This window comes from Marinomonas polaris DSM 16579, assembly GCF_900129155.1.
In the GTDB taxonomy this organism is placed as follows: Bacteria; Pseudomonadota; Gammaproteobacteria; order Pseudomonadales; family Marinomonadaceae; genus Marinomonas; species Marinomonas polaris.
The window spans coordinates 1-230,686 of record NZ_FQVF01000002.1 but is presented as its reverse complement, the minus strand read 5'-3'; the positions used below and the strand labels follow the sequence as shown (position 1 = coordinate 230,686).

At 42.6% G+C, this 230,686-nt stretch carries 218 protein-coding genes, 1 rRNA gene, 1 pseudogene and 2 riboswitches (1 of these 222 cut by a window edge); of the genes and pseudogenes, 85 read left to right on the top strand and 135 right to left on the bottom strand.

Translation table 11 applies throughout. The annotated features are described in order from the left end of the window. The 3 genes from BUA59_RS24250 to BUA59_RS01075 form a co-directional block, all read right to left on the bottom strand. Positions 1 to 470, bottom strand: partial view of a diguanylate cyclase domain-containing protein gene (locus BUA59_RS24250; protein ID WP_072837876.1) — the 5' portion only. Its footprint begins 409 nt before the window's first position; only the first 470 of its 879 coding nucleotides appear in the window; its start codon is at positions 468 to 470; its stop codon lies beyond the left edge, outside the window. Positions 471 to 619: 149 nt separating this feature from the next. Next, on the bottom strand, positions 620 to 904 hold the full coding sequence (locus BUA59_RS01080) for a DUF1294 domain-containing protein (protein WP_217653710.1): 285 nt from the start codon (positions 902 to 904) through the stop codon (positions 620 to 622). A gap of 36 nt (positions 905 to 940) precedes the next feature. Then, positions 941 to 1,387 carry a DUF1499 domain-containing protein gene (locus tag BUA59_RS01075; RefSeq protein WP_072837874.1) on the bottom strand — a complete coding sequence of 149 codons (447 nt, stop codon included), beginning with the start codon at positions 1,385 to 1,387 and terminating at the stop codon, positions 941 to 943. Between the two features lie 165 nt (positions 1,388 to 1,552). Here BUA59_RS01075 and BUA59_RS01070 point away from each other — a divergent pair, with 165 nt between their 5' ends. The 3 genes from BUA59_RS01070 (at position 1,553) to BUA59_RS01060 (ending at position 3,034) form a co-directional block, all read left to right on the top strand. After that, positions 1,553 to 2,287 (top strand): tellurite resistance TerB family protein, encoded by a 735-nt coding sequence (locus tag BUA59_RS01070; RefSeq protein WP_072837873.1) that lies wholly within the window; start codon positions 1,553 to 1,555, stop codon positions 2,285 to 2,287. A 184-nt stretch (positions 2,288 to 2,471) separates the two neighbouring features. Next, a complete protein-coding gene (locus BUA59_RS01065) occupies positions 2,472 to 2,717 on the top strand; it encodes a type II toxin-antitoxin system CcdA family antitoxin (protein ID WP_072837872.1) in 246 nt (81 codons plus the stop codon). Then, a complete protein-coding gene (locus BUA59_RS01060; RefSeq protein ID WP_072837871.1) occupies positions 2,717 to 3,034 on the top strand; it encodes a CcdB family protein in 318 nt (105 codons plus the stop codon). Before BUA59_RS01065 ends, BUA59_RS01060 begins: the two co-directional genes overlap by 1 nt. Positions 3,035 to 3,045: 11 nt before the next feature. Here the strand turns inward: BUA59_RS01060 and BUA59_RS01055 are convergent, their stop codons facing one another. From BUA59_RS01055 to BUA59_RS23775, 7 genes are all read right to left on the bottom strand, one after another. Then, a complete protein-coding gene (locus BUA59_RS01055; protein ID WP_072838069.1) occupies positions 3,046 to 3,573 on the bottom strand; it encodes an NUDIX hydrolase in 528 nt (175 codons plus the stop codon). A 311-nt stretch (positions 3,574 to 3,884) separates the two neighbouring features. Next, positions 3,885 to 4,388, bottom strand: a complete 504-nt coding sequence (locus tag BUA59_RS01050; protein ID WP_072837870.1) for a hypothetical protein — start codon at positions 4,386 to 4,388, stop codon at positions 3,885 to 3,887. A gap of 91 nt (positions 4,389 to 4,479) precedes the next feature. Continuing rightward, positions 4,480 to 5,004, bottom strand: coding sequence for a hypothetical protein (locus tag BUA59_RS01045; protein ID WP_084122061.1), 525 nt, complete (start codon positions 5,002 to 5,004; stop codon positions 4,480 to 4,482). An 82-nt stretch (positions 5,005 to 5,086) separates the two neighbouring features. Next, entirely contained in the window at positions 5,087 to 7,048 is a 1,962-nt protein-coding gene (locus BUA59_RS01040; protein ID WP_072837869.1) for an ATP-binding protein, read from the bottom strand. 361 nt (positions 7,049 to 7,409) lie between these two features. Beyond that, positions 7,410 to 7,838: a type III toxin-antitoxin system TenpIN family toxin gene (gene tenpIN, locus BUA59_RS01035; RefSeq protein ID WP_072837868.1), complete on the bottom strand. Its 429-nt coding sequence runs from the start codon at positions 7,836 to 7,838 to the stop codon at positions 7,410 to 7,412. Positions 7,839 to 8,082: 244 nt separating this feature from the next. Beyond that, positions 8,083 to 8,307: a hypothetical protein gene (locus BUA59_RS23530; RefSeq protein ID WP_139248819.1), complete on the bottom strand. Its 225-nt coding sequence runs from the start codon at positions 8,305 to 8,307 to the stop codon at positions 8,083 to 8,085. A 574-nt stretch (positions 8,308 to 8,881) separates the two neighbouring features. Continuing rightward, positions 8,882 to 9,055: a hypothetical protein gene (locus tag BUA59_RS23775; RefSeq protein WP_175550730.1), complete on the bottom strand. Its 174-nt coding sequence runs from the start codon at positions 9,053 to 9,055 to the stop codon at positions 8,882 to 8,884. A gap of 3 nt (positions 9,056 to 9,058) precedes the next feature. Between BUA59_RS23775 and BUA59_RS01030 the strand changes: the two genes are divergently transcribed. Beyond that, complete coding sequence (locus BUA59_RS01030) at positions 9,059 to 9,274, top strand: hypothetical protein (protein ID WP_139248818.1); 216 nt, start codon at positions 9,059 to 9,061, stop codon at positions 9,272 to 9,274. A gap of 47 nt (positions 9,275 to 9,321) precedes the next feature. Here BUA59_RS01030 and dcd read toward each other — a convergent pair whose 3' ends face one another. Then, positions 9,322 to 9,909, bottom strand: coding sequence for a dCTP deaminase (gene dcd / locus BUA59_RS01025; protein WP_072837866.1), 588 nt, complete (start codon positions 9,907 to 9,909; stop codon positions 9,322 to 9,324). Between the two features lie 47 nt (positions 9,910 to 9,956). Further along, positions 9,957 to 11,039, bottom strand: coding sequence for an iron-sulfur cluster carrier protein ApbC (gene apbC, locus BUA59_RS01020; RefSeq protein WP_072837865.1), 1,083 nt, complete (start codon positions 11,037 to 11,039; stop codon positions 9,957 to 9,959). Between the two features lie 319 nt (positions 11,040 to 11,358). On the opposite strand from apbC, the gene metG reads away from it, so the two are divergent. From metG to BUA59_RS00970, 10 genes are all read left to right on the top strand, one after another. Next, positions 11,359 to 13,410, top strand: coding sequence for a methionine--tRNA ligase (gene metG / locus BUA59_RS01015; RefSeq protein WP_072837864.1), 2,052 nt, complete (start codon positions 11,359 to 11,361; stop codon positions 13,408 to 13,410). Positions 13,411 to 13,706: 296 nt separating this feature from the next. After that, positions 13,707 to 14,288 carry an electron transport complex subunit RsxA gene (rsxA, locus tag BUA59_RS01010; protein WP_012069258.1) on the top strand — a complete coding sequence of 194 codons (582 nt, stop codon included), beginning with the start codon at positions 13,707 to 13,709 and terminating at the stop codon, positions 14,286 to 14,288. A 10-nt stretch (positions 14,289 to 14,298) separates the two neighbouring features. Next, positions 14,299 to 14,895 (top strand): electron transport complex subunit RsxB, encoded by a 597-nt coding sequence (gene rsxB, locus BUA59_RS01005; RefSeq protein WP_072837863.1) that lies wholly within the window; start codon positions 14,299 to 14,301, stop codon positions 14,893 to 14,895. After that, positions 14,895 to 17,822 (top strand): electron transport complex subunit RsxC, encoded by a 2,928-nt coding sequence (gene rsxC / locus BUA59_RS01000; protein ID WP_072837862.1) that lies wholly within the window; start codon positions 14,895 to 14,897, stop codon positions 17,820 to 17,822. The genes rsxB and rsxC overlap by 1 nt, the downstream gene beginning before the upstream one ends. Further along, positions 17,823 to 18,881, top strand: coding sequence for an electron transport complex subunit RsxD (gene rsxD / locus BUA59_RS00995; protein ID WP_072837861.1), 1,059 nt, complete (start codon positions 17,823 to 17,825; stop codon positions 18,879 to 18,881). It abuts the gene before it with no gap. Further along, positions 18,881 to 19,498: an electron transport complex subunit RsxG gene (rsxG, locus tag BUA59_RS00990; RefSeq protein WP_072837860.1), complete on the top strand. Its 618-nt coding sequence runs from the start codon at positions 18,881 to 18,883 to the stop codon at positions 19,496 to 19,498. The genes rsxD and rsxG overlap by 1 nt, the downstream gene beginning before the upstream one ends. Positions 19,499 to 19,513: 15 nt before the next feature. Next, positions 19,514 to 20,275 (top strand): electron transport complex subunit E, encoded by a 762-nt coding sequence (locus BUA59_RS00985; protein WP_245813073.1) that lies wholly within the window; start codon positions 19,514 to 19,516, stop codon positions 20,273 to 20,275. An 83-nt stretch (positions 20,276 to 20,358) separates the two neighbouring features. Further along, complete coding sequence (nth, locus tag BUA59_RS00980) at positions 20,359 to 20,994, top strand: endonuclease III (protein ID WP_072837859.1); 636 nt, start codon at positions 20,359 to 20,361, stop codon at positions 20,992 to 20,994. Positions 20,995 to 21,116: 122 nt separating this feature from the next. Then, positions 21,117 to 22,442, top strand: a complete 1,326-nt coding sequence (gene aptA / locus BUA59_RS00975) for an omega-aminotransferase AptA (RefSeq protein ID WP_072837858.1) — start codon at positions 21,117 to 21,119, stop codon at positions 22,440 to 22,442. A 181-nt stretch (positions 22,443 to 22,623) separates the two neighbouring features. Beyond that, entirely contained in the window at positions 22,624 to 22,950 is a 327-nt protein-coding gene (locus BUA59_RS00970; protein WP_072838066.1) for a hypothetical protein, read from the top strand. 76 nt (positions 22,951 to 23,026) lie between these two features. Here the strand turns inward: BUA59_RS00970 and BUA59_RS00965 are convergent, their stop codons facing one another. The 5 genes from BUA59_RS00965 to BUA59_RS00945 form a co-directional block, all read right to left on the bottom strand. After that, positions 23,027 to 23,296, bottom strand: a complete 270-nt coding sequence (locus tag BUA59_RS00965; RefSeq protein WP_072837857.1) for an RNA recognition motif domain-containing protein — start codon at positions 23,294 to 23,296, stop codon at positions 23,027 to 23,029. Positions 23,297 to 23,373: 77 nt separating this feature from the next. Then, entirely contained in the window at positions 23,374 to 24,315 is a 942-nt protein-coding gene (locus tag BUA59_RS00960; RefSeq protein WP_072837856.1) for a nucleoside hydrolase, read from the bottom strand. Between the two features lie 47 nt (positions 24,316 to 24,362). Next, positions 24,363 to 25,283, bottom strand: coding sequence for a ribokinase (locus tag BUA59_RS00955; RefSeq protein WP_072837855.1), 921 nt, complete (start codon positions 25,281 to 25,283; stop codon positions 24,363 to 24,365). 185 nt (positions 25,284 to 25,468) lie between these two features. Further along, positions 25,469 to 26,701: an argininosuccinate synthase gene (locus BUA59_RS00950; protein ID WP_072837854.1), complete on the bottom strand. Its 1,233-nt coding sequence runs from the start codon at positions 26,699 to 26,701 to the stop codon at positions 25,469 to 25,471. Positions 26,702 to 26,903: 202 nt separating this feature from the next. After that, positions 26,904 to 27,794 (bottom strand): flagellar protein MotY, encoded by an 891-nt coding sequence (locus BUA59_RS00945; protein ID WP_072837853.1) that lies wholly within the window; start codon positions 27,792 to 27,794, stop codon positions 26,904 to 26,906. 95 nt (positions 27,795 to 27,889) lie between these two features. Here BUA59_RS00945 and rnt point away from each other — a divergent pair, with 95 nt between their 5' ends. The 7 genes from rnt (at position 27,890) to BUA59_RS00910 (ending at position 37,205) form a co-directional block, all read left to right on the top strand. Then, complete coding sequence (gene rnt / locus BUA59_RS00940) at positions 27,890 to 28,558, top strand: ribonuclease T (protein ID WP_072837852.1); 669 nt, start codon at positions 27,890 to 27,892, stop codon at positions 28,556 to 28,558. Positions 28,559 to 28,629: 71 nt separating this feature from the next. Continuing rightward, positions 28,630 to 29,079: a YbaN family protein gene (locus BUA59_RS00935; protein WP_072837851.1), complete on the top strand. Its 450-nt coding sequence runs from the start codon at positions 28,630 to 28,632 to the stop codon at positions 29,077 to 29,079. Between the two features lie 44 nt (positions 29,080 to 29,123). Beyond that, the gene (locus BUA59_RS00930) at positions 29,124 to 32,375 is read left to right on the top strand and encodes a DUF748 domain-containing protein (protein ID WP_084122059.1); all 3,252 of its coding nucleotides are present in this window, start codon (positions 29,124 to 29,126) and stop codon (positions 32,373 to 32,375) included. Positions 32,376 to 32,707: 332 nt separating this feature from the next. Further along, entirely contained in the window at positions 32,708 to 32,968 is a 261-nt protein-coding gene (locus BUA59_RS00925; protein ID WP_072837849.1) for an HP1242/YdcH family protein, read from the top strand. A gap of 214 nt (positions 32,969 to 33,182) precedes the next feature. Further along, a complete protein-coding gene (locus BUA59_RS00920) occupies positions 33,183 to 35,327 on the top strand; it encodes a TonB-dependent siderophore receptor (protein WP_084122057.1) in 2,145 nt (714 codons plus the stop codon). A gap of 197 nt (positions 35,328 to 35,524) precedes the next feature. Continuing rightward, positions 35,525 to 36,937 (top strand): prephenate-dependent tRNA uridine(34) hydroxylase TrhP, encoded by a 1,413-nt coding sequence (gene trhP / locus BUA59_RS00915; protein ID WP_139248817.1) that lies wholly within the window; start codon positions 35,525 to 35,527, stop codon positions 36,935 to 36,937. 10 nt (positions 36,938 to 36,947) lie between these two features. Continuing rightward, complete coding sequence (locus tag BUA59_RS00910; RefSeq protein WP_072837848.1) at positions 36,948 to 37,205, top strand: YfhL family 4Fe-4S dicluster ferredoxin; 258 nt, start codon at positions 36,948 to 36,950, stop codon at positions 37,203 to 37,205. 24 nt (positions 37,206 to 37,229) lie between these two features. On the opposite strand, the gene trxC is transcribed toward BUA59_RS00910, so the two are convergent. From trxC to BUA59_RS00840, 15 genes are all read right to left on the bottom strand, one after another. Beyond that, entirely contained in the window at positions 37,230 to 37,676 is a 447-nt protein-coding gene (trxC, locus tag BUA59_RS00905; RefSeq protein ID WP_072837847.1) for a thioredoxin TrxC, read from the bottom strand. Positions 37,677 to 37,864: 188 nt separating this feature from the next. Next, positions 37,865 to 38,554: a hypothetical protein gene (locus BUA59_RS00900; protein WP_072837846.1), complete on the bottom strand. Its 690-nt coding sequence runs from the start codon at positions 38,552 to 38,554 to the stop codon at positions 37,865 to 37,867. 232 nt (positions 38,555 to 38,786) lie between these two features. Beyond that, positions 38,787 to 39,128 carry an AzlD domain-containing protein gene (locus BUA59_RS00895; RefSeq protein WP_072837845.1) on the bottom strand — a complete coding sequence of 114 codons (342 nt, stop codon included), beginning with the start codon at positions 39,126 to 39,128 and terminating at the stop codon, positions 38,787 to 38,789. 2 nt (positions 39,129 to 39,130) lie between these two features. Continuing rightward, positions 39,131 to 39,853 (bottom strand): AzlC family ABC transporter permease, encoded by a 723-nt coding sequence (locus BUA59_RS00890; RefSeq protein WP_072837844.1) that lies wholly within the window; start codon positions 39,851 to 39,853, stop codon positions 39,131 to 39,133. After that, positions 39,850 to 40,425, bottom strand: coding sequence for a helix-turn-helix domain-containing protein (locus BUA59_RS00885; protein WP_072837843.1), 576 nt, complete (start codon positions 40,423 to 40,425; stop codon positions 39,850 to 39,852). The genes BUA59_RS00890 and BUA59_RS00885 overlap by 4 nt, the downstream gene beginning before the upstream one ends. Positions 40,426 to 40,741: 316 nt before the next feature. Next, positions 40,742 to 41,554 carry a methylated-DNA--[protein]-cysteine S-methyltransferase gene (locus BUA59_RS00880; protein WP_342742460.1) on the bottom strand — a complete coding sequence of 271 codons (813 nt, stop codon included), beginning with the start codon at positions 41,552 to 41,554 and terminating at the stop codon, positions 40,742 to 40,744. 43 nt (positions 41,555 to 41,597) lie between these two features. Next, positions 41,598 to 42,362: an SDR family oxidoreductase gene (locus BUA59_RS00875; RefSeq protein ID WP_072837841.1), complete on the bottom strand. Its 765-nt coding sequence runs from the start codon at positions 42,360 to 42,362 to the stop codon at positions 41,598 to 41,600. A 59-nt stretch (positions 42,363 to 42,421) separates the two neighbouring features. Beyond that, positions 42,422 to 42,589 carry a hypothetical protein gene (locus BUA59_RS23770; protein WP_175550729.1) on the bottom strand — a complete coding sequence of 56 codons (168 nt, stop codon included), beginning with the start codon at positions 42,587 to 42,589 and terminating at the stop codon, positions 42,422 to 42,424. A gap of 117 nt (positions 42,590 to 42,706) precedes the next feature. After that, positions 42,707 to 43,177 (bottom strand): trimethoprim-resistant dihydrofolate reductase DfrA, encoded by a 471-nt coding sequence (dfrA, locus tag BUA59_RS00870; protein ID WP_072837840.1) that lies wholly within the window; start codon positions 43,175 to 43,177, stop codon positions 42,707 to 42,709. Positions 43,178 to 43,275: 98 nt separating this feature from the next. Continuing rightward, positions 43,276 to 44,181: a toll/interleukin-1 receptor domain-containing protein gene (locus BUA59_RS00865; protein WP_072837839.1), complete on the bottom strand. Its 906-nt coding sequence runs from the start codon at positions 44,179 to 44,181 to the stop codon at positions 43,276 to 43,278. Between the two features lie 1,552 nt (positions 44,182 to 45,733). Further along, positions 45,734 to 47,401: an amino acid ABC transporter ATP-binding/permease protein gene (locus BUA59_RS00860; protein ID WP_245813069.1), complete on the bottom strand. Its 1,668-nt coding sequence runs from the start codon at positions 47,399 to 47,401 to the stop codon at positions 45,734 to 45,736. Continuing rightward, complete coding sequence (gene cydD, locus BUA59_RS00855; RefSeq protein WP_072837838.1) at positions 47,361 to 49,154, bottom strand: thiol reductant ABC exporter subunit CydD; 1,794 nt, start codon at positions 49,152 to 49,154, stop codon at positions 47,361 to 47,363. The genes BUA59_RS00860 and cydD overlap by 41 nt, the downstream gene beginning before the upstream one ends. A 5-nt stretch (positions 49,155 to 49,159) precedes the next feature. Further along, positions 49,160 to 49,270 (bottom strand): cytochrome bd-I oxidase subunit CydX, encoded by a 111-nt coding sequence (gene cydX, locus BUA59_RS00850; protein WP_072837837.1) that lies wholly within the window; start codon positions 49,268 to 49,270, stop codon positions 49,160 to 49,162. Between the two features lie 63 nt (positions 49,271 to 49,333). Continuing rightward, positions 49,334 to 50,470 (bottom strand): cytochrome d ubiquinol oxidase subunit II, encoded by a 1,137-nt coding sequence (cydB, locus tag BUA59_RS00845; RefSeq protein ID WP_072837836.1) that lies wholly within the window; start codon positions 50,468 to 50,470, stop codon positions 49,334 to 49,336. Position 50,471: 1 nt separating this feature from the next. Continuing rightward, positions 50,472 to 52,046: a cytochrome ubiquinol oxidase subunit I gene (locus BUA59_RS00840; protein ID WP_072837835.1), complete on the bottom strand. Its 1,575-nt coding sequence runs from the start codon at positions 52,044 to 52,046 to the stop codon at positions 50,472 to 50,474. A 426-nt stretch (positions 52,047 to 52,472) separates the two neighbouring features. Between BUA59_RS00840 and BUA59_RS00835 the strand changes: the two genes are divergently transcribed. Then, a complete protein-coding gene (locus BUA59_RS00835) occupies positions 52,473 to 53,291 on the top strand; it encodes an alpha/beta fold hydrolase (RefSeq protein WP_175550728.1) in 819 nt (272 codons plus the stop codon). Between the two features lie 62 nt (positions 53,292 to 53,353). On the opposite strand, the gene BUA59_RS00830 is transcribed toward BUA59_RS00835, so the two are convergent. The 10 genes from BUA59_RS00830 to arfB form a co-directional block, all read right to left on the bottom strand. Next, positions 53,354 to 55,177 carry a bifunctional lysophospholipid acyltransferase family protein/GNAT family N-acetyltransferase gene (locus BUA59_RS00830; RefSeq protein WP_072837833.1) on the bottom strand — a complete coding sequence of 608 codons (1,824 nt, stop codon included), beginning with the start codon at positions 55,175 to 55,177 and terminating at the stop codon, positions 53,354 to 53,356. Positions 55,178 to 55,179: 2 nt separating this feature from the next. After that, positions 55,180 to 55,632: a hypothetical protein gene (locus tag BUA59_RS00825; protein WP_072837832.1), complete on the bottom strand. Its 453-nt coding sequence runs from the start codon at positions 55,630 to 55,632 to the stop codon at positions 55,180 to 55,182. A gap of 75 nt (positions 55,633 to 55,707) precedes the next feature. After that, positions 55,708 to 56,151, bottom strand: a complete 444-nt coding sequence (locus tag BUA59_RS00820; protein ID WP_072837831.1) for a YHS domain-containing (seleno)protein — start codon at positions 56,149 to 56,151, stop codon at positions 55,708 to 55,710. 19 nt (positions 56,152 to 56,170) lie between these two features. Continuing rightward, positions 56,171 to 56,941 carry an NRDE family protein gene (locus BUA59_RS00815; protein ID WP_072837830.1) on the bottom strand — a complete coding sequence of 257 codons (771 nt, stop codon included), beginning with the start codon at positions 56,939 to 56,941 and terminating at the stop codon, positions 56,171 to 56,173. A 2-nt stretch (positions 56,942 to 56,943) separates the two neighbouring features. Further along, positions 56,944 to 57,498, bottom strand: coding sequence for a hypothetical protein (locus tag BUA59_RS00810; protein WP_072837829.1), 555 nt, complete (start codon positions 57,496 to 57,498; stop codon positions 56,944 to 56,946). Positions 57,499 to 57,559: 61 nt separating this feature from the next. Beyond that, a complete protein-coding gene (locus BUA59_RS00805) occupies positions 57,560 to 58,693 on the bottom strand; it encodes a D-alanine--D-alanine ligase (protein ID WP_072837828.1) in 1,134 nt (377 codons plus the stop codon). Next, positions 58,690 to 59,271, bottom strand: a complete 582-nt coding sequence (locus BUA59_RS00800) for a DedA family protein (RefSeq protein WP_217653709.1) — start codon at positions 59,269 to 59,271, stop codon at positions 58,690 to 58,692. Before BUA59_RS00800 ends, BUA59_RS00805 begins: the two co-directional genes overlap by 4 nt. Before the next feature lie 207 nt (positions 59,272 to 59,478). Next, positions 59,479 to 59,682: a DUF1289 domain-containing protein gene (locus BUA59_RS00795; protein ID WP_072837826.1), complete on the bottom strand. Its 204-nt coding sequence runs from the start codon at positions 59,680 to 59,682 to the stop codon at positions 59,479 to 59,481. Positions 59,683 to 59,760: 78 nt separating this feature from the next. Beyond that, a complete protein-coding gene (locus BUA59_RS00790; protein WP_072837825.1) occupies positions 59,761 to 61,038 on the bottom strand; it encodes an O-acetylhomoserine aminocarboxypropyltransferase/cysteine synthase family protein in 1,278 nt (425 codons plus the stop codon). 104 nt (positions 61,039 to 61,142) lie between these two features. Further along, positions 61,143 to 61,556 (bottom strand): alternative ribosome rescue aminoacyl-tRNA hydrolase ArfB, encoded by a 414-nt coding sequence (gene arfB, locus BUA59_RS00785; protein ID WP_072838062.1) that lies wholly within the window; start codon positions 61,554 to 61,556, stop codon positions 61,143 to 61,145. A gap of 138 nt (positions 61,557 to 61,694) precedes the next feature. Between arfB and hisA the strand changes: the two genes are divergently transcribed. Together hisA and BUA59_RS00775 are read left to right on the top strand one after the other, a co-directional pair. After that, the gene (gene hisA / locus BUA59_RS00780; RefSeq protein WP_072837824.1) at positions 61,695 to 62,456 is read left to right on the top strand and encodes a phosphoribosylformimino-5-aminoimidazole carboxamide ribotide isomerase; all 762 of its coding nucleotides are present in this window, start codon (positions 61,695 to 61,697) and stop codon (positions 62,454 to 62,456) included. A 197-nt stretch (positions 62,457 to 62,653) separates the two neighbouring features. Further along, complete coding sequence (locus BUA59_RS00775) at positions 62,654 to 63,454, top strand: hypothetical protein (RefSeq protein ID WP_072837823.1); 801 nt, start codon at positions 62,654 to 62,656, stop codon at positions 63,452 to 63,454. 54 nt (positions 63,455 to 63,508) lie between these two features. On the opposite strand, the gene BUA59_RS00770 is transcribed toward BUA59_RS00775, so the two are convergent. Further along, entirely contained in the window at positions 63,509 to 63,979 is a 471-nt protein-coding gene (locus BUA59_RS00770; RefSeq protein ID WP_072837822.1) for a hypothetical protein, read from the bottom strand. Positions 63,980 to 64,145: 166 nt separating this feature from the next. Between BUA59_RS00770 and BUA59_RS00765 the strand changes: the two genes are divergently transcribed. Continuing rightward, positions 64,146 to 65,495, top strand: coding sequence for a sigma-54 interaction domain-containing protein (locus BUA59_RS00765; protein ID WP_072837821.1), 1,350 nt, complete (start codon positions 64,146 to 64,148; stop codon positions 65,493 to 65,495). A gap of 70 nt (positions 65,496 to 65,565) precedes the next feature. On the opposite strand, the gene BUA59_RS00760 is transcribed toward BUA59_RS00765, so the two are convergent. Then, on the bottom strand, positions 65,566 to 65,838 hold the full coding sequence (locus BUA59_RS00760; RefSeq protein WP_012069204.1) for a hypothetical protein: 273 nt from the start codon (positions 65,836 to 65,838) through the stop codon (positions 65,566 to 65,568). 484 nt (positions 65,839 to 66,322) lie between these two features. Between BUA59_RS00760 and aguA the strand changes: the two genes are divergently transcribed. From aguA to BUA59_RS00740, 4 genes are all read left to right on the top strand, one after another. Next, the gene (aguA, locus tag BUA59_RS00755) at positions 66,323 to 67,432 is read left to right on the top strand and encodes an agmatine deiminase (protein WP_072838061.1); all 1,110 of its coding nucleotides are present in this window, start codon (positions 66,323 to 66,325) and stop codon (positions 67,430 to 67,432) included. Between the two features lie 293 nt (positions 67,433 to 67,725). Next, the gene (gene rsgA, locus BUA59_RS00750; RefSeq protein WP_072837820.1) at positions 67,726 to 68,703 is read left to right on the top strand and encodes a GTPase RsgA; all 978 of its coding nucleotides are present in this window, start codon (positions 67,726 to 67,728) and stop codon (positions 68,701 to 68,703) included. A gap of 215 nt (positions 68,704 to 68,918) precedes the next feature. After that, positions 68,919 to 69,449, top strand: coding sequence for a menaquinone-dependent protoporphyrinogen IX dehydrogenase (gene hemG / locus BUA59_RS00745; RefSeq protein ID WP_072837819.1), 531 nt, complete (start codon positions 68,919 to 68,921; stop codon positions 69,447 to 69,449). A gap of 92 nt (positions 69,450 to 69,541) precedes the next feature. Next, positions 69,542 to 71,410: a cation:proton antiporter domain-containing protein gene (locus tag BUA59_RS00740; RefSeq protein WP_072837818.1), complete on the top strand. Its 1,869-nt coding sequence runs from the start codon at positions 69,542 to 69,544 to the stop codon at positions 71,408 to 71,410. 41 nt (positions 71,411 to 71,451) lie between these two features. On the opposite strand, the gene BUA59_RS00735 is transcribed toward BUA59_RS00740, so the two are convergent. Then, on the bottom strand, positions 71,452 to 71,820 hold the full coding sequence (locus BUA59_RS00735; protein WP_072837817.1) for a Fis family transcriptional regulator: 369 nt from the start codon (positions 71,818 to 71,820) through the stop codon (positions 71,452 to 71,454). Positions 71,821 to 71,995: 175 nt separating this feature from the next. On the opposite strand from BUA59_RS00735, the gene BUA59_RS00730 reads away from it, so the two are divergent. The 3 genes from BUA59_RS00730 to BUA59_RS00720 all read left to right on the top strand — a co-directional run bounded on the left by BUA59_RS00730 (position 71,996) and on the right by BUA59_RS00720 (position 75,814). Continuing rightward, positions 71,996 to 73,216, top strand: a complete 1,221-nt coding sequence (locus tag BUA59_RS00730) for an MFS transporter (RefSeq protein WP_072837816.1) — start codon at positions 71,996 to 71,998, stop codon at positions 73,214 to 73,216. 165 nt (positions 73,217 to 73,381) lie between these two features. Continuing rightward, positions 73,382 to 74,320 carry an N-acetyl-gamma-glutamyl-phosphate reductase gene (argC, locus tag BUA59_RS00725; protein ID WP_072837815.1) on the top strand — a complete coding sequence of 313 codons (939 nt, stop codon included), beginning with the start codon at positions 73,382 to 73,384 and terminating at the stop codon, positions 74,318 to 74,320. A 57-nt stretch (positions 74,321 to 74,377) separates the two neighbouring features. Continuing rightward, positions 74,378 to 75,814, top strand: coding sequence for an SLC13 family permease (locus tag BUA59_RS00720; protein ID WP_072837814.1), 1,437 nt, complete (start codon positions 74,378 to 74,380; stop codon positions 75,812 to 75,814). A 92-nt stretch (positions 75,815 to 75,906) separates the two neighbouring features. Here the strand turns inward: BUA59_RS00720 and BUA59_RS00715 are convergent, their stop codons facing one another. After that, positions 75,907 to 76,734 carry a 5'-nucleotidase, lipoprotein e(P4) family gene (locus tag BUA59_RS00715; RefSeq protein WP_072837813.1) on the bottom strand — a complete coding sequence of 276 codons (828 nt, stop codon included), beginning with the start codon at positions 76,732 to 76,734 and terminating at the stop codon, positions 75,907 to 75,909. 222 nt (positions 76,735 to 76,956) lie between these two features. On the opposite strand from BUA59_RS00715, the gene BUA59_RS00710 reads away from it, so the two are divergent. Beyond that, the gene (locus tag BUA59_RS00710; protein WP_072837812.1) at positions 76,957 to 78,570 is read left to right on the top strand and encodes an NAD(P)/FAD-dependent oxidoreductase; all 1,614 of its coding nucleotides are present in this window, start codon (positions 76,957 to 76,959) and stop codon (positions 78,568 to 78,570) included. A gap of 80 nt (positions 78,571 to 78,650) precedes the next feature. Here BUA59_RS00710 and BUA59_RS00705 read toward each other — a convergent pair whose 3' ends face one another. Beyond that, positions 78,651 to 79,052 carry a carboxymuconolactone decarboxylase family protein gene (locus BUA59_RS00705; protein WP_072837811.1) on the bottom strand — a complete coding sequence of 134 codons (402 nt, stop codon included), beginning with the start codon at positions 79,050 to 79,052 and terminating at the stop codon, positions 78,651 to 78,653. 136 nt (positions 79,053 to 79,188) lie between these two features. Between BUA59_RS00705 and BUA59_RS00700 the strand changes: the two genes are divergently transcribed. Continuing rightward, positions 79,189 to 80,052 carry a LysR family transcriptional regulator gene (locus BUA59_RS00700; RefSeq protein WP_072837810.1) on the top strand — a complete coding sequence of 288 codons (864 nt, stop codon included), beginning with the start codon at positions 79,189 to 79,191 and terminating at the stop codon, positions 80,050 to 80,052. 223 nt (positions 80,053 to 80,275) lie between these two features. On the opposite strand, the gene BUA59_RS00695 is transcribed toward BUA59_RS00700, so the two are convergent. Continuing rightward, on the bottom strand, positions 80,276 to 81,664 hold the full coding sequence (locus tag BUA59_RS00695; RefSeq protein WP_072837809.1) for an MATE family efflux transporter: 1,389 nt from the start codon (positions 81,662 to 81,664) through the stop codon (positions 80,276 to 80,278). A gap of 284 nt (positions 81,665 to 81,948) precedes the next feature. Between BUA59_RS00695 and BUA59_RS00690 the strand changes: the two genes are divergently transcribed. Continuing rightward, positions 81,949 to 82,746 carry a transglutaminase domain-containing protein gene (locus tag BUA59_RS00690; protein ID WP_012069190.1) on the top strand — a complete coding sequence of 266 codons (798 nt, stop codon included), beginning with the start codon at positions 81,949 to 81,951 and terminating at the stop codon, positions 82,744 to 82,746. A gap of 56 nt (positions 82,747 to 82,802) precedes the next feature. On the opposite strand, the gene BUA59_RS00685 is transcribed toward BUA59_RS00690, so the two are convergent. Continuing rightward, complete coding sequence (locus BUA59_RS00685) at positions 82,803 to 83,483, bottom strand: hypothetical protein (protein WP_072837808.1); 681 nt, start codon at positions 83,481 to 83,483, stop codon at positions 82,803 to 82,805. A 186-nt stretch (positions 83,484 to 83,669) separates the two neighbouring features. Between BUA59_RS00685 and BUA59_RS00680 the strand changes: the two genes are divergently transcribed. The 7 genes from BUA59_RS00680 (at position 83,670) to BUA59_RS00650 (ending at position 91,421) form a co-directional block, all read left to right on the top strand. Beyond that, on the top strand, positions 83,670 to 84,557 hold the full coding sequence (locus BUA59_RS00680; protein WP_072837807.1) for a LysR family transcriptional regulator: 888 nt from the start codon (positions 83,670 to 83,672) through the stop codon (positions 84,555 to 84,557). Between the two features lie 121 nt (positions 84,558 to 84,678). Next, positions 84,679 to 85,914: a CaiB/BaiF CoA transferase family protein gene (locus BUA59_RS00675; RefSeq protein ID WP_072837806.1), complete on the top strand. Its 1,236-nt coding sequence runs from the start codon at positions 84,679 to 84,681 to the stop codon at positions 85,912 to 85,914. 9 nt (positions 85,915 to 85,923) lie between these two features. Next, on the top strand, positions 85,924 to 86,889 hold the full coding sequence (locus BUA59_RS00670; protein WP_012069186.1) for a hydroxymethylglutaryl-CoA lyase: 966 nt from the start codon (positions 85,924 to 85,926) through the stop codon (positions 86,887 to 86,889). Positions 86,890 to 86,953: 64 nt separating this feature from the next. After that, the gene (locus BUA59_RS00665) at positions 86,954 to 87,943 is read left to right on the top strand and encodes a TRAP transporter substrate-binding protein (RefSeq protein WP_012069185.1); all 990 of its coding nucleotides are present in this window, start codon (positions 86,954 to 86,956) and stop codon (positions 87,941 to 87,943) included. Positions 87,944 to 88,012: 69 nt separating this feature from the next. Then, complete coding sequence (locus BUA59_RS00660) at positions 88,013 to 88,576, top strand: TRAP transporter small permease (protein WP_012069184.1); 564 nt, start codon at positions 88,013 to 88,015, stop codon at positions 88,574 to 88,576. Next, a complete protein-coding gene (locus tag BUA59_RS00655) occupies positions 88,576 to 89,847 on the top strand; it encodes a TRAP transporter large permease (RefSeq protein ID WP_012069183.1) in 1,272 nt (423 codons plus the stop codon). Before BUA59_RS00660 ends, BUA59_RS00655 begins: the two co-directional genes overlap by 1 nt. A 221-nt stretch (positions 89,848 to 90,068) precedes the next feature. Further along, positions 90,069 to 91,421, top strand: a complete 1,353-nt coding sequence (locus BUA59_RS00650) for a YdgA family protein (protein WP_072837805.1) — start codon at positions 90,069 to 90,071, stop codon at positions 91,419 to 91,421. A gap of 100 nt (positions 91,422 to 91,521) precedes the next feature. Here the strand turns inward: BUA59_RS00650 and BUA59_RS00645 are convergent, their stop codons facing one another. Beyond that, positions 91,522 to 92,235: an SPOR domain-containing protein gene (locus BUA59_RS00645; protein WP_072837804.1), complete on the bottom strand. Its 714-nt coding sequence runs from the start codon at positions 92,233 to 92,235 to the stop codon at positions 91,522 to 91,524. Between the two features lie 68 nt (positions 92,236 to 92,303). Beyond that, positions 92,304 to 92,738, bottom strand: coding sequence for a YqaA family protein (locus BUA59_RS00640; protein ID WP_072837803.1), 435 nt, complete (start codon positions 92,736 to 92,738; stop codon positions 92,304 to 92,306). 198 nt (positions 92,739 to 92,936) lie between these two features. Here BUA59_RS00640 and BUA59_RS00635 point away from each other — a divergent pair, with 198 nt between their 5' ends. The 4 genes from BUA59_RS00635 (at position 92,937) to glgX (ending at position 102,362) form a co-directional block, all read left to right on the top strand. After that, positions 92,937 to 94,553, top strand: coding sequence for a methyl-accepting chemotaxis protein (locus tag BUA59_RS00635; RefSeq protein ID WP_072837802.1), 1,617 nt, complete (start codon positions 92,937 to 92,939; stop codon positions 94,551 to 94,553). 359 nt (positions 94,554 to 94,912) lie between these two features. Continuing rightward, positions 94,913 to 98,038: a glycoside hydrolase family 15 protein gene (locus BUA59_RS00630; protein WP_072837801.1), complete on the top strand. Its 3,126-nt coding sequence runs from the start codon at positions 94,913 to 94,915 to the stop codon at positions 98,036 to 98,038. A gap of 26 nt (positions 98,039 to 98,064) precedes the next feature. Next, positions 98,065 to 100,260 (top strand): 1,4-alpha-glucan branching protein GlgB, encoded by a 2,196-nt coding sequence (gene glgB / locus BUA59_RS00625; RefSeq protein WP_072837800.1) that lies wholly within the window; start codon positions 98,065 to 98,067, stop codon positions 100,258 to 100,260. A gap of 62 nt (positions 100,261 to 100,322) precedes the next feature. Further along, entirely contained in the window at positions 100,323 to 102,362 is a 2,040-nt protein-coding gene (gene glgX / locus BUA59_RS00620) for a glycogen debranching protein GlgX (protein ID WP_072837799.1), read from the top strand. Here the strand turns inward: glgX and BUA59_RS00615 are convergent. Then, positions 102,359 to 104,176: an ABC transporter transmembrane domain-containing protein gene (locus BUA59_RS00615; RefSeq protein WP_084122053.1), complete on the bottom strand. Its 1,818-nt coding sequence runs from the start codon at positions 104,174 to 104,176 to the stop codon at positions 102,359 to 102,361. The two genes, glgX and BUA59_RS00615, sit on opposite strands and share 4 nt — an antisense overlap. Before the next feature lie 102 nt (positions 104,177 to 104,278). After that, on the bottom strand, positions 104,279 to 105,850 hold the full coding sequence (locus BUA59_RS00610; protein WP_245813068.1) for a methyl-accepting chemotaxis protein: 1,572 nt from the start codon (positions 105,848 to 105,850) through the stop codon (positions 104,279 to 104,281). 411 nt (positions 105,851 to 106,261) lie between these two features. Between BUA59_RS00610 and BUA59_RS00605 the strand changes: the two genes are divergently transcribed. The 5 genes from BUA59_RS00605 (at position 106,262) to BUA59_RS00585 (ending at position 112,933) form a co-directional block, all read left to right on the top strand. Then, a complete protein-coding gene (locus BUA59_RS00605) occupies positions 106,262 to 106,912 on the top strand; it encodes a 2OG-Fe dioxygenase family protein (RefSeq protein WP_072837797.1) in 651 nt (216 codons plus the stop codon). A gap of 173 nt (positions 106,913 to 107,085) precedes the next feature. Further along, a complete protein-coding gene (locus tag BUA59_RS00600) occupies positions 107,086 to 108,336 on the top strand; it encodes a response regulator (RefSeq protein WP_072837796.1) in 1,251 nt (416 codons plus the stop codon). 280 nt (positions 108,337 to 108,616) lie between these two features. Next, the gene (locus BUA59_RS00595) at positions 108,617 to 109,882 is read left to right on the top strand and encodes a response regulator (protein ID WP_072837795.1); all 1,266 of its coding nucleotides are present in this window, start codon (positions 108,617 to 108,619) and stop codon (positions 109,880 to 109,882) included. 91 nt (positions 109,883 to 109,973) lie between these two features. After that, a complete protein-coding gene (locus BUA59_RS00590) occupies positions 109,974 to 110,981 on the top strand; it encodes a serine/threonine protein kinase (RefSeq protein WP_072837794.1) in 1,008 nt (335 codons plus the stop codon). Continuing rightward, positions 110,978 to 112,933, top strand: coding sequence for a RecQ family ATP-dependent DNA helicase (locus BUA59_RS00585; protein WP_072837793.1), 1,956 nt, complete (start codon positions 110,978 to 110,980; stop codon positions 112,931 to 112,933). The genes BUA59_RS00590 and BUA59_RS00585 overlap by 4 nt, the downstream gene beginning before the upstream one ends. A 47-nt stretch (positions 112,934 to 112,980) precedes the next feature. Here the strand turns inward: BUA59_RS00585 and BUA59_RS00580 are convergent, their stop codons facing one another. The 5 genes from BUA59_RS00580 to BUA59_RS00560 form a co-directional block, all read right to left on the bottom strand. Then, positions 112,981 to 114,105 (bottom strand): glycosyltransferase family 4 protein, encoded by a 1,125-nt coding sequence (locus BUA59_RS00580; RefSeq protein WP_072837792.1) that lies wholly within the window; start codon positions 114,103 to 114,105, stop codon positions 112,981 to 112,983. A 130-nt stretch (positions 114,106 to 114,235) separates the two neighbouring features. Next, positions 114,236 to 114,616 (bottom strand): VOC family protein, encoded by a 381-nt coding sequence (locus tag BUA59_RS00575; protein WP_072837791.1) that lies wholly within the window; start codon positions 114,614 to 114,616, stop codon positions 114,236 to 114,238. An 83-nt stretch (positions 114,617 to 114,699) separates the two neighbouring features. Then, positions 114,700 to 115,038: a GIY-YIG nuclease family protein gene (locus tag BUA59_RS00570; RefSeq protein WP_072837790.1), complete on the bottom strand. Its 339-nt coding sequence runs from the start codon at positions 115,036 to 115,038 to the stop codon at positions 114,700 to 114,702. Between the two features lie 22 nt (positions 115,039 to 115,060). Beyond that, a complete protein-coding gene (locus tag BUA59_RS00565) occupies positions 115,061 to 115,669 on the bottom strand; it encodes a LysE family translocator (RefSeq protein WP_084122051.1) in 609 nt (202 codons plus the stop codon). Continuing rightward, complete coding sequence (locus tag BUA59_RS00560) at positions 115,666 to 115,872, bottom strand: DUF1127 domain-containing protein (RefSeq protein ID WP_072837789.1); 207 nt, start codon at positions 115,870 to 115,872, stop codon at positions 115,666 to 115,668. The genes BUA59_RS00565 and BUA59_RS00560 overlap by 4 nt, the downstream gene beginning before the upstream one ends. A gap of 246 nt (positions 115,873 to 116,118) precedes the next feature. On the opposite strand from BUA59_RS00560, the gene BUA59_RS00555 reads away from it, so the two are divergent. The 4 genes from BUA59_RS00555 (at position 116,119) to BUA59_RS00540 (ending at position 123,587) form a co-directional block, all read left to right on the top strand. Beyond that, positions 116,119 to 117,543 carry an aminotransferase-like domain-containing protein gene (locus BUA59_RS00555; protein ID WP_072837788.1) on the top strand — a complete coding sequence of 475 codons (1,425 nt, stop codon included), beginning with the start codon at positions 116,119 to 116,121 and terminating at the stop codon, positions 117,541 to 117,543. Positions 117,544 to 117,769: 226 nt separating this feature from the next. Further along, entirely contained in the window at positions 117,770 to 119,146 is a 1,377-nt protein-coding gene (locus BUA59_RS00550) for a TolC family protein (protein WP_072837787.1), read from the top strand. Next, positions 119,146 to 120,336: an efflux RND transporter periplasmic adaptor subunit gene (locus tag BUA59_RS00545; RefSeq protein ID WP_072837786.1), complete on the top strand. Its 1,191-nt coding sequence runs from the start codon at positions 119,146 to 119,148 to the stop codon at positions 120,334 to 120,336. Before BUA59_RS00550 ends, BUA59_RS00545 begins: the two co-directional genes overlap by 1 nt. Next, entirely contained in the window at positions 120,333 to 123,587 is a 3,255-nt protein-coding gene (locus tag BUA59_RS00540) for an efflux RND transporter permease subunit (RefSeq protein ID WP_072837785.1), read from the top strand. Before BUA59_RS00545 ends, BUA59_RS00540 begins: the two co-directional genes overlap by 4 nt. 68 nt (positions 123,588 to 123,655) lie before the next feature. Here BUA59_RS00540 and BUA59_RS00535 read toward each other — a convergent pair whose 3' ends face one another. The 3 genes from BUA59_RS00535 to BUA59_RS00525 all read right to left on the bottom strand — a co-directional run bounded on the left by BUA59_RS00535 (position 123,656) and on the right by BUA59_RS00525 (position 126,588). After that, positions 123,656 to 124,150 (bottom strand): DUF1993 family protein, encoded by a 495-nt coding sequence (locus BUA59_RS00535; protein ID WP_072837784.1) that lies wholly within the window; start codon positions 124,148 to 124,150, stop codon positions 123,656 to 123,658. A gap of 177 nt (positions 124,151 to 124,327) precedes the next feature. Beyond that, a complete protein-coding gene (zigA, locus tag BUA59_RS00530; protein ID WP_072837783.1) occupies positions 124,328 to 125,539 on the bottom strand; it encodes a zinc metallochaperone GTPase ZigA in 1,212 nt (403 codons plus the stop codon). A gap of 182 nt (positions 125,540 to 125,721) precedes the next feature. Beyond that, positions 125,722 to 126,588 (bottom strand): delta-class carbonic anhydrase, encoded by an 867-nt coding sequence (locus tag BUA59_RS00525; protein WP_072837782.1) that lies wholly within the window; start codon positions 126,586 to 126,588, stop codon positions 125,722 to 125,724. A gap of 316 nt (positions 126,589 to 126,904) precedes the next feature. Here BUA59_RS00525 and BUA59_RS00520 point away from each other — a divergent pair, with 316 nt between their 5' ends. After that, complete coding sequence (locus tag BUA59_RS00520; RefSeq protein WP_072837781.1) at positions 126,905 to 127,375, top strand: Lrp/AsnC family transcriptional regulator; 471 nt, start codon at positions 126,905 to 126,907, stop codon at positions 127,373 to 127,375. 47 nt (positions 127,376 to 127,422) lie between these two features. Beyond that, complete coding sequence (locus BUA59_RS00515; RefSeq protein ID WP_072837780.1) at positions 127,423 to 129,141, top strand: aminotransferase class V-fold PLP-dependent enzyme; 1,719 nt, start codon at positions 127,423 to 127,425, stop codon at positions 129,139 to 129,141. Positions 129,142 to 129,161: 20 nt separating this feature from the next. Here the strand turns inward: BUA59_RS00515 and BUA59_RS00510 are convergent, their stop codons facing one another. The 3 genes and pseudogenes from BUA59_RS00510 to BUA59_RS23765 form a co-directional block, all read right to left on the bottom strand. Then, on the bottom strand, positions 129,162 to 129,629 hold the full coding sequence (locus tag BUA59_RS00510) for an MOSC domain-containing protein (protein ID WP_072837779.1): 468 nt from the start codon (positions 129,627 to 129,629) through the stop codon (positions 129,162 to 129,164). A gap of 110 nt (positions 129,630 to 129,739) precedes the next feature. Next, a complete protein-coding gene (locus BUA59_RS00505; protein ID WP_072838058.1) occupies positions 129,740 to 130,192 on the bottom strand; it encodes a VOC family protein in 453 nt (150 codons plus the stop codon). A 6-nt stretch (positions 130,193 to 130,198) separates the two neighbouring features. Next, positions 130,199 to 130,435: pseudogene (locus BUA59_RS23765) on the bottom strand (DUF6500 family protein); the annotation flags it as partial. Positions 130,436 to 130,545: 110 nt separating this feature from the next. On the opposite strand from BUA59_RS23765, the gene BUA59_RS00500 reads away from it, so the two are divergent. From BUA59_RS00500 to bluB, 4 genes are all read left to right on the top strand, one after another. After that, positions 130,546 to 130,806 (top strand): DUF4212 domain-containing protein, encoded by a 261-nt coding sequence (locus BUA59_RS00500; RefSeq protein ID WP_072837778.1) that lies wholly within the window; start codon positions 130,546 to 130,548, stop codon positions 130,804 to 130,806. Positions 130,807 to 130,811: 5 nt separating this feature from the next. Then, entirely contained in the window at positions 130,812 to 132,578 is a 1,767-nt protein-coding gene (locus BUA59_RS00495) for a sodium:solute symporter family protein (RefSeq protein WP_072837777.1), read from the top strand. A gap of 103 nt (positions 132,579 to 132,681) precedes the next feature. Further along, positions 132,682 to 133,209: a hypothetical protein gene (locus BUA59_RS00490; protein WP_072837776.1), complete on the top strand. Its 528-nt coding sequence runs from the start codon at positions 132,682 to 132,684 to the stop codon at positions 133,207 to 133,209. A gap of 122 nt (positions 133,210 to 133,331) precedes the next feature. Beyond that, positions 133,332 to 133,988, top strand: coding sequence for a 5,6-dimethylbenzimidazole synthase (gene bluB, locus BUA59_RS00485; RefSeq protein ID WP_072837775.1), 657 nt, complete (start codon positions 133,332 to 133,334; stop codon positions 133,986 to 133,988). Between the two features lie 78 nt (positions 133,989 to 134,066). On the opposite strand, the gene BUA59_RS00480 is transcribed toward bluB, so the two are convergent. Beyond that, on the bottom strand, positions 134,067 to 135,302 hold the full coding sequence (locus BUA59_RS00480; RefSeq protein WP_072837774.1) for an aminotransferase class V-fold PLP-dependent enzyme: 1,236 nt from the start codon (positions 135,300 to 135,302) through the stop codon (positions 134,067 to 134,069). A 152-nt stretch (positions 135,303 to 135,454) separates the two neighbouring features. On the opposite strand from BUA59_RS00480, the gene BUA59_RS00475 reads away from it, so the two are divergent. After that, positions 135,455 to 135,928 (top strand): Lrp/AsnC family transcriptional regulator, encoded by a 474-nt coding sequence (locus BUA59_RS00475; protein ID WP_072837773.1) that lies wholly within the window; start codon positions 135,455 to 135,457, stop codon positions 135,926 to 135,928. A gap of 193 nt (positions 135,929 to 136,121) precedes the next feature. Beyond that, on the top strand, positions 136,122 to 136,325 hold the full coding sequence (locus BUA59_RS00470) for an RSP_7527 family protein (protein ID WP_072838057.1): 204 nt from the start codon (positions 136,122 to 136,124) through the stop codon (positions 136,323 to 136,325). Between the two features lie 187 nt (positions 136,326 to 136,512). Here BUA59_RS00470 and BUA59_RS00465 read toward each other — a convergent pair whose 3' ends face one another. After that, on the bottom strand, positions 136,513 to 137,031 hold the full coding sequence (locus BUA59_RS00465) for an Mpo1 family 2-hydroxy fatty acid dioxygenase (protein ID WP_072837772.1): 519 nt from the start codon (positions 137,029 to 137,031) through the stop codon (positions 136,513 to 136,515). Between the two features lie 163 nt (positions 137,032 to 137,194). After that, complete coding sequence (locus BUA59_RS00460; protein ID WP_072837771.1) at positions 137,195 to 138,037, bottom strand: DUF6279 family lipoprotein; 843 nt, start codon at positions 138,035 to 138,037, stop codon at positions 137,195 to 137,197. 196 nt (positions 138,038 to 138,233) lie between these two features. Here BUA59_RS00460 and BUA59_RS00455 point away from each other — a divergent pair, with 196 nt between their 5' ends. Next, entirely contained in the window at positions 138,234 to 138,701 is a 468-nt protein-coding gene (locus tag BUA59_RS00455) for a GNAT family N-acetyltransferase (RefSeq protein WP_072837770.1), read from the top strand. On the opposite strand, the gene BUA59_RS00450 is transcribed toward BUA59_RS00455, so the two are convergent. The 5 genes from BUA59_RS00450 to BUA59_RS00430 all read right to left on the bottom strand — a co-directional run bounded on the left by BUA59_RS00450 (position 138,670) and on the right by BUA59_RS00430 (position 141,967). Beyond that, positions 138,670 to 139,296, bottom strand: a complete 627-nt coding sequence (locus BUA59_RS00450; protein WP_084122047.1) for a uracil-DNA glycosylase family protein — start codon at positions 139,294 to 139,296, stop codon at positions 138,670 to 138,672. The genes BUA59_RS00455 and BUA59_RS00450 overlap by 32 nt on opposite strands. A gap of 60 nt (positions 139,297 to 139,356) precedes the next feature. Beyond that, positions 139,357 to 140,145 carry a hypothetical protein gene (locus BUA59_RS00445; protein ID WP_072837769.1) on the bottom strand — a complete coding sequence of 263 codons (789 nt, stop codon included), beginning with the start codon at positions 140,143 to 140,145 and terminating at the stop codon, positions 139,357 to 139,359. Positions 140,146 to 140,356: 211 nt separating this feature from the next. Continuing rightward, entirely contained in the window at positions 140,357 to 140,839 is a 483-nt protein-coding gene (locus BUA59_RS00440) for an FKBP-type peptidyl-prolyl cis-trans isomerase (protein ID WP_072837768.1), read from the bottom strand. A 301-nt stretch (positions 140,840 to 141,140) separates the two neighbouring features. Further along, the gene (locus tag BUA59_RS00435; RefSeq protein ID WP_072837767.1) at positions 141,141 to 141,563 is read right to left on the bottom strand and encodes a GNAT family N-acetyltransferase; all 423 of its coding nucleotides are present in this window, start codon (positions 141,561 to 141,563) and stop codon (positions 141,141 to 141,143) included. 41 nt (positions 141,564 to 141,604) lie between these two features. Then, positions 141,605 to 141,967 (bottom strand): DOPA 4,5-dioxygenase family protein, encoded by a 363-nt coding sequence (locus BUA59_RS00430; RefSeq protein WP_072837766.1) that lies wholly within the window; start codon positions 141,965 to 141,967, stop codon positions 141,605 to 141,607. Between the two features lie 224 nt (positions 141,968 to 142,191). Between BUA59_RS00430 and BUA59_RS00425 the strand changes: the two genes are divergently transcribed. Then, positions 142,192 to 145,650: a hybrid sensor histidine kinase/response regulator gene (locus tag BUA59_RS00425; protein ID WP_072837765.1), complete on the top strand. Its 3,459-nt coding sequence runs from the start codon at positions 142,192 to 142,194 to the stop codon at positions 145,648 to 145,650. A gap of 6 nt (positions 145,651 to 145,656) precedes the next feature. On the opposite strand, the gene BUA59_RS00420 is transcribed toward BUA59_RS00425, so the two are convergent. The 4 genes from BUA59_RS00420 to BUA59_RS00405 form a co-directional block, all read right to left on the bottom strand. Next, a complete protein-coding gene (locus BUA59_RS00420; RefSeq protein WP_072837764.1) occupies positions 145,657 to 146,286 on the bottom strand; it encodes a TetR family transcriptional regulator C-terminal domain-containing protein in 630 nt (209 codons plus the stop codon). Positions 146,287 to 146,419: 133 nt separating this feature from the next. Continuing rightward, complete coding sequence (locus BUA59_RS00415) at positions 146,420 to 146,788, bottom strand: DUF2750 domain-containing protein (protein ID WP_072837763.1); 369 nt, start codon at positions 146,786 to 146,788, stop codon at positions 146,420 to 146,422. A 25-nt stretch (positions 146,789 to 146,813) separates the two neighbouring features. Beyond that, complete coding sequence (locus BUA59_RS00410) at positions 146,814 to 147,503, bottom strand: pseudouridine synthase (RefSeq protein ID WP_072837762.1); 690 nt, start codon at positions 147,501 to 147,503, stop codon at positions 146,814 to 146,816. Between the two features lie 30 nt (positions 147,504 to 147,533). Further along, positions 147,534 to 148,064 (bottom strand): GNAT family N-acetyltransferase, encoded by a 531-nt coding sequence (locus tag BUA59_RS00405; RefSeq protein ID WP_072837761.1) that lies wholly within the window; start codon positions 148,062 to 148,064, stop codon positions 147,534 to 147,536. 437 nt (positions 148,065 to 148,501) lie between these two features. Between BUA59_RS00405 and BUA59_RS00400 the strand changes: the two genes are divergently transcribed. Together BUA59_RS00400 and BUA59_RS00395 are read left to right on the top strand one after the other, a co-directional pair. Further along, complete coding sequence (locus BUA59_RS00400) at positions 148,502 to 149,806, top strand: short-chain fatty acid transporter (protein ID WP_084122045.1); 1,305 nt, start codon at positions 148,502 to 148,504, stop codon at positions 149,804 to 149,806. 258 nt (positions 149,807 to 150,064) lie between these two features. Further along, entirely contained in the window at positions 150,065 to 151,120 is a 1,056-nt protein-coding gene (locus BUA59_RS00395; protein WP_072837759.1) for a maleylacetate reductase, read from the top strand. Between the two features lie 153 nt (positions 151,121 to 151,273). Here the strand turns inward: BUA59_RS00395 and BUA59_RS00390 are convergent, their stop codons facing one another. From BUA59_RS00390 to BUA59_RS00330, 13 genes are all read right to left on the bottom strand, one after another. After that, complete coding sequence (locus BUA59_RS00390) at positions 151,274 to 151,894, bottom strand: YitT family protein (protein ID WP_072837758.1); 621 nt, start codon at positions 151,892 to 151,894, stop codon at positions 151,274 to 151,276. A 138-nt stretch (positions 151,895 to 152,032) separates the two neighbouring features. Further along, positions 152,033 to 152,317, bottom strand: coding sequence for a S24/S26 family peptidase (locus BUA59_RS00385; RefSeq protein ID WP_048813955.1), 285 nt, complete (start codon positions 152,315 to 152,317; stop codon positions 152,033 to 152,035). Positions 152,318 to 152,371: 54 nt separating this feature from the next. Continuing rightward, positions 152,372 to 152,875: a superoxide dismutase, Ni gene (gene sodN / locus BUA59_RS00380; protein ID WP_072837757.1), complete on the bottom strand. Its 504-nt coding sequence runs from the start codon at positions 152,873 to 152,875 to the stop codon at positions 152,372 to 152,374. After that, on the bottom strand, positions 152,865 to 153,086 hold the full coding sequence (locus BUA59_RS00375) for a hypothetical protein (protein WP_072837756.1): 222 nt from the start codon (positions 153,084 to 153,086) through the stop codon (positions 152,865 to 152,867). The genes sodN and BUA59_RS00375 overlap by 11 nt, the downstream gene beginning before the upstream one ends. Positions 153,087 to 153,116: 30 nt before the next feature. Continuing rightward, positions 153,117 to 153,560, bottom strand: a complete 444-nt coding sequence (locus BUA59_RS00370) for a hypothetical protein (protein ID WP_072837755.1) — start codon at positions 153,558 to 153,560, stop codon at positions 153,117 to 153,119. Positions 153,561 to 153,774: 214 nt separating this feature from the next. Continuing rightward, entirely contained in the window at positions 153,775 to 154,413 is a 639-nt protein-coding gene (cobO, locus tag BUA59_RS00365) for a cob(I)yrinic acid a,c-diamide adenosyltransferase (RefSeq protein ID WP_072837754.1), read from the bottom strand. Positions 154,414 to 154,457: 44 nt separating this feature from the next. After that, positions 154,458 to 155,072 (bottom strand): trimeric intracellular cation channel family protein, encoded by a 615-nt coding sequence (locus BUA59_RS00360; RefSeq protein ID WP_072837753.1) that lies wholly within the window; start codon positions 155,070 to 155,072, stop codon positions 154,458 to 154,460. 69 nt (positions 155,073 to 155,141) lie between these two features. Then, positions 155,142 to 155,735 (bottom strand): histidine phosphatase family protein, encoded by a 594-nt coding sequence (locus BUA59_RS00355; RefSeq protein ID WP_072838055.1) that lies wholly within the window; start codon positions 155,733 to 155,735, stop codon positions 155,142 to 155,144. Then, entirely contained in the window at positions 155,732 to 156,517 is a 786-nt protein-coding gene (locus BUA59_RS00350) for an adenosylcobinamide-GDP ribazoletransferase (protein WP_072837752.1), read from the bottom strand. Before BUA59_RS00350 ends, BUA59_RS00355 begins: the two co-directional genes overlap by 4 nt. Before the next feature lie 59 nt (positions 156,518 to 156,576). After that, entirely contained in the window at positions 156,577 to 157,638 is a 1,062-nt protein-coding gene (cobT, locus tag BUA59_RS00345; RefSeq protein ID WP_072837751.1) for a nicotinate-nucleotide--dimethylbenzimidazole phosphoribosyltransferase, read from the bottom strand. 13 nt (positions 157,639 to 157,651) lie between these two features. Then, positions 157,652 to 158,419 (bottom strand): 23S rRNA (guanosine(2251)-2'-O)-methyltransferase RlmB, encoded by a 768-nt coding sequence (gene rlmB / locus BUA59_RS00340; RefSeq protein WP_072837750.1) that lies wholly within the window; start codon positions 158,417 to 158,419, stop codon positions 157,652 to 157,654. 88 nt (positions 158,420 to 158,507) lie between these two features. Continuing rightward, positions 158,508 to 161,060, bottom strand: coding sequence for a ribonuclease R (gene rnr / locus BUA59_RS00335; RefSeq protein WP_245813072.1), 2,553 nt, complete (start codon positions 161,058 to 161,060; stop codon positions 158,508 to 158,510). Positions 161,061 to 161,510: 450 nt separating this feature from the next. Next, positions 161,511 to 162,314 carry a pyruvate, water dikinase regulatory protein gene (locus tag BUA59_RS00330; RefSeq protein ID WP_072838054.1) on the bottom strand — a complete coding sequence of 268 codons (804 nt, stop codon included), beginning with the start codon at positions 162,312 to 162,314 and terminating at the stop codon, positions 161,511 to 161,513. A 239-nt stretch (positions 162,315 to 162,553) separates the two neighbouring features. Between BUA59_RS00330 and ppsA the strand changes: the two genes are divergently transcribed. Beyond that, positions 162,554 to 164,950: a phosphoenolpyruvate synthase gene (gene ppsA, locus BUA59_RS00325; protein ID WP_072837748.1), complete on the top strand. Its 2,397-nt coding sequence runs from the start codon at positions 162,554 to 162,556 to the stop codon at positions 164,948 to 164,950. Between the two features lie 1,481 nt (positions 164,951 to 166,431). On the opposite strand, the gene BUA59_RS23760 is transcribed toward ppsA, so the two are convergent. Beyond that, a complete protein-coding gene (locus BUA59_RS23760; RefSeq protein WP_175550727.1) occupies positions 166,432 to 166,581 on the bottom strand; it encodes a hypothetical protein in 150 nt (49 codons plus the stop codon). Between the two features lie 360 nt (positions 166,582 to 166,941). Here BUA59_RS23760 and BUA59_RS00315 point away from each other — a divergent pair, with 360 nt between their 5' ends. Both BUA59_RS00315 and BUA59_RS00305 read left to right on the top strand, forming a co-directional pair. Beyond that, positions 166,942 to 167,526, top strand: coding sequence for a hypothetical protein (locus BUA59_RS00315; protein ID WP_072837746.1), 585 nt, complete (start codon positions 166,942 to 166,944; stop codon positions 167,524 to 167,526). A 516-nt stretch (positions 167,527 to 168,042) separates the two neighbouring features. Continuing rightward, positions 168,043 to 168,813 (top strand): hypothetical protein, encoded by a 771-nt coding sequence (locus tag BUA59_RS00305; protein ID WP_072837745.1) that lies wholly within the window; start codon positions 168,043 to 168,045, stop codon positions 168,811 to 168,813. A gap of 204 nt (positions 168,814 to 169,017) precedes the next feature. On the opposite strand, the gene BUA59_RS00300 is transcribed toward BUA59_RS00305, so the two are convergent. The 4 genes from BUA59_RS00300 to BUA59_RS00285 form a co-directional block, all read right to left on the bottom strand. Beyond that, positions 169,018 to 169,308, bottom strand: a complete 291-nt coding sequence (locus tag BUA59_RS00300) for a type II toxin-antitoxin system RelE/ParE family toxin (RefSeq protein WP_072837744.1) — start codon at positions 169,306 to 169,308, stop codon at positions 169,018 to 169,020. After that, positions 169,301 to 169,522, bottom strand: a complete 222-nt coding sequence (locus tag BUA59_RS00295) for a TA system antitoxin ParD family protein (RefSeq protein WP_072837743.1) — start codon at positions 169,520 to 169,522, stop codon at positions 169,301 to 169,303. The genes BUA59_RS00300 and BUA59_RS00295 overlap by 8 nt, the downstream gene beginning before the upstream one ends. Before the next feature lie 461 nt (positions 169,523 to 169,983). Then, a complete protein-coding gene (locus BUA59_RS00290) occupies positions 169,984 to 170,562 on the bottom strand; it encodes a 3'-5' exonuclease (RefSeq protein ID WP_072837742.1) in 579 nt (192 codons plus the stop codon). A 27-nt stretch (positions 170,563 to 170,589) separates the two neighbouring features. Then, positions 170,590 to 171,009 carry an Rpn family recombination-promoting nuclease/putative transposase gene (locus tag BUA59_RS00285; RefSeq protein ID WP_072837741.1) on the bottom strand — a complete coding sequence of 140 codons (420 nt, stop codon included), beginning with the start codon at positions 171,007 to 171,009 and terminating at the stop codon, positions 170,590 to 170,592. A gap of 111 nt (positions 171,010 to 171,120) precedes the next feature. On the opposite strand from BUA59_RS00285, the gene BUA59_RS00280 reads away from it, so the two are divergent. Further along, positions 171,121 to 171,525: an NUDIX hydrolase gene (locus tag BUA59_RS00280; RefSeq protein ID WP_072837740.1), complete on the top strand. Its 405-nt coding sequence runs from the start codon at positions 171,121 to 171,123 to the stop codon at positions 171,523 to 171,525. 53 nt (positions 171,526 to 171,578) lie between these two features. Here the strand turns inward: BUA59_RS00280 and BUA59_RS00275 are convergent, their stop codons facing one another. Next, positions 171,579 to 172,775, bottom strand: coding sequence for an MFS transporter (locus BUA59_RS00275; protein WP_072837739.1), 1,197 nt, complete (start codon positions 172,773 to 172,775; stop codon positions 171,579 to 171,581). 114 nt (positions 172,776 to 172,889) lie between these two features. On the opposite strand from BUA59_RS00275, the gene BUA59_RS00270 reads away from it, so the two are divergent. Next, positions 172,890 to 173,777, top strand: coding sequence for a LysR family transcriptional regulator (locus BUA59_RS00270; RefSeq protein ID WP_072837738.1), 888 nt, complete (start codon positions 172,890 to 172,892; stop codon positions 173,775 to 173,777). A gap of 64 nt (positions 173,778 to 173,841) precedes the next feature. Here BUA59_RS00270 and BUA59_RS00265 read toward each other — a convergent pair whose 3' ends face one another. The 3 genes from BUA59_RS00265 to yegD all read right to left on the bottom strand — a co-directional run bounded on the left by BUA59_RS00265 (position 173,842) and on the right by yegD (position 177,586). Continuing rightward, a complete protein-coding gene (locus BUA59_RS00265; RefSeq protein ID WP_072837737.1) occupies positions 173,842 to 174,513 on the bottom strand; it encodes an energy-coupling factor ABC transporter permease in 672 nt (223 codons plus the stop codon). A gap of 83 nt (positions 174,514 to 174,596) precedes the next feature. Further along, positions 174,597 to 174,824: riboswitch (cobalamin riboswitch) on the bottom strand. Between the two features lie 162 nt (positions 174,825 to 174,986). After that, a complete protein-coding gene (locus BUA59_RS00260) occupies positions 174,987 to 176,054 on the bottom strand; it encodes an FUSC family protein (RefSeq protein ID WP_425435097.1) in 1,068 nt (355 codons plus the stop codon). Between the two features lie 167 nt (positions 176,055 to 176,221). Then, entirely contained in the window at positions 176,222 to 177,586 is a 1,365-nt protein-coding gene (gene yegD / locus BUA59_RS00255; protein ID WP_072837735.1) for a molecular chaperone, read from the bottom strand. Between the two features lie 199 nt (positions 177,587 to 177,785). Between yegD and BUA59_RS00250 the strand changes: the two genes are divergently transcribed. Then, positions 177,786 to 179,102: a methyl-accepting chemotaxis protein gene (locus tag BUA59_RS00250; RefSeq protein ID WP_245813067.1), complete on the top strand. Its 1,317-nt coding sequence runs from the start codon at positions 177,786 to 177,788 to the stop codon at positions 179,100 to 179,102. Positions 179,103 to 179,108: 6 nt separating this feature from the next. After that, positions 179,109 to 179,696, top strand: a complete 588-nt coding sequence (locus tag BUA59_RS24075) for a methyl-accepting chemotaxis protein (protein WP_342742459.1) — start codon at positions 179,109 to 179,111, stop codon at positions 179,694 to 179,696. Between the two features lie 89 nt (positions 179,697 to 179,785). Here BUA59_RS24075 and BUA59_RS00245 read toward each other — a convergent pair whose 3' ends face one another. Then, a complete protein-coding gene (locus BUA59_RS00245) occupies positions 179,786 to 180,367 on the bottom strand; it encodes an NnrU family protein (protein ID WP_072837734.1) in 582 nt (193 codons plus the stop codon). A gap of 401 nt (positions 180,368 to 180,768) precedes the next feature. Here BUA59_RS00245 and nspC point away from each other — a divergent pair, with 401 nt between their 5' ends. The 3 genes from nspC to BUA59_RS00230 all read left to right on the top strand — a co-directional run bounded on the left by nspC (position 180,769) and on the right by BUA59_RS00230 (position 184,648). Further along, complete coding sequence (gene nspC, locus BUA59_RS00240) at positions 180,769 to 181,866, top strand: carboxynorspermidine decarboxylase (protein WP_072837733.1); 1,098 nt, start codon at positions 180,769 to 180,771, stop codon at positions 181,864 to 181,866. A gap of 36 nt (positions 181,867 to 181,902) precedes the next feature. Continuing rightward, a complete protein-coding gene (locus BUA59_RS00235) occupies positions 181,903 to 183,141 on the top strand; it encodes a saccharopine dehydrogenase family protein (RefSeq protein WP_072837732.1) in 1,239 nt (412 codons plus the stop codon). 202 nt (positions 183,142 to 183,343) lie between these two features. Continuing rightward, positions 183,344 to 184,648, top strand: a complete 1,305-nt coding sequence (locus tag BUA59_RS00230) for a hypothetical protein (protein WP_072837731.1) — start codon at positions 183,344 to 183,346, stop codon at positions 184,646 to 184,648. Positions 184,649 to 184,714: 66 nt separating this feature from the next. On the opposite strand, the gene BUA59_RS00225 is transcribed toward BUA59_RS00230, so the two are convergent. The 6 genes from BUA59_RS00225 to BUA59_RS00200 all read right to left on the bottom strand — a co-directional run bounded on the left by BUA59_RS00225 (position 184,715) and on the right by BUA59_RS00200 (position 193,239). Then, positions 184,715 to 185,971 (bottom strand): sirohydrochlorin chelatase, encoded by a 1,257-nt coding sequence (locus tag BUA59_RS00225; RefSeq protein ID WP_072837730.1) that lies wholly within the window; start codon positions 185,969 to 185,971, stop codon positions 184,715 to 184,717. Positions 185,972 to 186,053: 82 nt separating this feature from the next. Next, on the bottom strand, positions 186,054 to 189,950 hold the full coding sequence (cobN, locus tag BUA59_RS00220; protein WP_072837729.1) for a cobaltochelatase subunit CobN: 3,897 nt from the start codon (positions 189,948 to 189,950) through the stop codon (positions 186,054 to 186,056). 92 nt (positions 189,951 to 190,042) lie between these two features. After that, on the bottom strand, positions 190,043 to 191,125 hold the full coding sequence (gene cobW / locus BUA59_RS00215; protein ID WP_072837728.1) for a cobalamin biosynthesis protein CobW: 1,083 nt from the start codon (positions 191,123 to 191,125) through the stop codon (positions 190,043 to 190,045). 38 nt (positions 191,126 to 191,163) lie between these two features. After that, positions 191,164 to 191,937 (bottom strand): precorrin-4 C(11)-methyltransferase, encoded by a 774-nt coding sequence (gene cobM, locus BUA59_RS00210; protein ID WP_072837727.1) that lies wholly within the window; start codon positions 191,935 to 191,937, stop codon positions 191,164 to 191,166. Between the two features lie 47 nt (positions 191,938 to 191,984). Further along, entirely contained in the window at positions 191,985 to 192,761 is a 777-nt protein-coding gene (gene cobJ, locus BUA59_RS00205) for a precorrin-3B C(17)-methyltransferase (protein WP_072837726.1), read from the bottom strand. 112 nt (positions 192,762 to 192,873) lie between these two features. Beyond that, a complete protein-coding gene (locus BUA59_RS00200) occupies positions 192,874 to 193,239 on the bottom strand; it encodes an MliC family protein (RefSeq protein WP_157789926.1) in 366 nt (121 codons plus the stop codon). Positions 193,240 to 193,507: 268 nt separating this feature from the next. Beyond that, positions 193,508 to 193,669, top strand: a riboswitch (FMN riboswitch). 121 nt (positions 193,670 to 193,790) lie between these two features. On the opposite strand from BUA59_RS00200, the gene BUA59_RS00195 reads away from it, so the two are divergent. Then, positions 193,791 to 194,282, top strand: coding sequence for a 6,7-dimethyl-8-ribityllumazine synthase (locus BUA59_RS00195; protein ID WP_072837724.1), 492 nt, complete (start codon positions 193,791 to 193,793; stop codon positions 194,280 to 194,282). A gap of 129 nt (positions 194,283 to 194,411) precedes the next feature. Here BUA59_RS00195 and BUA59_RS00190 read toward each other — a convergent pair whose 3' ends face one another. The 4 genes from BUA59_RS00190 to BUA59_RS00175 all read right to left on the bottom strand — a co-directional run bounded on the left by BUA59_RS00190 (position 194,412) and on the right by BUA59_RS00175 (position 196,922). Continuing rightward, positions 194,412 to 195,653, bottom strand: coding sequence for a leucine-rich repeat-containing protein kinase family protein (locus tag BUA59_RS00190; protein WP_072837723.1), 1,242 nt, complete (start codon positions 195,651 to 195,653; stop codon positions 194,412 to 194,414). A gap of 42 nt (positions 195,654 to 195,695) precedes the next feature. Further along, complete coding sequence (locus BUA59_RS00185; protein WP_072837722.1) at positions 195,696 to 196,229, bottom strand: DinB family protein; 534 nt, start codon at positions 196,227 to 196,229, stop codon at positions 195,696 to 195,698. Positions 196,230 to 196,254: 25 nt separating this feature from the next. Further along, positions 196,255 to 196,614, bottom strand: coding sequence for a DUF1304 domain-containing protein (locus BUA59_RS00180; RefSeq protein ID WP_072837721.1), 360 nt, complete (start codon positions 196,612 to 196,614; stop codon positions 196,255 to 196,257). 110 nt (positions 196,615 to 196,724) lie between these two features. Beyond that, positions 196,725 to 196,922 (bottom strand): DUF2496 domain-containing protein, encoded by a 198-nt coding sequence (locus tag BUA59_RS00175; RefSeq protein ID WP_072837720.1) that lies wholly within the window; start codon positions 196,920 to 196,922, stop codon positions 196,725 to 196,727. 173 nt (positions 196,923 to 197,095) lie between these two features. Between BUA59_RS00175 and tmpT the strand changes: the two genes are divergently transcribed. Then, on the top strand, positions 197,096 to 197,734 hold the full coding sequence (gene tmpT, locus BUA59_RS00170; RefSeq protein WP_072837719.1) for a thiopurine S-methyltransferase: 639 nt from the start codon (positions 197,096 to 197,098) through the stop codon (positions 197,732 to 197,734). 148 nt (positions 197,735 to 197,882) lie between these two features. After that, positions 197,883 to 200,150, top strand: coding sequence for a YgiQ family radical SAM protein (locus BUA59_RS00165; protein ID WP_072837718.1), 2,268 nt, complete (start codon positions 197,883 to 197,885; stop codon positions 200,148 to 200,150). 91 nt (positions 200,151 to 200,241) lie between these two features. Here the strand turns inward: BUA59_RS00165 and BUA59_RS00160 are convergent, their stop codons facing one another. The 21 genes from BUA59_RS00160 to iscR form a co-directional block, all read right to left on the bottom strand. Continuing rightward, complete coding sequence (locus tag BUA59_RS00160) at positions 200,242 to 200,859, bottom strand: hypothetical protein (protein WP_072837717.1); 618 nt, start codon at positions 200,857 to 200,859, stop codon at positions 200,242 to 200,244. Between the two features lie 140 nt (positions 200,860 to 200,999). Continuing rightward, the gene (locus BUA59_RS00155) at positions 201,000 to 202,049 is read right to left on the bottom strand and encodes a succinylglutamate desuccinylase/aspartoacylase family protein (protein ID WP_072837716.1); all 1,050 of its coding nucleotides are present in this window, start codon (positions 202,047 to 202,049) and stop codon (positions 201,000 to 201,002) included. Further along, entirely contained in the window at positions 202,049 to 202,954 is a 906-nt protein-coding gene (rimK, locus tag BUA59_RS00150; RefSeq protein WP_012069075.1) for a 30S ribosomal protein S6--L-glutamate ligase, read from the bottom strand. The genes BUA59_RS00155 and rimK overlap by 1 nt, the downstream gene beginning before the upstream one ends. A gap of 210 nt (positions 202,955 to 203,164) precedes the next feature. After that, on the bottom strand, positions 203,165 to 204,502 hold the full coding sequence (gene der, locus BUA59_RS00145; RefSeq protein ID WP_072837715.1) for a ribosome biogenesis GTPase Der: 1,338 nt from the start codon (positions 204,500 to 204,502) through the stop codon (positions 203,165 to 203,167). Positions 204,503 to 204,593: 91 nt separating this feature from the next. Further along, positions 204,594 to 205,727 carry an outer membrane protein assembly factor BamB gene (gene bamB, locus BUA59_RS00140; protein ID WP_072837714.1) on the bottom strand — a complete coding sequence of 378 codons (1,134 nt, stop codon included), beginning with the start codon at positions 205,725 to 205,727 and terminating at the stop codon, positions 204,594 to 204,596. A 2-nt stretch (positions 205,728 to 205,729) separates the two neighbouring features. Next, complete coding sequence (locus BUA59_RS00135) at positions 205,730 to 206,371, bottom strand: YfgM family protein (protein WP_072838053.1); 642 nt, start codon at positions 206,369 to 206,371, stop codon at positions 205,730 to 205,732. Positions 206,372 to 206,432: 61 nt separating this feature from the next. Continuing rightward, the gene (hisS, locus tag BUA59_RS00130; protein WP_072837713.1) at positions 206,433 to 207,707 is read right to left on the bottom strand and encodes a histidine--tRNA ligase; all 1,275 of its coding nucleotides are present in this window, start codon (positions 207,705 to 207,707) and stop codon (positions 206,433 to 206,435) included. Positions 207,708 to 207,716: 9 nt separating this feature from the next. Next, positions 207,717 to 208,829 carry a flavodoxin-dependent (E)-4-hydroxy-3-methylbut-2-enyl-diphosphate synthase gene (gene ispG / locus BUA59_RS00125; RefSeq protein WP_072837712.1) on the bottom strand — a complete coding sequence of 371 codons (1,113 nt, stop codon included), beginning with the start codon at positions 208,827 to 208,829 and terminating at the stop codon, positions 207,717 to 207,719. An 8-nt stretch (positions 208,830 to 208,837) separates the two neighbouring features. Continuing rightward, complete coding sequence (locus BUA59_RS00120) at positions 208,838 to 209,842, bottom strand: RodZ domain-containing protein (RefSeq protein ID WP_245813066.1); 1,005 nt, start codon at positions 209,840 to 209,842, stop codon at positions 208,838 to 208,840. Position 209,843: 1 nt separating this feature from the next. After that, positions 209,844 to 210,563, bottom strand: a complete 720-nt coding sequence (locus tag BUA59_RS00115) for a tetratricopeptide repeat protein (RefSeq protein WP_072837710.1) — start codon at positions 210,561 to 210,563, stop codon at positions 209,844 to 209,846. Positions 210,564 to 210,605: 42 nt separating this feature from the next. Beyond that, the gene (rlmN, locus tag BUA59_RS00110) at positions 210,606 to 211,721 is read right to left on the bottom strand and encodes a dual-specificity RNA methyltransferase RlmN (RefSeq protein WP_072837709.1); all 1,116 of its coding nucleotides are present in this window, start codon (positions 211,719 to 211,721) and stop codon (positions 210,606 to 210,608) included. A gap of 145 nt (positions 211,722 to 211,866) precedes the next feature. Continuing rightward, positions 211,867 to 212,274 carry a nucleoside-diphosphate kinase gene (gene ndk, locus BUA59_RS00105; protein ID WP_024022239.1) on the bottom strand — a complete coding sequence of 136 codons (408 nt, stop codon included), beginning with the start codon at positions 212,272 to 212,274 and terminating at the stop codon, positions 211,867 to 211,869. Between the two features lie 156 nt (positions 212,275 to 212,430). Then, entirely contained in the window at positions 212,431 to 213,585 is a 1,155-nt protein-coding gene (locus tag BUA59_RS00100) for an IscS subfamily cysteine desulfurase (protein WP_072837708.1), read from the bottom strand. A 51-nt stretch (positions 213,586 to 213,636) separates the two neighbouring features. Further along, positions 213,637 to 214,062: a SufE family protein gene (locus BUA59_RS00095; protein ID WP_072837707.1), complete on the bottom strand. Its 426-nt coding sequence runs from the start codon at positions 214,060 to 214,062 to the stop codon at positions 213,637 to 213,639. A gap of 117 nt (positions 214,063 to 214,179) precedes the next feature. Beyond that, on the bottom strand, positions 214,180 to 214,710 hold the full coding sequence (gene sufT / locus BUA59_RS00090) for a putative Fe-S cluster assembly protein SufT (protein WP_072837706.1): 531 nt from the start codon (positions 214,708 to 214,710) through the stop codon (positions 214,180 to 214,182). A gap of 4 nt (positions 214,711 to 214,714) precedes the next feature. After that, positions 214,715 to 215,065, bottom strand: coding sequence for a HesB/IscA family protein (locus BUA59_RS00085; RefSeq protein ID WP_072837705.1), 351 nt, complete (start codon positions 215,063 to 215,065; stop codon positions 214,715 to 214,717). Positions 215,066 to 215,074: 9 nt separating this feature from the next. Continuing rightward, positions 215,075 to 216,292 (bottom strand): aminotransferase class V-fold PLP-dependent enzyme, encoded by a 1,218-nt coding sequence (locus tag BUA59_RS00080; RefSeq protein WP_072837704.1) that lies wholly within the window; start codon positions 216,290 to 216,292, stop codon positions 215,075 to 215,077. 11 nt (positions 216,293 to 216,303) lie between these two features. Next, complete coding sequence (gene sufD / locus BUA59_RS00075) at positions 216,304 to 217,563, bottom strand: Fe-S cluster assembly protein SufD (RefSeq protein WP_072837703.1); 1,260 nt, start codon at positions 217,561 to 217,563, stop codon at positions 216,304 to 216,306. A gap of 3 nt (positions 217,564 to 217,566) precedes the next feature. Next, entirely contained in the window at positions 217,567 to 218,352 is a 786-nt protein-coding gene (gene sufC / locus BUA59_RS00070; RefSeq protein WP_072837702.1) for a Fe-S cluster assembly ATPase SufC, read from the bottom strand. Positions 218,353 to 218,365: 13 nt separating this feature from the next. Next, the gene (gene sufB / locus BUA59_RS00065; protein WP_072837701.1) at positions 218,366 to 219,802 is read right to left on the bottom strand and encodes a Fe-S cluster assembly protein SufB; all 1,437 of its coding nucleotides are present in this window, start codon (positions 219,800 to 219,802) and stop codon (positions 218,366 to 218,368) included. A 74-nt stretch (positions 219,803 to 219,876) separates the two neighbouring features. Next, positions 219,877 to 220,365, bottom strand: coding sequence for a Fe-S cluster assembly transcriptional regulator IscR (iscR, locus tag BUA59_RS00060; protein WP_072837700.1), 489 nt, complete (start codon positions 220,363 to 220,365; stop codon positions 219,877 to 219,879). Positions 220,366 to 220,636: 271 nt separating this feature from the next. Here iscR and BUA59_RS00055 point away from each other — a divergent pair, with 271 nt between their 5' ends. Both BUA59_RS00055 and BUA59_RS00050 read left to right on the top strand, forming a co-directional pair. After that, positions 220,637 to 221,155 (top strand): hypothetical protein, encoded by a 519-nt coding sequence (locus tag BUA59_RS00055; protein ID WP_072837699.1) that lies wholly within the window; start codon positions 220,637 to 220,639, stop codon positions 221,153 to 221,155. A 36-nt stretch (positions 221,156 to 221,191) separates the two neighbouring features. Further along, positions 221,192 to 222,544 (top strand): DUF2254 domain-containing protein, encoded by a 1,353-nt coding sequence (locus tag BUA59_RS00050; protein WP_175550726.1) that lies wholly within the window; start codon positions 221,192 to 221,194, stop codon positions 222,542 to 222,544. Positions 222,545 to 222,575: 31 nt separating this feature from the next. Here BUA59_RS00050 and BUA59_RS00045 read toward each other — a convergent pair whose 3' ends face one another. Next, positions 222,576 to 223,352 (bottom strand): endonuclease/exonuclease/phosphatase family protein, encoded by a 777-nt coding sequence (locus tag BUA59_RS00045; protein WP_072837698.1) that lies wholly within the window; start codon positions 223,350 to 223,352, stop codon positions 222,576 to 222,578. A gap of 47 nt (positions 223,353 to 223,399) precedes the next feature. Continuing rightward, the gene (locus BUA59_RS00040) at positions 223,400 to 224,854 is read right to left on the bottom strand and encodes a phospholipase D-like domain-containing protein (protein ID WP_072837697.1); all 1,455 of its coding nucleotides are present in this window, start codon (positions 224,852 to 224,854) and stop codon (positions 223,400 to 223,402) included. Positions 224,855 to 225,039: 185 nt separating this feature from the next. Between BUA59_RS00040 and BUA59_RS00035 the strand changes: the two genes are divergently transcribed. Beyond that, positions 225,040 to 225,393 carry a YkgJ family cysteine cluster protein gene (locus BUA59_RS00035; protein ID WP_072837696.1) on the top strand — a complete coding sequence of 118 codons (354 nt, stop codon included), beginning with the start codon at positions 225,040 to 225,042 and terminating at the stop codon, positions 225,391 to 225,393. A gap of 74 nt (positions 225,394 to 225,467) precedes the next feature. On the opposite strand, the gene BUA59_RS00030 is transcribed toward BUA59_RS00035, so the two are convergent. After that, positions 225,468 to 227,489 (bottom strand): NADPH-dependent 2,4-dienoyl-CoA reductase, encoded by a 2,022-nt coding sequence (locus tag BUA59_RS00030; protein WP_072837695.1) that lies wholly within the window; start codon positions 227,487 to 227,489, stop codon positions 225,468 to 225,470. Between the two features lie 117 nt (positions 227,490 to 227,606). Here BUA59_RS00030 and BUA59_RS00025 point away from each other — a divergent pair, with 117 nt between their 5' ends. Further along, complete coding sequence (locus tag BUA59_RS00025; protein WP_072837694.1) at positions 227,607 to 228,209, top strand: TetR/AcrR family transcriptional regulator; 603 nt, start codon at positions 227,607 to 227,609, stop codon at positions 228,207 to 228,209. Here BUA59_RS00025 and BUA59_RS00020 read toward each other — a convergent pair. Further along, positions 228,195 to 229,103 (bottom strand): DMT family transporter, encoded by a 909-nt coding sequence (locus BUA59_RS00020; protein ID WP_072837693.1) that lies wholly within the window; start codon positions 229,101 to 229,103, stop codon positions 228,195 to 228,197. The two genes, BUA59_RS00025 and BUA59_RS00020, sit on opposite strands and share 15 nt — an antisense overlap. A gap of 108 nt (positions 229,104 to 229,211) precedes the next feature. Between BUA59_RS00020 and BUA59_RS00015 the strand changes: the two genes are divergently transcribed. Then, complete coding sequence (locus BUA59_RS00015; protein ID WP_072837692.1) at positions 229,212 to 230,150, top strand: LysR substrate-binding domain-containing protein; 939 nt, start codon at positions 229,212 to 229,214, stop codon at positions 230,148 to 230,150. Positions 230,151 to 230,427: 277 nt separating this feature from the next. Here BUA59_RS00015 and rrf read toward each other — a convergent pair. Further along, a 5S ribosomal RNA gene (gene rrf, locus BUA59_RS00010) occupies positions 230,428 to 230,542 on the bottom strand. Between the last annotated feature and the right edge of the window lie 144 nt (positions 230,543 to 230,686).

The window sequence follows — 230,686 nt, the reverse complement described above, 5'->3', positions numbered from 1 at the left end:
TCACGCTCCGCCAATGTTAGCGACGCCTGCAAACGATCTAACAGCAAAGTACGATTCGGTAAATCCGTCAAATCATCATGACCCGCAGCGTAAAGCAGCTGGGCCTCTATTTCCTTGCGCTCGGTAATGTCATGAGCAACCGCGATTCGTACCTGGTGCTCTTCCGACCACCTAGCCGACCACAGCACATTTACCACCTTGCCATCTTTGCGTACCCAACGATTCTCAAAACGCGGCAAAACCTTCCCACAGATAACAGACTCAGCGATACCTAGGGTTTTCTCCCTATCATCTGGATACACCATATCGACCATAGGCTTGCCAATCACTTCATGGGGCGCGTAGCCAAACATATTTTCAAAAGCCGCACTAACAAAAACGAAACTTCCATTGCGATCAACAACACAAACAGAATCGAGCATCAGCTCCATTACATCGGCAAGGCTAATGGCTAGCTCATTGTTTTTCATAAAACATTACACCTAAAGATAAAAAATCAGTGTCATTCATGGATTGTAGAAGACAACTAATCAAAGCGCTCTCATATAAGCACTAATTATCTACGGAGTTTGAATAAAAAATCTATGGTTATTACATAACGTAACGAGATTAACCAATATTAAGAGAATTGAAAAAAATAAACTGCGTAGCCCATCGTCGCGACATTCACCACAACCGTCAGCCAAAACACCAGCAAAAAACGCCATTTCTTTGTCTTATGACGAAACACCTTCTGCCCCAACAGAGCACCAAACCAACCGCCAAACAACGACAGAAAATGCAAAGTAGATTCCCGAATTCTCTGCTTTCCACGCTTAGCCGCAGACTTATCCACACCATAGAAACAGAAGGTAATTAGGCTTAGAGAGCCATAGAAGGCAAGTAATAGAAATGGATCAGACACGTTATTTCTTGCCCATCTTATCAATCGTCATATTCACTATTCCTGTAACTTACTGCGAATGGCTTCCATACGTTTTCGATTCACGCCAAAGTCTGAATGCCCGACTCGAGATGCGGAGCGAATATCGATGACCACTTCTCCACTGCGCTCTTCAGAAAACAAAAACTCCACATCGTCTACAAAACGAAAAATCGCCGAGGTAAATTCTGCATGAATGTAATCCGCTTCATTCACCACAACCTTCACTCGCTTCAACGATTCCAGTACCGCAACCACTTTGCCATGCGCATCAACGCTGCTACCTTTCAACACAATAGGCTCAATATAATGCGTATTCTTGGCTTGGGCTTGGCTACTTACACAATTTGGCGAGTCAGGACAGACAGCTAATTTTCCATTTGAAACACCTAAATTCGGCATAATACCTGAGCACCCCTGTAATAAAATAAACACTAATAAGTATAAAAATTTTCTAACCGACATACCCTACCTCATTGAGCAAAACATAAGTATTGCCCTCCAACAACAATAACACCACAAAAACGAGGATGAACTCACCAGCACTTTACGTGTCCTACTATCAGGCTTAACTTAACAACCAGTGTCCTTAATCACGACAAAAAACATCAAGACCAGAGGCTCTCGACCATGAATGTTAACTCACTTTTAAACAGTATTATGGGCACCGCGAGTGCTGGAATCGACAAGGCAACCACTGCCGCCAAATCAGGCTCTATGCCCGGTGGATTATTAGGTGGCGCTGCGGCTGGCGGATTAGCCGCCATGTTATTAACTAACAAAAAAGCCCGAAAAATGGGCGGCGCGGCAATTAAATACGGCGGCATGGCTGCAGTCGGCGGAATCGCTTACAAAGCTTGGTGCGCTCACAAAGAAAACCAAAACACAGCACAAACCGCCCCAGCAACATCCAATCAGAGCTTTCACTCAGATTCCTCTAACGCCCTACCTGCTGTCCCAACAGGGAGCATTTTCGATCTAGCGGAGGAAAAACCAACCCTACAGGGCGAAGATATGCGCCTAATTTTGATACGAGCCATGATCAGCGCCGCCAAAGCAGATGGACATATCGACGCGACCGAACGCACTCGAATCGAACAACAAATCAAAGACCTTAGTATTGGTAAAGCAGAACAACAGTTCTTAGTAGAACAACTGCGAGCGGCCAGCGACCCGATCACCATCGCACGCCTATCTGAAAACGAAGAACAGGCCACAGAAATTTATCTCGTATCCTTACTCGCGGTTGATATCGATACCGAAGAAGAGCGCCGCTACCTAGACCGCCTTGGAGATGCATTGCACTTGCCAACCGATCTACGTCAAAACATCGAATACGAAGTGAACTACATACAAACGCCTTAGCACAGCACAAAGTGATCACTTCGAAACGCAACACCTTCTAAAAAGGCGCTCTAGGAAAAATCCAGAGCGCCTTTTTGTTTTACACTGACTCTCTACCCCTAATCATTTCTCCTATTGCCTTGCCAGCATATATTAAACATCCTACTATGCGCATAGACATACGCATAAATATACGGTGAGAAGCATGCAAACACTCTTTGATTCAAAGGCACCCAAAAAAGCGGCCAACCTAAGCATCAACAGCGATTTGTTGGCCAAATCTCGGGCGCTAAAAATCAACCTATCTGCCATGTTAGAAAACGCACTAAAAGAAGAACTCGCCAAGAAGCAGGCAGAGCAATGGAAAGCAGACAACCGAGCAGCGATTCAGTCATACAATGAATTTGTAGAAGAAAACGGTTGTTTTGGTGACGAATACAGGACGTTCTAATGACACAGTTTGATGTCTACACAAACCCAAGCAAAGCGACAAAACAAGCCTACCCCTTTCTTCTCGACATCCAAAACCCCATCCTCTCAGATCTCACCACCAGAATCGTCATTCCTTTGGGAAAGCTGGAATACTTTAAAAATGGAAATATGCAGATACTCACCCCAATCATCGAATACAACAACGAACAACTCATCCTACTGACACCACAAATCGCCTCCGTTCCTAGCAGGATCTTAAAAGAACCAATAGGCTCACTCGCCCACCTCAGAGATGACATACTTGGCGCATTAGACTTTGCAGTGACAGGCTTTTAAGGATAAAAACATCAGCTTGAGACAGCCAACAACTCATCCCTGATCATTAACAACAAAAAGGTTTCCCGCTCAATCGACATGCCCTTTTTATCGCTATTATCAATAGTATCTAGATTATGCTTAATAGCATCGTGGACATTAATCCACACCGGCTTCATACCGTTTTTGACTTCGTAATCTTCCAGACTCGTCTCGCCTAACTGCTCATCAATTTCACAGGTAAAACAGTAAGACTTCATCTGCATGATCTCGAAACCATCCCTATTCCAAGGTCGAAACTCCTCATACAAACCGAACGCCTCGACATTACGAATATTCCGCGCCCCCGTCTCTTCTGTTAACTCACGGATCAAACCTTCCACCTGATTCTCACCTTCATCAATGCCACCACCCGGCAAGGTGTAATCATCGTAACGCTGGGTATACAACATCAAAATATCCTCGCCTTTTAAAATAATCCCACGGGCAGCAAGACGTAAAAAAGAGGATTGATCGAGAGACTCGAGGCTTGGATGGATAGACGACTTTAACAAACGCATAGATTTGGGACACTTCGTGTGGTTGATGTTAGTTTTTTCTTTGGGTTCCATTCAAACGCTTTGGATTCCCGACCTTTATTCCGCCCTGCTGGGCGTGTAACTTTTGCCAATCGATGCAAAAGTAACCAAAAAATCTTTTATCGGGCTATCGCCCAAACGTCTCATTCACTTTGTTTAACATCACGTCTAGCAACACGACTTTTATCGTAAGGCATAGATTAGTCTTACTGCTAGAGAGAGTCTTTACGTTAATGCCCCTGAAACTCCATAGAGTCGCGCAACTTCGTCGCGTCGAAGGGAGTTTAACGTCTTTAGCAGAAGTTCGCGTTTTTTTGTGCATCCTGCGGGCTAAACTTGTTAAATGCCAACTGTACTGCTGACATATTTGATTCATCGTACTCCCACAGTTCAACACCTTCAGGAATCAAATGGCTATAAGTACGAATATAGTATTCCGCTAACGTTTCCTTGCGCTTTTTACTGTAGTCGCGAAGTACGAACATTATTTTCCGGTAACCTGAAGGAGTGACTAAGAAGTAATACATAGCTTCGTTCCAAACAGTTAACTTAGCGCTTGGAACATTGTCATTTGGTGCCGTCCACTTGTGCGATTTGCACTCAACTAACACCTTTTCATTTAGACAACCTAAATCAAAGGCGTGATCTTTCTTAATTTCACCAATACCAACAGGAATCTTTATATTAAGACTAAGAGAAAGCCCTTCATTGGCAAAGAAACTTTGCGCAGCCAACTCAAAGTCTCTTCCCACATGAGCATTGGATTTTGATCCTATCCTTTGGTGCGGTTTATCCATGATTCTCCTTGGTATTTAAAGCTCAAAGCAGCGGCCGAGCATAGCAAGATCTAGCCACGCAGTGGCGATGCTACCTTTGCTTGTTATCTCTTTAATATGAACGTGTATAGTCACCACCATATCCAAACTGTGTAGCAAGTTGGTCTAATACTGATTTCGCTTGGCGCAGGAGGGATAGATTTCTCTGCTTATCGTCAACCTCGAAATCCCCATGCTTGCCACCATGGAACAAATTATTTCTGATAGTGCATAGCATCGTAATAACTATACATAAATCATTATTACAGTGATCCAAACCAACAGGGACCCACTCTAAACTTCTTCCGTCCAAAACAACTTGTCTTTTCGGATGTAGGTCGATTAAGGCTTTAGCCTCACTCGATGCATGATATTGGTCTTTGAATTTATCCCTAAACTTATACCAGCTAGGCTCCGCCTTTGCTCCTTGCTCTTCGGATTTCAGAAAACCGTTTTCCTTTAGAACATATTCGAACCGAGAGAACCAATAAAAAAATTCAAAGGAAGCACTTTTTAACTCTTCAGATAATTCATCGTATCGCACAATCACCCCCAATAAAATAACGCTTGCGTCACAGGCCAAGCTAAATGGCGCCATTTTTATCCAAGCAAAAAAAGGTGATATTGCCGAAGATAATATTCACGCGCTTGTTAGATTCCCCCTAGTATTCAATACAAATCTAGATGGTTTTACCGATAGAAATCGCTTGTTCAATTAAACTATCTTTTCCACTTACAACTTTAGTTTTGTTACTTTCCAAATGCTTTAAAAGATGTTTGTGACGAATATTATGTTCAGAGAATACCTGACTCCATGGCTTAATAGATATTTTAAACCTATCGGTCTTCATTACTAATCCAGGCTCTCCATGACTTTTAGAATTCTCTAATTGAGCATCTATCATTGTTCTAGCTAAAGGATCATTCGTTATTTTTCGACCTGCAAGTACGAAATCCCACTTATGAAGTCCATCGTTGAAAATATGATTGGAAGAGATAACTTTAAAATATTTCTGTATTTGGTCTAAATGTTTATCCTTTAACGTATCTGACGGCCTCTTTAGCTCTACTACAAGACATCTATAGAACTCATTACCTTTTTCATCAACATCGAAATTTCTTCGTATAGCAAAAATGTCCATTTCTTTATTTTTGTCAGGGTGTTTTATGGAACCTTTCTGATAATATTCTTCGTTTCCATGAATAGACAAGAGCTCCCTTAGAGCCTGTTCAAAATCAGGCTCTTCTGCTGTTAGCAAATGATATTGTTCGCCGAATAACCAAAGATTGCTTTCTACTACACTCTGAATCTCACCGACCTCTTTAGTTGCTTTTGTGTACTCCTCATTAAGGTCATTCACAATATCAATTACTTTTTTTCTTGCTCTAACTTCAGATATCGCATTTGTAATATTCCCTAAACTTGTATCTTTCAAGATATCAGCGAGTTTGCTCTGTTCCTCATTATTTAATGAGACAACACCATTTAGCACATCAAACAAGTCATCACTTGGACTAACAGTAACTTTATCCAAAAGTTTAACAATTATTCTTTTTTGTGTTTTGTTTAGATGGGAGCCGAATATACTCGGCTCTGCGCTATACAAGACTCGAATGGTATTCTTTAGAGATTCATACTTCCATTTTCTCATTGGTATTGAATCTTTGGAATGATCAGGAAAAATCCCTTCTTTCTCATATAAATCTATTAGTTTATCCGCCGCAATTTCGCGAAACTCATCATGTAGGTCTTTTAATAGGCATAGAACCCTGTGTTTTACCTCGTCGTAAATTTTATTGTGCTCTGCCGATTTATCATTAATTAAATCTGTTTCTAAAAAATCAAAACCGCCAAAGAACTCTGACTTTATGTAAGCGCTAGGATAAAATCCATTTTTTTTATTAAGTCCAGAATTGATTTTATTTTTTATTTTATCTTCAGAATTAACAAAATAGACGTAAGAATTCTCTTTTGGCTTCTCATTCCAACTTATCAATAGCACATCGAAAGATATACTATTAACATTAAATTTTATGGATTTCTTTTGGTGCCCTAATAAGTTTATCGGCTCTCCATTGATGAAAATACTCTTTCTACTGCTTGAAGCGAGAAGCCAAGAAAACTCCTGAATTAAAATAGGAATAACTTGTGTATTCAAAAATTTACCGCTGATATTGCTTTCAGATACTCCTAATAACTCCGCTCTTGTCCCGGTTCTGACTGGAGAAAAACATTCACGTTTATGATCAACATCATAATTATTCAGACTATCTGATTCTATTTTAATTGAGCATGAATTTGATGATGTGACACTATCCCAAATAACGGCCTTTGCTAATTTGTGAAATGAAAACCGCCCGAGTCCTTTTTGCCCCTTAATTGTTGGCGAAAGCAATGCCCTTTTGGGAGAATCTTTAAATTTCCCAAAAGTTAACTCGTGTGTGTTTGGGTCAATACCGTCACCATCATCTGTTATAGTTATGGACTGCACAGTATCTAAGCCGTCAGTGATATATCTTAGGTGAACCTCATTTGCATTAGCATCAAAAGCGTTCCAAATATATTCTGAAATAACTTTACTTTGATTAAACTTGTGAAACTCATTACGAACAGAGGCAGAACTTGTTTGTATGCTTTCCATTTGATCATCCTAATTTAATGTAGCAATGCCTTTCTAAAAGCTAACAGTTTAATAATGGGTATGCGCGTTTAGAAATTTTGTAAAGCACATAAGCACCATAATAAAGTTCTGAATAATAAGAACTTTATTAAGCTAGTAACAAAAGCCAAAGCCTTAAAAACGAGCGTGCGCATTATTTCATTTATCCACAGCGCGTTATTTTTTGCTGTGAATCCTTATTTATTGATACTAAAAGACTTTCTTACTGCATACCAGTACAAAACGCTCTAGAACTTTTTATCGCCCTGAAGGACGATCTACATGCGAAAGTTACGCTTTCATCTGCGTTTTTTGATTAGATAGCCGCTGCGTTCATAACACCCTACAACCCAAGCTCTTCATGGTAATTTATCAATGTGGTGTAACCAAAGCGCTGTAGATTCGGGAGCGTTCCCAATTTGGCCTGTGAGACATAGTCGTTTACGTATTTTTCAAATTGCCGTTGAATTTTGTCTTTGTTATTTTTTACTTTTTGGTATTCCGCTTCGCTACGAAGTTTGAATGCTTTGGGTTGTAGGTCGTCTTCTGCGATGATGATGGCTTTGGAGTAGTCAACGCCATTCCATACACCATTGTGGAATACGGTTTTAAACCCATGTTTATGAGCCATATTGCTTCTGAATGGAATCGCAAAGGTTATATTTTGAATCTTGACTGGAATCACACCATAACCACGATCTTTTTTACTCATGGTTTCTTTTAGTGTAATTATTCGATTGTAAGCAGCTTCTGTTAACAGCCTTATTTTCATAACTATCCTTGTTATAAAAAACAAAAAGCCCTTATAAAATAAGGGCTTTTTGAGTAGAACTTCCATTGAGGTTGATGCTATTTATTGCGGGGATGCCTCTACCGCCGCGGCTTCAAATGAGGTTGGTGTTTTTCATGTGGGGATGCCTCTACCGCCACGTCATCTACCCACTTAGTATCGCTATCTATAATGTTGATGTCAACAAACTGTACATTTATCAACCTAAAAAAAACACCAAATCAAGCTAAATAAACACTCTATCATTAACCGTCAAAGATTGATTCCCGCCTTCGCGGGCACTTGTCCCCTTGTGGGGAATGACTTGCATCGGGTACGATGAAAGCTTCGCTTTCAGCGGCACATTACGCTGCGCTAATGATGCCCTACGTTTTGGTTTTACACGAATAACTACGAAGAAGTCAGTTCGACGCAATCCCGATTGCGCGACTTTATGGAGTATCAGAGTCATTGTCTGACGACCCATCTCTCACTAAATAAACAATCTATGCCTTACTACCCCAGAGCGTAGGTAAAAATCATGTTCCTATGAAGAAAATCAGGCATTAAAGATCTTAAAGCGAATTTTTGGTTACTTTTGTGGATCTGGACAAAAGTTACCCGCTCAGCAGAGCGGAAAAAAGGTTGGGAATACAAAGCGTTTGAATGGAATCTAAATTCCGCGTCGCCCTGAAGGACGACCTACCTTAGAAAATGAAAGCTTCGCTTTCAGCGGCACATTACGCTGCGCTTATGATGCCCTACGAAAAAATAGCATCACCGATAAAGTAAGTTCGACGCGACGAAGTTGCGCGACTTTATGGAGTTTCAGGGTCAGTTAAAAATATCTTTCCTAACATCATCAAAAACAATCTATGCCTTACGATAAAAGTCGTCTTGCTAAACCAGTATTAAACAACATGAATGAGACGTTTGGGCGAAAGCCCGATAAAGAGACCTTTTGGTTACTTTTGTGGATCTGGACAAAAGTTACCCGCTCAGCAGAGCGGAAAAAAGGTTGGGAATACAAAGCGTTTGAATGGAATCTAAATTCCGCGTCGCCCTGAAGGACGACCTACCTTAGAAAATGAAAGCTTCGCTTTCAGCGGCACATTACGCTGCGCTAATGATGCCCTACGTTTTGGTTTTACTCGAATAGCTACGAAGAGGTCAGGTCGACGCAATCCCGATTGCGCGACTTTATGGAGTTTCAGGGTCATTATTTGACGATCTATCTCTCACTAAATAAACAATCTATGCCTTACGATAAAAATCGTCTTGCTAAACCAACATTAAACAAAGTGAATGAGACGTTTGGGCGAAAGCCCGATAAAGAGACCTTTTGGTTACTTTTGTGGATCTGGACAAAAGTTACCCGCTCAGCAGAGCGGAATAAAGGTTGGGAATACAAAGCGTTTGAATGGAACCTACAGAACTAAAACAAAAAAGAGGCCGAGACCTCTTTCTAGTCGATCTTAAAAAAAATCTAGGATTTGTCACCTGAAATCCGGCTACCTACCGCTGAGGTCTGGTCTTTATACTTAGCATTATCACGCTTGTTATAAGGACGATCCGCAGACCCCGACATGGTTTCAAAGTTGATGGCGCCGATTGTCATGCCTGGGCTTAGGGCGATTGGCAGTTTGCCGCCGTTGAGGAATTCTAATACGATGCCGCCGCTCCAACCTGGGTCGATGCGGTGTGCTGTTACGTGAACCATTAAGCCAAGGCGCGCTAAGGAAGAACGCCCATCGAGCCAGCCGACTAAGTTGTCAGGCAAGGTAACGGATTCTTTGGTCACGCCAAGTACTAATTCGCCTGGATGAATGAAGAAAGGTTTGCCGTCTTCGACGATAATTTCTTCGCTCATGACGGATTCGATGACTTTGCTTAAGTCGGCTTTAGAGCTACTTAGGTCGAGGTAAGGTGCTGGGTGACCTTGAAAGACCCGAAACGAATTGCCCAATCGTAAATCAACAGACACGCCGCTGATGACGCTGTTGTCGGGGCGAGGTTCGATGACAATGGAACCTTCGTCTAGGGCTTTGATGATATCTCGGTCACACAAACGCATTACTTTTCCTCAATTTTCTATTTAATCGCTCTGATTCCGGTGTTTTTTTAATCGTCGCTCATGCTTATGGTCGGCATGGCAAATTGCGCACCTTGTTCAGAGCCTTGTTGGGATGCAAGGGTAGCACCAAGCTTGCGTGCAATCGACTGATAAATGCCTGCAGTATCACTTTCTGGTGCATTTACTACGATTGGTCGGCCAGCATCGCTCTGTTCGCGGATCGCTAGGCTTAATGGCAGTTTACCCAATACATTGACGTTATATTCTTTCGCTAGGCTCGCACCGCCTTCATCACCAAAGATGGCTTCGTGGTGACCACAGTTGGAGCATATGTGCGTCGACATGTTTTCAACCACGCCCAATACGGGGATTTTTACCTTGTTGAACATTTCGATTCCGCGACGAGCATCTAGCAAAGCGATGTCTTGCGGCGTTGTCACGATGACGGAACCTGCCACTGGCACTTTTTGCGCTAGGGTAAGTTGAATGTCGCCTGTGCCCGGTGGCATATCGATGAATAAGTAATCGAGATCGTTCCAATCGGTTTGCGTCAAAATCTGCATCAAGGCGCCAGTCACCATTGGACCACGCCATGCAACAGGCGTGTCTTTAGTCGTCAGAAACGCCATAGACATGACTTGTACGCCAAACGCAGTTGGCGGCACAAAGAATTTGTCTTCACGCACTTGAGGACGAGTGCCCTCGGCGAAGCCGAGCAACATGCCTTGGCTTGGGCCGTAGATATCCGCATCCAGAATACCAACGCGAGCGCCCTCTTTTGCCATGGCAAGGGCAAGGTTAACCGTGGTAGTGGATTTACCCACGCCGCCTTTGCCAGACGCCACGGCGATAATGTTCTTCACGCCTTTTAGCCCTGCGATGTTGCCTTGAGTCGCGTGGCTTTTGACTTGAAAGTCGATGTCTAGCACCAAGCTACGTGAATCCGCCATTAACTCTTTTATCTTAGCTTCTAATACGGCTTGTTCTGATTGCGCAGGATAACCTAGCGTCAAGGTGACATGAACGCGGTTATCATCTGCGACGACGTTCCAAACAGCACCGTAAGCTTGACCAGAATTGTCATCGATTAGGGTTTCTAAAGTCGCCTGTAATTGGGCATCAGTTAACATGGGGATTCCTTGTAAGGCGGTAATATAAAGACACCATTGCTCGACTACTATGCTTCGCTCGTGACATCGCGCAACGATTTCTTAAAGAGTGTTTAGTTTATAACGTTGTGCCAAGTTTGGGGGCAAATTGCAGAAAAGCAAGCCTAGAAAACGGAAAAGCAGGTCTATGAGAGGAGACAAGCTCTTGCACACGGCAGATTGGGACTTATAATGACGCCTTTTTAGATTATCTATCCTTTAGACACTTTATTTATTCGTCATCTGCACCTAATTATTGATAGAATACCCGACCTTTTTTAATCCAGCAGGCTTATCAAAAATGGCACAAACGCAACGCAAAATTTTAGTCACCAGCGCCCTTCCTTATGCAAATGGTTCTATCCATTTGGGGCATATGCTGGAACACATCCAAACAGATATCTGGGTGCGTTTTCAAAAAATGCGCGGCCATCTTTGTACAGCGGTATGTGCGGATGACGCACACGGCACGGCGATTATGATCAAAGCCGCGCAAAATGGCATCACCTCAGAAGAGTTGATCGAGGGTGTTCGCCAAGAACACATGGCTGACTTTAATGACTTCTTAATCGGTTACGACAACTACTACTCTACGCATTCTGACGAAAACCGTGAATTCTCAAACAGTATTTACACAGCCCTTCGTGATAATGGCAAAATTGCTGTTCGCTCTATCGTGCAAGCCTATGACCCAGAGAAAGAAATGTTCCTTGCGGATCGTTTCATCAAAGGAACTTGTCCTAAGTGTAAAGCGGAAGATCAATACGGCGACAACTGTGAAGTATGTTCTGCGACTTACACGCCAATGGAAATGATCAATCCTCGCTCTGTTTACTCTGGTGCGACGCCGATTGAAAAAGACTCTGAACACTATTTCTTTAAATTGCCAGACTTCCAAGACTTCCTTACAAAATGGACGCGCAGCGGCACTTTGCAAGACCAAGTGGCTAACAAGCTATCTGAATGGTTGGATTCAGGCTTAAAAGAGTGGGACATTAGCCGTGATGCACCTTACTTCGGTTTTGAAATCCCAGACGCGCCGGGCAAATATTTCTACGTTTGGCTAGACGCACCGATTGGTTACATGGCGAGCTTTAAAAACCTTTGTGATCGTACGGAAGGATTAGAGTTTGATGATTACTGGGGTAAAGATTCTGACGCTGAGCTTTATCACTTCATCGGTAAAGACATCATCAACTTCCATGCTTTGTTCTGGCCTGCAATGTTGGACTGTGCTGGCTACCGCACACCAACAGCGGTTAATGCGCACGGTTATGTAACGGTTGACGGCGAAAAAATGTCGAAGTCACGTGGTACCTTTATCAAAGCCCGTACTTACCTGAAGCATTTGGACCCACAATACTTGCGTTACTACTACGCAGCAAAACTGAATTCTCGCGTTGATGATATCGACCTTAACCTAGGTGATTTCTTGCAGCGCGTAAACTCTGACGTAGTCGGCAAAGTGGTTAACATTGCTAGTCGTACAGCGAGCTTCATTAACAAAAAATTCGACGGTCAATTAGCCAGCGATGTGAGCGAAGCAGAGATGATCCAATCTTTCATCGATGCGGGCGAAGTGATTGCCGAGCACTTTGAAAGCCGTGAATACGGTAAAGCGATTCGTGAAGTGATGCGTCTTGCTGATGTGGCAAACGAGTACATTGCTGTGCAAGCACCTTGGGTGTTAGCAAAAAACGAAGCGACGTTACCGAAAGTGCAAGACGTTTGTACTGTTGCCTTAAACATGTTCGCTATTTTGGCGACATACTTGAAGCCAGTCATGCCAAACTTGGTCGCCGACGCTGAAGCTTTCCTAGGCAAAGAGCTAACCTGGGACAATCGCAGCGAATTATTGTTTGGTCGTACGGTGAATACCTTTAAACCGCTAATGGGTCGTATTGAGCAAACGCAAATCGATGCCATTATCGAAGAAGGCAAGCTAGAAGAAGCAGCGGAAGCGGCTGCTAAAGAAGCTGCACAACCGACTCAAGCAGAAACCGAACTAAGCAAAGAACCAATCGAAGCAGAAATCAATTTTGATGACTTCGCGAAAGTAGATTTGCGTATCGCCTTGATCATAAAAGCCGAGCACGTTGAAAAAGCCAATAAGCTATTAAAACTGACTTTGGATATCGGTGGCGAAACTCGCACTGTATTCTCTGGTATCAAATCTGCTTATAAACCAGAAGACTTAGAAGGCAAACACACTGTAATGGTTGCTAACCTTGCACCACGCAAAATGAAGTTTGGCATGTCAGAAGGTATGGTGTTGGCTGCAGGACCTGGTGGTGAAGAAATTTACCTACTAGAACCTCATGCTGGCGCGAAACCTGGCCAACGCGTGATGTAAGCGACTATTAAGCAAGCATCAGAGCTTCTCAGTAAAGTTCTAAAAAATGCGATACAAACCAATGCTCACCTCAGTTAATAAGAAACATTCTTAATAAGGTGGGCATTGGCATTAATAAAGAAACATAAACCAAACTTATATAAGCATAACTTATTATCTATATACTAAATCGGACTAGAAATACAAAAGCTTTAGTCTTGTTAGTTATAAGCAGATTGGTATAGTTACGCTCGCAGATGCTTTTCTCTAAAAGTATCTAAAATCACACAATATTCACCACATGTTTTGGATTTGAGATGACTGAATATCTCCTGATTCTGGTCAGTACCATTCTGGTTAATAACTTTGTATTGGTACAGTTTCTGGGCCTATGCCCTTTCATGGGCGTGTCTGGGAAACTAGAAACCTCTATTGGTATGGCAATGGCCACGACCTTTGTTTTGACATTGTCGAGCCTATGTAGCTATCTCACTTATACCTACATACTTCAGCCGTTTGGACTTGAATACCTGCAAACCATTTCATTTATCTTGGTGATTGCGGTGGTTGTACAATTCACCGAAATGGTTGTCCATAAAACCAGCCCTCTGCTTTATCGTGTATTAGGGATTTTCTTACCCTTGATCACGACAAACTGCGCGGTTTTGGGTGTGGCGCTGCAAAACATCAGCAAACAAAACGGCTTTGTTGAATCTATCCTTTATGGTTTTGGTGCTGCGGTTGGTTTCTCCTTCGTATTGATTCTGTTCTCTGCCATGCGTGAGCGAATTAACGTTGCAGATGTGCCGACTGTTTTTAAAGGCTCTGCAATCGGTATGATTACCGCAGGCCTTATGGCTCTAGCTTTCATGGGCTTCACCGCCCTCGTGCAGATTTAGGAGCCTGACGATGTTTACTGTTTTACTCGCTATCGGGATCTTAGTTCTTTTATCACTTATTTTTGGCGCAATTTTGGGTTACGCCAATGTGCGTTTCCATGTAGAAGGCGATCCGATTGTTGACCAAATTGACGCCTTACTTCCACAAACTCAGTGTGGCCAATGTGGTCACCCAGGTTGCCGCCCTTATGCAGAAGCCATTGCCAACGGCGAAGCCATTAACCATTGCCCTCCGGGCGGCCAAGCAACCATCCAAGCCTTAGCCGACTTACTGGATGTGGAAGCTGTACCTTTGGATGGCGATCACGGCGCAGAAAGCGCAAAGCGTGTGGCTGTTATTCGTGAAGATGAATGCATCGGTTGCACCAAGTGCATTCAAGCTTGCCCTGTAGACGCGATTTTAGGTGCAGCGAAACAAATGCACACCGTCATAGCGGATGAATGCACAGGCTGCGACCTTTGTGTCGAGCCTTGTCCTGTAGATTGTATTGATATGGTAGAAGTAGGCGTGACAGCGAAAACTTGGTCTTGGGACAAACCGCAGGGTATCGCGGCAACCTCGTTAAACATTATTGCCACCGACCGCCAAGCGGAGGTTACGCACTAATGCAAACAGCAAACATTTTCTCTTTTCACGGCGGCATTCATCCACCGGAAAACAAAGCTCAATCTTTGCAATTGCCTTTGGGCAAACCAAGCCTACCGAGCGAGCTTATTTTGCCGCTTGGACAACACATTGGTCAGAGCTCTCGTCCTTTAGTGAAAGTCGGCGACAAGGTGTTAAAAGGCGAAACCATAGCTATTAACAATGGCTTTTTGAGCAGCTTTTTACATGCGCCAACCTCAGGCACTATCGCCGCTATTGAAGAACGCTTAATTGCCCATCCATCTGGCTTAAGCGACCTTTGTATTATCCTCACGCCAGACGGCAATGAAACATGGACAACACTTGAGCCATTAAGCAACTGGCAAGACATCAGCAAAACTGACGTGCTGGCGTATTTGTCAGAAATGGGCATCATCGGCATGGGCGGCGCAGGCTTTCCAACTCAAGTTAAGTTACAAGGCGCACACAAGAACCCACTGACACATTTCATTATTAACGCGGCAGAATGCGAACCTTACATCACCGCAGATGACATGCTGATTCGTGAAAAAACGCTAGAATTGGTTTTAGGCATAGAAATACTTCAACATCTTGTGGAAGCCGATAACGTTGTCATTGGTATTGAAGACAATAAACCGACTGCCATCGCCGCATTAAAATCGCTACTCATCAAGCGCAACAGCAAGATTCAACTTGCAGTTGTGCCGACTAAATACCCTTCAGGAGGCGAAAAACAACTAATCCAACTATTAACTGGCAAAGAAGTCCCAAGCGGACAATATCCAGCGGACATCGGTATTTTGTGTCAAAACGTCGGCACCTGTGTTGCGGTCCACGACGCCATTACACTTGGTAAACCCTTAATTTCACGCTTTACCACCTTGACTGGTGACGCGTTAAAAAATCCGCAAAACGTCGAAGTGCTACTTGGTACGCCGGTGGCGCATTTATTGGATTACGCCGATTCTGAAAAGAAAAAACTCAGCCGTTTGATCATGGGCGGCCCAATGATGGGCTACACCTTAGATTCAGCCGCTGTACCGATTGTCAAAACCAGTAACTGCATCTTGGCGGCCAGCAAAAAAGAGCTTCCAGCGCCAGCACCTGAGCAAGCCTGCATCCGTTGCGGTATGTGTGAACAAGCCTGCCCTGCTAGCTTATTACCGCAGCAATTACTGTGGTTCAGTAAAAGCCAAGAGTTTGAAAAAGCCGAACACCACAATCTATTCGACTGCATAGAATGTGGCGCCTGCTCTTACGTTTGCCCAAGCAGCATTCCATTGGTGCAGTATTACCGTCACAGCAAGAGCAGCATCCGTGAAGCTCGTGAGGCCAATGTAAAATCCGACTTAGCCAAACAACGTTTTGAAGCACGTAAAGCGCGTCAAGACGCAGAAGCCGCTGAAAAAGAAGCGAAGCGTCTTGCTCGTCAAAAAGCGACATCAAGCAAAGCCACGGATGCGAAAAAAGCCGCACCGGCAAAAGTAGCTCCAACTGCTGCTGCACCTATCAGCGACGAATCGAAAAAACTCAAAGTCGATATCGCCATTGGCAAATCAAAACTGAAAAAGCTACAGAAGCTACTGCTTGAAGCGCAAGAAAACGAACACATTGAAGAGATCAATAACTTACAACTTCAGGTTACCGATCAAGAAAAAACCTTGGCAGCTCTTGAAGAGCAGCTGGCTAAAACGGCAGCTGAGGCTCCCGTCGCAGCAACGGCAACAACTACAGCTAAGCCAAGCCCTGCTCCGGTTAGCGACGAGCTGAAAAAAGCTAAAGTGGATGTGGCGCTAATTGGCGTTAAACTGAAGAAACTGCAAAAGCAACTTGCTGATACGCCTGATGATCAGGAATTGAAAGATAAGATCACCGCTTTTGAAGTAGATCTAAAAGCTGCACAAGACACAGTAAGCAAGCTAAGTGAAAGCCCTCAGCCAAGCTCAAACGCGGCAACACCTGAACCGAAAGCTGCAATTAGCGATGAACTGAAAAAGCTAAAAATCGATGCTGCCATTGCCAAAGCCGCAGTGAAGAAAGTCGAAAAAGCCTTGAAGAAAGCCGAAGAAATTCAAGCACCAGAAATCGAGTCTATTCGCCAGCAGTTGCAAGAAGCACAACAACGAGCTGATGAGCTAGAAAAAGCGTTGGCCAATCCACAAGACGCTTCGCAGAAAACAGAAGCAGCACCAAACAGTGCCGATGCTGATGCCGCTAAGAAACGCAAAATTGATCTTGCCATCGCCAAAGCAGGCGTTAAGAAAGCCGAGAAAAACATCCAGCTTCTGAAAGAGCAAGGCAAAGACGAAAGCGAAATAGAAGCATCAGAGTGGCCTAAAAAACTGATCGAAGCGCAAGAAAAACTCGCGACGCTTGAAAAAGAACAAGCCACAGAGCAAACCGTACCGGCTGCTGCTGCGCCAGTTTCCGCCGCAAATGTCGATGCTGATGCCGCCAAGAAACGCAAAATTGATCTTGCCATCGCCAAAGCTGGTGTTAAGAAAGCTGAGAAAAACATCCAGCTTCTGAAAGAGCAAGGCAAAGATGAAAGCGAAATAGAAGCATCAGAATGGCCCAAAAAACTGATCGAAGCGCAAGAAAAGCTCACAGCTCTTGAAGCAGAAGAAAGCACACCAGCTGCAGCTCCAGTATCTGCTCCAGTAGGGAAAACAACGGATGCGGTTACTAAAAGTGAAGCCAAAGCCGAACCAGAAATGGATTTGGCAAATCAGATCAAAAAAGAAAAAATCGCCGTTGCCTTGGCCAAAGCGCAAATCAACAAACTGAATAAGCGTTTAGAAAGCACTCCGGAAGAAGCGGACAGCATTAAACAAGAGATTGCGTCCACAGAACAACGTCTACACAGTGCTGAAGCCTTGTTAGAAAAACTTATTCATTCGCAAACCAACATGCAAGAGAATCGTTAAATGGCATTATTGAGGATCACCTCCCCCCACACACAACGTGCAGGACGTCGCACCTCTTGGGTGATGCAAATGGTCATTTTAGCGACCATTCCTGGCATCGTGGTGCAAACTTGGTTATTTGGCTGGGGCACGCTAATCAACCTAATGATTGCCTGCATCACGGCACTATTAAGTGAAGCGGCTATTTTAGCAATTCGTCGTCGTGCTGTCGGGTTCTTCTTGAAAGATTACAGTGCGCTATTAACGGCTGTGCTGCTAGGCGTTGCTCTTCCTCCTATTGTACCTTGGTGGGTAACAGTGACTGCCGTGGCCTTTGCTATCATCTTTGCTAAACAGCTTTATGGCGGCTTAGGAAACAACCCATTCAACCCTGCCATGGTCGGTTACGCCATCGTACTGGTGTCTTTTCCTGTACCCATGAGCCAATGGCTTGGTGTGCAAGACATGGTAACCGCCGGTGAAACAGTGTCTTTCATGCAAAGCTTGCAGGCTATTTTCCATCACTTACCCGTGATCGATAGCTACACCATGGCAACGCCATTAGATGGTTTCAAACACAAAGATTTATTAGACACCCAAGCAGCATTTAGCAGCATTGCAGCGCTACAAGGCCCAAGCCTAAACAGTTGGCTTTGGGTGAACTTGGCTTACCTTGTGGGTGGTCTTGCTCTGATTTGGTTGCGTATTATTACTTGGCACACGCCAGTAGCACTTTTAGGCGCTTTGTTAGTAATGTCTGGCGCGTTTCATTTATTTGATGCAAGTAATACCGCAACGCCCTTTTTCCACCTAACCACTGGCGCAGCCATGTTTGGTGCCTTCTTTATTGCTACTGATCCTGTGTCTTCTTGCACCAGTAATCGCGGCAAACTGATTTATGGCGCGGGCATTGGTATCTTAATTTACATCATTCGCTCTTGGGGTGGTTATCCTGATGGCGTGGCGTTTGGCGTATTGCTAATGAACTTTGCAGCACCATTAATCGATTACTACACACAACCAAGAACCTACGGTCATAAAAAAGCCAAAACAGGCTTAAAAATTGGGGATGATAACTAATGGAATTGTTCGCCTCTATTCGCCGTAACAGTCTTGGTCTAGCTATCTTCGCGGTGCTGACGGCTGGCCTCATTGCCATCACTCACCAGCTGACAGATCACACTATTAAGAACAATATTCTGGATGCGCAAATTTCTGCCTTTAACGAAATTTTGCCAGCCAATTTGTACGATAACGACTTAACCAAAGACACCGCCATTCTGCCAGCAGATCCTTTATTGGGAAGCGACGAAGGCATAAAGATTCACATCGCTCGTAAGAACGGCGAAGTCTCTGGCATCATTTTCGAGACCATCGCACCACGCGGCTATAACGGTAATTTAGACATGCTCGTTGCCATTGATAAAAACGGCGTAGTCACAGGCAGCCGAGTCATCAGCCATAAAGAAACACCTGGGCTTGGGGACAAGGTTGATCTTAAAAAGTCCAAATGGATTTTAAGCTTCGCCAACAAGTCTTTAGAAAATCCCAGTCTAAAAGGCTGGGGCGTGAAAAAAGACGGTGGGGATTTTGACCAGTTTACCGGTGCAACTATCACACCTCGCGCCGTCGTTCGTGCCGTAAAAAATACTCTTATTTATTTTGATCAACACAAAGATACGCTGCTAGCGTATTAGGATAGCCAAATGAAAATGAGCGCAGAAACTGCAACAACTGACGCTACTCAAGACGAGAGTAAGCCAAGCGCCAATTACGCAGAAATTATTTACAACGGTATTTGGAAAAACAACCCCGCACTAGTTCAGTTGCTCGGCTTATGTCCTATGCTGGCGGTAACCAGCACAGTGGTAAATGCCTTGGGCCTTGGGCTAGCAACCATGGTCGTTTTGATGGGTTCCAATATTGCGGTTTCCTTGATTCGTAACTATGTTGCCGATGCGGTTCGTCTACCTGCATTTGTGATGATTATCGCCTCGTTTACCACCTGTATCGAACTGATAATGCAGGCTTATACCTACGAGCTTTATCAAATTTTGGGGATTTTCATCCCGCTTATCGTAACCAACTGCGCAATCCTTGGCCGCGCCGATGCCTTTGCCAGCCGCAACCCTGTGCTACCTTCGGCACTAGATGGATTTATGATGGGTTTGGGCTTCATGTTTATCCTTGTTACCTTGGGCGCAATGCGTGAGCTAATCGGACAAGGCACATTGTTTTCAGATATGCAGTTGTTGTTCGGCGACATGGCAATTCATTGGAAAATCGTTATCTTTAACGACTACCCAAATGTATTGTTTGCCGTATTACCACCGGGTGCGTTTATTGGTTTAGGCTTATTGATCGCGGGTAAAAACTACCTAGACGAACGCGAGAAAAAACGTGTCGCAACACAAAAAGCCAAAGACGGCCCAAGTGCTTCGAAACGTGTTCGCGTGACTGGGCAAGTAAGCTAACTTTTATCCCACAGGCTATTTAAGTGAACAACAGCTATTTATTTTGAACAAAGGCTATCAAAAGTGAACAAAGGCTATTTATTTTGAACAAAGAGAAACGCTACGAGATTTTTTCTCGCTTACGAGCTGAAAACCCAAATCCCGTAACCGAGTTGGAATACAGCTCGCCCTTTGAGCTTTTGATTGCGGTGTTGTTTTCTGCGCAAGCCACTGACGTAAGCGTCAACAAAGCCACACGAAAACTTTTCCCTGTCGCCAATACGCCAGAAACTATGTTGGCGCTTGGCGTTGATGGTCTAAAAAGCTATATCAAAACCATTGGCCTATTTAACGCCAAAGCCGAAAATGCCATCAAGACCTGCAAAATTCTGATCGAAAAACACAACAGCGTCGTACCTGAAACTCGCGAAGAACTCGAAGCGCTCCCCGGTGTTGGCCGCAAAACCGCTAACGTGGTATTAAACACTGCTTTTCGCCAAGTCGCGATGGCAGTCGACACGCATATTTTTCGCTTTGGTAATCGGACAAAAGTAGCGCCAGGCAAAAACGTCCTAGAAGTGGAAATGAAGCTGTTAAAGTTTGTTCCGAAGGAATTTCTTTTGGATGCTCACCACTGGATGATACTTCACGGTCGTTACATATGTGTCGCTCGCAAGCCTAAGTGCGATGCATGTATTATTGAAGACCTGTGTGAATTTAAAGACAAGACCTCCACTTAATTTTCCTACTTTTCTTAGTTAACTAAAGACTAACCTAAAATTAAATAACATCACATTTATTAAACCTTTCTAGCTCGGCATTCTTAGTCTATTGATATTTCACTTTATAGAGGGAGAATGCTATGAGTCACCGTTTAACCCAAGCTCAACTTGACGCACATTGGATGGCCTACACGGGCAACCGCCAATTCAAAAAAGATCCTCGCATTATCACCTCCGCCGCTGGCAACTATTACACCGACAGTGATGGTAGAAAGATTTTTGACGGCTTGTCTGGGTTATGGACTTGTGGTTTGGGTCATAGTGTTCCTGCGATTAATGAAGCCGTGGCTCAGCAAGTCAAAACACTGGATTACTCCCCTGCCTTTCAATTCGGTCACGAGAAGTCTTTCTTGTTAGCCGAGCAAATTACCGAGTTTATGCCTGCTGGATTAAACCGTATTTTCTTCACAGGTTCTGGTTCTGAATCTGTCGATACTGCGTTAAAAGTTGCGCGTGCTTATTGGCGTAAAAAAGGCATGGGGACGAAGACTAAATTTATCGGCCGTGCTAAGGGTTATCATGGGGCGGGGATTTCAGGCTTTAGCGTCGGCGGAATTCCTGCGAACCGTACGCTTTATGGTCAAGGCTTAGAATCCTACCACCTACCTCATACTCAAGTGCCGGGTAGCGAATTTTCAAAAGGCATGGCTGAACAAGGCAAAGAGCGCGCGGATGATCTGCTAAATCTAATCATGATGCATGATGCATCGAACATTGCTGCGGTGATTGTTGAACCTATGTCGGGCTCGGCTGGTGTCATCGTTCCACCACAAGGTTATTTGCAGCGTTTGAGAGAAATCTGTGATCAGCACAATATTTTATTGATCTTTGATGAAGTTATTACCGCTTTTGGTCGTATGGGCGCAAAAACCGGCGCAGAAGCCTTCGGTGTGACGCCTGACGTGATTACCATGGCAAAACAGGTTACTAATGGTGTTATTCCAATGGGCGCTGTCGCCTTTAAACAAGAGATCTACGACACCTTCATGGATAACGGTGGTGCGGAATACATGCTAGAAATCCCTCATGGTTACACCTATTCAGCTCACCCAATTGCTTGCGCGGCTGGATTAGCCTCCCTTGCAGAGATCAAGAAACAAGGTTTGATTGAACGAGTTAGCAGTATGAGTCCAGCATGGGAAAATAGCGTTCATCAGCTAAAAGACGCCAGCTCGATGATCACTGACATTCGTAACTACGGTTTTGCGGCGGGTATTACCATTGCTCCAATAGATGGCGAACCAGCTAAACGCCCGTTCCAAATTGCTATGGCAATGTGGGACAAAGGCTACTACGTTCGTTATGGTGCCGACACCATTCAATTAGCACCACCATTTACAACAGAACAGTCCGAAATTGACAGTCTAATTAATGCCCTAGGTGAGACTATTAAGCAACAAAGCTAAAAGGCACTTGCTGCCTTCGCAATACTTCTCTCCAATCAAGATGTTGCTAATAAGTACTCAGCAACATCTTGATTCATATCAATTTTTTCTAGCTATCACTTCTCAGCACTCTTGCACTATAATGGCTGTCCTAGAAGAGTCATCAATGACCTTGGATCTTCACCCAGTAAAGGATAAACCAATGTCTATTTCACATTCGCCTTATGTTCGCTGTTTTTGGACAGGTTCTCTATATTTAACCAATGGCGTTGTTATGCCGATCCATTGCACACACATATCTACACAAATGATAGAAGTGGAAGCGCCCGACGGTTTGCAAGGATCAAAAATGGTGAAGCTAGAACTAAAGGCAATTCATGAAGGGAAAACGGCCACAATAAAAGCATTATGCGACCCACAACTGGATGTTTTTAACGAGCATAATAAGCATTATATAAAACTTACCTATCACACTATTTCAAGCAAAGACGTGGACTTTATCAAAGAGTTCGCCGACGCTCATTCCTAGCTCATAATAAAGATAAGCTAGGAAAGCGGGTCGTTCTTCTCTTTATTCATTCTGATGAATAAAGATTTACGATTATTTATTCAGCGTCGCTTTCATCTTTTTTAGCGGTATCTTCTGCTTTTTTAACGCGAATTTTAGAGCCATCAACGTCCATACCGTTTAGCGTTTTGATTGCTACTTTCGCTTCACCTACTTTTGGCATTTCAACAAACGCAAAGCCTTTCGATTCACCTGTTTCTTTGTCCATCACGATAGTACAAGATTGCAAAGTACCGTGAACGGCAAACAAACTTCTCAATTCGTCTTCTGTGGTGTTACGGGCAAGGTTTCTTACTAATAATTTCATATTTTTCTCTTTATAAATAAAAAAGGCATGGAAGTTACTTACCATGCCTTCGAGTTTGATTGTGCCATTCTAACGTTTTAAGACAATGTTGTCTCAAACAAGGTTAATAATTTTTTACTGTCCACTTCCATACAAACTTGTGTCATCGGTACATCGTTCCAATGCGGTTCAGGGAAGCTCATGCCTTGTGGTGCAAAAATAGTTTGCCCAATGCCGATACCTTCACACGCAACACGAACAGCGCCAAGCTCTACGCCAAAAATGCTCGGATCCATAACATAAGCAATAGTTGATGCATCATGGAAATAACAACCATCCATATCAAAGCGGCTGCTATAGAAATTAATATAATGTTGAGCACAATCATACAAGAAACCACCTTCAGTCGGGTTGGCTTTCTTAATACGCTCTAATACTGAATTGTCTAATAACACCTGATGAGTGACATCTAGGCCAATCATGGTAACTTGCCAAGCAGCTGTAAAAACAAGATCCGCAGCATGTGGGTCATTCATGATATTCGCTTCTGCCACAGGCGATACGTTACCATATTCAATCGCAGTTCCACCCATCAGCACAACTTCATCAACCAAGTTCGCCACTTCTGGATCAAGCTCTAAAGCTTTTGCCAAGTTACCTAATGGCCCAAGAGCGATAATGGTTACTTCACCTGGGAATTCACGCACAGTATCAACAATAAACTGCGCTGCGCTTTTCTCGATTGCCTTACCTTTTGGTGCTGGCCAATCAATATTACCAAAGCCATCTTTGCCGTGTACAAAATCAGGATGTGGACGAGGTGCAATCTTGCTTGGTACAGCTACGCCTTTGGCAACCGGTACATTTACCTTAGCAATCTCAGTCAATGTGATGGCATTTTGTGTTGCCAAATCCACAGACACATTACCAAACGTTGTTGTTAGACCTAATACATCAAGCTGTGGTGCTTGAAAGGCGAAGAAGATCGCCATTGCATCGTCTATACCTGGATCTGTATCAATAATAATTTTACGAGCCATGTTTCACTTCCTCTTTTAACTATACATTTTTGGCTAACTGTTTTTGGCTAACTGTTTTTGGCAAGAAAGGCCGTCACTTCATCTTGTGTTGGTATAGATGACGCAGCGCCTAAACGAGTAACGCAAATAGCAGATGCAGCACAGGCGCGAGTGATCGCCTGCGTCATGTCTTCGCCATTCATTAGAGAAGACAAGCAAAAACCAATAAACGTATCGCCAGCCGCCGTGGTATCAACCGCTTCAACAGAAAATGCCTTTACTGACAAACCACCTTCATAATTGTTCTCTTGATCGCTCTCTTTTCCAGTAAAGTAGCACACACCCGCTTTGCCAAGGGTCATTAACACGGCCAGTTCAGGGTAAGCTTTAGGGAAAGCAACGATGGTGCTGTCTATGTCCGTTGTGCCAATTAAATCCATGGCTTCAACTTCGTTAACGATTAATAGGTCAACAAAACCAAGTACTTTTTTGGTCAATTCAGCGTCCATTGGTGCTGGGTTAAACGCGACCTTAACTTTATTCTCTTGCGCTTTGCGCATGATGTATTCGATAAGGTTCGTTTCGTTTTGCAGCAACACCCAATCACCAGCGTTTGCCTGTGATAATACTTGATCAACTTGTTCTTCCGTCAGCGCATGGTTCGCGCCTTGGTATAGAATGATCGAGTTTTCCGCTTCTTTGGTTAGCTGAATAATCGCATGACCCGTTGGCACATCAATTCGCTTTATCAGCCCTGTATCCACACCAAGGGATTCTAACTGATCAATAACAGCTTGATCACTGTGATGAATCGCACCGACATGCTTTACGTCAGCGCCCGCTTTAGCAAGTGCAACAGATTGGTTTGCTCCTTTGCCACCTAACAAACACTGATAGCTATTAGAAGCCATGGTCTCGCCGGGGCGGACAAAATGATCTAGCTGATAAAGGTGGTCGAGGTTAATCGAACCAAAGTTATAAATTGTCATAATTCTCTTCCTTCAGATCAGCGTGCATCGTATCGGCACATTTTATTCTACTGCTCATTCTGCAAAGCGACATGCTATGTCAATTAACCAGCGAATACTGACCAAGTGTACAAAAATAAAAAACGCTCCAATTCTGCAAGAATGGAGCGTTTTTTGAAAGCTTATTTTTCTAAATCAACAAGTGGTTACTTGTCGTTATCTAGAAAACCACGACCTTTCTGAGCGGCAATACGCATACGTAGTGCGTTTAGCTTAATAAAGCCTGCTGCATCTTTCTGATCGTAAGCGCCAGCATCATCTTCAAAAGTAGCAATTTTGCTGTCGAACAAGCTGTTTTCAGACTGACGACCAACAACACTTACGTTACCTTTGTACAATTTCAGACGAACTGTACCGCTAACGTATTTTTGTGATGTGTCGATCAAAGCTTGCATCATACGACGCTCTTCTGACCACCAGAAACCGTTGTATATCAACTTAGCGTAACGAGGCATCATCTCATCTTTCAAATGCGCCGCTTCGCGGTCTAGGGTAATAGACTCAATCGCACGGTGTGCTTTCATCATGATGGTGCCACCAGGTGTTTCATAACAACCACGGGCTTTCATACCAACAAAACGGTTTTCTACGATATCAACACGACCAATACCATTCGCGCCACCAACCTTGTTTAATGTTTCCAAGATAGTCGCTGGAGACATTGCTTCGCCATTGATAGAAATAGGATCGCCTTTTTCGTAACCAATTTCGATGTAAGTTGGTTCGTTTGGAGCATTTTCTGGAGAGACAGACCAACGCCACATGTCGTCTTCTGGCTCTGTCCATGGATCTTCTAACTGATCACCTTCAAAAGAAATGTGCAGTAAGTTTGCGTCCATAGAGTAAGGAGATTTTTTCTTTTTAGTAGAAAAATCTACTGGGATTTTATGCTCTTCACAGTATGCCATTAGGGTTTCACGAGACGTTAGATCCCATTCACGCCAAGGAGCAATCACTTTAACACCAGGTTTCAATGCGTAAGCGCCAAGCTCAAAACGTACTTGGTCGTTACCTTTACCTGTTGCGCCGTGAGAAATCGCATCGGCACCAGTTTCATTGGCAATCTCGATCAAACGTTTAGCGATCAGAGGACGCGCAATAGACGTACCTAATAGGTATTCGCCTTCATAAATAGTGTTGGCACGGAACATTGGGAAAACGAAGTCGCGAACAAACTCTTCGCGCAAATCTTCAATGTAGATTTCCTTAATACCCAACGCTTGAGCTTTAGCACGAGCTGGTTCAACTTCCTCACCCTGACCCAAATCAGCGGTAAAGGTAACCACTTCACAGTTATACTCTTCTTGAAGCCACTTCGCGATTACGGAAGTATCCAGGCCGCCAGAATAGGCAAGCACTACCTTCTTCACGTCAGACATTATCTCTATTCTCCTCAACGAGCTCGCGCTCCCTCACCAGTGCCTTCAAACCAGAACATGGCGGCGCAAAAAATTTAAAAAAGGGGCAGTAAGTGTAAGATCTCGATTCTTGCTTAGCAAGTAAAAAGCCCCGTTTTGCACATATAATTCGGCAAAACGAGGCTCTTTTAGCAAATCACAGAAATCTATAATAATTTATAAATTAACTCGACTCAGATGATTTCTCTAAGCGAATCGTTACTCGTCGGTTACGTTCTCGACCTTGGGCCGTATTATTCGTGGTGGAAGGATAGCGTTCACCATGATATCGAGAAATAATTTTTCCCGCAGGAACACCTTTCTCTAATAGATAAGAGGTGACTTTTTCTGCCCTAACTTTTGACAACTCACGGTTATCTCGGCGAGAACCTATAACATCCGTATGACCATCAATGTAGATGTATTCAACACTTGGGTCAGAAGAAACATACAAGGCGACAAGATCCAGACGAGCCTTAATTCGATCCGTAAGATTCACGCCATTGGTCGGAAACAAGGCCGCTGTTCTGGCAATCTGGTCATAATTTACTGGCAACAGACTAGACAAGCAGCGTCTAAACTCATTGTAAGCAGGCGCAAAGTTAATATTCGACAAACCCACTTCTATCGTTTCACGATTATTTTCCCAAGCGGTTCCTGCCACAACAGGATGACGCCCACGATCCAAACTTGTTAGCATCCGTTCAGCGACTCGTCCACCTACTTCAACCGTTAAACCGTAACCTGGGTAAGGTAAAATTTCTAAGGTTTCTGGCTTTAAACCTGGCGACCAATCTGGTGCTTGAGAAATAATATAAACCTGACCTGGGCCGAGTTTTTCGTTCTGCGGCTGCAAAATGAATTTCATAGGTTCGCCAGCTTCTTTTATGAAGTGGCCTTCACCGTAATTCGGCACGGGGTGCGTTAAACTGCACGAAAAAATATCGCCCGAAAGTAGCCACTCAGAATCCGAAATACCAGATTGGTAATGAGTTATGGCATTGGCCTGCGTACATGCCATGCCAATAGCCAATAAAAATGTGGTGCGAATTAGAAGTTGTTGGGGAATTCCCATTTAGACATCTCGTTCAAGCATTATCAAATGTGTTATGATCCGATCCTATTGTATACCGTTACTGTTGATCAAGCGGCAGAATTAAGGACCTTCTTTTGTCAAACCATGAAATCAAAGATAGATTCCGCGGCTTCCTACCTGTTGTTATCGACGTAGAAACCGCAGGCTTTAATCAAAAAACAGATGCTTTATTAGAAATGGCGGCCAGCATCCTGCGAATGGATGAAAATGGCGACTTATATATCCACGAAACATTGGATTTTTTGATCAAGCCATTTGAGGGTGCAAACCTTGAAAAAGCGGCGCTGGACTTTACTGGCATTGACCCTTTTGCTCCTGGCAGACAAGACATGCCAGAAACTGAAGCTCTCAATCAAATGTTTAGTAAAGTTCGAAAAGAACTAAAGTCTGTCGGCTGTAAACGTGCCATCCTAGTTGGTCATAATGCAGCTTTTGACCACGGCTTTTTGAATGCCGCGATTGAACGAGCCGACATTAAACGTAACCCATTCCACCCATTCTCTAGCTTCGATACTGCAAGTCTCGCTGGATTAGTGTTTGGGCAAACCGTATTAGCGAAAGCGTGTGAAGCGGCTTCTATTCCGTTTAGTAACTCAGAAGCACATTCTGCGAAATATGATACTGAAAAAACTGCAGAACTATTTTGTGAAATGGTTAACCGTTTAAAACGTTTAGGCGGCTGGCCTTTGGTTGAAAATGAAGCCGAAGATAGTATGGCGGCTATTTTCCATTCAGGAAAATAACGTCATAATGAGAATGGGCTTGAGTTATTAAAGCCCACTTTTCTTTTTTTACCTATTAAGCGGACATTACTATGCAAGGAAAGCGAATCTTATATCTGATGCTGGGGTGGTTCTCTCTGATCACTGGCATTATTGGTATTTTTCTCCCCTTGCTTCCTACTACGCCGCTGGTATTACTCGCTGCTTGGTGTTTTTCTCGCTCCTCTGTACGATTCCATACTTGGCTCATGGAACACAAATTCTTTGGCCCGATTGTACGCGACTGGCAATCCTCAGATGGCATTCCTCGTAAAGCAAGAAACCGCGCCATCATTTTTATGTGGGCAGGTATGGCGATTTCGATCTTTATTGTTTCTCGCTTATGGGCAACCATAGGATTAATCACCATAGGGCTCTGTGTAAGCACCTATTTATTACGCATGCCTATTCGTTCTGAAAGCCCACTAATCACAGAAAACACAACAGAAACAGAAACAGAAAAAGCATTAAAAAGCACCGAAGACAAAGACAGAACCAGCTAATCCATATTCACTTATTTACTATTTAGAAAGCAGAAAGGCACTTTATGATGACACGCCGACATTTTCGACACTTTGTCTTTTATCCATTTGCGGCTCTGACTGGTCTCACTAGCGCAATGTGGCTAGCTGCTCCATTTATAGCAGAGCACTATTTGATAGCTTATTTTCAAGAGCAAGACGAAAATGTTACCGTTGGCAAGCTGTCTATTGACTTCTTCCCCCCTAAAGTTGATTTGAAAAATATCGTCATCAATGACAAAAACCAAGATACTCTCACTCTTAAACGCGCTATTTTTGAAGTCGAAATATGGCCGCTTTTAACTAAAACAGTTCATATCTCAGAAGCCAAAATTGAAGGTTTAAACTTAGTAGTTGCCCAGCACGAGAAAGACTGGATTATTGCAGGTATTAATACTTCTCAATTCATCACACCTGAAGATCAACAAGAACCAGAAGCAACAGAAGAAACCGCAGAAAACCCAAGTGCGCCTTGGACAATAAAACTGCCTTCATTTTCATTCACTGACAGCCAAGTTAACCTATCTCGTCAACCAGACTTAAACGTCCCTGCCGAATTAGATAAATTCGTCTTAACTAATCTATCTATAAAAGATCTATCCGGCCAAGAACTATCATGGAAAGGCGAGGTTGCTTTATCTACTCTAGTCAATGAAACCACGCTGTCCTTAGAAAGCAAGTTTGATTATTCACCAGTACAAGCGAGCGCAGACGTCGACATTAAAAATACGCGTTTGCTGATAGAGAGCTTTCGCCACTTTTTACCTTCACCTTACAACGAAGGCAAAGGCCAATTGGATCTCGCTGGAAGCTTTCAATTTTCACAACAGCAAGTGAATGGCGCACCTGTTTTTGATGTTAAAAACCTAACTTTAAACACTCAAGTTGATAACCTAAATTTACCATTAGGCGAACAAGACAAAGTTTCCACCAAATCTACGTCACTATCGATATCAAAAGCCAATGCCCGCTTTGTTTCCGCTGAACAATTGGCCGCGACTGGAACTATTAACCTGCAGTCTACGCAGTCATTCTTTGCACAGGCGGATATAGCTGCACAGTTTGATAAGCTAACCCTAAACACGCCGTTCGATGTTAAACGTGATAAACAGGGATTAGCAGCAAGTGGAAAACTAGATGTGCAGTTAGAGCAGCCGCTCTTTACTCAGGCAGAGCAAAAAGCCCAGCTTGATATGCTTACACTAAACACCCCATTTGATATTAAGCAGAATGAGCTTGGATTAGCTGCCAGCGGAAACCTTGATTTACAGTTAGGAAAATCCAGCTTTGCTCAAGCTGAGCAAAACGTACAATTTGATAATCTGACGTTTAACACGCCTTTCGATGTCAAACAGGATAAACAGTCGGGGCTGACCGCAAATGCTGCCTCAACAATACTGGACATGAATGAGCTTTCCCTATCATCAGAAAGCCTTGCTGTACAAAACCAGCAACTGCACATTGCATTAAACGATATCGCTCTTACTATGGATAACGATCAAGCTCTTACCGCCTCTTTACTTGCGGAAATACAAAGTCATGGTCTATCCGTACAACAAGCCGGAAATACGGCCGACTACGCCACGTTCAATTTATCAAATACGCTTTCTCTGCAAAAAAATGGCGACACACTTTCAGCTCAAAATAGCCAATTGTCTATCGATATTAAAGGCTTGAAAGGGACACAAAGTGACGAGAAACAATTCTCATTAGGTGCCGCCAAACTGACTGCAGACCAATTAGATGTAGAGCAAGCTAATCAACAGTCTCCAGCAATAAAAGGTACTAACCTCAACTTTACCAGTGAATCACTGGACAGCATGTTGACGAATAAAAAGCGCATTGCCTCTTGGAAGAATGCCGACATTAGTGGCCTTTCGTTTACTCAGCAAGATAAAGACTTTGACGCCTCATTAGCCCAATTAAGCGTCATGGATTTAACTGTTTCCGAATTGGTTGCGGATGCAGGTAACAAACAAACACTTCCACCGTTAAGCCATATCGGCAGTATCAACGTAGAAAAAATTGAAGCTACTCAAGATGGCGCTAAAATCAAACAGATCACTACGGATTCAGCCAAAGTAAGCCTAATATTGGATGCTCAAAAGCGTATAGAAAACCTCGTTTTTGTCGATGTAGAACAGCAAAATACGCCTGAGCCTGTACTAAAGAATCCAAACGTTCCAAGAGAAAAAGACGCTAAAAATGCCGTTAGCAACACTCAGGATGCGGAACAAAATCCTGCATTTAAAGCACCTTATTACGTAATTTTGGATGCCTACGATACAACTGGAGCATCCAGTATTTATGTGCAAGACAAGAGTATTTCTCCTACATTGCAACGTTCTTTAGACATCGACACACTATCATTGCGCAATCTAAATACGCAGAAAAAAGACCAAGCCACAGTATTGGCGCTAAAAGCGCGCAATGGTAAATACGCCACTCTACAGAGTGACATAACTATTTGGCCACTAGCTGATAAACTCACCTTAAAAAGTGACTTGGTTATTCGTGAAGCCGAATTGCCACCCTATTCCTCTTATATTGCTAATGTTTTAGGCTACCAAATAGACTCTGGACAACTGGATCTAGACTTAAAACTCAACGCAGATAGCGGAGTGTTGAGTGGCAACTCCCATATTGTATTAAGAGAATTCGACCTTGGCGGACGCAAAGAAAGCAGCTCCGTTATCAAGGCTGGTGCTGTTCCGCTTAATATCGCCGTGAGCGTTTTAAAAGACAGCGACAACAATATTGATTTAGATATTCCTCTATCGGGCGATATTGAAAAACCTGAATTCGGCTGGCAGGACTTCTTGCTCTTACCTGTGCGTAAAGCGCTATTTAGCGCATCAAGCACCTACTTGATGCAAACTTTTGTGCCATACGCCAATGTTATTAGCATTGCTCAATTAGCCGGTGATCAACTACTCAAGATCCGTGTTGAACCTTTAATTTTTGAAGCTGAAGATGACAAGTTAAACGATTCGCAAGATGCCTTTTTAAAGCAACTTGTTACCTTAATGAAAGACAAAAAAGACAGCCAGCTAAAAGCCTGCGGCGTTGCTAGTTATCTCGATCTGGGCCTTGAAAAACCACCTGTATCTATCGATAACGACACGAAGGAAACCGCAAGCAATCTAGCACAAAAACGTGCCGATCATTTGAAAGACTATTTGGTGAAAGAAGGTATTTCGTCTTCACGAGTTTTTCTTTGCTCACCCGAAGTGGATCTATCTAAAAGCAGCAAACCAAGGATAGAACTGAATTTTTAAGTCACCTATCTTTAGAAGCTCTTTAATACCAATAAAATTTACCAAGTTAGCCGCGATAGAAACCTCTATCGCGGCTTTTTAATGTCAAAAAGACGCAAAGAAACCCACGATATAGTGCAACGTCATCTAGACTTAACACTCTCCATTGAAAACTGAAATAAACGGGCCATAACTGTATAAGCAGCGTTTGAAATCCCTATTTAGCAAAGTAATTGGTTACATTCTTTATTAGTTAATTTTTTAAAGAGTGAATAAAACCTGACCAACATCAAGAGAAGACTAACCTAACTAGGTTAGTCTTAAACGAAAGCCAGCAAGTATAGGAGGCAATTATGCCGATTGAAGACCATAATTTAGTAAACGAATTTCCTGAATACAAAGAAGACATCCACCAGCTAAAAATGGATGATGCACATTTTAAAAAGCTCTATGATGAATATAACCACTTAACAAAAGAAGTGGAAAAAATGGAGCAGGAAATTATCCCGGCTACTACGATTGAAGAAGAAAAGTTAAAGAAACAACGCCTTCAACTAAAAGACACCATACAAGGCTACATTAAAGCGTCAAAACTCGCTGCTGAAAAAGCCTAGTCTTCAAGCAGAGCGGCTTTTGTATACAAAGCCGCTCTGCCTTCCCTCTGTTTTTTAATAATTCACCTTCTACCTTATCTCTCTCCCTAATATAGTATTAACGTTAATAGCGATTAACTCTGCATTTTGAATCTTTTGTAAATCAACTCCTATTTGAAAATGAATATCATAAACACTATTATACGCAACTCATTCAATTCAACTTGGTTTTCCTATGACGTTAAGAACCACCTTAATGATGATGCAAGCCTGTGGTGCGCTTGTTTTTTCTACTGTGATTTTTGCCGAAAATGCTGCAAACAACATCACACAAGACAGTTATCTCAATGATGGAGATAACAAAATTAAGGATGGATCCAACATAGAACTTCAAACACTTCAGGTACAAGGCCGTGCTCTGTCTTATTACAAAGAAGATGAAGCTGCACTTGCCACTCGAACATCAACTCCCATTGATAAAACACCACAGTCTGTTCAAGTGGTTACTGAGGCTTTGATTGAAGACCAGGCTGCACGACAGATCACCGATCTTTATCGATCCATTTCAGGTATGTCGCAAAATAACGTTTCCACTGTGACCTTAAGAGGCTTTAGCCAAGACGAAGTACTCTATGACGGTCTGAAAGGCGACCCTTTTGGTGACTTTTCAATTCCTCAGCTGTTTACCATAGAACAAATACAAGTCCTTAAAGGTCCATCTGGTGCAGCCTATGGCGCAGGCGAACCTGGTGGCGTCATTAACTATGTGACTAAAAAGCCGGCGTATGAACAGAAAAACACTCTAAAAGTCAGCGCTGGCAATAAAGATTTTTTAAGTGGTAGCATCGAATCCTCTGGCCCAGCCAATGAAGACGCATCGCAACGCTACCGTGTTGGTATTTACTCCGACGGTCAAGATTCCTATCGTAATAATGTCGAAGAAGAAAACCGAATTATCGATCTTGGTTACGCTTGGGACATCGATGAAAACAATACCCTCACCGTTCAATACACAGACATTCATCAATACATCTCCGGTGCCCGCTTACGCGGCATTCCAACCGATGATGATGGCAACTTCTTGGCTGACACGTCTTGGAATAATAACGAAAAATCCGATTTCCAAGAGCTAGACGCGCAAGTCTTTCAAACGCGTTTAGACCACAGCATAAACTCATGGCTAGACAGCAATTTCTCAGTTCGCTACTTCGAAAACACAGAGACTCAGAAATATCATGAAATAAACAAACTGCTAGATAGCAATAGCGATGGCACCATAGATTCAACACAACGACAATACCGAGATCAAGTCCGTACTCGCAAAGGCATTACATTTGCTGGCAATTTAATCGCCGAGCTAGGTGATCATACAGTGTTAGTCGGAGGTGATTATTTTCATCAGAAAAATAGCTTTCTCTACAGTTACGCAAATAAAGCTGATGGCGTTTCCAATCTTAGCCTAACTGACCCTATCTACGGCCAAGATGACGTCAATAGCTACACCATGCACTTAAAAACTGATGAAACCACCACTACAGACCAAATTGGCTTATATATTCAAGACCAATGGAAAATCACAAATCAGCTAGACTTACTAGCTGGCGCTCGTATTGACCGTTTTGAAGAACAATACCAAGACCACACTTCCAGTTCCGCTAAGCAAGAGTATGACGACACAGGTTACTCCAGCCGAATCGGTGCAACCTATAAAATCAATGACAACTGGAAGCCTTACACCTCATTCTCGACAGGTTTCGTACCACAAGAAGCAGAGAAACAAGCTAACTCAAAAAACGGAGAGTTTTTTGATCCTGAAGAAAGCCAACAGCTAGAGGCAGGTGTCCGTAGCTACTTCTTCAATAACAAACTTAATATCAACCTAGCTGTTTACCATATCGACCGTAAAAACATCCTTCAAAAGGATACGGATGATACAAGTAAGTATATTTCTATCGGTAAAATCCGCAGTCAAGGTTTTGAAGTTGATGCACTGGCTGATATCACACCTCGCTGGGTAGCTAATGTCAGTTATGCCTACAACGATGTGAAAGTAACCGATGCTGCAGATGGCGTATATTTTGCCAACACGCCTTATCATCAACTCGGCCTTTGGAGTCGCTACGACTTCCCGAGCATAGATTCCTCTATTGCTTTTGGCGCAGATTACGTTAGCCAACAAAAGAACCGCAATAATCAAATAGTCAAACCTTACACGGTTTACGACATGTCATGGCAGACAAAATGGCAGGATTGGAAATTCCAGCTGAACGTCAAAAACTTGTTAGATAAAGAATACGCTGTCAGCGGTTTCACCGATAAAATTGGTTCATTTGTTGGTGAACGTCGTCGAGTTTACATCTCAGCCGCGTACGACTTCTAACTGAGTAAAGACGCAATAACAGGGTCAGATTCTTTTAGCTTATTAAGGGAATCTGGCACCTTAAATTTTTCTCTGTAATTGATGAAATTTGACCTAGATCAAACAGACATTATTTAAGCCACCAATCCCGCCATCATCACTTGAGTTCAATTAACACACAGGTAAACTCCGCGCGTTTTGATCGATCGGTGAGCCTTATGTCTCAAGAAAAAATGTCACAGCAAGAAAGCTTTAAGCCTGAAGTATTTAGACCTGAGCTATTATCTCCAGCAGGTTCGTTAAAAAACCTTCGTTATGCATTCGCTTACGGCGCAGATGCTGTTTACGCAGGACAACCACGTTACTCGTTAAGAGTGCGCAATAACGAGTTTGATTTGGAAAAACTTGGCATTGGCATTAATGAAGCACACGAGCTGGGCAAAAAGCTCTATGTGGTGAGCAATATTGCACCTCACAATGCAAAATTAAAAACCTACTTGCAAGACTTAGCACCGGTTATTGACCTCAAACCAGACGCGCTCATCATGTCTGATCCAGGCCTTATCATGATGGTTCGCGAAGCCTTTCCCGATCAACAGATTCACCTCTCAGTACAAGCCAATGCAGTCAACTGGGCAACAGTTAAATTCTGGCAACAACAAGGTATTTCTCGCGTTATTTTATCGCGTGAACTATCACTAGATGAAATCGAAGAAATCCGCCTAAAAGTGCCAGATATGGAACTAGAAGTCTTTGTTCATGGCGCGTTGTGCATGGCCTACTCTGGCCGCTGCCTGCTATCGGGTTACATGAACAAACGCGATCCAAACCAAGGCGCTTGCACAAATGCGTGTCGCTGGGAATACAATGCCCACGAAGCAACACAAGATGACGTTGGCCAGATCATTGCTAGCAGCGGCACTTCATTGCAAGCTCAAGCGTCTGCCGTACAAATTCAAGAGCCAAGCGATCAGCTCTTTTTACTACAGGAACGCGGTCGTCCAGACGAATACATGCCAGCGTTTGAAGACGAACATGGCACTTACATCATGAACTCAAAAGACTTACGCGCCATTCAACACGTAGAACGTCTGGTCAAAATGGGCGTACATTCTTTAAAAATCGAAGGCCGCACCAAGTCATTTTACTATTGCGCCAGAACTGCACAAATATACCGCCAAGCCATTAACGACGCTGTCGCTGGCAAAAGCTTCGATAAAGGCCTCATTAGCAGCTTGGAAAACCTTGCCAACCGAGGTTACACCGATGGCTTTTTACAACGCCATCGCCATGTGGATTTGCAAAACTATGAAACGGGTAACTCCATCAGCGAACAGCAACAGTTTGTCGGCGAAGTCATAGCAACCAACGCCGATTCACTCACCATCGAAGTGAAAAATCGCTTCAGTGTTGGCGACTCCTTGGAACTGATGACACCCAAAGGCAATGTCACCTTTCAATTAAGCGAACTAAACGACAAACAAGGTCACCCTATCGACGTCGCCAAAGGCAGTGGTCATGTGGTTTCTATTCCTTGTCCTCAAGGTATCGAGGCGTCTATGGGTATCTTATTAAGAAATCTAGCGGAAGGACAAACCACCCGCCAACCTCATGCAAGCGTAACCGCGTAAAGGTTACAGCATGGCATTATTAATCAACGATCGATGCATAAACTGCGACATGTGCGAACCAGAATGTCCGAACGAAGCCATCACCATGGGCGCGAAGATTTATGTCATCGATCCAGATAAATGCACAGAATGTGTTGGTCACTACGACCAACCCACCTGCGTCGCCGTCTGCCCGATCGACTGTGTAAAACCCGACCCTGACAGACGTGAAACCGAAGAAGCGTTATACGAGAAGTTTGTAGAAATGCATTTTGATACCAGCGTTTAACGTCCTGCCAATATCCAAAACATCTTAAACCGCTGGCAAATTCTGCGCTAACCATTGTTGAAACTGTGCTTTTGGCAAAGCGCCAGATAGACGCGCCACTTCTTTGCCATGATGAAATATCATTAGAGTAGGAATAGAACGAATATTATAACCACCAGCCGTTGTTTGGCTCTGCTCAGTATCTAGCTTCAAGAAACAAGCTTGTATCGACATTTCACCTGCTACTTGTTCGAAAATTGGCGCGAATTGCTGACATGGTCCACACCAAGATGCCCAAAAGTCCACCACAACAGGAAGGTCATTATCTGTAATATAGCGTCTAAAGTTTTGATCACTTCCTTTAACAGGACTTGTAGAAAGAACTGGCTGCTTACACTTCCCACAAAGAGGTTTATTGCCAAGCTTATCTTTAGGTACGCGATTTTTTGTAGTGCAACTTTGACAAACAATTTGAATAGGGGAATTGGTCATCTTAAACCTCGTGATTAAGTACTTTCGTTCATAAAAAAGTAATGTTTAAAAAATAGATCTGATGCCTATTATTAAAACCTGATTTGAATCGAAATACCTAATTATTGCCAAGTTCGAAAAGTAGAAAGCGAATCATTTGATCCGCTTTCTGTCGTCTTAGTAAGACTGATTCAACTCACGCTATTAGACTAATTTTCTTCGTCTGCATGAGACACTGCATCAAAGCTTTCAACTTGTTCGAAGTTTTCCATCCAAAAATAGGAACTAACCAAACTAAATTGACGCGTTAAACCAGCGTCTGCTATCTGCTTCAACTGCCACACCAGACCCGGAGCTTCGGGAAACTTCGTCCCTTTGATTTGGTCTTCGTATAAGCGATTGATTAACGCATCATCGCCTTGTCCGCTAGCCAATAACCGCACAATTGAAGAATGTAATGACTCATCAAAAATCGCCATGTCTTCAACACGTTCAGCGGCAACCGTAATGACAAGCTCAACACCTGTTGGCTTTGCAAATATCCCATTAAAAGCTTCGCGCAATAAGGCATAAGCACTAAAGAAACGCTCATGAAATAAGCAATCTGGATACTCTTCCCACGAACGATCATCAATCATATCGTGGCTAATTTGATCTATTTTCCCTTTAGATAACTCAGGGAATAAATGAGTCAGCACTGCCTTTGCGGCATCCGCAGGCTCAAGATCATTTAGTGACATCATGCACATTTCTCTGAGCTCTGCCGCGTCCATTTTATCCACATCATCATCAAAATCCATAATGCTCATTAGGGCACGATAATCCTCATGGGACCACGCATTTTGAATGTTGCTGATTTTATGGAAAGAATCAATTTGAACGGTAAACTTAGCTTGCATCTCGCACTCCTTTGAACGCCAATATCCCAGGAAATAACGCTGGTAGGCCTTAACTAACCAATGTCGATCTTAATAAATGTACAGATCGAGTAACCAATGTACCTTGAGTGGAGACAACAAGCTATCCATAGGAGGAAATGTTTTAGAGGGGTTTTGTGGCAAATGAAAAAACTTAGCTTTTCATCTACCACAAATTGACTTGTCTATTTATTGTCTTAGCAATCTATTTTTTTCATATAGGTAAAATTAGCGTCACCATTCCAAATGCCACGACCCCAAATAAAATAGGCAAGCCCATAGATCGTGTGCGCGTCCACACTCCAAAGGTAACCAGTATCCCAAGACCAGTCGCTAGCCATGACAAAGCATCAGAGTGAGTAGGCACTAAAGAAGTACCAAACATTGCAGCGATCATGGTGGGTCCCAATATAGTTAACCAAGTCGGCATTGATCCTATGCCGTCCTCCGTTTGTCTCTTCGCCAAGCTTCGTTTCATCCAAATATACGGCAAGAGGCGAAGCAAATACGTGCCAATGGCAATGCTGACAAGTGCCAACCACATAGATGTATCCATACTCATTGTCCTCCCAAAATACGTCGATTCTTTAACGCATAAAACAGCACTGCACCGCTCATCGCGGCTAATGGAATAGCGACATTCGGGTAACCTAACATTTTCAAAATTACAGAGGCAACAGCTGACAAGGCAATCGTCAGTGTCCATAGACGATTATTGCAACGTGGAACGATTAAAACGAAAAACAGCGCTGGTAGTGCAAATGGCAAAATATCGTTGATTAATGGCCAACGTTGCGTCAATTCGTCACCGGCAATGGCACCCAGTGCGGTACCAGCAACCCAACTCAGCCAAGCCAACACCGCCGCGCCAGTGTACCAGCCTATCCGCGCCTGATCTGGAAGCTGAGGCAAACGGGCATGAGCAAGCGCAAAGATCTGATCCGTTAAACCATGCATGAGTGGAAGCCACTTCTTATCATGATTTAGGTAGGGTGAAAGATTTGGCCCATAAACAATGTGCCGTGCATTAATTAACAACGTCATGATGACCACCAGCCATAGAGGTGCGCCAGAAGCGGCCATAGCAACAAAAAGAAACTGTGATGCGCCTGCATAAATAAAGGCAGAGATAAGAATAGTCTCTAACACACTAAAGCCAGACTGAACGGAAATCAGACCAAAAGAAATGGCCACCGGAATATAACCGCCAAGTAACGGAATCGCGTCTTTTACACCCTGCTTCCAAGGTGTTCCGGCAAGAATTTGGGTTGTCGTACTCATGATTTTACCTCCTGTATGGCATCGTTCTGTTTAGCATCAGCCTGTTTAGTGCTGTCCTGTTTAGCATAGGTAATGACCACCATTAAGGTCGCCCATGAATCGTCAGTTTGATAACAGTGCGGAACATCGGCCGCAAAAGTATGGGCTTTGCCAATTTCCAAATGGTGCAGATCATTATTTTCACCTGCCAACAATTTCCCACTTATTAAGGTGATGGCTTCTGTCGTACCAGCAATATGCGGCTCTGATTGCTTAACAGTGTTCGGCGCGCAAGACATCCAATACACATCGACGCGAGGATTCCCCTCGCCTTGATCGATCAACCTTACCTGTACACCGTTTTCTCCCAGTGGCGACTCCACACTGGCAACAAGATCCCCAAACGGAACATCCAGCTGTACGGCCAAACGCCAAATCGTTTCTAAAGTCGGATTGCCCTCACCTTGCTCAATACGAGACAAGTTAGACTTCGCCAGCCCAGCATCTAGCGCAAGCTGAGACAAAGACAGCCCCTTTGCCATACGCAATTTTTGTATATTTCGACCCAACGAGCCGAGAATGGGTTTATTCATAATGCATCTCAAATTGTTCTTTATATAGAACGTTCTATATAAAGAACAGATGAAAGTCAATGGAATTGTAGAAAATGGATGCGATTCGGAGAGGGAGACAGGTTCAACGAATCACGCTTTGATAGACTCATCTGAACATTATTTGCGATTACTTTTGTAGGTCGGCCTTTAGGCCGTCAAAACGTGACTTGTCATAATGCGTTCTTTGTCGGCAAATAACGCTCTACTCGATATCTAACTGAGGCAATGATAATACCTGCTGAACATCAAGAAACGTTTGCTTGGCGTCCCCCTCTATTTATCATCTCAATCTAAATTACTGTACAACCGTTTCATCCCGCATTCTTTCCCATGTTTGTACCATAAGCTTCTTGGCAGGGCCCCAACGGTAGCCACCAAGCGCCCCACTTTGCTGTATCACTCGGTGGCAGGGAATCAGTAACGCAACAGGATTTGCCCCAATGGCGTTACCAACGGCTCTTGCAGATCGGGGTGCACCAAGTGCTGTGGCTACCTGAGCATAGCTGGCCACAGCGCCCGGTGGTATTTTTAGCAGCGCCCGCCATACAGCGATCTGAAAATTTGTCCCCTTCACGTGGATCGATAGCGGACCTTGTTTGGCGGCTGTATCACTGCCAAAAAACGCATCAACAACATGGCGCGTAGATGGGAGACTCTCCCTGATTGAACTGAGCGGCCAAGCGTTATGCAAATTATCTAGCATCTCGTCCATGTTATTGCAGTCCATGAACTCTGCTCGGCAAACACCCCGCTGGGTTACCGCGACAAACATAGGCCCCAGTGGGGTGGTATGTACGCCGTACTCAATTTGAACCTGCTTACCTCGACTTTTATACTCACCAGGTGTGACAGCTTCCAGCTGTACAAAATGGTCATGTAACCTTGAGCTACCACTTAATCCAAGTTCATGTGATACTTCGAGCAAGGAATGAGAATTCTCCAGCAACACCTTGCCTCGCTCCAATGTCAGGACCTGTAAAAAGCGCTTCGGCGTAGTTCCCGCCCACCGACAAAATAGCCTTTGAAAGTGATACGGACTCAAATGCACATGGGCGGCTATCTCTTCAAGGCTGGGCTGATCCACTGCCCTATCAACCAAATAAGCCATAGCGCTTGCAATTCGATCATAATCCGACATGGCGCGACCTCTCTCAGACACGATTTATGGAAACACCGCCATCTACCAACATCGCGGAACCCGTTGTAAAACTCGAGGCATCGGATGCTAAATACAATGCGGACTGAGCAATTTCATCTGGTGTCGCCATACGCTTAAGAGCATGCAGGTTGCGTACAAACGCCAATGCTTCTGGCGTATTGGCAAACTCACGTCCCGCTGCCGTATCGGTGCCACCAGGCAGAAGAGCATTAACTCGGATGTTCTGAGGCCCATGCTCTGTTGCCAGCACTTGAGTCAACCCAATAAGACCAGCTTTACTGGCTGCATAGGCCACCATGCCTGGCATACCTGCGGTGTAACCAACAAAGGTAGAGGTAAAAATTAACGAACCTCCTTTTCGGGCTTCCATAGCAGGCAATTGGTACTTTGCCGCCAAAAATGCACTGGTTAAGTTCGTCGCAATGACCTGATTCCAATCCGTTTGCGACATCTCCGAGACAGGGCCCATAGCACCTAAGATAGCTGCATTGTTGAAAGCGATATCTAATCCACCAAAGTGACTTACCGCCTTATCTACCAGAGCTTTGGCAAAAGCTTCATCACCAACGTCACCCGCTAATGCCAGCGCCCGCCCTCCTTCCGCATTGATTGAGCCCGCAAGATCATCAAGCTCTGTTTGTCGCCGTGCAGCCACCACGACGGCAGCACCTTCTTTCGCAAAAAGCTTCGCAGTTGCGTAGCCAATACCAGTGCTGGCACCGGTAACAATAGCAACTTTGTTGGCCAGTATGTTCATCGATTATTTCTCCTATTTCTGCTGACAATTAAAGGGCACGTGCCCGAACAGATGTCATATTAGGAAACGAAATGATGACTGCCGACCCGAATCTTGCTGTATTTCAATTGTGCTATATCTTGATGATCAAAACCCATAGGAAAAGGATAACGAACTTCATCACCCAACTCTTCGATGTATTCGTTATAGCTTTGGATATATTTTGAGGATGGTAAGACTAAATCCATTTTGTCTCCGGTTTGATATGGAATGCTGGGGTTCTTAGGGGGGGTTGGGACTGATAAAAACTCTATCTCCAAAACTGCCACCGCTTCTTATGGCTAAATCTACTTTTGACCCTAAATCTACTTTTGCCAAATGCGATACGTATAATCTAAGTTTGAACTAAATCGTTGTTTGAATACTTCACTATAGCCATCAGGAACTTGAGGAAAAAACACATCACCGTCAATATCTGTATGGACAGTCGATATGTGCAGTGAATCGGCGCGATGGATAAGTGCTTTATAAATTTCTCCACCACCAGACACAAATGCATGGTCGGTAACATTTTTCAGTGTAGATAATGCATTATCAATTGATGAAAAATAGAATACATCTTTATCGTCTGATTTTAACCCAGAGCGAGTAATTACCGCATATTTTCTATTTGGGAGCTTCCCCATAGACTCAAAAGTCTTTCTACCAACAATTAACCATTGATTATATGTCATAGCTTTAAACAGCAACTGCTCACCTTTAACAGACCAAGGTATATCTAAGCCTGAGCCTATCACACCATTTTCAGAAACTGCTGCGATTAACGATAATTTCATACGACTCCAGTGAGGGTTAACGCCTCAATAACCTGCGCAGCTTTGCTGCGTCCGGCGCCGAAGGCGCGAAGTTGATTGACTTGTTAAATGATCTACCCTCAATTGATAACCTCTCGTATTGAAGAGATCAATTCTTCCCAAGGCCTAGTTGGGTTATTTGTAAAGTTCAAATATTGTAAGGACTCAAGTCTTGGGTGCAATTGTGTTTGTTTTAGCATTAGAGGGAATATCTTTTTCCCTTTCCCCCATGCAAATGCCCATTCATAGGTAACATATTCAGATTTTCTAGCTTCCGGAGTCATAATGGCTATTACAGCCACGCTATCTTTAATGCCTTGGTCAATTTCTTCTCTCCAATCTTGGCCAATTTTAAGCCTTTCTGTATCTATCCAACTTTCAATTCCTTCTTTTTCTAGTCTTAATTTCAATAACTCTGCAAAGTCTGCATCGTCGTGATCATGTGAAATAAAAACAAGACCTTTTCCATTACCTTGTGCTGCTGGCTTTTCTACATCTTCATGAAATTCTTTTGATAACCTCACAATTGAGGTCTTAACGGACTTGATTAGCTCATTAATTGAATTTTCTTGTTCATTATCGCTGTGCTCATAAAGCGGGGTGGCATCTCTAGGGATTAGCTGAGACCTCACTAGCCATTCATGACTACTCCAGTCTGTCGCCTTTAGTAATACTGGAAAAAAGTATCGATTTTTAGAACCAATAATAGAATTATAAGCATACTCTATCCTCGGGGTTACATAACTTATAAAACTAGTAGTGACTATCGGAATGACGATATCAGAATTATTGATTGCGCTTATAGTATTAGCTTCATTATTTGGATCTGCTTCATTTCCTTCACCTAGGTCAGTAAAACTGAAAGTTTCATACATCGAATCAATTTTCAATCCCGCCAGCTTTTCTTTCAAAGTTGTCGCAAAAGCTTCGCCGTCATCACCAACAAAATTATCAATATAGATTCTTATACTTTTTTCCTGTGACATACTTTTTCCGCTCGATTTCATTTAACATTTTTTTAATGCGCATGCGCGTTTACATATTTCAGAAACTGCCTTAGCATCACTATAAGTCACTGACCTTAAAGACATAAATATAGATATTGACAAAGTCTAAAACTGGAAAAACGAGCGTGCGCGTTATTTCATTTATCCACAGCACGTTATTTCTGCTCTATGAATCCTTATTCATTGATACTAAAAGACTTTCTTACTTTCTACCAGTACAAAACGCGTACAATTGGTTTATTTAAAGTGGCTAAACGCGCAAGGAAGTTCTCTATTAAAAAATAAACTGTATATGCAGACATAAAATACATTTTCTTTATTAGATCTGGGGCCATTGTTTGTCGAGAAGAAAATGCGACCCACAATGAAAGCTTCGCTTTCAACGGCACATTACGCTGCGCTTATGATGCCCTACGCTTTGGTTTTACTACGGTGAAGTCAGTTCGACGCGACGAAGTTGCGCGACTTTATGGAGTTTCAGAGTCATTGTTTGAGGATCTACTTCCCAGCAAATAAACAATCTATGCCTTACGGTAAAAGTCGTGTTGCTAAACGCTACCTTAAACAAATTGAATGAGACGTTTGGGCGAAAGCCCGACAAAGAGACCTTTTTGTTACTTTTGCGTCGTTTGGCAAAAGTTACCCGCTCAGCTTTTCCCTGAATTAAAGTGCGGAAAAAAGGTCGGGAATACAAAACGTTTTGAATGGGACATGAATTCCACGTCGGGATAAAGCCGTGACCCACAATGAAAGCTTCGCTTTCAATCGGCACATTACGCTGCGCTTATGATGCCCTACGCTTTGGTTTTACACGAATGGCTACGATGAAGTCAGTTCGACGCAATCCCGATTGCGCGACTTTATGGAGTTTCAGAGTCATTGTTTGAAGGTTTATCTCCCACCAATTGAACAATCCATGCCTTACGGTAAAAGTCGTGTTGCTAAACGCTACCTTAAACAAAATAAATTAGACGTTTGGGCGATAGCCCGATAAAGCGAATTTTTGGTTATTTTTTGGGCGCTTGCAAAAAGTTACCCGCTCAGCAGAGCGGAATAAACCTGCAGTTAAAAGCAATTGAGAGGAAGCAAATACATTTGAAGCCCCAAAGAACAACCCCACCCTAACCCTCCCCTTGGAAGACATAAGGGGAGGGAATTTAGTACCCAAGAAGTCAGTTCGACACGACGAAGTTGCGCGACTTTATGGAGTTTCAGGGTCATTAACAGAAAGACTCTCTCGAACAGCAAGGCCAATCTATGCCTTACGATATAACGAGCGTAGGTAGCAATCATGCTCCTATGAGGAAAATCAGGCATTAAAGATCGTAAAGCGAATTTTTGGTTACTTTTTGGGCGCTAGCAAAAAGTTACCCGCTCAGCAGAGCGGAAAAAGGGCCGGGAATATAAAACGTTTGAATGGAACATGAATTCCGCGTCGGCCTAAAGCCGCGACCCACAATGAAAGCTTCGCTTTCAACGGCACATTACGCTGCGCTTATGATGCCCTACGATTAGCTAGGGAGTTATAGAGCTAAAGCTCTATAACTCTTGAGCTGTCGCCGATGCGACTGCTAACGTGACTGACGAGAATCAAAATATCCGGTTTGTAGTCGCTCTGAAGCGAGTGACAAATAGTCTCAATGGTAGCTTTGTCTAGTCCATCAAAGGGTTCGTCTAGTAGTAAGACGGGAGACTGTCTTAGCAGCAGGCGCGCCAACGCGAGGCGTTTACGTTGTCCGCCAGAAAGGTTGCGGCCTTGTGAGCTAAGTAAGGTTTCCAAGCCATTGGGTAGGTTGCGTGCCCATTCAGCTAGGGCGACGGCTTCCAATACAGACCAGAGTTCGTCGTCGGTTGATTCTGGGTTGCCAAGGCGTAAGTTCGCGCCAATGCTTTGTTGGAAGATATAGGGAGATTGGGGTAAGTAGCTTAGCTGTGCTTGGTACGATTGGTTGCTGTAAAGGTCGCATTTTTCATTGTTAATTAATGCATCACCAGAGGACAAGCAGTCGCCTGCAATGGAGGCCAATAAGGTAGATTTGCCTGAACCGCTGGCGCCACGAAGCCATATTGATTCACTAGTTTGAACACAAAAATCAATTGCCTGATTGCCCATGCCACTTGAGGCATGAAAGCCACGCCAATGTTTGAATGACATGCGATGAATCGCTTGTGTTTTGCTTTCTGGTTGGACTTTGGCATCTTGATGTAATTGATTTAAACGACGTAGGCCAACCTGAGACTGACCTTGTGCGACAAAGGATTGCACTAAGGGCAATACCAGCTCATTCACTGCTAATAAAGATAAGACAAACCCCACAACCCAAGTGCCTTGAACACCGTCTAATAATGTCCAACGACTCGTTTCTGCATCAAAGCTGCCCAATAAATAGAAGCTGCTAGCAAGTAGGATAATAGTCACACCATAAGCCAATAATCGACCCAAACTCACGGCTTGCTGGATACGAATTTCCATGCGCCGTTGTCGTTCGTCCAGTTCACCAAGGCGTTGCGCGTAATCTCCCCAATGTCCACGAATGGTCAAAGTAATCAAAGCAGAAAACAAACTGACAAAGCGACTACGACGGTGGACACCTAAAATCTGCCCAACGTGCACCGCATGGCTGGCAAAATGCCCACATACATAAGGCACAACGAAAACATGAAATAGCGCAGCAATAGATAATGGCCACAGTAACGAGGGCAAGATGAAGTAGGCAAAAATCGCTACAGCGGCATACGCCAATAACGCATAGATCCAAGGCAGGAAGACGACCAAAGGCCAACGAATAATTTGGTCAAGATCGCTGACTAGTCGCTGTAGCAAATCGCCACGGCTTTGTTCATGAAGGTTCGCCACGTCTTTCGCGACTCGTTGATCCCATACCCAAAGACGCAAAGTTCGCAGTAATCCCAATAAATGATTATGCGCGGTAACTTGTTCGCCATAACGCCCTGCTGTTCTGAGGATTGCCATGCCTCGCACGATAGCGCCGGGCGTTAAATAGTTGAAAGCTAGCGCGCCACCCAGTGCCGTCGCAAGACCCGCAGCAGAAATAAACCAACCGGATATGCCTAACAGCGCAACACCCGCCAAGGTCGCGGCGATGCCAGTCATAACGGGAATGATAAATCCCCAAGGATTCGCCAATAAAAGGCGCTTAAGCGATAGCTTGGCGGTTTTCTTTGCGTGACTGCTCATGCAAGCCTCCTTTGGTTAACGCCCAATGTTTGTCGACCCATGCAATGGGATGCGTGTCATGGCTAACGATGAGTAAGGTTTTGCCTTTTGATGCTTTTTCCAACGTCTCAAGCACCGTTTGAGCGGTTTCTTTATCGAGGCCAGAACAAGGTTCATCAAGCAGCCACATATCCGCTTTTGACAATAAAGCTCGGGCAATAGAAAGACGCTGCATTTGTCCGCCAGACAGCCCTGCGCCTAGCTCGGTTAGTTTAGTTTCCAGTCCTGCTGGTAACGCTTGAATAAAGTCATCACATTGGCTTTCTCGCAGCGCGGCATTTATCTCGTCTTCACTTGGAAGCGCTGCTCCCTCTTTGCTGCCAAGACCCAAAAGTAAATTACGACGAATGCTGCCGTTTACCCATTCTGGTGTTTGTGGCAACCAAGCGAGTTTTGCTCGCCAAGAGGCCAAATCCAGTTCACCAAACGGCTGACTGTTCACGAGAAACATTCCTTGGTAGTTTTCTTCAAAACCCAGTAAAAGATGCAAGAGACTGGATTTCCCAACGCCCGATTCACCGCTCAACCAGACGCGTTCGCCTTTGTTAATTGTCGCGGTGATTGGCGCTAATCGATAACGACCGTCTTCTCGCCAACTTAGGTTTTCAAACTGTATAGATGTCAGTTGATTGGTGGTTGCAGCATTATTCGATCCAGCAACACGACTTACTTCTTCTTGCGAGGCAGCGGTATGAACCGCCGCGTTTAAAATCTCTAATAAATCGGTCGCGGCGGCTTCGGCTTTTTGCTTGGCGTGGTAATCGTTACCCAGCTGACGCAAGGGTAAATAAAATTCAGGCGCGAGCAATAAAAGGAACATGGCTTGAGTCAAGGTAACAGGTGATGATCCGACTTGCCATGGCAAGACTTCCAATAAGCCAAGCCCTAAATACAAGGCAATCATGGCGATAGACAATGATGCGAAAAGCTCAAGGGTGGCGGTAGATAGAAATGCCAACACCAAAACACTCATGGTGGTTTTCTGATAGGCATTGGCACTATCAGACAAACGTTCTCGTGCTTCATTAGTTCTATTCAGGCGTTTTAATTCGGCAAGACCTTGGTTCAAGTCCATAAATTGATTGGACAACATGGCCAATACATTAAATTGCCGACGGTTGGCTTGTGCGGCTTTGTGGCCGACAAAGATCATGAAGATAATGACCAAAGGCGCGGTCATCATGAAAACAAAGAAGGCGATCCAAGAAATAGAAACAACGGAGAGTAGGATCACACAAGGAATTAAGGTCACCATAAACACTTGTGGTTTATAGCGACTAAAGAAATCATCTAACGCGTCTACTTGTTCGTAAACACGAGTAGAAAGCGCCGCATCTTCTTCGATTCTTAAGCGCGCTGGCCCAAGATTTGTCAGATGCGACACCAATTTACCTCGCAAGCCGTAACGAATATCACGGCTTGCGCTAGTGCAAATACGTTCTCGACCAAAGTTAGCCAAGGCACGGATTAGTAGAGCAAATAAACCAACGACTAAGAGAGATATAGAAAAAGACTGGTGCAGCGCCATATCTGAAAATACATTCGCTAGCGCCCAAGCCTGCAACACCAAAGACACGGCAAACAGAACACCGAAGCCTTGTGCAAGACGGTATTTTGATGACTGCTGATTCGCTAACTGTCCCAAAAATACCGCTTCCGGTGTTTTAATTCGACCAGTTCGACGAGTTTTTTGTGCTCCCTTCTCTCTCGTCATAAGGCTTACTTTTGCTCCTCTTCACCTTCGTAACCACTAAATTCTAACCAAACCGCATTGATGATGCCGAATGAACAGGCCAACAATACGCCAAGAACCCAAGCAAAATACCACATAACTTATTCCTCTATTTGTTACTAAAGATAGAGCTCTGCGAGCTCTATCTTCTTTGCCAATGACTAGTAAAGTGAATGATTGTTTTCTTCGATGTGTTTCTTCGTCAAACGACCATACATTACAAAGTAATTCCATAAGGTATAGGCAAGAACGATTGGCACAAAGATACAAGCCACAACAAACATGATCATCATGGTTTTCTCACTCGACGTCGCATCCCACATAGTCAAACTCATGCTTGGGTAGCTTGAAGAAGGCATCAAGAATGGGAACATTGATCCACCAGCGGTAACGATAATGCCGGCAATACCTAATGATGAACTCAAGAAAGCCAATGCGCCTTTTTTCATTACACTCGCCAGTGCAGCAAACAACATACCCGCAATACCAATGAGAGGAGCCAACATAAGCGCAGGCACTTTTTCATAGTTTGCTAACCATGCACCAGGCTGTACTTCTGCTGTTTTCATTAATGGTGTCATGACTTTATTGCCATCAATGACACTGGTAATGACATAACCATCGATGCCGTAAGCCAACCACACGCCTGCTAAAATAAACAACACAGCCGCTAATGCACCAGTTATCGCAGTGACACGACTGGCTTTTACAAGCAAGGCATCATCTGTTTTCATCTGCAACCAAGCACCGCCTTGCGTCATTAACATTAGCAAGCTAACCAAACCACAGACAATCGCAAATGGGTTTAGTAGTGCAAAGAAAGAACCGGTATAAGTCGCACGCAAATATTGGTCAAACTCAAATGGAACGCCTTGCAACAAGTTACCAAATGCCACACCGAAAATAATAGGTGGTACAGCAGAACCAAAGGTAATCCCCCAATCCCAGCTAGTACGCCATTTTGTATTTTCAAGTTTAGAACGGTAATCGAAGCCGATTGGACGGAAGAATAACGCCGCCAACACCAACATCATCGCAAAGTAAAAACCAGAGAAAGATGTTGCGTAAACCACAGGCCAAGCAGCAAACAAAGCACCACCCGCTGTGATAAACCAAACTTGGTTGCCGTCCCAATGGGGTGCAATCGAGTTGATCATAATACGACGTTCTGAATCAGTACCGCCGATCACTTTCAACAAGCTACCAACACCCATATCAAAACCGTCTGTCACAGAGAATCCGATCAGTAGAACACCGATCAATACCCACCAAATGACTTTTAATAATTCGTAATCCATCTTACACCTCTTGTTTTAGCTGAGACGTTTCTTGTTCAAGTGCATAACGACCAGTATGTAAGCTAGAAGGACCTTGCTTAGCAAAACGAATCATCAAGTACATCTCGGCAATCAAGAACGTGGTATACAACACGGCAAAACCAGCAATCGTTATCCAAATCTCAGTAGCCGTTAAACTGGATACCGCAACGTGAACAGGTAAAATCTCACCAATCGCCCATGGCTGACGGCCATATTCTGCAACAAACCAGCCTGCTTCATTCGCAATCCAAGGCAGAGGCAAGCACAACATAATGAACTTAAGGAACAGAGGATTGTTACCAATACGACGACGTGCGTTTTGATAGAAAGCAGCAGCGAAAACAATCAACATCACGAAGCCACAACCAACCATGATACGGAAGGCAAAGAACAACGGCGCAACTTGAGGAATAGAATACTCTACCGCCTGATCGATCTCTTCAGAGGTCACCTTGTTAATGTCTTCGTTAAATGCGGTTACTAGCAAACCGTAACCAAGATCGTCTTTCACTTTCTCGAAGTTCTCTTTTACCAGCGGATCCGTTGAACCACTACGCAATTTTTCAAGCAACTGGTTTGCATAAATACCATTGATAATACGTTGGCGGTTATGCTCTTTCAGCTCTTTGATGCCCTCTACTTCTTTGTCGAGGGAGCGCGTCGCGATCAAGCCCATTAAGCCTGGGATTTTTATCGCGTACTCGGTTTCTTGAAGCTCTTGGTTCGGGAAGCCGATTAGCGTGAAGTCCGCAGGCGCAGGCTGTGTTTCCCACTCAGCTTCAACCGCAGCCAATTTCACTTTTTGCACTTCGCCTAGCTCGTAACCTGATTCGTCACCTAGAAGGATAACGCTCAAGATAGACGCCAAACCAAACGCAGAAGCAATCGCAAATGAGCGACGAGCAAAAGCAAGGTCACGGCCTTTTAATAAGTAGTAGCTTGAAATAACAAGAACGAATATCGCACCCGTTGTGTAACCTGCTGATACAGTGTGAACAAATTTCACCTGCGCAACTGGGTTAAACAATAAAGCACCGAAATCAACCAATTCCATTCTCATTGTTTCGTAGTTGAACTCTGAACCTACAGGATTCTGCATCCAACCGTTGGCAATTAAGATCCACAAAGCCGACAAGTTAGAACCTAGCGCCACGCCCCAAGTCACTACCAAGTGCTTCACTTTGCTTAGGCGATCCCAACCAAAGAAGAACAAACCAACTAACGTCGATTCAAGGAAGAAAGCCATCAAGCCTTCAATGGCCAAAGGTGCACCAAAAATATCGCCAACGTAATGCGAGTAGTAAGACCAGTTAGTCCCGAACTGGAACTCCATCGTCAAACCTGTTGTTACGCCTAGCGCAAAGTTAATACCAAACAATTTACCCCAGAACTTAACCATGTCTTTGTAGACTTGCTTACCTGTTATGACATAGACGGACTCCATGATCGCAAGTAAGAAAGACATCCCTAGTGTTAACGGGACAAACAAATAGTGGTACAGAGCAGTGAAAGCAAACTGAAATCGCGATAATTCCACTACAGCTTCGTTAATCATATAACTTCAACCCATTCATTTGATTGAGAAAAAAGACGATCGTAGACACTTATTTCATTGAGTGTTCTTGTTATCCAACGCCCACCGAAGCCTCAAAAAATTATAAGGCTTACTATAAGGCTGGATTATGAGTGTAGTTGCGATCCAAAACATTGCGTTAGATCAAGATAAAGAGAGTGAAAGAAATAAGTAGTAAAAAAGGTGTGATTAATCGAGAAATTAATTAGTTCGGGAGGGCGACACAAAAATGATAGGCAAGTATTAACGTATAAAATGTATAATCATTAGCACAAACGAATTATTTTCACACAGAGCCATTTTTCTTATTTTGGAACCTCATCAATGAGATTAATTTTGAACACTATACATTCTTACTTAAAGCTCTGTTTTATCTGTCTGTCGACTTTTTTTTTAGCTGCTTGTAGCATGCCTAAAGAAATAAAAGAAAATGAAGGTATTGCTCAACAGGTTATAAATACGCCGGGGCTCATTCAAGATCATGTTTTGTATATGGAAGGCCCTGATGGCGATTTTAAGCTTCACTACGCCAGCAGTGACCCAAGTGAAAAACCGCGCGATACCATAGTGTTTGTTCATGGCACACCGGGAGATTGGACTTCTTTTGCCCGCTATTTTCAAGACGCTAAACTCAAACAAAGCTTTCGTCTTATCTCTATAGATAGACCGGGCTGGGGGAAATCGACTTATGCTGGGGACTTTCCAACTAAGTTACAAACTCAATCAGCTATGATCGGCCCGATGCTAGAAAATATTTGGGAGCGTAATGGAAAACAAAAAATCATCTTGGTTGGTCATTCTCTAGGAGCCTCTTTGGTGCCTATTTTAGCAGCAGATCACCCTGACTTTGTTCGTGGTGTGGTGATTCTAGCTGGTGATCTAAAACCAGAACTAGCAAAGGCTCGTTGGTATAATACGCTACTCGATTGGACACCAAATTTTCTGATCTCAGATATGTGGAACCACTCCAATATGGAAGTATTAGATCTAACTAGCAGCTTAGAAGCAGCCCAAAACAATCTGAGTGAATTAACGACACCCATTACTATTCTGCAAGGCACAAACGATACCTTGGTCGATCCAGCAAGTGCGACTTACGCCACAAGCTTATTTAAAAATAGTGAGCTAAAAGTAGAGTGGATTGAAGGTGCGGGACACATCATAAATCTGCAGTATCCAGATAAGGTCATTGAAATCATTCGCGAAATGAACACTCGTAGTAAGTAACAGCGATGATCTTACATCGTTATTACTTACTACTGCTAAGTCCCCTTATTTTAATTTGGCGTTCACACTTTAGGCGTATCACTTAAATAAATTTTAGCTTCATCCTGTCCCATGTATTTAGCCAGAATCGATAAAGGCACATCTTTTAAATTCACCACAATCAATCCATCCAATGAATAATGAAACGCTGGATCGACGTTAAAACACACTAACTTGCCGTTCATTTTTAAGTACTGACGAATCAATACAGGCAAGCCTTTGCCCTGCTCCATTCTCGATAAAACTTTAGAAAGCAGCGTAACACTCGCCAACGATGATAATAAATTAGGTTGCCAAAATACCGAGCCACTGTTTCGTAGTGGCGTCGATGGCATCACTAAACTGGCTTTCTCTTTGTCGTAATAATGGATCGACAAAGTCGCGGCGATTAACTGACGTGCCGTATGGCTGTAATCATTACTGATGCTCACAGGACCGAATAAATGCGTATATTTGGGGTTTCGATAGGCAAAGGTCGCAATGCCTTTCCAAAGTAAAAGCAGTGAATTTAAGTTCTTTTGATACTTAGCCGCGACAACAGATCGCCCCATTTCAATGCTGTGATCTAGGCTGTCGATAAAAGCTTGGTCATAGTTAAACAAGCTGCGTGAGTACAAACCTTTTAAACCATGTGCTTCAATAAGTTTATCCACCAGCCCCATTCGATAGGCACCGACGACTTCTTTATTACCATGATGCCAAACAAACAATTGGTGGTAATAAAGATCGTATTCGTCCACGTCACAGGCTAAACCACTTCCCTCGCCCACAGCACGAAAATTTTCTTCTCGAATACGACCAATTTCTTGCATCAGTAAAGGGATCGATTGCGTTGGGGCACAATAAACACTGAACTCGCCTTGTTGTAACAACAGCATCTCGCCTGGCAGACTGGCAATTTCTTCTTCTAATAAATCTTGATCAACTGGCGCAATGATTGGCAAATCTGTGCTGCCATGCTGGAACACACGTTCCTGAGCATGTTGAGGACTCATTAAGTAGGTGTTTAAGCGCAAGTAACTAACAAGATCTTGGTTGCTCTCAAACTGACTCACCTCCGAAAACGGCATGGCACTGCCAATGGAAATCTCAATCACCGAGGATTTCTTATTAAGTAGCTCCCTTCCCAACATAGCGGTTCGCAACAAAGGATGAATACGACCTACTTGATAAAAGAGCGCGCTGTTTTGGCCATTAATAAAAATCGGCACCGTGGTCGCTTCGCTGCGTTTTAAGAAATTAGCGACCGACTGACTCCATTCAATGTCTGCCAATGTCTGCTTTTCTCTCGACTTTTCTGCAGACTGATCCTTAGATTTTTTCGGATAAGTCGATACTTCCCCAGCAGGAAATACAATCAGCACGCCGCCATCAGCCAAATGTCGGTGAGCATCACGAATCGCTTTGCCATTGGTGCGTTGTGCCGATTTGCCACCAAAAACATCGACGCCAATAAATAAGTCACTTATTTCCGGCAAACGCTTAAGCAATTCATTAGCCAGCACTTTTACATCACTTCGAACTCGTCCAACCAAATCGGCCAAGACCACACCTTCAATCGCTCCAAGTGGATGGTTAGCTACTATCACCACAGGGCCTTTTTGAGGAATATTTTCTACGCTGCCTTTTGCAATCGAATAATCAATATCCAACGCCTCAAGGGTATAACGCATAAATTCAAAACTGGTCTGGCTGCTTGGTCTTTGTTGATACAAGCGATCTAATTTAGCGAGTCCTGTCGCCCATTCAATAACGGATTCCCCAACACCAAATGGCGTGACTCTTTTTAAACGAAAAGGACTTGGTAAACGAAAAGAACTAGGCGAACGAATAGGACTGGCTAACATAATTAGACTCCGCTATTCACAATTTTATTTAGGATGCCTTGCGGATTTTTTAAATCCCGAAGCGATAAAAACGCCGCACTTAACCAAACCAAACACGCCATGGTAAACAGCAAACCACCGTCGTTACCGACGACTTCACCAACTTCGTTAAACTCAGGCATTACCACACCCAGTGGGGTAAACAGGTGAAAAATAATCGCACCACTCATAATGCCCATCGCCATCAAAGACCCCAAGCCATGCCAACGGGTAAAGAGCAAAATGGAGGTAATCAGTTCGGCCACACCAATAATATAACCACCATAATTCCCGAAGAATTCCAAACCAGACCAAGCGCCCAACACGCCGAAGATATAATCAGTTTCGTAGGAACCAGTGAATTTAAAAAACAGTGACTGCACAAACACAAAGGCGATAAACACCGTTGGCACATATTTCACGAATTGCTTATTCATCTTTATTAACCTTATTTTTTAATATTATTTTTGATCCGTTTTTACGAATCAGGGTTGGCGAATCATTTTTGCGAATCAGGGTTTACCAATAAGAGTCGGCCAATTGGCATCCGCTTGCTTGATGTGCAAAGCCGGATCTTGATCCCACTTGCGTTTAATATCGTCGTCATAATTCAAGTAAAGCTTGCCGTCGACCACCGCCCAATCTTTTGGATCAGCAGAGGCAAAATCGTTTTTGGCAGACACCGCCCACGCGCAATATCCACCATATTGAGGAGCGTATTTTTCGGGCTCTGCTTTGAACATATCGAGATGCTGTTGCGAGGCAAAATACCAATCTGCGCCTTTATATTCGGTCACGTACTTAGCGCTACCTTCGACCGGTTTTTGGTCAGTAAAATAAGCAACCGTGTCATAACCACTCAGGGCTTTATTACTAAAATAACCTGTGTAAATTTCATCTTGCGCAAATGCCAGGCTGCTTATAAACAAGGCTAAAAACATCACTAAACGCGTCATAACAAATCCTAAACTTTGATTAAAGGGGAATACCAACAAGGGGAACCTTTTCTTGAAAACGATTGTCTCGAAATCGATTGCCTTGAAAACGATAAGTCTGTTCCGCCAGCGCTTCTGGTGTTAAATGCAAGCAAGGCGATCCGGGCGCATAACTCATTTGAAGATTGTCTTTTGCTGCGCGAATGCGAGTGAAGCTAACGGTTTCAGCGTCTTCTCTATGCATGCAAACCGATAAGTGAGAATGTTCTGGATGATGCTGAGAATGAAAGGACAACAAATCGACAGGCGTTTTGGCGGCGAGTTCGCCATAGATAGATTGTCGATAAGCAACAGCGCTTTCTAACGCCACTGCAGAAGAAAAATGCGGTGATGTGGCATAAGCAATAGAGACCCTTTCACCATCCCATTGGAATTCTCTAACCTTATTATTACCCAGTTCAAAAGCTAGCAAGGTAAAAGGCGCAAACAACTCAAGAACCTGCAGAGCAAATTGCTGTTCGACTTGGGCGACTGTTGTCGCACTGGATAAGCGCTTTAACAGTTGTCCGCGGCTAATCAGCTCGCCTGCTGGCTTCTTGCCTTGATAGTTATTCAGTAAACACAATGACACCCCCTGTTCATTCAAACTGATCCAGCTACCTTTGCCGACAGGATCAACTGGCATCAAAATCTGAGTTCCCTGCTGAATAAAAGACTGTGGCGGCAATGCAGCGACGCGCGTTTTTTGCTCATCACGATTGAAAAATAATTGATAGCCTGACTCTTCTACCAACCAAGAAACTGAACACATACTTATTGACCCCGCAAAAAAGTTGCTGTGGCTGGCGCAATACCAAAATCGTCATCGATTGGCTTATTCATCAAATTTGCGGCGACTTTCACCATGGCAAAATGATGATTCGCATGTAGCGCAGCGAAAATAATTTCCCGCTCTAAAGTCGATGACATAAGACACGCTTGCGTATGAGACACTGAGACTTCCGTCAAAACATTCACGTTTTTCTTGAGCTCTTTTACGGACAAGGAAGTAAGCCAATTTGTCAGCTCGTCGATTTCAGTCAATGCAATAGAACGTGATGTTTCTACCGCATGACCGCGACGACGATGGTTGTAATCAATCACAATGCCCGCTCGATATATGGCATTAAAAACATCCAACCAATGGCGAAAATGCTCACCGATAGAGCTGCTAACGAAAGGCTTTATCGACGCTTGATAGCCTTCGTCATCCAGTATCTGTAAGCAGCGAGAAGCCTGAGAGAAAACCTCTAAACAACCTTTTACGGTTGGCGAATAATCCGCTGGTAGCAACGCGTTTACTTCTCTATTCTTTAATACCGATTGCATAAATTCTTTCCTTCCAAAAATTGCCCTTAGCTAACACCTCAAACTCACTTTTTTATTTCATTCAGTCAGTGCTGGGATAATGCTGAATCAGAGCTTTTTCTTCTCGCCATGCTTTCAATAAAGCTCGAAGGGGCGGTGATTTAAAACCGCGTTTTTTTTGCAAAGCACCTATCTCAAACAAGATTCGATACTGTTTGAGCAGGGTGCCAAAAATTTCGGATAACTTGGTATTGCGATCCCAAATATGCGTTGCCTCACTACTCGCGCCATTCATTTCTAAAATGGAAAAATTCTCACCGGTCATAAAGGATTCAATGTCGGCAAACTTGATGTCTAAACGACCATAGTAGTAACCATCGACGTCCTTTAAGATCTCATCCAATTTACGTGTTAGCGCTTGAGTAATGTATTGATTGCCATTGCGAAAAATCGAACCGCGACTATGACTGCCTGCAAACGCAAGGGGATATTCCTCACCGTCTGCGGGAACCCAATCCAGCTTTTGTGTATGACGCGGGAAGTACAAATGGGTTAACTGACCCGCACGCGGACAACGCTCAATAAGCTGTCTCAAGCTGTGCGCTCCATCACCAACCACACTTGGTGTGTATTTCAAGGTAATGGAGATAACTTGGCCCTGTTCCTGCCCCGGATAACGCACGTAAAACACACCTGCTTCCGCTTGGTATGGCGCTTTACGCTGAAGAAGAAATCTTGCAGATAGAGGGAAGCTTTGGATGTAATCATAAAGTTGTGCTTTGGATTTCAGCAGTTTGACTCCAACACCGCGACAACCTAAGTCTGGCTTAGCCACAATCGGGAATGACAACTGAACAGCGTCCATTGCTTGCAAGGCGCTTTCTAACTGAGTATCTGTATTCTCTTGGTTTTTTGTCAGAGTAATAAAAGGTTCAATCCACTTTTTGGCTACTGGGCCCGCCAAGTTCAAAATATCAGTTTTAGATTCGCCCACCATGCCACTGAGCTTGATGCTCGGATTGGCGATTAATGGTAAACAGACATCGCCGTGACGAAGACCGAGTAGCAGACTCTGCACAACAACAGGCGCATAAAAAAACCAGCCAGGCATGAATTCATATGGCGAAATACTCGCCTCTTTTTCTACGTGGAGCAGCGGCATTCCAGCATTAATTTTATTCGGCGCAATGAACTGCCCCTCTACCATGGCACTCATGACATACCTCGCGTAAACGATTTATTAAGAAAACGATTTATTAAAAACAACAGGCCAAATACCAAAGGAATAAGTACCCACTTCAGCTCTGAGACTTGCATAAAGACACTACTGCCTATTTGGTAAATCAGCGTGAATACCACCAGCGTCCAAATAGACGTGGCAAGCAAAACGGCGCTAAAAAAGACAGGTAACGGGATGAGGAGAAAACCGCTCAAGGTAAAACCAATGGTCCTTAAACCGGGAATAAAGCGAATCAAGAAGAGGTTCAAAAAAGCACGCTGGGTCAGCTTTTTTCTTACGACTTTAAACGAAGAATTGCTTAAAGCTCGGTAACGCAGCCATCTAACTTTTCGGGTATATCGCCCCAAGACATACAACCCCAAATCCCCTGTCGCGATGCCAATAAAAATCGCCATTAGAGCAAGTGATGAAGGCATGTCACCGAGAGCAGATAAAGTCGCTGCCGTTGCAATAGCAAGGTCTTCGAGTAAATAAGACAAGAGCACAATACCAACACACAACAAAGCCAGCGATGTTGTTCCCGATGTTAGCCATGCTTGTAATTCTGCAATCAAGGTAAGCCACCTACCCATGTCATCTAAAAACTTGGAAAGATCCAAGCACCCTTATTTTGTTTCTGAGGGTTAGACGTAGATAGAAATCACTTTCTTACAGCGCTATTTAAAAAACTTATAAAAAGTAAAAAATATTAAAAATAATGAAATTTAACTAGCTAGGAGGAATTAGAAGGAGAGAAAAATACAGTAAATGATCGGAGGAAGTTAAAGATAAAGAGAGTCGTGTTTCTGTTTGCGAATTGAGCAGTTAGCCAAAATATCCAGTTTTTCACTCTGCGTAGATTTTTGCCAATCCATGATTTCAGTTATGGTTCGATAGCAACCCACACAAACATCATCGCCATCTAGGCAGCAATGTCGAATACAAGGACTTTTTATGGTTTTATCAGTTTCATGATTGGCTGACATAGCTTTACACCTCTTGCTTTCGCAATCCAAAAGAGGCCACGTTAATACGCAGCCTCTTAGTAGAACTAAGTTTGGATTTTAAACTGTTACCTTGTCCAACGCCTGACTAATATCCGCAATAATATCTTCGATGTTTTCAATACCGACAGATATACGAACCAGATCGCGGCTAACGCCAGCTTTTGCTAATTCTTCGTCATTCAACTGACGGTGAGTCGTTGATGCTGGATGACAAGCTAGAGATTTAGCGTCACCAATATTGACGAGGCGTAGTACCATTTGTAGTGCATCAATAAACTGTGTTCCAGCTTCGATACCACCGTTAATACCAAAACTTAGTACACCAGACGCTTTACCACTGGTAATTCGTTGGCTCATTTCATTGTATTTATTATCTGGTAACGCTGCGTAATTCACCCAATTCACTTTATCGTGATTCTGCAAAAATGCCGCTAGTTTTTCAGCATTAGAGCAATGGCGCTCCATTCTTAGTCCTAGCGTTTCCAAACCTTGCATGATTAAAAATGAACTGTGTGGAGACAACGCTGCGCCAGTATTACGTAAAGGCACTACTCGACAACGACCTATATAAGCAGCGGCGCCCAAGGCTTCCGTATAAACAACGTCATGGTAGGAGGGATCTGGTTCATTCAACATAGGGAAACGCTTTTTATTCGCCACCCAATCAAACTTACCTGAGTCAACAATAATACCGCCTACTGTCGTGCCATGACCGCCAATGTATTTTGTTAATGAATGCACCACGATGTGCGCACCCAATTCAAAAGGACGACATAAAAATGGTGTTGCCACAGTATTATCAACAATAAGTGGGATACCATGCTTATTAGCAATGGCAGCAAGCGCTTCTATATCAACTATATTACCGGCTGGATTACCGATAGATTCACAAAAAATAGCGCGAGTATTATCATCAATCGCTGCTTCAAACCCAGCTAGATCGTCCGCAGATACCATGCGGGTTTCAATGCCTTGTCTTGGGAAACTATGAGCAAATAAATTGTAAGTACCGCCATAAAGTTGACTGGTGCTGACAATATTTGAGCCAACATCACAAATACACTGTAGTGCATAAGTAATCGCCGCCATACCTGATGCTACGGCGAGAGCTGCGATACCGCCCTCCATTGCTGCAACACGCTGCTCTAAAACGTCAGTGGTTGGGTTCATGATACGGGTATAAATGTTGCCCTGGACTTTCAGGTCAAATAAATCCGCACCGTGTTGGGTATCGTCAAAGGTATAAGATGTCGTTTGATAAATCGGAACGGCTGCCGCTTTAGTTGTAGCTTCAGATGTGTAACCGTGATGCAGTGCAAGAGATTCTAATTTCATGGTAAGCAAACCTATTTTTATTATTCCCAAAAAGTAACGACATAATACTACAAGGTTATTACGCTTTGGAAAAACAAGTATTACTCATAACGTAAGGTAAAATTCTAATCCCAATTGCTACGGCGCATACTTTTGATTTGGCCTTTTTGTTTTTTCTGATCAACTCGTTTCTTCTGCGAAGAGCGCGATGGTTTGGTCGGTCTACGCGCTTTTTGCACACGAACAGCTTCAAGAATCAGTTCTTTAAGTCTTGCCAATGCGTCTTCTCGATTCAATTCTTGGGTGCGATGTTGCTGGGCTTTAAGCACAATATCACCATCTTTAGTAAGACGAGAATCACTTAACACCAACAAACGCTCTTTATAAAATTCCGGCAAAGAAGAACTAGCGACATTAAACCTAAGGTGAATGGCGGAAGAGACTTTATTCACGTTCTGGCCGCCTGCGCCTTGTGCTCGTATAGCGGTCAATTCAATTTCGTGGTCTGGGATCGCCACGGCGAGGGTAATTTGTAGCATGATGATTGCTTTATATATCTTTCTATTTGAATGACCGACGATTATAACAGGCTTAATAAGTGTTTGCTTTGGTACATCGTTTCTCAGTACATTATCGGTTACAATCGCCATTTTTTTCTGACCAAATAGGAGTTTTTTGTGACCCAATTCCGTCCTTGTATCGATCTACACCAAGGCAAAGTTAAGCAAATTGTTGGTGGCAGTCTGAATGACAAAGGCGCCACAGAGAACTTTATCAGCGAACACAATGCTGAGCATTATGCCAATATGTATCGTGAACATGGGCTCGTTGGAGGGCATGTTATTGCGTTAGGAAAAGGTAACCAAGAAGAAGCCTTAAGCGCACTGCGCGCTTATCCTAATGGTTTACAGTTTGGCGGCGGTGTTAACAGTAGCAATGCTGAAAGCTACTTAAAAGCTGGCGCTTCTCACGTTATTGTCACTTCTTATTTGTTTGAAAATGGTGAGTTTTCTTGGGATCGCTTAGACAAAATCAAACGCGAAACAGGTACTGATCGTTTAGTATTAGATTTAAGCTGTCGTCGTACAAAAGACGGCTGGTATATTGCGACCGATCGCTGGCAAACCATTACATCTACTCAAGTAAACCAAGAAAACCTTATTGAATTGGCAAACCACTGTGATGAGTTTCTTATTCATGCTGCAGACGTTGAAGGCTTACAGGCTGGTATTGACGAAGATTTGGTTCAATTACTTGGTCAAGGCTGCCCGGTTGCAGTAACCTATGCAGGTGGCGCTCGTTCTTTGGCTGACCTTAAGCGTGTTAATGAATTGTCCAATGGCTTAGTTGATTTAACTATCGGCAGTGCGCTAGATATTTTTGGCGGGAAAGGCGTGACGCTAGACGAATGTATTTTGTGGAATCAGTCACAAAAATAAAGTCCAAAGAGAGACGAGCCGTTAACTTGTCTCTCACTCTCTCTGTATTACATTATTATCTCAAAGATTCATAAGAGATTTTATTTACACTTTTAAATAAGATACTCGCATCGGCAACAGGTACTTCAGCTCGACATACTATCCGCCATGCCGCATACTTAGTCACTTATTTTCGCTTCTAATCTCAGGATTATTAAATGCCTACATTTCGTTCTGGCCTTTTACTTGCAACGCTTTTACTAAGTGCTTGCTCGATGCCAATTTTTCAAGATTTACAAAACAAGCAAACTGAGAAAACTTCTACTCCAAACACAGTAAACACAGAACAAACTAAACCAAGCAAAACTACAGACAACGAGGTTGCTACTGTAGAAACGAGTGTTATTACTGAGACAAATAATAGCAACGGCTCGAAAGCCAGCAGTCCTGATAGTAATACAGATCTGGCCGAGCAACTTAATACACAAAGAAAATTGGCTAACGCCAACTTTACAGAACTCAAAAATCGAGTAGGAAACGCGCCCGAGCTACCAAGACTATTAGCGACAGGGCAATTAAATTCGAAAGAAATTAACTCAGAAATTCAGCAGTTACGCTCATACATCAGCAAGACGAATACCGCCATTGCTTTGTTAAATGCACGTGTAGAGGACCGAGAAAAAGTCGCTATGAATGGTGACTTAATTCGAATTTTCTTATCTGAAGCGACGGTTACTCATGACAACATGACATTTAAAGCACAACCACTTGTGGGTCAATGGGTTCGCGGCGAAAGTCGAGTCATTCGTTTAAAAGACAATATTTTGTTTGAGAACCCTAAATCAGAAGACATGCATATTACGTTTTCAGAAACGTATCAACTTGTTGTTAATGGCGAAGTCATATCGACCGTTAACCCCAAAAAAGAAAAGAATAACGCAAGTTTCAATGTAACCACATCAGGTAATAACGGTACTATTGTTGGTAAATTAGACTATCGAGTCGTTGATAACGAATAACCTAATTATCGTTAAGTAAACAAACAAAATAAGAGCTTAAATTAGGCTCTTTTTTTATTTAACCAACTTAGCGGCTTTTCTGCGTTTCTGCGCATTGTCCAATACCATCTGAATGCACGCCAAATAATCAATAATCATGCTGGCAAATAACTTATTGTCTAACTCTCGAACTAATTTCCCGATACGCTTTATTACCTGCCAATTCACAGACATGACACGACTCGATGCATGTTTATCCGCCGCATTAAGGGCAGATAAGTATGCTGTTGCTATATAGCCAGGCTCTGGGTTCATTGTACCAGTATCTTCCGGCAGCGTTCCTACACTATGTAGCAGGCGTTCAGCTAACCGCCTATACAAAGACGACACTTTTTTAAACACGTGCTTATCAAGTGTATTCCCTACTCGCCCACATAATGCCGAGTTAGCAAAAAAACCGTCAAAACACATAGAAAGCATGTCACATAAAATACGTGAATCCCTATTGGGATAAAGCATTTTTTCTGTTCTATGGTCTTTAAGCATGTCTGTCTCCTTTCAAAAAAGGGTGAGCTTTGTGCAAATAAGGATAATTAAGGCCGTGTTTAATGCAAAGTTACTGCAAAAGGCTAGGACAAGCTTATCTACCTATGATTCCATAACTCTATAAATTTTCACGATCACTCTTCTGTTCTATCTAGGGAAAATAATAATGTCTTCACCAAAGCTATTTATGCATGTTCAAGATCCATTATTAGCTTCAAATCTACTTTCTTTAAATGGCGTTCGACAGTATGAGTTAAACATTAGTCATCAAGATGAAAATTGGCTAGATCAGCTATCTGTCGCTCAATGTGATGTTGCTCTTATCGAAGTAAATTCATTGCATGATGTTGCCTTAAAAGAACTTATTAGCAGCCCTGTTCTATATAAAACAGAGTTCTTATTTTTCAGCAAAGGCGAACCAGATCCAATATTAGATCACCTAATGCATAAAGGTGCTGGATTTCACTATCGTGCGCCTTACAATTTAAAGCTGATTGAATCTTCCTTGAAAGAAGTCTTTAGTGAACTAAGCCGCTCTCACGAAAATGCCAATACCCAAACCAGTTATCTGGATCAATTTGGCTTATTAGTCGGCTCATCAACTGCCATGCATTCGCTTTATCGCACTATTCGAAAAGTCGCAGCAACCAAAGCCAATGCTTTTATCATGGGCGAAAGCGGTACAGGTAAAGAACTTATCGCCAATACTTTACATGTTTTCAGCCAACGCGCTGAAGGTCCTTTTGTCGCCATCAACTGCGGTGCGCTTAGCCCGGAGTTAATCGACAGTGAATTATTCGGCCATGTTAAAGGTGCTTTCACCGGAGCACACAAAGATCATCAAGGCGTTTTCGAGCAAGCAGAAGGCGGTACACTCTTTTTAGATGAAGTCACCGAGATGCCATACGAACAGCAAGTAAAACTTTTAAGAGTCCTCGAAAGTGGTGAATACAAACCAGTCGGCGCTCAACAAGTAAAAATGGCCAACGTACGAATTATTGCTGCAACTAACCGTACATTAAGCGATGCTATCCGCGATGAAGTATTCCGCGAAGATCTCTATTTTCGTTTAGCTCAATTTCCTATCATGGTTCCAAAATTAAAAGACCGAGAAGGTGATGCATGTGGCCTTGCTCAACACTTTTTGTCTTACCGCAACGCTAAAGATGGCCAACACAAACAATTTTCAGCACAAAGTCTAGAAAAGATTAACCACTATACTTGGCCCGGTAATGTGCGAGAGTTAAAACATGCCATTGAGCGGGCTTACATTCTAGCCGATCATATTATTCATCCAGAACACCTAATAACCAATGATCTCAGTGAGCAAACCGAGATAGACAAAACAGCAGGTATTCCTACTGGTATGCGCCTAGATGACATAGAAAAAATCGCCATCTTAAAAACACTGAAAAACAATGACGGAAACAAAACAGATACTGCCCATCAACTTGGTATCAGTATCAAAACCCTATATAACAAACTCGATAAATACGAACATACCGATTTTTTATAAAGCAATAACAGTTACCTTAAAAAGAACGTTAGAAAAAAGGCCGATCAACTCGGCCTTTTTTCTGTTCGTTTTAGCAATCAGTGTCTTTGGCGTTCATGCCTTCTTTCGCTTCTTCACACTTGTCTTCAATGGCATTACCTGTATCTGTCATAGTGTCTTCAATTGAATTGCCCGCGTTATTTAGCGCTTCACCAGCATTATCCATTGTCTGCTCAACAGCATCACCAGCATTGGACATAGCGTCTTCTACTTTGTTGTCATCAGAACTCTGATCACATGCTGCCAATGTACCAGCAGTAACAAGAACCAAAGCGGTATTTAGTAGAGTGCGTTTAATATTCATAATGGTAACCTCCATTTAGTTTTTTAAAATTTGGGCGTCATGGCTGCGTTTATATCCAGCCTTCCCAAGTAATCAACTCAACGACCTGAACAAAAGAACTGAAGTTCATATCGTTGATTTCCCTTAGAGTATTGCGAAGCTTGTGCCAACTTTCAAAAAAACGCACAAGATATTGATATTAAAGAATTTTATTAAAAAACATTCATCCAACATAACTACTAGACAGCAAGCTAATAAGTAGTTTTTACAAAACTACTCGGTAACTGTTTCCGTCGAGTAATTGTAAAGACGCAAAAAATGTGGCTCATAAGCCATCAATGCTCTGAGATAAACAGGAAACACCACGAAATAAACAGACAACACTACAAAATAAACAGCTAATTTCATGGAATACACAAAAAGACTCTTGAATGTTTGTATGTCTGCCATAGAATTGGCCAAAATCTATGCTTTATTTATAAAAGCGACCTTTAAGGACATATTAATGAGCTCTACGCTGTACACCTCACCAAGATTAGATGGCTTTCGTATGCCTGCGGAACACGAACCGCAAGAGCAAGTTTGGATGGCTTGGCCAACCCGCGAAGACAACTGGCGAGAAAAAGGCAAACATGCTCAAAAAGAGTTTGTTGCTGTTGCTACAGCAATCGCACAATCAACAGACGTCACCTTCATTGCCGATGCCAAGAATTATGAACAAGCTCGCCTCGCTTTGCCTAGTAAAATCCGAGTCATTGAGATGCCGTCCGATGATTGCTGGATGCGTGACATAGGTGCGACCTATGTAGTGAACGATCAAGGCGAACGCCGTGCAAATAGTTGGCAATTTAATGCTTGGGGTGGCGAACTAGACGGCTTATACGATTCTTGGGAGCAAGATAATGCGGTCGCCGCAAAAATGGCCACTGTCACAGGTGACTATGTTTACCACGCGCCGTTAATTTTAGAAGGCGGTTCCATTCATGTGGACGGTGAAGGCACCTTATATACGACAGAAGAATGTTTGCTTCACCCAAGCCGTAATCCGCATTTAAGCAAAGAAGACATAGAAGACCTATTAAAGGTGTACTTAAATGTTGAAAAAATCATTTGGCTTAAAGATGGGCTTTATAACGATGAGACTAACGGCCATGTCGATAACATTATGCATGTTGTTCGTCCAGGTGTTGTCGCATTAACAGATTGTGAAGACTCAAACGATCCACAATATGCCATCAGTAAAGCGGCGCTAAAAGTCCTAAGCCAAGCAATCGATGCAAAAGGCCGAACACTAGAGATTATTAAGCTTCCGATGCCGGGGCCGCTTTTTGTATCAGAAGATGAAGCAAAAAACTTAGTAGAAAGTGATTATATGAATCGCCAAGTCGGAGAACGTCTTGCAGCTTCTTACGCCAACTTTTTAATTACGAATAACAGTGTTGTATTTCCAACATTCGGCGAAAAAACTGATGAACAAGCAAAGGAGATTCTACAAAAGGCATTTCCTGAGCATAAAGTAATAGGTGTTTACGCCAGAAATATATTATTAGGTGGCGGAAACATCCACTGTATTACTCAGCAAGTTCCTGAAAAGTGCTCTATTAAAGCAGTTTAAGAGCCCTAATAAGCCCTTAACGGATTATTATATTGGTTATATATGTTATGCCTATATTCAATATAAATACCAAGATGATAAACCTTTTTTATGGCACTAATATTTCTGTTTGTAGCGCACACACACTGTGCTAATCTCGTGTATTAGCGCCTTGTAAAAACGGTTTATAACGCATTGGTGTTTTGTGTATTTTCTGGCTAGAACATAATCAAATTTTTGCTTATGTTCGGTTGTACTAATTGAAGCGCATTGCTTCTTATTTACGATGGCGTATTTCGCTTGGGGTAATATCAATGGATTCCACGTTTACTTTATTGGACTTAGGCTGGCAGGCTTACTTTCAACAACAGTTATCATTGGATGATTTAGAATCTAACCGCATTGCACGTATCTGCTCTCAAAAAGACAGCAGCTACGAGCTTGTCAGTGAATTCGGCTTTTTCACTTTAGAAAACCATTCCGATATGCCAAGCATGGCTGTCGGTGACTGGGTTATTACTGACACTGAACAAAACTTCCTACGCCTTTTAGAACCAAGTTCTATATTTGAAAACATCGCTTCAAATATAGACACTGTATTTTTAATTTGTGCATTAAATCAAGATTTCAATTTAGCGTTGATTAAACGTTATTTAGAACTTACTCATGAAGCTCAAGCAGATGCAGTTGTTATACTTACAAAAGCAGATACTTGTAATGACGCAGCTGAAAAACGTGCCCAAGTAGAAAAACTTGATCCGTTACTCATCGTAGAAACGGTTAATGCTTTGGATGCTGACAGCCTACGCTGTTTATCGCCTTTGCTTAAGAAAGGTAAAACCATTGCCTTACTTGGCGCGGTTGGTTCTGGTAAATCTGCATTGATCAATACCTTGATGCAAACCACGGCCGAAGGCAAAGCACAAAGAAACATTGGTGATTCGGGCGCCTTAAAGATCATGCCATCAGGTGCTATTTTGCTAGATACTGCAGGCATGCGTGAACTACAACTTGCTGAATTCGATAGCAGCGCTATTGCCAATTTCGCTGACATCATTGCATTGGAAAAAGAATGCCGTTTCAGTGACTGTCATCACCAAGGCGAACCTGGTTGTGCCATCAAAGGCGCAGTTAAGGCAAATCGTTTAGATGAGCAACGTGTGGCTGACTTTATGTTACTTCGTAATGAAGACAGCGATGATGATCAAGTTACCAGATCTAAACCACAAGAAAAGTTTTACCGTAGCGCACAATCCGATATCCGCGCTCGAAAACACAGTTCTGCTGAGTAATATTAAGAGCAATCTCAAATTAGCAAAACAGAAAGCGGACTATACTCAATAGTCCGCTTTTTTTTATGTGATATTTTTATACGATTTTTATGCAACAGTAGATAAAATTCGGGAAGAAAAGCAAGTGTCCTTTACAGCAAGCCTTTGAGTGTTTATAACAAGTCCCTCTATTCGTTTTCACTCCACTCCAACAGAGGCAGCTTTTCTGAATCACCATGTCTAATACTTTACTGATTTATTCAACAACAGACGGTCACACAAAAAAGATAAGCCTTAAAATGCAAGCCATTATCGAGAGCCAAGGCCATACCGTCACCCTTCTACCAGTAGAAGAAGCAAGCGCTGAAACCTTAGCCAATCACGACAAGGTAGTCATTGGTGCCAGTATACGCTATGGCAAACATCAGAAAGTTGTGATTGATTTTATTGAGCAGAATAAAACTCAGCTTAAAAGCAAACCAAGTGCATTTTACACCGTTAACCTTGTTGCTCGTAAACCTGAAAAGTGCCAACCTGATACCAACCCGTACATTATTAAACTTTTGGCTCAACTAGATTGGAAGCCAAGTTTAGAAGGTGTTTTTGCTGGTAAGTTAAACTATCCAAAATACGGTTTTATCGATCGCAACATGATCCGCTTCATAATGTGGATGACAAAAGGGCCAACAGATCCCAAAACCAATATAGAATTTACCGATTGGAATAGTGTTGATCAGTTTGCTCAAGCTGTTTGCGATATGCAATAAAACGATAACAAACAATTCACAGCAAAAACTGCGATTTAAAGTATTAAAACATTTAGTTCTTCTATTCAGTTATTAGAAAAGGAAAAGATGAAATGACTGACGCACTACTATTAACCTTTGTTTTTTTGGTTGCGGGGGTCATTTCTGTTCCTATTGCGTCACGCCTAGGACTGGGGTCTGTCTTAGGATATCTGTTAGCTGGCATCATTATTAGTCCATTACTAACCCTATTAGAAGTAGACATTGTTTCTATTCAACACTTTGCCGAACTTGGTGTTGTCATGATGTTATTTCTTGTCGGACTAGAGCTAAACCCTAAAAAACTCTGGGCATTAAAGTCTAAATTATTAGGCTTAGGTGGTGGGCAAGTTGTGTTAACAGCCCTTCTTATTATGGGATTAGGAATGCTGTTAAACCAAGAATGGCGTACCAGCTTAGCTATTGGTTTAGTACTTGCTCTATCTTCAACCGCCATCGTCATTCAAACATTGACTGAAAAAGGTTTAATGAAATCAGATGGCGGCCAATCATCTTTCGCCGTATTGCTCGCTCAGGATATTGTCGTTATCCCAATGTTGGCCTTTATTCCTCTGCTTGCCACACCAGAACTCATCGAATCTTTAAGTCATGCGGCAGAGATATCTCAGGGTGGAAGCCATTCAGTATCTTTAGTCGATGGTTTAGAAGCATGGCAAACTGCATTAGTCACCATCGGCGCTATTGGTATAGTGATTTTAAGCGGTAGCTTTTTAGTTACGCCTATTTTTCGTTTTATCGCAGTCACACAATTAAGAGAACTTTTTATTGCCGCCGCGTTGATGTTCGTTATCGGCACAACTCTACTCATGTCTTTGGTTGGACTTTCTCCTGCACTCGGAACATTTCTAGCTGGCGTGGTGTTGGCTAACTCACCTTATCGACATGAGTTAGAAAGTGATATAGCTCCTTTTAAAGGCTTGCTGCTGGGATTATTCTTTATGACCGTCGGTGCTGGCATAAACTTCGCCCTACTTTCTAGTCATTTTTTCTCTATTCTTGGCTTAACTGTTGGTCTAATTCTGCTGAAAGCTACCACGTTGTTAATATTAGGACGGATATTTAACATTCGTGGTTCAAACAAATGGCTGTTTGCGCTAGGCCTTGCCCAAGCCGGGGAGTTTGGTTTTGTTTTACTGTCTTTTACTGTCAGTAATGCAGTGATATCACAAGAAGTTGCCGACATTCTACTACTTGTCGTGGCGTTGTCTATGTTGCTCACGCCAATGCTATTCATCATCTATGATCGTGTTATCGCGCCTCGTTATGCCACCGACCAAACTGCCGGCACACACGATGAACTACCCGATGACAATAAAATCATTATTGCTGGTTCCGGACGAATGGGAAGTACGATAGACAACCTTTTGCGTTTGGCTGGTTATCATTCAACAGTGATTGATTTCAGCGTAAAGCGATTAAGAGCACTTCAGCATTTTGGCGTTAAAAACTACTTCGGTGACGCCACCCGTCCAGACTTATTAGAAGCCGCAGGCATAGATGAAGCATCATTGTTGATTATTACCATTGATGATCCAGAGCAAATTACCAAGCTCGTCAAATATGTCAAAGAGCACTACCCTGATCTACACGTTATCGCGAGAGCTTTCGACAACAATCACGTTTACGATTTATGGGCTTCGGGATGTCGCGACATTATTCGAGAAAACTACGACAGTAGCTTGCGTATGGGACGGTCTGCTTTTGAAGCACTTGGCATTTCTCATAAAAAAGCCGAACAGATGATTGACGTGTTTAATCAGCACGACAAAGTATCTATGGTGGAAGTAGCCGATGCACATCAGATAGGTGTACCCTTCCATGAAAACACCGTATTTATTGCTCGTCTAAAAAAATACCTTGAAGAGAAAAACCCACAACTTCAAAAAGCCATGAAAGACATTCAAGCTCAAGCAGATGACTAAGAATATTCGTATTTAGCACTAAAAAGTTAGTGCTAAATACATTAATGGAGCGCCACTTTACTTTGTAGTTTGGCGAGCCGTTCATTCCATTTTCCCGCATGGGAGCGCTCGCAAGCTTCTTCTGTATCAAAGCTAACTTGCTGACGAAGCTGGTTTAGCTTGATGTTTACGGTGCTTAACTCATTATTAATAAGCGTATAAAAGTAATCATCTTGCTTCGCCTCAATGGCTTTAGACAAGGCCTCATCGGTTTCGAAAACACAAACGATCTTTAGCGAATTAGGAAACGTATTGTAATTAACTAAATGCGTTAGCCAGACAAAACCTTCCACTGAACCCAGTGCTGTTTCACACACATTCGTTAACGCTCCACGAAGTGCATTATCGATTTTTTTATCGGATTTCTTCATAAAAATACATTACTGATTTAAGAAGCCGAAAGTGTAACCTGTCGCACAACCTCAACCAAGTTGATCAAGCAGATTCACTATCATGCATTTCTTCTAAAAAATAACCTGCTATAATTTCAAAACACCGTTTCAATATAAAGCTTCTACATAAAGCGCCGCATCATCGGAGATAATCTTGCACAAAACATTTCGCTCATTGAGCAACCCGCAATATCGACTTTGGGCAATGGGAGCTTTTGTCTCAAATATTGGCACATGGCTGCAACGTACTGCGCAAGATTGGATTGTGATTGCAGAACTGTCTAACGGAAACGCCACTGCAGTAGGTATTGTTGTCGCTCTGCAATTTGCTCCGCAATTTATTTTCTTACCTATCATTGGTTGGGCTGCTGATTACTTCGATCGCCGCAAACTACTTATCGTCACACAAAGCTTGCGCGGTTTGCTCGCGCTGGTTCAAGCCATCATGATTCTAAATGGTCACCTTGAGCTGTGGCACATGTATATTTTCGCTTTTTTACTCGGCTGCTTTACCGCATTCGACACTCCAGCGAGACACGCATTCGTAGCCGATTTAGTTGCTGATAAAGATCTAGCTAACGCAGTTTCTTTGAATTCTATTTCATTTAATAGCGCTCGGATGATTGGCCCTGCTATCGCAGGTTTTTTAATTCTATTAATGGGTGCTGGCTGGGTGTTTGCGCTAAATGCCTTGTCCTTTATCCCAATTATAGCCATCACTTATATGATAAAGGCCAAACCAGTAAATTTACTTCCAAGCGTCGAAAGTGATTCTAGCAAATCTAGTAAAGCCACCTTATTTGATGGATTTCATTATATTCGCCAACGTCCAGACATGATCATTGCCATCACCATGTTCTTTTTCTTCGCTATGTTTGGGCTAAACTTCACTGTCTATCTGACGTCAATGACCGTTCATGTGTTTACTGGTAACTCTCAGCAATTTGGCATTCTGATGTCTATTATGGCAGTAGGGTCTATTGTCGGCGCCATGATTACCGCTAACCGAGAAAACCCTAATGTTCGTTTTATATCCTTTTCAGCTATCGGCTTTGGGGGAATTGCCTTGATAGCCTCGATCATTCCTAATTTTTGGCTATTTGCTGTCTCACTCAGTTTAATAGGCATGACTACTCAACTTTTTACCACATCCGTACACAGCCTAATTCAACTCAGTGCACAAAAATACATACGCGGTCGAGTCATTGCTATTTTGTTAGCAACCTCTGTAGGAGGTTCGGCAATTGGTGGGCCTTTGGTCGGTTGGACTGCCGACTTACTCGGTGCTCGTTGGGCTATCGCCTGTGGAGGCATTATTGCTTTGCTAACCGCTGCACTTGGCTTACGCTATTTACATCAAAGAGGTGATAAATAAGTTTTTTTAAGATTAAGCAAAGCTCTCAACTATTAAGCTGCACCATGATGCATTACACTATTTGCTCACGATAACATTCGACCCAAACATTCGATAAAAAGCAGGAAACTCACATTGACCTCCTGCTTTTGCTTTGATTTAAGACATCCAGTAAGGAATCACGCTGTGAAAAAAGTATTTATTGATGGCGAAACAGGCACAACAGGTCTTCAAGTAAAAGACCGTCTAGTTAACCACCCACACATTGAAATCATCAGTATCGACCAAGATAAAAAACGCGATGTAGAAGAAAAGCGTCGCCTGATGAAAGAAGCCGATGTAACAGTACTTTGCCTACCAGATGATGCCGCAAAAGACAGCGTTATTTTGGCAAAAGAAGAAGGCTGTCGTATTTTGGACGCGAGTTCTGTCCATCGTGTCGCCGAAGGCTGGGTATATGGCTTGCCTGAACTTGATGTCACTCAACGCGACAAAATCAAAGATGCGCAGTTTGTCTCTAACCCAGGTTGTTACCCAACTGGCGTGATTTTGCTATTGAAACCATTGATTGAAGCTGGATTATTATCCGCGTCTTATGATTACTCAATCAATGCCGTATCTGGTTACAGTGGTGGCGGCAACGCGCTAATTGACCGTTATGAAAGCACTAACAATGCGCCGATATTCGGTGCTTACGGTTTGTCTTTCAACCACAAACATCTAGCTGAAATGAAAAAATGGTCAGGCTTGGATAACGCACCCATTTTCGTTCCTAGTGTTGGTAACTTCCGCCAGGGCATGTTGACCTTCTTGCCAATTCAGCTAAAAGGCGATGTCACCATGGAGCAGTTACAAGCTAAATTGGCCGAAGTGTATGCCAACGACACGTTTGTAACGGTAAATGGCTTTAATGTGGTTGCCGATAACTCAGCACCATTCTTGACGCCACATGGTCTTGAAGACACAAACCAAATCGAACTCTCGGTTCTAAGTGAACCAGGCAACAAGTCTGGCATTCTTGTCGCAAAACTGGATAACCTCGGTAAAGGCGCGTCTGGCGCTGCCGTACAAAACCTAAACATCATGTTAGGTTTTGACGAAGCAACCGCAGTTAACCTTCGCTAGTCATCTTATCCCGCCTTCTTTTTCAAAGAAGGCGGGATTTATGCCTTAGAGCCTCAAATGAATAATAAAAATAAGTCTCCACATGTCACCAAAACAACACCGACACCTTCACTGAATATCCCAAGCAAACCTAGCTGGCCGCTTTATCTAATTTTAGCGATGACGTTTGCCATAGGCGCTATTTCCTATCAATTTCTAACGCTCCCCCAATCGCTGACTGCTGGATTGCTGTTCATTTGTATCGCCTTCTGGGCGACGTCTCTGGTGCCAGCTTATTGGCCAGCTTTGGGCTTATTTGCCTTTGCGACGGCAACACAGCTCGCTCCGACACAAGTAATATTCGCAGGATTCCAATCGTCGACATTTTGGTTACTTTTCAGCGGTATGGTGTTCGGTGCAGCGATTAATCATACGGGGATCAACTCTCGCGCAACACGTTTATTAATGCTGATTCTTGGCAATAGCTACCAAGGCACTATTATCAAAATTGCGTTGTTTGCGATGGGATTGGCCTTTTTGATTCCTTCTGGCGTAAGTCGTATCGTACTCATCATCCCGATCATTGCTTCCCTTGCAGATCATTTTGGTTATGATCAAGACTCTAATGGCCGAAAAGGCATGTTATTGGCCGCGGCATTTGGAACCTTTTTACCTGCCTTTTTTATCTTGCCTGCGAACGCGCCTAACATGCTGCTTTCAGGTATGGCCGAAGCGCTTTATAACGCACCCTTTTCTTATGGTGAGTATCTACTTTTGCACTTCCCTATCTTAGGACTTGGAAAGTTAATCATGACTGTTGGCGTTATTCTGTGGCTTTTTCCAGATAAAGCACCAAACCAAGCGATACAAGCGACAATCGAAAAGTCAGCCATGACAAAAATAGAAACACGGTTGTTAATTGTGCTTTGTGTTTGTTTTGCTTTCTGGTTCACAGACTCGCTGCATCATATTTCAGCAGGTTGGGTTGGGCTAATTGCTGCATTAGTTTGCCTATGGCCAAGCCTTGGATTGATGGCAAAAAATAGCATCGATAAAGACATTCAGTATGGCACACTGCTATTTGCCGCAGGCATTATAGGATTAAGCGCGATCATTGCTTACTCAGGCCTTGGTAATATCTTGGTTAATTATTTAACCGAAGTCATTCCTTTCTCAGAAGATTCAACTTTACTGAATTTGAGCTTGCTGACATTTATTTCCACTTGCGTGGCTGTGGTGACTAATTTGGCAGGTGTTCCCGCTATTATGACCCCAATGGCTGAGCATTTAGCCAGCATCACCGGCCTTTCTAGCCATGCAGTGCTAATGACGCAAGTATTGGCTTTTTCCAACGTGTTACTGCCTTATCAGGCGCCGCCACTGATTACCGCGATTGCGCTTGGCAATTTATCCATCAGCGCCGTCACTAAGGTTTGCTTAGCGACCTTTGTTTTAACAAGCTTGATACTGCTACCACTGAACTTCGTCTGGTGGCATATTCTCGGTATGTTTTAGGTAAGTTCTTAGCTAAGATAGACAAAAGCCGCCTATCCATTCAGATAAGCGGCTTGTTAATGACAAAGCTATTTAATATTTAAAATAGAAACCTACTTCGTTGGCTGCCAAACGTTAAGCTTAGACTTACGCATTTGGTCTTTTTCTGCTGCAGAAGCGCCCCAATTACCATCATAAACTTTACCTTCCCAATCACCGTAAGCCGGATTAGGTAACATGATAAATGTTGTACCAAACAGCGCTTTATTTTTCTCAACCGCTGCATCACTTTCCGCTAAACCCTTGGTTCTGAAATCGGTGGAGAAATCGTTTAGGTTATCACCCATCAACAACGCAACGTCGTAGCTCTCTGCCACTTGTTGTCGGCGAGGCTCTTTGTTACTAGTAGACGTATTCAACATCAAATGCGCATCATCCACATTAGGAAACCCTAAAGCTTTTAAATTTTTACGTGTGCCTTCTAAACCTGATGCTTTACGGTTAGTTATATAAAATACTTCACCACCTTTGCTCGCCACATAGTTCAGAAACTCAGTCGCGCCCGGCATGGCTTTCGCCTGTGCAGCATCCATCCATTCGCCCCATGTTTTGCTTGAATAGCCAAAATCCTTACCGATCAACCAAGCTTGATAACCGCTGTTGTCGATAACTGTTTCGTCAGCATCGACAATCACCGCGATTTTCTTGCTGCCTTTATGTTGGCTAGCATATTGATCAAATTGCATTTTTGCCAAATTAAACGCTTGATAAGACAAAGCCTTATATTCAGCAGAGGCTTGCATCCACAAGGTCGACATAACCAACTGTTCGTTTAAGTCTTTGGCCGAATAATCAGATTCTTGAGCAAAAGCGGTGAACGAAAAACCGCCCGTTAGCAGTGCAGTTGACAGAACCAGTGTACGAAAAGTGATTGAAGACATTAAAAACCTCTTATTTATAGACACATATGTAACTCAATAAACGCTTCTTGCAAAAAATACACCTTCTTTGTCTATTCGTCTTCCTCTTTTATTCAAACAATAAAGAACGTCAATCTTGTTAGAAAAACCATCTCGCAGCCATTTGAGAACAGCTTTTTCAACGAAAATATCGTATTATCCCCGCTATTAGCCATTGACCCAGCATTCTAACTATTGATTCCTATGATACGACTTTCCAATATCCAACTTCCTCTTGATCACGACGCTAGCGCAGTAGAAAGCGCAATTTTATCCATGCTTGAAATTCCAGCCGAGAAACTCGTTAGCTTTAACGTTTTTCGTCGCGGATACGATGCGCGCAAGAAAACTAATATCATGTTGATTTACACTTTGGATGTTGAAACGACGTGTAACGATGTTTTGCTTAGCCAATTTGCGGATCACCAGCAAATCAAAGTCACACCAGACTTAGATTATCATCCGGTTACACAAGCACCGGTAACTTTGACTGAACGACCTATCGTTATTGGTTTTGGTCCATGTGGCTTATTAGCAGCCTTGGTTTTAGCGCAAATGGGTTACAAGCCAATCGTGTTGGAGCGTGGTAAAGAAGTACGTGAACGTACCAAAGACACATTCGGTTTCTGGCGTAAGAAGATTCTGAACACAGAATCTAACGTACAGTTTGGAGAAGGCGGCGCAGGAACCTTCTCTGACGGCAAACTCTATAGCCAAGTGAAAGACCCTAAACAATACAGCCGAAAAGTCCTTAATGAATTTGTTGCTGCAGGCGCACCGGACGAAATTCTTTACGTCAGCAAACCTCACATTGGTACCTTTAAGTTGGTTGCCATGGTCGAAAAAATGCGTGCACAGATTATTGAGCTAGGCGGTGAGATTCGTTTTAGCTGCCGCGTCGATGATTTACATATCGAAAATGGCCAAGTCACTGGCGTTACCCTTGCTGATGGCGAACAATTACACTCCAAGCACATTGCTATCGCCATTGGTCACAGTGCTCGCGACACCTTCGAAATGCTACACAATAAAGGCGTGTATATCGAAGCCAAACCTTTCTCGGTTGGCTTTCGTATTGAGCACGAGCAATCGTCTATCGATAAAGCACGTTTTGGCCCAAATGCGGGTAACGAAATTCTTGGGGCAGCGGATTACAAACTGGTTCACCACTGTAAAAATGGTCGTTCCGTTTACAGCTTCTGCATGTGTCCAGGCGGTACAGTAGTTGCCGCTACGTCGGAAGAAAATCGTGTGGTCACCAACGGCATGAGTCAATATTCTCGTAACGAGCGTAACGCCAACAGCGCCATTGTGGTGGGCATTGATCCTTCCGATTACCCAGGTGGACCACTTGCTGGTATTGAATTCCAACGCAAACTAGAAAGCCTTGCTTATGAATTGGGCGGCAGCAACTACGATGCGCCAGCTCAAACCGTCGGTGCTTTTTTACGTAACGAAACACCAAAAGCACTTGGAACGGTGGAACCCTCTTTCAAACCGGGTATTAAGCTAACCAACCTAGCGGATGCCTTACCCGATTTTTGTATCGAAGCGATTCGCGAAGCTATTCCAGCGTTTAATAAGAAAATCAGAGGCTTTGCCTTTGACGATGCTTTATTGACTGGCGTAGAAACACGTACCTCAGCACCAATCAATATCAAACGTGATAACGACAGCCTAGAAAGCATCAACACAAAAGGCTTATTCCCAGCAGGTGAAGGCGCAGGCTACGCCGGTGGCATCATGTCAGCAGCTATCGACGGTATAAAAATCGCCGAGGCCATGGCATTGAGTATTAACGCTAAAGCAGTCAAATAACCATTAGACATCGCTTATAGAAACTAACTAGAAAGGGCTCTCTAATGAATAGACAGCCCTTTCTTCTTTTTGCTAACAAGCTATTTATCAGCCCCTTCTGTCACATCAATACCTCGCTCAGCAAATACTTCTTTGGCGGCAAAAAGGCCATTTAACGCGGCTGGAAAGCCAGCATAAAGTGCCATTTGCATCAACACTTCGATGATTTCTTTTGGTGAACAGCCCACATTGAGCGCAGCATGAAGATGGACTTTCAATTGTGGTGCGGCATTGCCTAATGCGGTTAAGGCCGCCACGGTAGCGATTTCACGAGACTTCAAATCCAAACCAGAGCGGCTATAGATATCACCAAAACCAAACTCGATCATCAAGGTAGCGAAATCTGGCGCGATAGGTTGTAGTGCATCGACGACTTTCTGGCCTTGTTCACCGTCTATTTCAGCGAGTTTTTTCAAACCTAATTGATAACGATCTTCACTCATTTTTCTCTCCTAAACACTTCATAAAAGGACACCAGTTACATTGCTTGTTACTATGTCATTTTTTATAATCGAAATATTTAGAAAAAATAGAGAAGTCATTTTTCAATATTGAAAAACAACTTTAGCGGAATATCTTATGAAAGAGATGATTTGGGACGATACGAAAGCTTTCTTGGCGCTTGCCCGTTTCGGCACGCTTACCGTAGCAGCAAAATCCCTAGACATGGGAATTGCTACGCTATCACGAAAAATAGAACGTCTTGAGCAAAGTCTACAAACACCGCTCTTTTTGCGTTTTCAAACAGGCTACCAACTGACGGATGAAGGCAAAAATCTATTAAATAAAGCAGAGGCAATGGAAGCCGCCGCTTTTGCGTTTACCAAGAGTGCGAAAAAGGAATCTCAACTGATCGGAAGGGTCAAAGTCGCTACGGCTGAAAACCTCGCCACTCACCTCATTTTGCCAGCACTAGGCCGTTTTCAGCAAACTTACCCTAACTTACACATCGATATTGTCACTGACATTCATACAGCCAATTTACATCGTCGAGATGCTGACCTTGCCTTACGTATGGTGCGTCCAACCAATGGCAATGTCAGCTTCCAACATGTTGGTACGCTAGGCTACGGACTCTACTGCAGCACTCATTACCAAAAGGAACGCGATGACGCTAATGACAATTTTATTCAATGGGGAGAGCATTACGAGCATTTGCCCGCAGCACAATGGATAGCCAATCAATTAGCAGGAAAAGAGCCCATTATCACCACCACATCGGTAGCAACACAAGTAAGTGCTTGCCTTGCGGGAATCGGCGTGGCGGTGTTGCCACACCTAGTAGCACAGCACACTGAACTTGTTTGCCTTATCGACACACCAGAGGTCAATCAAGAAATTTACCTCGTTATCCAGACTGATTTAACCCAATCGAAACGCACTCGCGCTGTGGCGGATTTTCTTTCAGAGCTGGTAAAGACACATCAAGATCGCCTTAATTAGGGTACGGCCATACCTTAAATATTCTCACCATAAACTTAAACTGGTCATTCGTGGTCATACAGCGGATGTGTTCTAGCTCGTCTAACAAAAATCTCAGTTGAAAAAACCAATCATCATTTTTCGATAGACAATTCTCTAGGGCCTTCTTTAGCACTCAAACTCAGTGGTGCTAGTGGTGTTGGAAACCTTTAAGAACAATAAACACAATGAGTATTTTAAAAGCTCATTGTGTTTCTTTAAAAAACAATCCAAGACTTGTGTTTTGAGTTCGATTACGCTGACTTAATACAAAAACAGTCAGTAACAATGCAAGAAATTCAGTACTCGCAGCCGCATACCAAATCCCCCATTCGGAAAAGAAGTACGGCAGAATAAAAATCAACGGAAGAGAGAACGCATAGGTTTTCATTATGCCTAAAATGCCTGCTCTTTTTGCATCACCAATGGCTTGAAAAAACATGCTAATCATCATTTGCGGGCCAACCAGAAAAAGCGCCAAAGTAGAAAATGGTAAAATTCGTACTACCCCACTAATCACGGCTTGATCACTAACAAACAACATCCCTAAATCACGTTTAAAAACAAAAGCTATCGTCTGCAATAACAAGCAATAAACAAAGGCAATAGTCAGAGCAATTTTAATACTGGCATTTACTCGGCTCAACTCATTCGCTCCAAAGTTGTTACCAACAATCGCTTGAAACGCCATGCTAAGCCCAAGCAAAGGCAAGAAAATAAACGTCATTAAACGCGTGATAATGCCATAAGCTCCCACTGTCGTTGCATAATTAGCAGCATCCCACGTTTGCAAATTGTATAAAATAGCACCAGATGTTAATGCCAAGCCGATATAATTTAAACTCGAAGGTGCTCCTAAAGACAAAAACGTCAGCCAATGCTGTCGAGATTTTGAAAACGACACAACCTGAAGGTTAAGCTCGTTTTTCTGATATTTCCGATAGCAAAAAACAATAATTAAAGAGACCGTTTGTGCCAAAACAGTGCCATAAGCAGAACCCTCTACCCCCCAATTCAAACCGACAATCAACAAATAGTTAAATACGCCATTCAGTAGCACTGACAAAAGAGAGACCGACGCCATGAAAGAAACGCGCCCTTCGCAGCGTAAACTGTCACCATTAATAGCTAGAACAAAGACCAAGGGAGAGAAAAAGACCAAAATAGATATATAACGATAACTCATATCGGCAATCAGATTTGAGCCATTACTCACAGCATCTGTTAACGCGTGTCCACCTAGTAAAAACAAACAGATCAGCACAGCACAGACCACTAAAGACAAACTAATCGCTTGCGAGAACACTTCCACGGCACTAGATCCATTTCCCGCGCCTAATTGCCGCGCCATCAAACTGGCAAAACCATTCGATACTAACGTTGACAAAGCAACAATCAGAATAAAAGCAGGAAACATAGAAGTAACGGCAGTTAGGGCATCGGCGCCAACAAACACACCAAGGAAGTACGCGTCCACCAGCGCAAACGAACCATTCACCATCATGATCAAAATAATCGGTGCCGCTGTTTTTAGAAACACAAAGGGTAAAGGCGCATTAAGAAAATTATTATTTTTATGTAATTCTGTCGTCATTCGAAATACGTCCGGTTAGATCATCACCATAGGTAAAGGTATTTAGAGCATAAGCTCTTATCATGGGGTCCCAGGATATTATTCTAAGCAAAGATCAAACGGGAGCTTTTATCATAAGAAGTATTAAAAACAGCAATATCAGCCATGTTTCATCATTAGATGCTTAGACCTGAATAAGTTAAACACACATTCATTTATTTAGCGTAGATATAAAGATGTTCTATAGCTGATCATACTTATAGCTGCTACTGTAATGAGTAAACCATCAATTCGGGAGTTGTTTTATGTGGTTAGAAGCATCCAGTACTCTTGAGTTCAACATTGAGACACCGTCACCTTTTGTGCTTATGTTACGCCCTCGTAGCGGTATGCAACAATGGATTGCTCGAGAAGAATATGTGTTGTCGCCTAGTGTGCCAGCAGTTGAGTTTACCGATTCCTTTGGAAACTTATGCCAAAGATTAGTCGCTCCTGTCGGACATTTTTCGATTCGTATCTCTGTAGTAATAGAAACCGCCAACGCTTCAGATACTGCACCCGGCGCGCCTTTTGTTGATATCCAGCAACTACCCGACGAAACCTTACCTTTTTTGCACCCTAGTCGTTATTGCGACTCCGATCATTTTACTGAAATGGCGTCATCCATCGTTGCAGGCTTAACTCCAGGCTATGACCAATGCAGTGCTATCGTCGATTATATTCGCAAAAATATTCAGTATACACCGGGTGAAGGCGAACAAAACATAAGTGCATCAGAGCTAAACGGATTAGGACGAGGTGTTTGTCGAGACATGGCACATTTGGGCATTGCTTGCTGTAGAGCGCTTGCCATTCCTGCACGCATGGTGGTCGGTTATCTTGAAGGCTTAGAGCCGATGGATTTACATGCGTGGTTTGAAGCCTACGTTGGCAATCGTTGGTACACATTCGATCCAACGCAAGCGGATTTACAAGGTGGTCGTGTCGCTATCGCTTTTGGGCGAGACGCTGCTGATGTGGCAATCTACACCCAGTTCGGGCCACCGGTAGAGCTGCTCAATCTCGATGTTAAGGTCCAAGAAACGCAAGGACCAACGCGATAAAGCAGCACTTCTTATGAAACGACACAATTAATGAAGCGACACAATTAATGAAGCTATTAGACTATCTCAAATTGAATAATAGCATTACCCTGATTCATAACTCGGTTCACACCTAAAGACTCAGCGGCTGACACTAATCCATTTAAGGTTCCGGTAATAAAAAAGTAGTCTTTATTGCCGTAGCCTCGTTGAATACATTGAAGTATACCTTTCTTCACCACGTCTTTCTTTGCCTCTACAAGCTGATCCAATCCTGCAGAGAAGGTATAACCTTGATTACCACCTTCAAAAAGTATCTCCCCAGCTACTGGCTTTTGAGAGACAAAAACACCGTAGTTGAAATAGAAATCACACGCTGAATGGTTCGTAGGGTGAATAGCCGGACGAATCAGTTCGACAGCTGCAAAAGATGTCAATTCACCAACCAATTCATTCATTGCATCTGTCGTACTTGGTACAGTCAATTGAAAGCACACTTCTAACTCAGTACCGCGAAATGCTTGATGTGGAATAGTGTCGCCAAGATTGGCGAATACTTGGAAGTCAAAAATAGGAGAAAGAATAATCACGCCATCTTTATCGACAATTTTCCAACCGGCGATCGTGGCACCTTTCTCGACAATTTTAGTAATCAGAGCATCCTGCGCGGCGCACAATGCGTCAAAACTATCAGTTAACGATAATGACGCCTCAAGCTGAAATCCTTTTACTATCTGAGAATACTCTTCGAAAACCATATTGTGACAACCCTTGTAAAAATTAATAGCGGCAAAAATAGCCTAACACCACAAACATTTAATCGTAGTAAAGACGCCGCTATAGTATGAGAAAAAAGTAAGATGAGATATGATCTTTGCGCGCTTAACATCATATAAAAGCAAGAATCAGCCACAAAAAGCAATAAAATATGAATGGAATCCTGAATGCGAATTGACCCAACTTCCCTGCGATTGTTCGTCTGCGTCATAGAGCAAGGCTCAATTGCCCGCGCTGCCGAATTGAATTTCATTGCGGCTTCTGCTGTATCAAAACGCATCAAGGAATTAGAGCAATTGCTTCATACCCCATTAATGATGCGCACCAATCGCGGCGTAGTTGCCACTCCTGCTGGTCAAGCTTTGTTACAGATGTCCCGCGGCGTGCTGCATCAGTTAGATGATATTTATAACCAAATGAATGAGTTCTCCCACGGTGTTCGAGGGCAAGTTCGAATGGTAGCCAACATTTCTGCTATCAGCCAATTTCTCCCTAAACAACTGCGCTCTTTTCTGAACCAAAACCCTTTGGTGCAAATTCATTTGGAAGAGAAAATCAGTAGCGAAATCATTCGTGCCGTAGCAGAGAATGCAGCAGATATTGGTATTGTCACCATCGCTTCAAGAGAATACCCAGACCTTTCTATCTATCCTTATAAAACAGACCGTCTTGTGGTCATCACTCCGGTTGGGCACCCTCTTGGACAATACAAAGAGGTCAAGTTTGTAGACACTTTAGGGCATGACTATGTCGGTTTACATACAGGAAGTGCTATCAATAACCAAATGATTAATGCGTCTACCAGTGCCAATTTACCACTAAATATGCGCATTCAAGTCACCAGCTATGAAGCGCTTTGCAGCATGGTGGAATCAGGACTTGGTATAGGACTTATGCCTATCGACATTGCTCGACCCTACATAAAAGCTTCACGAATAGAGGCCTTACCATTATTGGACAGCTGGGCACATCGAGAACTTAAGATCTGTGTTCGCAGTTCGGATCAACTGCTCGACGCCGCTCACCATTTATTAACCCATTTACGTACAACTTAATGACTATCAATCTTGCCATATCCTAAAGAGATGGCAGCCTAACATTTAGGCGCTTTGCTCTTGCTCTAGTTTAAAAGATGATAATTACAACAATTACAAAAAATAATTAAGGGAAACGAGAATGAGCCAACGCGACTCGTCATCTAACACAAATTCTAACAATGAAACCGAATTACCTTTAAAGGGTGTACGCGTTTTAGAACTGGGATCTCTCATCGCCGGTCCCTATGCTGGCAGCATTTTTGCTCAATTCGGCGCAGAAGTAATTAAGGTTGAACCTCCCGGAAGCGGTGATCCATTGCGCAAATGGCGCAAAATGTACAAAGACACTTCTCTTTGGTGGTACTCACAAAGCCGCAATAAAAAATCTATTACGCTCGATCTTAAATCGGCGGATGCCCAAGCCATCATCCATGACTTGGTAAAAGACGTAGACATAGTCATCGAAAACTTCCGTCCTGGCACCTTAGAAAAATGGAATCTTGGTTGGGAGCAATTATCTGCTATCAAACCAGAACTCATCATGTTACGCGTTTCGGGTTATGGTCAGGATGGACCTTATTCTTCTCGTCCTGGGTTTGCTGCGATTGCAGAATCCATCGGTGGCTTGCGTCACCTTGTTGGTTATCCTGATAGACCTCCGGTTCGAGTGGGCGTCAGCATTGGCGACACTCTTGCATCACTTTACGGCGTAATCGGCGCCATGATGGCGATGCATCACTTAAAAGTGAATAACGGCACTGGGCAGTTTATCGATGTTGCCTTATACGAATCTGTGTTCGGTGTAATGGAAAGTTTGATCCCTGAATACGGTATGTTCGGTTTTATACGAGAACGTACTGGCGCCAGTATGCCAGGTATTGCGCCATCTGGTTCTTATATGAGCAAAGATGAACGCTACATTGTTATTGCCGCTAACAGCGACAGTATTTTCAAGCGTTTAATGAATGCGATGGAACGACCAGATTTAGCGAACGATCCAGAATTAGCGCAAAATGACGGTCGAGCTAAACGCTCCGACGAACTAGATGAAGCAATTCAAGCTTGGACATCTCAGCACTCTCTTAAAGATGCACTCGCCATTTTGGAAGAAGCCGCTGTGCCGTCTAGTGGTATTAATAATGCGGAAGATATTTTTAACGACCCACACTTTCATGCCCGAGAAATGATTGTTGAACATCCGCTTTCTGGTGACGATAAAATATCACTTCCTGGCATAGTGCCAAAATTAAGCCTAACACCTGGCAAAACTCAGTGGCTAGGGCCAAAACTGGGCGAGCACACAGACGAAATTTTAGGCTCAGTTGGAATAGACGAAGACAAGCTTGCCATGCTACGTGCCAAGGGTGTGATTTAGGAGCCTATTATGTTCATGCAGAATCTACCAACCAAGGTACGAATTAACGAAGTTGCGACTCGCGATGGTTTTCAGAGCGAAGCGCTTTTTATACCAACAGATAAGAAAATCGAGATCATCGACCGCCTATCTTTACTTGGTTTAAATAAAATCGAAGTCACCTCTTTTGTATCACCAAAGGCAATTCCTAATTTGCGTGATGCTGAAGAAGTCATGAATAGCATTACGCGTAATCCCAAGGTCACTTATGTGACACTGGTTCCCAATGAAAAAGGCGCAGAGCGTGCACTGGCGACCAAGGCGGATGAAGTAAACCTGGTTATGTCGGTGAGTGAATCGCATAACCTTTCGAACATGCGTATGTCATGTGAGCAGTCATTGGCGCAATTCATACGTATTTGCGAGTTAATGAAAGGCAGTAGCACTCGAATTAATGCTTCATTAGCCACTTCATTTGGCTGCCCTTTTGAAGGCATTATCGCTCCTGAGCGTGTAATCAAAGTCATTCATCAATATATTGATATTGGCATTCAGAGTATTTCGATTGCTGACACAACAGGTATGGCATCACCAAGACAAGTCTATGAGTTATGTTCGCAAGTTCGCGATATTTTTCCAGCGCTCGATGTGACGTTGCATTTACACAACACGCGCGGTATGGGATTAGCGAACGCGCTTGCTGGTTTGTCTGCTGGTATCACTCAACTAGATGCGTCATTAGGTGGCATCGGTGGTTGCCCTTACGCACCAGGAGCCACAGGTAACATCTGTACAGAAGACCTAGTTCACATGCTAGAATCCATCGGTTTAGATACGGGTGTAGATTTGACTACTTTATTAGTCATGGCTCGCGAGCTACCAGAATTACTAGAACACGATATATCAGGACAAGTTGCCAAGGCAGGCTTACGAACTGAAACAAGACCTTTATCACAAAGTGTCATTGATCTTAAAGCTCGTATTGAAAAGCACTAAAATAAAAAAACTAGCAGTAATAAAACTATAAAAATAATGATTAATAAGAAAACAGGACTTTACCATGAATTATAAAACCCTTCTAAAAACTGGCTTATTAACGTCTACTTTGATGGCTTCTTTGCCAACATTAGCAGAAACAACGTTAGGGATTTCGCTGCAATTACCTCTTAAACATCATCTTGGTCAAAACCTTGTCGACTTCAAAAAAGAAGTAGAAGAAAAAAGCCATGGCGATATTAAGATCAAAATTTATCCTTCTGCACAACTGTTTAAAGACAGCGAAGTGCACCAAGCAGTGAGTTCTGGCGCCATTGAAATGGGTGTAATGAGTCTTTCCCAGCTTGCAGGTACTATTCCAGCAGTAGATGTTTTTTATGTGCCTTTCATGTTTCCTTCCCAAGACAAGGTAGAAGCTGCAACTCGCCCTGATAGCCAAGTTCGCAAATTACTGGATGAAGCCATTCTAAAAACCGGTACGCGTCCATTATGGTGGCAAGCTTATGGTGGCGTAGCGTTACTTTCTAAGAAAAAACCAATTGAACTACCAGAAGATATGAAAGGCATGAAAGTTCGTGTTTTTGGTAAAACATTAGGTGAATTTGTTAACGCAGTAGGCGGCGCACCAACATCGCTATCTGGCTCTGAACAATTCCTAGCCTACCAACGAGGTACAGTCGATGCAGGCATGACAGGTGTATCTGCGGTTGGCCCACGTAAGCTTTACCAAGTAATGGATTACCTTACCCTAACAAATCATGCTGACATTGAGTTCTTAACTGTTATCAATGAAAAAGTATGGGAATCTTTATCTGCTGATAATCAAAAAATTCTGTCTGATGCAGCTCGTAAAGTTGAAGTAGAGCTAAGAGATAAAATCAAAAAAATCGAGAGCGATGCTATCGTAGATGCTGAAAAACACATGAAGGTGATTCATCTTACTGATGACGACATCATCGCTTGGCGTAAAGCGACCACCTCTGTGAAAGAATCTTTCTTAGATAATTCAGGTCCACTCGGTTTTAAAGTCATTCAAGCTGCCGAAAACCTTTAAGCTTATAAAAATATATCGCGGATGAGCCCTTCATCCGCGATATTTCGTTGTTTTTTGGAGTATTGGCTTATGTCCAACCATGAAGAAAAAAAGCAGGACTTGTCAGCTTGGCGAGCAGAACACCCCGCTCTTTGGGTTCGTATAAACTACCGAGTCATTCGATTATGCGGCCAGCTATCTGCAGCACTGTTTGTTTTCATCGCTGCAATTATCACTTATGAAGTCGTTGCCCGTTATATATTTACTGCACCTACTATCTGGTCAGAAGACATATCATTGCTTTGTCAGATTTGGGCAACCTGTTTAGGCGCCAGTTGGGTATTGCAAAACAAAGCACTGATTCGCATCGATTTTCTAACCAATATGCTGGGTGAAAAAGCGAAAAAACTGTCTGACTTCGTCGCGCTATTATCGATCATCTTCTTCGCGGGATTTATTACCTTTTATGGTTATCAACTATTAAAAGAATCCATTGAAATGGGCTCTGCATCAGCAAGTATGCTGGGGCTACCACTTTGGACAACAAAATCAGCCATCCCTATTGGATTTGGGTTACTAACATTACAAGCCGTCATGGAAATATTTTTGATGTTCGCGGGTGATTATCAAGAACACGAAGAGGTTTCACTATAATGACGATTATCCTGTTACTGGTTATCATGGTCTTAGCGTTGTTAATCGGCGTACCTGTTGCTTTTGCCTTAGGTGGGTTAGGTTTAGGGATGCTGTTATTAGCTGGCTTCTCACCAATGATGGCGCCGCTAGCGCTTTACTCTTCCTTCGACAGCTTTATTTTATTATCTGTTCCACTGTTTCTATTGATGTCGAATATCTTGCTGCAAGGTGGCATAGGCAAAGACTTATTTAGAGCCGTACAATCTTGGGTCGGTCATTGGCCTGGCGGTCTTGGCATTGCCACAATCGCTTCTTGTACTATATTTTCGGCTATTTCTGGATCATCTGTCGCTACAGCGGCAACCATAGGAAACGTAGCTATCAAAGAAATGACTGACCGAGGCTATAACAAACCATTCGTATACGGTTTAATCGCCGCGGGCGGTACCTTGGGTATCCTGATTCCGCCTTCTATTCCAATGATCGTATATGGCGTTATTACCGAAGAATCCATTGTCGATTTATTTTTAGCGGGTATCGTGCCCGGTTTATTAATGGCAGGTAGCTTCATTGTTTACTGTTTTTTTTACGCACGTTTCAGCAAAGATTACACGCCAAGTGAAAAGGCTACTAGCGCTGAACGCAAAAGTGCCAGCTTACGAGCAATACCAACGCTGTTACTAGCTAGCATCATCATTGGCGGTATTTATACTGGTGTATTCACGCCAACTGAATCTGCAGGTGTCGGTGTTGCGGTTTCTCTGATTATTGTCATCATGATGGGAACCTTTAGCCTTGAGAAATTCAAAGCCGCAGCTATGAGCACAATGAAAAATACGGTGACGATTTTTCTTATCATTGCTGGCGCGAAAGTCTTTGGTAAAGCCATTACTCTGTACCAAATTCCTCAAGATATTTCGATGTTAGTCAGTGAGAATATATCTGAAGTAGGTTTGTTCATTGCGGCAGTGTGTTTTGTCTTGCTAATTATGGGCTTCTTTCTTGAGTCTGTATCTATGCTATTGATCATGATGCCAGTACTTTACCCATCGCTTGGCATGTTAGGTATCGACCCAATTTGGTTCGCTATCATCTTTGTGATCATGATTGAGTGCGCATTGATTACACCGCCCGTTGGGTTAAATCTCTTCGTCATTCAATCGGTGTCTGGAGGGAAATCCTCGGAAGTCATTCAGGGCGTTTGGCCTTTTATACTTATCATGCTTGGCTGTTTGCTAGCTGTATATTTTTTCCCGGCTATCGCTCTTTATATTCCCTTTCAGTTATAAGTTAACTTAAATCACTATCCAGCTTTCACAGTATCGCTGGGTAGTGAATTTTATATAAGAACTTAATGTTTCTGTGCATTAAACCTTTTAAAAAACAAAACACTTCAAACACTCCAACTTTTCTTTAAGTTTCTTCACAAACATCCGTCTTCATTTTGTTTCATAAGAATTAGTCTGTATCATACGCGCACCTTAACCCATCCTATGAAAAGGAACTTCCAGTGAAGAAAATACTTTCCGTGCTCGTTTTCACGCTTGTTGCTGCTTGCTTAGTGGCACCTAAATTTATCGCTCCTAAGCATCAAGAAAAAGTCGCGGAACTGATCTCAAATATTAATAAAGCTCCAGGCTATACAGCGAATATTGTGTCTACAGATTTAGCGTGGTTCGGCTCTGAAAATAAAGTGCTTGTAACTTTTGATACCACACAAATCGATCCAACAATTCAAGAAGGAGTTCTTGAAGCCGAACTCATTATTGATACGCATTACGGCCCTCTACTGCTTTCAAGCCAAGGCTTATTTGGTTTGTACGATACTGAAATTAGTTATACAGGTGACAAACAACGTAACTTTATAGAATGGAATGAAGACCTGCCTTTATATGAGCTTTCTGTGCTTGGCGGCTTTACAGGTAACTTCAAAGTAGCCGATAGTATTCCTGCCTTTAGTAACCCAGCTAATACATTTCAATTTAGTGGTTACGCAGGCCAAGGTGAAATGACAGATCAAGGATTCATCTACCAAGGCACCTTAGATCAAATTGATATAGTTGACGGTTATACTCCAGTTAAAGCAGAAGGATTCACACTGTCCATTGAGTTGAACGCAAACTTAGCTACCATCATGCAAGGTGGATTTTATGACAGCACAACAGACTTTAACCTTGAAAAGCTTAATATAGGTGCTGATACTGAACTTTCAGGTCTAAATATTGAAATGGGTTCTAGCTTAGATAAGGAAACGCAACTAGGTAGTATTGAAATTGGTTACCTTATTAAAGATGCCATGTTTGGAGAGTTTAAAGCGAGTGATCTTTCTTTAGTCACTGAGCTGACCAAGCTGAGCAATAAATTCTTTATTGATTACAAAAACTTTTCTGACAACCTGCTAGCTGAAACCCATTCGTCAGATGCCGTTTACGAAGTAATATTGGCTTTTATGCAAGATAATATTGGTGAGTTACTTGCAGCGAAACCAGAATTCAACATCACTGATTTCAGTGGAACTTTCCCTGAAGGTAGCTTCAATGCAACGCTAACGAGCAAACTTGCCGATATTGGCACACCAACTATTGAGGAGCTTTCTATTCCTGAGTTTTGGTTGTACAACGCGATTGTTACAGCTAATCTTGAAGCAGATGAACCCTTGGTACGCAGCCTAGCAGAGCAATTCATTGCCAGTAAAATGCGCGCACCATTGAATGCACCAGAAGTAAAACAACAGGCATTAATGATCATCGATAGTTTTGTACAACAAGGTTTGATTAAATTAGAAGATGATAAATATAAAAGCGAAATCACCATCGAAGACGGTCAAGGCAAAATCTATGATTCTGCATTTCCTTTGATGTAGGTTACTTATTTAAACTTATCCTAGCTCCAAACTAAAAAGGCGCGTCTTATATTCTGGTTTACAGAAATAAAATGCGCCTTTTTTATTTCACTAAAAAAATTTAGTTGCTAGCGAAAGGCTCACCATTATATTGCGTGACTAGGCAATCTTTGCCCTTTTCTTTTAACATTTTACAAAAGTCTGAGCTAAAAGTTTTATTCACAAATGGCCCTACTTTAAGCTGATACATAGTACGACCATTGACTTCTTTTTGATTCACTAATGGCTCTAAACCGTTAAAAACCGTTGGATAGGACTTCTGCAATACTCTCCAACCACGAACAGCTTCATCACGATTACCATAAGAAGCCACTTGCACACCGTATTCGTCTCCAGTCACTGTCGTTTGTTTTGTTGCCATCACCGGCGCAACGACAACAGGAGGAGCTGCTCTATCCATCTCGAAGTTTTCTTCTGGATCGATAGTCATTAGATCAGCATTACCTTGACTGTCCATAGGTGCCTGCATAACAGCAGGAGCTACATTTACAGCCGCCATAGTTGCACTAGTCGACATACCATTACCAGCCATGTTATTTGACATTGCTGCAGATTTGGTTGGCAGAGCCTTACCTTGCTTTAATGCTGCGACTTCAGCTTCTAGCTCGTCAATTCTATCCAATTTCGATTGTACGTTTTGCCATTGTTCATCATGAGTACGAACTTTATCTTGCAAATCGCCATAGGTCATAAAGGTGTTTTTATCGTCCAGAGATGAGCAAGCACCTAATGATAATCCTGCCATCACTACGATCAGTTTTTTGGACATTCCCATTATTCTATTCTCCATGTACATCATTAGAACTTCGCGCTTACTATCATGGACTTTTTTATCCGTACCTCTTACAGAGTCAATAGTAAGTGCTGTCCCCACAAAATTAAGGCATAACGAGCCGCTTTGCCAATCAAAACCAAAGGTAAAAAATACCAAATAGGTGTACGCAACATTCCCGATACTAAAGCAATCCCGTCGCCAACAACAGGCAGCCAAGTAAATAATAAGCTCCAAATACCATACTTATTAAAAAAACGTTCTGCTTTTTGTCGAGTGGGCGCCTTCATCGGAAACCATTTTTTGTGCTCGAAACGAATCAAATACAGCCCTAAGAACCAGTTTGTTAACCCCCCTAATGTATTCCCCAAACTTGCCCAAATCCATAGATAAAATACCGACAAGGTTGCGTCATTTGCATAATAAAGCAACAAACCTTCTGAGCCCAAGGGCAAAATAGTAGCTGACAAAAAAGAAACTAAAAAAATAAATAAATAATTTAACACTATCTCTCTATACCTACGTTCATCGAGTAATTAAATATCTAAATACAAAAACAATGACCCATCTCAATTTTACCCACTAGGCAATATATAGAAAAACAACTACTCTAGGAATCATGGCCATTTTTTATCTCAAAGCAGCCATTTCAATAGCTCCATTTATTGGCGTCAAATACGCAAAACCAACCTAACGGAGGCGACATGCTGGATCGCATTAATGACATAAAAATTCGTTACAAGTTATGGGCTATTATTGGACTAATGTCCATGGGAACCACGGCACTTATTCTCGTATCTCTTTCTTCATTGTTTAACAGCCATGTAGACGCCAGAAAAGATAGAACCCAAGACATATTAGATATCGTAAACACCACACTATCTCCTATTTATAAAAAACAAATATCTGGTGAATTAACAGCAGAACAAGCAAAGCAACAAGCTATTACACTGTTATCTGAATTCAGTTATGGCGATCAACAAAGCCTATGGATTATCAACAAAAACAGCCGTACTTTACTTAGCGCTCCAGCAAACTATAAAAGTAGCACTTCGCCTTCATCCCTAACTGACGAACTAAACAGGTCACAACCATCGACGTCTAAAAAGAATTATCAAACTATAGAATTTGAGTATCAAGGTAACGATGACGCAGCTCACCGAATGATTGCCAGCGCATCTACGTTCACACCTTGGAACATTACCATTATTGCTACCGCGTCTATGGATGCCGTGTTCAGCTTTTTCTTAAAAGCTTTAATAGATTACGCCATTGTCGTTGGCCTATTAACTGTACTGGTCGGCGGAACCGCTTTGTACATTATTCACTTGGTTACTAGCCGTGTGACTTCTCTATGCAAGACAATGACGTCGGTACAACATTCGGGTGACCTTACTCAACGTGTTGAATTTACTGGCCAAGACGAAATGGGGGAAATGGCGCGTGCGTTCAACAGCATGATGAACGATTTCCAATCCATCGTGCGCAATGTCAGCCATTCCAGCGAAACCTTAGACAGTATCGTTGGTCAAACGAATAATTCGACAACCAAAACAGCGCAAGGCGTCGCCAGACAATTATCCAATACAGGTAAAGCGACAGAGCTGATGCAAAGCGTAATGACGTCAGTTGAGGATACCCTTGCCATTGCTGAACAAGCCAACAACACAACACAAGAACTTGGCCAGCATTCCAAACAAGGTCTTGGTGTTATGAATAAAGCTAACCAAGATATTCAGCAACTATCGGTTGAAGTAGGCGATGCAGCTAAACAAATTCAACAATTACGAGAAGACGTTACTCATATTAATGACAGGCTAGGCATCATTGCTGAAGTAGCAGACCAGACAAACCTACTAGCACTGAACGCAGCGATTGAAGCTGCTCGTGCTGGTGAACAGGGTCGCGGCTTTGCAGTTGTTGCTGACGAAGTGCGCCAACTTGCCCGGCGCTCACAACTCGCAGCAACTGAAATCGGAGGTTTGATTGATCAACTAACTCAGCAAACACTCAATACTGTAGAAGTCATGGAGTCTGCCAGAAACACGGCTAACCAAGGAGCAGAGCAAACCTCTCAGGCTGGGCAAGCGTTTACTCAGATTGCCAATGGCGTTCTCTCTATTTCCAAACTGAACAGCAGCATTAGTAAAGCCGCAGATCGTCAATTTGAGTCATCACAAACAGTTAATCAAACCCTAGAAAATATTGCGAACATTTGTGAAGAAACCAACCACAACTCCACGGATATTCAAACATCGGTAAACAACCTACAAGATTGTGCCAGCCAATTGCGTCAATTGGTTCATCAGTTCAGTACTTAACTATTAACTGTTAGCGTTTTTATACCTCTTTTTATATAAACATAAAAAGAGGTCATGCACTTAAAAACCCATGGCCTCTTTCACCTCTCTAAGATCTTGTCCTTGCGTCATAAAACATTCAATAACGCACCTTAAACTGCACTTAAGCAATATTTTCTGCTCAAAAATTGTGCATAAATGCCTGACTTAATTGAAATCACGACATTTTTAAAAATTAAGTAAAAAAGAAGCTTCTTTAGTACTTTAACTTCTTGGTGAGTCACATTATGTTTGGGTATAGTGGTTTTAGACTTAAGTAGTACTATAGTACGAACTAAGCTTTAGGCCTTTAAACAACAGAGTTTCATAAAGGATCGAACATGGCGTCTGATACGCAAGATAAGCTAGATTCTCTTTATCAACACATCCAAGCGGTTATCTTATCCCGCCAGCACCCAGTAACAGGGCTTTTTCCTGCTAGCACCAGCATTAACAATCACGGTAACTACACCGATGCTTGGGTACGAGACAATGTTTACAGTATTCAAGCCGTATGGGCCTTACATCTAGCCTATAAGCGCGCTTCCAACCCTCAAAAGCGTGCCAATGAACTTGAATTCGCCTGTATAAAAATGATGCGCGGCTTATTATTTGCCATGATGCGTCAATCCCATAAAGTAGAAGCCTTCAAGCACAGCCTAGACCCTAAAGACGCTTTGCACGCCAAATACGATACTAAAACGGGTTTAGAAGCCGTCGCTGATGACGCTTGGGGACATTTACAAATTGATGCCACCAGCTTTTATTTATTGATGTTGGCACAAATGACCAAAGCTGGCAGCAAGCTGATCTTTTCTCGTGACGAATTCAACTTCATCCAAAACCTTATTTATTATATCTCGCGTACTTATCGCACCCCAGATTACGGTATTTGGGAGCGAGGCAATAAAGTAAATAACGGTAAAGCCGAAATAAACGCCAGCTCAGTGGGTATGGCAAAAGCTGCTATGGAAGCCATGGATGGACTAAATTTATTTGGTGAAGAAGGTCCCGAATGGGCAGTAGTGCATTCCTTTGCTGATGCCGTAGCTCGCGCGGGTTCTGTATTGCAATCCTTGCTGCCTAAAGAATCTCGCTCCAAAGAAGTTGATAGCGCCATTCTTAGTATCATTGGCTTCCCTGCCTTCGCGGTAAACGATGAAAAATTAACTCGTCGTACACGCAAAGAAATCATTAGCAAATTGGGTGGCGAATACGGCTGTAAACGCTTTTTATTAGACGGTCACCAATCCGAACTAGAAGATCAAAGCAGAATCTATTACGAATACGATGAGTTGATTAATTTCGAACATATTGAGTCCGAATGGCCGCTGTTTTTCACTTATCTTTATATCGATCGTTTATTTGCCCGAGATTGGGAAAGCGCTAACTTCTACCGTCATAAACTCGAATCGTTAATGGTCGAAAAAGACGGTCAGATGCTGCTGCCAGAACTTTATTATGTGCCGCAAGAAAATATTTTAGCGGAGAAAGAAAAGCCTGGATCTCAAAAACGTGTTCCCAATGACAACCTACCTTTGGTTTGGGCACAAAGTTTATTTTTAGTCGGTAAAATGCTCGATGAAGAGCTGATCACCACTGATGATCTCGATCCTCTTGGTTTACATCGAGTCCAGCACCGACCAAACAAAGTCACCACATCCATGGTTATCTTGGCACAAAATGACAAGGTCAAACAAAAGCTACTAAACGCTGGATGTCTTTGCCAAACACTTGAAGACATTGCGCCACTGAAAGCCATTAGTGCCGATCAATTGGTTGAAACCTACCGTCATCTTGGTGCTTCCGAGACATTGGGTCTTACTGGTCGCCCTAATCGTGCGTTGAATAGCTTGGCTACATCTCAGGCATTTAGTATCAATGACGAAAGTTATTTGTGTTTGTCTTGGATTCAAAATGAAGACAAAGACTATCGAAAAATTGATCCTAGCCTATTCCAAGCACACATTCGTAACGAATTAAAAACCATCGCCAATCATTGGTATTATCAAGCCAATGCTGTTTTCAGCATTCTCATAGATGAAGCAATGAGTGAGATGAAAGGCAGCGATGAACTGTTTGAATTTATTCGCTTACTGCAAAAACGTGAGCACGAAGAATTCCGTGTAATTCCTCAATCAGCTAAGAATGCCTTTAAGTCAGGTAATCGTCGCGCCATTATAATTAGCTCACTTGACCATAAACAGTTAGAAACCAAACTGCCGGTTCACGATACTCTTTGGCCTTTGGCTGACAAGCCTAAAGCCTACGATACAGCTAGCATTAAAGCCGCCGAAACCGATGCTCTGCTTGCTCGCCTAGTTGATCAACCTAGCTTAGACGAAGCGGTAGATTGCTTAATGGAGCTTGGTGGTCGTCGCGCATTAATGAGTACCATACCAGACTCAACGCCAGCAATTACGGCTTATAAAGTATTGAATAGTGTCTACCTTCAAGCGCTATTGTCAGAAAATTGGCGCCCTGCACGAATACTGTATTCTTTGATTTTGAAACCATCAACGGATCTTGCGACCTACATTGCCGACATTACCGTTCGTCAGCGCTTGTTGGTGATAGGTGAAACGCCGGAAACGGAAGTCGATATCAGTTCACCACTGCATCAAGATGCCATTTTAGACATGCTGAGAAGTGTCTCGTCATCGCCTATTGGTTTAGTTATTTGCCATGAGTTAATTGCTATCGCAGGTACGCTAATTAAAGTACATCCTGAGTTTTTTTCAGGTGTTCGTACTATTCGTATTCACAATTTGGCCATGCTTTGCGCTCGACAATTTGATCCAGAAGACGATGCACCAGTTTTTGACACATTATCCAAGGTCTCCCCTAGTGAGCTTTACGAAGCACTCACTCAAGTGTTACAACAGAAGCACGATGAATACGCACATGTGGCAAATAACATGCGTTATCACAACAGTACCGATGCACAAAGTAAGATGAAAGATGTCGACTGGTTTGACTGGCGTTCTGAGCAAGGTATGATCACTAAGCTCCCAGAATCTATGTTATTGCAACTCTGGGGAAGCTTAAGTCATGCAAATACCATTGTGTTTGGTGATTCACAGAGTAATACCGCGCTGGATTGCAAACGTGCGCTAAGTTCAATGACACCAGGTGAAGACACCTTTGCCCTGCTGATTGAAACCTTAACATCAGATATTCATCCAAGCTGGTATAAGAGCCTTATTTTTGAAGGTTTGTATGCCTTCATACAGTTTTGCCAGCAACATAAAAACTGCAAGTTTGATCAAGAAATCAACTTGCCTGTGCTAGTTTCCCAAGCCGCTCTGGATCACGCCAAGCAACATCAAGCAGAACACCCAGAAGAAAGCTGGGCAGAAGCCGCATTGGATGAATTTGCACAAATAACACCAAATAAAGTAAACCAATATTTGCGTTGGGCAGTGAGCAAACTTCACAGTCATCAGCACCAACACTCATCGAGTTAACACACTCACTCTTGCTGGAGAAGTGAATGGATTTAATAAAAAACGCCCTAATTAACGATGTGCTGAATGCACATTGTTCAGACCCATTTGGCTGTTTAGGACTACAAACATCACCTTCTAAAAAAGGTTTGTCGCTACTTGTTTGGCAACCGGAAGCGATCTCTATTCGTGTATTAGCCATAGAATCAGACAAAGTGCTCGCCACAATGAGCGAGACCAATGATAAAGGCATGTTTCACGCCGAATGGCCAAAAGAAAACACGCGCTTTCATTATCGTCTTGAAATTACTTATAAAGACAAAAGCACTTATACGCTGGTCGACCCATACCAGTTCCCTAATACGACCTTTGTCGACCCAAAGCACCATCAAGCAAATCAATACAAAAGCCAAGGGGCAATTCGCGCTGGTGCCAAGGTAAACGATAAACTCACCATTCAAGGCACACGCTTTGCGGTTTATGCGCCAGCAGCACGCTCTGTGTCTGTGGTTGGCGACTTTAATGCTTGGGATGGTCGCATTCACCCAATGTCGAGCAATGGCGATGGCATTTGGCGATTGTTTATTCCTGACGTTAATCACGGTGCCCGTTATAAGTTCGAGATTCGCTCAAAATCAGGTGAAATCCTTCCTCATCGCAGTGATCCATATGCACAGCGTATTGAACAGTATCCTTCTTTTGCCAGCGTAACCTGTTTTGATAATAAGCACTTATGGCAAGACGACGCTTGGGTTAAACGCCCTATCGAAGACATCTATGAAAGACCTATGAGCATTTATGAATTGCACATCGGTTCATGGCGTCGCAAAGGAGACAATCAACCGCTGACGTATCTTGAGATCAAAGATCAGCTGGTTCCTTATATTCAAGAAATGGGCTACACACACGTCGAATTATTGCCGATTACTGAATACCCATTCGATGGATCTTGGGGCTATCAGCCTGTAGGTTTGTATGCTGTAACATCTCGATTTGGTACACCAGAAGATTTCAAAGCCCTTGTCGATGCGCTTCATCAAGCCAACATCGGCGTGATCATGGATTGGGTTCCTGCGCATTTTCCAGCCGACAGCCACGGTTTGGCGAACTTCGATGGTTCCAAACAATACGAATACCCAGACCCTAAAAAAGGCTGGCATCCAGAATGGAATTCGTTGATCTATGATTTTGGTAAAGAGCATGTAGTAAATTACCTAATCAGTAATGCCGTTTATTGGTTAGAAGAATTCCACATCGATGGTTTACGCGTTGATGCCGTGGCCTCAATGTTGTATTTGGATTATTCCCGTGAAGATGGCGAATGGATTCCTAACAAAGACGGCGGCAATCATAACTACGAAGCCATTGATTTTTTACGCCGTTTAAACGAAACCGTGTATTTGAATCATCCGCGCTGCTTTACAGTAGCGGAAGAATCTACCGCCTTTCCAGGTGTGTCTAAGCCAACTTATATGAATGGTTTAGGCTTTGGCTTCAAATGGAATATGGGCTGGATGAACGACTCGCTAGCTTACATTAAAAAAGATCCGATTTATCGCCAGCATCATCAAGGCGAACTTAGCTTCAGTATGGTTTACGCCTTTGACGAGCAGTTTGTCTTGCCTATTTCTCACGATGAAGTGGTGCATGGCAAAGGTTCAATGATTACCAAGATGCCTGGCGATGCTTGGCAGAAATTCGCTAATTTACGCGCGTTTTCGGCTTACATGTATTTCCATCCTGGCAAGAAGCTCAACTTCATGGGTAACGAGTTTGCGCAAGGTCAAGAATGGAGCCATGAACGCTCTTTGGATTGGCACTTGTTAGACACCGATTTCCATAAAGCTCAGCAAACGCTGTCAAAAGACCTAAATCATCTTTATCAAAACGAAGCGAGTTTGCAATTTGATCATTCCCATCAAGGCTTTGAATGGATCAGCTACGATGACAGCGCCAACAGTATTTTGGCCTTTGCACGTAAAGCCAAAGACAGTGATGAGCATGCGGTCGCTGTGATTAACTTTACGCCAGCACCTCATGCAAACTACCGCATTGGTGTGCCTAAGGCAGGTCGTTACCAAGTCATTATGGATACGGATGAAACAAGCTATACCGGCAGTGGCTTCGCCAAAAGCAAAGGATACGATACACAGACTATTGTTAGCCATGGTCGGGATCAAAGTATTGAACTGCAAGTACCACCACTTGCTGGCGTTTTATTAAAATGGTTAGGCGAGTCTTAATCGCTAGCATTAACAACATTTAGTAATAACAACAGCAACATAAATAGCATCTAGAGGTATTAATGAACCAAGCACACCAGATTTCCGATGGCTCCTCTTTTCCTCTAGGCGCCACAGTGACCGAAAACGGTGTTAATTTCGCCGTTGTCGCTGAAGACGCTATTCAGCTGTATTTGTGTTTATTTGATCAAGAAGATAATGAACAAGAACCCCTACCCTTTATTAATAAAAATAAGGGTATTTGGTACATGGAAGTACTTGGTTTAAAAGAAGGTCAGCATTATGGCCTTAGAGCTAAAGGCGAATTCAAACCAGAACTCCAGTTGCTTTACAATGAGCGAAAACTGCTTATTGACCCTTATGCAAAAGAGTTAAATGCCAAACTGGTTTGGCACGAAGACCAAGCTGCGATAACAAAAGAAGGTCAATCGCATCCTACAGACTCAGCGTATTGCGTTCCTAAGTCTATTGTCCGTAGCATTGAAGCAAAATCAGATCGACCTGCAAGAGCCAAAATCACACCGTCTAGTCGTGCCTTGTATGAATTACATGTCAAAGGTTTTAGCAAAAACCTGCCAATCGAGAGCGAGCTTCAAGGCACTTACCTTGGTGTCATTTCTTCCGCAGGCATCGAGCATTTAAAAAGTCTTAACATTACTACGATTCAATTAATGCCTTGCTTTAGCTTTATGACAGAACGTCATTTACAGCAATTGGAGCTCAACAATTACTGGGGCTACAACCCGATTAGCTTTTTTGCCGTCGAGCCTTCATACGCCATAAAAGACGCGATTGTTGAGTTCCAACAAATGATTGATGGATTGCGCCAAGCAGGTTTTGAGGTGATTTTAGACGTGGTGTATAACCACACAGCTGAAAGTGAATTAGATCAATCCAGCGTGTGTTATCGCGGCTTAGACAATGCGCGTTACTATCGCCATCAGGATGGTCAATATTTGAATTACACAGGTTGTGGTAACTGCGTCGATACCTACAATCCCACCAGCATTCGTCTTATCTGCGACAGTATGCGTTATTGGGTTGACGTGATGGGCGTCGATGGTTTCCGCTTTGATTTGGGTGTGGATCTTGGTCGCACAAATCACGACTTCACGCCACAAGCGCCTTTATTACAAGCCATTCTTCAAGATCCTGTTTTAAGCGAAACCTGCCTTGTGATGGAGCCCTGGGATATTGGTCCAAACGGTTACCAGGTTGGACAATTTCCAAAAGGCTTTCTTGAATGCAACGACCAATATCGAGACACCATTCGTCGTTTCTGGCGTGGTGATGATGGCTTAGTGCCAGAATTTGCCACACGTCTTATGGGATCAAGAGACTATTTCCATAAAGGTCAAAAAAGCGCGCTAAACTCGGTTAACTACATCACTTACCACGATGGCTATACAATGAAGGATTTAGTGTCTTATCACCATCGTCATAATCTTGCCAATATGGAAGAAAACCGTGATGGTCATGGTGAAAATATCAGTCAAAACTTTGGTGCAGAAGGTGAAACAGACGACAAAGATATTCAAGCACAGCGCTTGAATCAGCAGCTTTGTTTTATGGCGACGCTGCTATTAAGCCAAGGCACACCACATATTTTAGGTGGTGACGAACTGTCCCATAGCCAACAAGGTAACAACAATGCCTATTGCCAAGATAACGTCATTGCGTGGCAAACTTGGCAAAACCTAGACACCGAAACAAGCCATGCGAGAAAGACAATCCAAGATACCATCTCAACGCTTATGGCATTGCGTAAAACCTACCCTATCTTGGCAGAAATTCGTTTAGAAGATGATCCACTTTATCAACATACGTCGTCAGATAAAATCCATTGGCTCAACGAACAAAGCGAAGCAATGACGATAGAAGACTGGGCTGATGACAGCCGTCACTTCATTGCGCTAACACTAACACCAGCCGACCATTCCAGCAGTTTTTGGATAGTATTCTATAGTGACGATGCGCCACTTAGTATTCCGTTACCTACAGAAAACGACAACATAGAAACGCTTTACCAAACTCCTGGATTATCCATTACAGACAACACACTCCATTGCGCTTATCGTGGAGTATTTGTTGGTAAATTTTAATCAGATTGAGCGTCATCATGTTGATTAAACTGTAAGTCGGCTAATCGTTTATACAAGGCACAGGTTTCGAGTAATTCGACATGCGTTCCTTGGGCGATTATTTCCCCTTGATCCATCACAACAATTCGATCTGCGTTCAATACCGTTGCCAAACGATGGGCAATCACCAAGGTGGTTCGACCCTTCATCAAAGGTTCAAGCGCGGCTTGGACTTTGTTTTCGCTTTCAGCATCTAAAGCACTTGTTGCTTCGTCTAATAACAAAATCGGTGCGTCTTTTAATATCGCCCGAGCAATCGCTACACGCTGTCTTTGACCACCTGACAAACGTACGCCGTCTTCTCCTAGACGAGTTTCATAGCCTTTATCCAAACGAGCAATAAACTCATGGGCATTCGCCTGCGAAGCAGCATACTGAATAGACTCCTTGCTGGCATTGCGATTGGCGTAACCCAAGTTATCGTAAACTGTTTGATCGAAGAGAACCGTTTCCTGTGGAACCAAAGCAAAGTGCTGGCGCAGATCGTCTAAGAAATACTCTTTAATATTCTCACCAGCCAAATAAACACCGCCTTGCTGAGGATCATAAAAACGCAGCAACAATTCAAACAAGGTAGATTTACCGGCTCCTGATGGCCCAACTAAAGCTAGCATTTCACCCTGCTTGATAGAAAAAGAAAGATTCTTCAACGCGGCATAATCAGGTCTTGTTGGATAACGGAACTCGACATTATCAAACTTGATGACCTCTTCGCCTTGACGAATTTCAGCCATACGCTGAGAAGGAAATTCGGTAGAACCACTTACCACAACGCTTTTTGCACTAAGCAATTCCATAATGCGCTCCGCTGCTCCCGCAGCGCGCTGCAACTCGCCCATTACTTCAGAAATGGCACCAACCGCGCCAGCGACAATAATGGAATAAAACAAAAAGCTTGCTAGATCACCAGCACTGATAGCCCCTGAGATAACGTCTTTACCACCAAACCACAACATCACCCCAATGCCACTCATCGATAACAAAATGACCATCAGAGTTAGCCAAGAGCGCTGCTGAATACGTTTCACACTTACATTGAAGGCGCGATCAACCGTTGCTGAAAAACGTTGCGCATCATGCTTTTCGTGGGTAAAGGCTTGTACCACTTTTATGTGACGCAATGCTTGTGATAAATAGCGGCCCACGTTAGCTACTTCATCTTGGCTATCACGCGATAGTCGTCGCACTCGTCGGCCAAAATACACTACGGGGACAATCACAAAAGGTACGCAGGTCAGCAAAATAAGCGTTAATTTAAAATGCATCACCAGCAAGAATAAAATCCCACCAATCAACATCAAACTGCTGCGTAAGGCAATCGACAAAGAAGAGCCAATCACACTTTGTAAAAGCGTGGTATCAGAGGTAATACGGGATTGAATTTCACTAGGAGAATTATCTTCAAAGAAGGAAGGCGACAAAGTGAGCAAATGCGCAAACACGGCTTGACGAATGTCGGCCACCACTCGCTCACCTATCCACGACACCAAGTAAAAGCGACAAAAACTGCCAATACCCAATAAAAATACCAAAGCGATGAAAATCATCAAGGCATGAGTCAAGCCAGCCTCTGAACCAGATGCTAGACCTTGATCAATAAGCATCTGCACGCCTTTGCCTAAGCTCAGCATGGTTCCAGCGGTGACAACTAAGGCGATCAAAGCCAACACTATATGACGTCGATATGGACGCAAAAAAGGCAAGAATGTTTTTATTCCACTATCAACTCTTTCCCTATCAACAATTGCATTCTCAACATTTTCCGGTTTGCTCATCAGTCATAACCACCATAAAGTAATAACGACCGTCACTATAGCGTATCTGTGTCTACACAACTGGGTAAATACCAAGTAGAGATTTCTTACTAGCTTTCGCTATTAGGATGAAGCTGCAGATTTGAATCCCATGCGGAAACCACCCCAATGCTTACCATTTACAAAAATAGGCACGGAAAGATCATGGAGAATTTCTCCCGTATCACGTTTATAAGTTTGCAGTAAAAAACTGTCAGTATGAGAACCACATCGGCTGCCAGTGGCATCATTAAAAATACGTTTGCTGCGGTTGTTCACCAAGTCTTTTTCATAATCACCACTTAATGGCTGACTAAATTTTTTGTTATGGGTTGGGAAGTAGCCATTTACATCCACCGCACCAGCAAACATAACCTGCTCATATTTTTCTAGAACCGCTTCTTGAATAGCTGGAAAAGCACGGTCGCTAAAAGCATCATAGGAAGTATTGTATTTCTGTGGATTAGTATTATTGACTGGTCGGTAGTCTCTAGAAAAAACCGCTTGCTGAGTTAAATCACCCTTTTTGATTGCCTCTTCAAATAGCTGACCAATAGCTTGTGCAGATGTTTTGGCAACCATAAGTAACTCAGAAAAGAACAATGATTGATCAACCTTGTCTAGCTCCCTAAAAACCACTTCAGCTCCGTTGCTTAAACCTGACGCTTCTTTTGACAATTTATCGCTGCGCTGAGAAATATCTTGCAAAGAATGACGAATACGCGAAATAGAACCATTTATCTGCGTGCTGGCTGCGCCTAATTCCTCTCCTGCACTTTCGACTTCCGACAATACGGCAGAGGCATTTTGAACCTCTTCCGTTAAAGAAATAAAGCGCTGCGTTTCTCCTAACAAGGTCGTTGATAAAGATTCGGTTAAGCCTTTTAATGACGACATTTCGTGATTGGTTAATTCGCTGTTACGACGTACGTCTGTCAATAAACTCGAGATTTGCTCTGACGCACTAGCACTTTTAGCAGCTAGCGCTCGCACTTCATCCGCCACTACCGCAAAGCCTCTACCTTGCTCACCAGCACGAGCAGCTTCAATTGCGGCATTGAGTGCTAATAGATTGGTTTGTTCAGAAACGCCCTTAATAACCGCTGTAATACTGTCGATATCATCGGCACTTTTGGTTAATAAAGCTAATTGCTCACTGGCGGTTTGCACTTTCCCTGTGAGCTCATGGATCTGATCGGCACTTTGTGACAAGGCTGTTTGGGCTGTTCTACTCGATTGCGCCGTTTCACTCATAGTACGAGCTAGCTGACCTAGGTTAGTCGACAGCGTCAATCCAGTATCTGACAGCGTTTCTACTGCTTGAGAAATCTGTTCGCTATCATGATGGGTAAGATGTATGTCTTTACTTAACGTATCGACAAAATGAGATACTTCGGCCGCCCCCATGGCCATCTTTGATGTGGCACGAGTAACTGTTTTACTCACTTCAGAAAACGAAGTTGATGCATTATCCTTGGCGGCATCGGCCTCTTTAGAGCTCGAAGTAAATGTACTTCGCACTAGTTTTGGCAAGACTAAAAAGACACATAGTAAAAGACCTGCACCAGCATAAGCTTGAGGAACAGTGCCTTGTATGTAACCTAAAATAAAAATTACGAGAAGCCCTACAACACCACACCACTGGAAATAAACCATCGTTCTTTCCTTCCTTTTCATTATTATTTCTTCCCAGTGTTTAACTATGGCTGTTGAAGGTCAATACAAAACGAAGAACATAAGACTAAAGTCGCACTGAAAAAAATTAACATGCTTGCTATCGGGATAATCCTATTATCAAAGACAACTATTTTCACCTAGCAATATACCGTCTCTTTAGGAAAGCATTCATTCATAGAAGTACATACATCGTTTTTCAAAATTAGATAAATAATGCACAAAAATATATTAAAAAGAATTATAAAACCCATAAAACTGCTTTTTAACACATAAAAAGCAGAAAAATTCTCCCGCAATCCAACTACACTAGAAAGCAAGCTCACGAAGCACAACAAAAATAAGAACGTCGTTGCGCATAATCTGCCAACGAACATACTGAGGATAAATGTCATGATCACCAACAAAGTTAAAACAGAATCTTTCTACCTTGAGTTGGGACAACTAACCCCAGATAGCGTTGATCACCTAACGCCTTCTTTTGATCATTTACCACCAAATCCTTACGCTGATGGTGAGTTCCGTTTACGTCGTTATTCTCGCTTTACACTAGAGCAAGGCCAGCTACATCGCCTAGCTTCTCAAGCCTTTGTACAAGATGAAAGCATCAACCATTTCCAAGGTAACGTTGTACGTAGTTATGAAGAAATTGACGACAGAATAGTCGTAGACCCAGCCTTCGTGGAATTATTTGAACACTTTCAGAAAATGGCTAGTGTGGCTGATAGCACCCCTATCGAAGTACATCAATTGCGTATTTTTGCTGATCATAAGGTCGCTGAAGTGGCGCCAGAAGGAATTCATCAGGATGGCTTTGATCGCATCGGTATTTATGTAATGCAACGTCATAATATTGAAGGCGGCAATATCAATATTCACCTAGATAGAAACAGCCCCGCACTCATTAGCCATGATTTTGATAAAGGGGAGTTTGTCGTCCTCAACGACCGTAAGTTTTTTCACAGTGCTCAGCCCATTAAACCAATCGATGGTGACCAAGGCTATATGGATATTTTTGTATTGACGGCGAACTTAATGCATTGAGCAATAAGTGAAATGCCCTAAAAATATGACTTCCTTATTACTTACAACTTTTCCTAGTTAAATCAACCTGAAAACACTAGGGCGACTCAGCCAAGCATGGTATAAAACGCGAATGTAACCATTTGTAATTTTATTAATTGTTTTGTAATAGATCAGGCCGGGAAAGTTAAATAGTGACAGATATTAGTTCAGCAGAGGATAGTAAGAAAAATAGCGTAGAAGATACTACAAAAAAATCGGTACTAATCATTGAAGACATGAATGAAATGCGCCTAATGCTGAGATCAATGATGCTCTCATTAGGCTACACAAATATAGAAGCTGAAGCCTCTGGGCAGAGTGCACTCAAGCGCATTGCAGCTAAACATTTCGACATTATCCTTTCTGACTATAACCTTGGTGGCCGCATTAATGGCCAACAGGTTTTAGAAACCTCACGAAGAAATAACATTTTAAGTCATTCTACTATTTTCATCATGATTACCGCCGATACAGGCTATGACAGTGTCGTCAGCGCAATAGAGCATCGCCCCGATAGCTATATGGTGAAACCATTTACTCCTGCGACTCTACACAGACGACTCAGTCGCATTAAGCTACAAAAAAATATATTTTCTGAGGTGGATGAACATCGAGGTAAAATGAATTTTGAGATGATGGAGAGTAAGGCCAAAGTCATCATGATCAAACATCCTCAATACAGCAGTTTATGTCTAAAAGTTATTGGCGAATCATTGCTATCCAGAAAAGAATACAAAGCAGCAAAGATACATTACATGCGAGTACTCAAACACAATCAGGAGACATCTTGGGCTCACTTCGGGATTGCCCAGTGTGATTTAGGCTTAGAACAACCATTATCTGCAGTGAAAAGCTTAGAAAAAACGATCAGCATCACCCGTCATTTTTTACCTGCGTATGACACTCTTGCTAATACACAAGAAAGGCTAGGCAACTTAAAAGAAGCTCAAAAAGCAATGATAGCAAGCCTAGAGATAACTCCTAGATCCCTAGCAAGAACAAAGAGACTTGGAAAAATCAGCGTTCGACTAAAAGATTGGAAAATGGCTGAGCAAGCTTATTCACGAGTCATTCGTTTAACCAAAGACACTCAACATGAGAAAATAGAATATTATTATGAGCATTTAAAATGCCTCATTGCGATACAAGAAAATGACGATCAGGCACCACAAACAGCAGAAAAACTTAAACGCTCTTTGACGAGATTGCGTATGTTAGGAAAAGACGACCCTATTGTTGTCTCAAACTCCTTTCGTGTAGAAGTTCAGCAACACCTTAATCGTGAGCGTAAAAATGATGCTGTTAAATCATGGAAACAATGGAAACAATTAATACTATCAGGGAAAGCCTCATCGATATCGCACGAGCAAGAGCTCACTTTGAAAAGAAAACTAGGCTTATAAATAGTTGGCGTAAAAAAGTTGCTATCGTTTTTACGCCAACCCTGATGGACACAGAAAAGTTCAATTCCTAGAAAATCTTATCATTAGATAAATAACGCCCAAAAAGTTACATTCTGTAACAAATCTAAATCTCTCTTACCCTGTTGATATTAAATAAAAAAACCTGAAAACTTCCAGATTTAATCTATAAAATTACGATCACTATAAGTTTTTTAGTTTTTCAAGTGATATAAATAAGGCATTAGACTTATTGCAAGCTCATTAAAGTCAGGTAGTACCTTTGACAGATGTAATCGCCCTTGGCGTTGAAAACACAAATGATATCCATCAAGGACTTATCGACCTATCAAAAAAGCGTGTTTTGATCATCGAAGATATCGGTGAAATGCGACTCATGTTGAAGTCTTTAATGACGTCAATGGGCTATTCTAATATAGACGTGGAACCTTCTGGACAATCTGCTATCAAGCGAATTCTAGAAAGACCTTATGATGTCGTGTTGTCAGACTACAACCTTGGCGGCAGCATTGACGGTCAGCAAATTTTAGAGACCTCTCGTAAGAACTACTCCCAAGACCATTCCACTATTTTTATTATGATTACCGCCGACACAGCTTATGAAAGCGTTGTTAGCGTGCTGGAATATCAACCAGACAGCTATTTAGTTAAACCCTTTCCACCAGCTGCTTTTTTCCGGCGCTTCGAGCGAGTCCAAAAACAAAAGAAAACCTTCGAAGGTATTAATACAGCTAGAAAAGAAAATGATTTTGAAAAGATGGAAGCACAAGCTAAAGCCATCATGACGCAATATCCTAACCTTGCGAGCCAATGCTTAAAAATCATTGGAGAGTCACTCTATGCACGGGGCCGTTACAAAGATGCAAAAAACCACTACATGCTTATCATTCAAAAAAGCAAAAACCTAGCTTGGGCACATTATGGTATAGCATTATGCGAGTTCAAACTCGGTACCGTCGCTGCTGCCATAAAAAAACTAGAACACACTATTGGCTTAAGTCGTCATTTCTTATCTGCCTATGATTTACTTGCTGACGCACACGAAGATTTAGGTAATCTAGAAGACGCTCAAGCTGTTATGAGCAGTGTTTTAGACGTTTCTCCACGCTCCACAGAACGCGCATTACGCCTCGCTCAAATCAGTATGCAATTAAACGATTGGCCTACTGCTGAACAAGCGTATTCAAAAGTCATTCGATTAACTCGTGAAACCAGCCATGAAAAGGTCGAATACTATTATGAGTATTTAAAGTGCCTAACTAATATAATGGCAAACAGCTCGGACAACTCAAAGCTAGCAGAGAAGTTTAAACGCACACTTGTCCGGCTGCGAACCTTTGGAAAAGCCAACCCTGCAGCGATATCCAACTCTTTTCGTGTAGAAATCCAGCAATACCTTACCCGGGACCATGTTGGTGAAGCTATAAAGTCATGGAAACAATGGAATCGTTTGATTAAATCAGGACAAGCTACTCCCCTCACTGACGCTCAAAAACACACACTTAAAAAACGCCTCGGCTTGCTATAATCCCCCCACACCGTTATGGTCATGCGCTAATTTAAAAATTGATGTTATCGTCACTTACACACGTTTATCTTTTAATATCAGAGCATCCTTTATGACGGCTACTCATTCCTTTTCGTCCCTTATTCCAGATGTCATTTTAGATGCCGTAGAGTCAACCGGTTTGTGGAGCGATTCTCGTATTTACCCTTTAAATAGTTACGAGAATCGGGTCTATCAGATTGGTATTGAAGAGGCATCACCTGTCATTGCAAAATTTTACCGCCCAGAACGCTGGAACGAAGCGCAGATTCGAGAAGAGCACCAAACATTATTAAAGCTCAAAGCCGCAGGCGTTCCTGTTGTTGCCCCATTGGAATTTAGTGATGAGAGTTTGCTTCGTCATAACGACATGTATTTTTGCTTGTCTCCACGTCTAGTTGGGCAACACCCTGAAGCAGACAACCTTGATCAGCTTTATCAAATTGGCGAACTCATCGGTCAGCTTCACAAAACTCTATCGACAACTCCCTTTAAAGAGCGCATCAGTGTCTCTCCTTTATCACAAATGGATGATGCAGCTAATCAGATTTTGACGGGGCGTACTTTATTTGGACAATCAGAACTAGCAGAAGAATTACAGCTGCCTGAAAAGCTCAAGCCTATTTATATAAGACAAATCGCTACGCTGCGAGATATGTGCGAGGCCAGCATTAAGAGCTATTGGCCAAGGCAGCTTCGACCGATTCATGGTGACAGTCACCGTAGTAATTTGATGTTGCACGACGGTCAATTTCATTTATTAGATTTTGATGATTGCCAGAATGGTGTTGCCGTTCAAGATTTATGGTTACACATTACTCAAACAGAAAATCCAAGACAACAATTAAGCGAAATCATTGAAGGTTACGAGACCTATTTGCCTTTTGAAACTCGTGAATTGGATTTAGTCGATGTTTTTAAATGTGTGCGTGTCATTAGTTACACTGCATGGCTACAAAGCCGTTGGCATGACCCTGCTTTTACCAAAGCTTTTGCTTGGTTTGGCAGTGAAGACTACTGGATAAATCACTTAAACGAGCTAAAAAACTGCGAATTAGAATGGGGACAAATTTCACGATGATGCCTTCAAATACAGCACCATTAGAACACTCTCTTCATTCTTTGTTCGGTTTCAACGAGTTCCGTGAAGGTCAAAAGCAAACTATTGAACAGCTTCTGACTGGATACTCATCGCTCGCGGTTTTCCCAACGGGTTCTGGTAAATCATTGTGTTACCAATTCACCGCCACTCAACTCCCTAATTTGACGTTGGTGATCTCACCATTGATTGCCTTGATGCATGATCAATTAGCGTTTTTAACCGCAAAAGGCATTCCCGCTGCTTGCTTAGATTCAAGTCAAAGCAAAGATGAAAGCCAAGCTGTTATGTCTGGAGTACAGAGTGGCGCTATTAAGATTTTAATGATCTCGGTTGAACGCTTTAAAAATGAGCGTTTTCGTCGTTTTATCAAGCGCGTTCCGATTTCTATGTTAGTAGTCGACGAAGCTCACTGTATTTCAGAATGGGGTCATAACTTCCGTCCGGACTATCTAAAACTACCCTCTTATCAACAAGAGTTGGCCATTCCATTAGTCTTACTGTTAACTGCCACGGCGACACGCAGAGTGCAAAGAGACATGGCGCAAAAGTTTGCCATATACCCTGAACATATAGTGCAAACTGGCTTTTACCGACACAACTTAGATATTGATCTTATACCCGTACAAAGCCATCAAAAGCTAAACGTCTTAAAAAATATTTTCAATGAAATCCAAGGCGCGAGTATCGTTTATGTTACTCAGCAGAAAACGGCCGAAGATGTCGCTCGCGCTCTACAAGCCGATGGCTACTCAGCTGTCGCCTACCATGCAGGCTTGAATAGTGATATTCGCAGCGCTATTCAAGCCAACTTTATGAATAGTAAAACACGTATTATCGTTGCGACCATTGCGTTTGGCATGGGAATCGATAAATCTGATATTCGTTTAGTCGTGCATTTTGATTTACCCAAATCAATCGAAAACTATAGCCAAGAAATTGGCCGTGCGGGGCGAGATAACCAACCGAGCCGATGTGTAATGCTCGCCAGTTTGGAAGGTTTAAGCACCTTAGAAAACTTTGTTTATGGTGATACGCCAGAACCTCAGGATATAGATAATTTACTGCGCTGCATCAGTGAAGGAACAGTCGAAAGCGAATGGGAAACACAGCTATACGGATTGTCCAATCTCACCAACATTCGCTCTTTACCGCTCAAAACCTTATTGGTGCAGCTCGAATTATTCGGTGCGCTCACGCCAAAATACAGTTTTTACGCGGATATCAAAATTAAATGGGAAGGCGATAGAATCGCTTTTGCCAATCAAATCCCAACCGAGTGGCAAGCTGCCTACCATGCAATTCTAAAAGGCATCCAATACAAGAAAATCTGGGGCACACCTGATTTTGATAAGCTATTTAACGAAGCGGGCTTATCACGAGGCGACGTATTACAAGTCTTGGAATTCGCAGCGGATCACAATGTTCTGACGCTAGAAAGCAAAGGCCTGACTGAAGTGTATCAAGTCCATAGCGAGCATTTTCACCATCAGACATTAGCAAACCAATTGCATCAATATGTAGAAGAAAAACAAAGTGCTGAAGTTGCACGAATCGCCACCATGATACGCTTCTTCCAATTGGATCACTGCTTAAATAATAATTTAGCACGATATTTTGGTGATCAGAATTCACCAGAACATTGTGGTCACTGCTCGGTTTGTCGAGGAAAGGTTCTGGTCTTTTCACAGCAAGCAGACATAGATAGTGATGTGACGTGGCAGGATAATTTAGCAGAGTACGCTCGAGAATTCGCTCAACATGTTGGAAACAAAAGCCCAGCGACTCAAGTCACAGCGATATTGATTACGCGCTTCTTAACGGGTTTAACACAACCCATTTTCACAAAAATAAAAGCCCGCCAACTTAGCGGGTTTGGTGCGTATGAAGAAAAAAGTTATTTGTCAGTTCTAAAAGCGATACAAGACTTATAAACTAGAAAAGACATAGTGCATTCTATGAATGCACTATGTCTTAAAATTCAACGAAGATAAGCATTAAAAACAGCATTAAATTTCTCATCTAATGCAGATTCATACACATCTTTAGCAGACTCTTGGTTTTCCAAAGATACTCGGTCACGCAGCGCCTTATCACTTAGCAAAGCATCCATTAGATTAGCTAATACTTGATTACTTTCTCCATCGTAGATAAAGCCAGCCGATTCATTTTTCATAAGTTCACTTGCACCAACCCATTTGGTCGTAATCACAGGTGCGCCACAAGCCATAGCTTCAGCAACAACGCGCCCGAATTCTTCTATTCTCGCCGGTAAAACAAAGATGTCTAGAGCATTAAAATATTCTTCGACATTATTAATAATAGGAAGTTGGCGCACTCTATTTTTGTAGGGAGAACGGTCTAAAATCGCCTGAAACTCTTGAGTCAATTGATCTTTTCCGACGAAAACAAAGTGAGTTTTGTTAGCTATCTCTTCTGGCAAGAGACTAATGGCTTCAAAAAAACGGTCAATACCACGTTTTTTAAAATTACCTGAGGTAACCAAACCAACTAAAAGCTCATCTTCTTTTACATCTAGGTCTTTTCGAATTCTAGCCTTAACCTCGTTAGACAAAATCTTAAACTGGCTTTCATCTATGGCGGGATAAATAACCGATATATCTTTTTCAGGCACAGAGAAACGTGCAATTAGCTCATTTTTTGTCAAATAAGAGTTCGCCACAATATGCTTAAACTGATGATTTTGAAAAATAGGCGTATGGGTTAAATACATTTCATCATTTTTAGATAGTGGCTTATTATGAATTTTTTCTGCTGCTAAATGTACGCAGTTATGAATAAAATGAACATCTGGATGCTGTAAATCCCCATGACCTATAAGCAAATCCGCTTTGATTTTTTTGGCTAGCTTTAAAGTTTCATTACTAAATTGAATTCTACGCTTGAATTTTTTTTGCCAGAAAAATCGCTTTGATTTATGCGAAATGCCTCCGCTTTTGTTTATATCTTCTACATTGGCATTTTCAGAAATAGTATGTACTTCACACCCAACTGAAGAAAAATACTTGATCTCTTCATGAACACTACGACAAGCGCCTGAATAGGTTTTCTCAAGATTCTGTTTCGCTATTAATACAGTTTTCATAGTCTTGCTGGGAGTCCCTTCAATAGATAAAAAGTAAAAAATTCATGATAACAAGAAGTACTAAAAAAAGCGGCGTCTTAACAAAAAATAGTGCCTGCCTTACTGACTCTTAAATAGTTTTATTAAACTGTTACTCTGTGATTTCTGAATAAACACTGACTTCTATTAGATTATTATCTGGATCATTAAAATAGACAGATTGGATTGGCCCTAATGCGCCAGATTTCGTCACTGGGCCTTCTAGGATAGCAACCTTACAAGCTTTCAAATGAGTGACAACTTCGTCAATGGTCCAGTTGGTAATCAGGCATAAATCGCCAGATCCTTCCATTGCATGATTTCGCAGTTCTTGACCCAACAATTGGAGGTTGATCTTTTGTTGGCCAAAACGCAGGGCTTTACGCCCATTTGCAAAGGAAATCGGCTCCATTTTCAACACGGTTTCGTAAAAAGACACGGCTTTGTCGATATTTGCCACGGTCAAAACAATGTGGTCAAAATGACTTATCATAGCTCCTGCCTCCCAGAGCAAGCATCACAAAATATATGACATGCTACGAATGATCGACAGGAAAGACAAGCTTATATTATCTATTAGAGGCTAGTCTCTTTTCGAGATGATTGGCTTAATGCCGTTAAGTCTATTCCGCCTTCTATGAGGCTCAGTTTTTGGCGTCGATTCAATTTTTTTACTTTATACTCCAATACTAAGGCGTCACTCTTTGAACCAACAGATTGATGCCATACTAATTCAAGCGGTCCTTTACCCTTCAGATAGCGAGCACCTCGCTTACTCACGCCGGAATGCTCTTTAAAGCGTCGATCAACATCGGTACTAATACCAGTATAAAGCGTATTCAAGCGAGTCTTTATCATATAAAGACTCCACTCGTGATCCTTCGAAATACTTTGCTCTTCCTGTTTACCTGTCACTTGTCGCTCCTCTTCCGGGCGTTTAATTACCAATAATCAGTAATAATGTAGAGGCTGTGGCAATCCCCATACAAAAATTAAAGATTCGTTGGCGTTTTTGATCAGTTAACCAACGTCGAATACTCACTCCAGCCCATGCCCAAATAGAAATAGCAGGAAATCCCATCGCAGCAAACAATACGATCATCCAAAAACCAGACTGAACATATAAATCTCCAGCAATTGCGAACGAGCTGACACAACCAATCGCCATCATCCAAGCTTTTGGATTAACGTACTGAAAAAGCAAAGCCTGCCACCAATTCATTGGTGAAGATGGCGCTTTTTTAGTTTCTAATTTTCCCACTGGAGCACTGCCAATTTTCCATGCTAACCAAAGTAAGTAGGCACAACCAACCCATTTTAAAACGTTGTATAGAGGCGGATACCAGGTAAACAACGCACCTAGCCCCATTAAAGTAGACAACAACAAACTTGCGACACCAAGTACAATCCCTAGCATATGCGGTAAGGTTCGACGAAAACCAAACTGCGCCCCTGACGCCAATAACATAATGTTATTCGGGCCCGGTGTCACGGAAGTTACAAAAGCGAACATGGCAAGCGCTAAGAAAAAAGATACATCTATCATGACATCTGCCCTTTATTTTTAATAAGGAATATTACATCTCGCATAAGTCCAACAATAGTCGCTTGTGACAACTCAGCCTGATGGCGTTCTTTTGTCATGCCTATGTCAATCATCTGCTGAGAAGTTAGAGATGCCAATTTCTTACGCGTTTGAAAACGCTCTATACTTTGTTGAATACAAACAAATAAGCTGACAACTAACATAACCCTCTCCTTTTAGACTACTTGTAAACTGCACTAATTAGGGCTTAACAAGCACTATGTGTATGAGTAACTACTTTAAGAGAAGACAGGAATACGATACAGATTCAAAAAATCACTTTATTAAACATACAGTGAGAGGTTTTTTTGCACTGTATGGCCGAATAAACCTAAATCTGTATGGTCATAAATGGCAAATATACACTTTATAATCAATACAGATACCAAGAAGGCTTTAAGAGAGATGCTATGACACTTTATCAAAAACTTGCCAACCGCTTACGTGAACACATACAACATGACTTTTATAAGTCTGGCGACAAGCTGCCTTCTGTACGCCAATTAGCCCAAGAACATGGTGTCAGCATTTCAACTGTACAAGAAGCTTATAGGCAACTTGAGCAAGAGCTACTGGTAGAAGCTCGACCAAAATCAGGCTACTTTGTTTGCTCACGCAAAAAGGACAATCTGCCCAGCATTTCAAGACCACCACAGCGCCCTTTGGAAGTTTCCCAATGGGAAGAAGTGCTCAATATGTTGATGAATCGCAGTGGTAACAAAGGCGTACAGTTGCAGCACGCTATGCCAGATATGAAAGCGACAACCTTGAAGCCTTTACTCAAAACTTTGTCAGATCTTACCAAACAAAAACCAGAATTAGGATTAGGTTACGCTGACATTCGTGGTACGGAAGAATTACGCACACAACTTTGTCGTCTAGCCGTAGCGTCCGGTTGCCAGTTACACCCAGACGATTTAGTCGTTACCTCAGGTTGCCAAGAAGCGCTATCTGTTTGCTTACGAGCGGTGACAGAACCTGGCGATATTATTGCCATCGAGTCTCCAAGTTTCTACGGCTCCATGCAAGCGATCAAAGCGGCGAACCTTAAAGCGATGGAAATTCCAACCCATCCCGAAACTGGTATCAGTTTAGAGGCATTAGAGTTAGCGTTAGACCAATGGCCAATTAAGGCGATTTTTGTCACACCAACATGCAATAACCCGCTGGGTTACACCATGCCAGAAGACAAAAAAGAGCAGCTCTATCGACTCGCGCAAAGCTATGATATTGCCATAATAGAAGACGACATCTACGGTGATATCTCGTATCAATTCCCACGTCCTAAAACCATCAAATCCTTTGATGAAGATGGCAGAGTTCTGCTGTGTTCATCATTTTCCAAAACCATTGCGCCTGGCATGCGGGTTGGCTGGATTGCACCGGGGCGTTATCGAGACAAAGTTACTCACATCAAGTACGTAAGTAGTTCTATGTGTCCAGTTCTTCCCCAGCTTGCCATTGCGAAGTTTATTCGCTTAGGAGGCTACGCTAAGCACATCCGAAAAATGAGACAAGACTACGAGCAACAGCGAGACCATTTACTTAGCGTGATAAAAAACTATTTACCCAGCGATACTAGAGTTAGCTACCCTGTCGGTAGTTTTATCTTATGGGTAGAGCTTCACCCCAGTATTGACAGCATGAAGCTGATTGAACGCTGCCGCGAAGAAGGCGTAGGCTTTGCACCCGGCCCGCTTTTTTCTGCAACGGGCAAGTATCGTAATTGCTTTAGACTTAACTTCAGTGAGCAAAGTATGGAAAGGCGCGAGTGGGCAATCAAAACCTTAGCAATGATTTTGCAAAATTTCGAACAACGGGCAAAAGCAGGGTGAACCAAATAATCTTATCATGACGTAAAAGATACAGATAAAGCAGTCTAATAAGTAATTGCTTTATCTGTAATTGCTCTCAGCTAGATAGGTAAACTGTAAAGAAACGCAAATACACTTAAAGCCTTGATCCAAAAACGTAATAATCCAAAGACTTACTTTTCTTATATTAAAAATATAGCGTGTAAAAAAACGTTACTGATTCAGCTCTTTTACTAGGACATATTAAATGCTCAACCGGCCTTTTTTAAATATAGGGTTGCTCTGCCTCAGCCTGGTATTAGCGGCCTGTAGTAATACAGAGAAACGCAAAGACTACGCTGAATTAGCGCAACAAGAACTAGATTCGACGAGCAAAACTAAAACTTCCCAATGGCAAACAATGGACAACGTCGTTCCTGCAAGCTATTTAACAGATTTGATACAAGATGAACAACTAAATAGCCTAATTACCCAAGCTCTAGAAGCGAATCCTAGTTTGCAAAAAACGCAGCTGACTCTACAAGCCAGTTTATGGAGTTTAAAAAGCCAACAGGGCGATTCTCTACCTAGCGTCGAAGCAGGCTTTTCTGGTAACAAATCAGAAGGCAGCAATACCGACTACAAAGCCAGTTTAAGCATTAGTTGGGAGGCCGATTTATGGCAAAAACTCGCTCAAGCAGAACAAGCTTCGGCCAAAACGCTTGCCAGTGACGAGGCCTTATATCAAGCCAGCCGTGACACCTTAGTTGCTAATGTAGTTAAAACTTGGCTGGCTATTACTGCGAAACAACATGCCATTGATATTGAGCAGAAACGCCTAAAACTGTTAGAAGCAAACGAGCAATTAATTCTAAAACGTTTTAAAAATGGACTTGGCAACTTAGAAGAACTAGACGAATCTCGTACTTCCACTTCTCAATCTAAAGCTGACCTAGTGGAATACAAAGAAAACCTAGCTATTGAAATACGCAACCTGCAACTTTACTTAGGCAAAACAGATAGTTTGAGTTTCATTACCAACCAAAACTACCCCAATGTCAGCCTTACATTAAGCGACCTACCACAACAAAACTTACAACGCAGACCGGATTTAAAAGCTGCGTATTTGACTATTGAAGCCGCCGATTTAAATACCTCTGTAGCCTATAAAGACATGCTTCCCAGCATCAGCCTAAGCGCAACACTAAGCGAAACAGCAGCATCGCCAAGAGCGGCTTTGTTTGGTTCGCCTATTTGGTCTTTGCTAGCACAAATAACTCAGCCACTCTATCAAGGTGGGAAACTAAAAGCCGCTGCAGAAATCGCCAAACTCAAAACCGCTCAAGCCTATCAAGATTACCGTGACACCCTACTCACAGCCGTCAACGAAGTAGAAAATACCTTGGGGCAAGAACGCGTCCTATCACAGCAAGTCCGCCACATTAATGAAGCACTTTTTAGCGCCAAAAAGAACCTCACTCAATACGAGAAAAAATACCGCACAGGTTTGGTCGAACTGAATGACTTAATCAATGCGCAAACCACTGCTTTTGACCTAGAAGCACAATTGGACAATTTAATTTATCAGCACCTATCAAACAGAGTTGATTTGGGGCTCGCACTCGGGCTTGGAGTAAAACCTTAATGAAATATCTTTCACAATGGATCACCTTATTATTGGCTGGTGCTGCAATAGCAGGTGTCTACTTTTATGTTATCCATGCTATTGAAACACAGCAAAATCGATTGCAAACACCGCGCCCTGAGACGCCAGCGCAAGCACTAGAATTATCAACAATCACCGCCAACACTGGTAGCTATGCGGCCACTATTAAGGCATCAGGTGTAGTTAAGCCAAGGTATTCTCTGACAATGACAAGCCAAGTAAGCGGCGAAGTTATTAGCATTTCAAATCAATTTGAGTCTGGCCAAGTCATCAAGAAAGGTCATCTTTTAGGCCAATTACAAAACAGCGAACTAAACAGTGCAGTAGCCAGTGCCAAAAACACTCTAGCAACCGCAGAGCTTGCGCTCAAAGAGGAAGCTCGCCAAGGTGAGCAAGCTAGAGCAGAATGGGCAGCCGCTGGATTTAAAGGTGATCCAGATTCAGACCTAGTATTACGAGAGCCACAATTAGCAGCAGCTAAAGCTGATGTTGAAGCTGCTAAGGCTGAACTAAGCAACGCAACAACCAGATTAAAGCATACCCAACTAACCTCACCTTTTGACGCTTTAATAGTCACTCGTAATGTTTCACTTGGCTCATATCTAAGTGCAGGAAGCGAGATCGGCATACTATACAGCGTCGATCGAGCCGAAATTAAAATCGATTTATCCAACAGTGATTGGCTAAAGCTCCCCGATACTAAAACGCTACTAAAAGACAACTGGCCAGCATTAATCTCAAGCATTGATAACAATGACTCTTGGCAAGGTAAAATTTTAAGTGTCAACCAACACATCGACGAAACGACTCGCATGCGCAGCTTGTTGGTTAGCTTAGACCGCCCACTCGATCAGACTCCAGCGTTAATCCCGGGAGCTTTTGTCGAAGTGTCGATTCAAGGCAAGCGCCTCGACAACCTTTGGAAACTACCTAATACGGCCTTAAGCCAAAAGAGCGAAATCTGGTACATAGATCAAGATAGTCGGCTAGCTGCCTTTGAAACCACTCCTCGTTTTGTTGACTCTCAATACGTTTATATTCAGGTGCCAACATCCATGCTAAACAAACCCTATCAAGTGCTTGTACAACCTTATAACAGTTATTTAAAAGGCACTCTTGTTAAGTCATTAAATACCTCGACATCAGATGATAAGAGCGTGAAACCATGAGCCCGACTGATCAGCCGAAAGGCATTATTCCATGGTTTGCCAATAATCCAGTTGCCGCGAATTTATTGCTAATTCTGGTTATCAGCTTAGGCGTTTTGAACATGGGCTCGCTGAATAAAGAGGCCTTTCCAAGCCTAACGCCTAACCGCGTGGCTATTTCTGTTAGCAATGACAGCGGCTCAGCCAAAGAAAACGAAGAAGGTATTGCCATTCCTTTAGAGGAAGCCTTACAAGGTGTCTCTGGCATCAAGACCATTACAACTTCATCAACCGCAAAATCAACCAGCACCACTGTCGAAATGCTGGATGGTTATGACATAGATACGCTCCTAAACGATGTCAAAGATAAGGTTGATCAGATTTCTTCTTTTCCTGATGAAGCCGATCCGCCAGTCGTATCTAAAGCCACTCGCGAAGAACACTCAATTTGGATTCAACTCTATGGTGATGCAGATCGACGTACCCTACAAAAGCTTACTGATGAATTAGAATCTGATTTATTGGCAAACGAAAACATCAGTGCGACTTCAGTATCTGGTTGGCTAGACCCAACCATTATGATCGACATTGATAAAAACAAACTTGAAGCTTACGGGCTCACTTTGTCCGATATTGCCACTGCAATCAATGCCGAATCATCTCCAGCTCAAGTCGCGACGTTGCGGGACGAAAACATTTACTTAACCATCAGCGCATCTGAGCAAGCCTACATAAAAAGTGAGTTTGCTCGAATTCCCGTTATTTCCAACCTATCTGGAGGGAAAGTTCTACTGGGCGATATCGCTAACATACGCGACACATTTGACGAAGATGATTATGTTTTATCGCGTTTTAATCGCCAAAATAGTTTAGGCATTCAAGTTCTAACTACAGGCACCAGCGATATTTCCAACTCCGTGATCGGAGCAAAAGCTGTCATTCAAGATTGGCAGGACAGCGGACGCTTACCAGCTAATGTCGAACTCGGCACTTGGTATGATCGTAGTGAATCGATTAATCAACGCTTAGAATTGATGATAGGAAACGCCATTACAGGCGTATTACTCGTCTTTATCTTGCTAGCGATATTCTTGAACGTCACTGTGGCATTTTGGGTAGCCATGGGGTTGCCGTTTATTTTCTTTGGCACTTTATTTTTCATGGGTACGGAAAGCATCGGCCTGACATTGAACATGTTTACAACCTTTGGTTTTATCATGGCCTTAGGGATTGTGGTTGATGATGCCGTTGTGGTTGGTGAGAGCGTCTATACTGTCAGGTCAAAAGAAGGCGACACCATCGGTAATACGATAAAAGGCACTATGTTAGTCGCCATTCCGACACTATTTGGCGTTTTCACTACTGTCGCAGCATTCTGGGCTCTATCAAATATTGAAGGGCGTTTAGGGCAACTGTATTCTCAATTTGCTACTGTCGTGGCTATTTGCTTAATTCTATCGGTAATCGAATCTAAAATTATCCTACCAGCTCACCTTGCCCACATAAATACACAAAAATCGACTCGCACCAATCCAATATCTAAAGCATGGGCTATGGTTCAACAAGGTGCAGATTTTGGTTTGCAGTGGTTCAGCGAGCGTATCTACCGCCCGACAATAGATCTAGCGCTTAATCATAGGTACGCTGTTTGCTTGTTTTTCATCGCTATTTTTGTACTGGTTATTTCCATGCCATTTACAGGCGCTATCCGGATGAGTTTTTTCCCTCAAATTCCAGGAGATACAGTGCGTGGCACACTCACCATGTACAACGACGTCAGCTACGGACAAACCAACAAAGTTTTATTTGAGTTAGAGCAAAAAGCGTATCAAGCCGACATCGCATTACGCACCGATGGCGGCGAACACCGACGTCCACCAGTTAACAGCGCGGAGCAATCAGACAAAAAACCAAAAGACTCGGCAAAACCTAAAGAAGCTCCTAAACCGAAAGGCGATGTCGCCATCAAAAACATCCAAGTCACGGCAAGTGATGATCAATCTGGCAACATACGCATAGAGCTAGACGAGAATAGACCTTATACCTCAGCGCAATTTGCTAGCAAATGGCAGCAACTTTCAGGCATGCCAGAAGGTGTAAAAAACCTACGAATTCGTAGTGCTCGTGAAACAGTTGACGCGTTAAGAGTTGAACTGCGCGGTAATGACACAAGTGTTCTTAACGGTGCAATGGAAGAACTATTAAAGCAATTAGCCACACTACCAGCGGTGACAGGAATAGAGCAAAACAATGAGCCTACCGAGTCTCGACTCACCCTAAAACTAACCGATCAGGGTCGACTATTAGGATTATCCACCAGCAATTTAGCCACTCAAGTCGCCCGTAATTTTGATGGTCAGGTAGTACAAAAATACCAGCGAGACAACTCGGAAGTCGAAGTACGCTTAGGCTATCCAAGCGAACAAAAAGAATCACCAGCCGCCGTAATGAATACCAAAATCGTTTTAGACGACGGTACCCGCGTACCACTTTCAACTGTTGCTACGCTGTCTCAAGAAGATGCAGAGACTCGTATTATTCGCATTGATGGCAAACGCTCTTTGTATCTGTCTGCCGAAGTTGATAAAGACGCCATGTCATCAACAGAAGTCGTCGAATATTTACAAAAAGCCGTCGTACCACAGATGAAGCGTCAGTTTGCCGGAGTTTCGATCTATTTCTCTGGGGAAGCAGAACAAAGAGAAAAAACTCAGTCATCTATGTCGGAGATGTTCCTCATCGCTCTCTTGATCATTTATGGACTTTTGGCGATACCTCTAAAATCTTACTCGCAGCCGCTTATCATCATGATGGCGATTCCATTCGGAATCATTGGTGCATTGCTTGGTCATTGGATGAACAATTTAGCGTTGGGGATTTTCTCTCTGAACGGCATACTTGCGCTCAGCGGTGTTGTGGTAAATGACAGTCTGTTGCTCGTGTCTCGCTTCAACGACCTTCGTCATGAAACCAGCCACGTCAAAAAAGCCATCAGTCTCGCTTGCCGCAGCCGCTTGCGTGCGGTATTGCTGACGTCTTTCACCACTTTTGCTGGCTTAATTCCGATTCTTTGGGAAACCTCAAGACAAGCACAAATGCTCATTCCTGCGGCCGTGTCCCTCGCCTACGGCATCATGTTTGCCACAGTGATAACATTAATTTTGATCCCTGTTTTACTGATGATAAAAGAAGACATTCATTTATTAATGAATAGATTAAAAAATAAAACTGTGGAAGTGCTAGAACCAATTAACGAAGGAGAACAGAAGTAATTAGAGTCAATTTAGCCTCTTTTGAAAAACAAAAGAGGCTACAGTTTAGTTCAGTTCATTTGATTCCTTTAAGGCTTTAACCAACTAAAACCGACTGGATAGCTGTGATAACCATCAAAATCTGCCTTCCCTAAGTCGACACCAACCGATTTCGCAATGGCGTAAACCATACTGATATGAAAGAAAAAATTAGGCATTATATAATGATGTAAAAACTCAGGTTGTGGCAGGTTCAGTTCAGTAAATCCCGCCTTCTCACTAAGCAACACATCTTTATTCAAGGTCTCTACTGCAGGTAGCCCTTCAAGATAATCTAAAGTAGCGGAAATTTGTTCCCGTACTGCGTTTTGATCATCGCTCCCTAGATCAAAAGAAACCGTTTTAACACCAACAAGCGGGCAATATCCACGCAAAGCAAAATTAGCCGCTATCCGAGCATTACCCGCAAGAGAAAACATGTTATCTGACAGCGAAGCTGAAAAGCTTTCCTCTGGAATTTGTTCCAACATATTATCAAGTTGACGAAGGTAATGTGTGAGTAATGCCTTTAAATCAATATCCATATTTCTCCAGCCCAGATAGAGTTTTATATTCGCATAATACTGCAAATATAAAAAAAATTTGAACAGATACAAGATTAAAATAACTTCCTAATACAAGCTTAGTGAGCGTTATAATCCATCAAAGTACTCAGAGTTTTAACCAAGCATTGGGGGAAAAGCAACAGAGCAAGAGTAAGCTTAAGCAACCTCTTGCCATTCAGGAAATGGATCGGGCAATGTGGCCCATACTGCTTTTCCTGCCAGCAATTCTTGATCGCTTAACAAGCAAGCATCCAACGCTTCTATCACAGCCTCTTTTTTCAGATTTTGGCCGATAAACACCAACTCCTGACGCATGTCGCCGAAAGGCTCTACCCATTGATCTGCTATTGATTCAAGATATTCTGGATCTTGTGGCCATTTATCCTTAGGTACCGCTTTCCAAAACATGCCTGCAAAACCATGATGCGCAATACCGCCCGCCTGACTCCATTGACCAGCAAACTCTGGACGAGTCGCTAACCAAAAATAGCCTTTCGAGCGCAGCAATTTCCCAAACGCCTCAGTATTATGAAGGAAATCAAAAAAACGCTGCGGATGAAAAGGTCGTCGCGCTAAATAGGAAAAGCTCCCAATTCCATATTCTTCCGTTTCTGGCACATGCTCTCCACGCATTTCTTTTAACCAGCCAGCTGCTTGTTGTGCTCGCTCAAAGCTAAACTTGCCGGTTCCCAACAATCGTTTAGGCTCTATTTTGCCTTGATGAATTGGGATAATCTCCGCTTCAGTATTAAAGCTACGAAGGATGGATTCTAATTGTCGTAATTCCGCTTCATTCACCAAATCGGTTTTACTGATCAAGATGATGTCGGCAAACTCAACTTGATCAATCAATAAATCCGCCACGCTACGCTCATCTTCTTCACCAAGGGATTCACCGGTTTCTCGCAAGGATATTGCATCGTCATAATCCTTCATAAAATTCACCGCATCCACGACAGTGACCATGGTATCTAGGCGAGCGATGTCAGATAGACTCACACCGTCTTCATCCGCAAAAGTAAAGGTCTCTGCTACGGGCAAGGGCTCAGAAATACCGGTTGATTCAATCACTAAATAATCAAAACAATTGTCTTCCGCAAGCTTTCGTACCTCAATAAGCAAATCTTCACGTAAGGTGCAGCAGATACAACCATTACTCATTTCGACGAGCTTTTCTTCGCTGCGATTTAGCGACACTTCTTGCTTAATCGTCGTCGCATCAATATTGATTTCACTCATATCATTAACAATCACCGCAACTTTTAAACCATCACGGTTATTCAATATATGGCTTAAAACCGTTGTTTTACCTGCACCTAAAAAGCCTGATAAAACCGTAACTGGCAATTTGCCTAGCATACTTTCCATAACTCTCTCCTACAGAATGAAATGTTATGATATAACATTTTATAAAATCGATATAGACGCTTTTTAAAGAAAACCTGATAGAAAGAAAATAAGCTTTACAAAAGAACGAAAAAGCCCTCTAAAAAGAGGGCCTTATGCGAAAACTAGAAAGTAACTGGAACATGAATTCATGCTGTTTTTACTTAATTAGCATCGGTAACCTTTGATAGCAAATCTAGATTGGTAATCAGGTTTCTTACACCATGAGCGTGATCTTCTTGGTAGATATTTTGACTATCGCACCAGTCTCCTACTGATTGAATATCAACCTTTGCCACGTTAGGGCGGACATTCCAAGTCACTTGGTACGGTGACGCTTTTTCATTGTAACTGGGGCCTGTCGTAGAACCTGCATAAGTTACTGGTGTGCCTGTATTATTAGGAATGTGTGTCGCTTGATAAAGACCGTTACGAACATCGTGAGCCGTCAAAGCCTTGAAGTTAAGCGCTGTGTTATCATTCACCGCTACATAAACTTGAGTTTCTACACGAAGTTGAGGGCTTGCTCCCCCCTTTATAATACAGGCTCCCAGGGTTGGACCCGGTTCAACATGCGCCGTGGAATACACGTAATGCACTTCAATAGTATCGCCAGGAAATAGTTCGCTATGCTTACTTTTACAGATAGCACCTCCCTTCACTGGCTCTAATTCTTGCTGACTCAATTGACCAGAATAGATATAACCAGTTTGAAATCCCTGTCCGTCGCCGTTACCAGCATACTTAGTAAACTCACCGCCTTTATGTTCAGCATTTTTATGAAAGTGAATATTGCAGAGGTTCATATTGCTCGAGACTGGTGCTTGTGCAAAGGTTTGAATATTACGACCAAACTTTATATCAATGTCTCGCGGTGATTGCGGTCCAACGCCTTGCCCCTTTGTACTTTCTTGCAGTGCTTGACGCTGCTTTAATATCACGTCATCCGACACTGCAACTTGATTAGCGGCGAACGCTGCGCTCGAAAGCAAACTTAAACCAACAAAACGAATTGTATTACGCAATATCATTGATTACTCCTGTAATATTTAACCGTCCAAATTTGTATTAATGTGCTGTCACCTTACTCAAATAAGGCAGTCTTGATTATATGATGACAACCCAAAGGAAGAACGCCAGATAAAAAATATTTATAAAACCCTTTCACTAGAGCACTTAATATCCTCATTTTTTAAAAAATATCTGTCTTTTTGAGCGTTTTTTTTCATCAAGTGAAAAATGAAATTCCTCCATTTGGCTAGGTCAAGGAACCGAGTTGCAGCAAGCGAAAAAAAACACGACAATAAGAAACTAAAATCTAAAAAATAAACAAAAAAGAGAACAAAAATGCACTTAGATGAGATAGATTTGCAACTACTTGCCTTAATTCAAAGTGATGATAGTATTTCAACAGAGGCTATGGCTCAGCAAGTTGGCTTATCAAAAACGCCATGCTGGCGACGAGTTCAAAAGCTAGAAACCGCAGGATTTATTAAACGTCGTGTCGCGCTTTTAGACGCAGATAAACTAGGACTTGGCGTATCGGTTTTTGTACAAGTTAAAACCAATCAGCATGACGCAAATTGGGCCGATGAGTTTGCTCGCGTTGTGGCTGAATTCCCTGAAGTGGTGGAGTTTTACCGCATGGCAGGAGAATACGATTACTTACTTCGTGTGCTGGTAAAAGACATTCCAGCGTACGACAAATTTTATAAACGATTAATTAGCGCCACCGCATTAACCGACGTCACCTCAAACTTCGCCATGGAGCAAATCAAGTGGACAACTCAGTTGCCCTTGCCCAGTATGAAAGATTGAGTGATAAACAGGTTTATTAATGCGGCAAGCCAAATAAGGAAAGAAACATGTCCATTGCTGCCGCAGAAAGCACTTTAAATCAAAGTGAGACAAACCTACGCACTGAAAACCAAAGCACAAAAGCGCTATCGAATGAAGAAGCTCTGTTTGCCCACATTCGCGACGGTATCATCGGCAAGAACACACAAATAAACACACCCTTTGGCGCAAGAACCTTAACCTACGCCGACTACACCGCCTCTGGCCGCAGTCTAGACTTTATCGAAGACGCTATTCGTCAAAACGTCTTGCCGCTTTATGCCAATACTCATACTGAAGCCAATGCTACCGGACAACAAACTACCGCCTTTCGTGAACAAGCTCGACAGCAAATTCGAGACGCCGTCAACGCGTCAGCAGAAGACTTGGTGATATTTTGCGGCAGCGGTGCCACCAGCGCGATTAATACCTTAATTAGTCAATTAGGCTTGCGTCAATTGAGTGAGTCTGACAAATCAGAGATCTGCGTTTTCATTGGACCGTATGAACACCACTCTAACGAATTGCCTTGGCGAGAGCTGGGTATTGAAGTAATCAGAATCCCAGAATCTAAAGACGGCGGCGTTTGTTTAATCTCCTTAGAAGAGCAATTACAGGCAAAACAAAATAAACGCCTCATCGGTAGTTTCAGCGCTGCATCTAACGTTACTGGAATTTTGTGTGACCAAGATGCAATTACCACCTTGTTACATCGCTATAATGCCCTCGCTTTTTGGGATTTTGCCGCGGCCGCGCCTTATGTGGCGCTAGATATGAATCCAAGTGCTGACCAAGCTCTTGCCAAAGATGCGATCTTTTTCTCTACCCATAAATTTATCGGCGGCCCGGGTACTTCAGGTATTTTAATCGTCAAAAAAGCCATAATAACTAACCCAAAACCTAGCCTTATTGGCGGTGGCACGGTGTCTTTTGTGACACCTGAAGATCACACATTTTTACCGATTGGCGAACGTCGCGAAGAAGGCGGCACACCGGGAATTCTAGAATCCATTCGTGCAGGCTTGGTGTTTCAGCTTAAACAAGCCGTTGGTGATAAAACGATCGAAGCCCGTGAACACGAACTCGTGCAATTGATCGACAAGTATTGGCATGACCACCCAAACATTGAACGCTTAGGTCATGCTGACGCAGCGCGTTTGTCGATTACCGCTTTTCGCATTAAAACCGACTTTGGTTACTTACATCACGGTTTTGTCACCGCTGTACTGAATGATGTGTTTGGTATCCAAGTTCGAGGTGGTTGCTCTTGCGCTGGGCCTTATGGCCATCAGCTTTTAGGTATCGACAAAACTGAATCGGAACGTATTCAAGAAGCAATGCGAAAAGGCGAGAAACTGGTAAAGCCTGGCTGGGTTCGCTTCAATTTGAATTATTTCTTAGACGATGCTGAAGCAATGTTTATTTTAGACGCTATCGATTTCGTCGCGAAACACGGCACGACCCTATTGCCTTATTACGCTTATGACCAAGGTACTGATTTATGGCGTTTCCAAGGTAAATCAACCAAAGCTAAGTCGCTTAATGAACTATTGTTGTTGCAAACAAAAGTGCAGCATCCAAAAGCAGAACCAAAGCCAAGTCAAACAGAAGATAGAAACACTTATCTAACGCGTGCTGAAGAGATTATAAAAGACTGCCTAGCAGGTAAATTCACCGCGCAGCCACAACCCTTTAATAAAGAATTTAACGACATTAAACGCTTTGTTTTGGCTGAGGATCTTGTTTAATTAAACGATTCAGACAGGTACTATTTAGCGCCTTTCTGGATCAAATTAAACTGCATGCCGGTACGTAATATTCCAGTACTCAAGACGTTAGCTCTTAAACCTGCACGATGAAGCCAACCTCTTACAACTTGTGGTGATGAGATAGAATCATTCGCTAGGGATTTTCCTAGCGAGCCACAAGGTTCACAAAGCTCAACGCCATAAAAGCGCACATCGCCAATCGAGAACTCTTGACCAACTAATTGGTTAAGTCGCACGCCTTGGGTCACTATGTTACGCCTGGTCGCAGAAAGACCAATATTTTGCCCAAAGTTTGCATTAAAAGCGGCGATTTCTTCACTTTCAACAAAGGTAATATTTGGGCCGTCGACACCCTTTTTTCCGTAATATCTGTCGCCTACGATGCCTTTACCCGCATCGACTTTGACGGCATCAATGCCTATTTGAGCTTGTTTGGATTTTTTCGACACGAAAATTGCTTGAATCACCCTTTGTCTCCTAAGACAAGTCTGTCACTGGTCGATTATGACATACGCAATGATTAAAAACCTTCACCAATAGGTCCGTTCTTCTTTACTAGGGTTGATATGGTACAGATTTAATGTAACCACTCCAATCCTTCATAAGGTTTAGCTTTTAGAGACTCAAGACGCGTAGCAAGGGAACCTGAATGCAGCTCTAACTTGTGGCCATCAGGGTCTTCAATATACAAAGAATCCCCTTCACTACTATTTTCTTGCCATTGCTTCACGGCTTGAAAAGCACTTTTTTGCTGAATGCGAGACATGGCTGATGAGTCAAAACTAAAAGCAAAATGCGTGTAATCCCGACTAGGTTTGGCTTCACCCAGTGATAAACAAAGCCAACAATTCCCGTATGACAAATAGGCGCCTGTATTCCAACGTACTTCTGCTTTAAAACCGAGCAGGTGACAATAAAATTCGAGAGAGGAATCGAGATTTGTCACACTCAACGTCAGATGATTAAGGCCTTTATCTTGTTCAGCATAAGATGATTGAAATACTGATGAGTCATCAAGCGATGCCACCATGGCGTAAATCTTGGTGGCTTTTTCGAAGTGATTCAGTTGCTGTTCTTCAATCCACCAGCGAGCAACAGCCATCAAGGTGATGGGGGCATCGTTTTTATTGGAAAAAAAAGCATAAAACGACACTTGAACGCCGTCGCCTTTTTGTTTTATTTTTTCAGCACAAACCGAAAGAATCTTTTGTTTAATATTTATGTTCACTTCTCTTACTCTCTTTCGAAAGGCAATGTTGCGTAAATCCCACATGAGCATATCTTGATTAAAAAGCACTCTATGCGACTAAAGTCTGACTTCTTATTAGACAACTGCCTGCTAAATTAATAAGGCGTATAACAATAATTATAAGGAGATCTACCGTGTCAGATCATAATATTAATGCAGAAAAATACTGGCAAGCAAACCTCAGGCTGATACTAGGCAGTTTAGTGGTTTGGGCATTAGCATCTTACGGTTGTGCCATTCTACTTCGTCCCATGCTCTCAGGCATTATGATTGGAGGCGCTGATTTAGGCTTCTGGTTCGCTCAGCAAGGTTCCATTCTCGTATTCATCGTCTTGACCTTCTTCTACGCTTGGAGAATGAACAAGCTTGATGAAGAATTTGGCCTTCAGGAGTAAGTCGCATGGATCAATTTACTATCAATTTACTTTTCGTCGGCGGTTCTTTTGCGCTTTACTTCGGTATAGCATTTTGGGCACGAGCTGGTTCGACAAAAGAATTCTACGTTGCAGGCGGCGGTGTCCATCCAGTACTTAATGGTATGGCAACAGCTGCTGACTGGATGTCTGCAGCGTCTTTCATCTCCATGGCGGGTTTGATCGCAGCAGGCGGTTACGCTAACTCAACTTACCTAATGGGTTGGACTGGTGGTTATGTATTACTGGCTATGTTGCTTGCACCTTACTTACGTAAATTTGGTAAGTTTACCGTGCCAGACTTCATCGGTGATCGTTTCTACAGCAATACAGCTAGGTTAGTAGCTGTCGCCTGTTTGATCATTGCTTCAGTTACTTATGTAATCGGTCAAATGACTGGTGCAGGCGTGGCATTCTCTCGCTTCTTGGAAGTAGATAACAACACAGGTCTTATGATCGCTGCGGTTGTTGTATTCTTCTACGCAGTATTGGGCGGCATGAAAGGCATCACTTATACGCAGGTTGCGCAATATGTGGTACTAATCATTGCTTATACCATCCCTGCCGTTTTCATCTCCTTACAGCTAACGGATACGTTTATTCCTGCTATCGGTCTTTTCTCTAATCACACTGAATCTGGTATTCCATTGCTACAAAAATTAGATGAAGTGGTGCGAGAACTTGGCTTTAGAGATTACACTGCCGATGTTGATAACAAACTGAATATGGTTCTGTTTACACTATCTTTGATGATAGGTACAGCGGGTCTGCCACACGTTATCATTCGTTTTTTCACTGTTCCTAAAGTAGCCGATGCTCGTTGGTCTGCTGGTTGGGCGTTAGTATTCATTGCTTTGTTATATCTAACAGCACCTGCTGTTGCGTCTATGGCTCGTTTGAATCTACTGACCACTATCTATCCTTCTGGCCCAACGGCGGCACCTATTGAGTACGCTGAGCGTCCTGATTGGGTTCAAACATGGGAAACTACCGGTCTTATCAAGTTCGATGATAAAAACGGCGATGGCCGTGTACAGTTCTACAATGATGTTCCTGCCTTTAAAGACGAAGCAACAGCTCGTGGTTGGGCTGGTAATGAGTTAACGGTTAACGGTGACATTCTTGTATTGGCTAACCCAGAAATTGCAAACTTGCCAGGTTGGGTCGTTGGACTGATTGCTGCGGGTGGTTTAGCGGCTGCACTATCAACTGCTGCTGGTTTACTATTGGCGATTTCGTCTGCGATAAGTCATGACTTAATAAAAGGATCGATAAACCCCAATATTAGTGACAAAGGAGAACTCAGGGTTGCAAGGATATCCATGTTCGTTGCCATTGTTGTGGCAACCTATCTAGGCATGAACCCACCGGGCTTCGCGGCTCAGGTAGTAGCATTAGCATTTGGTATTGCTGCAGCCTCTATCTTCCCTGCTCTAATGATGGGTATCTTCTCTAAACGTGTGAATAGCACTGGAGCAATCGCTGGTATGCTAGCGGGTCTGATTTCTACCTTGGTTTATATCTTCTTATTCCTTGGCTGGTTCTTCGTCCCAGGTACAGCATCGTTCGCCAATACTCCTGATAATTGGTGGTTCGGTGTATCACCATTGTCATTCGGTGCCATTGGTGCGGTGATTAACTTTGTAGTCGCATTCACTGTCTCTTCGATGACAGCGCCACCACCAAAAGAAATCCAAGACCTTGTTGAAAGCGTTCGTTACCCTCAAGGTGCAGGCGGTGCAGTTGACCACTAAGGTTTAACAGCAAAAAGCACTTCTAACCATTGGGCCTCACTTCTTTGTGAGGCCCAATTTCCCTATAATAAGAATCCACACAAAATCAAAAAAGAGAGCGCTTATGTTTTGGGAACTCATTGCTACCGTTTTTGCCGGTATTGGCGGCGCAGGTATTGCTCTGTTGTTAAGAAAGATAACCAAACAAACTGCGCCGAAATGGCTGGTTCCTGTGTTTGCTGGTGCCACCATGCTTGGTTTTCAAATTCAAGGTGAGTACGATTGGTATGATCATCAAACGAGCTTACTGCCAGAAGGCGTTGTCGTTGTAAAAGCTGTTCAAGAAGAAGCCCCTTGGCGTCCTTGGAGCTACGTATTCCCACAAACTCTTCGTTTTATCGCTGCCGACGTAGAGAATTCTGCAAAAAATAAAATTGATCCGAACCTTGTTCTAGTCGACTTGTACTTTTTTGAACGTCGCCACATGGCGAAACGTGTTCCACAAATAGTCGATTGCGTACAAGGCGCCAGAACAGATTTTACTCAATCTTTCACAGCTTCCCCAGATTCAAAACAGCCATCGACTTCAACCTGGTATCCGCTTGAAAGCGATGATTTATTACTAAAAGCGGTTTGTAGCAATCAAACTTAAAATCGACCACATTAACAAAAACCAAACTTAGAAAAACTCCTGATGACCCGAGTTTTCCTCATTGGCATAAAACATCATAACTCCTCATAATATCGATCTATCCAATTGCGAAAGTCGATATTATGAACATCACTCCAGAAGAGCGCGACGCGGTATACAAAACCATATTCTCTCGTCGTGATGTACGACGAGAGTTCAAACCCGACCCTATTCCTAACGATGTTTTAGAACGCGTATTACTGGCTGCTCACCATGCGCCAAGCGTTGGCTTTATGCAGCCTTGGGACTTCATTCTTGTCACCAAAGCAGAATCCAAGACTCAAATTAAACAAGGTTTTTTGCAAGCTCACGCCGAAGCAACCGAACTGTTTGAAGGCAAGCGTAAAGAGCAATATAAGAGTTTCAAACTAGAAGGAATTGAAGAAGCGCCACTGGGTATTTGTGTGACATGCGATCGCAGCCGGACAGGCTCTGTTGTATTAGGGCGAACCGCGAAGCCAGAAATGGATTTATTCAGTTCTGTGTGCGCGGTACAAAATCTATGGTTAGCTGCGAGAGCGGAAAACCTTGGTGTTGGCTGGGTCAGTATTGTTCATGACAAGGTGATACGCGATACGCTAAATATTCCTGAATCCATCGATATCATTGCCTATTTGTGCGTGGGTTATGTGGACATATTTCATGACACGCCAGACCTAGAAAGGGCTGGCTGGTTGCCAAGACGAGAGGCTAGTTCTGCGGTTCATTATGATTCTTGGCCAGAACCAAAAAACAAATAAGGTAAATTGAAAAATAGAGACAAGGCAGATGTTTTATCTACCTTGTCTCTACAACAAAAATACTATTAAAAAGTACCGTTATGACAGCGCCTTATCTAAAGCCTCGATCAACTGATCCATTTCTTCGTCATTAGTATAATGAACAAATGACAAGCGAACCACGCCCGTACTTGTGTCCACCCCCATCGCTTCTAATAAACGCACCGCATAGAAGTGCCCTGCTCCACAAATAATGCCTTGATCAACTAATTTCTGCGCCAGCTCCTGAGGCGTTTGTCCTTTAGGAATAATCGACACTGTCGCGGCTCTCTTCGCAGGATCTGCCGTTCCAAGTAAGGTCAATCTGGGATGTTGATCAACAAAATTAAGCAACTTAGCCAACAATACTTGCTCGGCATCATGGAACAAATTTCGCACGCGCTGCGCTTTTTCAGCACCAGAATCCGTGGCATCGAAATGATGATCGTGCAAGGCATCAAAGTAATCCAACACTCCACGGCTCGCCGCAACTTGAGCATGATCTGGTCCAGCTGGCACAAACCATTTTTGACGATAAGCCTTATTAAAGTAATGCGCTTGATTGCCCAATTTATCAGCCATGGCATCACGAATGACCATCACACCAAGATGCGTTCCATAAGCTTTATAAAGAGAAAATAGATAAATATCCGCACCCAATGCATCCACATTTGGTAAGCCATGACCAGCAAATGAAACACCATCAACCACAGTCGCAACACCCTTGGCTTTCGCTCGGGTGCAAATCTCTGCTACAGGATTAATTTCAGCGACGATATTCGAACAATGGGTAAAGGCTAAAAGCTTGGTTCGTTCAGTAAAAAGGGTCTCTAAGTCATTAATATCTAACGATCCAGTCTTTGCATCAACTTGCCATTCTTTAATCACGATTCCACGTACTTCTAATGCACGCCAAACACCAATGTTTGCTTCGTGATCTTGATTGGTCACTATGATCTCGTCGCCTGCTTTTAGAATCTTGCCAAAAGCTTGCGCCAGTACATAAGTATTCTGAGAAGTAGAAGGTCCAAGATGAACTTCGCTGGCCTTCACATTCAAATAAGAGGCTAAACGCTCGTGAGATAAATCCATCTGAGCACCGGCTTTTTGTGCCGCAGGATGAAGATGATAAGGCTGCAGTTTGGTTTCTCGATAATATTGATCTAAATGATCAATCACCGCCTGACAAGCATAAGAACCACCTGCATTATCAAAAAACGCCTGACCCGCTAAAGAAGGTTCTTTAAAAGCTGGGAAGTGAGAACGTACAAACGCCAAATCTAACCTAGGTGCCATAACCTTATCCCCTTATCGGATGCAATCTAAAGCTTGTCATCAACAACAAACTAATATGATAAAAGTATAGATAATATGCCACACAAGTTGTTTGCTATTTGAAGCGAGAATCACTAACGTAATACAAGATTTTTGTTTAAATTGAGCCTTTTATGAAAGAAATCACCCTAGACCGTACCGACTACAAAATAATCCAAGCATTGGAGAAAGATGGCCGTCTTAGCAATACACAGTTAGCAGAGAGTATTAACCTCTCGCAATCTCAGTGCCTAAGACGCTTACGTCAGTTAGAAGAAATGGACATTATTAGTGGTTATCGGGCGCAGGTGAATTACCAAAAACTCGGCTACAGCGTCATGGCTTGGACATTAGTCACCGTCAGTAAAGATGTGCCCAATGCACGAGATAATGTGATGAATTTTCTGCAACAAAAAAGTGCTGCAATTAGCGTACATGGTGTCACTGGAGACGTAGATTTGATGGTAGAAATTTGTGCTAAAGACATGGCGCAATTCACTGACTTAGTAGTCAAACAACTTTATGCCCATGCAGACGTCGTGAGCACAAAATCCTACATACGTTTAGACACAGCAAAGCAAAATGGTAGCCCTTTGGACAGTATATAAATAAGCTGAAAGCCTTTATATATATTGCTTTCACTCACTTACATAATGATTAACTGTCCGATTGATTAGTTTTTTTCAGGTATAGGCGTATTTTTTATCGTTTGTCTTATTTACCCATAGTTTCTACTATATAAGCATCAAAACGGAATAAGTTTTGATGCTTTTTGAAACAACCATAAACGAGGAATACATCATGAAAAACACTAAATCTGTTGCTGAGCTATTAGAGAACGTAAACACTTCTTATCTTACTGATGCTGAAAAATACGAAGCTATCGCTCGTGCAGAACGCGCTGAATATATCATTGCTGGTATCTCTTCTGCTGTTCAAGCCGTTAAAAATGTAGCAATCAAATTGAAATCAGCACTTGTATCTTCTTCTGCTCAACACGCTTAATAGATCAATACGCTGTAACAGTTAAGTTCACTAGAAAGTTATTGGGTAAGCATCTGTTCTCAAAACAGATATTTTGGCTTACTCCAACAGGCTTGTAAGGAAATGGCGCTAGAATAAAAACATTAAGCGCTTCCTGTTCCTACCTTATCTATCTAATCCGCTCCAAGCAATTCTACTTCAATCTTAATTATTTTTTATTCACAGCTTTATTTTGTTTTTCGCAAGAACGTTCTATTGTTTGTTGCCAATCCCTTTTTAGCCCTAGTAAAAACAACAGTTCAACAAAGACAAACAAAGGTCCAATAATCAACCCAGTTATATCGTCCAAAAATGCCGGCTTCTTACCTTCAAAATAATGCCCTACGAATTGAAATATCCAACCTACGACAAACAAACTAATCCCCGTGATTAACCATACGAATGTGCTTTGAACTGCAACAAACTCGGCGAACCCAATTATCAAAGCCAACAATATTGTCATTACAATGCCAATTATTTTGTTTAAGCGGACATAAAAAACACTACTGGCAAGGGCAATGATGAGAGCGGGCGTGAACATTATGTCGAGCAAGGTAAAATGTGGACGAGACATTAAAACAGCAATTCCAACAACTATCATCGGAATGCCAACAAAATGCGTTGCAACATTACGACGATCTTGGTGGTAAAAAGCGTATTGGGACAAGTGTTCAAGCATGGTTTTCATTTTACAGACCTCTATTTTTATTATTTTATTGATATCAGTAAAACGCATTTCTAATGAATATTGAAGAAAATAATTGATATATCTTTAACAAAAATCTCTTCTCTAAAAAATGCCAAGCCAGACAGTTTCATTCTTATAGGCCAATACACTGTTTGAAACAGAACTAACCTGAAATCAAATCGTCAATTAAACTGATCCAGTCTTCCAGCTTAGCATCGAGCTTTAGTTTTTGCTTTTGAGTAAGAGTAAGGTTCAGCTCCGCAAACATTTGGGCGTACAAGCGTGTATTGTGCTCCGAAGCCGCTTGATATTGAGACGTTTTATATTGATCTGGGTTGCTAATGAGGGCAACAAGTTGTTGCTTAAAATCAGGTCTATTACGATTGACAAAAATGTCTCTTACCGCAACTTGAAGGGTCGTTTGATATGCAGTTTGTTCATTTAATGTGGGAATAAATTGAAGTGCGTATTTTTTAACAATATTGACCTGCCGCTGATCTGGCGTCCCTATATTATCTTCCACTGATTCTGCTAGACGCTCTTCTCTGCGACTTAATTGCTCCTCTTCAGTTTGCTTATCAAATTCAACCTGCCTTTCTTGTCTTTTTTCCTTCCATATCGACAGTATCCCTGCTATTTGTTCAGGGGACAGTTGTTGAGCTATATCTGCCAGCTCAGGAGCAATTTTAGTACGAAAGTGATAAAGGTGTTGTTGTGCTTCATCATACTCATTCAACCATTGCTCTTGATTTAGAGGTCCAGAATCTAGTTTAGCTCTAAGATTTTTGAGCTGAGTTTGGTACTTTTCAAGCTCTGTAGAACGATGCCAGTTTTGCCATGCAGCAATACGTTCATCCAACGTAGCTTTTTGATCAGACGAAAAATCGACATAATCACCTACATACCAATAAAGCAACCAATAAATATTGTTGTACACAAAGGATGACGAACAGGCGCTCAAGAGAAAGCTAAAAATTATAACCAGTGGAAATTTAGCCTTCTTCATATTCTATCCCTACCCAACTTTATATAAGTGATTTCCTGTTTCTATTCTGTACGTGCTTTTCATTCAAATAGATCACTGCCTAAAAGACAACGAAAACACGTTATTAGAGGAAGCTACTTCCCTCATGTTCATAATGTGATTTCTTAGGCATAATATTTGCCAATAAAATTGAACAGATTCGAATAGGAAAAAAGAAATGATCACATGGCACTGTCAGGCATTTAGCGAGCTATCCAATTACACCTTATATGACCTACTGAAGCTTCGAAGTGATGTATTCGTGGTAGAACAAAACTGCGTTTTTCCTGATATGGATAATTTGGATACACTGCCTAATTCGAGACACTTGTTTGCCTTACAAAATAACAAAGTGGTCGCTTATGTAAGACTTTTGGCAAAAGGTGATTGTTATCCAGATCATAGCAGCATAGGTCGAGTGGTAGTCGCAGAAGAAAGCCGTAAAGATAAATTAGGTCACGTGCTAATGACGAATGCGATTAAAGAAACCCTTAACCTTTGGCCAGACAGTCCGATTAAAATCGGCGCACAATCTCATCTTGAACGCTTTTATCAATCCCACGGTTTTATCACAGTATCCGAACCCTATATGGAAGATGGCATAGAGCATTATGTTATGACGAGGGAAACTGAAGTAAGCCTTTAATCCGTGATCTCAGCTCAGGCAAAACATCGGCCTCAAACCAAGGATTTTGCTTGAGCCAGCGATTGTTTCTTGGACTGGGGTGAGGCAATACTAATTTGCCTTGCTCTAGCCAATAACGCCATTGCTTTACTTGCTCAGTCACATTATCAGACTGACCTAAATGGTAGGCTTGAGCATAAGCGCCTAAGACAATCGTTAACTCAATATTAGTCAGCTGATTAAGCACAGCTTCTCGCCATTTGATCGAGCATTCAGGACGTGGCGGTAAATCACCTGATTTCTTTCCCGTTGACGGTCCGCTTTTATGAATACTATTCCCAGGAAAACAAAAACCCATTGGGACGATAGCGACTTGCTGCTCATCGTAAAATTCATCAGCAGATAACCCCAACCATTCACGTAAACGCTCGCCACTTAGATCATCAAACGGCCGACCAATATCATGCGTCTTTTGCCCTGGCGCTTGACCAGCGATTAATAGTTTTGCATTAGGGTGTATTTGCAGAATCGGCTTGGGGGGATAAGGCAGAACATCAGCGCAATGCTGACAGGAAAGAACCGCGTCTTTTAGTCCAAAAAATGCATCATGAGACATAAAAATTACCGTATAGAAAAGCACTGCTCGTGCGCAGTGCTTTTCTGATTTGAAAGGCGATTACATGTTGTTTAAGTAAGCCTCGATAAACTGACCTTGGTTTGGTGCTTTAGGTGCGGTTTTAAAATTCAATACTTGATCATTAAGCCGTAACTTAAGCTCATCGGTAAAGTCACAGCTAATCGCTTTAAAATCTTTTGCTGTTTCTTTGAAGGCTGGTTTTGCTGCGCATTGATCAGCCACTTTCGATGATACTTGTGCGCAATAAGCGGCAATGGCATAAGTACCCAAATCACTGTCAGAGATTTTATTCCAATCTACTTTGGTTGGCATCTCTGTACCACACTGCTTAACGACATTGTCATCGGCTTCTTGTATTTTGTTTTTTTGATACGCTAAATGTTTTTCACGATTAAACATCGCTAATTTTTCTTGCACACCTTGCTTTAATTGCTGGTCATAAAGTGCAGAAATGGCTTGAACGGTATCCGCTTTCGCTTCATCTTTTTTGCCAAGGTAAATACCATCTTTGGTGTCTGGCAAATATAAGGCATAAGAGCAACAGCCGTAGTTATTAGCGATATAAATCAACGATCTTTTTGAGCCGTCAAAGGTGTATTTGAGCCTTTGATCATCGCCCTGTTTGTTAATTTCGGTAAGAAAAACCACGCCATCAATTTCGTGATTCACGCCAGTTACTTTCACCAAAGCCTGTTTATTGTCAGTGGTCGGCGCAATGACGACGTTTACACCTTCGCCAGAAGTTAATTCCGTTGGATATTTAGCCAAGTCTAACGCGAAAACGGAATGGCTTAAAAAAAGCAAAAACACAGATAACGTCTTTTTCATCTCAAGTCCCTTTTAGATTGCGGTGCATTATTAAAAAAGTAGCAAAATCGCCACAATGTAGATTTGGGCGATATTTAAACACTTATCTTTCTGCCTTTCTAGGAATTTGGCAAAGTAGAGACTTCGCAAAGTTAACTATCAAATTATTAAATGCAAAAAAAAACGGCTTCTGAAACATAAGTCAGAAGCCGCTTAATTATTTATTTAGTGCTTAGTGGTGATGACCACCAGCGCCGTGAACATGCCCATGCTCTAGTTCTTCAGCCAACGCCTCACGAACTTCAATGATTTCAACATCAAAGTTCAATGTTTTACCCGCCAAAGGATGGTTACCATCTAGCATCACGCCATCGTCTTCTACTGCGATAACGGTTACTGGCTGTTGGCCACCTGGAGTTTGTGCCATGAATTGCATGCCAACGTGGATTTCGTCAACACCTTGGAAATTTTCAGTCGGTACTTTTTGAATCAATTCTTCATGAACAGCACCGTAGCCGTCTTCAGGAGCAACAGAAACAGCAAGCTTGTCGCCAGCAGCTTTGCCTTGAAGCGCTTTGTCTAGACCATCAATGATGTTTTGAGCGCCACTTAGAAACACTAAAGGCTCTTGACCAACAGAAGAATCTAGTTCTTGGCCTTGTTCGTCAGTCAACGTGTAGTGCATGCTAACAACGGTGTTTTCTGTGATTTGCATTGTATTCTCCTAATGAACCAATAATAAATAATGAGGGAACGAGCGCTTGATACAAGCAAATCTTACATTTCAACAATAAGCGTTACACCGCCACAACACGAACCCAAACAATAGTTTGTGGCATTATGATAACGTCCCATAAGCTCAATAACTACCGTATAACCCTAGAAGTTTGGTACGTTCGACGATTTTTAAAGGGATATTTGACAAATATTTTAAAAAAAACGCCAAAAAAATCCGAGCTGATCAAATTTAAAGCGAAATTTGATCAGCGAGTTAATCCTAAAATTGCAGGCCAATCCTAAAGTTGAAAGACAGATTGAATTTTTGTAGTCGTAAAACCTAACGAGGTATAAAACTTTTTCGCACCATCGCGTGTGTCATTGGTACGAACTCGTAATACTATCTTCTCATCTAAAGCCCATTCTTTTGCTTTTTCGACCAAAGCTCGCCCCGCGCCTTTTAATCTTGCTTGATCCGCAACGGACAAACCAAGGATTTCAATAAAATCTGCCGAGGCGGCCCGAAAAGCGTGCTGAGCATGCAGCCAACCAATCAGTTGACCATTAAATTCAGCGACCCAGACTTTATCATTGCTAGATAAAAGCAATCGCTCAAGACGCTTTATAGCAAGATTTTCTGAAACCGTATTTTGGTAACCTAATGCCGAAGCGACATCGGCAATGGCATTGGCGTCTTGTAAATTAGCTAATCGGATTTCCATTACTTCTTAGTACTCCATTTATTCATCAGTTTGCACAAAACTCATACACTCGGCGGCATGAACTGAGAAGTATCAAGCACATAAGACTTACCTAACCAACTAACCCCTTGAGTATGATCAACATAGTCATTACCTGTTAGTGGGTGGACGAAAACATCTAATGATTGGCGATTTAACATCAACCATGGAATGATCTTACCAAAGGTTTCTGCAGCGAATGAAAGCTGACAGCTCCAAACAGGATGCGGCCCTACTGGCTTTTGATGGAAACGCCCAACACGAATTTCGAACAGCTCACTAGCTTTCTTTGCCACGTCCTTGGCCATTTCAACACCCGCTTCGTCTGTGTAATAGAGATGCGCATGGAACGCTTTGATATCGTCATTTAAAGGAAGTTGGGTCATCGTACCGCCTAACGTTAATAAATAGTCAACTGAAGAAAAACAAGTTTAGCATTAGTTTCTAGTCTGCAAGAATCTCTTAGCAAAACAACCTTCCTAATGAATTACGCGACCTAAGTCGTAGAGGATTGTTGTATCGGCTATGTTACATTTATATAAAAATAAGACCCAAAAGTCTTAAGACAAACAATAATGACGTATCAGCCTAAGTTCAGGTGATTTATTCAATGACTGTTTTCTGGATTCTGTTAGCCATTCTGTATGTTCTCGGTCTATTCTGGATCGCCATTTGGGGCGACAAAGAAAGTCCAACAGCAAAAAAACTGACTCGTCATCCGCTCGTCTACAGTTTATCTCTGGCTATATATTGTACAGCTTGGACGTTTTACGGTTCGATTGGTGAGGCTTCTCGATCAGGCTGGAGTTATTTACCTATTCTTCTTGGTCCAATTTTACTGTATTTATTTGCCTTTCCTGTACTCAGAAAAATGATTACGGTCAGCCGTAAACAAAATATTACTTCTATTGCTGACTTTATCTCTTCTCGATATGGCAAACGCCCAATGACTGCACCTTTGGTCATACTGATTAGTATGCTCGCGGTGATTCCTTACATTGCCTTACAGCTAAAAGCCATCGGCTCGAACTTTGCACTTTTTGTCAATCAGGATGAGTCTTCAACCAGTTTTGTTGTCTTAGTGGCGACTATTTTAATTGGTATTTTCGCTATGCTATTTGGCACTCGAAAAGTCGAAGTTACTGAATATCGTTCAGGTATGATGCTAGCGATTGGGGCTGAATCCTTATTTAAACTTATCTCTATTGTCGCAGTAGGTATTGTTGCGGTTCTTATGACTCAAGAGTTTGATATAAACAAACTCAGCAAAAATGTCGATTTCACGGTATGGAACCCTGAGCAGTTTTTGTCCTTCACATTTCTAATGCAAACCTTCATGTCGGCGGCGGCTGTGATTTGCTTGCCTCGCCAGTTCCATGTCACCGTAGTTGACCATCAAAATAATCGTCAATCCAACATGGCGCGTTGGTTATTCCCTTTATATTTACTGATTTTTGCAGTCCTCATTCCACCAATAGCCATTGCAGGTCAGAATCTTTTCTCTGCTGATATAAACCCTGATACCTATGTCATTCAGTTCGCCTTAACGTCTGATAACCTTCCACTACAAATGTTAATTTTCCTAGGTGGAATGTCGGCTACTACTGCGATGATTATCATCGCTACTTTTGCCCTAAGCATCATGATCAGTAACGACGTAATCTTACCTCTGATGTTGGCTAGAGCCAGCGCTCAGCAACAAGCCTTGCCTTTATATCGTCGTCGGATATTGCTAATTCGCCGCTTAGCCATGATGGGGATATTGCTGTTATCGTTTTTGTATTATCAAAAAATGGCCAATGCTGAGTCATTAGCAAACACAGGCATATTGGCTTTCTCTCTAGTGTTACAGCTTATGCCTGCCGTACTAGGTGGTCTTTATTGGAAACGCGCCCATGCCCATGGCGTTTATACAGGCTTAACCTTCGGTTTCTTGTGTTGGGTATTGCTCATGATGCTGCCTCTAACAGGTAATATGGATTGGGACTTAGAAAATGCCCAGTCGCGCTCAGAACTTATTAGCTACGGCGCTTTTATCAGCTTACTAGCGAATATTTTTGGCTATGTGGTTGGCTCTTTATTATCCACCGAGCGCTTGATAGACCGTATCCAAGCCACCGCCTTTGTTAGCCCAACCACAGAGCTGGAAAAAGGCTTTTTCAAACCCAAGAGCAAGGCTACTAATGGCGATTTTTTTGTTTTGCTGGAAACTTTTTTGGGCAAACAAAAGAGCCAGCAAGTTCTGTCGAACTTTGAACAAGATTACAGCCAAACCATCCCACCAAATGCTTCTCCAAATCGTTTATTTGTTGACTACTGCGAACGCATTTTAGGTGGTGTGTTAGGTGGTTCTTCGGCTCGTACCATCATTAATTCCATCTTAATTGATAAACAAATCAAGGTAGAAGAAATGGTGACTTACTTGGATGAAACTACCCAAGCCATTCAGTTTAGCCAAAACTTACTCTTCGTTTCCATGGATAATTTAGACCAAGGCATTAGTGTGGTCGATAAAGACCTACGTATTGTCGCTTGGAACAAAACCTACCTGTCTCTTTATCCTTATCCTGAAGGTATGTTGACTGTTGGGTTGCCAGTGGAAGAGCTAATCCGCTTTAATGCTGAACGCGGCGAGTGTGGCGTAGGTGACATAGAAGAACTGGTTAACAAGCGTTTAGAGCATCTTAAAAAAGGTAGCACGCACCGATTCTTACGTCGTCGAGCCAGTGGTCGAGTCATCGAAATGGTGGGTAATCCTCTGCCTGACGGAGGCTTTGTAACCAGCTTTACCGATGTCACTGAACACATTGAAAGCCAGCAAGCCTTAAAAGAAGCCAACATAGACTTAGAAAAGCGTGTCGAAGCTCGTACGGTAGAAGTGCAAGGCGTTAACCACGAACTCATGCAAGAGATAGAACGACGTAATCAGGCTGAAAAAGCTCTGATCAGCGCCAAAGCAGAAGCCGAGCAAGCCAATGCGTCAAAGACAGAGTTCCTCGCCTTAGCCAGCCATGACATTTTACAGCCATTAAACGCCGCCAAGCTCTATATGGGGATTTTGCAATCCACAGAGTTGCCAGACAACACCAACCAAGTCATTGAAAAATTATCCGATTCATTAGAATCAACCGAAGCACTTATCTCAACCCTACTTGAGATCGCCCGCCTAGACCAAGGTGCCATTCAACCCAAGTTAGTGGATTGTAATCTGCAAGATATTCTCGCTCCTATTGTTGCTGAATTTGGAGTTATCGCAGACAGTAAAAACATCCGTTTAACCACACATTTAAGGCCTTTTAGAGTTCATACAGATCCTATTTACTTACGCCGAATCATTCAAAATTTTGTCTCTAACGCGGTGAAGTACACGCAAAAAGGACGCGTATTAATAAGCGTAAGACCACGTGCTGGCGTAGTGTATTTACAAGTATGGGACACGGGTGTTGGCATACCAGCCACCGAGCAAAAGAAAATATTTGATGACTTCTATCGCTGGGAAAATACCCAAGAGCCCGGCATGGGATTAGGACTAGGGTTAGTTCGTCGGATGCAGAAACAACTAGGATTAGGTACCGAAATACATTCTATACCTGGCAAAGGTAGCTGCTTTAGCATCGGTATTCCTTTGGCTCAAAGTGATCACATTATTGATTTTTCAACCTCTCAAGCCACAATTACACCACAAGAAAAACTGGCTCATTGCTATGTTTGGTGTATTGATGACGAAAAAAATAACCTCACCGCCATGAATACGCTGTTAACTCATTGGCAATGTGATTGTCGCACCTTTAACCGCTTTAATGATGCCTTAAATGCAGAAGGAGAAGCAGAGTTACTATTAGTGGATTATCATCTTGATGATAATAAAGATGGCTTGTCTTTGATTAAAGCACTTCGAGCCCGTGCGGGAAAAAGCATTCCAGCAGTGTTGATCACCGCCTTACGCGATCCTGAATTAGTTGAGCAATGTAAGCAACAGAACATTACCTACATGGCAAAACCAGCAAAGCCCGCAAAATTACGGGCTTTGGTTCAACATATCCATCAATTGAGAGAAGACGCGAAATAACAGATATTAATTCGTTTTAGGCAGACTTAAACCACAACCTGCGAGAATAATACCGCTCACAGTATCACCGATACGGTGTAAATCTTCATCTCCCAAGGATTCAATTCCGCTTAAGGCTAGCACTTGCGCCTCAAAATCTGCGTAATGCTGAGTGGTTGCCCAAATCATGTAGATGACACTAGCAGGGTCGCATTGACGCATTTTTCCTGCATCCATCCAAGATTGAAGCAAGGCTACGCGAGATTTAAACCATGGCTGTAACTCTTCTTTTAGGTAGTCGCCAATATGCAGTGCTCCACCAATCACTTCCATAGCGAACAAACGAGAAGCAACCCCTTTGTCAAAGCTTTGCTTAAGTTTAACGCGGATAAAACTGTCCAATACAACGGCTGGATCATCGTTGATAGTCGCCTTATCAAACAAATCATTCCAACCCATCAAGGTCTGATCAAGTACTTGCTTGTACAAGTTAGCTTTAGATTGAAAGTAATAAATAATATTTGGCTTGGGTAAACCTGCGCGTTCAGCTATATGCTGAAGGCTGGCACCGTTATAGCCTTTTAAGCCGAATTCAATTTCAGCGGCTTCTAATATTTTAACAAAGACTTCTTCACGGTGGTTTTGACGTTTGCTCATGGGGGAGTTAAGTCCTTATTTGTATTGTCCCGTTACTATAAAAATATCTATAACACTTTAATAAAAACTAAACCGCTCCTCATGACGAAAAACCAATAAGAAAGCGGCTAATTATAAATACTTATTTCCAAGATCAAGCCAACAGCGCAGCCAACTCTTCCGCTGTCGATAGCTTACCCTCGTCTTCAATATTCGGAAAAACGGCTACAGTAATCTTGTCTGCCACAAGGCTTGGTAGCCATTCAGTTTTGAACGTCTCAAGGGAAACAGACACAGGCTCACAGTCATCCCAATCTTCAATCGCCCACTGGCTGGCAAATTCTGCATCTGGCCAAACCATCACACAATCGCCATCGTCAGTTTCAACCATGACGAAACCTTCTTCGTTACTCAAACTCCAGACTAGCTCTGTGGCTTTTACTTGCTCAACAAAATACGCTAAGCGTTCGCTGTCAGGCGCAACTAAAAGTTGAACGCGTTCTTCCATCGATAATTCTTTCATTTTTCAATCTCTCTTAAAGCTTTGTTTAAAAGTAAAGCACTTCATCTTCTGTTAACGCACGGAACTCGCCAGCCGGTATGTCGGCATCCAGTGACAACGGACCAATTTGATCGCGATGAAGCTCTTCAACTTTATTGCCTACTGCTGCCAACATGCGTTTTACTTGATGATATTTACCTTCTTGAATCGTCAGGTAAATATCGCAATCGCTAATACGCTCAGCTACCGCAGGTAATGTTGGTTGTGACTCTCCGTTCAACATCACACCTGCTTCTAATTGTTTCAAATCTTCATCACTAATTGGATCAGCCAACATCATACGATAGCGTTTGTTACAAGCATTACGTGGTGAGGTAATTCGATGCAGCCATTGACCGTCTGTGGTTAGCAGCAATAAGCCAGTAGTGTCTTTGTCTAGACGACCAACAATTTTTAACTCTTGCCCTAGATGAGAAGGCAAAAGATCCAGAACCGTTGGGTGGTCTGGATCTTGAGTAGCACACACATAACCCGCAGGTTTATGCAGTAAATAGTATCCCTCAGATGGCCATGCCAAAAGGGTATCATCAAGGCAAATCTGATCCCCCTCTTGTACGGTGTAATTGGCTTTTTTAACCACTTCACCATTTACAGTTACACGGCCTTTTGATGCTGCAATTTTTGCAGCTTTACGTGCCAACTCGGTCACGTGGGATAAATAAAAATCAAGTCTCAAGGGTATCGCCTATGGCTTTGTTAATTAAATTTAAGAGAATACTTCGTGGGTTGTTTCAATTTCTTTGTAGAAAAACGTCGCGTTATGCAACATGCCGTTCGCACTACGAGAGTAACCAGGCACTTCACCAAACGGAATATAGCCCATATTGACATACATGTCGTGAGCGATGTCATCGCTTCTAACTTCAAGCATTAGTAGCTGTCGTTGCATCGATGCCGCAACGCGCTCAACACCTTGCATCAGCATACCGCCCAAGCCATGTTCTCTCGCTTGAGTATGAACCATTAGCTTTTCCACATCACAACGATGTAATGCATTGGCTTTCGGTGACATGGCAATTTGCACACTGCCAACTACTTTATCGTCTTCACGGATCAATAAAACTTGGCGGGAGTTGGCTTGCAAATCATCGTTAATAGACAACCAATAAGCTTTCGCTTCAGATTCACTCATTGGCGGTAAAAAACCAATTGGCGCACCTGAATCGACGGCATCGCATAACAATTCGACAAGATCATCTAGGTAGGGGTTAAGGTTGTCTACTTTGAGTAATTCCAAACTCTTTTCCTCTGTCTTTTTGATTGGCGTAATAATACCTGAGCGAGGCTCAGTTAGGAAACGCCAGCATGAGTTAAGCAACCAGAAGACACAAAAATGATAAAAATACAGAACTTTAACTATTAGTTTCGACTGTGATAGTCCCTTAAGAACAACCGGTGAAGCAAAAAGTAAGCTCAAAGGCTGAGCTTCATCATTTTTATTACCTTAAGACATCATAAAACAAGGGCGCTTTCATACAAAAAAACAAGAAATACAACCGAAGTGAGCTACTAACAAAAAGTTATTTTAAATTAATTTGCTTTTAACCTTGATCAAAACCGTTACATTGATTAAATTTGTTCGCATAACAAAGATAAATTCGTAATGCGAACACAAATAACTGTAGCCATCACTTTTATTGATACATAACCATCTAATAAAAAGAGAATAATATTATGGAAGCAATAACCAATTTTTCCGTGCGTATTGTGCAGCGATACTTGCCGAGTGCTTTTGTACTCGCTGTTATACTCACAGCCATCACCTTCGTATTAGGCATTGCTATTGCTGGCCAAAGCCCCATGGCTATGGTTGGTTATTGGGGAGATGGATTTTCCAAATTATTTACCTTCGGGATGCAAATGGTCCTAGTCTTATTGACTGGCTATGTTCTAGCAATGACACCAATTGTAAAAAATGCACTCAATGCTTTGGCAAAACAGGCCAGCACGCCCAAACAAGCGTTAGCCCTTACCATCTTAGTTAGCTTCGTTTGCTATTACCTAAACTGGGGCTTTGGTATGGTGGCGGGCGCCATTTTAGCAAGAGCAATGGGGCGTAGTGTAAAAGTACATTTCCCTCTCATTGTCGCCGCAGCTTATGGCGGCGAGTTAGTACGTGGCCCTTCTTCTTCCATCCCTTTGGTTATTGCAACTCCTGGCCACTTTATGGAGAAATCAATCGGGATTGTACCTGTATCACAAACACTATATTCAAGCTGGAATATAGCGCTAACCATCGTCCTTTTGGTCTTATTGATTGCCTTTTTTATGCTACAAAAGCAACCAAAAGAAATCATTTTGCTAGACGATAAGGAAGATGACGATATTGAAGTAAAAGCATTTGAGGGAAAAATGTGCTTTTCTGACTGGATCGAGCACAGCCGACTACCCACTTTGTTTTTAGGATTATTAGCCGCAAGTTATTTAATCGCTAAAATCATCAACGGCAGCTTTAGTCTTGATCTAAATAGCATGATTTTAATCTTTCTGGCGCTAGGATTAATACTTCATAGAAACTCCGTATCTTATCTTCACGCTGCTGAGTTAGCAGTAAAAGCTGGGCGAGGTATCATTGTCCAGTTCCCGCTTTATGCCGGCATAGCAGGTATGATGACCAAAGCTGGATTAGTCACCATTTTTTCCAATGCCATTATATCGGTAGCAACGGTCAAGACATTTCCAGTACTTACCTTCTTATGCGCAGGTATTGTGAATTTCTTTATTCCATCTGGTGGTGGTCAATGGGCGATTCAAGGTCCAATTATGATGCAAGCAGCCTATGAGTTGGGAGCGGATCCGGCCCTAACCATTATGGCTTTTACTTGGGGAGACGGTTGGACAAATCAAATTCAACCATTTTGGGCGTTACCATTATTAGGCGTAGCAGGGCTTTCTGCACGTGACATCATGGGGTATTTAGTCATTTGGTTAGGGATTTCCGGTATTGCGATTGCTGGAACCTTTATGCTACTGATGTAAGTATTTTCTTGATAAAAAAGTGTCTAACTTTATGAGGTCACTTCAGTCACTTCATAAATAGGCACTTTTTTATTTATTCATTAAATACTTTTGGCACCCGTTACGGTTTCAATCAAGTCCTTATCGGTTGAACCTTCAAACTCTTTCCATATCAGAGCCAATGCACCAAATAGATAGACTAGAAAACCAAGCATTAGATTCAGAGCAATAAGAGCAGTCTCTCCCGACTTATTTCAACTATATAGAGATATATAATTCATGAAACCTTTTGTTTACAACGCTCTTCCCTCACGCGTGATTTTTGGCTCCAATACTTTATATCAAATTAAAGACGAACTAAGACTGCTAGGAAAAAATCGCGGACTAGTCTTATCTACAGCAGGCCAACATAAGGCAGCCAGTCAAGTTTCTAATCTACTAGGAGAATTTTCCGTTGGTTGCTTTAATGGTGCAGTGATGCACACTCCTATCACAGTAACAAATGACGCACTGAAAATAGTAATGGAAACTAAAGCTGATTGTATAATTGCCATCGGGGGCGGTTCCACTATAGGTTTAGCAAAGGCAATAGCTCTTAATACGAACCTACCACAAATAGTTATTCCAACTACCTACGCAGGTTCTGAAGCGACTCCAATCATTGGTCAAACTGAGAATGGAGTGAAAACAACTCAGCGTACCCTTAAGGTATTACCTGAAGTCATTATCTATGATGTAGAGTTAACTAAAACGCTACCGGTACCTATAACAATCACATCAGCAATGAATGCGATAGCTCATGCTATCGAAGCCCTTTACTCTAAAGACGCCAATCCTTTTATCTCTATGTTAGCCGAACAAGGAATAGAAGCTTTGGCACGTGCAATTCCGATTATTTACCATTCCCCACTAGATAGCGCGGCTCGCTCTGATGCTTTATTCGGTGCGTGGGCTTGCGGAACGTGTCTCGGAGCAGTAGGTATGTCTATTCATCATAAGCTTTGTCATACACTAGGCGGCAGTTTTAGCCTTCCTCATGCTGAAACGCACACCGTAATTCTTCCCCATGCAGTTGCCTACAATGAGAGCGCTACAACTGAAGTAATGGCAAGAGTCGCCAAAGCATTAGGGGTTAGTAATGCAGCACAAGGTCTTTACGATCTAGCAGCTCAACATGGCGCTCCAACGTCTCTCAAAGAAATAGGAATGAATGCTTCTGATATAAGTTTAGCTGTCGAAATAGCCTGTGCCTCGCCTTATTGGAATCCTCGACCTATAGAAGCAAAGGCTATACATAATCTACTAAGTAATGCCTTCTACGGTAAACGTCCTTGAAAAAGACACAGTCAACAATAGCATTAATACACTACCGACTCTTTGAGGAAAGAAGCCAAATAGCACCTTACAAAGCGATGGCCAGTTTTACTTGACCACTACACTATGCCACTAAAATATAAATTGCTCTTAAATAGGTATTTATGATGCTACTTAAACATTCCCCATGTAACGCCCTGGTTTATGGTTTACCGCAATAATCATATTTAAAGCAATGGCACCGACAAACGAGATAATGATTAAGGTGTAATCCACCACAAAAACAGACAACAGCACAATCATACAATCAACAGCCATCTGGAATTTTCCCATGGAAATACCATATTTTTCAGCTAAATAACGTGCCAAAATATTCATACCACCTAAGCTAGCGTTGTGGCGGAATAGCATTAAAAAGCCCACCCCCATCAAAAAACCACCCGCAATACTGGCATAAAATGGATTAACCTTATCGAAGGTAACCAGCATAGGCGTGATATCAGCAAAAACCGACAAACAAAATACTGAAAGGAAAGTTTTGATGGTGAATTCCCAACCAAAATGCAGAATCGCCAAAATATAGAAAGGAAGGTTGATCAAGAAAAATGCCTGACCAAAAGTCAAAGGAGTTGAATACTTCATCAAAAAAGCTAATCCAGCAGAACCACCCGTTAACAAACCTGCATGAGTAAAAAGGTTCACACCCAATGCAATTATCAAGGTGCCAAGAATTACTGCTTGAACATCCTCAAGACGAGTATGTTTTTTCATTTTTGGTAGTTCTGCTGTCGACATGAATTTCTCTTTGGATAAATCAATTATTGGTATTACAGGGGCGTGGATTTTAGAGAAAAACAGGCCTAAGACCAATATCAAAGCAGAAAGCAATTTTTAGCTAGTTTTTTAAAAGTGTCTTATTTTATGTACACCCAATTATGTAGCACAAATTCGGTGAATGACTTTTCCCACAACACGCCTTGGAGACACCCACCCAATTCGTTCGGACTGCAGACTTTTATTACTTTCCCCCCCCAACCAAAGCTGACCATCTGGGGCAATGTGCAATACTTTTTTGATAATAAATCCGTACAAAGCATGATCAACTACGACAAGATGGCCTATTTTGAGTTTTTTATGCCAACGGCTGGTAAACACAAAGTCCCCATCATTTAAAAATGGAGCCATACTTTCGCCTTGCACCTTAATTAAATGAAGCATGACCACTCCTTTATGCAATCTCTTTACTAAATTAATTTTTTTGAAACACGGCTTTTAATTTTTTAGATCTGGATAAACCACATCTAACATAGGCGGATAAGGACAAGGTGCTCGATAAGTTAGAACATCTTTCGTAAACCAAAAGGCTTCTGCAAAGTTATTCACTAAAGTAACCAACTTCTCCCCTTCTGCACGATCAATTCCCTGTTTGCACTTTGAAGCTTGCAACATGATGGAATGAACTAAATCATGGACATTAGGAACTTGCTCAAATTGCGGCACTTTAAAATAATCACCCCAAATAATCCGAACAGCTTCTTTCACTTCCGTACAAGCTGACTCTTTTTCGCTAACCAAACGAGAGATCTGAGCAAAATCAGTTACACCTAATGACTCTTTTTCCTCTACTTCTTTAATCAAGTCCATAAGGCGAACACAGCTCAGCGCCGCTAGTTGAGCGGTAGAAGGATCATAAATTTTACACGGGATGTCACAATGAGCCTGTGCCGTTTTAAAGCCGATCACTTTATCTAATGTTTTTATCACACTATGCATCATGACTAATCTCCTCTCGCTCAAGTTGTTTACGCCGACGTAGTAACAGCTTATAAACAAAGCCGCCCACAATAATACTTCCCACAGCCAATACGGTTAAAACATGAATAAGATCACTCGCCCAATGTGAATCATCATGACCAGGATGTGCCTGAATCACTTGGCTCATGACAATAAAAACACTGAACAACATGACTCTAATAATGAATTTCATATCATCATTCCTTCCATTAACACCTAACAATTAATGACGCATCACAGCAGTTGATATAGACACTGCATTAGTCAACGACTGCATCAAGGCTCTACTTTGCGCAGAAACCTCCTTGCTATAACTCTGAGTAAACAGCTCCCATTCAAAACGAATATGAGTTGCCGTTCTCATAATGAGATCACGCTGTTCATCATCCATATCAGGCCGGGCAATAATGGTTTGTAAGAAATTTACCGCACTTTCAAATTGAGTGTTGGCGGAAATAAAGTCACCCAAGGCAGTATAAGATTCGGCAATATTCAAAAAACTCACGGCAGCAGCTGCTACAGCAGATTCAGCATCTCGATAAAAATCTTCATCGAATGAACGCTCTGCTTGCATCAATGCCTGTCGATTTAAATCCACAGCATCAGTAAAAGCATGATTTGAATAAGCCCGGTTAGCTTGTCTCGTTAAACGCTCCCAGTCTTGCATTGTTTCCTCCACGATATGTTATGATACTAAATAGAACTTAATGAGAATCATTATCGTAAAAGAATTTTAAAAAATCCAGCTAATTTGAGAATAAATCTCATTTGAACGCATTTTTTACATTATGAAGGATCAGGTTAGATCAAAGCCGTAGACAAAAAAGAAAGGTAAAGAGAGGGAAATAAAATGAATCAGAAAAAGTAGCTCGCGATGCGAACTACCATTCAATTCCAACTTGAGCTTTTACGCCATTTGCAAAAGCGTGACGTTCATTGGCAATTTTACTGTGCGTATCAACACTGTCTAACAAAACGCGTGGTGCTGTACGACCTGTCATCATTACGTTTTGATGAGCTGGACGAGAATTCAATGCGGCAATCAAATCGTCTTCGTTTAAATAGCCATATTTATACATGTAGGTGATTTCATCCAACAAAACAAAATGCACACTGGGATCAGACAAAACACTCTTAGCCAAGGCCCACGCTTGTTCAGCGGCTTCTTTTTCCAACTCTGGATTACGTGTTTCCCACGTAAAACCATGCCCCATGACATGAAAATCAACTAATGGATGAGAGCCAAAGAACAATTGTTCGCCAGTCGCCTTGCGCCCTTTTATAAACTGAATCACCGAACTTTTTTGCCCATGACCCAAAGCACGAGCCATGGTACCAAAGGCGCTAGAGCTTTTACCTTTGCCATTACCGGTTAATAAAATGGTTACGCCACGCTCTTCCGTTGCCGCAGCAATACGTTGATCAACAACCGCCTTTTTCTTCAACAAGCGCGCTTCGTTCTTTTCTGCTTGTTCTACATGTTGCTCTGTGACTTTTTGTTCAGGAGAAGGATCCGTCATAATTTGTCTCTTTAATGTCATTTTTTGTACTGTTTTTTCTTGTACTACTTTTTCTTGTACAACAACCAACTTGGGTAATACAAATCTTTATGTATCGCGAACACCCTTAGTATAAAGACTAAAGCCACCGCGTAAATCGAGTTAAACTCATGTGTCGGTACGTTTTTTTCAAGTAGTACTAATAACAAAGCACCTAAAAATGCTGGGGTTGCGTAAAACTCTCGTCCTAAAACCAAAGGCGGACGATGACTCAAAACATCACGAATAATGCCGCCAGCCACACCAGTGATAATACCCATAGTGATAGCAATGGTTGGCGGGAAACCTAGGTTCAGCACTTTTTCCGTTGCAACGACTGTAAAAAGAGCCAAACCAAATGAATCAGCATAATGAAAAACGGTTTGTCTATCTTCGATGAATCGAACCGTAAAAAACGCCAAGGTTGAAGACAAAAACGCCACCCATAAGTAAGACGTGTCTTTTACCCAATAAACCGTTTCAACAGATAACACCGTGTCTCGAATCGTACCACCACCCAAGGATGTCACCATACCAAGGAATACCACGCTAAAAAGATCCATGTCTTTTTTACCGGACGAAATAACCCCTGTGATTGCAAACGCGGCAATCCCAAACATACCCAAAAGATATAGCAACATTTTTTATTTTTTCTCAATCGAACCTAAGACGATTTGGCGAATACCAAATCCAACATTAAAAAGCACCCGTTATTGACTAGATACCCAGTCACCAGCACCCAAACGCTTTAACATAACCAAATCTCCCTGAATGAAAAACTCCGTCAAACTACTGAAGCCCACATCTATTCGGTGACATTGATCCAAAGGCCATTGGCAGAGCATACTGACAAATACCTTGATGACACCAGAGTGCGCAACCAATACACAATTTTCCATCGGCATATCTTTCACCGATAGCCACCATCGCCAAACGCGATCAGCTACAACTTGCAGCGATTCACCATTATAAGGCGCGGAGAGCACAATGTCGTCAGCCCACAGATCTATTTCTTGCTTTGGAATATCTTGCCAACACAATCCTTCCCAATCACCAAAATCTAGTTCTTTTAGTGCTTCAACAACTTGTGATTTGCCATCACCAATATGTTCAGCTAATCGTGCTGCTCGGCTTAATGGACTGTGAAAACATACATTCGACTCACCATCAAATTCAATCGACAAAGCATTTTTTAATGCTTGTGCTCCCTCTTCCCAACCATCGGCAAGTGGTACATCCATATCACCGTAACACAGACCTTTCTTAACCTCTGGCCTTGGATGTCGAATCAAATAAAGCTTCATGAATAAGATACCAACAGACATAAGACAACAAATATTTCACCTATCTGTTCACTCGCACCTAAGGTATCACCATTAAAGCCATCAATTTTTTTACGTAAATACAGGCGCATCAAAAAGACTAAAACGGCGGCAAAAATAAAGGTAAGAATCAAATCGAACAAATTAAACGCTAGCACACCAATCAACAAACAAGGCAACAAAGCCACTAACCACTGACTAGGATTCAACTTAGCAATCATACTAGATGCTTTGCTTTGTCCCATGGTCACATAATCAAGCGTATTCATTAACACCAGAGGTATGAATCTAGCAACAATATGCACAACACACCAACCACTTAAGGTATAAACAAAACCTAGAAACGAGTCTGGAATCACCTGCAATAATTCACTCAACAATAACCATTTGAGTGTCAAAGAAAACCAAATAGACAAGGCAGCATAGCTTCCAATGCGCGAATCTTTCATGATCGACAAGCGTTGCTCTTTGTCCCAGCCACCAATCAACCCATCACAGCTGTCCATCAAACCATCTTCGTGAAATCCACCGGTTAATAACACCGCGGTTAACAACATAAATAGAGCTTGCAATGACGTTGACCAATCAAACCATAATGGCCAAGCGCTCAGTAGACCAACAACCAAACCGATCCATGGTAAAAAGCACACCGCTGGGATGTGCTTTATATCATCACTCCAATCCACTTTCAGAGGGATTCGAGTATAGGTGACAAGGCTACGTTTAAAGCCTTGCCAATAAGGGCCAATAATCATGCCTTTCATTTTATTTCTGCTTATCTAGTTATTTGTTTCTATTGGCCAGTAGCCTATTCGAACGAAATCTATTTAGAATCACTCACGCCTGCACTCTCAAAGCTCGCCATCTTATTCAAAAACAGACACGCGCTGTTGATTAATGGATAAGCTAAAATAGCACCAGAACCTTCACCCAAACGCAGATCTAATGACAAAATAGGTTCCGCATTCAAATGATCGAGCAGCATCTTGTGGGCTTTTTCATTCGATTGATGAGCAAAAATAGCATATTCACGCACATTCGGAGCGACTTTTTGTGCAAACAGCAAAGCCACAGAACAGATAAAACCATCCACCACAAAGGCCGTTTGACGCTGAGCCGATTGCAACATCGCACCCGCCATGGCCAAAATCTCAAAACCACCGACTTGCTCTGCAAGAGTTTGTGCACTCCAGTCAGGTATCATTTGGCCTGTATCTTGTTCAGCACGTTTTAATGATTGCTCAATAACCTGCGCTTTATGGGAAACCCCGGCAAGATCCAATCCAGTACCACGTCCAGTGCTGTCTGTCGCACTAACACCAATTAACGCCGTCATCATGCAAGAAGACACGCAAGTGTTACCGATGCCCATCTCACCGAACATCAACAAGTTCACGCCGTCATCAATGGCAAGGTTCGCTTCGTCAACACCCGCTTGAATCGCTTTTTCTAACTGCTGCGTTGTCATTGCGGCTTGTTGACTAAAGTCCTGAGATGAAAATGCTACTTTGCGCGCACCTAATAAAGGATGCGCAGCTAATTCTGCATTAACACCCACATCAACGATTCGCAACGGTACCTTATGTTGATCGCAGAAAACACTCACGGCGGCACCACCCATCAAGAAGTTCATCACCATTTGCGGTGTCACTTCTTGAGGAAACAAACTAATGCCCTGAGCGACAACACCATGATCAGCGGCAAAGATGATCATCTTAGGTTTTGACGTATCAGGCGTTAACGTTTGCTGAATCTTCCCAAGCTGAAAAGCAATGCTTTCCAACTCTCCTAGCGCGCCTAACGGCTTAGTTTTGTTATCAATTTTGTGTTGTAACTCTTCGGCAATAATTGCCGAAGGTGCCGGAATACTAAATTGCTTAAACAAGGCTTGATGCCCCTTAACCTTTGGCCTTAACAGCGCGCTGACGCACTACTTCGTAGAGACAAACACCTGTCGCTACAGACACATTCAAACTAGAAACCACACCAGCCATAGGCAGTTTCACTAGATAATCACATTGCTCACGAGTCAAACGACGCATGCCATCACCTTCTGCGCCCATCACAATAGCCGTCGGAATGGTTAAGTCTTGCTCATAAATGGTTTGTGTCGCTTCGCCAGCTGTGCCAAAGATCCAGACACCTTGGTCTTGCAACTTCTTCATGGTGCGAGCAAGGTTGGTCACCGCATAAACAGGAATACTTTCTGCAGCACCGCAAGCTACTTTACTTACTGTTGCATTCAATGGCGCAGAATTGTCTTTTGGCATGACAACCGCATGAGCACCAGCTGCGTCAGCACTACGCAAACAAGCGCCCAAGTTATGCGGATCCGTCACGCCATCTAGAATAATAATCAGCGGCGTTTCATCTAAACCAGCGACTAGCGTATGCAAGTCCGCTTCATTACCCGCTTTGTTCATCGTGGTATAAGCAACCACACCTTGGTGAACCACACGATCTTTATTTGAGGTAAACAACTGATCGAGATCGCGGCGGGCAACAACGCTATGACGCACTTTATTGGCCTTACAAAGCTGCATTAAACGCTGAGTTTTCTTATCGTCACGGCCTTCTTGAAAACGTACTTCTTTAATACGTTCTGGCTGTTGGTTCAACGCATTTTCCACGGCATGTATGCCGTATATCCATTCTAAATCTGACATCTTTTACTCTATTAATTTGGGGGCATACGCCCCCCTTTTACTTATCTAGAAAGTTATTCATCTATAAAGCTCAGTTCACAGCTTCAGATCAGTCTTTTGCTTTTGGCTTAGCATTATTTTTTTTCGGCTTTTTTGGCTTCTTCGGCTTTTTCGCTGCTGCAGAAGCTGGTTTACCGCTCGCTGCCGCGGCAGAAGACGATTTCTTCTGTCTAATGCGTTTGCCTTTTGAAACGGGTGGACGACGTTTTTTCTTTGCCTTGCCATCCGACTCTTTGCCATCTTTGGCTGATTTGCCGTCTTTAGACTTATCGCCTTCCACTTTTGCAGCGGACTTCGGCTTAGGACGACCACCCAACTCAATAGGCGGCAACTGAGCCAATTGCATTTCAAGTTCAGTCATTTCATTACGTTCCACTTTTTTACGTGGTTGACGCGCTGCGCTTTCATCCAAACTCAGATCAATCTTACGTTGCTCCAAGTTCACACTAGATACTCGAACTTTCAACGTATCGCCAAGGCGGAATACACGACCAGTTCGTTCACCAATAATCGCCTGATGCTCCATGTCGTGAACAAAGTAATCTTGTCCAAGCCCTGAAATATGCACCAAACCATCGACAAACAAACCTTGCAGTTCAACGAACAAACCAAACGAAGTCACTGCGGTAACGACACCTTCAAACGGTTCGCCCAAGTGCTGTTCAACATACTGGCATTTCAACCAAGCTTCTACATCACGAGTTGCTTCGTCAGCGCGACGTTCAGTCAAGGAACAAGAATCCCCTAAACCATCCATATCCGCATGAGTGTAACCGTAGATTTTACGTTCTTTTAGTTCTGGGCTGCCTGCCACACGATGCGCCTGACGCACAGTTGGACGGCCTTCACCACGAATCAAATAACGAATCGCGCGGTGAACCAACAAATCTGGGTAACGACGAATTGGCGACGTAAAGTGAGTATAAGCTTCGTAATTCAAACCAAAGTGGCCCAAGTTATCCGCTTGATACACAGCCTGAGACATAGAACGCAGCATCATTGTTTGAATACTACGAACGTCCGCACGCTCTTTAATGCTTTCAGATAATGCCGCGTAATCTGCTGGTGTTGGCTTAGTGCCACCAGTTAGCTCTAAACCCAGCAAACCAAGGTAAGTACGCAAGGTTAACAAACGGTCGTCTTTTGGACCTTCGTGAACACGGAACAAGGCTGGCAAATCTGCGCTAATCAACAACTCTGCTGCCGCCACGTTGGCGCACAACATACATTCTTCAATCAGCTTATGAGCGTCGTTACGTTCAACCGGAATAATGTGTTCAATCTTAGAATTCTCGTCAAACACCATGCGAGTTTCGATCGTATCGAATTCCATCGCACCACGTTCATCACGAGACCCCTTCAAGACATGATACAAACCTTTTAAGTCATCGATATGCGACACAATAGACGCATAACGTTCACGTAGCTCAATACCTTGCTCTTCTGGCTCATCGTCGATCATTTTCGCGACTTTGCTGTATGTTAGACGAGCATGAGAACGAATAATGCCTTCATAAAACTTGAAGCCGCGCATCTTGCCTTTAGTAGTCAAGGATACTTCGGCTACCATCGCCAAACGATCTACGTCTGGGTTAAGTGAACACAAACCATTCGACAAGACTTCCGGCAACATAGGTATAACGCGACCTGGGAAATAGACCGAGTTACCACGCACAATGGCTTCTTCATCTAGTGCCGTGTCTTTCTTCACATAATGAGAAACGTCGGCAATGGCAACAAACAACTTCCAACCGCCCGGTGTTTTTTCACAATAAACCGCGTCATCAAAGTCACGCGCGTCTTCGCCATCGATAGTAACAAAAGGCGTGTCACGCAAATCAACACGATGTTCTTTGTCTTCGTCAGCGACTTCTGTTTTGAAATTTTTGATTTGCTTTTCGACTGCTGCTGGCCACTCGTTAGGAATTTCATAACGATGCATCGCCACTTCGATCTCAACGCCTGGCGCCATAAAGTCGCCAAGGACTTTTTTAACTAAGCCTTGAGCTGGTTTGCCGCGCTCAGCGTAGGTAACGATTTCTGCTAATACATATTGACCATGAGTTGGTGTTAAGCCAGATTCTGTGGTGATCAAGATATCTTGGGCGATACGTGGATTTTCTGGTGTAACGAAAGCAGTGCGGCTTTCTTCATAGTAGCGGCCAACCAATTGGCTGTGCTTACGCTCTATGACTTCAACAACCACACCATCTAAGCGACCTTTAACACTACGTCCAGAAAGACGTACTTTTACTTTATCGCCATCCATCACGTTCTGCATTTGACGGGCAGATAGGAAAATATCGTCATCACTTTGACGCAACAAGAAACCATGACCTTCTTTATTGCCTTGAACGTAACCTTCAATTAGGTCACTTTCTAAAATCGGCGAGTATTCGTCATTTTGGTTGCTGGTCATTTGATTGTCTCGGCACATAGCGATGAGACGACGACGGAGGGCTTCGATTTCGTCTTCGCCAGTCAGCGAAAACTCTTTGCATAAATCTAAATGACCCATGCTTTTATTTTGGGTGGCAAGAAACTCTAGAATGAATTCACGGCTTGGTACGGGGTTATCGTACTTAGACGCTTCTCGCTGCATGTGTGGATCGTTAATTTTTTTATTACTCAATGTATTTTTATCCTTGGTTTTTTCAATAAGACGCCCTTTTATAAAATAGAAATATGAACATCTCACTATTTAGAACATTTGCAGTACTCGCTATCACTTCTGATAAGCCATTTCTGACAAGTCACTTCTAATAAGCCACTTTTGCCGAGTCACTGTCGCGCTCAATTAATCGTTATTATAGAGCATATTCACCAAATACTCTCGAAGTTAGCGTAGCTCTTAGCATTATCTGCACACTCTCTTCGAGTTAATTTGGTAATTACACAACAAATAGCCCTTATGACTCGATATTTGTCTGTCTTTTACAAGCATTTGTAATGCCATTTTAGCCTAAGCGAAATATTTTCATTACTTAATTGTCTAAATTTCAAGCAAAAACGATGAACCCATCGAATTATCTGATCATTCCGCCAAGCATTTTTATTGCCTATGACGCACCAAATTCATTTCAGCCATCACTTTGGTGGAAATTTCTTCCACAGACAGTTTTGTCGAATTCAAAAAAGGAATGCGTTCTTGGCGATATAAAGACTCCACTTCGTCTACTTCATAGCGACATTGACGAGCCGAGGCATACTTACTTGCCGCCATTCGACCAGTACGAATCTCATGTAAGCGCTGAGCTTCTATGGTTAAACCAAACAGCTTCTTCTTATGATCCTTTAACACCTTAGGCAAACCGGGCGTGGAAAAATCATCTTCAGTGATCGGATAGTTTGCTGCCTTGATACCGTACTGCATCGCCAAATACAAACTGGTTGGCGTTTTGCCAGAGCGAGACACTCCCAGCAAGATAATATCTGCCTCGGCAAAATTCTTCACTGAAGCCCCGTCATCATTCGCCAAAGCATAGTTAATAGCGTCTATTCGACCATCGTAAACGCCCTCTTTCATACCATGAGCTTTTTGTGCTGTCGGCTGAGCCTTGACACCTAAGGCTTGCTCAATCGGCGACAACAAATCACCAAACAAGTTGTAACAATGGCAATTACAAGAATCGATAATCTCGCGGATCGCCACATCGGAAATAGTATAAAATACCAGCAAAGCAACACCTTGCTGCACTTCCAAATTAATCTGTTGCTTCAAGCCTTCTGCCTGATCTTTGGTGCCCAAGAAAGGCACACTTTTGGTCTCTACCGCCACGTCAAAAAACGACAACATTGCTGACCCAAATACCTCAGCCGTGATCGCTGTCCCGTCTGATACAAAATACACTTTCATGCGTTTTTTCCCATTTTTGTTGTTATCTAACGACATTCGTTTTTTCGATTGAAATAAAACTACATCGAATAATCGATTTTATTCAAAGCAACTACCCTACATACAATGAACTCAGACCCAGCGCTTTGACAAGAGCACACAGCAATTTGATGAGTGTCTGAAGTCCACTTGGCAAACCAGCCATCTTTTGGCCAACCAGCCAAATTCTTTTAATAAGAAAAAAATAATTGGAGTCTCTTGTGAGCAAATTTATTAAGTGGTTTAAAGATCTTCATATGGAAGATGTCGGTGAAGTAGGCGGGAAAAACGCCTCTTTAGGTGAAATGATTTCCAACCTGACAGACCTTGGTATTCAAGTACCAAACGGTTTCGCAACTACTTCCTATGCTTATCAAAGCTTCATCACAGAAAGCGGCCTTGACGAAAAAATCCATCAAGCACTAGACGCATTGGATGTGGACGATGTTCACGCCCTTGCTGAAACTGGCGTAAAGATTCGCCAATGGATTGAAGACGCCACTTTCTCTGCAGAATTTGACCAAGAAATCGAAGCTGCTTTCGCAACCCTTTGTGACGACAACGCAGACGATACCTCATTTGCGGTGCGCTCTTCTGCCACCGCAGAAGATTTACCTGATGCGTCTTTCGCAGGCCAACAAGAAACTTTCTTAAACGTAAAAGGCTTGGCAGACATCAAAGCCTCTATCAAACGCGTTTTTGCTTCCCTATTTAATGACCGTGCGATCTCTTACCGCGTTCACCAAGGCTTTGAACACCAAGGCGTGTCTTTGTCCGCAGGTATTCAAAAAATGGTACGCAGTGACATCGGCGCTTCTGGCGTGCTTTTCACTCTAGACACGGAATCTGGCTTTGACGAAGTGGTCTTCATCACAGCGGCTTACGGTCTTGGCGAAATGGTTGTGCAAGGTACCGTGAACCCAGATGAATACTATGTTCACAAACCAACACTGGCTGCAAACCGCCCTGCTGTTGTGCGTAAGAGCCTAGGCAGCAAAGCACAAAAAATGGAATACGCCGAAGCGGGCAGCGAAGAATTCGTTAAAATCGTTCCAGTCGCTTTGGATGACCAAAACCGTTTTGCATTAAGCAACGATGAAATTCAAGATCTTGCTCGCCAAGCTTGCATCATCGAAAAACATTACCAACGTCCGATGGATATTGAGTGGGCGAAAGACGGCATCGACGGCAAGATCTACATTGTTCAAGCGCGTCCAGAAACCGTTCGTAGCCAAGCCAATGCCCAAAGCATGGAACGATACAACCTGAAGAAAACTTCTCAGGTGATGATCACTGGCCGAGCCATTGGTCACAAAATCGGCACAGGCGCTGTGAAAGTATTGTCTTCTATTACAGAAATGGATCGCATCCAACCGGGCGACGTTCTGGTTACCGACATTACCGATCCAGATTGGGAACCTATCATGAAGCGTGCTTCTGCGATTGTGACCAACCGTGGCGGTCGTACTTGTCACGCGGCGATTATTGCCCGTGAACTTGGTATTCCAGCGGTTGTTGGCTGTGGTGATGCAACCGACGTATTGAAAGATGGCCAAATAGTCACCGTATCTTGCTCACAAGGCGACATGGGCTTTGTTTACCAAGGCGAACTGCCATTCGACATCATCACCTCTGAAGTCGGCAACATGCCAGAATTGCCAGTAAAAATCATGATGAACGTGGGCAACCCAAACCGCGCCTTCGACTTTGCCATGCTACCAAACGCAGGTATTGGCTTGGCGCGATTAGAATTCATCATCAACCGCATGATCGGCATTCACCCGAAAGCCTTGCTGAACTACGCAGAAATGACACCAGCGCTGCAAGAAGAAATCAACCACCGCATCGCCGGCTACAACAGCCCAGTGGAATTCTACGTCGACAAACTGGTCGAAGGCGTCGCAACGCTGGCTTGCTCTTTCTCTAAAAAACCAGTCATCGTGCGCTTGTCCGACTTCAAATCAAACGAATACCACAACCTTGTTGGTGGTCCGTTGTTTGAACCAGACGAAGAAAACCCAATGCTTGGCTTCCGTGGCGCCGCGCGTTACATCGACGCCTCGTTCCGCGATTGCTTCGCTCTAGAATGTGAAGCCATCCGCCGAGTTCGTAATGAAATGGGCTTAACCAACGTACAAATCATGATCCCATTTGTTCGTACCTTGGAAGAAGCACAACAAGTTACCGAACTGCTTGCGGAACAAGGCTTGGCTCGCGGTCAAAACGGCCTGAAAGTCATCATGATGTGCGAATTACCGTCTAACGCCCTACTGGCAGACGAGTTCCTACAATACTTCGACGGCTTCTCAATCGGTTCAAACGATTTAACCCAACTAACACTTGGACTTGACCGCGACTCAGGATTAATCGCAGACAAATTCGACGAACGCAATCCAGCAGTCAAAAAACTGCTAAAAATGGCGATCACCGCCTGTCGCGAACAAGGTAAATACGTTGGTATCTGTGGCCAAGGCCCATCTGACCACGCCGACTTCGCCGACTGGCTTGTAGCGCAAGGTATCGAAAGCATGTCTCTTAACCCAGACACCGTTATCGAAACTTGGTTACACCTTGATGAAGTATTGAAAAATACCGAATTGAACAACAAAGCCATTTAAAGAAATCTTCCCGTTACATCGCAGTAATACCAGACATGGCGTAACGGGAAAACAGTCTGCGTTTGGTGTTGTGTTTCTTAATGCAGCGCCAGATCAGAATGCTGTGTAAAAGCAGCACGTGACCTTATCGAAGTCACTCCCTAGTTTTATAGCCCCGCCCTGCGGGGCTTTTTTTTGTTTTCTTTGGTTCCATTCAAACGCTTTGTATTCCCAACCTTTATTCCGCCCTGCTGGGCGGGTAACTTTTGCCAATCGATGCAAAAGTAACCAAAAAATCTTTTATCGGGCTGTCGCCCAAACGTCTGATTCACTTTGTTTATTATTAAGTTTGATAAGACGATTTTTATCGTAAAGCATAGATTGTTTATTCTGTGGGAGATAGCTCGTCAAACAATGACTCTAAAACTCCATAAAGTCGCGCAACTTCGTCGCGTCGAACTGACTTCATCATAGAGACTAGGTTTTCGTAGGGCGTCATGAACGAAGTGTAATGTGCCGCTGAAAGCGAAGCTTTCATTGTGAAGTAGGTCGCGGCTTCAGCCCGACGCGGAATTCATGCTCCATTCAAACGCTTTGTATTCCCAACCTTTTATTCCGCCCTGCTGGGCGTGTTATTTTTGCCAATCGATGCAAAAGTAACCAAAAAATCTTTTGTCGGGCTGTCGCCCAAACTTCTGATTCACTTTGTTTATTATTAAGTTTGGCAAGACGATTTTTTATCGTAAGGCATAGATTGTTTTTACAGGCTTAAGTAAGAGTATTTTTAACGGCCCCTGCAACTCCATAGGGTCGCGCAATCAGGATTGCGTAGAGCTGACTTCATCTGTGATGCAGCTCTTTCGTAGGGCATCATAAGCGCAGCGTAATGTGCCGCTGAAAGCGAAGCTTTTATTGTAGGTCGCGGCTTCGGCCCGACGCGGAATTCATGTTCCATGCAAACGCTTTTTATTCCCAATCTTTATTCCGCCCTGCTGGGCGTGTAACTTTTGCCCAGATCCGCAAAAGTAACCAAAAAGTCTCTTTGTCGGGCTATCGCCCAAACGTCTCATTCACTTTGTTTATTATCGTTTTGGCAAGACGACTTTTATCGTAAGGCATAGATTGTTTATTCGGTGGGAGATAGCTCGTCAAACAATGACTCTAAAACTCCATAAAGTCGCGCAACTTCGTCGCGTCGAACTGACTTCATCTGTGGTGCTGTTTTTTCGTAGGGCGCCATGAGCGAAGCGTAATGTGCCGCTGAAAGCGAAGCTTTTATTGTAGGTCGCGGCTTCAGCCCGACGCGGAATTCATGTTCCATGCAAACGCTTTTTATTCCCAATCTTTATTCCGCCCTGCTGGGCGTGTAACTTTTGCCCAGATCCGCAAAAGTAACCAAAAAGTCTCTTTGTCGGGCTATCGCCCAAACGTCTCATTCACTTTGTTTATTATCGTTTTGGCAAGACGATTCTTGTCGAAAGGCATAGATTGTTTTTGCAGGCTTAAGAAAGGGTATTTTTAACTGACTCTGAAACGCCATAGAGTCGCGCAACTTCGTCGCGTCGAACTGACTTCATCGGAGATGCCGCTCTTTCGTAGGGCGTGATAAGGGAGGCACGACCGTAATCCGCCGTTGAAAGCGAAGCTTTCATTGTAGGTCGCGGCTTCAGCCCGACACGGAATTCATGCTCCATACAAACGTTTTTAATTCGTAAAGAAGGCTCCACTGTTTTTCAAAAACACAGCGAGGGTAGATAAAAGAACCAAAAGAATAAGGCTTGCCAATTACGTTAAGTACAAGTAAAAAGAGGCATAGAACAAAGCAAAGATAACGTATTAAAGCTGCCAGTAACCAGAAAATAACAGTAATACGCCAAAAACCACACCGCAATTCAACAGGGAAGTCGAATGATGAAAAATCAAATTTCCTATCAATACAGCGGCCGTTCAAAAGAAAGTTATAGCCGTAGCTACGCCACTGTTTAACCCTTATATAGTTTCAAGGAGTTTGCGTGAGAGTATTTCTTGATAATAATCTATGGGACTATTTCGCTGATAATGACATTGACCTTTTGTATTACTTCCCAAAGGAAGCCTATGAGCTATTTATAACTACACATGGGAAGTATGAGATATTACAGCTGGTAAAAGAGCATAAAGAGTATGTCAAAGATTTTGCTTTGAAGGCATTTACGACCTCAGTTCAAGAGGACCCGATATTTGGGTTTTATAGTGACCTTTTTCCAAAAGAGTATCAAAGGTCGTCAGGATTTGGTGCTGGTCGTTTTTGTGATAAAAGTGAGGCCTCGGTGAGATCTGAACTTCTTTCTAAGTATGGTACTTTTGAAAAGAGGAAAGAAAGTCAGATACTTTTCAAGCAAGAAGCTGATATCGAACTAGCGGTAAGGTCAAAAAACGACCCAGTTATTACATTTGATGCTAATAAATCAGGGCCTTTACGTTACGCTCTAGAGCAGGGATGGCAAGTCATATCGCTAGATGTTGCTCGAAGCAAAAATGTTGCTCCTGAAAACTTTATGCAAGAAATTGTTAGCGCTTTAGAGTCAAAAAAAATAACAAAGCATTGCAGCAAATAAACAGCTGAATACGGCATTAATTTTCGAGGATGATTATGAGAGATATCGTAATTTGTAACATTAAAGACCGTTTCAATGTTCTGGACGAACTAGCCAAATCTATAAACGAGGTACAATTATCTTCTAAGTTAGATATGCCAAAATGTTAAAGTTTAGAAGAACACCTCTGGTGCATTGTTGGTGCTCGTGAAAGCTACTTTCGAGCATTATTAGCTGGAGAGTGGCAAGGTTTCAAATGCTCGCTAGCGGATGAAAGCAATAAGTTCAGCTATGAAAAGGCATTGTTAGAAACCCATAGCTACTTTGAGAGTGTGCTTTCAAATATTCAATGGTCTGAAAATACAGAGAAGATATTAGCTAATTTATACGAACATGAAGTTATGCATGAAGGACAGATTATTCGATTAATGTATGGGTTAGGTCTTGAAATGCCTGACTCAAGTAAGTGGGCCTAAAAAGGCAAAATCACCATGTGGGCTGGACGCGCTAAGGTGCGCCTTTTATTGCGGCATTGGCATGACTAAATCAAACATCGGAGTTATCGAACGATTGAGTATATTGAGAGAGCCAAAGGAACGAAAACTGTTAGTTGCAGTAATTCTTGCCTTTTTATCATTAGTTATAATTGAGCTTCAACTACCACTCCTTCCTGTTCTCAGCGATACATTTATGGGACAAATATTATGCAGTGATGGTACAAAAAACATCTCAACCGGATTACTTATTGGTTTAATTTCTGCATATATTTTCTATATTCTTATTGATTATTTACCAAGAAAACGCAGAGATAAAAAAACAATAGAGTTACTTGACTCACTGATTTCTTCAATACTTGACGCATATGTAAGATGCAGAATATTTGGCCATGAAACAGCTATATCACATGTCGATAAAAGCACATTAAATGAAAGCTGGTTGAATGATCAAAAAACGATCTTGAAAAACAATAACTCTAAGTTCTTACCGTTAAAATTTGCAATGCAAACAGCATATACCAGAATTGAAGATTTCAGGCATACTCTGCCACTAGCAGTGAGCTTATCTCCTGAGCACGCTTTACAATGGCTAATAATAATTGACAAAATCAGGCTTATGGCTGAAAGCTATGGCGAAGAAGTAAATATTCCTAGAGAAGTGCAGCATTTAGTAGATCTCGATATAGAAGATAATCCAATTAGGCTATACAAAAGCACTTTAAATTTACGGTTCTTAGAAATCGTTGAACAAGCTGACGCATGGCTAAAGTTAACACAATCGGCAACTAATAAATCAATTAGGCCCAGATAAAAATTAAACTTTTTTGTCTACCCCTAATGCCCAACGGCGCATCACACTTCGCTCATGACGCCCTACTTTTTTGTTCTCCATCCAACAAATCTGTTCACGGGTTTTATGTTAGTGAGCCGATTTCGCCAATCTATGGAATTTCAGTATCAATCTCCCCCTTTTTAGCACCATCCGAAAATATCTATGCCTTCATTTCATAGCTACTCAAACAATATTTTTCACATCACGGTAAAAATTTTCATGGCTACCTAACGCCATGAGTTCGAGTGTCACGGTGCCATCTTCGTAGCTGTAACCAAGTAATGTAAGTTGTTTCACCATGTTAAATTTATAGACACGAAGGAAGGATAAATCGCCTTTCTTCTGTTGCCCTAGAAGCGGATCTTTAATCAATTCTCTGATCGCGTTATCTAGATCCACTTTTTGGTTTTTATGCAGTTTTTTTACCGCTTTTTTAAATGTGGTTGTTTGAAGAACTTGAGTAATGTTAGCCAAAGCTGTATTCCTCAAGTTTTCCGGCTTCTTTTTCCGCTTTGGCAATGATGGCTTGTTTTACAAATTCATAAGGTAAATCAGGATTATCTTCCATCATTTCACCGATTTTCGCCCAGTGCTCAATTTGCTTAGGTGTTGTTCGGTTTAAGACTTTCGCCATGATGGCCGCTTTATCAACCAGCTCTTGGTCAAGTCGAATACTTGCTGTAGACATAATAAAATCTCCTAAGTGTCATACAAGAACTGTAGCAAATCGCCACAAATGCAGCAACACGCATCAACCACATCCCCTCCCGAAAGAACAATTAAGCCCAGATAATAATTAAACATGTTTGTCTGACCATAATGCCTAACGGCGCATCACGCTTCGCTCATGACGCCCTACGAAAAACCAGCATCACTGATGAACTCAGTTCGACGCAACGAAGTTGCGCGACTTTATGGAGTTTCAGAGTCAGTTAAAAATATCTTCTCTCAAGCCTGCAAAAACAATCTATGCCTTACGATATAACGAGCGTAAGGGAACAGTTATGTTCATATGAAGAAAAGCAGGCATTAAAGATCTTAAAGCGAATTTTTGGTTACTTTTTGGGCGCTTGCAAAAAGTTACCCGCTCAGCAGAGCGGAAATAACGGTCGGGAATACAAAGCGTTTGAATGGAAACCTTTATAAAGCCTAGCGCAGCAACGCTCTTTCTACACATATAGCCGAATGCGCATCATTAGCTGCATAAAGAATCTGGTTTTCTTTCAGTGGATAAGCACCCCAGTTGGATTTTTGGGCGCCTTTGCCAAGGCGTTTTCCGAGTACCATGGCGACGGCGGCGCGGGCGCCGATGCTGTTTTTCTCTCCGGCGAGTTGCTTTAAGGTGACAGACAAATCTTGCGTGTTGGTGATATCGATGTTGAGTTTGTTACGCAGTTCTTTGTTATCGTCTTTGATGCCGAAGCCAATTTTTTTGATTTTTGGGTTGGTTAGTATTTCCTTGGCCGCAGCGACAGCCGAAGGAAATCGAGTTGGGAATAGGAACGCTTTTGACTCTGTCGCCAGTTGGATGAGCGATGGACCCGGACTGACTTGGCCTTTCTGGAAAATCGGTTTGCTTTCGGTATCGAATCCGATAGAAGTCTCGTTTTCTAGCTCTTTTATGGCTTGTGCGGCATCAAGTTCGTTTTCAACGATGTAGATGTCGGAAAGACCAAGGCCAATATATAAGGGTAATTCGCTGATCTGTTCCTTGGTAGGACGTTCCATTCTTTGTCTCTTTTCTCTCTTGTTTCTTTAAGCTTTTTTCAGATCAAATAGCACGTCGTGGATTTCCGCTTTTAGCTCTTTATCAATAATTTTATTGCTGTGAATTTTAGCTTGTTCAAGGTATTCAATGGCACTAGCGTTATCGCCAAGCTCTATTTTTAGTTGAGCGGCAGCGAAGCCAATGGAGGATAGATAGTCTTTTGAGTTGATTGCCGCGGCTTTTTCTAAAGCTTTATCGTAGATAACAATCGCCTGTTCTAAATCGTCGGTAAAGTCACCAAGGGTTTCCCACTGCACTGGATGATCTTTGTCTGTGCCGTCGTTGTCGTCACAGATGACTTTCAATTCTGCATAATAAGCATCAAAGCCCGCTTGGTCTTTTTTGTTAGCACAAGTCATGAGTTCTTTGGCTAAAAAAAGCACTTCTTTGTATATTTTAGTGTTCATATTTCACTCTGTTTGAAGCATTCGATTATGTAATAACGAGTATGGTAATTTTAATAGACTATTTATGACAGCTTTTCGCTGGGTTCTTAACAAATAATAGGAGTTATCTAAATGCAAGTTCATGAATGTGTCTCTTTTATATTGCTAAAAGACGATCAGGTGTTGTTAGAGAAACGCGCCAAGGACAAGGAGTATGATCCAAGTCTGATTGCTATTCCTGGCGGTCACATGGAGCTGGGGGAAACACAGGAACAGGCTTTGTTACGAGAGCTAAAAGAAGAGCTAAATATTGTCCCAAAGTCTTATGTTCACTTGTGCTCTCTTTATCATCCAACAGGCGAGCTTCAACTCATTCACTATTACGTTGCTAATCGTTGGGAAGGTGAAATATTGTCTCTAGAGGCAGACGAAGTGAGTTGGCATTCACTTAATTCCAATCCTCTAGATATTGAGGCAGATAAAGTGGCATTGGCAGAGTATCGAAGACTTAAAAATGCAGGCGTTGAATTAGGTTAACAACGCCCTTTGTTGAGCTTATGTACAGCTCAACAATTAGATCAACGACGCAATCAATAGCTCTGCGCTTGCACGGCTTTTTGTCCTCGAATCAAGCTAACTCCCGCCAATACGACGACACCCAATACTAACCAAGATCCCATGATGACGCCGGTCCAGCCATCCGCTTGCCAGAAAGGATCAAGATAAAACCCGCCAAGACTGGCGCCTAGATAATAAAACACTAGGTACAAGGAAGATGCGCTGGCTTTGGCGTGTTTGGCGTTGCGGCTCACAAAACTACTAGTCGTTGAATGACACAAAAAGAAGCCAAAGCTGTTTATCAATAAGCCCACTATGATCGCCAATAATGAATCACCAAGAGTGACTAAAGAACCAAACATGAAAATACAGGTACCTAGTACCATAATGTTTGGCTGACTCCAGCGTTTGGCAAGTTTGCCCGAAATAGCTGAACCCAATGTGCCTGACAAGTAGGTAAGGAAAAGCAAGCCAACATATTTAGCGGTTAAGTTATAAGGTGCGGCTTCCAAAACGAAGGTCACGTAGCTGTATTGGTTGATAAAAATGAAGAAGCTAAAACCACCGATGAAATAACTGGTTAATAAGCGACGATTCTGCAGATGGCTCTTCATGTTCATCAAGATATGACCAACGCGTAGCGGTTTTGCTTCGAAATGTTGTGATTTTGGTAATAGAAAGAAAAAAGCCAATAAACAAATCAGACTAATAACACTCATTACCCCAAAGGTTGCGGAACGCCCTAGCCATTCACCAACAAAACCACCAATCAGACGACCACCAATGCCGCCTAACGTGTTTCCGCTGATGTACAAGCCAACAGCAACCATCAAAGCTTCTGGTGTATATTCGTCGCCCAAATAAGCAACGGCAATAGCAGGCAACCCAGCTAGAAAAAAACCTTGCAGGGCACGCAATGCCAATAATGATTCGTAACTTTGTACTAGGGACAAACAAAAGGTGGTTAAAGTAATACCAACCATGGTCATCACCATAATCCCTTTGCGACCTAAGGCATCTGAAATTGGACCGTAGAAAAGCAAGGATATGCCCAACGTAAGAGTTGTAATAGTAAAGCTACCGCTAGCTTGCAGTGGACTAATAGAAAACTCGTTAGCGATCATGGGTAACAAAGGCTGCGTCACGTACACATTGGCAAAAATCATAAAAGAGCCAATGACTAGAGCCAAGGTTCCTCGCCAAAATACCGAACTACCTACTTCTATCACAGCAAAACTCCACAGACATCAAAAACAAATCAAACAAATATTATTGCGATACTATACGCCTCGCCATTTTATCAATAAAATATATTCATTTTATCCAATCCATAAGGGTTATTGATGGACATTAAGCCGCTACGTTATTTCATTGCCATCGCAAAAACAGAAAGCTTTACCAAAGCAGCCCAGCAGCTTGGCGTTGCTCAACCCGCTGTTAGTATGGCAATCAAAAAACTAGAAGCGGATTTGGGCCTAACCTTAATCCATCGGGCAGATCGAAATATTGGTCTAACTGACGAAGGCAAAAAGCTGCTGATACATGCAGAAAAAATCATTCAAGCTACCGATGATGCCTTATTAGAAATGAGCGAGCTAAAAGGTTTGAGCCAAGGCGAAGTACGAGTGGGAATTCCTAGTATGCTGGGCTCCTATTACTTTCCACCCATTCTGATGGCATTTCGTCATAAGTACCCCACTATTACGCTCAAAGTGATCGAAGGCGGAACCTGGCAGCTGCAAAAAATGCTCGAAAATGGCGAATTAGATCTTAGTGTTATCGTTGCTGAAACGCTCCCCGATGGTTTGGAAACTCAAGCGCTGATCCGAGAAGAAATGCTCGTCACAATAGCAACTGATCACCCTTTCAGCCAACTAGAAAAAATCTCACCAGAGGCATTTTTCGATGAAGAGCTTGTGATGTTTAAAGAAGGTTACTTTCATCGCCGTATCGTCGATAAGCTGGCTAAAGCCTGTAAAAAAACGCCCAAAATTGGTTTTGAAACCAATTTGATTCCATTGATCAAATCCATCACTCAGCAAGGCTTTGGCATCTCTACTTTACTCGCCATGGTTATTGAAGAAGACGATAACCTCATCACTCGCTCTTTTGATCCACCAATCTGGCTAGATCTTGGTATTGCTTGGCGCAAAGACAGTTACTTATCAAAAGCCAACCGAGCTTTTTTGGAATTTGTTAACGAGCATGGTCGATATAAACGCCGACAATAAAAAAATGCCCGCTCTGTTTCTACTATAGGTAAACAGAGCGGGCATTTGGAACTGTGCTTTCTACTTAGTTAAACAAACGCGTTTCAAACAAAGACGAGTTCTTAAAGCGATGTAAGCTTTTCGCCCCAGCCAATACGGCAAGATCTAGAATCGGCTCGATCAGTACAACACTAAGGTAAGCCATACCGAACGTCGCGACAGCCGCTACGTTCTCGGCACCGAAACCTTGTCCATAAAACGCCCAAAAAGCCACCCAAGCGACAATACCGCCTTGGTAAGTTAGGGACAGTTTCAATGCTTGCTTGTAGCTAATATCGACATAAGCCGTATTCTCAGCAATCGTACGACGGGCAACAGCAGACATGGCAAACAGAGGTAACAATAAGGTCGTCACGTTCATGCCATATTGAGGCAGGTCAAACTGAGCAAAGAAGACTCCTTGCGTTAGCAAACCTAATATCAAGCCAACAGAAGCTGCGGCTGGGCCAAAGATTAGAAACAGCGTTGAACCTAATATGAGATGCACTTCAGACACTCCGACGGCGTGATGAGGCAAGAGTTCAAAAAAGGCAAAAACAAAAAGTGTGGTCAAAGTACTACGACCGATTAAAGACATAAAGCCGTCTTTTTTTATCATGTCGATAGAAGCTTTAGCAGAAAATCCAAAAGCGGCCAACGCTGTAGCGTAACTCAAAACGATTTTTGCGCCGTCAACGACGCCAGGTTCAATATGCACTATGTGCCTCCAAAATATGCTTCATACTCACCCGTATGATTCAAATTAACGGACTTTCGCATGACAAAGCTTGCCGACAAGAAAAGTCCTAATTAATGAAGGCCGGTCTCCGGACTGATAAGTGTTTTGCAGATCTGTATTTCTAAAACTCTCGTCCCTTCCCATTCAAAGATATTTCTATCAATGGACAGTGGGAGTAAGAAAAATACATCACTTATTTACCGTTGCGGGGGCAGTACAGGGATTGCTTAACAAAGAGCGCACCTGTTTCCCGTTTCACCCATTAGGGCACCTTCACAAGAACTGGTATTCATTATTTTAATGCAAGATTAATAACCGATTACCAGAGATTCGAAGCGTACGGTTTAACTTAAATTTAAGCAACTAAAGCGATGGAAATACTGAACGCTTAACGAACACCCTTCATACAAAGAAGAAAGGCATTCATCTAGGTTTGTTAGTCTGAAAAAGTTTTAAGAAGGTTTACGTCCAGATAAAGAACTGCGAGCATTCATACGCGACTCAATATTCTTCAGCAAAGATGTTCGATGAAAGATAGTTCCGCCAATAATTCCAATAGCACTACCAATAGAAATATCGACCAATCGATGCTCTAGTAAAACGGCAGTACTCATATTAGCGCTAGTAAACTCAGCCATAATGACCGTTAACGGAGTAATAAAAATCACCGCTGCGCCGTAGTTTTTGACGATCAATAATTCCACGACAAATTGAAAGAAGATCATGCTTAACGCTAAAACCCAATAATTCGGCTGCAAAGAAAACAAACACCAAGCGACACCCATACCAATTGCGGTACCAACAATGCGATGAACATTTCGGTGCCAGATCATTCGATAAGTGGCACCTTGTAAAATAGCCGCACATGAAATAGGTACCCAAAGTGCGTTAGGTAAAGCCAGTAACACAGCCAATAAATAAGAGAAAGATATAAAGAAAGCCACTAATGCGCCTTCTAAAATAATCGCATTCACCTGAGTGTCTGTTTCAACTTTTGTTGCTGGTAAATCATTTGCGCCTGTCATTAAGCTATAAATAAACGCCAGACCACAAGATAGCATCCCACCCAAAGCAACCATGCCGATATTCGATGACCATTTACCTAAATCAAAAGGTAAATAAATCGCCAACGCGGAAACGAGAATAAAGAAAAAACTACCTGGAGGCGGTAAGCGATAATATCGAGTAATAACAATAGCGCCAAAGGACAGCGCCCCAAGAGCAAAAGCTGCAACGTAAGAGTTAAAACTGGACAGAGAACCAATGGTAAAACACACCATAAAGCCAAATGAGCACATGGCTAGCGTCACCATTCGATGTGCAGTACGCGTTTTAGGCAAATACAAAATGACCATTGCCCCTAAGCTAGACAATGTCGCCACTGCGAACTGGTCTGTCGCCGCGCCAATCAAGGCAGGAATACCAACACAGACTGCAGCAAGGACCGCCAGGTGCCAGGGACGCTTAACATCACTCCACGCAAAAAGATCTCTTATTTGAATTAATAAAGCGTTAAACAAGTGCATACCCCGTGAATAATGTTTAGTAGATAAACATTATATCAGCATTATCTTTGCTCAATAATGGAAAAACTAAAGTTACTAGCGACATCAATTCGATAGATCCCCAGGATAAAAAACCAAACTTTTTATCAAATCAAAGTGTTTGAAAAGATAAAAAACCACCTTTATCTAAAGATACGCTCAGACCATACCGTTAAGCCTGCCGCCACACTGCCAAAGTGGTCGCCATCCAAAACAGGAATATCACCAATACGTTGTTGAATAGCCTCACGAATCACCGGGGATTTTGCCGAACCACCTGTCATATAGATCAAATCTGGTTTCTCACCTGCCTGCTCTATCGCAGCAGTCATCAAGTTCAGCATTTTTTCTAAAGGTGAAGCAATTGACTTCGTCAGTTCCTCACGAGTAACAGTAGCAGTTAACTCCGCTTCAATATAATCCAATGAAGCAAGATAACTCTGAGCATCAGATAAGGCTATTTTCGCCTCTTCTGCGCTACGCACGATATGATAGTTATGTTTTTCTTCTCGCATGCGCAAGAAGCGCTCAATCAACTTTGGCTGTGCAGCATCTAAACGTAGCTGATTTATTTGATTCTTTGTTTCCATACTATTAAAGGTCGCGATGGCAGACACATCATTCGTTGTGACTGCATTCCAATACAGTTGAGTCGGCATTGGCAACCCCGTCTTAAGTAGCGAACCCATACCAAATAACGGCATAAAGTGTTTGCCTGCAATCTGTATGTCTAAATCATTACCACCAATTCGTTCACCAGTGTGAGCTAGAAAATCACTACGACGCTCTTCTTTTTTGAGGTAGTCAGGCCCCATACGAACCATCGCGCAGTCGGTGGTACCACCACCAATATCCACAACCAATACGGTTTTATTCTCAGCCAGTTTCACTTCAAAATCCAAACCAGCAGCAATCGGTTCATACAGAAACTCAATTTCTTTAAAACCTGCACGTTTACCTGCTGTCGTAAGGATCTCAAGCGCTTGACGGTTACTGACTTCTGCATCAAGACCTTGAAAATTGACAGGACGACCAATGACGGTATGAGTAATTTCTGCACCCAAGCTTTTTTCGGCGCGCTGTTTGATGTTCTGCATCATCACAGTCACAACGTCTTCAAAGAAATGAATATGCTCGGAACGCAGTCCAGCGCCACCTAGAAATGACTTAGGCGATTTTACGAAGTAGCCTTCTTCAGGCCATTGAAAGTATTCGTCAAACGCAGCGCGCCCAAAAAATAACGTTTGGTCTTCATCTGCAATATCTTCTTCATAACGCGCACGCTTAGCCCGTGTTAAAGCATTCATACGCAATTCTGCGAAGGCTTGTCTTGAATGAATATCTTGAAGGCCTCTTCCGACCGCTTCGGTAATCAAGTCTCGATCTAAAGCGTATAAAGTAGACGGTAAAAAAGCATGTTCTCCTTCTAAAGCGACCAAACGCACAGCCGAATCTTGCACAATACCTAATGCACAATTTGATGTTCCGTAATCAAATCCACAAATCATCTAATATTTACCTGTTATCGCTAATAGAAAAGGGTCGCGGACGATAACAGAAAGATTCAAAAGTATCAAAACTATCAAGTCACTATATCCCCATAGCAAGCCTATTCTAAATAATAGAGAATGCTCATTCTTTTAAATTTACTTAAATACGGCACACAAGATAGTTAGTGTACCTAATATATTTCATAGGAGAAAAAGGATGCTCTTTTCGTTACAAACTAAAATTACCCTCCAGTCCATAATTGTGGCCATTATCGTCGCTATCGGAGTTGGTGGCGTTTCTCTTTACGCCTTAAAATCAGATAGCGATGCCCGTATAAAATCAGAAGCCGGCTCTCAAGCAAATGCTATTTCGACTTATATAAATAGCTGGTCTGGGGATCGTATCGGCACCATGCAAGCCATCAAACAAAAGATAGAAACTTCTTTACAAGAAAGCCCTAACCTAAATAAAAAAGATATCCAGAATATCTTACAACAAGCCCAAGCTAGCTTAGGGTTTGGTATGACATTTTTGGGTCTAGAAAATGGAGACATGTATCGCCATGATCCATCTCTAAATAGCGCAGATTACGATCCTCGCAATCGTAGCTGGTACATGGATGCCAAAGCTAAAAACAGTGCTTATGTAACAGCACCTTACATATCAGCGGCTACCAAACAACTCTCCATGACGTTTGTCGAACCTATTACGATTAATGGCAAGTTTGTTGGCGCTATCGGTGGTCTAGTCTTTTTAGACAGCGTCTTAGATAGTATTTTAGCGATGAAAGTCGCAGGTAATGGTTATAGTGTGTTATTCGATGGAAATGGCAAAATCATCGCTCACCCAAACACAAAACACATATTAAAAGATGCTATGAATTTGTCTCCAGTATTAACCAGCGATTTTTTCAAAAAAGTTCGTAATCAAGCCATTTTTACCGAGCTTAAATTAGACGGCAAAGATATAGATATGTATGCCAGCAACATAAAAGGCAGCCCTTGGGCTTTAGGGTTGATGATGGACAAAAATGTTCTAAATGCCCCCCTTGTTAGCTTAGGTACTAATATTATTATTGCTGTGTTTATTTTGCTCTCGATTGCTGTATTGATAGCAGTTCAAGTTACCCGATTTTTACTGAAAGACTTGCGCCGGGTGTCTGACAGTATGGCGCAAATCGCCCAAGGTGAAGGCGACTTAACACAACGATTAACTGCAAGCTCTAAAGATGAAATAGCCGTTTTGGTCGACAATTTTAACAAGTTCGTCGTACTACTACACGGAACGGTCTCTCATCTTAAAAAAATTGGTCATGAATTGGCAAACCAAGCCAGTATTGCTCACGACTCTTCACAAAATAGTTCGCTAAAACTAGAAGAGCAGCAGCATAATATTTCTATGGTCGCTACTGCTATTCATCAAATGTCACAAGCAACACAAGAAATCGCTAACAACGCAACCAATACTGCAATAAATGCTGATGAGACAGTAGCTGCAGGTAATATAGGTCAAACTCAAGTACTTAAAAGCTAAGAAAGTATCAGAACACTAGCTACTGATATTCAAGAGGTTGCCAATGTTATTAACGATCTAAGCAAAAATGCTGATGGTATCAATACCATCTTAACGACGATTTCGGGAATCGCAGAACAAACTAATTTATTAGCATTAAACGCTGCAATCGAAGCTGCACGGGCAGGTGAACAAGGCCGAGGCTTTGCAGTGGTTGCTGACGAAGTAAGAGTACTTTCACAACGTACTTATAGTTCAATTGAAGAAATTCAAAAAATGATTGAGTCTTTGCAAAAAATCACTAAAGACGCAGTAGGCAAAATTCAATTAAGTCATACTAGAGCAAACAATAGCGTTGAAGACGTCAATCAGGCAAAAGACAGCCTAGACAAAATCCAACAATCGGTTGCAACAATCAATGATCGCGCGGCACAGATTGCGACGGCAACTGAAGAGCAAACCAGTGTGACCGAAGAGGTAAATCAAAACACGACTGATATTCAGCGAGGCTCTAAAGAGCTAGTAACGCTTGCGGCTGAAAGTGCCGCTCGTGCCGAAGAGCTTAAATCTCTTGCCGATGACCTAACCAAAAACATCAATCACTTCAGAACGTAAGAGACTGATGCCAATAAAAATGCCCTATTCAGGTTTACCTGAATAGGGCATTTTTTGTTCTTTAACTTTCAGCTCTCTTTAACAAGGCATTAGACCAGAGGTGAAACGCCAATAATTGCCTGATGTAAGTAAAAAGCAATAGCAAACCAAGTCACCATAGCAAAAGTGAAAGCCGCTAAATCAAACTGAACACCAGCTTCTTGATCACGTATTACACCTGCCTTTCTATCACGACGGCGATAAACAGCAAAGCTGACAATAGACCAAACCAAGAAGCTTCCGAAGAGTATTACATCAGCCAAGCTTCCGTTGCTGATTAAATGAGCAAATGCCCAGATTTTAATAGCAATAATCATTGGGTAACCCACTTTCTTTTTCATCGTCGTGTTCGGCACTAAAGCAGAACCGACAAAGAAAAGAGCAACCAATACTAATAGACCTGCCAAATGCCTCGTCCATACTGGAGGAAACCACAACCAAACAGGTTCAAGGCGCGCTTGAGAATACCCCATAACAATCAGGCCAACGGCAATCAAGGTGATCATACCAAAGCGCATCTTCCAACGCATTTCACCATGTATTGCCATACTTTTTTCACGCCAATTCGGTGCGACTAAACGAACCGAATGCACAAAAAAGAAAATTACCAACCCCATCACTAAAATCAACATACTAAGATGTTCCTTCTACACTTTAAAAATCTTTCAACTGTCTATACGCGATTACTGCAATACAATACTCGCAATCCTAAAAGATCCGATCCTCTGGACTATAATTTATAGCGCAGGATTATAGAGGGAAATACTCAAGAGGCCTATTATTCATTACGGTCATCCCATGAATGATTAAATGTCTTAAAAATCCAACTAGTTTATCTCCAATACTAAGGAAAAATGACCGATCGGTTCATCTTCTATAGTGAAATATGAGCAACAGAAAGATGGGCATAGGACAAATCCTAGTAAAAGTCGTCAAAATGTCATAAAAAGCCCTGTAAAATACCTTTATTGAGCTAGAAAAAGCCCCCTCCTTTGCACTAGAATACACCGTTTTGACTAACGGGCAGGTTGCCATGATCAAGACACCTTATTACCTTATTGATAAAGCAGCACTTCTGAAGAACTTAGAGAAGATCGCTTATGTGCGCCAGCAGTCTGGAGCCAAGTCTCTGTTAGCTCTAAAATGCTTTGCAACTTGGTCTGTATTTGACCTAATGCAAGACTACATGGATGGCACCACATCTTCTTCTCTATACGAAGTCAAATTAGGGAAAACCAAGTTTCAAGGCGAAACGCATGCTTATAGCGTGGCCTATTCCGACGATGAAATCGCAGAAGTACTAGATCACTCTGACAAAATCATTTTCAACTCCATTGGTCAATTCAATCGTTTTAAAGAAGCTAGTAAAGACAAGACCCGTGGTTTGCGTGTTAACCCTCAAGTAAGCACCTCTGAATTTTTGATTGCCGATCCAGCACGACCTTTTAGCCGTCTTGGAGAGTGGGATCCAGAGAAAATCGCAACTGTAATTAACTATATATCTGGCTTTATGTTCCACAATAACTGTGAGAACAACAGTTTTGAACGCTTTGATGAGATGCTAAATCTTATCGAAGAACGTTTTGGCCATTTGATCCAACAAGTAAAATGGGTCAGCCTTGGTGGCGGCATTCACTTTACTGGAGAAGGTTACCCAATTGATAAGTTCTGCCAACGCCTAAAAGATTTTGCCCAAAAATACGACATTCAGGTCTACCTAGAACCTGGTGAGGCCAGCATTACAAAAAGCACCACTCTAGAAGTCACAGTATTAGACACACTATTTAATGGCAAAAACTTAGCCGTTGTTGATAGCTCTATTGAAGCTCACATGCTGGACCTACTAATCTACCGTGAAAACGCTAAGATGGCTCCTTGTGATGGCGAACATGAATACATGATTTGCGGAAAATCCTGTTTAGCAGGCGATATTTTCGGCGAATTTAAATTTGATAAAGCACTACAAGTGGGTGATCGCCTGTCTTTCCAAGACGCAGCTGGTTACACCATGGTTAAAAAGAACTGGTTTAACGGTGTCAAAATGCCGTCTATTGCCATACGCCAATTGGATGGCAGCATCGAGCTTGTAAGGGAATTCGGTTACAACGATTTTGAGCAGAATCTGTCTTAATTCTGCTTCGGTTAATATTTTGGAGTAAGCACTACCATGAAAAAAAATGTACTCATTATTGGCGGCGGAGGCGTGGCACGTGTTGTGGCACATAAATGCGCCCAACACAATGACACACTGGGCAATATCGCAATTGCTTCGCGCAGCGTTACGAAATGCGACGATATTGTATCCAGTGTCCTCGACAAAGGCAGCATGAAGGTAGAGGGCCGCATTCAAGCATTCGCCCTAGACGCTCTTGACGTGCCAGCAACGATTAAATTGATTCAAGAAACCGAATCACAAATCGTCATTAACGTAGGTTCAGCTTTCGTTAATATGTCTGTACTTGAAGCTTGCATGGAAACAGGTGCGGCTTATTTAGATACAGCCATCCACGAAGATCCAAGCAAAATTTGTGAAACACCACCTTGGTACGCCAACTACGAGTGGAAACGTCGCGATGCCTGTAAAGAAAAAGGCATCACCGCCATTCTAGGTGTGGGCTTTGATCCAGGTGTCGTAAACGCGTATGCAGCGCTTGCTTATAACGACTATTTAGACTCCGTTGACTCCATCGACATCATCGACGTGAACGCTGGTAGCCATGGCAAATACTTCGCCACTAACTTTGATCCTGAGATCAACTTCCGTGAATTCACCGGACGTGTTTACTCTTGGCAAGACAGCGCATGGCAAGAAAACAAAATGTTTGAAGTTAGCCGTACAGATGACCTTCCAGTGGTTGGCTCACAAACGACTTACATGACAGGCCATGATGAAGTGCATTCACTTTCTCAAAACCTAAACGTTCCAAACGTACGTTTTTGGATGGGATTTGGCGAGCATTACATCAACGTCTTCACCGTTCTTAAAAATCTAGGCTTGCTATCTGAGCAGCCAGTTAAGACAGCCGAAGGCTTAGAAGTTATTCCACTTAAAGTTGTAAAAGCAGTACTTCCTGATCCATCTTCTCTTGCACCTGCTTATACAGGTAAGACTTGCATTGGTGATGTGGTAAAAGGCAAAAAAGACGGCAAAGACAAAGAAGTATTCATCTATAACGTAGCTGACCATAAAGAAGCTTATAACGAAGTAGGTAGCCAAGGAATTTCTTATACTGCTGGTGTACCTCCTGTTGCTGCTGCAATTTTAGTTGCCAATGGTACTTGGGATGCAAAGGAAATGCGCAACGTAGAGCAACTTGATCCTAAACCTTTCTTGGGTTTGCTAAATGAGATGGGGCTTCCAACTCGTATTAAAGACGAAAACGGCGACCGCCCTTTTACACTTTAATAGCTAATTAAGATTAGCGATCCATCACTCGAAATAACCTCGCATTTGCGGGGTTATTTTTTATCTAAGAAAGCCCATTCAATAAAAGCACCCTGATTAAAATAAATACCAGCCCTCAAGACTTACACAATTAAAATAAAATCCTTACAATATCTTAACGCTCTCGATCCCCCTCTTTAGAATCTAGCCAAGGAACATCGTTATGAAAAAGGAACTAAAATTTGCAGCACTAACCGCTGTAATTACACTAACTCTTGCTGGTTGTGCGTCCAATCCAGACTCTGCCTCAAACCTAGCTGCCGATGCAAAACAATCAGAGACAATTACTCAAATAAACAACCTCAAGCAAACTATTGATGCTGCCAATAAGAAAATGGCGCAAGGCATAGAAGAAGAACTAGATTGGTTTGCTACAGAAGAAGTAACAGATGCAAACAAAGCATTAGCTGAAGCGAAAGTGTACTACGCAAAATTTGAATTTAATCCTTCAGAAGCAAATAGCAGCACAGGCTTTTTTAGTTCGACAACCAACATTGCTGCTGCAGAAGAAGGTATCAGCAAATTCAATGAACACATGACAAAAGCAGTTAACATTAAAGCTGCAGCGCTATCGGTGTTAGCAGAAGCATTTGAATATCGTACACAACTTAAAAAAATTGATGCTCAAAAATACTTCCCAAGCACAGTTAAAGAGCTAGAAAATGATCTTAAAAAACTGGTAGACCAAGTCTCAAACGATAAAGTTGAAGCTGCAATTAGCGCCCAACCGACGTTAGTAGCCAAACAACAAGCACTAGAAATAAAAACAGTCACAGCTATCTATCTTACCGACGCTAAAAAAGAACTAGACAGACTCGTCAAAGCGGGAACAGCTCAACATGCCCCAAAATCTTTATCTCAAGCTTCTGCATCACTAACGGCAGCAACCGCATTTATTGCAGCAGAACCAAGATCCATCGATAAAATCAAATTGCAAGCTGAAGCAGCAATGTTTTCAATTAACAGAGCTGAACAAATAGCACTAACCGTTAAACAGCTTAAAGCACTGCAACAAAAAGATTATGAAGACTATGCCATCATCTACGAAAACATACTGCTTGAAATCAGCAATGCTCTTAATGCTGAAGATCGTCGGGATTTAGCTTTCGAAGACCAAGGAAAAGTATTAGTAGCATTCATCGAGTCCAATCTAAAAGATCAAGAAGCGTCTATTCAAGCACAGCAGCAACTACGCAAAGAACTGAAAGATCAAAAATCCTACGTCGAACTTCTAAAAGAAAAAATTAACACCCTAAACGCTAACTTAGCTGATGCAAAAAAATCATTAGCGGACCTATCATCAGAAAAAATAGCAGCAGAGAAAGCGGCGTTAGAAAAGGTAGCTAAAGCGAAACAAGCAACAGCAGAACAAGAAAACCTAAAAGCAGAAGAAGCGAAAGTAGAGACAAAAGCTCCAGCAGAGGTTAAGACAGAAACAGTACAAACAGAAAGTGCAACGGCTCAGTAACGCGTTTTATAAAACATAAAAAAACCAGAGCATGCACTCTGGTTTTTTTTGGCTAGAAAATATTATCTACCTATGAGCAAATGCCGTTTTCGTGCAGTCACCTTCGATTTTATCTTTCTCTTCTGCCAGAATTTCGTCGGTAAACTGACTCATAAAGCAGCAGCAGATCCCCTCGCCAATCATGGTACGTGGACCCATTGGATGACCAATGTGTTTGTACACGCCATGTGAGTGTCCATAAGAATGGCTATGACCATGTGAATGATCGTGCGAATGGCTGTGTCCATGAGAGTGATCGTGTGAATGACCATTCCCTTGAGAATGGGAGTGATCCTGATGCTTAAGAACAACAGAGTGACGCTTTTCTGAATGATCTAACGCTTGAACCAAGTTGGTAAAATGCTTGGTATCAAACTCAGATAAACCTTGTGTGTCGTCTTGTGGATCAACAAACTCTGCGTGGTGATGATGAACATCTACTTCGCCCGCTGCAAGACGTCGTTTGAAGGAGTTCATTAGAGTTTCTTCACCCGTTTGTAATTCGCCTTGCATAATTTCTTTCACACGGTTTTGGAAGGCATCAATTACACGAGGATGATCATTCAAATAAGGTGTTTGAACGAAAGTTACTTCTGGATTTTCTTGAGCCACCTTGTCCACATAACCTTGGATACGTTTGATCAAACGACCAGTGAACAAGAAATATGGTGCGACAACAATACGCTTAAAGCCAAGTTTCATTAGCTTTTCAAGGCCCACACCAACAGAAGGGTAAGTCACACCAGAATAGACAGTATCCGCCCATCCAAAGCCCATGTTTTCGTTAACTATACGCGTCAACTTAGCCGCTTCGGCATTGGCAGAGGTATCCGATGTACCACGACCAACTACCACCAAAAGGGTGTCATAAAGAGTTTCTGGTGGGGTTTCTGGATCAAGACCAAGGGATTCATAAATACGCGCTTGGAACGCTTCGATCATGTCATCTTGTAGGCCTAATTCACGCCCATAAGTGATTTTTAAACCTGGGTGTTTTTCTTCATACGTCGTCAACACAGAAGGAATGTCGTTTTTCGCATGGGTAGCAGCGAACAGCATACCTGGCACAGCGTAGATTTCTTCTACACCTTGACTCACTAAGCTGTCTAATCCCATATGAATATTCGGTGCAGAAAACTCTAAAAAGCCGTATTCCACAGGAAGGTCTGGATAACGCGCTTTAAGTCCTTTCGCCACTAGGCCAAATTCACGCTCAGCGTCTTTATCACGACTGCCGTGACCACAAATCATAATGCCCTTTTTGGCCTGTTCTTTATTACTCATCATTTCTCTCTACTTTAATCATCTCAGCTGGTAGTGAGTGTAGACTCGACCAGCAAGGTTACAATAGATCTTCTGCCCAAGATCACTGACGTTGTTCTTGTTGCTGATCTAAATCAAGCAACAAGGATTGAATTTTTTCACGGTGCTCATCGGCATTTTGCCACATGCCACGCTGTATGGCTTCTAATAAGCGCTCACCCATTTCTTCTAGCGCATGGGGATTATTATCACGCATAAAGGCTTGGTTTTCTGGATCAAGCAACAATCGATCGGTAACTTGCTCGTATTGATAATCGGCCACCAGATCGGTGGTCGCATCGTAAGCAAATAAATAATCCACGGTGGCGGTCATTTCAAACGCGCCTTTGTAGCCATGGGTTTGCATAGCTTCGATCCATTTAGGATTCAGCACTCGTGAGCGCACCACACGATTCAACTCTTCTTTTAAGGTCCTAATTTTTGGCGAGCTCGGGTTAGAGTGATCACTATGATAAACGCTCGGCGCTTGACCACTAAACTCAGTGACCGCATTGGTCATGCCGCCTTGGAATTGATAATAATCGTCTGAATCGAGAATATCGTGCTCGCGGTTATCTTGGTTTTGCACCACCGCATCCAGTTGAGACAAACGCTCAATAAACGCATCTTTGGCTTCGACGCCTTCGCCACTCCCCTTGTTATGATCACCATCAGCGTCATCGATATAAGAGCCATAAGCATAACTGCCCCAGTTTACATACGCTTCGGCAAGATCAGCCTTGGTGTCCCAACAACGCTCATCAATAAGACCTTGCAAGCCCGCGCCATAAGCCCCCGGCTTGCTACCGAATACACGGTAAGTCGCTTGGCGATTCGCCTCAGTTTCATTCATGCCTTGAGCAAGTAATTTGCTTTTTCGCGCTTCCACATTGGCGCGAATCACGTTGCCATTCCCCGGCTCTTGATATGCCGCAATGGCTTGCACGGCCGCATCATAGAGCCGCATTACATTGGCAAAAGCATCTCGAAAAAAGCCTGAAACACGCAAAGTCACATCCACCCTTGGACGACCTAATTGCATGCAGGAAAGAATTTCAAAATCGGTCACACGATTTGATCCCAGTGCCCAAATTGGACGAACACCCATCAACGCAAAAGCTTGGGCAATATCATCGCCGCCGGTTCGCATGGTAGCGGTTCCCCAGACGGACAAACCTAGATCTTTCGGGTAATCGCCATGTTCTTGTAAGTGTCGTTGAATCAGCGCTTCGGCCGACATCTGACCAATCGCCCAGGCCGCAGGTGATGGAATCGCTCGATTATCGACAGAGAAAAAATTGCGCCCTGTTGGCAAGGTATCGAGTCTGCCACGTGTGGGCGCGCCGCTTGGGCCTGGGGGAATAAAACCACCCGCCAAGCCAGTGATTAACGCTTGGATTTCATCATGAGCACTTTGCTGCAAAGCGACTAACAAGCGCTTTTTACTGTGAGCCAATAACGCGGCTGTTTGAGGTAACTTTGTTGCTAACTCATCTGTTGAATCGTCACCAATCAAATGACTTTTCACTAGCGATTTGGCTAATAACTCTAAGCGTTCTTTAGTGTCCGCATGGGTGCGCCAATCTAATTCACTGATGGATTGTAAAAGCTCAGGCTTATTACCAAACCAAGGCGTTCGCTCACTTTTCATTGGATCGAAATCGTCTTGTGCCAATGAAAAGTCTTTTACTAATGCATGGAGAATGCCTTGACTGGTGATTTCACTACCGCGTGGTAAACGTAACAAGGCCACCAGCGTATCAGCGAGTTTATCGTCTTCGGGTAACTCTCCTAGTCGATGCAAACCATGGCGAATTTGCGCCTCTTTTATCTCACACAAATACGTATCTAGCCCTTCAAGCACAGCATCGTCATTACCGGATTCAACGCCAGTAAGCTCTTCTAACAAATGGGACTCTTGAACTTTTTTGAGAATTTGCTCGCGCAGCCAAGTTTCTCGGCGCACATCCATGCCCATGGCTTGGTAATATTCGTCGACTAAGTTTTCTAGCTCGGCCATGTCGCCATAGGTTTCAGCGCGGGTCATGGGCGGCATAAGATGATCAATAATCACCGCTTGCGTGCGGCGCTTAGCTTGCGCGCCCTCACCTGGATCGTTGACGATAAAAGGGTAAAAATGTGGCATCGGACCTAGGGCAATATCTGGCCAACAAGACGCTGACAAAGCAGTTCCTTTACCAGGTAACCATTCTAGATTGCCGTGTTTGCCCACATGCACAAAAGCATCCACTTGATACACATGGCGCAACCAAAAGTAAAAAGCCAAATAGCTGTGAGGCGGAATCAAATCAGGGTCATGATAGTTCGCCGCGAGATCCAAATTAAAACCGCGAGCAGGCTGAATGCCGACAAAGGTTTCACCTAAGCGAATCCCAGCCAACATGATGCGACGCTGGCCGTTTTGCTCACGGCATTTGTGGTCGTCTTCTGGTGGCCCCCAACGATCCCAAACTGCGTTTTGGCATTCCAACGGGAGCAGATAAAAGTACTTTAAGTAGTCTTCTAAGGCGAGGCTTTGCCAGCAACCACGTTCATGTAAAGTGTTAGGATTGTTGGTAACCGCACCAAGTAATTCTTCGATCAAGGCATTACCATGATCGGGAATATTCTCAATCGGATAACCTGCACTCTCTAGCACTTTTAATAAATTCACCGCCGAGGCTGGCGTATCCAAACCCACACCATTGCCAATACGACCGTCTTTGGTTGGGTAATTGGCTAAAACAAAAGCGATGCGCTTTTCGTGGTTTGGTTTGCTGGCTAAATTCGCAAAACGCTTGGCAAGTTGAGCGACAAAACGCGCACGCTCTTCATGCAATTCGTAACGCACTAAATCTACTTGGGCGATATCGTTGTAATGACTTAAAGCTTTAAAACTGACAGCACGAGTAATAATGCGTCCATCCATTTCCGGCAAAACGATTTGCATGGCTACATCACGGCTGCGTAAGCCTTGGGTTTGCGCTTGCCAATCGTCTTCGGTACTACCAGAAAGAATCAACTGCAAAACCGGAATGGGCGAAGCAAAGGCAGATTGAAAATCCGTCGGTTCAGAGGCTAAATCAGGGCTCCCGACACGATTCGCTGCAAAGCCGGTGGTGTTTAAAATCACCTTGGCTTGCGTTCGATCCACCAGCGACTCAATCAAGCCCACCGATACATCGTCTTTTAGAGAGCTCACGGCCACGGCCAGCGGTACCAGCCCTTCTTGCTCTAGAATCTCGATCAAGCCATCAAACATGGCAGTATTACCGCTTTGTAGATGAGAACGATAAAACGCCAAGATGGCAACAGGACGACTTTCCGCCAGCCAATCAGCATAGTGGTTCTGCCACTGAGTAAAGCCAGACGAATGACCGGCATGATAAATAAGCGCACTGGGTAAAGGTGTTGGCTCTTGCCAAGGACAAGGTTGATCAGAGTATCGGTCGGTGAGGAAATAGAATAATTGCTGAGAGTTTGTTTGACCGCTTTCACGCAGATAACGCCACACACGATGGCAGTCTTCTGGTTTCGCGGTGGAGACGTTCATTAGTGATGGATCTTGCGAGTCATCCCCCGGCACCACAATCAGTATTCGGCCAGCTTTCGCTTTCGCCCAGTCTTGTAAGCGCTGAAAACCATACGCCCAATAGTGCTCGCCACCGAGTAGTGAAACGACGACCACTTTAGCGTGATCGAGCACCTTGTGTTCGTATAAATCGTAAGCGGCAGGTTTGACCAACTGCATCCAATTGGCAAGGCGAACACTCGGTAATCGTGTGTTGTCCCATCCATCATTGGCACGATGAAGAGAAAGGATCTGATCAAGAGCGCTACCAAGCGCACCGAGCACACTATCAGCCGCGGCCAAAATCACTAAGTCCGCAGGTGTTTGCCTAAGATCGACAATCCCTTCATCGTCAACAAAGCCACCCGGTTTGGCTGCTAATAAGTGCACTATTTCTCCAATTGTTTTACTAAATCAATCTTGTCATCAGATTATTCGACTCTTATCCACAGCGTCACGAGCGCAGCCGCTTCGTTCAAATATCAAGCACTCAAAGCATCATGAAGAATATTCTCAATCTGCTCTTTACTGATGCCTTTACCGATAAACACTAACTGCGTTTTGCGCACTTCTTCAGGTTGCCATAGGCGATCAAAGTAGCGATCTAGACGAGTTCCTACCACTTGAAACACTTGGCGCATTGGTTTGCCATGTACTGCCGCAAAGCCTTTGACACGGAAGATGTTGTGTTCTTCCACAAGTTGAGTCAGGGTTTCTTGCAAAAGATCAGACTGAACCTCACCCAATGTCACGACAAAAGAATCAAAATGGTCGTGGGCATGGTCATGATGTGCACCATGAGCATGATGATGATCGTGGTGGTTATGTACTTCATCAATTCGGCTTTCTGTTGCAGCGTCAATACCTAGCAAGACATCCAACGCGGCTTCGCCGTTTTCGATATAAACAGTTTTGACTGTACTTGGCACTTCATGAGCAATAATCGCTTGCACACGAGCACGCTCTTCATCGTCCAACAAATCATTTTTACTGACCACAACTAAGTCAGCCGCGCTTAACTGATCATCCAGCAATTCTTGCAAGCTAGGATCATGATCCAGACTTTCGTCAGCTTGACGTTGTGCTTGTACTTTGTCTTCGTCATGAGCAAAGCGGCCTGCCGCTACTGCTGCACCATCCACCACGGTAATCACTGCATCGACTGTGCAATGCTCTTTAATTCCCGGCCAGTTGAAGGCTTGCACCAAAGGCTTTGGTAACGCCAAGCCACTGGTTTCAATCAAGATATGATCAATATCACCACGACGAGCAACCAGCTGCTGCATCACTGGCAAAAACTCTTCTTCTACGGTGCAGCAAATACAACCATTCGCCAGTTCGTAAAAACCGTCGTCACTACGCTGGCTTCCCTCTTCTACACCTTCTGGGCAATCAAGAGGACAAGAGCGCAATAGATCAGAATCGATATCTAGTTCGCCAAACTCATTGACGATCACGGCAATACGCTTTCCAGCCGCTTGCTTTAGCACATTAGATAATAACGTTGTTTTACCACTGCCCAAAAAGCCAGTCACAATTGTTGTTGGAATTTTATTCAACTGCATGATTCATCCTTCTTACTTTCAGGGATAGTATTTTAAAATTATGTTTTCTTAGACTTGTGTATCTTACGAAAGATATGCGCTTGTCCTTTATCATATAAATAGGAATCCGCGAAATCTTCCGTGTCTAATACCTTTCCGACCAATATCAAACTGGTACGAGTGAATTTTTTCTCTCTTACTTTGGCAACAATATCCGCTAAAGTTCCCACAACATAATCTTGATCTGGCCAACTAGTGCGATAACACACAGCAACAGGGCAATCTTCGCCATAATGAGGAATGAGTTCTTCGACGATTTTATGGATACGAGTGATACCAAGATGAATCGCTAACGTCGCGCCACTTTGCGCCAAAGCTGGCAAACGCTCTCGTTCTGGGAAGGGAGTTTTACCTTCATAACGAGTCATAATTACGGTTTGTGAAACACCAGATAACGTCAGTTCTTTACGCAATAACGCAGCCGATGCCGCAACCGCACTGACACCCGGAATCACTTCGTAATCAATATCTAAGGCTTCCAAACGACGAATTTGCTCGCCAATCGCGCCATAAAGAGCCGGATCACCAGACTGCAAACGGGCAACGTCTTTGCCTTCTTGCGCGGCTTTTTCGATGACTGCTGTTGTTTCATCCAAATTCATTTCCGCTGTATCGTAAATTGCCTCTGCTGAACCACGAACACTATCAATCACCTGCGGTGGAATCAAAGAACCCGCATAAAGAACAATCGGACAACGTTCCATGGTTTTGACGGCTTTTACCGTCATCAAGTCTGGATCGCCTGGGCCTGCGCCAATAAAGTAAACCTTCATTTATTTCCCTTATCTTTTATAAAGAGCTAAAACGTTTATAAGCGCTCTTAAAGCTTTTTAGAATAACCGCGCGGCGTATAAATCCAATTCTTCTCACCATTGACTATGTGTTTGGTGTCGGAGTTCCCGACACTGACCATGGTAAACATATCCACGTCTTTGGCATCTAATTCGCCAAGCGTCGTAAAGGTAATATCTTCTTCAGGACGAGTTAATTGGCGGCCAATCATGACTGGTGTGGTAGCAGGACGATATTGCAACAAAACATCACGAGCGTGGTTCAATTGCCAATCGCGTTTTTTCGAAACGGGGTTGTAAAAAGACACAACAAAATCGCCAGCGCCACAAGCATGCAAGCGCTTATCGATGGTTTCCCAAGGGGTTAATAAATCAGACAATGAAATAGTGCAGAAGTCGTGGCCAAGCATGGCGCCAACTCGGCTAGCGCCCGCTTGCATAGCAGAAATACCTGGGATAACTTCAATATCCACATCCAGCCATTCAGGATGATTTTCTTTGCCTTGTAACTGCATATCCAGCAATTCAAATACCAAAGTCGCCATTGCATAAATGCCAATGTCACCGCTGGAAATCAAAGCAGTATTTTTTCCTTGCGCAGCCAAGTCAAGAGCCAAGCGTGCGCGGCCTATTTCTTCACCTAATGGCAGATTATGAAAGGTTTTTCCTTCGCTTAGCTCACCCAGTAAATCTAAATAGTAGCCGTAAGCAACCCAATCACTGCAAACTGCCAATGCTTTGGTGGCATTCGGTGCCACCAAGCCTAAATCACCGGGCCCCATACCCATTACAAATAACTTGCTCATGCATTCTCTACAATATAATCAAGCGCCACAGGACGCGAATGAGGCCATTGTACACGGATTGCAAATTTGACGGGATGAAAACACCACTATTTAGAATGAGTGATGTTCAGGTTTAGGATTCAACACGAACAAGGCGGCAATGATTTCTTTCTACGCCATTAAACTCTAATTCAGCTTCATCACCATGAATCCAAAAAGATAGGCCTTCACCCAAATAAAATGCACCAGAGGCGCTTATTGCATGAGTAAGTACATAGGTTTTTTCTTTCCAAGATAACTGGGCTTGTTCGGCATGAAAAAATATATTTAAAGGCATGTTATTGCAGAGATAATCAGCCTCATTGGTTTGAGCAACGTCTTCTATCTCATATGTATCTTCATCTGGAGCAACGTTTTTATTAACTGAGCTGCAAGCAGCTAGTCCAAATAAAGAAGAACCAAGCAGGACGCTTTGTAGAAGCAACTTTTTAATGTGCACTATATGAGACTCCATTCTAGAACCACTTTTCCGATACACCATTCTTGACTAAAAGGTCATTATAGTGAGCAATCTGAATTTTAACAGCTCATATTATATAGCGCTAGATAATAAGCTCTACCAAGCACTATCAGTTATTAGTTACTTTTTGTTATTTAAACCATTAATTAACGGCAAAATTGTCACAAAATCGCCACAATTGACAAGAGCAGACTCTTTGACAGTCAAGGATGAAAACGAGTATATTTCACCAGTCGGATTTATCCGACTTCGTTCTCGGGGCGGGGTGAAATTCCCCACCGGCGGTAAAGACTTTGTTTAAACTAAAATCTAAGCCCGCGAGCGCCTTTAAGAAGCCTTTCTTTTAGGGTCAGCAGATCTGGTGTGATTCCAGAGCCGACGGTTATAGTCCGGATGATAGAGAGCGCGTCAGACAAGACCTATATTGGCTTAGCAACTTTTGCTACGCCCGATTTAAGGTATGCCATTTAAAAGTGGTGTATTTGCCTGCCCGTTCGCCCTGATTCACCTTAGATATTTAGGATTAAAAAATGAATCAGAGCTCAACGAATAACATTGATTTCACTCCAGCTACAAAACGCATCGCTATTCTTCATGCTACTTGGCACGAAGATATTGTATTAAATTGCGTTGAAGGCTTTAAAAACGAACTAGTCTCTCGCGGTTACGATGCTTCTTTAATTGAGGTTATCTCCGTACCTGGTGGCTACGAAATTCCATTACAAGCAAAACTGCTAGCAAAAAGTGGGCAATATTCCGCTATTGCAGGTACGGCATTGGTTGTAGATGGTGGTATTTACCGTCACGATTTTGTTGCTCAGGCAATTTGTAACGCCTTAATGCAAGTTCAATTGGAAACGGAAGTACCTGTTCTAACGGCGGTACTAACACCTCATAACTTCCATGAGCACGACGAGCATAAAGAATACTTCAGCCGTCATTTTGTTAAGAAAGGTATTGAGCTGGCAAATGCTTGCGATCAAACCATTCGCTTAACAGAAAAAGCCAAACAAATGCTCTAAGCATTTGGCTTAGAAAACACTAAGTTTGGTTAAGAGAGTACTAAGTTCGTAAAAGTGCCCCGCATTTCATGAGCATGAGATGCGGGGCACTTTTTACCTAACAAATAAGGTTTAAAACAACTTTATAATCTAGGAAAATGCGTGAGAGCGTAGCAATTTATAAAGGTCGCTATTTCGATCTTCTTCAACACACAAGCTCAACATATCATCGATAAAGAAGCCTAAAGCTCGTCGCTCTATTCGCTCAATCCCTTTCTGCTGCTGAGGCGATAAATTAGCATATTTTGATGCCGCACCAAAATCACCAAACAATACATGACCTTCTTCATTGATTAAGATGTTATGGGCATAAAGATCGCCATGGCTGACTTCTTTCTCACAAAAATGCGCGACTAACTGATCTACTTGCTCAACAATTCGAATTATTTTATCTATCGAGAATTGCTGATCCACCGCAAAAGTATCGCGTGTGCAAGACATAAGACTTGGTGGTTGACCTAGATTCGTATAATGTGCAGGAATCAGCTCCATCACCAGCGCAGAACAATCAACCTCCGTCACTTTTGCCAAAGGTTGAACCAAATTACTGTGGTTACCGACAGCAAGACATGCATCAAGTTCGTCCTCAGGATAACCATCACTCGTTACCTCACCCTTGAATACCTTGACGGCTACAGTGTCTGAAAAATCAAAGGTATTTTCACGCCAAGTCGCTAAGGAAATAACACCTGATGCCCCCTGTCCCAATACTTGATGCAATTCCAAATCACGAAATTGCACTGTTTTAAATTCATTATGCGGATCACGCTCGGCACAAAATGGATTGCCAGAGAATGCCAACCAAGCCAAACGAGGCAACTCCAATAAGGCATCAGGGAAAGCCACCAGCTGATTAGCCGAAAGGCGAACCAATTCCAGGTTGCGACAATTAACGATAGAATCAGGCAGTGATGTTAAACGATTTCCCGCTAAAGCCAGCTTCTGTAGACGTATTAGCTTTCCAAAATCCTCTGGAAGAGAGTCAATTTTGTTATCGGTAAGAATTAACCAACGGGTCAGTGTCGGCAACGAATCAGAAGACACGCTAGTAATTTGATTGCTTTTAAAACCAATCATCTCCAAGTTCTCGCATTGCCCTAGAACCTCTGGCAATTGCGTGAAGCGATTATTCGAGCAAAAAAGTATACGAAGTTTTTTAAAACGTGATAAATCTGCTGGTAGCTCACTTAAACTGTTATTCGATAAATCTAAAATTTCTAGGCTTTCAGCTAGATCAAAGATAGCCTCAGGAAAAACTGTTAAATTCTCAGATAGCTGCAGGCGAACAATGCCTTTCAACTCTCCACGGTTAAGTTGGTCAAGTGTGTGCACAATAGAACTCTTTTTAAATAAGATTTATGCGCATTATAACAATTACATGCGTGGAATGGTGATTATCAAGTCAGTAATACCAACGTCAATTCCCATTTGTGAAAGCAAGGTAGTTATCTGTCCTCTATGATGGGTCTGATGGTTAAAAAAATGCTGCAGCGTAAAACCAAACCGTTGAGAATGATCAATCCCCTTCATATTTTTATATACCAATGCCGATGCTAGCATCTCGTCGGTTACTTCATCCATCATGGTAATAATCTGCTTATCTAGCTCGAAACGTTTACGTTGCAATAAGAGTAAATCATCAAACAACTGAGTATTAAGCTCAGCCGGACGCTCTAACGCACGAACAAGATCTAGACTAGAAAGCTCAATGAAATGGTCTGCAAAGCGTTTCAGCCAAATAATATCAGCCGCTAAATTGTGATTAAGCGTGCCTAGCACAGAGCCAAAGAATGCACCTTTATCTTCAACTAGATCGGCATAACTTAACTCACCAACGGCTTTATAAACAGCCTGATTCATCCATTGATTATAAGACGCCATCAGCTGCATATTTTCTTTTACCGACATAACCCTCCCCCTCTTAATGTATTCGCTAAGCTGCTGATAAAACCGCAATTAAAGCAATCACCCCAGGCAATCCCTGTACAAACAATATTTTCTTGCTTGAGGTAATCGCACCGTAAACACCAGCAACAACCACACAAAGCAAAAAGAAAACTGTCACCTGTGAGCCTGCCACACCAAGCCACAACCCCCACAATAACCCCGCAGCAAGAAAACCGTTATAAAGCCCTTGGTTCGCAGCCATTACCTTGCTCGCTTTGGCAAATTCCGGTTTCAAGCCAAATATTTTCATGCCTTTAGGTTTATCCCAAAGAAACATCTCGATGTACATAATGTATAGATGTAAAAGAGCGACAAGTGCTGTGGCAACAAGTGCAATTAATTGCATAGATAGAACCTCTTATTTTTTTATTCTATTGGTAAAACAATTTTAATTTAACTCGTCGAGTTCGAATGAAGCCTCTGAGAAACTATTTTGTTTCTTCTTGGTCTATTCACTCAAGCTCCACTTACTTTTTTATCTGTATTTTCAAGCTTCGCTTGCTCTTTATCTATTCTTTCAAGCTTCGCTTGAAAGTCTCTCAAAGCAATGGTCAAAGCACCAACAGCGACACTTGGATCAATATCGTGACTTTCAAGCAACTCAATAAGATCAACAGCCAGCTTGATATGATCTGGCGCATGGTCTAAAGACATAAAAACTCCATATGGAAGACTGCAACAATCTATGTGTAAAATGCGAAAAATAGGCAGTTAAAAAACTTTTTTGCCGTCTATAATGGATTTTTTGCATTACGAATTGTTCGACGTAAAATAAGACAAATACAATACACATAGAACATAAACAAGCCTAATTTAACGAGGTTATCGTGATTACAAATGAATTTTGGTTGGATCGATGGAAAACAGGGCGTATTGGCTTTCATCAAGAAGGCGTCAACCCAAAGCTAATAGAGTTCTGGCCTGTCTTGCCAAAAGGAAGTCGAATTCTTGTGCCTTTATGTGGAAAGTCCAATGACATGATCTGGTTAGCTGAGCAAGGTTATCAGGTTACAGGCGTTGAGCTATCTTCTCTAGCGGTGATTCAGTTTTTAGGTGATAACGATTTGGCCTTTGAAACACATCAAGAAGGCGATTTAAAAGTTCATAGTGTTGACGGATTGCCTCTACGCATTGTCGAGGGTGACTATTTTCAATTCAACGAAACCGATTTTGATGCCTGTTATGATCGCGCAGCAATGATAGCCATGCCAGATTCAAAACGTAAAGAGTATGTTACCCATACACTTGATCGTTTGTCTTCATCTGCTTGCGTGCTATTGGTTTCATTACAGTATGATGGCGACAAACAAGGTCCGCCGTTTTCTGTCAATGAAGATAGTGTTGTATCACTGTGGGGGAGTCAAATTCAGAAAATCGCCTCGGAAAACCTAGCACTGACCAATCCTCAGTATAAAGAGGAAGGACACAACATATTTGAAGAAAGTGTATGGCGTATTCAACCTTAGAGAATATAAGCCTGAATAGGCCTAGATTAGGCTGTCTACCCTAGGTTTTTTCTGGGATAATGCAGCACAATTTTTCACCGATAAGCCATGTATCCTCGTAATGACAAAGAATATCGCTAGCCATTACGCCCGATACCAAGAGTAAACAATGATCAAACGACATAAAACCGCCAAAGAACTCTTTTCTTACCCATTATATTGGGCTGAGTGTTATGGCGTTTCGCCCTTCCTACCAACTACAAGAGAAGAAATGGACGCTCTTGGCTGGGACAGCTGTGATGTAATCATAGTTTCAGGTGATGCTTATGTGGATCACCCTAGTTTTGGTATGGCGGTTTTAGGTCGCTTATTAGAAGCGCAAGGTTATCGCGTCGGCATCATCGATCAACCAGATTGGCGTAACACTGAAGATTTCATGCGTCTTGGTCGTCCTAACCTGTACTTTGGCGTTACTGCAGGCAATATGGACTCCTTGATCAACCGCTACACTGCCGACTTGAAAGTACGTAATGATGATGCTTATACACCTTATGGCATTGGCGGAAAACGTCCTGATCGCGCGGTTATTGTTTATTCTCAGCGTTGTAAAGAAGCCTTCCATGATGTACCAGTGATGATTGGCGGTATTGAAGCCAGCCTTCGCCGTATTGCCCAATATGATTATTGGAGTGATGAAGTGCGCCGTTCAGTGCTAATCGATTCGACTGCCGATATTTTACTTTACGGCAATGCTGAACGCGCCATGATTGAAGTAACCCATCAGATGGCTATGGGTAAAACACTTGATGAGTTAACCGATATTCGCGGCACGACTATTGTTCGAAATACCCCACCTGGCGGCTATACAGAAATCGATTCGACTCGTGTGGATTGGCCCGGCAAAGTAGAACAAATTTACAGCCCTTATGAATATATTCCAGAAGGTAAGTGTCAGACAAAGGACGAAGAAGAGTCCGACGTAATGCCTATTCGCGTAATTCCTGCTCCACTTCGTCGTGGCGAAAAGCTCGATCCTGAAAAAACCTATATTCGTTTACCTTCTTTTGAAAAAGTTTCTAAAGACCCTGTTTTATACGCGCACACATCACGTATTTTGCACCTTGAATCAAACCCGCATAACGCACGCGCACTGATTCAAAAACATGGCAAGAAAGAAATCTGGGTAAATCCGCCACCGATTCCATTGGAAACACCTGAAATGGACGGCGTGTTTGATTTACCTTATGCACGTGTGCCGCACCCGAAATACAAAAAAGCCCGCATTCCTGCTTATGACATGATCAAAACATCGATCAACATTATGCGTGGTTGTTTTGGTGGCTGTACTTTTTGTTCGATTACCGAGCATGAAGGACGAGTGATTCAATCTCGCTCACACGAATCAATTTTGAAGGAAATTGAAGATATCAAGGACAAGGTGCCAGGTTTCACAGGGCATATTTCTGACCTTGGCGGACCTACTTCCAACATGTACACCCTGAACTGTAACGACGATGAAGTACAAGCGTCGTGCCGTAAACTGTCTTGTGTTTATCCGACCATTTGCTCCAACTTGAATACAGATCATAGCCCAACAACTCAACTATATCGTAAAACTCGTGCGGTTGAAGGTATTCATACCGTATCTATCGCCTCCGGTTTACGTTATGACCTTGCTGTAGAAGATCCTGAGTACGTTCGTGAACTCGTCACCCATCACGTTGGTGGCTTACTGAAAATTGCTCCAGAGCACTCAGAGCAAGGCACTTTATCAAAAATGATGAAGCCAGGTATGGGTACATATGACCGCTTCAAACGCATGTTTGATAAATATTCCAAAGAAGCAGGCAAGAAGCAGCATTTAATCCCTTACTTTATCGCCGCCCATCCGGGCAGTTCAGACGAGGATATGCTTAACCTTGCTGTGTGGTTGAAAACCAACGACTTCAAACCGGACCAAGTACAAACCTTTTATCCTTCGCCCATGTCATTAGCGACAGCTATGTATCATTCTGGTAAAAACCCACTAAAACCAGTTACCTATAAGAGTGAAGACGTTTATACGCCCAAAGATGCCAAACAACGTACGGTACAAAAAGGCTTCTTGCGTTATCACGACCCAAGCAACTGGCAAGACCTACGCAACACTTTAATCAAAATGGGACGCCCTGATCTTATCGGTCATGGTGATAACAAATTGGTGCCAGCGGAAGAGAAAGATAAGCAGATCCATCGTCGTCCTCAAAAAGCCAAACCAGGTCAAGCTACTGGCGCTTCCCATACGTCAAACAGACCAACTATGGAGAAGAATGCCGCTGCAGAAAAAGCTCGCCGCAAAACGAGCAACGATGCCAAACCTGCAAGTAGCCGTACTAATGGTGGGCTAACTGCTCCAGCAAAACGCCGCAAGACAAAAGTAAAGTCTCGCCAACAGTAAGCTTATCCCAAAATTAAGTTCACAAAGAGACAGACATAAAAAAACGCGTCATGCTTATTCAACATGGCGCGTTTTTTCATTACATTAGAAATTAGTTATGCTCTATCTTTGCTAGCTTACTGCGTCTACGACAAGCAATAACCAACTCGATAGCAGAGATTAAGATTAAGGTATAACCTAATGTCTCAATCCCCTCTTCTACAATATTCTTAACAAGACGCATATAGGAATCGCCCATTACAGCCTGCCAAAATGAACTACGACCCATCAACCTAGAAAACGCCAGTATAGTGACAAATCCAGCTAGAAAAGTACCAAAGCTAGATTGTAGAGAATACTCTTTTAAAGAAGCGTAAATTGAAGAAAACCGCCCCCATAGAAAAATTAAAACACATATAAATATAATGCTTACAATGCTTTGCCAAGCTCCATCAAACACATACTGATCCAATAAAGAATCAGATTCACGCACAAACATCATCGCCAGCAAAGCTCCGAGCAATGTCGCGGCTATATTTAATTTTGCGTCTAAACGCGCAGCATAAAGAAATAACATGCAGCTAAAGAAAGACATGAAGTCTTGCAGATGCTCAGTAAGAGTTTGCTCACTGTATTCAGCAGCAGTTAGCGACTGATACCCTTCCAAAGAGATAAGCTGAGCTACGCCAGCAACAGCAAAAAGATAAACCAAACCACGAAGAATAAACATGAAAAGACCTCAACTTTTGAAGTTGAGATTTTAGTGAAAAAAAAGTGAAAAAACGATATGACACATGAAGATGACACTATCATTACTTGTTTCATGCTTATGTCATGACATTTATAATGAAAATGACATTAGTTATCGAGTCAAGACGACTTATAGTCGATCAAATTCAAAGACGCTTCACTGTCCATCAACTCATCCTGCATACTTTCCACATGTCCTGCCACTTCATCTGGGGATGAAAAGTGAGCAATATGGTACATAGCGTCACCTTCTTGAACTAATGGTATATTTTGCTTACCAATAATAATCCCACCATTTTTGCACAAAACCTTATCTAAAATATCACCATAAGGATCTTTAATCTCAGCAAGCACATCACCGGTCTCAACAAGATCACCTAGCTCTTTGATATGTGTTGTAAAACCACTATCAGTGGCTCTTATCCAACTACTGCTGCGTGCAATTCTCGGCTCAGACAGAGACTTTTTACTGCGCGACTTAGGCAACATTCCCAAATGCCTCATGACTCCAACAATTCCTTTCACACCAGCTCGTATAGATAGCTCATCAAAGCGCAACGCTTCACCCGCTTCATACAAAATAACCTTAGCACCAACATCATTGGCACATTCACGTAATGAGCCATCGCGAAGATTAGAGTTCATCAAAACAGGAACACCAAAGGCTCTTGCAATAGCCAGTGTCTCAGGATCATCAAGATTCGCTCGCACTTGCGGCAAGTTGGTACGGTGCAAACTTCCCGTATGAAGGTCAATACCGTAATTTGCCTTAGAAACAATCTCACTCAAAAAACGATCTGCAACGCGTCCCGCTAAGGAGCCACGCTGAGAGCCTGGAAAAGAACGATTTAAATCTCGTCTATCAGGTAAATAACGACTTTGACTCAACACGCCATAACCGTTAACAATTGGCACTGCGATCAAGGTACCTTTTAAACTCTCAAGATATTTGCTTTGAATGATTCGACTAATAATCTCGATACCATTCAACTCATCACCATGAATCGCAGCACTAATAAACAAGGTCGGACCAGAACGCTTGCCGCGCTTTACAAACACCGGCATAGACATGTTCGTGTCCGTATACAACTTTACCATTGGCAGTTTTATACGAGCAGTACCACCTAGCGGAATCTCTACACCGCCAATTGTTAAAGTTGCTTTCCCCATTAACCTTTTCCTTTTGTTTTTGTGCTACTCAAAAATGCCGTTTTTTCAATGTGCTTAATAATCATAGAAGCAACGTCTTTGCCGGTTGCAGATTCAATACCTTCTAAACCAGGCGAGGAGTTAACTTCCATAATAAGAGGGCCATTATTGGATCTTAGTATATCCACACCACACATATTCAAGCCCATTACTTTTGCAGCTTCTACCGCTGTGCGCCTTTCTTCAGGCGACAATCGAATTAAAGACGCTGTGCCACCGCGGTGAAGGTTTGAGCGAAACTCGCCTTCTGCACCTTGTCTTTTCATTGCAGCAATAACTTTACCACCAACTACCAAACAGCGAATATCAGCACCACCTGCTTCTTTGATATATTCTTGCACCAAGATATTAGCTTTTAAGCCCATAAAAGCTTCGATAATAGACTCAGCAGTCTTATTCGACTCCGCCAAAACGACACCAATCCCTTGCGTCCCTTCCAAAAGCTTAATCACTACAGGCGCGCCACCGACATTTTTCAGCAAGTCGCCTATTTTATCAGGATGATGCGCAAAGCCTGTTTTAGGCAAGCCCAAACCCTTACGAGACATAAGCTGCAAAGACCTTAACTTATCACGTGAACGACTGATCGCTACGGACTCGTTAATACTGTAAGTGCCCATCATCTCAAACTGTCTAACCACAGCCGTACCATAAAAAGTAACTGATGCTCCAATTCTTGGAATAACCGCATCATACTTAGGCAGTGGCTTACCGTCGTAACGAACGGAAGGGTTGCTACTTGTAATGTCCATATAACAATGCATCGTATCAATTACATCCACCTCATGCCCAAGCTGTTCACCTGCCTCAACCAATCGACGAGTAGAATAAAGTCGAGGATTACGAGAAAGAATTGCGATTTTCATAGATGTCCTTTGAACAAAATAAGAAAGCAAACGTACAAACGATGCTTATAAAAAAGGGGCTTATATAAAGATTAACGCCATTGGCGCGAGAATAGTGAATAACCTTATATTTAGAAAGAGATTTAATACATTTTACATAAAAAAATCTCCAAGCTCCCCTTTCTAACAAAGGCACTCAGAGATTCTTGAGTTATATTCTAGAAATAACGATTATTTCTTAGGAGCAAACGGGTTTTCAGCCGATTTGAATTCAAAAATAATCGGTGTACCAGTAATGTTCAGCACAGTTCTAAATTTATTTTCAAGATAGCGCTTATAGCTTCCTGGCAAAGAATCCGTTTGATTACCATGAACAACAATACGTGGTGGGTTTGATCCACCTTGGTGCGCGTATCGAAGCTTAATTCGACGACTATTCACCATTGGAGGCTGATGTTCTGCAATGGAATCTTCAAGAATTCTTGTCAAACGGTTTGTTGTCCATTTGGCATAACAAGACTCATAAGTACTTTCAATCGTATCGTACAAATCACCAACACCAGTACCATGCAAGGCCGAGATGTAATGCACTTTAGCGTAAGGAACAAAACCCAAACGACGCTCAACTTCACTCTTGATATGCTCACGATCGTCTTTTTTAAGACCATCCCATTTATTGATGGCAATGATAACACCACGCCCCGCATCCAACACATAACCGATCATGTGTAGATCTTGCTCAACCAAATCTTCATGGGAATCAATTACTACAATAACTACGTTAGCATCTTGAATGGCTTGCAAAGCCTTAACAATAGAAAACTTCTCAACCGCTTCTTTAACATGTTTACGGCGACGAATACCTGCGGTATCGATAAGAGTATATTCTTTATCATTACGCACATAAGGAATATAAACACTGTCACGGGTGGTGCCTGGCATGTCATAAACCACAACACGGTCTTCGCCTAGCATGCGGTTTACCAATGTAGATTTACCCACATTTGGACGACCCACCACACCAATACGAATGCCACGTGATTCTATGCTAATTTGATTCTTAGCTTCTTCAACACGCTCTGCAAATGGCAACATGACCTTATCTATTAGGACATGTACGCCCTTACCATGAGAAGCAGCAATTGGGTGTAACTCACCAAAACCTAATGAATAAAAATCTGCCAAAGCGATATCTTCATTGATACCGTCGGTCTTATTCACCACAAGAGAAACCTGCTTATTAGAACGACGCAAATGGCTAGCGATCATCTCGTCAGCAGGGTTCAGACCATGACGGCCATCAACAAGAAACAAGACAACATCTGCTTCTTCTATCGCCAACAAAGACTGGCGTGCCATTTTTTCATCAATACCTTGCTCATCACCACTGATACCACCGGTATCAATGACGATAAATTCATGTTCACCAAGTTTACCGTCACCGTATTTTCGGTCACGGGTTAAGCCTGGATAATCGGCAACCAAAGCATCACGAGATCTCGTCAATTGATTGAAGAGAGTTGACTTGCCAACATTGGGTCTACCTACCAATGCAATAACTGGAATCATTTTTTTACCTATAAAAATACAAAGCGGCCACCACCCCTATAAAAGGGATGGCAGCCTCTTTAAAAATCGCTAAAAGAAATCGAAACTGATTTCAATAGCTCAATGCCGTCACATTAGAGTTCGGCGTAAGAATAAACAATTGTTTGTCATTTGCCACCATGCGACTACCTGGTGGGACGCCATTATCAGCTACTTTATGAGCTGCAACTTCGCCCGTTGTTAGATCAAGTAAATGAACATAACCACCGCGATCCATCACAGCAACATAGTCACGGAAAAATTCTGGCGTAATTAAATCTCGGTCTACAAGATCTTTATTTTCCCAAACCTCGGTGCCGTTTTTAGCGTTCAACGCAATGACTTTACTTGTCATATCAACCGCAACTAACAGCTCTCCTCGTACGGCAACACCTACAGAACTAGGAATACTACGCTGCCATAATGGGCGACCATTTTCAATCGAAAGAGCGGCAAGCGTACCATTGTAGGCAACAGCATAAACAACACCGTTTTCTACTACTAAACGACCATCTATATCGCTTAATCGCTCTATTTCATAACGCCCTTCAGGCTTACCGACCTCATACGACCAAAGTAAATTACCGTCTTGTAGCGAATAAGCTTTCAACTTACCGCTGGCAAAACCTGCAATAACCTTGCCGTCAGCAATAACAGGTGCGCTTGTACCACGTACCGTCAAAGATGGCAAATCTTCTTTCGCACGCCACTGAGTATCACCCGTTTCAGCATCAAGTACACTTAACCAGCCATCAGCAGTTTGAATAGCCAATTTACCAGCAGCATAAGAGCCTTCCGACAACACTTCAGAACTTAACGTCTTTTCCCACAATATCGATTTACTTGTTAAAGAAACGGCAATCAGTTGAGCATCATACGTACCAAAATATACAACGTCACCATGGCGCGCTACACCTGCACTAGGTCTATATTCAGTTGAGAAAGTATCTTTTTTCTTTCCATTCTCTTGCGCAAGTTCGTAAACCGTTCCCTTAGCAGTGACAAAGAACAACGAACCGTTTTCTGCAACAAGATTAAAACGTTCACTAGACTCACCAAAATTACCATCCACACCAGTCCGCCACGATGTTTTTAAATTAACCTTACTTTCAATAGAAGGAAGGTCTGGCAAAGCTGGACGAGAGTTAGAGCAACCCTGAATGATCAAAGCAGTAAACAATACGACGAAAAAAAGAGACTTGCTCATAGTTAACCTTTCACCAAATCCTTAAGTTTAATATCAAGCAATGGATGATTTACACCAACGCCCAATGCCTCACTAGCCTTCTGATAAGCAATACGCGCATCATCACGCTTACCTTGTGAGATTAAAATATCACCAATCAATTCTTGCTGCTGTGCAGCAAACTCTTCTTCAGATACTTTTTCAACACGAGCCATAGCGCCAGCATAATCCTCTTTTTGAAGCATTAATCGCGCTACTCGTAGATTCGCAATCGCCACAAAAGAAATATCTTTTGTTTTGGCAATAGCATCATCCAATGCCTTAATTGCTTCATCGTATTTGCCATTTTCAGCATCTACACGAGCCAAGAATAATTGACCGAACATTGCATAACCAGTGTCACCATAATCATCGGCAAGTTGCTTAGCGATAAAGACGACAGTTTTTTGATTATTTTCATCACTTAAATCAGCAGAGGCTTGGACCAAGTTTTGATAAAGCGCAGATGCTTCGCTAGTATAGTTAGCTTGGCTCGTTTTCCACGCCTGCCAACCAAAATAACCACCAACAGCAACAGCGATAGCAACGACCAACATTATGCCGTTCTTTTTCCACCATGATTTAAACGCTTCGATTTGTTCTTCTTCAGTCTTTAATTCAGACACTTTTTCTTCCTCATGCAAGGTGCCGCCAAATATATGAGTAGCGACACTCCATTAAATCAAGTTACAACTTGGCATTAATATAGGCAGCAACATCGTCAATTGAATGAGGTTGTTGCTCACCCGTTGACATATCTTTTACCTGACAAATACCGTTATCGATCTCGTCCTGTCCTAAAACAATCGTAAAACGAGCCTCTGAACGATCGGCTTTTTTCATTTGATTCTTAAAATTACCACCGCCACAGTGGCGCAAAACGACAAGATTTGAATTCTTTTCACGCAATCGCTCAGCTAAAACAAAAGAAGCAAGCTCTGCATCATCACCCATACTAATAACAAACACATCAGTAGAAAATTTCGCTTCGTCTGGAATCAAGTTTAACGTTTCAAGCAGAAGTACTAAACGCTCTATCCCCATAGCAAAACCAACAGCTGGAGTTGATTTTCCACCTAGCTGCTCGACCAAACCGTCATAACGGCCACCCGCACAAACGGTTGCTTGAGAACCTAAATGTGTCGTAACCCATTCGAAAACAGTTTTACCGTAATAATCCAAACCACGCACTAAACGGCGGTTAATAACATACGATATACCATTAGCTTTCAAGATAGCTTGTAAAAGATCAAAATGAGCTTGTGACTCTTCGCCAATAAAATCCTCTAGATTTGGCGCGTCTTTAAGTACTGTCTGGGTCGACTCATCTTTAGAATCTAATATTCTTAATGGATTCGTACCTAGACGGCGCTGACTATCTTCATCCAGTTGATCTTTAAACTCAGTCAAATAATCAACTAAAGCTGCTTTATAAGTTTCACGCTCAGACGCCAAGCCGATGGTATTCAATTGCAGCTCAACATGCTCCAACAAACCGAGTTTTTTCCACAATCGAGCGGACAAAATAATTAACTCAGCGTCGATATCAGCAGACCCCATACCAAAAGATTCCACACCAATTTGATGAAATTGGCGATAGCGACCTTTTTGGGGACGTTCATAACGGAACATCGGTCCTGTGTACCACAGGCGCTGAGTTTGATTAAACAACAAACCCGCCTGATCCGCAGCACGAACACAACTTGCAGTACCTTCAGGACGTAAAGTCAAAGACTCACCATTACGATCATCAAAGGTATACATTTCTTTTTCTACAATATCCGTTGTTTCACCGACACCGCGTTTAAATAAATCCGTATTTTCAACGATAGGAAAACGAATTTGCTGATATCCATAAGACTTAACAACATCAGCCACTGTTTTTTCTAGATATAACCAAACAGAGGATTGATCAGGCAAAATGTCGTTCATTCCCCTGATCGCTTGAATTTTACGAGCCACAATGGATCCTTAATTTTTTACAATGATATTGGCTAATTCCCGCTCTTTAAGGAGAGCCTTTTTACGAATCATTCTTTCTAAATCATCAACAAGCGTTTCATTTTTCGTTTTGCTGTTCGGCTTACCATCTTGATAGATCAAGTTATTCGGCGAACCACCAGCAAGACCTATGTCCGCTTCTTTTGCTTCACCCGGACCATTCACTACACAACCAATAACAGCAACGTCCATTGGGACAGTAATGTCATCAAGACGCTCTTCTAATTCATTCATTGTTTTAATAACATCGAAATTCTGACGAGAACAGCTTGGGCAAGCAATAAAATTAATGCCACGATTACGCAACTTCAAACTACGCAACATGTCCCAACCGACTTTGATCTCTTGGACAGGATCGGCCGCTAGAGAAACTCGTAGCGTATCGCCAATACCATCCATTAAAAGCAAACCAAGGCCAATCGAAGATTTGACTGTACCAGAGCGCAACCCACCAGCTTCAGTAATCCCTAAATGCAGCGGATTATCTATTTGGCTGGCAATTTTCCGGTAGGCTTCAACCGTCATAAAAATATCAGATGCTTTAAGACTCAACTTGTACTCATGGAAATCCAACTCATCAAAATATTGGATTTGACGAAAAGCAGATTCAACTAAAGCATCAGGAGTCGGTTCACCGTATTTCTTTTGCAGATCTTTTTCCAAAGACCCCGCATTAACCCCGATACGAATGGGAATATTTTTGTCTCGAGCGCAATCAACAACCGCACGAATACGGTCTTTATTACCGATATTACCTGGATTAATCCGAAGGCAATCGACTCCATATTCAGCCACTTTCAAAGCGATTTTATAATCGAAATGAATATCTGCGACCAATGGAATCGAAACGGCTTCACGTATTTTTTTGAACGCTTCGGCAGCATCCATAGATGGAATAGAAACACGAACAATATCGGCACCAGCATCGGCAATAGCACGAATCTGAGCCACGGTAGCATCAACATCACAAGTTTCTGTGTTCGTCATACTCTGAACACTAATTGGCGCACCACCGCCAACCGGCACATTCCCAACCATGATCTGACGAGAACGACGGCGTTTTATAGGTGATTCAAAATGCATAAGAGTCTCTACTTGAGCTCAAATCGAGCCAAATCTTTATTTGTAAAAGAAGAAAAATCGAATACTTCACCTTTGTATTTCAAAGATGAAACGCCTTTCGCGTAACCCAACACGACGCGATAAGGAGCTTTACCCGTTAGTGATAACTGACTACCAGCAGATTTCACGCCAGAAAACAGGATTTTACCCGAAGCATCACGCACTTCAGTCCAACAATCTGCATCAAAAGCAATTTCAACCTCATCAGTATAAGAAGGTACTTTCGGCGTTGCTACAAGTTCAGCAGGAACTTCTGCCGTTGCTCTAACAACATCTTCAGGCCTAACACCAGCTTCTTCCAGAATTGCCATTGTTTCAGCAGAAAGACCAGTTACAACACCACCATTGTCAGCGGGCTTGTCAACCTGAACACTAGCAGCTTGCTCATCATTTCCTGAAGCAACGTCCGTACCCGTACTAGAGTTTGAACTAGAAACATTAGCAATAGCTAAAGGCTCATTTAAGTCATCCATAAGAGATTCATTAGAAGCAGGTTCAGGTGCAGTAGTGGGCTCACTTACTTCGCTCTTAATTTCATTTGATGCGACAGGCTTGCTTGGCTGAGAAGGCCACCAAAAAACTAAAAAGACTAGAACAGCAACAATAACTACAGAAATGAATATAACTATTGGATCGCCAAAGTTCGTCTGCTTATTTACCTTATCTACAGGCTTAATTGTTGGCTCTGCATCTTCTCGCTCGCTATCAAATGCGCGTAACATTTCAGAGGGCTCTATCCCCAAAAGACGGCAATAGCTTTTCAGGAATCCCCTAGCAAAAGTTATGGATCGGAAGTATTTAAAATTATTCGCTTCAAGTGCTCTAACTTGATCGATAGGAATTTTTAGTGCGGTAGCAACATGCCTTTCATCAAACTCTAGCTCTAATCTTTTTGCTTTTAATCTATTACCAATATTTATGGTGTCCATATTTGTTTTACTTACAGAAGCATCCGTTTGAAATTCAGTTGTCATGTCAATACCTTGAGCCATTCAGGCATGTAAAATTACTCGCAGATGAATACAGTGTAGGGTCAGTTTCGCGTGCAATTAAATGCCGCGACAGACAGTTATACTCATCAAAATGCACCGATCCTCGGGCAGTTTCTTTATCAGCCTGGATATTATTAAAAATTAAGCGAGCTTTGTCATTACTACCCTGTATTAAAACAAGATTGAGCTCCGTCATCAAACCAATCAGAGGCAAATCCGCAATTTCTTTTGCTTGTTTTAGATAGATTCCGGCTAAATTTACTTGATTCTGACGTATAGCACACCTAGAAAGATTAATTTGCACTGATTGACGCTTTGACAAGCCTTTTTTACCTGCTTTTTCGAAAGCCTCACAAGCCTCATCCCAATGTTTTTTCAGCCCCAAAAGCACTCCATAGTTATTCCATATAAAATCATCATAGGGAAACTTCTGTAGAGCTTTTTCATGCACCAAAAGTGCCTTGTTATAATCTTCAATACTCAGCCAATACAAACTAAGCAATCGCCAATAATCACGACGCTGATAAGCAACATCAACCTGGTCCAGTTTCTTTTTCGCCAATCCCAACTGCCCTAATAAAAGATGCGTCTGAACAATCGACAGCTTTTTAGATTCCGAAATAGGAGGCGGGTCTGGAGAAACAACTTGATAGGCACAAGACGTACAAAGCAAACAATACAATAAAAATAGCAATAAACGCATACCGACATCCTTGTCATATACAGAATCAATAATTCAAATAGATTAACTCTTCACTTCACGCAACTCTATGTATTTTTGACTACGACGAGTTTTGTCCTGAAAGTCTCCAACCAATTGACCACAAGCCGCATCTATATCATCGCCACGAGTCGTTCGAACTGTAACGGTATAACCGGCATCAGCCAGAATCTTCTGGAAACGACGAGTGCGATTATTAGACGGTTTTTCATACCCAGAATGAGGGAATGGGTTAAATGGAATCAAGTTGATTTTACATTCCAATACTTTAAGAAGCTCAGCCAATTCATGCGCCTGCTCTTCATTGTCATTCACACCTGACATCAAGGTATATTCGATCGTGATGTGACGTTTATCTGGCAAGTTTGCCAAATAAAACTGACAAGCCTCAAGCAGCTCAGCAATCGGGTATTTTTTATTAATTGGCACTAGCTCATTACGCAGCGCATCGTTTGGTGCATGCAATGAAACCGCCAATGACACATCAGTACGTTTTACCAATTCATAGATTTTAGGTACGACACCAGAAGTGCTCAAGGTTACACGACGCTTTGACAAACCATAAGCATGATCATGCATCATCAGGATCATCGCATCAACAACGGGCTCAAAATTCATTAAAGGTTCGCCCATCCCCATCATCACCACGTTTGTTACGCGACGAGGACCATTAGGGTCCATCGGGCCAAACGACTTAATGGCAATCCAGACCTGACCAATAATTTCTGCTGGTGTTAAGTTACGATTAAAACCTTGCTTACCCGTTGAGCAAAAACTGCAATCCAAAGAGCAACCTACCTGCGAAGAAACGCACAAAGTAGCTCTATCACCATCAGGAATCAGAACCGTTTCAACACAATCGTTTTTGCCACCTTCAGTACGAATAATCCATTTACGCGTACCATCGGTAGAGATATTCTGCGAAACCACTTCCGGCCCACGAATCTCACAAATTTGTTCTAACTTTGCACGCAACGCCTTACTGACATCGGTCATCTCTTCGAAGCTTTCCGCTCCCTTTTGATGAATCCATTTGATCACTTGCGTAGCACGAAATTTCTTCTCGCCGATGGATTCAAAAAATTCAATCAGTTTGTCGGGGGATAAACCCAAAAGGTTTACTTTTTTGATGTCAGTCATAATTCAATGTCGCTTGCTGTAGTTAGCATTAAGTGTAAACGAAAAAAGCCTCTGAAAAGAAAAGTCTTTTCAGAAGCCTCTGTAAAAAAGCGGGCTAGCGCCCGCTTTTACAAAACAGATCGGACATAAAGGTCCTAGCTGTCAATTACTTACCGAAGAAGTAAGCAATTTCACGAGTTGCAGATTCAACAGAATCAGAACCGTGAACAGCGTTTGCATCGATAGAAGTTGCGTAATCTGCGCGCAAAGTACCAGCAGTCGCTTCTTTAGGGTTAGTTGCACCCATAAGTTCACGGTGACGAAGAACAGCGCCTTCACCTTCAAGAACAGAAACAACAACAGGACCAGACGTCATGAAAGCAACCAAATCTTTGTAGAAAGGACGCTCTTTGTGCTCAGCGTAGAAACCACCAGCCAATTCGTCGTCTAGTTGAATCATTTTAGCTTCAACGATTTTGAAACCAGCACGTTCAAAACGAGTGTAAATTTCGCCAATTACGTTTTTCGCAACAGCATCAGGCTTGATGATAGATAGAGTGCGTTCTAACGCCATGATATAACTCCAAATTAAATTTAAAGGGGCGATGCCTTTTGCATGGCCCGGGACTTAAAAGTTCAGCGCGCGTATTATACGCACCAATTCATTAAAATTGTATGATCTAACGAACATTATTTATTCAAACAAGGACAAAAGTACCAATTCTTACGTTTAAGCTATGGATCGAAGACGGCTCACTGCGTTTTTAATAATTTCGGCAGCAAAATCCACCTCTTCCTCGGTAGTAAAGCGGCCCACAGAAAGACGTAAAGAACTGTGCGCCAGATCATCAGCCAAACCAATCGTGCGTAATACATAAGACGGTTCCAAGCTTGCTGAAGTACAAGCTGAACCAGAAGACACCGCGATATCGCTCAAAGACATCAACAACACTTCCCCATCAACACCAGAGAACCCCACATTCAACACACCAGCAACGCGGTTATCTGAGTCACCATTAAGATGCACGCCAGATAACTCAGTCAAAGACGACCACAAACGTTCGCGCAAGGCTTTGATACGAGCACAATCCTGCTCCATTTCTTCACCAGCTAAGCGAAATGCTTCGCCCATACCAACGATTTGATGAGTTGCCAATGTGCCAGAGCGCATACCACGCTCATGACCACCACCGTGAATCTGCGCCTCTAACTTAACTTTCGGCGAACGACGCACAAACAAGGCACCAATGCCTTTTGGTCCATAGGTTTTATGAGCCGTCAGCGACATTAAATCCACCTTCATGGCATTTACATCAATTTCAACTTTACCTGTGGTTTGCGCCGCATCTACATGAAGAAACACGCCATGAGATCGAGTTAACTCACCAATTGCAGCAATATCCGTCAGCACACCAAGCTCATTATTACCATGCATCAAAGAGACTAAAATAGTGTCTTCACGAAGCGCTTCTGCAACCTGATTAGGTGAAATCACACCATGAACATCAGGCTGTAAATAAGTCACTTCAAAGCCTTCTTTTTCAAGCTGCTTGCAAGGGTCTAAAACCGCCTTGTGCTCAATCATCGAAGTAATAATATGGCGGCCTTTTTGGCGATAAGCATGAGCAACACCTTTCAGCGCCAAGTTGTTTGCTTCTGTCGCTCCGGATGTCCAAACAATCTCACGAGAATCCGCTTTAATTAAACTAGCCACCTGCAATCTAGCCTCTTCTACCGCCTCTTCCGCACGCCAACCAAAAAGATGCGAACGCGAAGCCGGGTTTCCAAAGTTGCCGTCCTGCGTTAAACACGCCATCATTTTTTCAGCCACTCTTGGGTCAACTGGCGTGGTAGCAGAATTATCTAGGTAAACCGGGGTGTTCATTTAAAGCTCTCCAATAAAAATTAAACGGCTGCTTTTTTACAATTAAAAAAGTTAAGCGGCAGCCTGTGCGATGCCTTTTATGCGACCCACAATAGAACGCAGACCATTACCGCGAGTTGGACTCAAGTGTCTCTCAAGATCCAGCTCTTCGAAATACGCCGTAATATCGAAATCTAAAATTTCTTGCGGTGTTTTATGATCCAATGCGGCTAACACCAAGCCAAGCAAGCCACGAACAATAATGGCATCACTGTCTACCGCAAACGTCAGCACTTCGCCTTTTACGGCATCTTGCTCACTACCTGGCTGAATCCAAACACTGCTCTGACAGCCTTTCACCAAACGCTCAGGCGTACGCCACGCATCATCAAATGCCGGCAAAGACTTACCCAAATCAATGATGTACTTGTACTTATCTTCCCAATCGTCAAAAAACGACATATCGTCTACGATGTCTTCCGTACTAGGTAAAGCCATGACTACCCTCTTTTTGCACTAAGCCTATTAAAACAAAAACGGCATTGGCTAAAAGCCAAGGCCGTTTCATATTGTATTCGATTTTAATGAATGACCGAAGCTATCCCCAAAAAGCTGCTAAAAGAAAAGACCCGCTTCTAGTTGTGCCTCTTCACTCATCATTTCTCGTGACCAAGGTGGATCAAATACCAAATCAACTTTCACTGAGTCGACATTTGGCACTTTCGCCACTCGATACTTAACATCACCAACCAACACAGGCCCCATTCCGCAACCTGGCGCCGTTAATGTCATATCGATCAAAACAGTTTTTGAATCTTGATCTAACCTCACTTTATACACCAAGCCTAACGATACTAGGCTGATCGGAATCTCAGGATCGTAAATTGTATCTAGCGCCTGCCAGACTTGCTCTTCACTGATGTCACCCGTGCCGAGATCTTTAAAATCTAAGACCTCAGGTTGCTGACCAATTGCTTCAGCGTCGGTTCCATCTATACGAAGCATATTACCTTGCCACGTAACGGTATAATTGCCACCTAAGCTCTGATTAATCGTAATAAACTGACCTTCAGGAATACTCACTGGCTCACCGCTTGGAACTCGTCGCGCTGGACAAGGACGCTGTGTTACTACCATTTTTTGCATGAAGTTAACTCACACTAAAGCTTTCGCCACAGCCACATTCTGCTACAACGTTAGGGTTTTTAAACTTCACAACTTCGTTAACGCCTTCGCGTACCAAGTCAATCTCGGTGCCTTTCAGCATGGAAGTCGAATGCGAATCTACCGCAAGGGTGACATTGCCGAAATCCAAGACAGTGTCATTCTCTAAAGCAGCATCAACAATATCCAGCACATAGGAAAAGCCCGTACAGCCGCTTTCTTTGGTACTTAGTCGAATCAGCTTGCCTGGCTGTTTTATCAATTTTGAGGCAAAATATTTCTGCGCAGAAGCGGTTAAAGACACGCTAGAGACAGGATCAAACGTTGTTACTGTCATTGAAACCTCCTAAGCCAGCATTGTTCGCACTTTTTTCAGTGCCACAAACAAAGCGTCAACTTCTTCTAATGTATTATAAATCGCGAACGATGCTCGCGCAGTACCAGGAACATTAAAACGCGCCATCAAAGGCTGCGCGCAATGATCACCAGTACGGACAGCAATCCCCTGACGGTCCAACAAAAAACCGATATCAGCAGGATGACCCTGATCCATCACAAAACTTAATACGCCAATTTTTTCTTTGGCTGTACCAATAATGGTTAAGCCTTCAAATTGCTCAGCAAGCTCTGTGGCATGGTCCAATAAAGCTTTTTCGTGTGCAGCAACAGCATCTTGATCCAAGGCGCTAAACCAACGAATCGCCTCCCCCATCGCAATAGCATCACCCACATTGGGCGTGCCCGCTTCAAAGCGATAAGGCAATACATTCCATGTAGCGTCTTGCAAAGTCACGGTGGAAATCATCTCGCCACCGGTGCGCCAAACAGGCCAAGTAGACAAAATTGACTCTTTACCCCAAAGCACACCAACACCCATCGGCCCATAAATTTTATGACCTGAAAAGGCATAAAAATCACAACCTATATCCTGCACATCAGCATAGCCATGAGCGGCACCTTGAGCGCCATCCACTAAAACCCAAGCGCCAAATTTTTTCGCTTTGGTCGTCATTTCTTTAATTGGGTTCACAGTACCCAATGCATTTGAGACATGAGGAAAAGCAACAAACTTAGTATGCTCATTTAGCATGGCATCATAAGCAGCTTGATCCAATTCGCCAGAATCCGTCACTGGAATGGTTCTTAGAGTCGCACCGGACACTTTACATGCTTGCTGCCAAGTAACGAGATTGGCATGGTGATCCATTCCCGTCGCAATGACTTCATCACCCGGTGATAACAAAGAGCCCAAACCATTGGCGACAATATTAATCGCCTCGGTCGTTCCCGTAGTCCAAATGACCTCTTCGCGTTTCGGCGCATTAATAAAGTCTTTTACGATGTCGCGTGCGTCTTCAAAACGACGCGTCGCTTCATCCGCAAGACGATGGGCTCCACGATGCACATTGGAATTGCATGTCGTGTAGTAATCCACCAAAGCATCAATCACACACTGCGGCTTTTGCGTTGTCGCTGCATTATCAAGATAAATAAGCGGATTACCGTCAATTACGCGCTTTAAAATCGGAAATTGCTCGCGGATAGCCGCTACATCAAAACTCATTCGATTCTCGCTTATTTCACTTCCATTTGCGCAAAACGCTCACGAATAATAGGACGAATCCACTCCGCTAACGCCGCATTTGGCATTAAATCAATCAACTCGTTAATAAAACCAAAGTTAAGCATTACTTGCGCCTTCGAACGGCTCACACCGCGAGTCTGCAAGTAATACAAAGCTTGCTTATCAATCTGAGCAACCGTTGCACCATGAGCACATTTCACATCGTCAGCGTAAATCTCTAACTCAGGCTTGGTATTAATCTCGGCTTTATCGGATAACAACAAGTTGCGGTTATTCAGCTCTGCCAAGGTTTTCTGCGCATCACGGTGAATATGAATACGACCATTAAATACAGCACGCGCACGATCGGCGACGATACAACGAACATTCTCTTCTGTTTTACCGTTTGGCTTAGCGTGTTCAACGGTCGCATGAAGATCAAACAGCTCTTTACCATCCAACAAATACATGGCATTTAGCTTGGCATCAGCAAATTCACCAGCATGAATAATGTCTGTATCCAAACGAGACAAATCACTACCAAAACCAACAATTGTACTGTTCATTTTTGCATGGTCATGCAAGTTAAAATGACTTCCGCCGATAGCAACGTTGCTACCAGTCTGCAAAGCAAAACGGTAATGCTCTAGACGTGCATTGGCCGCTACATTGTATTCAACAAAGGCGGTATTAAAGCTGTCGCCTTGTGCTTGAACATCTTCAATAACGGTTAATCGAGAACCTGCTGACAAAACAACTTGAACGCGAGTATGAGATTCAGCACCTTGGCTCAACAAAGAACTAATACGAATTGGTTGAGTAATCTCAACCCCTTCCGCAACAGACACAACCACAACATCTTGTGCCAGCGCGTCGTTTACTAAACCAAAGATATGACGCTCAGGTTTAATCGTTGAAAAAATACTTAGCGCATCAGCTTTTTCAGCAGAACCTAACTCACTACCCAAGGAAATAGACAAACCTTCAGGCAACGCTTTCGCTAATTGAGCTTGATCAAACTGACCGTTTACAAATACCAATTCAATAGCGGATAAATCCGCAATTACAACCGGCGATAGATTAACTTTATCGCTTATCACTTTAGCTTGAGTGCGCTCTACTGGACGAAGAGGCGTATAACGCCACGCTTCGGTTTTGCGAGTTGGCCATTTGGTATTTGCTAAAAGTTCAAGTGCGTGCGCCCGTTTTGGAGCAAGCCAATCATTGATACCTTGCGCTCGAGCAATGGCGCTTTCTAACCATTCACTCATGCATTACCCCTCAAGTTCGTCTTCAGCTGGCTCTTTCTGCAACCAAGCGTAACCTTGAGCTTCTAACTCAAGTGCAAGGGAAGCATCGCCACTCTTAACGATTTTACCGTCAGACAATACATGCACGAAGTCAGGCTTAATGTAATCCAAAAGACGCTGATAATGCGTCACAACAATAAAGCTACGATCAGCAGAACGTTGGCTATTCACGCCTTCAGCAACTACTTGCAAGGCATCGATATCCAAACCAGAATCGGTTTCATCTAAGATGCAAAGCTTTGGCTTAAGCAATAACATTTGCATTAGCTCATTACGCTTTTTCTCACCACCAGAGAAGCCTTCGTTAACACCACGCTTCAAGAAAGCCACTGGCAAGTTAACTTGCTTACAAGCCGCTTTCGCTTCTTTCAAGAAATCAGCAGAAGTAATGGCGTCTTCGCCACGCGCTTGACGCTGCGCATCAACTGATGCTTTTAAGAATTCTAAGTTACTTACACCAGGAATTTCGACAGGGTATTGGAACGCTAAGAATAAACCAGCACGGGCACGGTCTTCCGTCTCCATTTCCAACAAGTCTTCACCATCAAGCGTCACGCTACCGCTGTCTACAGTGTAACCATCACGACCTGATAGAACATAACCAAGCGTACTTTTACCGGCGCCATTTGGCCCCATGATCGCGTGTACTTCACCTGGTTTGATGTCTAAATCTAACCCTTTGATGATCTGTTTTTCTTCAACGCTGGCGTGCAAATCTTTTATCGTCAACAAACTTTTCGTGTTCGACATCTTTAATAATTCCTTAACCTACTGAGCCTTCAAGGCTTATTTCTAGTAACTTGCCCGCTTCGACGGCAAATTCCATTGGTAATTCTTTAAATACTTCCTTACAGAAGCCATTCACAATCATGGATACGGCTTTTTCAGGATCAAGACCACGCTGACGACACAAGAACATCTGCTCGTCACTGACTTTCGACGTCGTTGCTTCATGCTCAATAATTGCAGAAGGGTTACGGCTTTCCACATAAGGGAAAGTGTGCGCTCCGCACTGATCACCAATCAACAAAGAATCACACTGTGTGAAGTTACGTGCGCCTTCGGCACCTGGATTCATACGAACAAGACCACGGTAACTGTTGTTACTTCGGCCTGCCGAGATACCTTTAGAAATGATGGTGGACTTGGTGTTTTTACCAATGTGAATCATTTTAGTACCCGTATCTGCTTGCTGACGACCACGCGTCAAAGCAACCGAGTAAAACTCACCAACACTGTTATCGCCTTTCAAAATACAGCTTGGGTACTTCCAAGTAACAGAAGAACCGGTCTCTACTTGCGTCCAAGAAATTTTGGCATTGGTATGGCAAATGCCGCGCTTGGTTACAAAATTGTAAATACCGCCTTTACCGTTTTCATCACCTGGATACCAGTTTTGAACCGTTGAGTATTTTATCTCAGCGTTATCCATAGCAACCAATTCTACAACGGCAGCATGTAGCTGATTTTCATCACGCTGTGGCGCCGTACAACCTTCGAGATAACTTACATGACTACCTTCATCCGCGATAATCAAAGTACGCTCAAATTGACCGGTATTTTGTTCGTTAATACGGAAGTAAGTAGACAATTCCATCGGGCAGCGAGTGCCTTTGGGGATATAAACAAAAGAACCATCAGTAAAGACAGCACAGTTCAACGCCGCATAGTAGTTGTCTTTCTTCGGAACAACGCTACCAATGTACTTTTTAACAAGATCTGGGTATTTATGCAGTGCTTCAGAAATCGGGCAAAAAATAACACCGGCTTCTTCAAGCTTTTCACGGAATGTGGTCACAACAGAGACAGAGTCAAATACCGCATCAACCGCGATGCCGGCCAACATTTGTTGCTCTATCAGAGGAATGCCAAGTTTTTCATAAGTACGCAGTAATTCAGGGTCAACCTCGTCCAAAGACTTAGGTTTGTCTTTCATACTTTTTGGAGCTGAATAGTAAGAAATAGACTGAAAATCTATTTTCGGATAATCAACCAATGCCCATTCAGGCTCTTCCATTTCTAACCATTCACGAAATGCACTTAGGCGCCATTCGAGCATCCATTCAGGCTCGCCTTTCATTTCAGAAATACGTCGGATTACATTTTCATCCAAACCGGGCTCAAATGTTTCTGATTCTACATCAGACACAAAACCCGCTTCGTATTCCCGTGCCAGCGCCTTATCTATCTGCTCAGTCATATAAAAACTCACTCAATTATAGTCACTAACGCACTGTGAATCAGCGCATTAAGCTCTACTAATTTATTCTCTATTTAATCAACAATGGCCGCGCTAATTTTGTCATTTTCAAGACAACGTTGTCGGCTTTCGAATTCTTGCCGTTCTGCAACTAGGCGCACATCATTTCGACGTACGAGTTGATCTAGGCTAATTTGATTTAAAAAATCGTGTATTTGATCGCTTAAATCACACCATAAATGGTGGGTAAGACAGGTGTTACCACTTTGGCAATCACTTCGTCCTTTACAACCTGTTGCGTCGACGGACTCGTTAACAGCGTCAACTATTTGCGCAACAAAAATATCATTATTCGAACGACTCAGACGGTATCCACCGCCGGGACCTCTCACACTGTTAACCAAAGATTTTTTACGAAGTTTGGAAAACAGTTGCTCAAGATAAGATAACGATATCCCTTGTCGACTCGAAATATCAGATAAAGACACTGGCCCTTGATCCGAATGCAATGCCAGATCGAGCATGGCGGTTACCGCATAACGACCTTTTGTTGTCAGGCGCATAAGCTATCCAATTAAAATTATTCAGTGAGGGTAAATAGTACACAAAACCTACTGTTTTGATCAAGTATTTACCTGACTATTTTAGTAGGTTATTACTCACAGCTAATAATTCGTGCGTATTTTACGTGCACTCAGGAAAAAACTAAACTATTGAATGCGTTTAAAACGGCATCGTCGCTATTTAGAAAGATCATGAGTGACAAAAGCCTTGTCCTTTTGGGCCAAACAAGCACACTATTAATTTCAATGAGTAGAACACAAAGGAAAGACCATGCCATCAAAACCTATTGATGAGAAAAAGCCTCAGGAAGAAGCACCTAAAAAAAAGCCAATCATGCTTATTGCCGCTTTTTTTGTATGCTTTGTTTTTAGCGTCGCAGCTTCTTCTGGCGTTACTTACTTTCTTGTCCAATCTTCAAAAGAAGACGTCCTAGTCAACGAAAAGATCACAGAGCAAAGTGCTGTACTCTCAAATTTTGAGCAATCGCTTTCCCAGCAAGATGCAAAAATAAAAGCGATCGAAGAACAAACCGATGTGCTTAAGCTTTATCTAAGACACAGTAGCGCAACAGCATTAAAAAATATTTTGGTCGATCAAGAACAAAATATTCAAGCTTATTTGAAGGTTATGAAATCGGCCATGCGAGACCTGTCTGAGCTCAGCCCAAGAACAATAGACTGGAATGACGAATATCAGTACCAGCTAGACCTGGCACTAAAAGGCAGCATAGAAAGAGAAGATTTGCTAAAACTACTAAAAACTGGCGAGCCAAACGAAAAGAGTCAGTAGCCGCCAATTTTCAACAACACACAAGGACGTATCCTTTTGCAATTATCGATAATAAAAAACACCAAGATACTAAAAATATACGATGCGGTTAAAACCAGCTTCTGGTTTACCCCATGCCTGATTTTATCACTCACTATTTCAAGCTGTACATTACTACTGTTAATTGATCTATACGCGGGTCTAAACTCGTTAAATTGGCTGAGTTTTCTATACCATGCCGATGCGGCTATCACTCGAGACCTACTCACCACAGTGGCTAGCAGCATGATGACGGTAGTAAGTATCACGTTTTCGATTACCATAGTTGCTCTTACCAACGCCTCATCACAATTTGGGCCAAGGTTAATTCGTAACTTCATGGAAGACTCAAGCACCCAAGTCGTACTTGGTGTTTTTATCTCCTTATTTATTTACTGCCTAATTTTGGCTCGAACAACCGATGATTTTGCTGGTGGAGCTTTCCTTCCGGGTCTTACTATTGCTGGCGCTATCGTCATGACGCTATGCGGTATTCTTTTGCTCATTTATTTTATTCATCACATTGCACTCAATCTGCAATCTGACAGCGTCATAGACAACGTTTATACCGAACTAAAAGACAGCATCGATCAGATTTTTAATTTGCAAAAAGAGGAAGAAGAAACAAGATCCTCAACAAATCAAAACAAAATTTCGGCAGCAAACCAAACAAAAGATAGAAACAAAGAAAACCAATTCAGAAGCCATTCATGTGGCTATATTCAAACCATCAACTATGCTGACCTCACCGATATAATGAGCAAACTAGATGGCCACATGAATATCTTAATCAATCCAGGGGACTTTGTGGTAAACCGGATGGTTGTTATGACAAGTGACATCAAACAATTTTCAGCAAAAGACGAACAAACACTGCACGAATGTTTTACCTTAGGTCCAAAACGCACACCATTACAAGACCCTGAATTTGCCGTTCACCAACTGGTTGAAATAGCCTTAAGAGCCCTTTCACCCGGGATAAATGATCCATACACAGCTATCGCCTGCATAGATAAACTCACAGCAGCAATTTGTGATTTGACTCAAAAAAACTTCCCCGAAGGCATAACCTATGATGAAGAAGGAGTAGAACGAGTAACCTACAAAACGACATCATTTGAAACCCTAGCCAATATCGCCTTTGACCAAATTCGCCAATATTCACAATCGTGCCTAGCAGTGCGTTTGCGTCAATTAGAAGGTTTGATTCGTATTGCTGAACAAGCAAATCATGCAACTCATTGGTCTTTTGTCCGTCATCAAAAGCTCATGATCGAACATGGATTAGAGCAACAGCAACTAATAGACTTGGACAGAAAGGAAGTATCCATCCGCCTACAAGCCTTGAGTAAACTATTAGATAATGCGTAAAAAACCAACAATGATTAGCCTGTATAAAAAGCTAATCACCTGCGAGACGAAGTGACAAACTGATTGGGTAATGATCAGAAGAATGAATATCTGTGTGAACATGCACGTCAACAACGCCTAATCCACGGCAATAAATGTGATCAAGATGACGGAATAAATGACTTAACCTTGGCTGGCGAGTTATGTCCACTTCTTTTAACGAGCATGAAATAGCTAGCTCATCAAAATACTGCATTCTTTTTTTGTTCCAAGTATTAAAGTCACCGGCCAATAATATCGGACCACTATGATGCTCTAGAGCCTGAAAAGCTTGGTCAAGATGCGCTCTGAATTTTTCGAAAGAAACAAAGTTAATCATGTGAGTATTGATAACGAGCAACGACTGTTCAAAGGAAGATTCTGTTGTATTTGCTAACGGATACTCGGTCGCCAACACCATTTTTTTAGTTTTAGTAATAGGCTCACTATGAGTAGATGCTGAAAAAAAATGCTTATTTGCCACAACGCTTGATCCGGTTTTAACACCCGTTTCAATATTAGATTTTACGTTTTTAAAGCTGCTTGCCATAATCCACTGATGTTGCGAAGAATGATTGAACATTTCATCAAAGGGGGAATTTAAAATAGCCTCTTGCAATAAAATTAAATCTTTATTATCAATGAGGGAAGCAAAATCGCTCTGCCAGCCCTTTCGTTTGCATTTAAACACATTCCACAACAATACCTTGATGTCTGGCCCTATCACCTGTTTCGAAGCGCTACCCATTATTTTTAACGATTCAACAGTGCTGTAACGACTTTTCATCATAAAAAATAGCCTTTAAAAATGATAACGACAACGAACAAGGATTCGCATTACAAATACGGAGAAAACAAACGAAATAGGTTATTACGGATTTTCTTGTAGATAGATAAGCCTCGAACATCCTCTTCTAGCACACCTTCAGCATTGAATTTTTTGGACTCAAATAATTCCGTCAGCTGCCCATTCAGATTCTTATCAAAACACTCTAAATTGATTTCGAAGTTGAACTCTAGACTTCTGGCATCCCAGTTAGTAGAACCTATGAATGACCAGACATCATCAATAAGCACTATTTTACTGTGATCAAATGGCCGCTTATTTTTATATATTTTTATACCATGCTCTATGATTCTTGGATAATTGGCTTCCATAACCCAATCTACAAATAGAATATTACTGTGCTCCGGTACAATAATTTCAACAGCTACACCACGCAAAGCTGCAGCATGAAGAGACGTCATTAATGTTTGGTCTGGAATAAAATAAGGAGTGATAATCTTAACGCTTTTTTGCGCGCAAACGAGTGCGTTAATTAATGTCCAACGAATCCTATTATGATGCTCATCGGGGCCGTCTTGAATAACTCTAGCGACAACGGATTTATCATTTTTTACCTTCGGAGTGCTTGGGCTATAGGAAGGAAATTGAATCAACTCTCTTGTAGCAAAGAACCAGTCCTCTATAAAGACTTGGCTAATTTGATCAATAACAGGGCCCGTCACCTTAAAATGAACATCATCAATCGGGTGTTTTGCAGACTTAACTAGATTACTTTTACTGATATTCATGCCACCAATATAAGCTTCCTCACCATCAACACAGAGTATTTTTCTGTGGTTTCTTAGATTAATAAAACGAATGCTTGTAAACGAAATCGCAGGTAAAAATTGTGCCGTTCTCACACCTCGTTTCTTTAATGCCCTATCTGATTTGCGCCAGCTGTAACCAACTCCAATGCCATCTAACAAAACATGCACTAACACACCACGCTGCTGCGCTTGCGCTAATGCGTTAACGAATTGACGCCCAAGTGAGTCGTAATCAAAAATATAACTTGATAAAACTATGTGATGTTTTGCAGCTTGAATCGATTTTATCATCGCTGGATAAGCATTATCGCCGTTAACAAGGGGCTCAATACTATTATCATCAACATAATTCACTGGATGAATAGCGTACCCCGCGATAACAGATGAATGCCAGTTTTCAGGTAGGCAGTGAAAATCGATACAATCCTCTTTATAGCGAAAATCTTGTTTGAGTGTTTGAGGATGCTCTCTCTTTGCTATGCGCCTAATGCGGTTTATGCCAAACAACCAGTAGAACAAACTGCCTAAGACAGGCGAAAATATCACCAGACCTATCCAAGCAAGGGAAGTACGTTCGTTTTCTTTGAATAGCAGCACATGCAAGGATGTCACAACAGACAAACCGATATGCAACACGACGATAATAGTTACCCAATGAAAGCTAACCCATTCAAACAATGCTTCTAATACCTGCATAAACTCCAACTCTAATAATGTGTTGCCAATAATCGTTACTTTTATCAACTATTTTATATGTGATAAGTTACACCATTAATCAACGAGATAAAGTGATTTACAGAAAGCTTACGAGGTATTCGGGCAAAAATTAAGCTCAAGATATCAGCAATAATACTAAAACAGCGACCCAAAGGCAGAAACACATGACCAATGACCGAGACATTATTGCACGACTACGTGAGCGAATTCCGACCTTCAAATGCAAACCAGGCTGTCACGATTGTTGCGGACCTGTTACAGCTTCTTCGGAAGAAATGTTACGCCTACCAGTTAAATCGGATGCAGAGCATGACACAGCTTTAGAGGAGCTTAATTGCGTCCACTTAGGGCCGAATGGTTGCGAAGTGTACGATGAGCGCCCGCTAATATGCCGACTTTTTGGTACTACACCAAAAATGGCTTGCCCTAATGATTGTGGTCCAGAAACCATGGTTGATTCTAAAATTGAGGATCAGGTTCATCACTACATAGCCACGACTAGGCAAGTGTTAGTGTAAATATCCATGCTTAATAAATAATGAGAGTGATGAATCAATATCTTTAACCATCACTCTCTAAGTCTTTTACCTAATTATAATGAGCAGGCCAACAAGGTACCCTGCTTAATAGCTCGCTTCGCATCCAATTCAGAAGCTACATCCGCCCCACCGATGAAGTGAACAGCATGGCCAATCTCACGCTCTAATAATCGGTTTGGTTCTTGCCCTGCACACACGACAATAGTATCGACTTCAAGACAACGAGCTTCGCCATTCACCGTTAAATGCAGTCCTTCATCATCAATACGCTGATAATCACAGTCTGACAAAAAGACGACGCCTTTTTTCGACAATTCTGTACGATGAATCCAGCCTGTCGTTTTGCCTAAGTTAGCTCCCACTTTGCTTTTCTTACGTTGTAATAAGAAAACCTCGCGCTCAGCTTTTTCAAACACCGGCTTGATTCCTTCAACGCCTCCTCGAGCTGAAAAACTCATATCAACGCCCCACTGAGTCATGAAGTCTTCAATCTTTTGTTCTTTATGAGCTACCGAATGAATTAAGTATTCACTGATATCAAAGCCAATTCCGCCTGCACCAATAACGGCAACTCGTTTACCAACAGGGTGACCACTCATCACATCTAAGTAACTCATTACTTTTTGATGCTTTACGCCTTCAATCTCCGGGGTTCTAGGTAAGATACCGGTTGCTAGTACAATTTCGTCAAACTTTTCTCTTTTTAGAAGTTCACCATCGACCCGGGTATTCAATTGAAGGTTAACGCCTGTCAGTTCTACTTGACGCGCAAAATATCGCAAAGTTTCATAAAACTCGCCTTTACCAGGGATGCGTTTGGCGATATTAAATTGCCCGCCAATTTCCTTGCCCGCGTCGTATAAAGTAACAATATGACCGCGTCTTGCCGCTGTGGTAGCAAACGCTAAACCTGCAGGGCCAGCTCCAACAACGGCAATACGCTTAGGAGAATCAACTGGTGTAATAATGATCTCAGTTTCATGACACGCTCTTGGGTTGACCAAACAAGATGTCATTTTTTGATCGAACACATGATCCAAACAGGCTTGATTACAAGCAATGCAGGTATTAATTTCGTCGGCACGGTTTTGCTCTGCTTTTAACACAAATTCAGGGTCGGCAAGGAAAGGTCTCGCCATAGACACAATATCCGCATCACCACGAGCCAGTACTTGCTCTGCCACTTCTGGCGTATTAATTCGATTAGAGGTGACCAAAGGCACAGATAAGGATTTACGCAGTTCCGCCGTCACCCAAGTGAATGCCGCTCGCGGCACTTTGGTAGCAATTGTCGGCACCCTCGCTTCGTGCCAACCAATCCCTGTGCTTATAATGCTGGCGCCAGCTTTTTCGATGGCAAGACCAAGTTTAACCACTTCTTCAAGATCACTACCGCCTTCAACAAGATCCAACATAGAAAGTCGGTAGATAATAATAAAATTACTGCCTACGGCTTCTCGAATTCGTCTCACTATGTCTGTCGGTAACTTGATTCTATGATCGTACTCTCCACCCCACTCGTCCTCACGCTGGTTTGTTCGAGCGGCAATAAATTGGTTCAATAGATAGCCTTCTGATCCCATCACCTCAACGCCGTCATAACCCGCTTTTTTAGCTAAAGTAGCGGCATTGATAAAATCAGATATTTGTTTTTCAATGCCTTCTGGAGTTAACGCCTCAGGCTTAAAAGGATTAATCGGTGCCTGCAAGGCAGATGGCGCAACCAGTTTTGGATTATAAGCATATCGGCCCGTATGCAAGATTTGCATGCATATTTTCCCGCCTTCTGCGTGCACTGCATCGGTAATGATTCGATGCTTTTTAACATCTTCCTCAGATGCCATTGTCGCCGCACCAGCGTAAACAGCACCTTCAGAGTTAGGTGCAATGCCACCAGTAACAATAAGCCCTACTCCGCCACGAGCACGCTCAGCATAAAATACGGCCATTCTCTCGATTCCGCCCTTCACTTCCTCTAAACCTAAATGCATCGATCCCATCAGCACTCTATTTTTTAGCTGAGTAAACCCTAGATCTAATGGTTCAAATAAATGTGGATACGTTGAATGGCTCATAATCTGACTCACTTTGTTTATTATTTTTTGGTATTGCAGCTGCCCGCATGCAATTTTGACACTGTCAAGATAGGTTTTCATTTTGACATTGTCAAGATAGAAGTATTTAATCAGCCCATGTCGACATTAAAAACACAGTATCATCACGGTGATCTCACCAAATCATTACTTGAATCCGCCTCTTTAATCATCAAAGAACAAGGCGTCGAAAGTCTAAGTATGCGCAAACTTGCAGACACTGTTGGTGTTTCAAGAACGGCGCCTTACCATCACTTCAAAGATAAAAACGCGCTGCTTTGCGCACTAGCAGAACAAGGTTTTTACGAGCAAGCGAAAATGCTCCACTCTTTGCGAGCACAAAAAAACACCGCTGAAGAAGGTTTCAAAAAATATGTTCACGCTTATTTAGAATATGCGCTTCAACATAATGAAACTTATGATCTTATGTATGGCAGAACGCTATGGAAAGCTGGCAATCCAAGTGACTCGCTAAAAGCAGCTTCTAAGCAAACATTTAAAGCATGGATTGATTGGGTGGAAGAGTTACAAGAGCAAAATATCCTTCCAAGTAACAATACGCCACTCAGAATTGGACAAACAACTTGGGCTAGCCTTCACGGACTAGCCCGACTGTTTATAGATGGCATCTACCTAGATACAGAAGATTTAACAGATATGGTTGAACAAATGATTAAAAACCTTTGTTCAACCAGCACCTAAATTGGATCGGGTATTAGACATTAATTGCTCTTTCTTTAATCGCCTAATGTCCCTATGACTTAAATACAATAACGGTGTAATAACAAAAAGCGACCCAATGAAAACACCTAAGTCTGGTGTTTCACCAAATACCCACCAACCTAGCAAAAATGCAAAAATCAACCCTGAGTATTCAGCGCTAGTGACTTTACTCGATGCCACATAACGGTACCCAATAAGACAGGATACGCTGTATAAAATAGAACAAATTGAAGATACTGCCGCGTAAATCAAGATTTCAATTTCAAACGTTTCTCCTTCCCAAAATGCTAAACCACCGGCCAGAGGCAAAGCAAAAAGCTGAGTAACAAATAAACCATAAAGCATACTTTGCTCTTGAGGCAGTTTTTTAATCAATAGACTATTCGCTGCTAACACAACCGCAAAAAGAACCGCGCTTATCATGGCAAACGTCACTTCAGTCGGCCTTAAAATTACCAAAGTACCAATAAAGCCCAATACAGCAGCAAGTACGACATCCACAGTTAAGCGCTCTTTATAGAAAAAAGCGCCAAAAAGCATTATTAGAATAGGTGCAGTGTAAAACACTGCATTGGCTGTCGCTAAAGGCAATTCAGCTAAGGAGATAACGAGAAGAACAGCCGCTAAAACCCATATATTCCCTCGAATAAAATGCCACTTTAAACCCAAGGTTGCCATTGACCTAGGTGAACTTAAGTATTTAGCCACTGCGATAGGACAAAGAATAAGGCACATGAAGACTGCACGAAAAAAGGTGAACTGAAAAATAGCCACATCAACGCCTGCCATCTTAATAAAGACATCGCACAAGGTTGCAAAAAAGCTTCCTAATACAAGAATTAAAATAGCACTGCTTACTGTACGACCCGACACAACTTATCTCCTAGAGAGCACGTATTATTCGCATCAGCTTAATGAGTACATGCCATTAGATAAAGTGATATATTTACCACTAGTATTAGTTATTTGGATAATAAGAATATGCTTCCTCCTCTAAAATCACTTCCCGTCTTCGAAGCTGTTGCTAGGCTAAACAGTTTTTCTCTGGCTGCTAACGAACTCAATGTCAGCCAGAGCGCAGTCTCCCACCAAATAAGAATTTTAGAAAACCACCTAGGGGAAAGTCTCTTCCATAGACAAGGAAGAAACCTAGAGCTAACAAAAGAGGGGAAACATTATTTAGATTCTATCAGCAATTCATTGCTGCAAATTGAAGAAGCGACAAACCATATTAAAGGCCAACAGAAAACCAACATCAGACTAGCTGTATACAGCTCGTTTGCTGTCTATTGGCTCATACCAAGACTTCCAGAGCTGAAGCACTTATATCCAAACTTAGAATTAAGCATTGAGATGAGTCATGGCACTCCGGATCTTTCCGATCGAACTGCTGACTTTTTTATCACCACAGAAAAAGAAAAACGAGGATTTCTATTTGAATCTCTCTATCAAGAAGAGTTATTTCCTGTTTGCAGTCAAAGCTATTTTGAGACGATTAAGAATAAATTGGGAGCAATAACCCATCAAGAGCTAGTAAATAAATTAAGCTCGACTCCTAGCTTACTTGCTCAATTCCCACTTATTACTTCATACAGCATCTATGATCGTCACATAGAAGACTGGAAGCGGTGGTTTGCTAGTTTAAAACACACCTTACCTGAACACATTCAATTTCATCGATTCAGTCACCTTATGCTGGCTTATGAAGCCGCAAAACACTCGTTAGGGATCGCACTTGTAAATGACTACATGATGAGTGAAAAACATGATGAGACAACTCTAATAAGACTCCCTTGTAGCTCATTCAAGACTGGAGACAACTTCTATATAGCTTACAAAGAAAGTCGAAAAGATGAAGACGCAATAAGATACTTGAAACGCTGGCTAAAAGAAGAGGCTAAAACCCTAGCTAAAGTATAATGAGATTGAAGAAACGGAACGAGGGCCGGATTTTAATGCTGCTGTCGCTAGGATTCTGAATTATAGACTAAACTAAAAACGGCATTATGTGTAGAGAGAACGACGACCTTCAATGATCTCAAGCTTTGCTTCATCCCCTTCGGGCATCCTGCGGATGTCTTCCACTGGTTCCTTCGGACTATGGCGTAAATCCAAAAGTAGTAAAGAGACAGATGACGTGGTTCCAAAACAAAAAAAGCCCTGACAGCGTTAGCTATCAGGGCCTTCTTAATATAAAGCTTGACGACGACCTACTCTCACATGGGATCTCCCACACTACCATCGGCGATGGCGCTTTTCACTTCTGAGTTCGGGATGGGATCAGGTGGTTCAACGCCTCTATGATCGTCAAGCAATTCGTTTTGCGTTTGTTCCGAGGTGCACTGTGTTGTGCGCTGACGTTTTATCGTTAGCTTGTCTCAAAACACGCGAATACGTGCTTGGATCTTTAACAATTCTTTTTTGAAATAGCGATAACCAAGTATCAAACCGATGTT

What these genes read in the sequence shown, in the direction of transcription:
- BUA59_RS00465 (WP_072837772.1), bottom strand. Translation starts at nt 137,031, where the DNA reads ATGAAAACCATGCTTGAACACTTGTCCCAATACGCTTTTTACCACCAA.
- rsxC (WP_072837862.1), top strand. Translation starts at nt 14,895, where the DNA reads ATGCAAACAGCAAACATTTTCTCTTTTCACGGCGGCATTCATCCACCG.
- BUA59_RS00295 (WP_072837743.1), bottom strand. Translation starts at nt 169,522, where the DNA reads ATGTCTACAGCAAGTATTCGACTTGACCAAGAGCTGGTTGATAAAGCG.
- cobO (WP_072837754.1), bottom strand. Translation starts at nt 154,413, where the DNA reads ATGACGGATCCTTCTCCTGAACAAAAAGTCACAGAGCAACATGTAGAA.
- dfrA (WP_072837840.1), bottom strand. Translation starts at nt 43,177, where the DNA reads ATGAAATTATCGTTAATCGCAGCAGTTTCTGAAAATGGTGTGATAGGC.
- BUA59_RS00030 (WP_072837695.1), bottom strand. Translation starts at nt 227,489, where the DNA reads ATGAGCCATTCAACGTATCCACATTTATTTGAACCATTAGATCTAGGG.
- BUA59_RS00195 (WP_072837724.1), top strand. Translation starts at nt 193,791, where the DNA reads ATGAATCAGAGCTCAACGAATAACATTGATTTCACTCCAGCTACAAAA.
- BUA59_RS00430 (WP_072837766.1), bottom strand. Translation starts at nt 141,967, where the DNA reads ATGACCCAACTTCCTTTAAATGACGATATCAAAGCGTTCCATGCGCAT.
- BUA59_RS00950 (WP_072837854.1), bottom strand. Translation starts at nt 26,701, where the DNA reads ATGTCTGACGTGAAGAAGGTAGTGCTTGCCTATTCTGGCGGCCTGGAT.
- BUA59_RS00290 (WP_072837742.1), bottom strand. Translation starts at nt 170,562, where the DNA reads ATGGAACGTCCTACCAAGGAACAGATCAGCGAATTACCCTTATATATT.
- BUA59_RS00035 (WP_072837696.1), top strand. Translation starts at nt 225,040, where the DNA reads ATGACCAATGACCGAGACATTATTGCACGACTACGTGAGCGAATTCCG.
- BUA59_RS00230 (WP_072837731.1), top strand. Translation starts at nt 183,344, where the DNA reads ATGAAAAAGGAACTAAAATTTGCAGCACTAACCGCTGTAATTACACTA.
- BUA59_RS00635 (WP_072837802.1), top strand. Translation starts at nt 92,937, where the DNA reads ATGCTGGATCGCATTAATGACATAAAAATTCGTTACAAGTTATGGGCT.
- BUA59_RS00535 (WP_072837784.1), bottom strand. Translation starts at nt 124,150, where the DNA reads ATGGATATTGATTTAAAGGCATTACTCACACATTACCTTCGTCAACTT.
- BUA59_RS23775 (WP_175550730.1), bottom strand. Translation starts at nt 9,055, where the DNA reads ATGACCCTGAAACTCCATAAAGTCGCGCAATCGGGATTGCGTCGACCT.
- rlmB (WP_072837750.1), bottom strand. Translation starts at nt 158,419, where the DNA reads ATGTCAGATTTAGAATGGATATACGGCATACATGCCGTGGAAAATGCG.
- BUA59_RS00695 (WP_072837809.1), bottom strand. Translation starts at nt 81,664, where the DNA reads ATGACGACAGAATTACATAAAAATAATAATTTTCTTAATGCGCCTTTA.
- BUA59_RS00835 (WP_175550728.1), top strand. Translation starts at nt 52,473, where the DNA reads ATGCCTAAAGAAATAAAAGAAAATGAAGGTATTGCTCAACAGGTTATA.
- BUA59_RS00810 (WP_072837829.1), bottom strand. Translation starts at nt 57,498, where the DNA reads ATGCAATCGGTATTAAAGAATAGAGAAGTAAACGCGTTGCTACCAGCG.
- BUA59_RS00900 (WP_072837846.1), bottom strand. Translation starts at nt 38,554, where the DNA reads ATGCAAGCTAAGTTTACCGTTCAAATTGATTCTTTCCATAAAATCAGC.
- metG (WP_072837864.1), top strand. Translation starts at nt 11,359, where the DNA reads ATGGCACAAACGCAACGCAAAATTTTAGTCACCAGCGCCCTTCCTTAT.
- BUA59_RS00085 (WP_072837705.1), bottom strand. Translation starts at nt 215,065, where the DNA reads ATGACAGTAACAACGTTTGATCCTGTCTCTAGCGTGTCTTTAACCGCT.
- BUA59_RS00825 (WP_072837832.1), bottom strand. Translation starts at nt 55,632, where the DNA reads ATGAATAAGCAATTCGTGAAATATGTGCCAACGGTGTTTATCGCCTTT.
- BUA59_RS00910 (WP_072837848.1), top strand. Translation starts at nt 36,948, where the DNA reads ATGGCATTATTAATCAACGATCGATGCATAAACTGCGACATGTGCGAA.
- BUA59_RS00250 (WP_245813067.1), top strand. Translation starts at nt 177,786, where the DNA reads ATGCTCTTTTCGTTACAAACTAAAATTACCCTCCAGTCCATAATTGTG.
- trxC (WP_072837847.1), bottom strand. Translation starts at nt 37,676, where the DNA reads ATGACCAATTCCCCTATTCAAATTGTTTGTCAAAGTTGCACTACAAAA.
- BUA59_RS00330 (WP_072838054.1), bottom strand. Translation starts at nt 162,314, where the DNA reads ATGAAAGTGTATTTTGTATCAGACGGGACAGCGATCACGGCTGAGGTA.
- BUA59_RS00525 (WP_072837782.1), bottom strand. Translation starts at nt 126,588, where the DNA reads ATGATATTGCGTAATACAATTCGTTTTGTTGGTTTAAGTTTGCTTTCG.
- BUA59_RS00235 (WP_072837732.1), top strand. Translation starts at nt 181,903, where the DNA reads ATGAAAAAAAATGTACTCATTATTGGCGGCGGAGGCGTGGCACGTGTT.
- BUA59_RS00935 (WP_072837851.1), top strand. Translation starts at nt 28,630, where the DNA reads ATGCAAGGAAAGCGAATCTTATATCTGATGCTGGGGTGGTTCTCTCTG.
- BUA59_RS00765 (WP_072837821.1), top strand. Translation starts at nt 64,146, where the DNA reads ATGTCTTCACCAAAGCTATTTATGCATGTTCAAGATCCATTATTAGCT.
- dcd (WP_072837866.1), bottom strand. Translation starts at nt 9,909, where the DNA reads ATGCGTTTGTGTGACCGAGATATCATCAAAGCCCTAGACGAAGGTTCC.
- BUA59_RS00420 (WP_072837764.1), bottom strand. Translation starts at nt 146,286, where the DNA reads ATGAGCAAACGTCAAAACCACCGTGAAGAAGTCTTTGTTAAAATATTA.
- BUA59_RS01060 (WP_072837871.1), top strand. Translation starts at nt 2,717, where the DNA reads ATGACACAGTTTGATGTCTACACAAACCCAAGCAAAGCGACAAAACAA.
- BUA59_RS00495 (WP_072837777.1), top strand. Translation starts at nt 130,812, where the DNA reads ATGGATCAATTTACTATCAATTTACTTTTCGTCGGCGGTTCTTTTGCG.
- nspC (WP_072837733.1), top strand. Translation starts at nt 180,769, where the DNA reads ATGATCAAGACACCTTATTACCTTATTGATAAAGCAGCACTTCTGAAG.
- BUA59_RS00520 (WP_072837781.1), top strand. Translation starts at nt 126,905, where the DNA reads ATGCACTTAGATGAGATAGATTTGCAACTACTTGCCTTAATTCAAAGT.
- BUA59_RS01055 (WP_072838069.1), bottom strand. Translation starts at nt 3,573, where the DNA reads ATGCGTTTGTTAAAGTCGTCTATCCATCCAAGCCTCGAGTCTCTCGAT.
- BUA59_RS00770 (WP_072837822.1), bottom strand. Translation starts at nt 63,979, where the DNA reads ATGCTTAAAGACCATAGAACAGAAAAAATGCTTTATCCCAATAGGGAT.
- cydX (WP_072837837.1), bottom strand. Translation starts at nt 49,270, where the DNA reads ATGTGGTATTTTGCTTGGGTTCTTGGCGTATTGTTGGCCTGTTCATTC.
- BUA59_RS00385 (WP_048813955.1), bottom strand. Translation starts at nt 152,317, where the DNA reads ATGCTTCATTTAATTAAGGTGCAAGGCGAAAGTATGGCTCCATTTTTA.
- BUA59_RS00560 (WP_072837789.1), bottom strand. Translation starts at nt 115,872, where the DNA reads ATGTTAGTTGTCAGCTTATTTGTTTGTATTCAACAAAGTATAGAGCGT.
- BUA59_RS00160 (WP_072837717.1), bottom strand. Translation starts at nt 200,859, where the DNA reads ATGTTTATTCTTCGTGGTTTGGTTTATCTTTTTGCTGTTGCTGGCGTA.
- BUA59_RS00700 (WP_072837810.1), top strand. Translation starts at nt 79,189, where the DNA reads ATGAAAGAGATGATTTGGGACGATACGAAAGCTTTCTTGGCGCTTGCC.
- BUA59_RS00185 (WP_072837722.1), bottom strand. Translation starts at nt 196,229, where the DNA reads ATGTCGGTAAAAGAAAATATGCAGCTGATGGCGTCTTATAATCAATGG.
- BUA59_RS00760 (WP_012069204.1), bottom strand. Translation starts at nt 65,838, where the DNA reads ATGAATATTAAACGCACTCTACTAAATACCGCTTTGGTTCTTGTTACT.
- BUA59_RS00590 (WP_072837794.1), top strand. Translation starts at nt 109,974, where the DNA reads ATGACGGCTACTCATTCCTTTTCGTCCCTTATTCCAGATGTCATTTTA.
- apbC (WP_072837865.1), bottom strand. Translation starts at nt 11,039, where the DNA reads ATGTTAACTGATGCCCAATTACAGGCGACTTTAGAAACCCTAATCGAT.
- BUA59_RS00100 (WP_072837708.1), bottom strand. Translation starts at nt 213,585, where the DNA reads ATGAACACCCCGGTTTACCTAGATAATTCTGCTACCACGCCAGTTGAC.
- BUA59_RS00580 (WP_072837792.1), bottom strand. Translation starts at nt 114,105, where the DNA reads ATGAAAACTGTATTAATAGCGAAACAGAATCTTGAGAAAACCTATTCA.
- BUA59_RS00555 (WP_072837788.1), top strand. Translation starts at nt 116,119, where the DNA reads ATGACACTTTATCAAAAACTTGCCAACCGCTTACGTGAACACATACAA.
- sufT (WP_072837706.1), bottom strand. Translation starts at nt 214,710, where the DNA reads ATGCAAAAAATGGTAGTAACACAGCGTCCTTGTCCAGCGCGACGAGTT.
- BUA59_RS00165 (WP_072837718.1), top strand. Translation starts at nt 197,883, where the DNA reads ATGATCAAACGACATAAAACCGCCAAAGAACTCTTTTCTTACCCATTA.
- BUA59_RS00025 (WP_072837694.1), top strand. Translation starts at nt 227,607, where the DNA reads ATGTCGACATTAAAAACACAGTATCATCACGGTGATCTCACCAAATCA.
- BUA59_RS00425 (WP_072837765.1), top strand. Translation starts at nt 142,192, where the DNA reads ATGACTGTTTTCTGGATTCTGTTAGCCATTCTGTATGTTCTCGGTCTA.
- BUA59_RS00630 (WP_072837801.1), top strand. Translation starts at nt 94,913, where the DNA reads ATGGCGTCTGATACGCAAGATAAGCTAGATTCTCTTTATCAACACATC.
- BUA59_RS00395 (WP_072837759.1), top strand. Translation starts at nt 150,065, where the DNA reads ATGAAACCTTTTGTTTACAACGCTCTTCCCTCACGCGTGATTTTTGGC.
- BUA59_RS00945 (WP_072837853.1), bottom strand. Translation starts at nt 27,794, where the DNA reads ATGGGAATTCCCCAACAACTTCTAATTCGCACCACATTTTTATTGGCT.
- BUA59_RS00450 (WP_084122047.1), bottom strand. Translation starts at nt 139,296, where the DNA reads ATGTCTCATGATGCATTTTTTGGACTAAAAGACGCGGTTCTTTCCTGT.
- BUA59_RS00965 (WP_072837857.1), bottom strand. Translation starts at nt 23,296, where the DNA reads ATGAAATTATTAGTAAGAAACCTTGCCCGTAACACCACAGAAGACGAA.
- bluB (WP_072837775.1), top strand. Translation starts at nt 133,332, where the DNA reads ATGAACATCACTCCAGAAGAGCGCGACGCGGTATACAAAACCATATTC.
- BUA59_RS00305 (WP_072837745.1), top strand. Translation starts at nt 168,043, where the DNA reads ATGACTAAATCAAACATCGGAGTTATCGAACGATTGAGTATATTGAGA.
- sodN (WP_072837757.1), bottom strand. Translation starts at nt 152,875, where the DNA reads ATGATGCATAGTGTGATAAAAACATTAGATAAAGTGATCGGCTTTAAA.
- BUA59_RS00675 (WP_072837806.1), top strand. Translation starts at nt 84,679, where the DNA reads ATGAGCCAACGCGACTCGTCATCTAACACAAATTCTAACAATGAAACC.
- BUA59_RS00565 (WP_084122051.1), bottom strand. Translation starts at nt 115,669, where the DNA reads ATGATAGATGTATCTTTTTTCTTAGCGCTTGCCATGTTCGCTTTTGTA.
- rsgA (WP_072837820.1), top strand. Translation starts at nt 67,726, where the DNA reads ATGGATTCCACGTTTACTTTATTGGACTTAGGCTGGCAGGCTTACTTT.
- BUA59_RS00285 (WP_072837741.1), bottom strand. Translation starts at nt 171,009, where the DNA reads ATGAACACTAAAATATACAAAGAAGTGCTTTTTTTAGCCAAAGAACTC.
- BUA59_RS01040 (WP_072837869.1), bottom strand. Translation starts at nt 7,048, where the DNA reads ATGGAAAGCATACAAACAAGTTCTGCCTCTGTTCGTAATGAGTTTCAC.
- ispG (WP_072837712.1), bottom strand. Translation starts at nt 208,829, where the DNA reads ATGCATTTTGAATCACCTATAAAACGCCGTCGTTCTCGTCAGATCATG.
- BUA59_RS00055 (WP_072837699.1), top strand. Translation starts at nt 220,637, where the DNA reads ATGCCATCAAAACCTATTGATGAGAAAAAGCCTCAGGAAGAAGCACCT.
- BUA59_RS00775 (WP_072837823.1), top strand. Translation starts at nt 62,654, where the DNA reads ATGCCTACATTTCGTTCTGGCCTTTTACTTGCAACGCTTTTACTAAGT.
- BUA59_RS00435 (WP_072837767.1), bottom strand. Translation starts at nt 141,563, where the DNA reads ATGGAAATCCGATTAGCTAATTTACAAGACGCCAATGCCATTGCCGAT.
- hemG (WP_072837819.1), top strand. Translation starts at nt 68,919, where the DNA reads ATGTCTAATACTTTACTGATTTATTCAACAACAGACGGTCACACAAAA.
- BUA59_RS00865 (WP_072837839.1), bottom strand. Translation starts at nt 44,181, where the DNA reads ATGTCACAGGAAAAAAGTATAAGAATCTATATTGATAATTTTGTTGGT.
- BUA59_RS00545 (WP_072837786.1), top strand. Translation starts at nt 119,146, where the DNA reads ATGAAATATCTTTCACAATGGATCACCTTATTATTGGCTGGTGCTGCA.
- BUA59_RS00490 (WP_072837776.1), top strand. Translation starts at nt 132,682, where the DNA reads ATGTTTTGGGAACTCATTGCTACCGTTTTTGCCGGTATTGGCGGCGCA.
- BUA59_RS00175 (WP_072837720.1), bottom strand. Translation starts at nt 196,922, where the DNA reads ATGTCTTTAGACCATGCGCCAGATCATATCAAGCTGGCTGTTGATCTT.
- BUA59_RS00445 (WP_072837769.1), bottom strand. Translation starts at nt 140,145, where the DNA reads ATGAAAAAGACGTTATCTGTGTTTTTGCTTTTTTTAAGCCATTCCGTT.
- BUA59_RS00790 (WP_072837825.1), bottom strand. Translation starts at nt 61,038, where the DNA reads ATGAAATTAGAATCTCTTGCACTGCATCACGGTTACACATCTGAAGCT.
- glgB (WP_072837800.1), top strand. Translation starts at nt 98,065, where the DNA reads ATGGATTTAATAAAAAACGCCCTAATTAACGATGTGCTGAATGCACAT.
- BUA59_RS00605 (WP_072837797.1), top strand. Translation starts at nt 106,262, where the DNA reads ATGATCACCAACAAAGTTAAAACAGAATCTTTCTACCTTGAGTTGGGA.
- BUA59_RS00840 (WP_072837835.1), bottom strand. Translation starts at nt 52,046, where the DNA reads ATGATTAACGAAGCTGTAGTGGAATTATCGCGATTTCAGTTTGCTTTC.
- BUA59_RS01050 (WP_072837870.1), bottom strand. Translation starts at nt 4,388, where the DNA reads ATGGATAAACCGCACCAAAGGATAGGATCAAAATCCAATGCTCATGTG.
- BUA59_RS00270 (WP_072837738.1), top strand. Translation starts at nt 172,890, where the DNA reads ATGGACATTAAGCCGCTACGTTATTTCATTGCCATCGCAAAAACAGAA.
- BUA59_RS01045 (WP_084122061.1), bottom strand. Translation starts at nt 5,004, where the DNA reads ATGGCGCCATTTAGCTTGGCCTGTGACGCAAGCGTTATTTTATTGGGG.
- BUA59_RS00155 (WP_072837716.1), bottom strand. Translation starts at nt 202,049, where the DNA reads ATGGGGAAAGCAACTTTAACAATTGGCGGTGTAGAGATTCCGCTAGGT.
- BUA59_RS00540 (WP_072837785.1), top strand. Translation starts at nt 120,333, where the DNA reads ATGAGCCCGACTGATCAGCCGAAAGGCATTATTCCATGGTTTGCCAAT.
- BUA59_RS00550 (WP_072837787.1), top strand. Translation starts at nt 117,770, where the DNA reads ATGCTCAACCGGCCTTTTTTAAATATAGGGTTGCTCTGCCTCAGCCTG.
- BUA59_RS01075 (WP_072837874.1), bottom strand. Translation starts at nt 1,387, where the DNA reads ATGTCGGTTAGAAAATTTTTATACTTATTAGTGTTTATTTTATTACAG.
- BUA59_RS00615 (WP_084122053.1), bottom strand. Translation starts at nt 104,176, where the DNA reads ATGAGCAAACCGGAAAATGTTGAGAATGCAATTGTTGATAGGGAAAGA.
- BUA59_RS00875 (WP_072837841.1), bottom strand. Translation starts at nt 42,362, where the DNA reads ATGAACATACTGGCCAACAAAGTTGCTATTGTTACCGGTGCCAGCACT.
- BUA59_RS00400 (WP_084122045.1), top strand. Translation starts at nt 148,502, where the DNA reads ATGGAAGCAATAACCAATTTTTCCGTGCGTATTGTGCAGCGATACTTG.
- BUA59_RS00985 (WP_245813073.1), top strand. Translation starts at nt 19,514, where the DNA reads ATGAGCGCAGAAACTGCAACAACTGACGCTACTCAAGACGAGAGTAAG.
- BUA59_RS00460 (WP_072837771.1), bottom strand. Translation starts at nt 138,037, where the DNA reads ATGAAGAAGGCTAAATTTCCACTGGTTATAATTTTTAGCTTTCTCTTG.
- BUA59_RS00890 (WP_072837844.1), bottom strand. Translation starts at nt 39,853, where the DNA reads ATGAGTACGACAACCCAAATTCTTGCCGGAACACCTTGGAAGCAGGGT.
- BUA59_RS00045 (WP_072837698.1), bottom strand. Translation starts at nt 223,352, where the DNA reads ATGATGAAAAGTCGTTACAGCACTGTTGAATCGTTAAAAATAATGGGT.
- tenpIN (WP_072837868.1), bottom strand. Translation starts at nt 7,838, where the DNA reads ATGAAAATAAGGCTGTTAACAGAAGCTGCTTACAATCGAATAATTACA.
- rimK (WP_012069075.1), bottom strand. Translation starts at nt 202,954, where the DNA reads ATGAAAATCGCAATTCTTTCTCGTAATCCTCGACTTTATTCTACTCGT.
- rsxA (WP_012069258.1), top strand. Translation starts at nt 13,707, where the DNA reads ATGACTGAATATCTCCTGATTCTGGTCAGTACCATTCTGGTTAATAAC.
- BUA59_RS00820 (WP_072837831.1), bottom strand. Translation starts at nt 56,151, where the DNA reads ATGACGCGTTTAGTGATGTTTTTAGCCTTGTTTATAAGCAGCCTGGCA.
- BUA59_RS00655 (WP_012069183.1), top strand. Translation starts at nt 88,576, where the DNA reads ATGACGATTATCCTGTTACTGGTTATCATGGTCTTAGCGTTGTTAATC.
- BUA59_RS00115 (WP_072837710.1), bottom strand. Translation starts at nt 210,563, where the DNA reads ATGCGTTTATTGCTATTTTTATTGTATTGTTTGCTTTGTACGTCTTGT.
- BUA59_RS00375 (WP_072837756.1), bottom strand. Translation starts at nt 153,086, where the DNA reads ATGAAATTCATTATTAGAGTCATGTTGTTCAGTGTTTTTATTGTCATG.
- BUA59_RS00475 (WP_072837773.1), top strand. Translation starts at nt 135,455, where the DNA reads ATGAAAGAAATCACCCTAGACCGTACCGACTACAAAATAATCCAAGCA.
- BUA59_RS00360 (WP_072837753.1), bottom strand. Translation starts at nt 155,072, where the DNA reads ATGTTGCTATATCTTTTGGGTATGTTTGGGATTGCCGCGTTTGCAATC.
- sufB (WP_072837701.1), bottom strand. Translation starts at nt 219,802, where the DNA reads ATGACTGAGCAGATAGATAAGGCGCTGGCACGGGAATACGAAGCGGGT.
- rsxG (WP_072837860.1), top strand. Translation starts at nt 18,881, where the DNA reads ATGGAATTGTTCGCCTCTATTCGCCGTAACAGTCTTGGTCTAGCTATC.
- BUA59_RS01065 (WP_072837872.1), top strand. Translation starts at nt 2,472, where the DNA reads ATGCAAACACTCTTTGATTCAAAGGCACCCAAAAAAGCGGCCAACCTA.
- cydD (WP_072837838.1), bottom strand. Translation starts at nt 49,154, where the DNA reads ATGACGAGAGAGAAGGGAGCACAAAAAACTCGTCGAACTGGTCGAATT.
- BUA59_RS00660 (WP_012069184.1), top strand. Translation starts at nt 88,013, where the DNA reads ATGTCCAACCATGAAGAAAAAAAGCAGGACTTGTCAGCTTGGCGAGCA.
- BUA59_RS00685 (WP_072837808.1), bottom strand. Translation starts at nt 83,483, where the DNA reads ATGGTTTTCGAAGAGTATTCTCAGATAGTAAAAGGATTTCAGCTTGAG.
- BUA59_RS00665 (WP_012069185.1), top strand. Translation starts at nt 86,954, where the DNA reads ATGAATTATAAAACCCTTCTAAAAACTGGCTTATTAACGTCTACTTTG.
- cobJ (WP_072837726.1), bottom strand. Translation starts at nt 192,761, where the DNA reads ATGAGCAAGTTATTTGTAATGGGTATGGGGCCCGGTGATTTAGGCTTG.
- bamB (WP_072837714.1), bottom strand. Translation starts at nt 205,727, where the DNA reads ATGAGCAAGTCTCTTTTTTTCGTCGTATTGTTTACTGCTTTGATCATT.
- BUA59_RS00690 (WP_012069190.1), top strand. Translation starts at nt 81,949, where the DNA reads ATGTGGTTAGAAGCATCCAGTACTCTTGAGTTCAACATTGAGACACCG.
- BUA59_RS00480 (WP_072837774.1), bottom strand. Translation starts at nt 135,302, where the DNA reads ATGGCACCTAGGTTAGATTTGGCGTTTGTACGTTCTCACTTCCCAGCT.
- ndk (WP_024022239.1), bottom strand. Translation starts at nt 212,274, where the DNA reads ATGGCGTTAGAACGCACTCTATCTATCATCAAGCCTGATGCTGTTGCG.
- der (WP_072837715.1), bottom strand. Translation starts at nt 204,502, where the DNA reads ATGATTCCAGTTATTGCATTGGTAGGTAGACCCAATGTTGGCAAGTCA.
- BUA59_RS00645 (WP_072837804.1), bottom strand. Translation starts at nt 92,235, where the DNA reads ATGGGAATGTCCAAAAAACTGATCGTAGTGATGGCAGGATTATCATTA.
- BUA59_RS00095 (WP_072837707.1), bottom strand. Translation starts at nt 214,062, where the DNA reads ATGGCTTTACCTAGTACGGAAGACATCGTAGACGATATGTCGTTTTTT.
- BUA59_RS00355 (WP_072838055.1), bottom strand. Translation starts at nt 155,735, where the DNA reads ATGAAGCTTTATTTGATTCGACATCCAAGGCCAGAGGTTAAGAAAGGT.
- BUA59_RS00970 (WP_072838066.1), top strand. Translation starts at nt 22,624, where the DNA reads ATGTCTATTTCACATTCGCCTTATGTTCGCTGTTTTTGGACAGGTTCT.
- BUA59_RS00885 (WP_072837843.1), bottom strand. Translation starts at nt 40,425, where the DNA reads ATGAATAAACCCATTCTCGGCTCGTTGGGTCGAAATATACAAAAATTG.
- BUA59_RS00955 (WP_072837855.1), bottom strand. Translation starts at nt 25,283, where the DNA reads ATGACAATTTATAACTTTGGTTCGATTAACCTCGACCACCTTTATCAG.
- trhP (WP_139248817.1), top strand. Translation starts at nt 35,525, where the DNA reads ATGTCTCAAGAAAAAATGTCACAGCAAGAAAGCTTTAAGCCTGAAGTA.
- BUA59_RS00575 (WP_072837791.1), bottom strand. Translation starts at nt 114,616, where the DNA reads ATGATAAGTCATTTTGACCACATTGTTTTGACCGTGGCAAATATCGAC.
- BUA59_RS00390 (WP_072837758.1), bottom strand. Translation starts at nt 151,894, where the DNA reads ATGTCGACAGCAGAACTACCAAAAATGAAAAAACATACTCGTCTTGAG.
- BUA59_RS00180 (WP_072837721.1), bottom strand. Translation starts at nt 196,614, where the DNA reads ATGCAATTAATTGCACTTGTTGCCACAGCACTTGTCGCTCTTTTACAT.
- glgX (WP_072837799.1), top strand. Translation starts at nt 100,323, where the DNA reads ATGAACCAAGCACACCAGATTTCCGATGGCTCCTCTTTTCCTCTAGGC.
- BUA59_RS00670 (WP_012069186.1), top strand. Translation starts at nt 85,924, where the DNA reads ATGTTCATGCAGAATCTACCAACCAAGGTACGAATTAACGAAGTTGCG.
- BUA59_RS00015 (WP_072837692.1), top strand. Translation starts at nt 229,212, where the DNA reads ATGCTTCCTCCTCTAAAATCACTTCCCGTCTTCGAAGCTGTTGCTAGG.
- BUA59_RS00225 (WP_072837730.1), bottom strand. Translation starts at nt 185,971, where the DNA reads ATGAGTAATAAAGAACAGGCCAAAAAGGGCATTATGATTTGTGGTCAC.
- BUA59_RS23770 (WP_175550729.1), bottom strand. Translation starts at nt 42,589, where the DNA reads ATGGATTTAGTCTTACCATCCTCAAAATATATCCAAAGCTATAACGAA.
- BUA59_RS00960 (WP_072837856.1), bottom strand. Translation starts at nt 24,315, where the DNA reads ATGGCTCGTAAAATTATTATTGATACAGATCCAGGTATAGACGATGCA.
- BUA59_RS00455 (WP_072837770.1), top strand. Translation starts at nt 138,234, where the DNA reads ATGATCACATGGCACTGTCAGGCATTTAGCGAGCTATCCAATTACACC.
- BUA59_RS00280 (WP_072837740.1), top strand. Translation starts at nt 171,121, where the DNA reads ATGCAAGTTCATGAATGTGTCTCTTTTATATTGCTAAAAGACGATCAG.
- arfB (WP_072838062.1), bottom strand. Translation starts at nt 61,556, where the DNA reads ATGCTACAAATTACCCTCGCCGTGGCGATCCCAGACCACGAAATTGAA.
- BUA59_RS00350 (WP_072837752.1), bottom strand. Translation starts at nt 156,517, where the DNA reads ATGAAAGGCATGATTATTGGCCCTTATTGGCAAGGCTTTAAACGTAGC.
- BUA59_RS00705 (WP_072837811.1), bottom strand. Translation starts at nt 79,052, where the DNA reads ATGAGTGAAGATCGTTATCAATTAGGTTTGAAAAAACTCGCTGAAATA.
- BUA59_RS00505 (WP_072838058.1), bottom strand. Translation starts at nt 130,192, where the DNA reads ATGGTGGCATCGCTTGATGACTCATCAGTATTTCAATCATCTTATGCT.
- yegD (WP_072837735.1), bottom strand. Translation starts at nt 177,586, where the DNA reads ATGATTTGTGGATTTGATTACGGAACATCAAATTGTGCATTAGGTATT.
- BUA59_RS00720 (WP_072837814.1), top strand. Translation starts at nt 74,378, where the DNA reads ATGAATAATAAAAATAAGTCTCCACATGTCACCAAAACAACACCGACA.
- BUA59_RS00415 (WP_072837763.1), bottom strand. Translation starts at nt 146,788, where the DNA reads ATGAAAGAATTATCGATGGAAGAACGCGTTCAACTTTTAGTTGCGCCT.
- BUA59_RS00515 (WP_072837780.1), top strand. Translation starts at nt 127,423, where the DNA reads ATGTCCATTGCTGCCGCAGAAAGCACTTTAAATCAAAGTGAGACAAAC.
- BUA59_RS01070 (WP_072837873.1), top strand. Translation starts at nt 1,553, where the DNA reads ATGAATGTTAACTCACTTTTAAACAGTATTATGGGCACCGCGAGTGCT.
- cydB (WP_072837836.1), bottom strand. Translation starts at nt 50,470, where the DNA reads ATGGATTACGAATTATTAAAAGTCATTTGGTGGGTATTGATCGGTGTT.
- zigA (WP_072837783.1), bottom strand. Translation starts at nt 125,539, where the DNA reads ATGGAAAGTATGCTAGGCAAATTGCCAGTTACGGTTTTATCAGGCTTT.
- BUA59_RS00735 (WP_072837817.1), bottom strand. Translation starts at nt 71,820, where the DNA reads ATGAAGAAATCCGATAAAAAAATCGATAATGCACTTCGTGGAGCGTTA.
- BUA59_RS23760 (WP_175550727.1), bottom strand. Translation starts at nt 166,581, where the DNA reads ATGAAAGCTTCGCTTTCAACGGCGGATTACGGTCGTGCCTCCCTTATC.
- rsxB (WP_072837863.1), top strand. Translation starts at nt 14,299, where the DNA reads ATGTTTACTGTTTTACTCGCTATCGGGATCTTAGTTCTTTTATCACTT.
- rsxD (WP_072837861.1), top strand. Translation starts at nt 17,823, where the DNA reads ATGGCATTATTGAGGATCACCTCCCCCCACACACAACGTGCAGGACGT.
- BUA59_RS00610 (WP_245813068.1), bottom strand. Translation starts at nt 105,850, where the DNA reads ATGGTTTATTTCCAGTGGTGTGGTGTTGTAGGGCTTCTCGTAATTTTT.
- BUA59_RS00440 (WP_072837768.1), bottom strand. Translation starts at nt 140,839, where the DNA reads ATGCAAATCACAGAAAACACCGTTGTTAGCATGCACTACACGTTGACT.
- cobW (WP_072837728.1), bottom strand. Translation starts at nt 191,125, where the DNA reads ATGCAGTTGAATAAAATTCCAACAACAATTGTGACTGGCTTTTTGGGC.
- rlmN (WP_072837709.1), bottom strand. Translation starts at nt 211,721, where the DNA reads ATGACTGACATCAAAAAAGTAAACCTTTTGGGTTTATCCCCCGACAAA.
- aptA (WP_072837858.1), top strand. Translation starts at nt 21,117, where the DNA reads ATGAGTCACCGTTTAACCCAAGCTCAACTTGACGCACATTGGATGGCC.
- aguA (WP_072838061.1), top strand. Translation starts at nt 66,323, where the DNA reads ATGAGCTCTACGCTGTACACCTCACCAAGATTAGATGGCTTTCGTATG.
- BUA59_RS00805 (WP_072837828.1), bottom strand. Translation starts at nt 58,693, where the DNA reads ATGAGTGCCATGGTAGAGGGGCAGTTCATTGCGCCGAATAAAATTAAT.
- BUA59_RS00715 (WP_072837813.1), bottom strand. Translation starts at nt 76,734, where the DNA reads ATGTCTTCAATCACTTTTCGTACACTGGTTCTGTCAACTGCACTGCTA.
- BUA59_RS00740 (WP_072837818.1), top strand. Translation starts at nt 69,542, where the DNA reads ATGACTGACGCACTACTATTAACCTTTGTTTTTTTGGTTGCGGGGGTC.
- BUA59_RS00040 (WP_072837697.1), bottom strand. Translation starts at nt 224,854, where the DNA reads ATGCAGGTATTAGAAGCATTGTTTGAATGGGTTAGCTTTCATTGGGTA.
- BUA59_RS00830 (WP_072837833.1), bottom strand. Translation starts at nt 55,177, where the DNA reads ATGTTAGCCAGTCCTATTCGTTCGCCTAGTTCTTTTCGTTTACCAAGT.
- iscR (WP_072837700.1), bottom strand. Translation starts at nt 220,365, where the DNA reads ATGCGCCTGACAACAAAAGGTCGTTATGCGGTAACCGCCATGCTCGAT.
- cobM (WP_072837727.1), bottom strand. Translation starts at nt 191,937, where the DNA reads ATGAAGGTTTACTTTATTGGCGCAGGCCCAGGCGATCCAGACTTGATG.
- BUA59_RS00680 (WP_072837807.1), top strand. Translation starts at nt 83,670, where the DNA reads ATGCGAATTGACCCAACTTCCCTGCGATTGTTCGTCTGCGTCATAGAG.
- BUA59_RS00795 (WP_072837826.1), bottom strand. Translation starts at nt 59,682, where the DNA reads ATGTCAGCCAATCATGAAACTGATAAAACCATAAAAAGTCCTTGTATT.
- BUA59_RS00930 (WP_084122059.1), top strand. Translation starts at nt 29,124, where the DNA reads ATGATGACACGCCGACATTTTCGACACTTTGTCTTTTATCCATTTGCG.
- BUA59_RS00880 (WP_342742460.1), bottom strand. Translation starts at nt 41,554, where the DNA reads ATGGCTTATTTGGTTGATAGGGCAGTGGATCAGCCCAGCCTTGAAGAG.
- BUA59_RS00895 (WP_072837845.1), bottom strand. Translation starts at nt 39,128, where the DNA reads ATGGATACATCTATGTGGTTGGCACTTGTCAGCATTGCCATTGGCACG.
- BUA59_RS00815 (WP_072837830.1), bottom strand. Translation starts at nt 56,941, where the DNA reads ATGTGTTCAGTTTCTTGGTTGGTAGAAGAGTCAGGCTATCAATTATTT.
- BUA59_RS00245 (WP_072837734.1), bottom strand. Translation starts at nt 180,367, where the DNA reads ATGTTGATTTTAGTGATGGGGTTGGTAATTTTCTTTTTTGTGCATTCG.
- sufC (WP_072837702.1), bottom strand. Translation starts at nt 218,352, where the DNA reads ATGTCGAACACGAAAAGTTTGTTGACGATAAAAGATTTGCACGCCAGC.
- BUA59_RS00925 (WP_072837849.1), top strand. Translation starts at nt 32,708, where the DNA reads ATGCCGATTGAAGACCATAATTTAGTAAACGAATTTCCTGAATACAAA.
- BUA59_RS00860 (WP_245813069.1), bottom strand. Translation starts at nt 47,401, where the DNA reads ATGAGCAGTCACGCAAAGAAAACCGCCAAGCTATCGCTTAAGCGCCTT.
- BUA59_RS00370 (WP_072837755.1), bottom strand. Translation starts at nt 153,560, where the DNA reads ATGCAAGACTGGGAGCGTTTAACGAGACAAGCTAACCGGGCTTATTCA.
- BUA59_RS00920 (WP_084122057.1), top strand. Translation starts at nt 33,183, where the DNA reads ATGACGTTAAGAACCACCTTAATGATGATGCAAGCCTGTGGTGCGCTT.
- sufD (WP_072837703.1), bottom strand. Translation starts at nt 217,563, where the DNA reads ATGAGTGAATGGTTAGAAAGCGCCATTGCTCGAGCGCAAGGTATCAAT.
- rnr (WP_245813072.1), bottom strand. Translation starts at nt 161,060, where the DNA reads ATGCAGCGAGAAGCGTCTAAGTACGATAACCCCGTACCAAGCCGTGAA.
- BUA59_RS00080 (WP_072837704.1), bottom strand. Translation starts at nt 216,292, where the DNA reads ATGAGTTTTGATGTAGCGGCTATCCGCGAGCAATTTCCGATTTTAAAG.
- BUA59_RS00585 (WP_072837793.1), top strand. Translation starts at nt 110,978, where the DNA reads ATGATGCCTTCAAATACAGCACCATTAGAACACTCTCTTCATTCTTTG.
- BUA59_RS00710 (WP_072837812.1), top strand. Translation starts at nt 76,957, where the DNA reads ATGATACGACTTTCCAATATCCAACTTCCTCTTGATCACGACGCTAGC.
- BUA59_RS00120 (WP_245813066.1), bottom strand. Translation starts at nt 209,842, where the DNA reads ATGACAACTGAATTTCAAACGGATGCTTCTGTAAGTAAAACAAATATG.
- BUA59_RS00470 (WP_072838057.1), top strand. Translation starts at nt 136,122, where the DNA reads ATGAAAAACACTAAATCTGTTGCTGAGCTATTAGAGAACGTAAACACT.
- BUA59_RS23530 (WP_139248819.1), bottom strand. Translation starts at nt 8,307, where the DNA reads ATGACTCTGATACTCCATAAAGTCGCGCAATCGGGATTGCGTCGAACT.